Source organism: Clostridioides sp. ES-W-0016-02, assembly GCF_020641035.1.
Taxonomy (GTDB): Bacteria; Bacillota; Clostridia; order Peptostreptococcales; family Peptostreptococcaceae; genus Clostridioides.
Genome location: NZ_CP061361.1, coordinates 1,574,625 through 1,805,310, shown reverse-complemented (window position 1 = coordinate 1,805,310; position 230,686 = coordinate 1,574,625). Strand labels below are relative to the sequence as shown.

The following is a 230,686-nucleotide window of genomic DNA, read 5'->3' as shown; positions in this document are numbered from 1 at the left end:
ATTGAAGAAAGTGCTAGTCCTATTTGTGCAAATATGAAAGAACCAAAAATGACTGATACTATAACAATCAAGTACATTTGTATTACGGTAAGATTTAAATTACTATTACTAAAATACCATAAGTTCTTAATTGGTTCATTCAAATTTTTAAATTCAAAAAAACTAAATCCTCTAATCCCAACCAATAATACAAAAGAAATGTTAATCATGGACAAAGTCAATCCATTAGCTATTATTTTTGATACTACTACTGACTTTTTCCCATTTTTAGTTGTATTTATTAGACTTGTCATATTAGAATCATATTCTTTTGTATAGTTTCCAGAAGTTATTATAAACATTATCAACCCTATTAAAGGTATAGAACCCTCTATCTTATAAAATATATCTGAATATGTGTCAAAAACATTAAATTTTCTAATCAATACAAACCCAAATAATAGTAAAAATATCCAAAGCATCCAAACACTTTTTAATTTTAAGGCTTTTATTATTTCTGCTTTAACTAAATTTATCATATCTGTTATATCTCCTTTGCATCTTCTAAATCAAAGTAAAGCATATATACATCCTCAAATTTTGCTTGAACTAGTTGTGCATTAGCTTCAGTTGGAGTATTTTCTGACACAACTCTAATTACTATTGAATTAACATCACTTTGAATACTTATAACTTTATATTTAGATTGAATCTCATCAATATCACACTCATCTTCAACTTGAATATTATAAACTTTATCTTGCATATGATTTAATATTTCTTTATGTGTTCCTTTCATAAGAAGTTTACCATTTTTAATCATTATTGTTTCTTTTGCAACTGATTCTATATCTGAAATTATATGAGTAGAAAGAATTATTATCTTATCCCTTGATATTTTTGCTATTAGATTTCTAAACCTCGCTCTTTCTTGTGGGTCAAGGCCTGCTGTTGGTTCATCAAGTACTATTATTTTAGGATTGTTTAATAAAACTTGTGCTATGCCAACTCTTCTTTTCATACCTCCAGAGAATTTTCCTATAGCCTTATTTCTGACATCATAAAGACCTACTAGCTCTAACAATTCATCTATCCTACAATTTAAATTTCTACCTTTTAGACCTTTCAACGCTCCTATATATTGTAAAAATTGTCTAGCTGTAAAGTTTTTATATACTCCAAATTCTTGTGGTAAATATCCTAAAATATTTCTATAATCATCATCCATATTAAATATATCCTTACCATTGTAAAGTATTTGCCCACTCTCAGGTTTTATTAGTGTGGTTATTTGTTTCATTAGAGTGGATTTTCCTGCTCCATTTGGTCCTAAAAGACCATAAACTCCATTTTCTAATGTAACTGTAATTTTATCATTTACTACTTTTTTTCCATATATCTTTGAAATATTTTTAACTTCTAATTTATTCATTTTAATTCCCCTTTTATCTATTTATATACTTTGACTTTATTACTGAGAAACACAAAGTCATTATACCTAAAAATATTACTACTAAAAGTCCTATTGATAGATTGACAATATCTATATTCATTTTAAATATTCTAATATCACCTAAATAATTTCCTATTATTTTATTAAATCCAAATATTAAATCATAGTAATTTACCGTTGAAATAATCGAAAGCAATCCTTTAGGTAATATGTGAACTACTGACATCACTTTAGCTACAGCTATACTTAAAATAAGAAAACCTACTGATGATATTGAAGATTTGCTAATAAAAGAACCTAACATAGCTATCATTGCCCATCCTTCAAACATTAAAATATCTATAGCTATATTTGATATTACATAATTGGTTATATTTGAATTTGCTTTTAATGTAGCTATATTGTCTGCTATCCTAAACGATTCTAAGTCACCATTAATTGGTAATACTTGTTGTATGCAGGTCATAATAAATATCCAGATTAAATAAACAAAATAAATTACTAATGGTATAAATATAGCAATAACTATTTTAGATTTTAATGCCTTTTCCTTCTCTTTTGATGATAGTATAATATCTTTTACTGAAGAAGTTACTTCATCTGTATAAAGATTTGATACAGTTATGATTATGACAATCAACATCCCTATATTTATAAGTGAATTTGTGGCTCTATAATTAAATACCTTCCAAAAGTCAACATTTTTATATTCATCAACATTTAGATTATCAAGTTTTTCTTTTGACATGGATTTAATCTTTTTAGAAAATTTATCACTATATGTTTGATTTGAAAGTTGTTTTAAAATATCAAGTTTTTTTTGAAATTTATCATTAGCTATATCTGTTCTATTACTTGTATATTCTATATGACCTTTTTTCTCATCAATATAATAATCTTCTGTTTCTAAAACAGGTTTAACAAATATACTGATTAATAATATGAATATTAATATCCCTAAAGATATCAACATGCTCTTAGATTTAATCAATTTCTTTATTTCCCAACTTATCAATATACATTTCCTCCTAAGTCTTTTTAATTGATTTTTATTTATATACATAATAAAACTTAAATCTTATATCAATATAATTCTAACCTTAAATAAAACTTAAATTATGTGTTTAGTTTTATTCGCTACTTATTTTTATTGTAATTTTTTAGTTTACATTTTTTATAATAAACTTGCTATACTTTTATTAATAGGATTAAATCTAAGATAAGTTGGTGATTGTATGAAAAGTATAGATATTTATACAAAATTAAAAATAATCTTCTTAACATCTATGGCTATGTTTATTATTGGAGCAGCATTTATCTTTTTTATAGAAAATTATATAGTATCAATTATTTTTGTACTTGTTGGTATTTTTATTGATTGGAAATTTTATCGTTGCCCATATTGTAATCATTATTTAGATTCAAGAATGGAACTTGTAAAGAATAGTACTTATTGCCCATATTGCGGAAAAATTATCAAATAGTGACTTAAAATGCATTTTATATTTAAAAGGAATTTTTTAATATAAAAACTTTATTATTAATAATCAAGATATTACATATAAATAATATAGTTTAACCAAATTTAATTGCATTGTTTTATTTATTTTTATAAAAGAACATATATATGTGTTATAGATATGCTCTTATCTTTTTTGTTGTCTCTTAAAATTTTTTATCATAACAAAAAAGATATAAAGAGTTATCTACAAGCTCTTTATATCTTTTAAATATCTATAAGTAAATCAGTTAGTTTTTATATCCGTTTTTAAATATCTATCTTAAAGTTCTTACTAACAATAAATTTTATTTTTTATATTATTGTTAATTTTAATATTCTAGCATTTCACTTTATTTATTCTTACATTCATTTTAATAATATATCCTGAATACTTTTTTAGTTTATCCTCTACTTTGAATCTAATTAATTCAAATATATAAACCTTTAATTCAATCTATTCATGTAAACCTTATCAGTTTATTGTCAGAGTTTATTCTTCAAAAAATAAATATAATTTTATAATATTTTTTAATCTAAAACAAGCATGTTGAATAATAAATCATATTCTAGTATTATTAACTTGTAGAATAAAAGCTAAATTGGTAAAACTAGAAAAATTTAGTAATAAAGTTATAGTGATAAGTACTAAAAAATTCTTTGTAAGTTATGTTAGCAAATTAGCACATATATAATTTTTTTATTTTTACTAAAGTTTTTAGGGGGATGGATAATATGTTTATTGGAGAAATAGACAGATGTACACATATATTGACTGCTTATATAAGTAGTTCATATGATTATTGTAATTTTATAGATACACAATTAGATGATTTTATATCAGAATATGGAGAAACTGTAGTTGAATCTTGTTTATATCAAGTTTTATTGTTAGTAAGTAGATATAATTAAAATTAAGTTTCATTTTCTAGAAAAACCTTTTTAGATTTTCTACCTTAAATAACTATATAATTTTTTATACTTTTCAAGTAACTATAACTTATTTTAAAGTAAAGATGTATTGGGAGTACATCTTTACTTTTTCACTATATAATTTAAAAGTATATACTATAAAATAAAACAACTATACAAATTACATCCTTTATATTCTCTTGAAACACAAGAATCATTCTATACACATATTCTACAATTTCATCAAATATGAATCTAAGTTTTTACTACTCCAAATTTTATCTATCTATAACGCAAATCATATTTATAAAATATCCCCCTATTGTACTTAAATCATATATAAAGTAACATCAATATTTAGAATATTCAATATCAATTGCGTAACTGGTCAATAAAAATGTATAACTAGACAAATTTCCATATTTATATAAAAAATTCAAGAAAAATAATCATTTTATTTAGATATATTTTTTATTTTTTTATTTAATTTATATTAAAAAATATCACTAATAAAGATTTTAATTAGTGATTTTCAAAGTATTAATCACAGAAAATTATATACCTGTAAATTAACTTTAGCATTTCTAATTTATAAAATAAAAGCCCAGCAAAATCTTTACTGGGCTTTTATTTTATAAATTGAGTTTATTATTTTCACCCCATTTACACATTTCTTCTAAAATAGGCATTAATGACAATCCCCTTTTGGAAAGTGAATATTCAACTTTAGGAGGAATTTGAGGATATTCTTTGCGTATGATAATACCATCTCGTTCCAATTCTTTTAACTGATTATTGAGAATCTTATCAGTTATTGAACCAATACATCTTTTAAGTTCTCCATAACGTAATACATCATACTCGACTAACCAAAACATTATAATCATCTTCCATTTTCCTCCAATAATTGAAAGAGTATATCCAAATGGTGTAGAAGTTATATTAGTTAAATCAGATGTATTATAGTTTTTCATACTCATTTAATCACCATCCTATAATAAAGATACTATCCTAAATGTTAGTACCTTACTTAAAAGTAAATACTTGTTTAAATATAAGATAGCACATATACTTATATAAATAAAAGTTACAAATTACGAGGAGATGACTTTCATGAAAAAATGTAAAATAGAAGTAATAAAAACAACATTCCATAAAGATTTAGCAGATGAGTATGGATGTAAAGGTATTGGAAAATGCCCTATGCATAAAGTAGGAGAAGTATTTTTTGGAGATTTTGCTAAACCTGAAAAATTATGTGACGAAGCATGGAAAGCAATGTATCAATATGTATTTGCTTTATCTCATGGTAGTGAAAAATTTTACTATGGAGATTGGATAGATAAAGAAGGAGTGGCTATATGCTCCTGTAATGATGGAATTCGTCCTGTCATTTTTAAAATTGAGAGAACTGATGAAGAATCTAAAATGGAATATAAACCCATAAGATAGATAATAGTCTTAAACTAATTTTACTAATCATATTTTAAATGCATTATTCCAATTTATTCCTTAAAATTTAATGCTTATAGTGAAATATAGTACCAAAATTAAATTAATGAAATACAATAAAAGGAAATTGTATATTGTACAATTTATGTCATAAAAAAGATTCATTTAAATCGATTTTAAAAACTGTTAAGTAATGTACCTAATATTTTTTTAATCCACTTATAAAGAGAATACTCCTACCAATAGATGTCTCTAACATGATTATAATATATGATAAATCTTGTTCATTTTGCCATATATTATAATCTTATTAATTCCTAATATATTTTTTGTAATACAAAATTTCCTAATGTAAGAATCCTTTGAAATTTCACTTTTATATAATTTTATTATTTTATTCTCTCCATAATCATAAATTTTAGATGTATTTCCTTTACCAATACATTTGTATTGTTTCATTATTTTCATCCTCTCAAATTCAATAATATTTATTATTATTTAATAGTATTTATAACTCAGATTTGATATAATACATAGGGTAAAATTTTAATTAATAAACCCTATATATTTACTTATATATTAAAGCTAACAAATTTAAAACTAAGGAGAGCTATATGTTAAAAGCAATAAAAGGAAATATAATTTTTACAAAGACTTCAGATACTTTCACAGTATTTGAAAATAGCTACATTATACTAAACAAAGGCAAAGTAAAAGGTGTCTTTAAAGATATACCTAAAGAATATAAAAACTCAGAAATCGTAGACTATACTGATAAACTTATAATACCTGGTATGAACGACCTTCATTGCCATGCACCTCAGTTTAGAAATTTAGGCATGGCTATGGACAAGGAACTTATACCATGGCTTGAAACTTATACATTCCCAGAAGAATCAAAGTATATAGATATAGAATATGCTACAAAGATGTATAAAAAATTTGTAAAAGAAGTATGGAAATCAGGTACTACTAGAATAGCTGTATTTGCAACAGTACATAAAGAAGCATCTATGAAACTTATGGATATTTTTAAAGAAGCTGGTCTTGGAGCATATGTTGGTAAAGTAAATATGAACATGAATTGTCCTGACACTCTACTAGAAAATACTGAGGATTCTATCAACGATACAGAAGAAATAATAAACAAATACAGTGACATAAATTCTATTGTAAAACCAATTATAACTCCTAGATTTATACCTAGTTGTACAAGTAATCTCTTAAGGGAATTAGGAGATTTATGTTTAAAGTATAATGTTCCTATACAATCACATTTATCTGAAAACCATGATGAAATTGAATGGGTTAAAAGTTTAGAACCTGAATCTAAATTTTACGGAGATGCCTACAATAGATACAATTTATTTGGTCAAACAGCTACATTAATGGCTCATTGTATTCACTGCTCTCAAGAAGAAATAGATTTAATGAAAGAAAATGAGGTTATGGCTGTTCATTGTCCTGCTTCTAATTTTAATGTTGGTAGTGGAGCCATGCCTATTAGAAAATTACTTGATAATAATATAAAACTAGCTCTTGGTTCAGATATAAGTGGTGGTCATACATTGTCAATATTTAAAGCAATAGTATCTGCAATCCAGCTATCTAAATTATACTGGGTAAATTCTAATAAGAAATGTAATTTCCTATCGTTATCTGAGGCTTTTTATATTGCAACTAAAAGTGGAGGAAGTTTTTTTGGAAAAGTTGGTAGCTTTGAAGAAAATTATGATTTTGATGCATTAATTATTGATGATTCAGATTTAAATCATGACAGTTACTCTATACTTGAAAGACTTGAAAGATTTATCTATGTTGGTGATGACAGAAATATTATTCATAGATATGTATGTGGAAAATTAATTGAGGAACCTTCTGTAGAATTATAATAAAAATTTTTATTGTACATACCTTACTTAATTCATATACTCAATATTCATATACTCAATAAAAAGAGTATGTACTAAAATCCATGAAATCATAGATTAAAACATACTCTTTTAGATTATCTTTGATTTATTTCTAGTTGTATTTAATTTTAATAATTATATTGTGTTTTTTCATAGTCAGTTTTCTTTCTAAACTTTAATTTGTACACATTACTCTTAGTCCTTAAATAAGAATGCTACAATTTTTATGAAGTTTAACTAAATTACTCTTTGTAATACCCTTCTAAGCTTTAATTTTAGTTTTATTGTATGCTTTGCATACAATAACTATTAAGCCTATACCTATAATCACCAAAGCTATTCTACTTATTACAAATCTCTGTGGAATATCAAATGCAAGATTACCCATCGTGTCTGCAACTTTACTCTCTAGTATAGAGTTCACTAGATTTTTACCAGATATAATAGATAGTGTACCAGAATTTGTTATAAGAAATATTATTGGAATAAAAATATATAGAAAGTTTCCATTTATATTACCAATAAACATGCCCATACCTGATATAAATAACACAGATGGTATTAAAATTAGAATTATAGGTTTTATAAATTGACTAAAATCATTAAATTGAAATAATCTATTGTAAAAAATAAAACTTATTGCAATTACAACTGCAACTGTTAGAAGATACGCAACTGCTATTGTAACACTTTTTAAGCAAAAATATGTTGTAGGTTTTATCTTAGTGCTCATAGTAATTGTCCTTACAGCTTCTTCTCTCTTTGAAAAGATGTACGTGCAAAACACAAGAACTATAACTAGTAAAAATGGATTTACATCAAGTAAAAAACCAGAATAACTCCACTCTGAAAATGGTGCTGTGTCGTTTAAACCATAGATTGTCTTTGTCTTAAGGACATGGTAGGAGAACCATCCTGTTATTAATATTAAAACCAAATATACCTTAGAGAATAACAATCTCTTCATTTCATATTTTATTATTTTTAAATTATTCAAAATTCAATTCCTCCCCTGTAAGATTACAAGCCTTTAAGAAATCATCATATTTTAATATATTGTACTTATACTTGTTATATAAGTCTTTAAGAATAGCTTCAAACTTATCTTGTCCTAAAATCTCTTCTGCCTTCAAAATTTGTAATGGCATTTTGTTATATAGAAGTCTCATAGAATTAGGTGATAAAATATTGAATACATAATTTTCAGGCAATTTTTCCAAATACTGCGGATTATTCATATAGAAATTTCTCTTAAGCTTATCATTTTCTTCTTTCCAATTATCTATAGTTTTTTTACTATACTCTTTTCCATACTCGTATTCCATGAACTTATTAGTTGCATAATTTGTTATTCCTTCTGGTGACCAAGGAGGTGTCATTTGGTCAACTTGTACTATAATCCCCCACCACTGGTGGCATATTTCATGAGCCAAAACTTCAGATCCATTTTCTCCCTCTCCTATGTGAGTATCAAATACATCTGGGTTGAAAATACTTTCATCCATATAACTTATATTCTCATGTGCTTTTCCTCCAGTTACCTGTCCTGATGAGGCTCCTCCTTCTACTAGCTTAAGCGGAATAACTTTATAACGTTCTAGTTCTCCATATTGTTTTGTATAGAAATTGATAGAATCTTTTATAATTTTCTCTGCATTCATTTTATTTATTTTATCTCCATGCTTTCTATTATAGTAAAATTGCACATCAATCCCACCTGCTTTTATATCTTTTTTTACATAGTCTGCAGCTATTATAGTCAACATTATTCCTCTTGTGCTAAATTTCCATGTACATTCATTATCCTTTTTATCACCTTTTACCTTTTCTGTACTGATTCCACTTACTACAGGTGTTATTCCAGTAGGTAGAGTTATATTACCATGAATCATCGATTCCATTGTATTCATAGCATCAACTTTAGGTTTTGGAAATATTGAACCTTTACTACGTAACTCAACCTTATCTTTACTTATTGTATCTCCTGCAAGAATAGTTTCAAATAGTTGATTGTTTATTAATTTCCCTCCATACTCAATTTCAATTTTAAGATTTTTTTCTTTAGGTATATTCAAACTAAGTCTTCCTTCTGCTTGTTTCTTCTTAGAAATATCATATTTAGCTTTCTTACCATTTATCTTAATATCTTTAATATCGTATCCAGGATTTAAATCAAATTCCAAGTTTTGATTTTCTCCACTAGTATTTTCCATAGTGTATTGTATTTTGCCATCTAATCTTGCCTTTTTAGGATTTATTTTTATATCAAGATCTGAATCAAGTAATTTTATATTCTTATTTAGCTTTTCATCAGCACCAGTAGACATAACAGCACCTGAGCCAGACTTCTTATCTGATACCTTTTCCATTTTAGGTGGAGGAGTATCATCATAATATGGTTCAAATGCATATACACTATAAGAACCTGCAATTAATACTATAGTTAAAATTGATAGTAATACCTTTTTCATATTAATTAGTATAGATGAAAAAACATTTTTTTTATATTTTCTTGTGCATATCACACCTAATAAATACGTTGATATTGATATAAAACTCCAAAGTAGTCTATTCCAACATAAAGCTTTTAATTGCAAAGTATTCCCAAAGCTATCAGAATAAATAGTAACTTTTGTCTGTACCCAATCAATAAGATAACTATCTTTTATATTTATAGATAAAAATACTAGAACAAGGAGTATAATCATACTTAAATCAATACGTCTTGTTATAGAATAAAATCCTGCTGAAAGTAAAATACCAAATAATAAGGCTGGTAACATTAAAACTAAATAGTTTATAAGATAAGTACTTAAACTAAAATTATCACCCATCTTAATGATAGAATATGGAAAACATATAATCATCGAAATTATTACAGATACTATAGTTGATACAAGAATAGAAATCACTCTAGCTAAATTTAAACTTTTAGCATCCATAATAGTTTCTATGATACCATTGGTTTTGTTTCTATAAATACTATCCATCTCATATATTGTAAACATTGAGAATAAAACTGTACATATTAAAGCCCCTAACTTTGCTGGATTAAGTAAAACAGGTATACTCAAACTAAGTGATTGTCCTGAACTACCTTGGGGCAATAATCCAGGATTTTCATACATTATTATTGATAGACCTGGTATCAGTGCTATTACTACTATGAAAGTCCATGTAATCTTTGAGCTAAAAAGCCTCTTTATCTCATCTTTGATAAATTTAATTGATTGCATTACTTTATCTCCTCCTCAGATATTAAAAGCATATACGCATCCTCTAATGATGGCTCTACAGGTATCGCAAATTCTGGAAGATTATGACTTACAATACGATATGAAGTCCCTGTTGTAGTAAGAATACTTGATGTAACTTTAAATTTGCTTGTTTTATTGCTATGTATTTTTCCATTTTTATCTTCATAAACTCCAACATGTCTCTCCGCTTTTTTAATTAACTCTTCAGAACTTCCATCAAATAGCACATTTCCTTTATTTATTACTATCAATCTATTACATACAGACTGAACATCTTCTATAATATGTGTGGACAATATTACAATCTTATCTCTTGAGTTTTTTGAAAATAAATTACGGAAGTTTATTCTCTCCTCAGGGTCTAGTCCGACTGTAGGTTCATCTAGTATTAATAACTCTGGATTTCCCATTATTGCTTGAGCTATTCCAACTCTCTGTTTTTGACCACCTGATAGGGTCTTAATCTTTGAATTTCTCTTTTCTAATAAATTAGTTTGACTAATAACTTCTTCTATTATCTTTTTTGTGTTCTTATTAATACCTTTTAAAACTGACATGTACTCAAGAAATTGATACACTGTCAACTCATCATACAAACCAAATTCTTGTGGTAAATATCCTAATTTACTTTTTAAATCTGTTTCATTCTGTTTAAGGGGTTTACCATTTACTAAAATCTGACCTGAAGTTTGAAGTATTCTTGAAGTCAAAAGTTTCATTAAAGTACTCTTACCTGCTCCATTAGGATATTATAATTTAGTCCGAATAATTAAAACATCTATAACAATTGAAATAAGTGGTATCCAATCAAATGGACACCACTTATTTTATTCATCAATATCATCTTCTTTTAAATTTTTAAAATACTCTTCTAACTTATCTAAGCTTTTACTATCTAAAACTTCATCATCATGCAGGGCTGAAATTAAACTCTTAAATGAATTGTTGTGCATAAAACTAAAGAAACTTTTTGTCTCAACCTTTAAATAATCTGTTTCCTTTATAGCTATAGTATAATATGTACATCTAACTACCTTATCAGTAGTTAAAAATCCTTTGTCTACTAAATTTTTTAGGAATGTTAGTGTTGTACTCTTTTTCCAATCATACTTTAACTTCATAGCTTCTATGACATCCCTTGAGGCTAAGATATCATCCACTCCCCAAATATATTTCATCAGTTTTAGTTCTGCATGTGGTAATTTATTAATCTTCATTAGTTTACACCTCTTACCAATTTATGTATAATTAAATTTTATACCAATAAGAGTGTGTAATCAATTGAATTAGAATATATATTTATTCCAATTTATTCCATATAAAAAATAAGCACTCCTATAAAAAGAGTGCTTTGGTGTATGTTAATGTATATATCTAATACAATTATAACATGTCTTATGTTCTAGTATGATAATTTTTGTTCGTTTTATTGTTACAACTTCTACTATAGTTTTATGTATTTCTTTTTAAATAATAAAAAACTACTTATTTTATTAATAATATAGATAAGTAATATTTATAAAATATTTTTTTATTTTAAATTTATTTTTTATATTGCATGACAACCATAAAATGTTATATATTCTTAACAAGAAGTTAAAAATACATCACATTGCATAGTATGGGAGGAATTATTAATGAAAAATTTTAAAGAACTAAATAAGCTTGGATTTTTAGGTTTCTTAGGTTTTCTAGGGCTAATTGGTATATTATATACTGGTGAAATACATACAATTAGCTTCTGTGCGTTTTTTGTTTTCTTTAGATACTTTAATATAATGCCAGATGAATTATTTAAAGAAAATTTAAGAAAAGCAGCAACACCAGCATTTTTCTTAACACTTACATCATTATCAGCATCTATGGTTATATCTATTATTTCAGATAAAACTTCTAATATAGAAAATGGACTAGGAATTAGCTTTTCTATAGCAATGATTAGTTTTATAGGAATTTTCGCATATCTACAACATAAAGAAGGAAAAGGATTAGAATAATGATAATTCGTTCAAAAACTAAAGAATATAGAGCAAGGTACAATATGAATCAAGAAGAACTTGCATCATTGGTAGGTGTAAGAAGAGAAACTATTGGCAACCTAGAAAACGGAAAATATAATCCTTCATTGAAACTAGCATTTGATATTGCTAATGTATTTAATGTAAGCATAGAAGAAATTTTTGAATATATAAAGGATTAACAATTTAAAGCAAGAGAATTGTAATAATAAAAATATAGTTCTCTTGTTTTTATGTTATAAAAAATGATATTTCTAGTTTTATGTATCATGTTAATATTTGTAATATTTTAGATACTCTTTGTACTTATGTTACTGATATACTTTGATTAAGAAAATTAAATCTATTTTGCTAAATTATGAAGGAGGTATCCTACTATGAATTTTGGGAATATCAATCTTATACTTATTGGAGTGGGAATTATAGTATTAACTACAATAATATCTTTAATTAAACCTAAAACTAGTTTTTGCAGTGAAAAATATTTTAATAAATTAGAATCAATGTATGGAAATATAGATAGGAAAAGAACTGTTAAACTGGAATTGCTTTATCGCTATGTAATAGGCTTTGAATATATAGCTATAAGTTTATTAGATATTACAATAATAGCAATTATATTAATAGTTATTATAACAGCAATCTTATATTATTTAATTAGGAAAAGGTATATTGTTATATAAACTTTAAATTTATTAAAAAAGAAGGTAACAACTAACTCTAGTTGCTACCTTTCAATCTATTTAACTAAGTTTTCTACTTCACTAAATGCTTTCTCATTTCCATTTCCACCAATTTGAGTTATATTTTTAAACTTTTTATTCTTGATTAACTCTTTTTGGCTATTATCTAATCCATTTCCAACTAATACTACTGGAGATTCCGTTTTACCTGCGAGTACTCCTACGGATAAAGCATCTACTAAATCATCTTGTTTATTCATTCCATTCTTAGCTATATATAAGTCATTAAGTGTATCTTTACTATAGAAATGATTTATTACTTTTGAGTTAGTTTCTGTTCTATCAGAACCTGCTATTTTAGTTACAGATGGTAATGTATTACTCACTTCTTTACTATTAAATAAAGATTCTCCACCTATTACATATGATTTTGATACGTTTTTATTAGCTATTAAGTCTTTTATATCTTTCATATCATCATTTTGATTAGTAAGAAGAATTGGCATTTCCTCTTTTGCTGATATAGCTCCCATACTTACTGCATCAGCTAATCCCTTTTCTCCATTTACTACTACTACTTTTGATAGATTAGAATTTTTATCTAATTCTTTTGCAAGTTTTATTGATGTTTCATATCTATCATTTCCAGATATTCTAATTACATTTAATCCCTTTTCCTTTAAATCAGATACTACTTTTTCATCAACAGACTTTAATCCACCTACTATGTACACATTTTTTGCTTCTAACCTATTTATTTCTTTTTCTGTTAATTTATTTAAGTTATTATTTTTAGTAAGTAATATTGGTGCATCTTTAGACTTAGCAAATGGTGTTGCTGATAAGGCATCAGATATACTAGAATCATTTATTAACACTATATTATCAGCTTTATTCCATCCTTTTTGACTTATTTTTACTGATGTTTCATTTCTATCTGAACCAACTATTTTTTTATTTGAGGTTGTTATTTTAGGTTTAGAAGACTCTTCATTTGTGGATGATGAACCTCCTCCACCTCCTGATAATACTGATTTTTTTTGATTTGACCAATCTAACTCTTCTAATTTTGTATTTTTGCTTACATCTAAACTAGCTAACCTATTTTCCCTACAATATAGCATCTCAAGTTCTGTGTTTTTTGTTACATCCAAGCTAGTTAATTCATTTTGTGAACAATTTAAACTCCTCATAAGAACATTATTACTTACATCCAAACTTGTTAATTTATTCTCTGAACAATTTAAACTCCTCATAAGAACATTATTACTTACATCCAAACTTGTTAATTTATTTTCTGAACAAGCTAAATTTCTTATCTTACTACTTTTATTTATATCTAAATTTGTTAATTTATTTTTTTGACAATATAGGTTTAGAAGCTCTATGTTATCAGAAAAATTCAAATTCATTAATTCATTTTGTGAACAATCTAAGTATTTAAGATTGTTATTTTTACTTGTATTTAAACTATCTAATTTATTTTTATAACAAGTTAAATTCTCCAAGTCAATATTTTTACTTATATCCAAATCATTTATCTCATTGCCATAACAATATAATTCTACAAGTTCTATATTATTCTCTGTATTCAAATTTGTTAATTTGTTTACTGCACAATCTAGATATTTTAAATTCTTATTGCTGATTATATCCAAATCCTGTAGATTACTTTCACCACAAGTTAAATCTTCTAAATTAATACAATTTTCGATATTTAGATTACTTAATTGCTCTTGATTACAATATAGCTTTACAAGTTTTTCATGGTTTTTCAAATTTAAACTCTGCAATTTATTATTTTGACAACTTAATTTAATAAGTTCTTTATTATTATCTAAATTTATATTTGTTAATTGATTAAAGGAAAAGTTTAAATCTTGTAATTCTAAATTTGTAGATACATCTAAAGTATTTAAATTATTATACTCACACTTTAAAATTTTTAATTTCTGATTCTTAGATAAATTCAAACTACTTAATTCATTTTCAAAGCATAAAAGAGTTGTCAAATTAGTTGCTTTAGTTATATCTAAGTTTTTCAAATTATTTTTTCTACAGTTCAATTCTTCTAATTTAGAATTTTCTACAACTAAGTTTATTAGATTATTTTCCCCACAATGTACTGTTATCAACTCTTTATTATTACTTAAATCTAGACTTGTTAATTGATTTTCATTACAATATAATTCTTTTAAATTTATGTTGTTACTTAAATCTAGACTTGTTAACTGATTTCCTCTACAACTGAAATTTTCTAGCCCAATAAAATAATTAATTCCAGATAAATTTTCTATTGCTTTACTTCCTAATATTAAATCTTTTGTAGATTCTATAATCGTTTTTTGTGAAGTTCCAATTGGATTCCCATCATCTAAAATGCCTAGTTCATCACAAATTACTTTTCTAAAATTCTCATCTGGAAAAGCTTCTTTCATTGTCATATTTTCTAAGTTATTAATTTTCCTTGCTTCATATCTAACTTCCGTATTCTTCTCAATATCTTGTGCACTTATCTTATGTACTAAAGGTGATACAACTACCAATGAAAGTGATAAAATAACTGCTTTTTTACTTAAAGTTTTCATCCCCACACCTCAATTAAAGTAATATTTATTTAATTGAATTGTAGCACATATTATACAATTTCGAAATAAACTTTGAAATTAATATTCTAATCTTCAAATAATTTTTATTTTTTATAAAAAAATAAGGTAACAACTAATTTTAGCTGCTACCTTCTAATCATCAATGCTTAAATTTTGATACTCTAAAATTTTTAATTTGAGACTTGAATAACTGCTCAATCTCACCGACTATACTCTGTATCTTACTTTCATATCTTGAATCATAATATATATTTATCTCACCTATGCTATTTATGCTTATAGAATAATCTTTTCTTTCTATTATACATATGCTTCCACAATCTGATAAATCATTCTTGTATATTGATTTTAATTGTCTTTTTATCTTAAGAAAGTCTATTGCTGGATAAATATTATTTGGATAAAAACTTTTATCATTTATTAACATCTTATCCACCCCTTATCGTTTTATTTATAAAACTTTATACCTTATTAAAATTATATTAAACATATTTTTCCATATATTCATAATTATTTCATATAAAACATTTACTCTATCTATTAATAAAATCCAATGCTTTATAAAGTGTATCAAATCTATCATTACCTTTTATCATAGTGTATCTCTCTTTAGTTATAGAAACTATTTTATTACATGCTCCTCCACCTACAACATATAAATTCTCCGTTTGACCTGGTACATAATCTTTTATATCACATACTCTACATTCATTTTCTTTATAACTCCAACTGACTATTTGTGCTAATACCTTGTCAACTTCTCCCTCGTAAACCACTGTATGTTTATACATTTGTTTCACCTCAATATTATCTATTTTCTTATTTAATATACCCTCAGCTATTAGCTTTGCAACTGTATTTTTATTTTTAATATAGTAATCTGTATCTGCTTTACTGTCTACAAAACATACTTCGATTAGAATTGCTGGTGCTTTTGTATGACCAAGCCAGTAAAGACCCCTTACATCCGATTTAGCACCTCTATTTTTAAATACCATTGATAGTTTATCATTGACTCTATTTGCATACATTTTGCCATTATTAGTTTTATATATAGTTTCTGTACCCATAGGATTTAGGGTTGTATTATTTGCATTAAAATGAATTTGTACTGCCAAATCTACATCTTGTCTGTTGGCTATTTGACATTGTTCAGATAGATAATTATTCGATTTATCTATCTTGCCAGTATATACAGTTGCTCCACCTTGTTTTAACCATTTAGCAATTAAATCAGTTAGTATTCTGTTTTCTTTTCCTTCATCTATATATCCAACTGCTCCTGTTCCTTTACCTGTTAGCGTATGCCCTGGTATTATTGCTATTTTCATTGTTTATTTTCCTCCTTTAACTGTTTGTAAGTTTGATTTATACCTATTGATATACCCCAACAAATCACTCCTTGTAATACTGAGGTTGGATTTAATCCTAACATCCATACTGAGAAACCTATCCCAAGTGCTAATAACACTACTGGAATATACTTGTTATCTAACTGTTTATACTTCTTACAACCTGCTCCTACAACATAAAGAGCAGCAACTAAAATTAGCAACTGCTCAGGTATGAAACTTATTAAATTATCCATTTATTTTCCTCCTAATTAAAATATTCCTCTCTGAATTGCAAATATAAAGAATCCTATAAGTGTTGTAATCATTGTCCCAATCAACCACTTTAGCATACTAGTAAGTGAGTTCAAGTTCTCACACAATGCTTTTAACTCTGCTTTAGACTCTATATTTGCTACTTTTAACTCATCTATTTCATCATTATGTTTATTTATTGTTACCTCATGTCGTTTCAAATTGTCTTTGAAAAGTTCTTCATTCATGAAAACCTCCTAATTAATTGAAATAAAAAAAGAACCTACTTTGTTGGTTCTGTTCCTTCTACTACCCCACTATGCTCTATAATATAATCTTCTACTGCTTTTCTATACTCTGTATTAGTTACATCATCCAGTTCAAAAACTCGATTTTTCAAGGGGTTCAATCCCTTATTTAAAATCCTCTCTGCTAATATTCTTACTACAACATTATTTATATTCATTATAAAATTCCTCCTACTTTTTCATTTTCTGCAATTAGTAATTGATTTTCTAACTCTTGTATTCTCTTTTCTTCTTCTGTTAACTCTACTTTTATTTCTTCCAAAATTGGTTCTTTTGTTTCTACATTCATACCTATTATCCTATTTCTAGTATAATCTATACTTCCATATGGCAACTCAATAGAATCTATTTTAGGGATATTAATATCTATACTATCACTTACTGTTTTTTCTCCATAAAACATTAATACATCTCCTGTTTTATTATCATAAAAAACTATTCTTCCTATATTTTTCATATCTAGACCTCCTATAAACATTTAATAGCATAATAAAAATAATACTTATCATTAAGTGAATCGTTTGGCATGTCGGAGCAATAAAAACCATTCTCTCTAAATACTGTACCAAAAAATCTAGTAGTATCATTTTTAGAAAAAGAATATTCATCATTAGGGTCACTTTGAATAATAGCCCAACCACGAGAACTATTCCTAAAAGAAAAATATTTGTCTGGTGTAGCAATAGTTAGAAGCTGTGTTGATTTAGTCCAGCAGTGGTAAATAACAAAATCAGGTCTAAAGCCACAATCAACAAACCAATGCAATGTAACATCAGTGCTATAAGCATATTTATATTTAGAATTTAATGCACTTATTTGAGTATTTAACTGAGTTATAGTATTATTAGCTTGTGTTAATTGATTCATCAAATCTTGTAAACTAGCGTCTCCACTATCAAAACCTCCCTTAATTTTCTCTGACAACTCAACGAGTGTATTATTTAAACTTGCTTCTATATTCTTTAATGCTAAAGTATTTATAATGCTTGTTTTTCCATTCTTAAATCCTTCTCCAATTTCTACTAATTTAGAAGATATATCTTGCAGGGTTGCATCTGTTTGTAGTGGCATTATTTCTTTACTTATACTCAAAACCTTCTCAGCAGTTGCATTCTCTGCATCTGTAGCTACTATTTTTAATGTGTGTATTGCATTGTCTGTAAGTTCATAGTTAATTGTTTTTTCTAGATATAAATCTGTTGTTATTGTTTCTTTTAATACATCATCAAGATACCACTCTATTTTACTTAAATTATTATCTGTGTCTATTACTGTAAATTTCGTAGAAGTTGAATTGTAAGAGGATACACTTAACTTTGGTTTAGTATTTCCTTTTATAAATGAAACTACTTTAGTTAAAAATACTCCTCCATCACTAGTGCTAAGTTCTATAGCTATATTGTTTCTAGATTTAAAACTTAATTTTGATAAATGTTCTTCTATTAAATCTATAGTATAGTTTGAATCAGTTGTATTATACTTTTCACCTATAACAGCATCATTTAATTTATAAACTATTTTGAATCTCGTAGTAGGGTCAATATCTATTATTTCATAATTTATACTACAAGCATAACTAATATATCCCAAATCGTCACTTATAGAAATTATAGGGTCTGTTATAAACTCAATAGTTGTATCTTGCCGAATTGTATCATTTATAATAACCTTTTCGTTATTTATTAAATAATATGCTTCAAATGAATTAATAACAACTTTGTTTCTTTCGGGAATATTTATATTTTTAATATCGCTTAAATTATAGCCAGCATAACAATTTCTGTCTTCATAATATAAAGGGGTAATGTGTATATCAGATTCAGAGTAACAGCCCCTTCTTTTTTTAATGGTTCTTTCATTAACATAAAATGCCACTTAATCATCCCCTTTTCTACATTGGTATTAGATTACTATTTACAGTTGATATAATACTAGTTCTATTATTTTTTACTTCTTGCATTACTTCTTTTAATGCTCCCTCTACATTATCGCTTTCAAATAAATTATCTGTATCTTTTATACTTGTTTTTTCTGCTGTTGTTTCTATACTATCTACACTAGTTTTTACCTCATTTATTGCACTGACTATATTTGTTTTATCTGTTGTTTCAAGGAGTGTTGTATCTCCTATTTTATTGTTAGTCTCTGTCTTAGTAGTTTCTATATTGCTTGTTAACTCTGTTTTAGTTGTATCAATTTTAGTGTCTAACGTATTGATATTTGTTAATATTTTTTCTTCATCTTTTTTAGTTAAAAATATTGCAGTTGGGTCAACAATTAAGGTCACTTTCTCTACATTAGATACCTCTATGATAAATTTTAAATACAAATCTTTCATAGCTCCATTACCAACCTTTGGTTTATACGTTTCGGGGCTTTTACAAACTGCAATCATATCTCCTTCATTATCTATGAGAGCCATTTCTCTAACTGTAAATCCACCTATTGAACCAGGTACACATGCTGTTGCAATAATCCAATTAGGATTATTTTCATCCTTGTCAAAAGCATTTATATTACCTTCCCAAACTTTATTTTTTAATGCTGTTTGGTCTTCTGTTGGATTGTAATAGCTTCCTCCTCCATCACCTGCTTGAATCTTCTCTAGTACTACTGATTTACCTAGCATTCCTGCGTTAGCAATCTTAGCCTTACCTATATTTGTAAGTATAGTGTAAAATTGTTCATCAGCCATTTATACCACCTCCTTTTGGATATACTGTTAATATTTCTGAACTCATGTTATGGGCTAATGCAAACTTAGCTTTAACATTAGCTTTTACTTCTTTACTTGAATAAGGATATACTGTTATTTCTTCACTCATAATTGTTGTTTGTGCAAAATAAGTTTTACTTTTTAATAAAGATACTAACTTATAACTTACAGATAAATGAGAAGGTTTTATAACATTTACTCTCTTACATAAATCTTCTAAATCTCTAGGAAAACCTTGAGTACTAGTTAATTCAACACCAAAAGTATATGGAGATATATTTTCATTTATTTTTATATTTGCACCTGTATAAGATTGAAGTATCATAGACATTCTTTTAGGTGTCATAATATATTTGCTTTGGAGCTTAGCAATGACTTTTCTTCTTCTAGTTTCTATAGCTTCATCTAGATTAGTAGCTAAACCTACTCTATTTTCCCAAAAACTTAAACCCCATGTTGCACTTTGAGGAAATAATTGTAATTCTATTTCTTTATTTAATAACTCTAAATTATCAAATTCGCTTCCTATAGCTTCATATAAGCTTTGCATTATGATAGATTGTTCATATATTGGTGACAATGTAAGAAGCATTTCTCTACCTTTTTTAGAAGCTATCATCCAACCACCTCGTTAACTATTTCCCCTACTCCGACAACTTGGTCCTGCAATTTTATATTTTCTTTTACATCATTTATAGTAAGATTAGAAAAGTCCTGTATACCTTCGTCTGTCAACATCATAGAACCTACTATTGCTTGTATCGCATTGTATGAGACTGTTCCACCTAAATCAATCTTATCTAAATATTTGTCTATCTTAGCTTTTAGATTGTTTAATACTGTTTCTCCACTAAAACTGTTACTAAATATAAAACTAGCTTTTACATTAATAAGTAATGTTTCGGGTGTTACAACTGTTACTAAAGCCCCGATAGGAGCTTTCCCATCCCTATTTTCTCCTTCTGATATATTTAATGGATATATATAATCTTGAACTTTATTTATCAACTCTTGTGTTGCTGCTTTTCTATTTTTGTCTAGTATTAATACTTTTACTGTCCCCGCTCCATTCCACTCGGGAACTACATAAGCATATCCAACTCCATCTACTTCTTTAGCCCATCTTATATAATCTGAATTAGCTCCACTAAGTTTGTCTTCTTGTTCTGCTACAAGAACTCTTTCTCTAAAATGTTCTTCATCTTCAATATCTGTTCCGCCTTTGAAATCTTCTTTATTAGTAACTGATTTAACACCACTAATAGAACCTAATAAAACAGATATACTACCTTTAGATACATTTCCTATAGTTCCTGTAATCCTACATTCTGCTTTAATATCTACTATTTCATTTTCTTCTATAATTTTAGTTTCAAGAAGCTCAAACTCTATACTCTGCTTTTCATCAGTTGCAACAGTAGTTACTACAGTCCCTTTTGCAATGATAGTTCCTTGTACGCCTGTAAATGTAACCATGCCAACCGATTTAGTTGGTTGATTTTTAAATACTCCTTTACATTCACCAAGCCACTCTAAATAAGTTCCATAAGATGTCTGAGGAAATGCAATCTTTAAATTATTTTGTAATCCTAATTGTTTTAACTGTGTGATTTCTTCTGCTGTAGGTCTTGTTGCATCATAAATAAAGTCCCCTTCTAGTGTGCTCACATCTTGAAAGTTACTTAACATCCTTTCGTGTATTACTTCTTCATCTTCTGTCAAAAATACTGGTATAGGTAGTTCTCTTTCCATATAATCACCTACCTTTTTATATTGCCATCTATAGTTATATTTTCATCATCTATTGTCAATACATTAAATTCATACTCTACTAACCTGCTATTCTCCAACCAATTAAAACTAAATTCTCCTACTTCTTTTGTGTAAGGATGAACTAAAATAGTTTCTTTTATTAACCTAGATATTTCAAGCTCTTTAGCACTTTGGGATAGATTACTAGCAATTAAGTCTTTTATTTCACTTCCATATACACTAGAATAAGCTGACCGTTTGTATCTAGGTGTTAATATAGCTTTTTGACACCATTGTTTATATGCTTGAACTTTATCACATTTTTTTAATGTTCCATCTGCATTTTTGACAAATTCACCTTTTATAAAGTCAAATAAAAAAGACCCCTTTAGGTCCAGTTCATTTTCATTATTATTTTTTAATTCTACAGTTTCAAAAGTTTCATTCTGCGGAAATAGGTTTGGCATTTACAACCCTCCCAATTACTACAAATTCAGCCCCCATAATAGCTACTAATACATTATCACCTATATCTAGTGGCTTTAATTCTTGTGGAGTTTCTATTTTATGTTTATGTCTATATTCTCCACTTAAAGCCTCATCTGAAAAAGTAAAATAATCTTCTTTTAATGTTAAATTCTCTAATATTAAATAATCTTGTATTTCATCTTTATAGCCACTTACTTTAAGACCATTTATTGTTATTTCTGCAAGTGAACAACCCATTCCAAAGACTCCATCATTAACACTTTTATTCATTTTTTCTTTTAATATTCTAGCAACTCCATTGAATCTAGCATCAGTCATTGTTATAAAATTTCCTCCTTATATAATCTAAAGTTCCTATATTGAGCTTCATTTTTGGTGTAGAGTCTAATGTATGAGTGACATCTATAACATAGTATTCTCTTCCTTTTAGAGATACCTTGTCACCTGCTCTTATTCTATTTATATCTACTACACAATCAACACTTATTGTTTCTTCTCCACTATTAAACATTGCTTCTGCTGCTTTCTTAGCTTCTTTTGCATTAGTTATCTTTTCATCTTGTTTAATCTTTTGTAGTGTTCCATATTTGTCTGAGTCCTTTTTATATGTGCCAATGATAGGTGCTTTTGTATTTTCATCTTTACTCTTACCTAGCACTTTTACACTTGTTACTGCATCATTAAAACTGCTTGTAAAGTTTGCATCTTCTAATATACTATCTAATTTATATACATTTACGTTGGTACCAAGCTTAAATAATTTCAGCTTATTATCCATCCTTACCCTAAATAAATCTCCACCCTTACTAGCTGTTTCTTTTAAATCCTTTTTAATCATATCTAGTATATTAGTCTTATGTATTACTTTAGCAAGTTTCTTCCCTGTATTAGCTAGATTGTAGTAAGGTATATTCCATTGTTTGCAGTAGTATTCAATCCTCTGTGTTGCTATATTTTCTTTAAAACTATATTGTTCTTCTGATTCTTCCATATACACTGTTCTTTCTCTACAAGACAATGTCAGTTTCTTGCTTTTTTCACTTCTTCTAGTTTCCCATATGACTCCATCAAAGATTGTTTCTTCTTTTTTACTCTCATATGCAATATCAATTAGAACTATTTTATCACCTTTTTTAATATTTATATCTTGCAAAGCTTTAGTTTCTATTAAGGATACATCCATTTTATATGCAACTCCATCTATAGCTTCTGAAAGAGTTATTCCTTCATTAAAATTTGCAATGTCATATTTATTATTTAGTATTATTTTCATTTGCTAGGTATCACCAACTTTTGTCCTTTTTTTATTACATTTGGATTTTTACCAATAACTTTTTTATTTTCGGGGATATTATAAATCTCTGGCCATCTTGAACCCTTACCTAAAAGATTTTTAGCTATCTTATATAATGTATCACTTGATTTAACAGTATATATTTTGGTAGTGGTTTTATTGTTAGGTCTATTGTCCTTTAAATCTGTTTTAGTATTACTTTTAGTCTCTTTTTTTAATGTCTCTATCTTCAGTTCTCTGTAAGTTCTAAATGTTATCTCAATGTCTCTATCTTCTTCTCTTCCTGCTGTTTGAGTATTACTAAAACTAGATATTGTAACTAATCCATTGTAACCAAAACCAGTTATAATAAGTCTTAGAGGTTCGGCTTGGTCTACCCATTTTTCAAGCATTGCAACTATTTCAATTGGATTTTTTAACTCGCTATATCTGCAATAAGAAGCATCATATAAGTTAGGTAAGAATGTCTTGAATGATATTTCTCTTATCTTCTCCCCTTCTTTTTTAATGTCAAATTCACCTAAATTCACTATATCTACAGTTTCAAATCTTTTTTCTTTTTTTATAGATAAAGAATCTTGTGGATTAACTGGAAAATGGAAATCTATTTTTTCTTTTTCATTTTTTAGGTATATGTCTATTACCAAGTTATCACTTCCTTTCTAAAATGTTTTTAAATACTACACCGCAGTTTTCTTACCATAAACTCACTTTCTTTGATTTTTTATATAAAAAAACACCTACCTTTTGAGTAAGTGCTTACTATATTCACCTTTTTATAATTAAATTTATTCATCCAGTTAGATTTATCATCATTGTGTATAAAAAATATTATAGGCAATATTTTTGCTAATTTGTGGTATAATAAAAGCAAGAAGAACTACAATCTATTTTGCGGTAGAGTGAAGTTCTATAACTGAAAGTTATTTTTTACGATGATATTTAAAATTTATATCAATCTTTAAGTCACTCTTTGCGGTAGAGTGGCTTTTTACTTTTTTGATTAACTTGCTAATCAAATAAACTATGTAACTAGCTGTTACACTAGCTAACACATTAAATAAAAAATTATCCATGTATATTCACCTCCCTTCTTATCGTTGGGAGGATAATTTTTTAATACATGAACTCCACTCTATAAATTGTAGATTACATCTTCTTGCTACAATTATTATATCATATAATTTTTACATATTTTACCTATATATTACTTTTTACATTATAATTACATCCTTTCAATAAAAAACACCTACCATAAGCAAGTGTTTTTGTATAAATATTCATAGTTTACATCTCATGTTATTTGTTTAACCCATTATCTGCATCTTCTACTATGTTATATTCCTCAAGATTTAAATACATCTCATGTTATTGTTTAGCAACCGAGAAGGAGTTAAGAAAACTTGGTATACTGAATTTAAATACACCTCATGTTATTGTTTAACGCTCCTTTCCTATCTACTAAATAAGCAAGTAATTCTTGTTAAAATTTAAATACATCTCATGTTATTGTTTAACTTCTAGTGCTTTAAGAATTTGAGTATTCTCTTTCAATATTTAAATACATCTCATGTTATTGTTTAACGGATATAATGGACCTTTAGTTTGTCACTTGAATTAATTTAAATACATCTCATGTTATTGTTTAACTCTAAAATATCTTCTTTTTCTCCATACTTTACATCTATTTAAATACATCTCATGTTATTGTTTAACGATATTATAATAGAAGAACTCTCTTTCTTAGGCTAATTTAAATACATCTCATGTTATTGTTTAACCCATTGTTACAAAATAACATACTAAAGCAGATATTAATTTAAATACATCTCATGTTATTGTTTAACCTGGTTACATTTATGGGAAGATGAAGATAGTGAGTTAGATTTAAATACATCTCATGTTATTGTTTAACACATAGGTATAGTACCATAAACCGCACCTGTTTGCTCATTTAAATACATCTCATGTTATTGTTTAACGTCTCTAAATCTAGCAACATACTGCTTTATTGTTGCATTTAAATACATCTCATGTTATTGTTTAACATAATTGAAGAACATTTTAAACATGATGATTTTGAAAATTTAAATACATCTCATGTTATTGTTTAACAGGTTACATATTTACAGAGTGTAAAGCTAGTTTTAAATTTAAATACATCTCATGTTATTGTTTAACAGGGTAAAACTAATTATTGTAAGAAAAAATATTTAGATTTAAATACATCTCATGTTATTGTTTAACATCAGTTTTTTATAGATACAGCAACTTGGGGACTTGAATTTAAATACATCTCATGTTATTGTTTAACCTACAGCAGAGGAAGAAAACGAAATATTTTCATTGAAATTTAAATACATCTCATGTTATTGTTTAACTAAATTATCTCCAACACTTTTCCCTAGTTCATCAGCATTTAAATACATCTCATGTTATTGTTTAACCTAATCAAGATTTAAAATACAATTTAAATGATTTAGAATTTAAATACATCTCATGTTATTGTTTAACTTTAACATTTGAAATCTGTTAGGTTCTTTTTCTAAAATTTAAATACATCTCATGTTATTGTTTAACTAATAAAAGGGTTTTTTATATTATGCTTGTGTTCTATTTAAATACATCTCATGTTATTGTTTAACCACTGTAAAATACACATTCTTATACAGCATAATTTCCTAAAACCATTGCAAATACTAGCACTAATCAAATTTATCCCAAGTGTCTTTAAATTTCGGATGTTTTTACCTAGCGATTCGCTAGGACGGTGATAATTGCTACATTTTACAACTATCTTTGCGAGTGCCTATCCCAATTACTTGGGATAAGCTCACATTTAGGATGCGTAATCACCCTATATTTAACACTACAATTATAGCATATTTTGGAAGATAAAGCACTTTTATGTACTTACTAAGTGCTTTATCCATATTATTTACTTATTTTTCTCTAATTTTTTCTCAGAAAGTTTATATACTATACTTTCTATCTTATTATATATATCTATATCTGTTTCTCTTATTTTCAAAAGTTTAATTCTATATTCTTCTTTTCTCTTTTCAATATACATATTATCAAGTAAATTCTCACACATTGTATTAATCCCCCTCAAAACTAAACTAAAATATATTATTTAATACAATCTTATAAATTTACTCAATCTTGTATACTACATGATAATTCTTCTTCTCACCTTGTATTTTAACAGGCTTGTTGTTTTCTTCTATCCATTTACTAACCTTATCTATTACACTTTCTGAATACTTATTTACAGTACCAGTCCAACTTCCATTAGTCTCCCAAACTCCTTTTGCTTCATTTTCTTCTAATTTTATCTTTTTAATAATTTCACAAACAGCCATTTGAGCTGGTTTATTACTCTTAGAATATATTTTCAGTTTAGATGCAATCTGTTTTGTATCAAAGAAAGACTCATCTTCTTCAATTTCTATAGGTAAATCAATTCCTGCTTTTTTGTACAATGTCTTTGCTGTTAGTAACTTAGATTTATTGTCAAAACCTGCTCCATCTAGTAATTCTTTTAACATAGATGTACTGTTATAAGCTAGTTGTAATTTTTCAATTTCGCTTGCTTTTTCTCTTAGTTTTTCGGGGTTAGCATTGTTAGTTATGTATGCACCATGTTGTCGAATAGCTGGTAAAACTTCTTTTGTAACCCAATTTTTAAAGTTTTTAGCTGTCTCTAATTTGCTCCCAAATATAAGAGAATAAAGTCCACTTTCATTGGTTATTTTCATATTTCTATTTTGGCTGCCGTCGTGAATCACGACCTCAGCTATATCATCATTATCAATGTGAGTTTTTAAAGCTTCTCTTGTATTAGAATATCCCAAAGCTTCTGCTATATCTTTACCAACAAACCAAATTTCATTATCAATATCAACTGTTCTTATCTCTCCAAAATCTTCACTTTTAAATATTTGTAAGTCATTCATCATACATACTCCTCCTAAATTTAATTTGAAAGAAGTCTTTCCATATGATAGAATATTTCATATAGAAGATTACTTCTTTGTTGGAAATAGAGCATTCAATCTTTGGTCGGGGAGAATGCTCTATTTTTGTTATTTCTCTAAAAGTAAATGGATTCCCTGTCTTATAGCCTCTGCTTTTGTAAGGTTATTTTTTTTACAGTATTCATCTAATTTTTCATTAGTTTCATCATCTACTCTAACCTTAATATCATTAGTTTTAGGGCTTCCCACAACAGGTCTTCCTATTTTTTTAGGACTCATGTTATCACCTCACTTTTGAGTTCCATAATTAAATTATATAGTTTTGGAACTCAAAAGTCAATTACTTATCCAATTTTTTCTAATTATTTTACTCAACCGACCAATTTGAGCAAAACAAAAGCACCTACATATTTGTAAGTGCTTTCTTTTTTCTATTTAATTTTGAATCCACATAGTTAATATAAAATCTAATAGGTGAAACATTTAAATATGTTGGTTCTATGGGCTTTACATACCACTTAGTTAATATAAAATGATATAGTCTGAACTATATAGAAATATATAGAAGTAACTTTACATACCACATAGTTAATATAAAATTTACCATTAGTCCCGTTGCCAGAGCTACATCTTTCATCTTTACATACCACTTAGTTAATATAAAGACACGCTACCAAATTATATTTCTTAAGTACTATTATAACATAATTTGACAAAATAGAGACACATGCTATTTAAGCAAATGTCTCTATTTTGTTTCTAATTTTTAAAATCTTTAAAAGAGAAAAACTCCATATTGTCTATGCTATCAATATTATCTTGAACTTTCAAAAAGTCATCTATGTTAATTTGATATGTTGTTTGACCGCTTGAACCCACGAAATAAATTTCTGCTGAATCTATTCTGAATTCTTTTAACTTGTCAATCAAGTCTTTAGTAAATGCCTTACAACTACTTTCGTTGTCAAAACTTGCATTTTGAACTTGTAAACTAAGTACATAGCTACCATCTGCATCCAGTATATCATTTGTATAATAGTTTCCTTTATACTGTGATGAAATTATTGACTCAACTTTTTTCTTTAATTCTTCACTAGTTAATGTTTGCTTTTTCGTTTCTGTTTTCTCTTTATTCTTCTCTTGATATTTTTTATCTACTTTTTCTTTTTTCTCAGTTTTATCTCGCTCTTTTTTTTCAGCTTCTGTACCTTCATTTTTCTGTTTCTCTTGTTCTTTCTTCTTATTTGTTTCTTCTTCTGCTTCTCTTGTTGCTAGATTTTTATCTGGTTCTCCTTTTAGATGTTCTTCTTGTTTTTTATTACTACTATTGCTAGTTGTTATATTATCTTCTAACAAATACCAAATACATACAAATGAAAATGTAATAAAAACTAAAAATACGCCAAAAACAACTTTAAACCTTTCGTTTCTTTTAAAAGATTTAACTACAAATTCTATAGAAAATGCTAATAAAGTTATTGGAAAAATTGCTATAGCACAAACTAAAACTACAACCTTTAAGATTATACTCATATTTTTAAATCTTCCCCACATAATATGCAAATCCCCCTCATGTAATTTATAATTAAATTATAACATCTATAAGGAGGATTTTTTTAACAACAATTCGACATTATCCAATGTCTTGTAATGCTTCTCTTATTTCACTTTCTACTTGAGATAATAGTTCTTGTATCATTTCTTCCTTATTATCAGCATTTTGAATACTTATAGATATACCTCCAACATTAATCGCATTACTTCCATTAGAAACTATGTTTTGTGGCTGAGCTTCTTGATAAATTCTATTTTCTGTATTATTAAATTCTTCTTGTCTAGTAGGAAAATTCCTAATATTATTAATAATATTAGAAGTACTATTTTGAACACTACTTGTAGAATTAAAACTAGTTCCTAATTTCTGAGAAATTGGAATTACATTATTACTTGCTTTAGTTCTAAGCATCTGTCCTGCTTGTTTATACAAACTTAATGCTCTACTTCTCTTACTATTAGAAAGAGGAATAACCATTTCAGGACCTGCTTCTCCGCATATGGATGGTTTACTTGCAACACCACCATCTGCAAAATGGTCTAGTATATTGCTTACTCCACTCTTTACTATACTTACAAAACCGGTTATTTTGGTAGAAAGTTTCTTTTTAAGAGAATCCCACGCTGATTTAATTGAATCCACTTTACTTTTAAATCCATTTTCTACAAGACTTACAAATCCACTTATTTTACCAGATAATTTTACTTTAAGCCCTTGCCACCACATTCCAACTTGTTGAACTTTTTGTTGAAAACCATTACTTATAAAACTAACAAAGCCACTTATTTTTTGGCCTACATTAGTTTTTAAATCAGACCACCATTGTTTTACTTGCCCTACTTTTTCTGAAAATCCATTATCAATAAAATTTACAACTGCTTTAAGTGGTGCTCCTAAAACTCCTTTTATACCTTCCCATAAAGACTTAACCACTTCCCCAATTCCTCCGAGAACATCAGAAAATCCTTGTTTTATTTTTTCGCCATCACCACTAATTATCCCACCTATGATTTCGAATATTCCTTTTACTATATCAATTACACCTTTTATAGCACCTGCCACAGCGTTTATAATGGATGCAATTGCATTAATAACAGAAGTTATAACTAAAACTATAGAGGTCGCTACACCTTTAAGTAACCCTCCCCCTATATCTCCCAGAGTAGATGTTAAAGAATCTTTTATCTGCTTTAAATAGTCTATAAAAGGTTTTGCTGCTTCTTTTAATTGATTGAAAGCATTTCCTAGCTCTTTGAAAGATGTTCCAACACGTTGTGTTGATTGTTTTAACTCATCCATATTGGTTTTAGTTGTCTTAGTTGCTCCATCATCTTTGATTGGCTTAAACAAATTTGAAAAGAAATCTTTTATTGGTTCAAGAGCCTTTGCTATATCTGCAAAGCTAGATTTTAAGTTATCAAAAACTTCTTTTAAACTTTCTTTTGTTTCTAAAACTTTTTGCTTTAGATTTTCAAAAGGTGTTTTAATATTTTCATCAAATACAGTTTTTAAACCTCTGAAAGCTTCTTTTATACTATCTAAGGAACCTCCAAAAACTTCTTTTAAATTACTTAACGATTCTTTAAAGGTGTCTATAGCAGGTTTTATGCCTTCCAAAAGTTTATTTTTTAATTCGGTTGCTTTGCCACTTACAAAAGAAATTATATTATTAAATACTTCTGTCGCAGATATTTTGAGTTCTCCAAATTTCTCTTTAATTTTACCAATACCTTCTCCTATTTTTTGACCTAATGAGCTTATATATGCTTTTGCTCCGTTTGATGAAGCTTGTAACTCGTTTGATGCTTTCTCTCCAGATAAATTGACAGGTTGAACTTTTGGAGCTGCTTTAGTAGGATTTTTTAAGAAATCTTTTAATTCATTCCATTTTTTCTTTATTCCTTCTACTTTTTTTCCGAATTTTTCGTCCAGAATATCTACAACAGCTTGAATAGGAGAAGTTACAATATCTACTAATCCTCTCCAAATAGAAGAAACAATTTTTATACCACCTTTGAATACTGACTTTAAACCATTTATTATTTGTTTCCCATCACCACTTATTATTCCTCCAACAATATCAAAAACTCCTTTTATAACCGATGTTAAACCTTGCAATACGCCTGTTGCTGCAACTACAGCAGATTTAACAGCTTCTACAATAGCTGTAAAAGTTAATATAAAACCAGCTAAAACATTACTTGATAAAAACAAAAATACAGGTCCAATTTTACTCATTAGTGTTGATGCAAAATCCCCAAACACTTTTAATAGTGGAATTATAGCTCTCCCTAATGCTTTTAATTTGTTACCAAGTACACTTATGAAAGGTGAAATCGCTATTACTGCTTCTTGTAAAAAATTTTTAATTGATTTTCCTATATTTTTGACAATTTTTCTAAAAGCATCCGATTTTTGATACGCTAATGTAAATGCTGTTGCTAGTAATGCTACTCCTGCTATAACAGTGCCAATAGGTCCACCTAGTGCAAACAATAAAGCTTCTCCTAGTGTTGCTGCACCACCTGCAAAAGCAGCTATTGCAAATACTATATCACTTAATATAGGAATTAGAAAAGAGATAAACTTTAAAGCCTTAAAGGCCATAAATCCAGCAATAACACCACCAATAATAGAAATTACACTTTGTAAAACAGTTTTTATTTTTTCAAAGTTATTTATAAAATTACTCACAAAGTTTACAATTGAATCACCAACTTTAGGCATATCTTTTGTTAACTGTTCAACAAAACTTCGTGTCATAGGTCCAAGCCTTTGACCTATGCTTATTCTTACATCATCTATAGCACTTTTTAGAATAGTAAATTGACCTGACAACGTATCAAGTTTCATGTCTGCTATCCTTTTAGCTTCTCCTTCACTTTCATTTATAGCTGTTGTTAATTTATTAAAATCTTTTTCACTTGCATTTACTACAGCCGCCCAACCTGCCATTGCAGTACGACCGAATATACTACTTATTGCAGCACTCTTTTGTACTCCTTCAAGTCCTCGTAATTTTTCTCTAAGTCCAACTATAGTGCTAGCTAAATCTAAATTTCCATCCTTTGTTTCCTTTATTTCTATTCCGTATTTATTCATTGCCTTTTTGGCTTCGGCTGGTGGTTTTATTAATCTAACTAAACCACCTCTAAGTGCTGTACCTGCCATACTCAAATCTGTTATCCTAGAAACTTTTTATCCTCTAGTTCTATATGTTTCCATATAGTTCGGCGTACATTTTCACCTTAACTTGAAAGGTGTCGAACACTCTTGGGAAGATTATATTTATTCACTTCCTACGCTCTACGGTTCTAATTAGCCTATTTGTAATCTAATTAGTTACCTCGGTATTAACATATTTTTCAACTTAGCCTTCACCGATTTTGCTCGATAATAATTCTAAACATCACTATTTAGAACGGCAGTCTTATCTACCTTTGACAGATGCACTCGCCATCAACCCAGTCGCAAGTGATAAATCTTTCATAGAAACACCTAATGCTCCTCCAACACTTCCCATATACTTAAAAGTTTCCAATTTGTTATCCTAGAAGCTTTTTATCCTCTAGTTCTTATAGTTTCCTATAAGTTCGGCGTACATTTTCACCCCAAAAGGTGTCGAACACTCTTGGGACTTTTATATTCTATAATAATACAGTTTCAAGTCCTACGCTCTACAGTACTATGAACTTTTTAAATTTATAGTTACCTCGGTATTAGCATATCTTATGACTTAGCCTTCACCGATTTTGCTCGAAGGGGCGAAATCCACCCATTTTTTCTATGTCTGTGTTAGAGTTCGTAACTGTTGCCGCCATGACATCAACAAACATTCCTGTATCTTTTGCAGTTAGCCCTAAAGCAGTTAAACCATCAGTCACAATATCTGCTGTTAGTGCTAAATCTGTCTGACCTGTTGCTGCCAAATTCAAGATACCTGGTAAACCAGCAATCATTTCTTTACTTTTCCATCCAGCCATCCCCATAAAATACATAGCATTCCCTGCATCTTTAGCAGTAAAGCTAGTTGTACGACCCATTTCTCTTGCCATTGCAGTCATTTCTGCCATTTCTTTTGAATTTGCACTTGATACAGCTTGTGCATTTTTCATTGCCTGCTCAAAATCTGCAAATCCTTTTATAGCACTTCCTACTCCAACACCACCAATTAAGGCTGTTGCTGTTACTGCTAATTGTGCAAACTTACTAATAGTACTACTTATAAAAGAACTTATCTTACCATCTAAACCACTCAATGTCGGACTAGCTTCATCTTTTAATTTTACAATTGCTTGATAAGTCTTATTAGAAAACTCTTGTAATTTACTCTTAGTACGAGAAATAGCATTTAATGCTTCTTCCCCTTTTGCTTTAATATTTATTATTGTATTGTTTTTGAGTTCTCCTAATTTACTTCTAGTTTGAGAAATAACTCTTAAAGCTGGGTCAGCTTTCATATTTAAACTAATTATTGTAGCTGCAGTCAAATTTTGTACCTTTGCTTTTACTTTATCTACAATTTGACTAGCTTTGTCTCTAGCCTTTAATAAAACTTCTCTTTGTCTACTTGTAAGTAAACTATTTACTTTATTTTTAACTCTATTTACAACGCTAGATGCTCTATCTTTTGCGTTTATAGTTGTAGATATAGTTCTACCCACTCTTTTTAAGTTGTTACTAATTCTATTTACAACACTAGATGTTTTATCTTGAGCTTGGATAACTGGATTAGCTTTTATCCTATTAAGTGCTTTCATTCTCTTTTCTGTCTGTTTAGTGTATCTTTCCATAGCACTTAATTTATTTTTAGTTTGTTCATCTCCTGTAATATCAATAACAACATCAATGTGATACATCTCTTTTTTAGCTATTTCTCTCACCTCACTTTCGGTTTAAATTTTATTTCTTTTTCATAGCTTTGTTTTCTTGCTCTATTTCATGTTGAGTAAAAACTCTAAGAAGCTGTTGAGGTGTTTTCTCTCTTTTTAGAAAATCTTCAGGAAGAACACTATGTTTAACATATGCGTTATATAAAATAGTAATCTCCCCACCTCTTTTTATTAGTTTTTTATATCATCATCACTTAATTCTTCATAAAATCCAGATAACTCTAGTACTTCATCGCTAATTAATGCGATTTCACCTGCTAAAAACTTTCTTCTTATAAATTCCACTCCACTAGAAACATTCATAGAATTAAGAAGCCTTGCATCACTAAAATTAGGAACTATAGTAGCTTTTTCTATTAGAGCTATATTAAATTCATCTTCCATTAGTTTACTTTCCCTTCTACCCCTTACTTTCGTAACTTTTGTATATTTTTTCTGCAATGCACTTATCTCTTTTTCTGTTAAAGCTCTAAGTGTGAGTGGTATATCTAACCTTTTTACAAAAATAGTTTTTTCAGGTAATATAGCATCCTCTGTCAATTTCATAATTATATTATCTTCTTGTTGCTTTGCTATTTCATCTTTAGTAAGCTCTCTTTCTTCTTCTATTCCTTCATTTAAAAATTCTTTATCTAAGTTTTCCATTTTTAACTTCCTCCAATTTTATAGTTTTATAAAAAGCTACACATAAAATTAATTACATGTAGCTTAAATTTATTTATTATGCTATTTCATCTAACAACTCATATCCTTCAAAAGTTCCATCTATTTGTATTTCTATATTTTCATCAGATTTTATGCTTGCTAGTTGTATTTTATCTACCATACAATTTTTATATCTAATTCTTTCATATCCAACTAGCCCAGGATTTTCTATTTCTGTAATTATTTCAAATTTATTAAATCCTTTTTTAATCCATTTAGACGTAGTTTTAAGTACAGTAAAAGAGAAAGTACCTTTTTGAGTAGACGCTTTATTAAGTTCCCATTTGCAACCAATTACTCTAAAAGTCTTTTTATCATTTTCTACCTCAGCTGTAAATTCTGTTCCATATCCTTCTTCTTCTCCATCGATTATTATTCTAGCATTTGAACCATCAACAACATTTGCAGCATCTATAATATTTTCATCATATTTGCTCATCTTTTACACCTCCCTTATCCTAAATAACCAGTACCATATATTTTTTTCATCACATCAACCTTAATAGCATCCCATTTCCAGTAAAATTCATCTGCTTTGGCGGTTGCTTGAAGTTCTGTATCTATATCAACATTAAATTCTGATATAATACCTTGACTCATTAATTCTTCAAAATATTTCTTTAATGCACATATAACAGTTGTCTGCCCTGTCGAATCGTTGAATATCTTACCTACAAATTCCTTTCGCTTCAATGAAGTATCTTTATTTATAGTGTTAATAAACATAATATTAGAGATATATCCCATAGCTTCATTCTTATCATCTGTATACTTCTTAAATGTGTTTACATCATCAACTATAATCACGTCTCCATCATCAAAATCTAAGACCAGTGTCCCACTTTTCAAACACTCTTTAACTTCTGATTGACTTAGTCTTGGTTCCACTTCTTCAAATATAGTCTTAGCATTACATATACTACCTGTTATGCCTTTGCTTACTGCTAATGCTCCTATATAAACAGCTACTTCACTAGGTGTATATTTTATTCCCTCATAATAGGCTGAGCTTCCAACATTAACTATATTTTCATCATTAAAACCTTTTGATTTATCATTAATCTGTTTTATATTATCCTCTTTTTTCCCACCTAAAAATAATAATATATCTTTTCCTAATTCTTTATTCTTAGCCACCCAAGCCTTTGTAGTTTCCTGCAAAGCTTCGTCAGCCACACCATCAAGTGCAAAAGAATCAAAACTATATCTCTCAAATTCTTCTAATGCTTTTAGATAAGATTCATTAGTGATAGAAGTACAACCATCATTACCACCCTCAAGTGCTACATTTACTAAATTTGCTAATGTTGTATCACTATCAGATACTTTAGTTGCAACTATATATTCATTATCTAAATTTGAGTTTATTTCTAGCACTATTTCATCTATAGTACCTTTGACACTTGAACTAAATAATTGCTTAGTTCCTTCAAAGAAAATAAAATCCTTTTTATCTGAATCCACTAAATTTGATTTTATTGTTACATTAAAGTTTCTAGTTGTTGGATACTTAGTTTCTAGCTTAATTACATCTTTTGCAGTATTTTCTGTAGTATCTTTAAGTATTAATGTACCATTTTTTTGATTTCCATCTACAAGTCTATACAACAATAGTTCCTTTACATTCCCTAGTAAAGCTAGTTTTCCTAACTTGTAAGCTGAATAGTTAATATCATCACCAAGTAAAGTTTTAAGTTGTCTCAAATCATTTTTTATTGTTATTACCTTACCTACATCTCCCCAATTAGCTTTAACTGGCATTGCTAATCTACCCTTTAAACCTGTGTTTGTAGACTTTTCTGCTTGTGTTTTAAAGCGATTATAAAAACCAGGTATTTCTTTTTTTTCTTTTTCATTCCATGTTCCAGTTGCCAATTTACTTCACCTCTCTTTCTAAGAAATCTTTTATTAATTTTTCAAACTCTGCCTTTGTAAGTTCTTCTTTCTTGCAATTAAATAAAGCACCTGCAACTACTTCCTTCTTGTAGCCAAGTGCTTCACTATTTTTTAAGAAATCATTTTTCGAATATTTTTCTTCTTGCTTACTTATATTAGTCTTTTTATTATTTGTTTCAGCCAATTCTCGCACCTCCTATCTTAAGTTTCCGCTATTATAAATCTCATTCATAATAGGTCCTTCTCTTTTTATCTTACCTATCATTTTGAACACAACTGTTAATTGTCCTGTTGTAAACATGTCTGATTCTCTATCTTCAACTACGCTTACAAGAGTTAAATACATGTTTTTATCTTCTCTAAGTCTTACTCTCTTATCTATTATTAACTTAGTCTCTAATTCTTCAAGAAGCTTAACTATTTCATCCTTATTTTTGCTAACAACATGACATTTCATAGTTTTGGTAATCTCAATCAGATGATAGTTAATCCTTTTGTTTTCAACATTTGTAGTTCGCCATAATGCACATGGAGCTATAAAGTTTTTCTTCCAATTATCCTTGTAGCTTTCAATTTCTAATAAATCTCTTGTATGTCTTGATAGAGCTTCAACCCACCTATCACTAGTTATATCCTCTTTATCATCTAAAGCTATTATGCTAAACCTCAGACACCTTATTATGGCTTCCCATTCTTCATCTATGACATCTTGACCAACTGCACCTTCATAAATACATGTAAATACCTCGTTAGTAGTATCATCTGTTATAGTTTTAAAATCTAATATTTCTATAACTTCTTTTGTAAGTTCATCTAATTTATTAAATGTGGTTCTTTTTTCATATATCCAAATATTTATGGTTCTTCTAAAACCTATAACCTCGCCCTCGCTGTCAGAATCTTCGCCTTGAACAATTACAGCATATGGTTTTATAGTCTTTTTATTAGGTACAGTTGGTTCATAACAATCTTTAAGCCTTGGTATATTATCAATTAAGGTTTTTCTTATTCCTGCTCTCATATTATTTACTCCAATGCCCTTCTATTAATTTACCTATCTTAGGCATATTCCTACTGACTGTAGACTCTAAAGAATGTGTACCTTTAGTACCAGGATGTTGTACTTGTTTTACAGGATGTGAAGCTCCATTCCAAAATAAAGCTTTTGCACTTTTTGGTTTTATAATATGAGGTGCTGAACCTTCTTCTAAAACAGTTCCATAGTCAACCCCATGACCTAGACGGACAATGTATTTATTTCCTCCACCTAGACTAGTTCCTGTTATGCCTTGTCTTGCATTTCCTGTCCTATCAGTCCATTTTGCACTATTCTTAGCTTCTCCTTCTAACATAAAAGCTATATTCATACACAAAAGTGGCATTGTAGCCTTTTTCCTATCAATTTCATTTATAGCCTTAGTAAACACACTCATAATAAATCACCTCTAATCTAGCTTTTCAAGACCACATATATAACCACAAACCTGTTCCTCAACTACAATAGGATTTACATAGTTTAATTTCATAGTACCTTCAATACATTTAAAAGTTATCTCATTTTCTGTATTCAATCTTAAATCAGCTTCTTTATCTGCAACCATACCAAAATTTTTATTTTTATAAACTGTACCAATAGTTTCACTATTTATTACTGTATCATTAGTTTTTTCGGGATATATAACTACGGTTAATTCTTTTATCTCATTGGTAATATCAATAGCTCCATCCACTATATTTTTTACTTCTTGCTCTATAGTTATTGTTTGAGGATTTAAAGCTATCCCTCGATTGATAGTCTTTATTATCTTATCAGCTCTTAATTTCCTCATTGCCCATCAACTCTTGTCATAGAAGTTTTATATCCTGTAATAGTGGTTTCATTCTTTGATTTTTCTTCTAAATAGTCAGCTTTATATATACCTGCTAATGACAACCAATATGAACTATTACTACTCTTAGTTTCTATAGGACCTATTTTAATACAATCATCTGTAGCACCTTTTAATAAACAACCTCTCCATGAAGCTTTTAAAACATTATTCTCATTAGATTCTAATAACATCACAAGTTGTTCATCTGTAAAATAAGGATACTCTTCTTCTTGTAGATTGAGTTTTAATTTATCTAAATTGTTAATAGCCATGTCTACTCACCATCTTTGTTGAGAATCTCATTATTACTCTTTTCCTCAGCTTCTCCTATTACTTCTATATAGCCCTTTTCTTCCATGAGTTCTTGGTCAATTTTTCTAATCTCAAACACATCATCTAGTTTATAACAGTCATTATCATATTTTAAGTAAACCAAAGCTTTTACTTGCATTAAATTATCTTTCTTTTTAGCCATAACTATCACCCCTTAATTATGCTACTGTAGCAAAGAAACATTCATCAGCACGTTCAAAGCTTGGCATACCTAATTGTGATACCTTAGTTTGAACTGTTACTGGGTCAATTAATCTCATTGTTGTTATAGCAATACCAGTTCTAACAACAGAACAATCTAATTTAGAACCATATACTTTGTCAGCTTCTTCTGGTGTTGTTCCATAATAAGTTTTTCCTAAATCTCCGTCTGGAATAAAAGTTATTTTGTTGTCATGGAAATAAGATTCCTCACTTTCATCTTCTAATTTATATGTTCCACTTACTATGGCAACAGATAAACCAACTTTATTTTTAAGATAATTTTTAATCATTTCATCAGTTAAGATAACTCTACCATCTTTGTCTATATCCAATTTAATAGCTTTGTTTTTAGCAAAATACCCAAAGGTTTTACTTGTCATTACCATTCGCTTAGGTAACGGCTTCCCTTCATCTCTCATTATTCTCATCCATCTTTGAATATCTCCTATAATATCTGCATCTGGATTATCCCATGTTGCACTTCCAGTTAACACTTCTTTATGATTACTTGGAACTTCAAAGTCAAATACTAAATCTCCATCTTCTGATACTATATTTATTACTCCATCAGCTAGAGCTTGCATTCTCATTCTTTCCATTTGCATATCGCCACCATCTACAAGGGCTAAATAATTATCATATATTTGTGAAATTATCATTAATAATAGTTCTTTGTTTTGAGCTTTAGAAGCTAAAAGTAACTGTTGTCTATCTTCTTCATTTACAAGAACACTCTCTTTAAAAAACGGCATTCTCTTTGATTTAACTTCTATTTGAGCTTTTAATGCTCTTATTTTTACAGCAACATCAAAAGTACTTTGTTTTAACACCACTGGTTTTTTCTTCGCTCCCTTAATATATTTTAGGTCCATACCTATTTGCTTTTTTCTTGGAAACAAAGATTCGCCTATTAACATTTCTAGTGGTAATTTTTTTATATATTTAGCTATCTCCTTAGAGTCTATAAAGTCTTTCCAATCCATTTTAATTCCTCCTAATATTTTATTTTATAAAAACATAATCATTTTCATTGCTTGTTTTGCTTCTTCTGGTATAACTGATGGCAAGGTCTTTTCATCCACAAATCCAAATATTAGTACTGGAATACTTTCATTACCATTTGAATGAGTAAAATCTATATTTCTATATACTAGACCAAAAGCTTTATCATTTGTAACAGTTGTACCATCTACTAATTTTCCATCTTTTGATATTAATGTACCTGCTTTTAAAATTCTTTTTCCATCTACTACAACTACATCAGTTTTTTTCACTTTAATATTTATATTTTGAAATAAATTTCCTGCAAATTTTAATATGGTTTTATTTTCCCCCATGTAAATCTCAGATTTTTCTATACTCATATATTTTCCTCCTATTCTTCTCCAAAGAATTTCTTTTGAGCTTCTATATTTTCACTTTTTACTTTAGAGTCAGCTAGCAACTCACCTATACTACTTATTTCGTTATCATTATCAAGTAATGATGTTGTTCCTCCTTCTAGTCCTCCAGTTCCTACATTTTCATCATCTCCTTTATTTTTTTCATTATTAAATAAATAAGAATCACTTTGTTGATAAGCTTTTATCTGTTCATCTAATCCAATAATTTTGCCATCTACAAAGTTGATATTTTCCTTATTTATTAATGCTGATAAAGCTTTTGCATTTTTAGGATTATAACTTTCAATAGCCCTTTCAAGAGCTGTATTGAATTTTAAAACCTCAATTTCTTTTTCTGCATTTTCTTTAATTTCTTTATTTGCATTTTTAAGACTTTCAATTTCATCAGATAATTCTTTGTTGTCTTTAACTTTGCCTTGCAAGTCATTTAATTGCTTATCTCTATCCCCTATTTGCTTTTTATACTCTTTAATCTCTTTATTAGCATTTTCTAACTCTGCCTTTTCAACATACTTAGAGTTTTTAATATTGTCTAAAAGAAGCTTATTTTCTTTATCTTTAGATAATTTTTCATAAACTTTTTGTCCTTCTTCATCTCCAAGTAACTTTTTAAAATACTCTAACATTCAATTCCCTCCTTTAATGATTTTTGTAAATTTTTTACTACTTCATTTGTTACAAGATTTAAATCAAACATATTAGGTATTGATATTTCATCTGAAACAAGTTTTATTATATTTTCACTTATTATTAATGTATAATGAGAATTATAATTTTCTCTTAAAAAATCTACTACTGGATTACAAAGAGATTTCAATTTATATAACTCTAACTCTTTCCTTAAAACATTTTTTTCTTTCTTTTCATTATTTAATTTTCCTTGTAAACAATTTATTTCTTTAGATTCTCTTACTACTGATTTTATTCTTTCTTCTTCTAAATCCATACTTTATGCCCTCCTTATAATTAAACATAATAAAAGCACTCATTAACATTTAATTAATAAGTGCTTACTTTATTTTTGTATTAATTCTTTTAACTTTTCTTTGTATTCAGCATAACTACTATATTCATCATAGTTAAAGCCAGGTGCATTTTTACCATACTTCTCTTTATATAATCGTCTTAGCTCTAATAATTTTTTATCTTTTCTCATTTCTTCAAGCAATCTAAATCCCTCCTAACAATTCATTAAATATTTTATCCAAATCATTTAAATGTTCTTTAATAAAACTATTTATTTCTTTATTATTTTGATACTTTAGTGTAAATAAATTAGCAAATATTTCTTTCTCTTTATTTCTGTTTTTACTCCAATATTTTTCACTATGAGTTGCTAATAAATCCTCAAACTCATTATTGGATAATGCTCCTAGTATATCACTAATAAATTCATTATTATACAATTCATTAGAATTAATATATATACTTTGCAAGTTCTCAATATTCTTCATAACATATATAGAGCTACTTTCAATAGCTTTTTGAAACTTAATATTATTATAGCTCTTAATTTCTTTTATATCAATTCTATGTGCAAACTCATGAAGCAGGGCAGCTTCTTTATTATAAGACTTAAATTCCTTGATATTTGGATTAATACTAACTAAATCAACCTTAGTATAATAAATAAAAGGTATTTTTTGATTATTATCTATTATTATTTTATTTGATTTTACATACTTATTAATATATTTTTGAACATGCTTAGGTGATTTATTTGACTTATTCTTGATTGAATTAGTAATGTTCTTTTTAATTCTATCATCTTTACTATTTGTAGCTATTTTATTCTTTTTATTTCTTTGTTTCTTAATAAGTGGAACACTATTATTTTGTTGTACTGCTCCATTATACCAACTATCAAGAATATCATTATCTCCACCAGTTGTCCAATCATTCATCATTTTAGAAGCTTCACTAATTGGTACAATCACTTGAACTGGATAACAAAGACAATTTGGATGTGGAATAGGATACTTTTCGGGTAGGAAAACTCCCTCACCTAGACCAAAACGATTTTGTTCTGCATACTCGTCACATTCATCCTCGCCCCTCCATTTCACTTGTCTAATATAATGTTGAGAACTTAGGTTCCATTGTAACCCCACACAGAAAGGATTATTTATCGCATTTTGAACACTTGTTTCTACAAAAGCATGTGTTATAGAGGTTCTAGCAAGTCTTTGAGTTTGGTAAGATATACTTTTATTCATTCCAACTTCTAGCGTTTTAGCTTCTGTTTTTCTAGCTGGATTAACATAATTATCTAAGCTCTTTGATAAAATTTTTGCATTAGCACCTCTTGCAACACTAGCTTTTATTAATCTATCAATATCTTTTCTATTTTTATTACTATAGCCCCAAATTCTACTATCTAATGATCTTTTATCTTTATAAAAATTACCTGTTACCATTTTTTCCACTACACTAGTAGTTGTCTTTATACACATAGCATCACATGCAAGGTTCATAGATGTATTTGGAACTATTGATTGATAGTAATACATTTGTAATTCTTTAGCTATATTAGAAGCTTCTATTATACTTTTTTCTGCAACAGGTACTATTCTTTGATTTAACTCATTGATATACTTCTCGATTGATTTATTTAGTTTTTTTAAGTATTTAGTACTTAGATTTAACTCTTTATTTTTAGCAATATCACTTAAAATAGTTTTACTGGCATCTTTATATACATTTAATATCTCTAATTGTACTTTTTTATCTAATAATAAAAGTTTCTTTCTAGCCTCTAGAACCTTTTTTGTATAAGCATTGTCCTTCATAACAACACCTCATTACTTGCCACTATTATCAGATTCATTGTTTAATTCTTCATCAATATTATCAATTTCTATTTCTGCGTCTTTTCTGAACTGGTCTTGCTCTACTGATTGTATCTTTTCATTATCTTCTAATACTTCATTAAATGCTTCCTCATAATCTTCATCATCACCAAATTCTTTTATATAATTTCTATGACTTCTAACATTATTGTTCACTTCTTCAAGTGCCAATCTCTTTGAATCTTCTTCATCTTCTGGAATAGGATAATTTTTATTTAATACAATAGAAAATATTAAATCATCCCAATCATGATTCCAATCATCATAACAATTAAATTTACTACATGCTTCAACGATTAGTCTTAACATACTTCTTATTGCAGGTTCCCAATCATTCCACTTTTCTGAACACCTTGCAATAAGTTCTGTATATAAATATTTCAAAGCTTTGGCACTAGGTATATTCTGTAATTGCTCTGGTCTAGGGATTGCAAGTTTTTCGTACATACTATCCTCAAGTCTTTTAAAAAAGGAGTCGACTGGGTCTGCATTTGAAAAACTACTCTCAACTCTATATGCTTGTGCTTGTTTTCCTTTTTCTGAACCTTCTTCAAGTGTTTTTAATGCCATTAAAGCATTCGGAGCAATCTTACAAGCATTAACTGTTTCTTCTGTCGCATCTACTACAACAGTTTGCCCAAACATTAGAAATTTTAAAGAGTCATTAAAATCTGATAATCTTTTATTATAAGTATCTTGTAATGGCTTTAAATCCTCAATATCACTAATGCCTGTGATATTTGTAATACTTTGTTCATTAACAATTATCCAACATGGTATTTTAGAAAGCTTGGTATCACTTTCTTTTACTTCAATAGGCTTAGATAAATTATCACCTTTAAATTTTTCTACTCTTAAAAAACAACTTTCTTGGTTATTAACACTACTTTCTTTCATGTAATAAGTATATCTATACCATATTTGGTTCGCTATTACTTCTTTTATGGTTGAAGCATCAAATCTAACAAATATAACAGATTTTAATTTTGTAATGTCATTACTATCAACTTGATATTTAAAATCATCTATAGAATGATAAAATAGCCTTATAGGTTGATTTGGTTCAGCTTCTAATCTTAATAAAACTCTTTTTGTTATAGTTGCTATCTTAAAAGCTTTTAGTGTGTTGCTCCAAAACTTACTGGCATTTAATATTGAATCAATATATTGTCTTAATTCCTCACATGTTTCTTTATGTTCTTTCTCATATGCTTTAAGTATTATAGTTGGTTCTTTTCCAAACATAAAACGAGCTTGTTTATTTATAAGTGGTTTTACCTTATTATCTATAATCTGAGAAGGTGTATAGTCTAAATTATCAAAAGTAATCCAACTTTGACCTAGAAAATCATCATCTAATAATCCCATTGTTTTATTTCTACATTCACCTAAATAAAACAAGAAATCTCTTTCTGCATATTTTCTATCTTTTAATTCTTTTTCATCCAAATTAAGCAAGATATTTTTTATACTCACTAAAATACAGCCCCTCCCTTCTTGTTATACTGATTTGGTATATTATTTTTCTTCAATCCTAAACCTTTATTGTAAATATCATTATTATATTTTAACTCCTTAATATCTGACACTTCATAACCATCAAGTGCATACCATATAGCACTAAATGTATGAGGGTCTATATTAAATTCATCATATATTAAGTTTCCATTTTTATTTGTAGCGTATGTTAGGTTCTTTAACTCTTTTATTGTATGTTTACACTCACTTGAACAATAAATCTTTTTAAGTCTCTTAACCTTCTTAGTATTTTGTAGTCTACTTCCAGCATATTTCTTAGCACCAAATATATTAAAACCTTGTTGTCTAAAATATTTTATAGTTTTAGGTTCAGCAGCATCAGCTTTTATTAGTTCTTGAGTATCTTTAAACTCTTTAATATCTTTAACAGTCACATCATCTGTAGTTTGATTCTTATAGTACTCCCAATAGATATACAAATATTTGTTTTCATGGTCTATAGCTAATCTTAAAAGTGCATTGTATGATTTTTCAAATCCAAAATCGAATCCAACTTTATAATACCTTTGTGGTATATTAGATATTTTATTTATAACTTCTTGATGTTCCATAACTTCAAATTGTGGTAATACTTTAGTTCCATTTATACCAAATCTTCCTTTTCTTGCTATTCTGTATAAGTCATAGTCATATTCTTTCATTTCATCAAGCTGTTCAATATAGCTTTTTGGCAGAAAAAAATTATCATCTGCAACTGAATGATGATAATATGTATTATTTTTTATTACTATTCTATTTTTATATAACACAGTATCATCTAATACAAACCTGTCTTTTTCTTCATCTCTAAAGAAATGTTTATAGGTCCAGTTATCTTCGCCAATTGGATTAGTTGAACAAATTATATGATTAGATAGACTAGGATGTCTCAAACGTCCTAAGAGTTCTTTAAAGCCAGTGTATTTGACTTCTGAACATTCTTCCAACCATATTATAGATACACCATTTATTGATTTTAATTTAGCTGGATTATCCATTCCTTTAAAAATTATCTTACTTCCATTTGGAAATATAACTCTCATAGGACTCGTTTTAAATGATAATATATCTCCTAAACCCATACTTTCTGCAACTTCTTCTAATAGAGAAAAACAACTATCTCTCATTGTGTCATATACTTCTCTTACCACTAAAGCTTTTCTTTTTTCTTCAAGAAGCTTAATGATTAATTTAGTTGCTACATGATAACTCTTTGAACTTCCATATCCTCCAACAAGAAAATAAAATTTGTAATCCCAATTGAATATAAAATCATAAAAGTGGTCATTTGATATAAATTTACTTTCCATTTTCTCCACTCGCTTTCATAACTCTTACAGTTATCTCTTTATCTGTATCATCTTTATTCAGGTTATCAACCTCACATTTTAACTTTTCAACTCTATTTTTCTGCTCCTCTGTAGCCAAATTCCAATCCTTATGAATCATTTCATCATATTGCTTTATAAGACTCCTTAACTCACTCATAGCTCTACTCTGTGCATTAAGAAAAGATGCTTGCCTATCCCATGCAAATTGAAATTCATACTCTATCTTCTCGCCATTTTCTGTGCTTTCATGTTTCTTTAACTCTTTAATCATTTCTTCTTTATCTTTTACATACATTATCTTTTGTGCTCTTATTATTGCTGCGTATTGAATGGTTATCTGTTCCCAAAGAATATCGAATTTATCTTTTATGGATATTTCTTGTATCAATTCCCTAGTTTCTTCGGGTAAATATTTTGAGAAGAAACCAAATTTTTCAGCGTTCTTATTTCCGGGAGGTCCGGTGGCATTTTTATTACCTATGGGTGCACCCCTTTTATTTTTAGATGCACTCTTCTTTTTCTCAATAGCCCAATTGCATCTCTTAATCCATGATTTTAAAGTATTTAAACTAATGCCATATTTTGCTGAGATTTCCTTTTGTTTCATACCTTTTAGGTAATCTTGTTTTACTTTTTCTTTCACATCTTGCACCTCACCACCTCGTTTGTTTGTCGTTTTGGGAATAAAAAAAGAACCCTGGTTAGAGTTCTTTTTTTATCATTAGTCTATAACTTATTTAATATTCTGTTAATAGTATTAATTGCTAATTTTAGATTTTCTTCACTAGACTGTATTAAAATATTGAATTTATTATATATATCTGGTCTATCCTTTGTTCCAATATTATTTCTAATTTGTACTCCACTTATTATCATAAATGGGGGTCTGTCAAGATATTCATTCATTAATTCTAGTTTTAATACTTCTAGCTGCCCTTCATTAACTTTAATTCCTACATATTTTTTACCACAAACATCAATAATATCTGTTTCTTTAATTTTTTTAGTGTACATATTAATCCCCTCCAAAGTATAAAATTCAACTTCAAAGGTCAATATCCTTCAACAATCGTTTGGCAACTACAAAATAATTCTATTATTCTCCTTTTATCTTATTACTTCCCAATCCTCTGCAAATATATCACTTACACTTGGAACCCATGTATTAAAAGAATTTAATGTGTTTTTTATTACAAAGAATGGATAAATTTCTGAAAACTCATAATTTCCGCCTTTATCCATTTGCACATACATTCCTTTTCCATTCCAACATAATCTAAATGCTTTTTCTCCATTTTTTAATAATGGTAATACTTCTTCAAATTTCATAATTTTTCTCTCCTCCTTAATTTATTGTATAAAAATAGACCATCCATCAAGATAGTCACTTTAAATCATTTCTATTAATTCCTTAATCTTTTTATATACTTCTTTATAATTCATATCTTTATCTATTAACTTAGGCAATTTCATAGAGATAATTCTTTCAAGTGCTTGTATATCAAACAGTTCACTTTGATTTAACTCATCTCTTTTTACACCCTTTGGTATACCTAATTTTTTTCTTACAAGTTCAGTAAAATGTTTATAATACATCTGAGGTTTATTACTTCCTTGACTAGTAGCATGATAAACAAACTCTTGTATTTCATCTGTAAAATCTTTTCTTACCTTTTTACCTTCTGTTCTTATCTCCAGCCATTCTTGGTCTTTTTCTGTAGCAATATAATAACCATGTATTCTAATTTGTTTAAGCGTTTTTGTAACCCATTTTGTAAATAACTTTGCTTCTGCTTTATTACTTCTAAATGACATATTGTACACAGCTTCTTCTGTGACAAAGACTTCTCCACGATTATTCAACTTAGCTTTAAAATTTCGGTTATCGGAAACTCCGACATCTGAATCCTTAAATTTCTTTTTATATTCCCTATCTATATTTCTTAATGTGTCATGAATATTTACTATGCCTAATTCCTCTCCTACATCTCCAGCATGAAACCAAACGTCTTCTCCATCTTTTGACCATATCATCCTTACATTTTTCTCTTGTAAAATTTTCAACATACTACTACCTCCTAAATTATTTATTAATAAAGGATATTCAGTTTGAGCACCCTTATTTTCGACCCCTCAATATAAGGGATTAAAAATTGCATTAAAAAAGACCTAGAAATTAATCTAAGTCTTATTCGCTCTATCTTTTGCTTTCATATTTACTATATAATTTGCTGTAAGCACTACTCCTCTTATCAATAAATCTTCACTAATAGCACTTTTTCCTATAAAACTCTCAACATATTCAACTCCATAATCTAAGAATTCATCATCAGCATCTATATTAAATTCATCTAATTCTTTTATTATCTTTTCTCTTAAATCATTCATGTTTTTATTCTCCTTATTTACAAATTAAAAAAGACTAAGTCGGGGTAACTTAGTCTTTTTCAAGGGGATATATTATACACTTGTTTCATACTACCATTATAACAGGGGTTAAATATCATTAAAATATCATCTTTTTATCATGTATTTATCAAACAGTTAATTTCAAGCCATCTACACCAAATAAATATATACCAAGTTCTATTATCATCTCATTAACCCAACGTCTTGATGTAACTACTCCACAGTTTAATATTTCTGATATTTCTTCATAAGTTTTTTCATCAAAATAGTAAAGCTCCAATGCTCTATATTTTTCATATGATTGTAATCTCTCTTGTCTTAACTTTAAAGTTTTTAATGCTGAATCTATATGAGCTATCATAATAATAGTTCTTGTTTTACTTTTTTTAATGCTTAAAATATATAACTCTTCATCTTCAAAATCAGATAAATTTTCTTCTAAATAATCTCACAAACTACAAAGCCATCTATTTTTGGCATCAGTATGTCTAATAAAATCAAATTGTTGCTTTTTAAACTTTTCAATTCCATCAAGACCATTATTTGCTGTTATGATAGTATAATCTGCATTTTCTAAAAATGTTTTTATTATATTTTGGATATCTATATCGTCTTCTATGACCAATATTCTCTTTGACAAGCTTATCCCCTCTTTCTATAATTATAAACTTTAGATTGTATAACATATTTAGATTATACACTATCTTTATGTTTTTGATGTGTAGCATATGGTACTTCTCCTAAGTACTTTTCATATTATATTTATAAAATTGCGAAGTCAATATAATAAAAATATGAATTTTTTCTTATTTTATCTTTATTAATTTTTTTTATAAATACTAAATTTTATTTGTAAATATATAGCAATTTTTATATTATTTCTATATAATATATATGAGTAAATAATTTTGGAGGATTTGTCTAATGAGTGAATTTAAAGATGTTACTGCAGTAAAAAAAGCAAACGTTTATTTTGATGGTAAAGTAAGTAGTAGAGTAATAATATTTCCTAATGGAGAAAGAAAAACTTTAGGATTGATGTTACCTGGAGAGTATACTTTTTCTACTAGAGAAGAAGAAATAATGGAAATGCTTGCTGGAAGCATGGATGTAAAACTACCTGGAAGCAATGAATTTGTGACATATAAAGAAGGTCAAAAATTTAATGTTCCTTCTGATTCAAGTTTTGATTTAAAAGTTAATGAAGTTGTTGATTATTGCTGTTCATACATAGCTGATTAATAAATATATATGATATTCTTATATAAAATTTAATGTAAATAAAAAAAGAACAACTATATTTAATATTAAGTTGCTCTTTTTTTTATATTGCTCAAATTAGTTTAAATCTGGAACTATTGTGTCTAGTATCTCATCTAATACAAATAACATAACTTTTATCATAATCGGCATTAACACTGCTAATACCATAGTTATAAGGATTAGCTCTTTACTTAGAGCTACAAATGAGAATAATCCACCTAAAAATAGAATCCCAATAACAAATGCTATGGTCATGCTTACAATTAAAAATAATCTTTCTTTATTAAATGGCAAGCATTGCTGTCTTAGTATTAAAAGACCACATATACCAGTTAATATAGCACACATTGTGGAAAATACACTTGAACTATAACCTAAATATTCGACTATATTGTAAACAATAATTACATTTAATGTTACACATAATGCTCCTGGTAAAGCATTTTTTAATATATTAAGTAAAAAATTTCCTGAAATTCTACTTCTATTTGCCTCAAGAGCTAAAAAGAATGATGGTATACCTACTGTTACAGCTCCAATCAATGATAATTGAATTGGCACAAATGGATACTGTCTACTAAAGAAAAATAATGTTAATAGTGATAAGAAGAATGAAAAGATTGTTTTTACTAAAAACAAAGAAGATGCTCTTTGAATATTATTGATTACCTTTCTCCCCTCCATAACAACCTTTGGCATGGATGCAAAATTTGAATCTAATAAAACTAAATTAGAAACATTTTTGGTAGCATCACTTCCAGATGCCATTGCAATACTACAGTCAGCTTCTTTAAGTGCTAACACATCATTTACACCATCTCCTGTCATTGCTACTGTACGATTTTGTTGTTTTAATGCTACAATCATTTGTTTCTTTTGTTGTGGGCTTACTCTTCCAAAAACACTATATTTATCAACAGCATCGTATATGTCTTTATCATTTTTAAGTGTTGTTGCATCAATAAATCTATTAGCTGTTTTAAGACCTGCTTTTCTTGCTACTTCACTTACTGTTATTGGATTATCTCCAGATATAATTTTTATATCTACACCTTCATTATAAAAAAATTCTAAAGTTTCCTTAGCCTCATTCCTAATTTTATCTAATATCAATATAAAAGCAAGCGGTTTTATATCTTCAGGTATCTTATTATCTTCCATGTAAGAGTTACTATGAGCTAAAGCTATTACTCTATTTCCTGCTTTAGAATATTTTTCAATTTCTATTTTTAAGTCTTTATATCTATCTTTAAAAATAAACTCAAAGGCTCCTATTAAGTATGTACCTTCATTTTCAAAAACAACACCACTGTATTTTCTTGCTGATGAGAATGGAATCAAATTTTTAACTTTATACGTATCTGAAATATCATATTTATCTTTTATAGCATTTAATGTCGCATTATCATCTTTAAGAGAATTACACAAATTTCCCATAATCTCATTTACATCAACTTTTTCAAGCATTACTACGTCATCAACTTGCATTTTACCTTCTGTAATTGTACCTGTTTTATCAAGACATAATGTGTCAACTCTAGCAAGAGTCTCTACACAATATAATTCTTGAACTAAAGTCTTGTGGCTTGCAAGTTTTATTGTCCCAACAGCTAAGGCAATACTTGTAAGCAGAGTTAATCCTTCTGGTATCATTCCATTTACAGCTGCCACAGTACCTACTACAGATGTTACTATAGAATCTCCATTTCCAAAATGTTGTTTTACAAACAATATAATTCCTAAAGGAATAATTATTACACCAACAACTTTTAATATTGCATTTAATGAATTTCTGAGTTGAGAATTGTGTTTCTTGGAAATTTTAGCGTCACTAGCTATCTTATTTGCATAGTTATCTTTTCCTATATTTTCAACTTTTACAAATGCATCTCCAGAAACTACAAAACTACCAGAATATAAAAAATCACCTTTGCTTTTTACAATAATATCAGATTCTCCTGTGATTAGAGATTCATTTACCTCTAAATTTCCTTCTAAAACTTTTGAATCAGCACAAATTTGATTTCCTGTTTTTAAAATCATAATATCGTCTAGCACTAATTCTTGAACATCAATCTTTATTTTCTCTTTTTCTCTTATAACAGATACTTTGCTTGATACTATAACAGATAGATTGTCCAACAATCTTTTTGCTCTTATTTCTTGAATCACACCAATAATAGTATTAATTACAGCAATAAATATAAATAAGGTATTTTTAAAAGAGCCAACTGAAACTAGCAAACAAACTAAAACAATATTTATAAGATTAAAAAGTGTAAATATATTATCTTTAAAAATTTGCTTGTATGTTTTAGTTTTTCCATTGTCAAATACATTAATTAAATTGTCTTCTATTCTACTTTTAAGTTGTTCACTGTTTAATCCAACATTTATATCACAATTATATCTTTTTAAGTTAACTTTATCCATATTATACTCCTTTCAACTTAACTTTTTCTTTAATAGTAATATCTATAAATATATTGTAAAATTCTAATTTAGTTTAATATATCTTATTGTAGTTTATATAATAAAACATAAATCTAAAGATTTAAATATCATAATTCTTAAGATTTCCTAAATTTTTTATGAATTTCGATATATTCTTATTAAGTTTAAATTAAGTTAAAAGAATAAATAGGTTTATTCCCTATAAAATAAAACTAGTTTGTATATTCAATTTCCAAATCTTCATGTTTTCCTTTACCATATATAATCATTCCTATAACTGAAATTATTATAAGCATACTTCCTACAATACTATAAAAATTGAACTTTTCATTCAGTAAAAATACTCCTGCAAATATAGATACTACCGTAGCGATATTTGATAATATTGATGTAAATGATATTGTTCCAATTAGTTGCATTGCTGCTGTTATTTCAATTGGTGTAAATTCACTTTTAGATAATTTTCTTACATATACACCATATGCACCTGCACAAATTACTGCCGCAAGTATCATTATTCTTCCAAGCATACTACTTGTTTGATTACCTGTATTTTGTAAATTTACTATTATAACTCCAAAAACTGCAATTACGATACACACTACTTGTTTTAAGTTCATTTTTTCATTTAAAAATATAATTCCCATAATCCCTGTAACTACTGGTATCATAGATATCATAACTCCAACTTCTGATGTAGATGTATACTTAACTCCAAATGTCTCAAGCATAAAATATAGAAATGGTTGAAACATACATAAAATCAAGAGGGATTTAAATCCTTACATTTTCTAGTAATATATAAAAAACTTTAACAGTACATACCATGTATGTCAACATATATACAAAAAAGCTATCTAATTTAAAATAGTTTAGATAGCTTTTTAATACAAATACAAAGTTTTTGTATATTTAAATTATTTATTATTTTAATTACTTATCTTTGTGACCATGTTAATATAGGCTTTTTCACTGCTCTTGCATCATCAACTCTTTTAACTAAAGTATTATGTGGAGCAGTTTTTAGTAATTCTGGCTCTTCCTTAGCTTCTTTGGCGACATTCTTCATAGCTTCAATAAAACTATCTAATGTTTCTATACTCTCACTTTCTGTAGGCTCTATCATAAGTGCTTCATTTATAATAAGAGGGAAATACATTGTTGGAGGATGATATCCATAATCCAACAATCTCTTTGCTATATCAATAGTTTTTATATTTGCTTCTCCTCTTGGTAATCCACCTAATACAAACTCATGTTTACATAAAGTGTCTATTGGTAAAATATAATCATCTTTTATACTTTCTTTTATATAATTAGCATTTAGAACTGCCATTTCACTAGCTTCTTTAAGTCCATCTCTTCCCATTGTCAATATATATGTGTAAGCTCTTACAAGGACTCCAAAATTTCCATAGAAATTTTTAATTTTTCCAATAGACTTTGGTCTATCATAGTTTAATACATATTTATCTTCTTGTTTTTCGATTATTGGAATTGGTAAAAAAGACACTAACTCTTTTTTTGCTCCAACAGGTCCAGCCCCTGGACCACCGCCACCATGAGGAGTTGAAAATGTCTTATGAAGATTAAGATGGACTACATCAAATCCCATATCTCCTGGTCTTGTTATTCCCATAATAGCATTCATGTTTGCACCATCATAATACAAAAGACCACCTGCTTCATGTACAAGGTCAGCTATTTCTTTTATATTTTTTTCAAATAGCCCAAGAGTACTCGGATTAGTAAGCATAAGGGCTGCTACTTCACCATTTAAAACTTCTTTTAATGCATCTATATCTACAGCACCATTTTTATCAGACGTTATTTGAATTACATCAAAATTCGCCATAGCTGCACTTGCTGGATTTGTTCCATGTGCAGAATCTGGAATTATTACTTTAGTTCTTTTATAGTCTCCTCTATTTTCATGATACGCTTTTATAAGCATAAGACCTGTAAATTCACCATGTGAACCTGCTGAAGGTTGAAGTGTCACTTCATCCATACCTGTAATTTCTGCAAGTTTATTTGATAAATCATACATAAGAGCAAGAGACCCTTGTGCTGTATCTGAAGATTGATATGGATGCATTCCAGTAAAGTTTGGAAGTGCTGCCATATCTTCATTAATTTTAGGGTTATATTTCATTGTACAAGAACCTAAAGGATAAAACCCAGTATCAACACCAAAATTCTTATTTGACAATAAAGTATAATGTCTAACTAATTCTAATTCACCAACTTCTGGTAAGTTTAATTCATTTTGTCTAGCCATAGTTGGGTCAATCATATCTTCTATTTTTATATCATCTATATCTAATTCTGGAAGTGAGTATGCTTTTCTACCTTTTTTAGATATATCTATCAACAAACTATTATATTCTTTCATTATAACCCCTCCATTATTCCAACTAACTTATCTATTTCATTTTTACTTCTTTTTTCAGTTACACAAAGTAAAGTTGAATTTTTTAATTCTGGATAATTGTGTTCTAAATTATAACCACCTAATATATTTTCTTCTAAAAGTTTATCGTTTATAGTGTCTATATTATAATTTCCTTGTACTGCAAATTCTTTAAAAAATCTGCCTTTAAATATAGGTCTGTATTTTCCTGTTTGCACAAGTTTATTATAAGCATAGTGTGCTTTTTTCATTGATTGCATACCAACTTCTTTAAATCCTTCTTTACCCATAGTAGCCATGTATATTGATGCTACAAGAGCATTTAGAGCTTGATTTGAACATATATTAGAAGTTGCTTTTTCTCTTCTTACATGTTGCTCTCTAGTTTGTAAAGTTAATACATATGCAATTTTCCCTTCTGTATCTAAACTTTGCCCAACTATTCTTCCAGGCATTTTTCTTGTATATTTAGATTTACTAGCCAAAAATCCTACATAAGGACCTCCAAAATTAAGAGGATTTCCTAGTGATTGAGCTTCTCCAACAACAATATCTGCTCCTATTTCACCTGGTGTTTTTAAAACACCTAATGATATTGGGTCAACACTCATAATTAACATGGCTTTATTTTCATGAGTTATTTTTTCTATTTCTTCCATCTCTTCAATAATCCCAAAGAAGTTAGGAGTTTGTATAAGGACACATGCTGTATCTTTATCTACAGAAGTTCTTAATTTTTCTATATCTGTAGTTCCATATTCATTACAAAAATCAATTTCTACTATTTCACAATCTTTATATTGTAAATAAGTTTTTAGTACTGATAAAGTTTCTGGATGTGTAGTTTTTGATACTACTATTTTACTTTTTCTAGTTTGATTCATTGCCATTATACATGCTTCTATTGCAGCAGTCGCTCCATCATACATTGATGCATTTGCAATTTCCATACCAGTAATTTCTGCAATCATAGATTGGAACTCAAACACTACTTGCAAAGTTCCTTGACTTATTTCTGCTTGATATGGAGTATATGCTGTATAAAATTCGGACCTTGAAGTTATATGCTTTATAATTGATGGTATATAATGGTCGTATGCACCAGCTCCAAGAAAACAAGTTAAATCTTCTAGACTTAAATTTTCCTCTGACAATCTTTTTACTATTTTACTAACTTCCAATTCAGATTTTCCACTATCTAGATTTAAATCTCTTTTTAATTTTAGTTCATCTGGTATATCTGAAAATAATTCATCAACTGAGTTTAATCCAACTACTTTTAACATTTTTTCCTTATCTTCATTTGTGGCAGGTATATATGAAAATTTATTTTCTTTATTTACTACAACATTATCTTTTTTATATTGTTTTTTATAAAAAGGCTTCTTAACTGTTATAGCAGGAACAACTTTTTTTCTAATTGCTATACCTATTTCATTTCCTGCTTTTGCATATTCAGCATCTATAATTCCCATTCCTAAGATTTTTCCTGTTGTTGGAGATGCACACCCAGTAGTTACAAAACCAACTGTTTTATTTCCAACTTTTATATCATATCCATTTCTAGGCATCCCTTTACCTTGCATTTCAAATCCTACTAATTTTCTTTTAATCCCATTTTCTTTTTCTTCTGCTAAGATTGATTTGCCAATAAATGATTCCTTATTTACTTTTACAAAAACAGATAATCCTCCTTCAAGTGGAGATATGTGTTCATTTATCTCATGTCCATATAGAGGTAGAGCTGCTTCAAATCTTAAAGTATCTCTACAACCTAGACCAGCTGGACATATATCTTCTCCTCCAACTTTCAGGACTTCATCCCAAATTGCTTTTATATGTTCATTTTTGCAATATATTTCAAAACCATCTTCTCCAGTATATCCTGTTCTTGAAACTAAACAAGAGTATCCAGATACTTTTATTTTTGGCATTGACTTATAAAATTTTATTGATTCTAAATTTATGTCCGTGATTTTTTGAAGAATTTTTTCTGCTTTAGGTCCTTGAACTGCTAATTGACAAACTTCATTAGATATATTTTTTATATTTACTTTATACCCTTCACTTTGCTTCATTATCCATGCAACATCTTTGTCTATATTTCCTGCATTTATTACTAACAAATAATCTTCTTCCCCAAACTTATATATTAATAAATCATCAACTACTCCACCATTTTCATAGCACATAGGTGTATATATGATGTCATTGACTTTTAATACACTTATATCATTCGTAACTAGATTTTGTATAAATTTTTCTGATTCTACTCCTTTTACTTCTATCTCTCCCATGTGAGATACATCAAATATACCTGCACTTTTTCTAACCATTTCATGCTCTTTGTTTATTCCTTCATATTCTAAAGGCATTTCCCAACCAGCAAATTCAACAAGCTTTGCACCAAGCTCTTTGTGTGTATTATACAAAGGTACTCTTTTTAATTCATTCATATATAACCCTCCCTATAAAACTAAACTTATTCTATTTAAGCAACTTCGCCATTATGTCCTGTATTTTCCCATAAAAAAAAATATATAAGCATAGGAAATAATCCTAGCCTATATATCCCTGTTTGTATACCTGAAAGATTTAATAATTTAATATTATTCTGCTTCTTCGGTGACTTATAGTATTTAACTTAAGTCTCTCCAGAGTCCCATCAATTAGCGATATCTTTGCCTGAAAGCTTCTCTAAGAATTGGCATTTCTTAAATTTCTTCTTCGGCGCCTTTTTGTATAAAGGTCTCTCTCGCTAATCTCACTTGGAAATATTTATTTTCAATTTTATTTTATGAATATTTAAATCAAATGTCAACACATTATATTTATTTTTTTTTATGTATTAATTTTTTTGTTAAGTTTTTATTATCAATTATTTCTCTTTTATATTATTCACTCTTCTGCAAACATATTATATATTAATGCAAAATAACATTTTCACTTAATTTATTATTAAAATAACACACAAAGAACCAAATGTAAATTTGTATCGAGATTTACTATAACATGTTAAAAGTATATTCATACACTTGATGAAATCGTTTACAATTTTAAACTTGTGAAAAATAAGATTTTTAAAATAGAATATTTTTAATAGAATTACAACTATTGAATGGTTATGTGATTTGAATATTTCTTAAAATTTTAATCATTTTATACTTTTAAAATACATTGCTATAAAATTTTATACCTTTATTTACATACATTTTAAATGTTGTATATGTAATTTTATTTTTGTATAACAAAAAGAACTTATTGAGCTTTTTTACAAGTTTTCTAAAAATAACAATATAGCAAATTCCTATCATTAGGTATCCCTATTAATTTAATATAGTTATTTATCAAAAAATAAAAACGGGATAGCCCACTCCGAAAGCCAGCAACCCCAGTTTTTTTTCAGCACAACTAAGTACTGTAAAGTGCGGATGAAGGGAGTCGAACCCCCACGCCAATGGCGCTAGATCCTAAGTCTAGTGCGTCTGCCAATTCCGCCACATCCGCTTATATTACTCTTTTATTTTACTATATTTCGCTATTATTTTCAATAACTTTTTTAAATTATCTAAAAATAAACAAAATAATGATAATAAAAGGTAAAATTCATTTACAGCCTTATTCTGCAAGTTCTATTTCTGCTTCATCTACTCTCTTACCTATAATTTGAAGACCTACAAATACAGCTGCTATAGCAACTGGCAATACTATATATATTGGCAATCCAAATCCAGCTGGTATATATCCAAATACAATAGTAATTACTGCTGTAAATATAGCATATGGCATTTGAGTATTAACATGGTCTATATGATTACATCCAGCTCCCATTGAAGAAAGTATTGTTGTATCTGAAATTGGAGAACAATGGTCTCCAAATATTGCACCTGTTAAAACTGCACTTGTGCTTACTATTACATAAGACATGTCAGGATTTAGTGAATATGCAAGTGGTATCGCAAGTGGCATAAGTATACCCATTGTTCCATAAGCAGTTCCAGTAGCAAAAGATATTATTGCTCCTAATCCAAATATTAAACTTGGTAGTAAGAATGGAGGCAGTGAACCTGATAATAAATGTATCAAGAATTTAGCTGTACCTAACTCTTTTATTACTGAACTTAATGACCAAGCAAGTATTAATATTACACCAGTGATTACTAAACTTTTCATACCATCTATCCAAACATCAATTGCTTCTGATACTGTAAAAATCTTCTTAACTACAGCCATTATAATAGCAACTAAACTTGCAACTAATGCAGATTGGAATAATGCTCTAGATGCATCAGATGCACTAAACGCTTCTTTGATTGCTTCAAAAGAATATGGCGAATTTGTAAATAATTGTATTAAAGTCTTATCTTCTCCTCCCATTATAGATGTATATCCACTATAATAGAATGATGCTAGTGCAACTACTATTAATGTACCTATTGGAATTATAGCATTCCATACACTTAATTTCACTCCATCTTTTGGAGCTAAATCATCCAACTCTTCAACACCTTCATCAAGGTCTGTACCAATTTTTCTACTTCTAGATTTTATTTCAGCTTTTCTCATTGGTCCAAATTCTTTTAATAATAACGCTGAAATTACAATAAATGCTAATATTAATATGTTATAAAATCTAAATGGTATTGTATTTAAAAATATGCCAAATGCATCAACATCTACACTTATACTTTCAAAAGCATCATGTATCAAACCAACTTCAAGACCTATCCATGTAGATATTATAGCAAGCCCAGCAACTGGTGCTGCTGTAGCATCTATTATAAATGCTAATTTTTCTCTTGATATTTTCATTTTATCTGCAACTGGTCTCATCATAGGTCCTACAATTAATGAATTAGCATAATCATCAAAGAAAACTAAAAGACCTAAAAACCAAGTTATAATCTGTGTACCTTTAGCTGATTTTGCTCTCTTTGCAAGTGCTTCAGCTATAGCCTTAGCACCACCCATCTTGGCAACAAGATTTATTACTCCCCCAATTGCTAAGACTTGTAGTATTATCCCTGCATTCCAGGGGTCTGACAGAGATACTAAAGCTCTATCTACTAAGTCTAAAAACGCTTGTATAAATGCAGCAAATACATTAACTCCACTGACTTGAATTATAAAACTTCCAGAAAGAATTCCTAGCAATAAAGAAATTATTACATTTTTAGTTATAAATGCAAGTATTATAGCAACTAATGGTGGTATTAAAGTTAAAATTCCAAATTTTTCTGCGTTAGCCAGTGCAATTGTATCTATATCTTCCTCTGCAAATACCATTACAGTTGACATTATAAACATAATTGTCGTCAGAAAAATAATGTTAAATTTTTTATTTCTCATATAAATCTCCCTCTCTTTTTAATTTTGTGAATTATATAGGGTATTATGGGTTATGATAAAATAAAAAAGCCTTGAGTGGTAAACACTCAAGGCTTAAACATTACAATACATTGATAATACTAAAAACAAATATAATATAATTCCTTAAATGATAGCTCACCACAAATAAACCTGTGACAGTTGTACATATATTTTATGTACCCCCAGCAATATAATCTTAAAGCATCGATTATAAAACTTCGGCAATATCCCCTTTCCCAATAATTCTTTGTGCTTAACTCCTTATTGGTACTGATAGATTATTGCGCCTCTACCCTTTTATTCACTTTTATTAAATATATTTTGAGTATATATTATTTATTTAAAATTTGCAAGGAAGTTTTAAAAATTTTACTTTAAAGGATTTTTTATATTATTGTCGAATTATAAAAATAATTGTACTAAAATCAGCTAAAAAAATTTTATCAATTATATGGAGGAATTACTTTAATGTTATTAATTTACAATGAAAAAACAAACCCTTATTTTAATTTAGCAATGGAAGAATATCTACTTAAAAACTTTGACGAAGATTTATTTATTTTATGGAGAAATGAACCTTCTATAATCGTTGGAAAAAATCAAAATACACTTTCTGAAATAAACTTAGAATATATAAAAGAACATTCAATACCAGTTGTTAGAAGACAATCTGGTGGAGGAGCTGTATTTCATGATTTAGGAAATATAAACTTTACATTTATAGCTTGTAATAATAATAGCTTTAGTGATTTCAGAAGATTCACTCAACCAATAATAGACTTGCTTAAAACCTTAGATGTCAATGCTGAGTTTTCTGGAAGAAATGACCTTCTTATAGAAGGTAAAAAATTCTCTGGAAATGCTCAACATAACTATAAAAATAAAGTGATGCATCATGGGACACTTTTATTTTCATCTGAAATAAATGACCTTTCAAATGCACTAAAAGTAAAACCCATAAAGTTTGAAGGTAAAGGCATAAAATCTGTAAAGTCTCGTGTAACCAATATAAGCGAACATTTACAGTCTGATATGGATATACTTGAGTTTAAAGATGCTATAATGAATTATCTTTCTTCAACAAATACTGGTAATACAAATTACTCTCTAAGTAAATATGACATAGAAGAAATAGAAAAACTTACTAAATCAAAATATGAAACTTGGGATTGGAATTTTGGTAATTCACCAAAATACTCTCTTTCAAATGAATTAAAATATGCTGGTGGAAATGTAGAATTTAATTTAAATGTTGATAAAGGTATAATAACTAGTATAAAGTTTTTTGGAGATTTCTTTGGGAAGTGTGATGTATCTTTTGTAGAAGATAAACTTATTGGTACAAAGCATGAGGAGAATTCATTGAGAGCTATTTTAGATGATATTGAAATAAATGACTATTTCTTGGGTGCTGATACTAATATTTTAGTTTCTGGAATTTTGGGTGTTAAATAGAAATAACAAAAACTTTAAAATATTTATAAAATTATGTTTACAGATACAAAAAATCATGCTAATATGTATAACATAATTAAAAATTAATACTTCTTATCCAGAGTGGTGAAGGGACTGGCCCTGTGAAACCCAGCAACCAGTATATTTTTTAATATACATTGGTGCTAAATCCTGCAGTATTGTACTGAAAGATGAGTTTAAATTAGCTTTTAAAGCCTGAGTTTACACTCAGGCTTATTTTATTTTCACGATGTGATAAAAAGAGGGTATTTTATTTTTAACTAATCAATTATATTCAGGAGGGAATTTTTATGAAATTCAAAAAATTATTAAGCTTGTTATTATGTCTAGTATTTACTTTATCTGTAGTTGGATGTTCAAAATCTAAAGACGATAAAAAAATTGTTGTTGGTGCTACTTTAGTTCCAGGTGGAGAGTTGTTAGAGGAACTAAAACCACTGATTGAAGAAAAAGGTTATACTTTAGAAGTTAAGAACTTTGACGATTACATACTTCCAAATGAAGCTTTAAATAATGGCGAAATTGATGCAAATCTATTTCAACATGAACCTTATCTAAAAGAAGCTGTTAAAGCTAAAGGTTATAAAATAATGGCAGGAACTAAACTATATGTATGCCCAGCGATACTTTACTCTTACAAAATAAAATCTGTTGATGAATTTAAAAAGGGAGATACAATTGCAATAAGCAACAATCCATCTTCTTGTTCTAAAGACCTTAGATATCTTGAAAGTATAGGACTTTTAACTTTACCTAAAGAAAATAATTTAGTTAGTCCTAAAGATATAATTGAAAATCCAAAGGGCATACAATTCAAAGAATTAGATATTGCTCAAATACCATCTTCTCTTCCAGATGTAACTGCTGCATTTATAGACACTACTTACGCAGTACCTGCTGGTCTTGATGCTAAGAAAAATGGAATCTACACAGCACCGGTAAATGATGAATATGCTAATCTTTTAGCATTTAGAAGTGAAGATAAAGATAGTGAAAAAATTAAAGTTCTACAAGAAGTTCTTACATCAGATAAAGCAAGAAACTTAATTGAAGAAAAATACAAAGGAATTGTAATTCCTGTTTTTTAGTAGAATTAGTATAATTTTAATATTATTATTGTAATCTTGTTGAATATTGACTTGTTAAGTGCTACCATTTAAGTAAATCTATGTTTGTGGAGGAAGATTACTATGGCTATAGAATTGAAAAAAGGACAAAAAATAAATCTTACAAAAAAAGAAAATACCGATTTAGGTGAGATTTTAGTTAATCTAAATTGGAATCAAAAAGTACAAAAAAAGGGCTTTTTTGGAGCTCTAAGAAATAGTAATATAGATTTAGATTTAGGTTGCTTGTTTGAAATGAAAAATGGTGTAAAAGGTGCTGTTCAAGCGTTAGGCAATTCCTTTGGCAATTTAGAACATCCTCCTTTTGCTCAACTAGATGGAGATGACCGAACAGGAAGCAATACACAAGGCGAAAATATAAGAATCAATGGTAACAAGATAAAAGAAATAAAAAGAATATTGATTTATGCTTTTATTTATGAAGGTGTGGCTAATTGGTCAGAAGCTGACGGAGTTGTAACTATTAAACAAAAACAAGATTCTGATTTAGTGGTTAAGCTTGATGAGCATAAAAATGGCTATAATATGTGTTCAATAGCATTAATAGAAAATGTAAATGATGAAACATTTAGTGTTGAAAAAGTAGTTAAATACTTTAAAGGACATAGAGAAATGGATAATGAATTTAACTGGGGCTTAAAATGGGTTGCAGGGAAAAAATAACAATGTTTAAGAGACTATAAGTAAATCTACTTATAGTCTTTATTTATGTATTCACTATCAACACTATCAATAAGTTCATCTTCTCTAAAACATAACTTTATATTATTTACACCTCACATAAAACCTTATAAGAATTTATAGTTTTCATGTAATTATTTAAATAAAATTGTATATTATGTATTGATGTTATTCTCAATATTTGTATCACTGTACATTTTAAATATTTAACAAAATTAATAAAGCACTTATATTATAAGCACTTTATTAGATTAGTATATATTAAAATATACTTTAACTATTATAAACTATAAACAGTTTCTTCATCTAATATTTTTTCAAAGTCTAATATTGGCATTGGTTTATAAAAGACAAACCCTTGAACCAAATCACACCCAATCTCTTTAAGAAACTCAACCTGTTCTTTATATTCAATACCTTCAGCAACAGTTATAATATTTAACTCTTTTATCATATGTATAATATTTTTTATTACTATCTTCTCTTTTTCTTTATTTAAACTTTCTTTAAAAAACATTGAGTCAAGCTTTAAAACATCAAATGGTAAATCCTTCAAAACACTTAGAGACGAGTATCCTTTTCCAAAATCATCCAAAGAACAAGTAAAGCCACTTTCATGTAGGTCATGTACAATTTCTAAAAGATGCTCTTGATTTTCAAAAGCAACACTTTCTGTAAATTCAATTTCTATAGTATTTTTAGGTATATTATATTTATTTTGTATACGCGAATAAGTTTCTACAAACTTAGCATTATAAAATTGAATCTTAGAAACATTAACTGAGATGGGAACAACTTGTTCATTTTCATCTAATCTCTTTCTAATCCATCTGCATACCTCTTCAAATACATATTGGTCTACTAAGCTAATAAAAAATTCCTTTTCTAATATTGGAATAAATATCGCTGGAGATATCACACATTTGTCTGGTGTCATCCAACGTACTAAAGCTTCTGCACAATCTATTTTTTGATTATGTAAATTAACTTTAGGTTGAAAATAAACAACAAATTCTCTTCTATCGAGTGCTTCATGTATTCTACTCTTAATGGTATTTTCTTCAATCATTTTTTTGCGAATATTTTCATTATAGAAAGCATACTTAGTACCAGGTTTATTCTTGACAGTCTTTTGTGCAAAATTTGCACGATTTATCAAGTCATCTATATTTAATTTTTCATTCACATCTTCAATACAACAAATTCCACTGACAATAGTAATACTATATTTATTTTTAATTTCATCTGTAATGTTAATCAACTTATCATCTACAATTTGTTGTCTTCTTAGTAAAGCTTCCTTATCTACATAACATCTTAATGCAACAAATCTATCTGCAATCTCTCTTGCAAATGTTTCATATTTTCCAATATCATCCATCATGAAATTAGAATAGCGTTTTAATATCATGTCCCCATAATCGTATCCAAATATATCATTGATATACTTAAAATTTTCAAAATCGATATAAAATATAGCAAATTTCTTGTCTTTATGTTTATAAATATACTGTTCTGCATCCAACTTAAACTTGTCTATAGTATTTGCTCCTGTAAGTTCATCTTTATATGCAATATTTTTTAAATCTACATTTAATTTTTCAAGTCTAATTAATCTTCTATTGTACTGCATAATCAATATAATCCATGCTACTATACCTACAATTGATATTATAATTATTAAAGTCATTAAGTAATCGCTTTTTTCTTTCGAATAATGTTCTATCTCAAATACTGTGTCATTTGCAATCTTAAAAAATTCTTCACTTGTTTGTAGTAACTGACTACTATCTTCTTCCATCCTTACTTTTTTAATTTCAATATTTAAATTTTCCCATTTTCTTTCTAATAAAGATAAATACTCGTTATATTTTTTACAATCAGTGACTACTAGACCATATTTTCCATGTCCTGTATTTAATTCATGTAAAATTTCATCGATATATTCTACTAGTTCATCATTTGGTTGAAAATTCATTTCTAATTTAGTTAGACGTTGACTCGCTCCACGAACAATACCAACATAATTAATCAACTTTCCATAATCTCCAATGTTGTGAATTAATTGAACAGAAATGTAACTTATAGAAATTAATAAAACAAATAAAACTAAGATAGTTATCTTTAAAAATCTCTTCATAAAATACCTCTATCCCCTATGTTTTCACGTTTATCAGATATTCTACAATTATGCTAACTAGGTTTTTATATGTTATAAATAATTAATATGATTTCTTCAATAAATTTTCTAAACATTTTTAATAACCAACTTAGTAAAATATTGTATAATCATTTTCTCAAATAACGTGTATTAAACCTTAATAAAACTCTCTTATTACTTAAAATATAGAAGATTTTATTCTACATAGTTTATTTTTGACATTGCATATTTTTGTAAATCATCATTTTTTCAAATTTTCCAATAGGTCTAGGTTTAGTTTCTGTTAACAAACTTTAGAACCTATATAAATACTATAATCATAATAGCTATTGCAAGTTTAATGTTTGTTTATTTTTATTCAAAATCTGCAATCTAAAATCTATCGTGACCTTTTTCCTTTTTTTCATTGTTATTAATCTAGGTTGTTCATTCTCCTTTGTAGGTGGTATTGAAAATATCAATGTGTTTTTTATAATCATACTTAATAAAATAATCACTCATAAGTCCATACACTTGTAAATGTTTTTCAAGTTTTGTTGTGCAAAGTATTTTTTATGTAAACTAGTTGAGAAATAAGGGTCTGTTTAATCAATTTCTACATTCTTTCTTTAGTGCATATGCTGGAGGTTTTATACGGATAAAATCAATAATTAGTAACAAAAATAGAAAAACGTTTTTTTAGAAGATTTTATTTTAATATTTAAACCACTCCTGAGAGATTATATAATAAATATATATCCATTGAATTATTAATATAATAACATAACCTTGTTCATGTATGTATTAGATTAATTGTATCAAAATAACTAATAAACCGCAAGTTCTAGCTAGTTTTCTTAAACCTTAAACATAGAATGATAAAATAAGATTCATCAAATAAGTTGTATAATAATAGGAAGTGTAAATACTTTGAAACACGAATATGGCTTGTATTATTTAATTTATGAATACTATGTATAGAGTATATTATTTGGACATTATAAAAAAGGGCAAACTCTACCATCTATTGAAACAATTTGCAAGCAATTTAGAGTTGCACCACAAACAGCTCGTACTGCTCTATCAAAAATACAAGATGCTGGCTATATTTCAATTAGAGTTAAACTAACTTCTATTATCATCTCTGAACAAGATGAAGAAATTCAAAAAAGTATTCAATTAATTACTTTTCAGCAATAAAGGAAACTGTTATAGATTTATACAAGTCTACAAAACTCGTCCACAGAAGTATTTAAATCAAAAAAAATCAGCCACTTTAAGGTGGCTGATTACATAATCATTATATAAAACACATTTGCCATAAAAAATAGACTTACTTATTAACTGCTTTTGAAGCATCATCTATCATCTTATTTAAAGATGTAAGACCACCATCATTTACATACCATGTTGGTGCATCTAAGTATATTATATTATCATTTTTATAAGCATCCATAGACTTTATTACGTCATTGTTTAGAACAGATTTAGCTGTTAAACCAGCTTTCACATCACTACCAGTAGCTATACCTCTATCTATAACAAACATAATATCTGGATTTTGTTTAGCTACATATTCAAAAGTAATATTTTGACCATGACTTGATTCCTTTATATTTTTATCTTTATTCTTAAATCCAAAACTATTATATAATATGCTAAATCTAGACTCTTCACCAAATACACTTAAATTCCCCTCATTTACCATAAGAGTTAAAGCATTTAAGTCTTTTTCTGTTACTTTTTTATTTAAAACTTCTATTTTCTTTTCAATTTTAACAAATTCTTGATTAGCCTTCTCTTCTACTCCAAATATTTTAGCTATTTTATTTATATTATTTTTGACAGATTCTAAATACTTCTTATCATCTTTACTTGTACTTATTGTTGGTGCAATCTTAGATAATTGCTCATAAAAATCTTCTTGTCTTCCATTTATTATGATTAAATCTGGATTTGTTGATTTTATACTTTCTAAATCTGGTTCTTTTAATCCACCTAAATCTGCATATTTTTCATCTTTATACTTTTCTAAAGATACTGGTAAGCTTGATTTTGGAAGTCCTACTAAACTCTCACTTACACCTAGTGCATCCATTGTATCTAGTGCTGAATAATCAAATACTACTACTTTTTTAGGCTTCAACTTTACATCTGTTTCTCCTAAGCTATGAGTTATTTTTATAGTAGCATTTGAAGCATCTAATGTTTTCTTATCACTTTTTTTACTCCCACCTAATGCAAATACTGCTACTAATCCTACTATAGCCACGGTTGCTATTATTGCTGCTTTTTTATTCATCTTAATGTCTCCCTCATTTTTTATTAATACTTGTCTTAGTTTAAATTTTGATTAGAAAATTCATAGATTTTTATCTATAGTGTTTTAAAAATAAACACATATTCTATTTCCATTTATATGCTTAATGTCAAAGTTCATTTCGTAAATATCTCCTAAAACTTTTTCATTAACTATTTCATCTGTACGACCTACCTTTTCAATTTTTCCATTTTTAAGTGCAACTATATTATCTGAATAGCATGAAGCAAAATTTATATCATGCATGACCAACACTATAGTCTTACCTAACTCATCACAAAGACTTCTAAGTACCTTCATCATTTGTACTGAATGATTCATATCCAAATTGTTAAGTGGTTCATCAAGTAATATGTACTCCGTATTTTGGGCTATTACCATTGCTATATAAGCTCTTTGTCTTTGACCTCCACTTAATTCATCCAAATATTTGTCTTGTATATCAGTTAATTTCATATACTCTATTGCTTCATTAATATATTTTTCATCCTCTTGAGTTAAATTTCCTTCACTGTATGGAAATCTTCCAAAGCCAACTAATTCTCTTATTGTGAGTTTTAAAGTTATATTATTAGATTGTTTAAGTATAGCTATTTTTTTTGCAAGTTCTTTATTGTTGTAAGAACTCAAGCTTTTTCCTTCTATCAATACTTCTCCACTATCACCTCCTATAAGTCTTGTTACTATTGATAACACAGTGCTTTTACCAGCCCCATTTGGACCTATAAAAGATGTTATTTTTCCTTTTTCTATATTAAAAGAAACATTATCTACAACATTTTTATTTTTATATTTTTTAAATATATTTTTTATTTCTATCATCTATTTGCCCCCTTTAATAATAATTGGATAAAGTAAATTCCTCCTATAAAATTTATTACTACACTTAATGTTGTATCAAATTTGAATATATGTTGTATAAAAAATTGACCTATTATTAACGTAATCATTCCTAGCAATATAGAACCTAAAATTAAATAGGTATGTTTATATGTTTTAAAAACTTCTCTAGCTATGTTGGCTAGTAAAAGACCTAAAAATGTCATAGGTCCAATAAGTGCTGTTGATACTGAAACTAAAATTGCTATTAGGATTATCATTTTTTTTACTACTTTATCAAAATCTACACCTAAATTAATTGCTTGCTCTCTACCTAATGATAGTACATCTAAATATTTTATATCATCATATATAAAAGGTATTGTTGCAATAACTATTATAAATGCAATTAACAATACATTTGTATTTATATTATTTAGACTAGCCATTATGCTAGTTTGTAGTGCTAGAAATTCATTAGGGTCTATCATTACTTGAATAAATGTTGTTGCACTTTTAAATAGAGTTCCAAATACCATTCCTACTAGGATTAAAAAGAAAATATTATTTTCTTTTCTTTCAAACAATGCTCTATACAATAACATTGAAGCTACAATCATTATAGTAACATTAATGATAAAATTATAATTTTCATTTGTAATGAGATTACTGGTTGCTCCAAATATAAATACTATTATAGTTTGAATCATTACATATAAGGAATCTAACCCTAGCACACTTGGTGTTAATATCTGATTGTTAGTAATTGTTTGAAATACTACTGTAGTAAATGCTATACATCCTCCTCCAAGTATCATTGCAAGTATTTTTGGTATTCTTTGTGATAATGCATAATCTAGATTATTCATATCTATTCCATAGGTTAAAAAAAGTACCATTGATATCAAGAGTAATGCAGTCACTAAGTAAATTTTTTTATTAAGACTAAGCTTCATTTATATTCCTCCTTAGTATTAAGTAAAGGAATAGTATACTTCCTATAACACCAACTGTAAGCCCTATAGATATTTCATATGGATAAATGATAAGCCTTCCAAAAATATCACATATAAGTACAAATAGTGCCCCAAATAATCCCGTATGCCATATACTATCTCTTATATTGTCACCCATATACAAAGATACAATATTAGGAACTATTAGACCTATAAAAGGTATATTACCAGCAGTAACAACTACACATACTGTAACAAGAGCTACTATTATTAAACCTACATTAACGACTTTTTTATAACTTAGACCTAGGTTAGTTGCAAAATCCATCCCCATCCCAACAACAGTAAATCTATTTGCATAAATATATGCTACTATTATGAGAGGTATTGTTATGTATAATATTTCATAATTTCCTTTAAGTATCATAGAAAAGTCACCTTGCATCCAAGAACTTACATTTTGACTCAAATCATATTTATATGAAATAAAATCAGTCATAGAACCTATTATATTTCCAAACATTATACCTACTAATGGCACGAATATTATACTTTTAAACTGTAACTTCCTTATTATTTTCATGAACATAAATGTTCCTATAAGAGAAAATATAAATGCTATTATGGTCTTCGTGAAAATCGATGCACTTGGTATTAAAAGCATACAAATTACTATACCAAATTGAGCCGCATCTATTGTTGCTCCTGTAGTAGGCGATACAAATTTATTTTTACTTATCTGTTGCATTATAAGGCCTGCTATACTCATTCCTATACCTGCAATTAATATACTTATTAATCTTGGTATTCTACTCATGACAAATATCATAAGTTTATGCTGATTTTTTGCAAATATATGCATTATGTTTATATCTTCTGCTCCTATAAATAAGGAAAAATAAGATAAAATTATTATTCCTATAATTAAATATCTCTTTTTCATTCTCCCTCCTTAATTTTTTTACTAAAAATGATAATTATTATCATTTCTTTTTACATTTTATCAATAATAATTATCATTGTCAATATGTATATATATTTGTTTTTTTATATAAAAAATGTTACTAGAATTAAAAATTCTAGTAACATTTAAATTTAATCTAACCCATATCTCATATATAAATCTATATATATGAATGCTTCTTATTAAATATAGTATTTTCTACACCTAATTTAATTACTATCTTACTTTAGTATCTCTTTAAACACTCTATAAAAGTTTCCACTAGATATTAGATTTATATCACTTTTTTTATATCCTCTTTTTTCAAGCTCTACTATTATATTCTTAGCTTCATATGTACTTTTAAGCCCATCTACACTTGGATTTTTGGAATTTTCTTCAGTAAAAGAACCTATAGTCTCTTCTCCTAGATAATCGCTAAAATCAAAACCAAAAGATACATGCTCTATACCTATAAGATTCACCATATAATCTATATGGTCAACTAAATGTATTAAATCTTGCTTCTTAGGATTAATATTGGTAAATGCTCTAAAGCTATTTATTCCCACTAATCCACCTGTTTTTGAAATTTCTTTTAATTGATTATCTGTAAGATTTCTTTTTACATCACATAGATTCTTAACATTAGAATGAGATGCTATAACTGGTTTACTTACAACTGACATCAAATCCCAAAATGATTTTTCATTTAGATGTGATACATCTATTAGCATACCTAATTGTTCTAACTTATCTACTGCTTTTTTTCCTATTGCAGTTAAGCCTCTGTTTTCATCTCCTAAACACCCTGTAGCAAGTTCATTCTGCTCATTCCAAGTTAATGATGCATGTCTAGCTCCAACTTCTTTATAATAATATTCGATTAAGTCTAAATTTTTTCCAACATGGCTTAAACCTTCAAGACCAATTAAAATATTTATTTTATTCTCATTTAGACCTTTATTTATATCAGAATATTTTTTTACTATGTTTACAATATCCTTCATATCTTCAATTTCTTCTTTTACACATTCTATTATCTGCTTAACTCTCTTTTCAGGCTTTTTATCATATGGTGGGTCTATCCATATTACAAAAATAGCCCCTTCAATGTTTGCTTTTTTAAAATTTTCAAGATGGATTCTTCTAAATACATCTTTCTCTCCATTAATTCTTCTTATCGTTACATCTGACCAAGTATCTGAATGTCCATCAAAAATCATGACAACCTCCAATTAAATAAAATCTTTTTCAAACGTTTGTTTTTCACTCTTTACAAAACTTATATTAAAATATTTCCTACCAAAAGACCAAAATAATTACCAACTATATAACCAAATGTTCCAACTATAAGTATTGGCCCTACTAACTTAGACCACCCTTTTGATATTGCCATAGCTGCTGCTGTTGTAGGTCCACCAATATTTGCATTAGATGCAAGAATAGCTTCTTCCAAGCTAAACTTAAATATTTTGGCAACTGTAAATGTAACTAGCATGTTTATAAGTACCATTATTCCACAATATAAAAGTAATAATGGTGATTTTTGAATTATTAATGGGATTGAAGCAGGAACACCTACTACAACAAAGAAAATGTAGATTAAAAATGTGCCCAGCTCTTGCGCTCCTTTTATATCACTAAAGAAATTAGGCATAAAGGTAGCAAACATCATAGTTAAAGTAGTTATTATTAGATATTGATTGCCAAATAAAGTATTTAACATTGCTAAAAATGGATTTGATGTTGGTATTATAGCTTTAAACCAACCTGACAATTCTACTGATACTGCAACTATTATAAAAGCACTACCAATGGCTATTGCTATATCTTTTAAAGATATTTCTTTTCTTCCCCAATAATTTGCTGCTATTGTTTCGCCTTCATTTACACCTATGCTTTCCATCTCATCTACATGTGGATGTTTAAAATGTTTTCTAAAAAATCCAATAGATGGGATAGCTATTAAAACAAAGAAATATAATGCCATCAAAAGATTATCTGCTACAACAGTTGCTGATACCAATTCTCCAGGTGCATCAAATGCTCCTGACATAGCTGCAAAGTTTACATTTCCACCTATATAAGAACCTGTCATCATAGCTGCAACAATATTTAAATCTGGTACTGCATTTTTTAATGCCAAGAATCCAATCATAGCTCCAAGTACAGTTCCTATAGAACCTACAAGAAATATTACAAGTAATCTTCCACTCTCTTTCCATATCTTTTTGATATTACATTGATATAACAACAAAGCTATGGCTAAAGGGACAACATAACCCCAGACTTGGTCATATACAACAGACTCTACTGGTATAATATTTAGATTTGATAATAACATTGCTCCTACAAGAGCTATTATTGCTCCTGATATTTTTGATGCCCAACTATACTTTTGCTCTAAATAAATACTAAATGCTGCCCATCCAGTTACAATTGCCCACAATACCCAAATATTATCAGGACTTACAAAACTCTTCATCTCAACCGCCTCCATTTCATTAAATTAAAATATCAGTATTAATATTCAATATATTGAATATTAATACTATTATAATTCATCTTTTCAGAAAATTCAATATAACGATGTAAATACATGCATTATATAACTTTTATTTTATTTTATTAATTTTGAAAACTATATATGTTATAATCATGTTTGAGGGGGTTTTTATCTAATGGACATAGATGTTGGAAGCAAAATTAGAGCTCTTAGAAAATCTAAAAATATAAGTATAGCTACCTTAGCAAAAGAGTCTGGTTTAAGTACAGGTTTAATAAGTCAAATTGAACGTAATATGGTTGTTCCATCAATTATAGCAATGTGGAAAATATCAAAAACGCTTGATGTAAACATAGGTTATTTTTTTGATGATATTGGGAAGGATAATTCTAATATAGTAGTAAAGAAAAACAATCGAAAGAAAATAGTAACTAACGATTCTACAAAATTTTACGAGCTTCTTGTTCCTAATTTAATTGGAAAAAAAATAGAATTTATACTTGTTACATTAAATGGACATACAAAAAAAAGTAATGAATTTGTTACACATGAAGGAGAGGAATGCGGATACATAATAAAAGGAAAAATGAAAATAACACTTGGTAATAAAGAGTATATATTAGAGGAGGGTGACAGTTTTTATTTTAACAGCACTATACCACATATATATGAAAACTGTGATGATGATGAATGTATTTCCGTCTGGGCAATGACTCCACCTTCATTTTAATATATGCAGCTCTTGTTTAAATATAAATTAATAAAAATCTGAAATAAATTAGTATGATAAATTTTATCCTAATTTATTTCAGACTTTTCTAGTTTATTGGTTATATATTGAGTAGACAACTTTCATCTAAAATTTCAGATAATATTTCCTCAGTTCCACTCATTCCATCAAATTTACTTGATATAAATGTGTTTTTTATTTCATTTTTATTTATATCACCATGCTTCAATACATAAGCTTTATTTGAAATATCGAGCATCCCATAATCCATAATAGAATCCCCAATTGCATAAAAACTTTCTATTCCTAATTCTTTGGTTAAATATTCTATGGCATTTTCTTTTGAGATTTCTTTTGGTATAAAATAAATTTTTCTACCACTCACATACAATCTCCAATTTTTTGATTCTAATATATTTATATACTCCCTAATTGAATCTAAATTAAATTTTTTAAAATCTACAACTATATAAAAAAATGTATCCTCTGCAACTTTAAAATTAGTTATTCCTTCTACATTCAAATAAATTTTAAATTTATCTACCATGCTTTCAATAGGCTCATAGTCAGATTTTAATTTGTCTATCTTTTCACTCCATGATTTCAATATTTCATTATCTTTAAGTATAACTCCTCCATTTGAAGTTATACTCCATGGAAAGTAAATACCATATTTATTAAATTCTATACGCTTAAACTGCTCTATTGTTCTAGTAGTAGTTGGTACAAACATACCATAGTACTGTATTTGTTTTATTAAATTTATAGTATTTAAAGATATATAAGAGATTTCTTTCTCTTTATAGATTTCTATATTGTTGTATCTCTTATTAGTATTTAAAAATTTATCAGAGTAAATAATACTCCTGTCTAAGTCTGAAAAAACAATCATTCAGCATTCTCCTGTCAAATATATTTTCTAAACATCTTTCATATTCTTTATTATGCCACAACACTTGTAAGCTTTTAAATCTATTTTCTCAACTTCAACATTTTTTTCTTTTGCCAAAATAAATATATGCTCTAAAGATTTATCATTTAAGTCTTTAACAAGTATCTTATATGGAACTCTCCTAAGTAAAACTCTTGTTGTTTCTCCTACCCCTGGCTTGATAAAGTTGATATCTTTTATATCGTACTTTTTCTTTATATTTAAAACATCAAAATAACCATCTTTAGTTATAATATCACTTTTCCATTTTTCAACTTCATCAGATATATTTTCAAATTGGTTTTTGAAACATGCTTCTATAGTTTCTATATAATTTATAGACTCATCTTTATCCTTTAAATGGCTATAAAACTTAGCACCATGAAAATCATCCTTACCAATCAAATCTTCTCTTAGCACAGTTCTACTCACTAATCCAGAAACAGTTGAGTTTAAACATGCACTTGGTATTAAAAAGTCTTCTCTAATTCCATAAAGTCCAGAATATCCAGCAGGGTCAGCTAATACAGCAAGTGTTGAATCAAAATTCTTTTTAAATTTAATTTTAAGCTCATCACATGCTTTTTCTAGCTCCCTTGATATTGTTCCCTTGCCAGTCCATCCATCTAAAAATTGTATGTTTGAATCTGGATGACTATTTATTATATATTCAACTGCATTCATATCTATTCCTTTATCTCTTATTATAGATATTGTATAGTGAGGTAAATTTAAACTATACTTATTTTTTAGATATCTTTTTGCCAAAATACCAATTGGTGTTCCTGCTCTAGCAAGTGAAACTAGTACAACATCATTTCCATTTTTTTTAATTATCTTTTCACACATAACACCTATAGAAAATGCAAGTTTATTCTTATTTTCTTCTAGTTTATCATGATATAATTTCAGATAATCTTCGCTAACCTCATACTCTATTGGTATCATTTCCGAATAATGTCTACCATTTTGTATTTTTAACTCTCTCTCTTTGTTTCCTTCTTCTTCAATTAAATTTGATATATCTTTTAATAAAAAGATAACATCATCTTTAGAATATGTGCTAAATTCTCTCATATGACTCAACTCCTATCTTAAAACTGTGATATATTTTATCGCAATAAAACATTTTAGCTACAACATACTATAGTCAATTTTTTTATACTTGTATTTTTAATTATATCAATAAATTCCAGATAAGAATTCTCACTTTTATCTAACTCAACAAATAAATAACACTCAGAAAAATTATGTCTGTCTATGTTGTAAATGTAATTTTGAACATCTAAATTATAAAAACTCTTTAATTTAAATTTACTTCTAATAGGATAATTATTTTTATCAATATTAATTATTGGACTTCTAGTTGTTGAATGATAGTATATATCACATTGATTTTCTTTTTCTTTTGCAAATAACATAGGTATATACATAAATTCTTCAGTGCCTAAAAATAGAACCTTTTCTGCTTTCTTTTTTAAAGATTCTTTACTTTCTATAACTATTTTTTTACTTTCTCTTTTTATAATTTCTTTTAATTTAATTTGTTCTCTTTTGTTAATTCCAAACCTACCTGTATATCTTATATATTTTTTATTTCCAATATAATCTTCTAAATCAACATTGATATGATTTACTATTAAATTTATTTTATCATCCTTCATAATACTCAATTTACTAATATTGCAATTATCATTGTAATTTGCAACAATATCTTCACTTATATCAAAATTAAAGTCTCCTTTAAATAAATACACAAATTCTATTTTACATCCAAGTTCTATTTCTAGACTACTAATTCTTCTTAAATTTTCATCACTTACCCAATTAAGTATAGAACATATAGTATATATTTTTTTAGGATAGATACTTTGAATCTTTCTGATTATATTCATACATGTATTAGCTGTAGTAATTTCATCATCTACCAAAATTACTTCATCGCCAAATTTAAAGTTGTCTAGCATTTCAAAATATAAATTTTGGTCTGTTGCATGAGAATGTTCTTCTAAAAAGTCTAAATTTTCTAGCTCATCAAATTGCTCTCTAGTGGTATGAATAAATTCATAATTTCCAGATAAGTAATCAAAAAAGCTATGCCCAACGGCTGTCCCAGTTTCTGCAAAAGCTATTACAGTTCCATTTGATGCCACCTTATTTTTTTTATTATAAATCGTAGCCATTAGTTTTCCTAAATTATCCATTTCACTTGGCTTACAAGCTAAATGTTTTCCAAGTTTTTTTGATATAAATAAAAAACGTCTTTTGCTGTTATTTCTTATTCCTATATCTAAAAAATCATTTAAATCTAAGTTCAATGGATTATCAACAATGTCAATCTCACAATTAAAATTTAAGCAATTCTTCATAGTCTACTCCTTTATTTAATACACCATATATTTTAGATAAAATCAATGTTTTTTTAGCCCATAAAAAATGAGGATTAGTTTCATTCATTCTCTCACCTAATATGCCTTTACTCACACCATATTTACTATTTGTACTATCAAGTATCTCCAAAGCATCAGTAAAATCTTCATATGATACTGCAGACAAAGCTTGTACAATTTGAATTTGCATTGGATGAATTACTGTCTTTCCAACTAATCCATGAAATTTATCCAATAGTATTTCTTCTATATACTTATTTCTTATCTCTTCATTTGTCATATCAAAAAATTCCGATACACCTCCACTTATTGGTATATCTATCTCTGGTCTTTGAAGATATGTAATTATATCTAATATAAAAGAAGAACAAATTAAATTATTATATATAGAAAAATTTTTATTTCTTCTTATACCATACATACCTAATATGTCAGTTAGACCTATTCTAATACTGAGTATTCTTGATTTATATCTTAAAATAGTATTATATAAACTACTGAAGCTTAATTCTTTGTTTTCTTTATATATGAATTCTCTTGTTTCTATTATTGGAATAACATACATATTTTGAAGACCTATAGAATTCAAAACTTCTATACAGTTTTCAATTAACTCAGAATTTGCTTTAGGAATCAATATTCCTGTTATTGTATTATTGTTTTTAATTATAATATCTTTAATTCTTAGCAATTGCTCTACATCTTTTATTCTCACAAAAATTAATGGTATACCATCTTTATTAGTTATATTTTCATTGCTAATATTTTTCAAAATCAATTTAAGATTTTCTATAGCCTCAGATTCTCCATTTGCCCCAACAGCATCTTCTAAACAAATAGCTAATGGTCTAACTCCCTTAACATCACCTATAATACTTTTATAAATCATGTTATATTGAGTCGCTGGAACGTATAAAAAAGCACCTAGTGCATATTTCAGTACATCTTTTTCAGTATTGGCATTAAAGTCTTCTGGCACTTTCAAAAAAATTTTCTCTAAATCCTCTTTGCAGATATAATCGAAATATTTCAATGTGTGGCCTCCTCATATACATAGAAAGGGCCAACTTTATCAAAATTAGCCCTTAATATACTACTTATTATAAATTATAGCTGTATTTAATTCTTCTAATCTCTTTGTATTATCCTTAATTGTAACTCTATTATTTTCTTCTATTCTCATAGTTTCATCTATACCAGATTTAATTGTATTGTACATTTTTTCTAATGTCTCTATTTGCACAGAGCTTGTTCCAGCCATCCTAGCTATTTGTGCACTTTGAGAACTTACATTTTGTGCATTTCTAAGCAGTAATTCATTAGTTTTATCATCAAGAGCTTTTAAAGACTTTGCTTGTAATTCTTGCTTTTTAAGTAATATAGCTTGAGATAAACATTGTTTAAATACTGGTAGAGTTACAACAAAGGCACTATTGATTTTTCTAATTAAACCATAGTTATTATGTTGCATACCTCTCAGCATAGGTATAGTCTGAATAGCTATATTTTCTGCTATCCTTAAATCATAGACTCTTTGATTTAACATATCATAGACTTTTAATAGTTCTTGATAGTTGACAATATCCATTTGGTCTCCACTAGTCTCTGATTTTTGTTTGAAATATGGTAGTATTTCATTATCCATTTCTTCTACTGCCATTTCTCCAGCAACAATATATTTTTGAAGTTCATTATAAAAGTCAAAATTTTCATTTAGCATAGTACCAATTTGCTTGTTAGAAAGAGCTATATCTCTTTCATATTGTTCAAGTTCAATTTGAATCTTTTCAACTTCTCCTCCCAGTGTTTCATACTTTTGAAACATCATTTCAATAGCATTATTAGCTTTTTTGAAAAGTTTTTGAACAAAATTTGGTTCCTTAGTTTCTTGAAAATCATCTAAATCAAACTTATCCATTATTTTAGTTAAGTGAACAAGCATCTTAGAATTTTCTTCATTTCTATTTAATTTTATTGTGTTTAATAGGCTATCAGAAACTCTAGCTACTCCTTCAGATGCTTTTCTACCAAATTGTAAAATTGTATCTGGATTTTCTACTTCTATAAGAGAAGTTAAAGCCTCCACCTCTTTAGACTTTCTAAGTTCATTTTTTTTATTATTTGTATATTCCATTATATCAAAATTTTCTTCTTGTATAGTCGTAGGTAAATTTTCAACAGTCTCTACAGAATTATTATCTTTTGAAAAATTATTTATATTTATCCCCATTTAAAATCGTCTCCTCTTGCCAAAAATTTTTTTAAGTAAAGGTATTCCATCTTCAAGTAAGTTCAATTTAAGGTCATATACCATTTTATCCAATCTGTGTATATCAATCAATTGGTTATTTATAACATTTTCTATATTATTTTCTCCGCCTGGAGATAATATAATAATATCAAATCCAATTTTACTAAGTAAAAGCATTAGGAATACAACTTCTTTATCAAACACAATGCTCTTATACATATATATAACCAACTTTGGATTTATGAGAGAGTAATCGAAATTATTCATCATATGAACAAGCTTTTTATCCATATGAAGTACTGTGAATAAGCCTTTTATTTTATCCTCTCCACTTAGTCCATTTAAAAACATGTTGCCTTCTATAAGTTCTTCCACTTTTTCTAAAATCATAATTTGTTGATTTAATGCTAATGTTGAAATAGAATATTCTTTATTATTTAAAACAGAATTTTTATCTATAATACCTTTTGAATTTAATACAAATGATAGGCTAAAAGCTTCTCTTGTAAATTCTTTTGAAAATCTATCTATCTCTCCATTAAATTCAATAAATGTTGAACTTTCTGAATCTCTTAATAAATCTAAAAACTTAATGTATTCATTTTTATCATTATATATTCCATTGATTTTAGAAAAGAAAACTGGAGTTTCTACTATAATATCATTAAACTTAAATCCTGGTCTCAATTTTAATGGCTGATTCCAATATATTGATATTTCATCAATAGTTGAACTTAAAAGCAAGCTTTTTATTTTTCTATCTTGAAGTTGCCAGGGTTTTATAAATCCAGCATCATTTAACAATTCTTCACTTATTCTTTTTGATGCTTCTGCTCCAACAGTAAAAGCTTTTTTTACAGAGCCTTTATCTATCTTTTCACCTGAAACAACTCTATCTTCAAAAGAAACATTTTCTTCTATTATATTAGCCTCTTCTAATTCTATCTTATATTTCTCTAAATTTAAGATACTTATATTACTCTTTGAGTTTGGATTAAGGTATAATATATCAAATCCTGCTAAGTACAATATTAAAAGTAGATAGACTTCATGCTTTTTTATGTCTCCATAAAATATTATTTTTGGAGCATCATTTTTATTTATATCTAAGGCACCAATATAAGTCTTTATCCATGCCATTATTTTCACTATAAAATTTTGTTTAACTCTATCATTAGTAAAATCTTTTTCTTCCTCTTTTAATACTTTATCTATTGCTTGCTTTATTTTATAATCTATTTCTTCAAACCCTAAAATACTTATGTCTACATCTTCTGTACTGTTTTTATAATTTTTAAGCCCATTTTTAAAATAATTAATAATGTCAAAATCACTAGGATTTGCTATAGCATCAGTAAATAAGGCAATATCTTTTCTACTATCAATATTTTGCTTCGCCTTAAATATTTCAAGATTATACAAAATCTCATCTTCTAAACCAATATATGAAATAAAATAACTTAGATATCCCTTTGAAGGAGTGTAATTTCCTCTATCTGATTGGCTGGAGAATATTTTTTCAAATACCTTTGAGTCACCCATAATTATCCTCCCAATTTAATTGTTTATTGATAACTGACTCAAAATATATATTTTGAGCCAGTTTGTTTTTTTATAAAATTTGTTTTAAGCTGTTTTCTTTGGTTTTACTAATCTTATTACACACTTTACAACTTCATTGACTACAACTACACTTGCTGCAACACATAAAACTTTTACCCATGTCATAACATCCATAGCTACAGAATTAAAGAAATCTTGGAATAACTGAGTAAATATTACTTGTGCAATACCTGTTAAAACTATTATTTGTAATGCTAGTTTATTATGTGTAAAGTTTGGAAAAATACTATCTGCACTAAATTCTCTACAGTTAAATGCATTAAATAATGCACTAAAAGCAAATAACGCAAACATTACAGTTCCCTTATGAGCTTCATCAACACCTAAGAAGTTAAATGTAGATTGTAACATTAGTATTGCTGTTATATAGAATGCATTTAATACTATTGTATATACCATTGACTTAGAAATTATATTTGCTTTTCTATCAACAGGTTTTCTATTTAATACGTGGTCTCTAACAGGCTCTAAACCTAATGCTAGTGCTGGTGGCCCATCCATAATTATATTTACCCACAACAATTGTATTGTTGTAAATGGCATTTCTTGTCCCATAACCTGAGATATTATAGCCACTAAAAATGCAATTACATTTACTGTTAATTGGAATTGAACAAATCTTTGGAAGTTATCATAAATTCCTCTACCCCATTTAATACCTTTTACAATAGTGCTAAAACTATCATCAGTTAAAATTATATCTGCTGCACTTTTTGATACTTCTGTACCAGATATACCCATTGCTATACCAACATCTGCCTTTGAAAGCGCTGGGGCATCATTTATCCCATCACCTGTTACAGCAACAACATCTCCACTCTTTTGAAGAGCTGAAACTATTCTCATTTTACTATCTGGCTTACTTCTTGCAACAATCGAAATAGTTTGTATTTCTTGTTTTAATTCTTCATCATCTAAAGTATCTATATATGAAGCTTCAACTGCTCTCATATTTCCTTTTAATAGACCTAACTCTTCACCTATAGCTCTTGCTGTATTTATATTGTCTCCTGTAAGCATTTTTACAGAAACACCAGCTTTATTTGCTGTATTCACTGATTCTATAACATCTTTTCTAAGTGGGTCTCTTATACCAACAAATCCACTAAATACTAAATTACTTTCCATTGCACTTACATTCATAGAATCACTTTCAGCAGTTACTGCTGCTTCTTCTTCAGCTTGGGAAATTTCTTTATATGCAAAACCTAAGGTTCTCATTGATTTTACTTGTAATTTTTTTATTTCTTCTAAAATCTCATGTTTTATACCTTCAGTTATTGGAACTATGTCTTTACCTCTTTGAATGTGTGAACATAGCTCAAGCAATACTTCTGGTGCTCCTTTTGATAACAACACATGATTATTATCTTGACCTATGACAGATGTCATTCTCTTTGAATCAGAAGTAAACGGATTTTGAGCTACTATATTAGATTCTTTTCTAACTTGTCTGTAATCTACATTTTTATAATATAGAAGTAATGCACATTCTGTAGCACTTCCTAGGTACTTAACATCATTATCATTATGCTCTACATCAGCTGTAGAGTTTATCATACAGTTTTCTTCAAAATAACTATTTATTTCTTCTTCTGAGCTCTCAATATATCTTCCATCAATATATGCAACTTCTACTGTCATTCTATTTTCTGTTAATGTACCAGTTTTATCTGAACATATTACAGAAACAGAACCTATAGTTTCACAAGCTTCTTTTTTGGTAACTAAGGCATTTATTTTAGCCATTTTTTGCATTGTTATTGCAAGTGTCATATTTATCATAGTTGGCAGACCTTCTGGAACTGCTGCAACTATCAATGCAACACATACTGTAAAGGCTGTTTTAACAGGGTCTATTGATTCTAAAAATGGTAAAATTCCAGACATATCAACATTTAATACATTCTTACTTACCATTTGGAAAACCATGAATATAAATAATAGTCCTGCTACTGCACTGGAAACTTTAGCTATCAATCCACCTAAATTTCCAAGCTTTATCTGAAGTGGAGTTTGCTCATCTGCATCTGATAAGTTTTGAGCGATTTTACCCATTTCACTGCTATCTCCAATTGAAGTTACAACTAATATTCCTCTACCATAAGCAACAAGTGTACCACCAAATACCATATTTATTTGTTTTGCAGGAATTGGTTCTTGTACCACTAGTGCTCCTTTAGATTCTATTTCTTCCATTGGAACTACTACATCACATTTTTTAGATACATCATCTGATTCTCCTGTTAACATATCTTCTCTAATTTTAAGATTTATAGTTTCTATAAGTCTACCATCAGCAGGTACCATATCACCAGTTTCAATATATACTATATCTCCTGGTACTAGTTCATTCTTAGAAATTTGATGTATTTCTCCATCTCTTAGTACTTTAACTTCAATATTTTCAGTCATCTTAGAAAGAGCATCTGCTGCTTTCTTAGAACGACCTTCTGTAATCATACCTATTGCTATACCTATTGCTATAGCTCCTACAATCCCTATTGCATCATGAGTTTCTCCAATTACTGCACTTACTACTGCTGCAATAATTAAAATAACTATCATTGGTTCACTTAAACTGTCTTTTAAATCATCCCAAAAGCTTCCTTCCTCTTTTGGTGTAAATTCATTTAAACCATACTTTTCTCTTCTAGTCTTGACTTCTGATTCTGATAGACCTCTATCAGGGTTAACAGATAAGTCTTTAGTTACGTCTTCTTTGTCAACATTATAATATTTGATATCGTTATTAAATTCCATATACACACTCAATCCTGTCTAAATTTTGCATTACTTCTTTAAGACCCGCATCTTTTGTTCCTTCACCTATTGCTTTAAACTGCCAACTTCCATCTTTTCTATATATAACCCCTACTATAAGCGTAGTTTTTTCTGAATAATTATCAGATAAATTATACTTTGCTATTTCCTTTTTATTGCTTTGGTCCTCAACTCTTATATAGGCATTTTTTATCATCCCAAAGTGTTGTTTTCTGTCTATACAATTGTATATATTTACTACAAATAATAATCTGTGAATATTTGATGGAACTTTATCTAAATTAACTAGAATTTGTTCATCATCACCCACACCTTCACCAGTTAAGTTATCTCCTGTATGTAAAACTGACTTACAGGCACTCTTTAAATTTCCAAAATAAATTAAGTCTTTTATACCACTTAATTTTCCTTCCTGATTTAGCATAAATACAGATGCATCGCAATCTATATCAGCTTGTCCTCCACCAAATAAAGACTTAAGGAATCCTCCACCTGCCTGTTGCACAGGGTCCCATCCTAGGCCCACAAGTATATTACTCAATCCTGGGTTGGATTTTTTTAAATCTATTTTATCACCCTTTGATAAATTAATTGACATACTAAACCTCCATAAAATTTTATATAATATAACCTATACATTATTTGTATAGGCTACTTATATTTAATATACTGTGTTACTCATACTAAACACTTAATCCATAGTTTCTGCAAAGTGCTTCTAAGCCACCTTCAAATCCTGCTCCAACTGCACTAAACTTCCATTCTCCATTATATTTATATATCTCACATACTGTAATTGCAGTCTCTATACTAAATTCTTCGCCTAAGTCATATCTTAATATTTCTTGGTCATTTTCAGAGTTTAAAACTCTTATATATGAGTTGCTTACTTGTCCAAAGTTTTGTTTTCTTTCAGCAGCTTCATATATTGTAACTGTTACAGCTATTTTTTGTATATGCTTTGGCATTGTATCTAAGTTTACTAATATTTCTTCGTCATCTCCATCACCTTCACCAGTTCTATTATCACCTAAATGCTCAACTGCTCCAGATGGATGTTTTAAATTATTATAGAATATAAAATCTTCATCTCTTTCAACTCTTTGAGATTCTCCTACCATAAAAACACTGACATCTAAATCGTAATCATATCCACTATCAAATGAATTTGTATCCCATCCTAGTCCAAGTCTAATATTTTTAAGTCCTGGATTTCCCTTAGTTAAATCAATTTTTTGTCCTTTTTTTAATACTATAGCCATGGAAAATACCCCCTCTAGTTTATTATATTTAAAATTATAAGTTTATTCCAAAGTTTCCACATAACGCAGCAAGTCCACCTTCAAAACCAGAACCTAGTGCGTTAAATTTCCATTCTCCATTGTGTTTATATATTTCAGCTACTACTATAGCTGTCTCTATACTAAAATCTTCACCTAATTCATACTTTATTAGCTCTTCATTTGTATCTTTATCTACTATTCTTATATAAGAATTACTTACTTGCCCAAAATTTTGTGTTCTTTCTGTAGCATCATGAATTGTAACTGTAAAAGAAATTTTGCTTATTTCTCCAGGAATCTTAGATAAATCAACAACTATTTGCTCATCATCTCCATCACCTTCACCAGTTCTATTATCACCTAAATGTTCAACTGCTCCAGAAGTATGCTTTAAATTGTTGTAAAATACAAAATCTCCATCATTAGTAACACTTCCACTTGCTCCTGTTAAAAATGCTGCTGTATCTAAGTCAAAGTCAAATCCACCATCATACTTGTTAGTGTCCCATCCTAACCCTACTAAAATATTTTTAAGCCCTGGGTTTCCCTTAGTTAAATCAACCTTTTGGCCTTTTGATAATGTTATACCCATAATTTATCGCTCCCTTGTTAATTTTAGCTAAACAAATCTTGCTAATTATTTATCTTTTTCTTTAATCATATTATAACATTTTTTATTCATTTGTGAATAAAACTTACTTGATATTTTTAAAATATAATTAAAAAAATGTTTATATTTCTTACTTTTTACATAGATTTTACATATTTTTTTAAATAGATAAAATCTATGTTTAATATGTAATTATATATCATTTATATATACAAGTATACATTTTATTTTGAAACTACAAAATTCTTTGTACTATATTGTTTTAAGATGTTTTATAATAGATTATATCATCTTATTAGAGGAGAAAAAATATGATTTGTACTATTAAACCATTAAAAGTTGTAATAAAGAACTCAAAAGAGCCTTTAAATGAATTTATGTCTAGTAAGTCTTATACAAATAAGAGTTCTTCTTATATTAAAGAAGTCTACTTTACACGATATATAGGTATTGATAATTCGATTGATAAATACATAAAAAACATCAAAAATATAGATGCTCATTTTTTTAACAATATAACAGTTCCCTATATTAGGCTAAACAACTTAAATATAAATTTTGATAAATCACAAACAGATAAGATGCTCAATACTTTCAATACTTATAATGATGCTAAATTTAACAGTTGGAATTTATACAATATTGAATTTCCTTGTAAGATAGAAAATGATACATTAGATTGGACAAAAAAAATTGCATTTAAAAATACATTAGATTTGTTTTCTAAAAACACACCACATTCAACACCTTCTATTGTTAAAAATTTTGCTGTTAAACTTTTATGTTGGATAGATTATTTTCTACCTAAATTATTTTATAATAAAATTAAAATTACTGTTTCACCCAAGGTAGTGTATTTTGGAAATATTAAGAGACAGGAACTTTTTTTCTTATATTTTTTATCACAGCTTGGATGTGATATTTTATATATAAATCCTCATAAGGATATCCTTGATTTGTATCCTGAATGTTCTAGATTTTCTACTTTAGTTGAATTTTCTAAAAAAAGTCCAACTATGCTAGATATACCTTTGGAAAAATTAAATACAGATATAAATAAGAACATCAATAATAACAAAACTTATACTCCTATAAATAAACCTCAATCTGAACAAACTTCTGTTGACACAAACTTTACATCTACAAAAAATAAAAAAGATAAAGAAATAGAACTTACATATGAAGAACTCGCAAAATTATCAACTTCTGTTGTTATGATTGTTGTGTGTGATAATGAAAACAAACCATTCAAGAGCGGTTCTGGAGTAGTCATAAATAGTGAAGGTTACATACTTACAAATCTCCATGTAGTTAATGAAGGCTATTCATTTTTAGTTAGATTTGAAAATGATGATAAAGTTTATACATCACATCAAATCATAAAATACCACTCAGATTATGATTTGGCTGTAATAAAAGTTGATAGAGAATGTAAATCAATACCAGTCAAGGTTAGTAAAAAACCTGTAAGAGGCCAAAAAATAGTTGCAATTGGAAGCCCTTTAGGTCTTTTCAATACAGTTTCAGATGGAATTATCTCTGCTTTTCGTGACTTTGAAACAGTTCAAATGATACAATTTACAGCTCCAATCTCTAGTGGTAGTTCTGGAGGGGCTCTTTTAGATATGTTTGGCAATTTACTGGGATTAATTTCTGCTGGATATGATGATGGACAAAACTTAAATCTAGCAGTGGAAAGTCATCTTGTCAAAATATTTGCCAATAATTTTATCGAAATAATAAACTAATTTACTCTTTCTTCATACCAATAGAGAGGGTGAGAACATTATATATGTTCGCCCTCTCCATATCATGAAAAAATTAATACTTGATGTTTTTATGCTCTATAAACAATTGATGCCATAGACAAAATGTAAATATAGTCCATATTTTCCTTGAATTATCTTTGTGACCTTTTAGATGTTCATCTAAAAGTTTTATTATATATTTTTTATCAATAAACTCGTCTACATTTGCATTGGAAATAGTTTCTCTTACAACAACTCCTAAATCATCTTTTAACCAAACTCTTATTGGCGTTGGAAATCCTAATTTTTTTCTCTGAATAACATGCTCTGGTACTATATCTTTAAAAGATTCTCTAAGTAGCACTTTTGTGTTATTTTTTGTTATTTTTTGTTCAACTCTTAAATTTTTTGCTACATCAAATACATCTTTATCTAAAAAAGGTACTCTAAGTTCTAGATGCTCAGCTACAGAGAATTTATCAACTTTTTGAAGTATATCACCTTGAAGCCATGTATTTACATCTATATGTTGCATTTTACTTATATAATCGTAATTATTTTTCTGCGCTTCTCTGTACAAATTTGATAATAAATACTCATGTATATTCTTTTCCTTATATTTAAAAAAGAATCTTTTTACTTCATTATTTTCAAAAATCTTCGCATTTCCTATATATCTCTTTTCTAAAGGTGTTGTAGCTCTGTAAAGATAATTTTTGCCTTTTATATTAGGCATAAGCTCTGAAACTCTATTTAATACGCCTCTAATATACACTGGTGAATTTATAACTGATTTCACATTATTATATTCCTTGTATACATTATATCCCCCGAATAATTCATCAGCACCTTCTCCAGACAAAGCTATTTTAACATATTTACTAGCTTCTTTAATTAAAAAATAAAGACCTACTCCTGATGGGTCTGCCACAGGGTCATCCAAAAAATAAATTACACTCGGTAATGCTTTTATATAGTCATCTTGTGTTATGTTGAGTGGAATGTTTTCTATGCCCAATTTATCAGCTGTTTTTTTAGCTATTTCCAATTCACTATACCCTTTAACATTAAAACCTAGCGAAAAAGACTTTATATTTGGATTAATTTGTGAAGCTATAGAGGTTATAATTGATGAATCTATACCACCAGACAAAAATGTCCCAATTTGTTTATTTTCTTCTACCTGTCTTCTTACCGAATCTATTACTACATTTCTTATTTCTTCTTCGCCTATATCTCTATTCCCTAAATGATTCTTACTGTAAAAAAATTTTGTACTACTCCTAAATTCAAGTTTATTGTATCTCTTTAAAGATAGTATTCCGTTTTCCACTCTAAAAAAATGTCCTGCTGGTATCAATCTTATTCCTTGTATCATAGTATCTTCAGGAAGAACATATTGAAACGAAAAATAACTCTGTAAACTTCGTTCATTTATATTTAGTTTTTTAACATACTCGAGTATAAATTTATATTCTGATGCAAAGATTATCACTTTTTCTTTATTTATATAGTAAAGTGGTTTTATTCCAAATAAATCTCTTGCCCCAAATATGCTTTCATTTTCTTTATCATATATTATAAAGCTAAACATACCTTTTATCTTATGTACACAATTTTTTCCAAATGCTATATAAGATGTTAATAAGATTTCAATATCACTATCTGTAGCAAAATTGTACCCTTTTTTAATCAATTCTTCTTTTATCTCGCAACCATTATATATTTCACCATTTAAAACTATAACCTTTCCATCTTTTTCAAATGGTTTAACTCCATGTATAACATCTATTACATCAAATCTATTAAAATCAAACTCTTTTTCCTCACCTTTTAAGTATCCTCTACTATCAAGACTTATATGATTTATATTATTTACAGATTCTTTTATTTTAAATTTAATATCTTCTTTTTTAGATATATCTCCTTTATAATAAATTGAAATATTGCCACACATATTATCAGATTTCCTTCCTAATTTTTAGTATTATCCTATATCTCATAGTTTTGTCTTTGCCTTCAAAACTTATTCAATTTTAAAAAAATTACTATCAAATTTTTATAAATTATCTGCTAATCTTTCATAATTTTTTAATTTCTAGAAATACTATATTAGGAGGTGATTTTTATGAAGAAAAAAATGTTAATACCAGTTATTATGTCTTTATTTATACTTTCACAGTGTATAACTTTATTTGCTTTTACACCCGAAAATAACAAGTTTAAGGTTAAACCATTACCTTATGCTTATGATGCACTTGAGCCATATATAGATAAAGAAACTATGATTTTACATCATGATAAACATTATCAGGCTTATGTTGATAAGTTAAATGCAGCTCTTGAAAAATATCCTGAGCTTTATAATTATTCTTTATGTGAATTATTACAAAACTTAGATTCTTTGCCTAAAGACATTGCTACAACAGTAAGAAATAATGCAGGTGGTGCTTACAATCATAAATTCTTTTTTGATATAATGACTCCTGAGAAAACTATACCTTCTGAATCTTTAAAAGCAGCTATCGACAGAGATTTTGGTTCTTTTGAAAAATTCAAAGAAGAATTCCAAAAAGCAGCTTTAGATGTTTTTGGTTCTGGTTGGGCTTGGCTGGTAGCCACTAAAGATGGTAAATTGTCCATTATAACTACTCCAAACCAAGATAGCCCTGTAAGTAAAAACTTGACTCCTATCATAGGTCTTGATGTTTGGGAACATGCTTACTATTTAAAATATCAAAACAGAAGAAATGAATATATTAACAACTGGTTTAATGTAGTTAATTGGAATGGAGCTTTAGAAAATTACAAAAATTTAAAATCTCAAGAGTAATTAAATATTAAAATCCTTTTGAAAAAAACTTATGTTTGCTATATAATATAATAAAAGATAGTCTAAATTTACCAATATTGTGTTTATAGTGACGATTCAGGAGGATTTTTATATGATAAAAGAAACACATGAAAGGGGAGGATATATATTAGCGCTTTTGATACTCCCCTTTATAAATAATATATATTTAGTCAAATACGATACTACATATAAAATAGTATTAATTATAATCTATATCTATTTTGCATATTTAGGTTCATTGTTTCCAGATATAGATATGAGAGGTTCTTACATAAGTAAAAAATTCATATTAATTTACAAATTATTTGGAAGTAGGTTTAGACACAGAGGGTTTACCCATAGTCTTCTTGCATTATTACTCATTAGTAGTTTTTTTAAGTCTCTAACAATCTTTACCAACAACAATATAGTTTTTTCATGTCTGTCTAGTGGATTTATAATAGGATATTTTTCTCACATGTGTCTTGACCTTATTACCAAAGAAGGTATCGAATTGTTTTTTCCCATTACTATAAACATTTCCTTACTCCCTATAAAAACTAGTTCAAAAACAGAAAAATTCATATCTAAACTTTTAAACTTCATAGTTATTTTTTTAATCGGATATCAATTTTACATTTTATTTTAATGTATTTTTATAGCTACATATTTATAAATTAATTAAATAAATTAAAAAAATTGTCTTAAAAGAATACTTTTAAATTTAATTTTTATTTAAATTTAATTCTTTTAAGACAATTTTAATTTTTTGACAAGTTAAATTCTTTTGTTATCTCTATCATTATCGTGTTTTTTATGATGAAATTCATAGTTATGATTTTCAAGGTTTTTATTAACTTTACTTCCAATCTTCCATGATAAAAATACTAATAGTATAAATGATGCTATCTTTAGTGGACTTGTTATAAATCCTTCTATATCACTTGCCACATAACTTATTACTATAAACATTACAAATTTTCCTGCCAACATTGCTGGAACAAAATCTTTTATATCTTTTTTACAAAAAGCTGATGCAACAGTAACTAAACACCCAGGCATAAATGGACAAGCATATGCTATAAATAGCAGTTTAAATCCCTGTTTGTCCATCCAACTTATTGCTCTTTCAGTTTTACTATTTCTCAACTTATTAAAAAGTCTACTATCAGTAAATCTACTTATTAATAAAAATAATGAGGTTGTCCCAAGCCCTGAGCCAATCCATGATAGCAAACACCCAAGTAATAACCCTTGTATAGCAGCATTTGCTGTAACTATCGCCACAAGTGGTAAGGCTGGTATAAAGCTTTCTATAAATGCACTTAATAAACCAATTATTGTGGCTAACACCCAATAGTTTTGAGTTAAATCAAGTAATTCTTGTATATACTGCATATTGCTTTTCCCCTTTTTTAACTTTAACTATTATTATATACTCTATATTGCTATTACATACCAATTTCAAAAAGGAATCTAATATTCAAAAGTAAATAATTTATGTAAATTTACAGTTAAGGTATCTTTATTTTATTATATATTATAACAAAAAAGTCTTAAAATATGAATCTATCATATTTCAAGACTTTTTCTTTTTATCTAGATATATTTAAACTATAGTATATCTGACTTCATAACATCTTCAAAATCCCCTTTTTCAGATATTAATCTTATCAATTTAACAGTGCAACTTAAATCATTTATAAGTATAGCTCCTACTAATGAACCATCTTTCATAAATAATTTTTTATATACTCTTTTACCTTCATCTTTTGATGAAATTTCTTTATCAAAATCTTGTATATTACCAATACTAAATACTTTAACATTCATAGCATCTAATGAAACTGGATATACATCACTTTCAAATTTCAAACTATCTCCACTTGCATTTGCTCCTGCTATTTTTCCCATTTCTACTGAAGATGGCCATATTGCTAGACTAGTGTTTCCTACTTGTGTAACATCTCCACAAGCGTATATATCTTTAACATTTGTCTGTAATGTATTATCTACAACAATACCTCTATCAATTTTTACAGATGTATCTTGAACCATCTGAGTATTTGCTCTCACTCCAATTGAAAAGACTACCATATCACAGTCAACACTATTGCCATCTTTAAATACAACTTTTTGGGCCCTTCCATTGCCATCAATACCATCAACTGCCACACCTAATCTTACATCTATGCCTGTATCTCTTACACATTGCTCTAGTATTTTACTGCCTTCTTTATCAAGTTGTTTTGATAATATACCATCCATTGCTTCAACCACTACTACTTCTAAGCCTTTTAATTTAAATTCCCATGCTGCTTCAAGACCTAATAGTCCTCCACCAATTACTACAACTTTCTTAGACTTTTCTAATGCTTCTTTTACATTATATAAGTCTTTTATATTTCTAAGTGTAAATACATTTTCTAAATCATGACCTTTAATTGGTGGTATGAAATTTCTACTTCCTGTGGCTATTACAAGCTTATCAAATTTAATAGCTCCATCATTTACTACAATAGTTTTATTTGCTTCATCTAATTTATCTACATTTGTTCCTAATATTACTACTATGTTGTTTTCGTCATACCAAGCTTTATCTTCCATATAGAAATCAGAATTAAGTTCTTCATTTATACCATCAGAAAGTGCAGGTCTATAGTAAGTTAACTCTTCCTCATTAGAAATCATAGTTATCTTACAAGTCTTATTTCTTTTTCTTATAGCATCTGCTGCATAGAAACCAGCTGCACCATTTCCTACTATAACAAAATATTCGTCAGTATCTTTTCTAAAAGTAACCTCATCTTCTTCAACTTCTATAAATTGGTCCTCTTTGGCTCCACATACAGGGCATATACTAGGAGCACTATCTCCTTCAAATACTTCATTACAAATTACACATTTAAACTTTTTAGTCTTCTTTTTACTTCCAAAAGTAGAGTTTAACTTATCTAAGAATTTTCCTGTATAAGCATATAATTTGTCAACTTCTTCCCCTGATGGTTTAAAATTAACAGCAAATGGTTTCACTGTTGTCATTCTAAGCTGATTGATTCTCTCCATAGCATTTTCTATACCTTCTCCACTCCATCCATATGAACCAAATACTGATGCAACTTTTCCACCATGAAGAACTGGATTTAAAGATACTAATATATCCCATATAGGTTTTAATGCATCCCCTAATATTGTTGGTGTTCCAAATAATACACCTTGCGATACTGCTATTTTATCTAGAATTTCTTCTTGCTTATGCTCTATTACATCAAATAAATTTACTTTATAATTGCTATTTTTTTCAATATATGATTTTATAGCCTCTGCCATGATTTTTGTATATCCATGTGCAGAAACATAACAAATTGTAACTTCTTTTTCTAATTTTACTTGTTCATTTACACTCCATTTATAATAAAGGTCTATAATTTTTCTAGGATTTTCAGTCAATACTGGTCCATGACCTGGGCACACTGTGTCTATATCTAAATCTTTTATCTTTTCTATAGCAGTTACCATAGATGGTTTAAATGGCCCCATTATACAATCATAATAATATCTTAAGGCATCTAAGTAATCCTTTTCTTCATCTTCATTAAGAGTGTTTACTATCTTGTCATTACTATAATGACTTCCAAATGAATCACATGTTACAAGAGTTTTATCTTCTTTTATATATGTGTATATAGTATCTGGCCAATGAAGCATAGGTACAGAGAAGAATTCTAAAGTCTTATCGCCTATTGATAGCACATCTCCATCTGCAACTGCAATATATTCAAAGTCTTTGTTTACGATTTCCTTTAGATACTTAATAGCAGTTTCTGAAGCTACTACTTTTGCATTTTTTGCTAAATCTAATAGCTTTTCAACGCTTCCTGCATGGTCTGGTTCAGTATGACTTACCACAATATAGTCAATTTTTTCAAAGTCTATATTTAAATCATTTAATCTTTCAATATATTTCTCAAAATGTTTATCTTTAACTGTTTCAAATAAAACTGTTTTTTCTGTGCCTTTTAAGACATATGAATTATAAGTTGTTCCATAAGGTGTATACATAATTATGTCAAATACTCTTAAATCAGGGTCAAGTGAACCTACCCAATATAAATTTTCTTTTATTTTCAATGATTTTAATGACATACCGTACTCCTCCTAAAATAGTTATTTAACCTTTTTATACCCTATTTGTTATATTTTAAACAAATTTTATTCAAAAAAGAATTTATTTTAAAAGCAACTTGAAACTCTTAATCTTCTTTTTCTACCTCCAGTATAGTTCCTTTTTTAGAATCTACCTTTATGTCATATTCATTTTTATCTTTATCTATTCTTATTTTATAAAAAGTAACATCTAAATCTTTATCTAAACTCCATTCTTTTACTATTCCATCTTGTTCTTTCAATGCAATTTCCATAGCTTTTTGAGGTGTTATTATATCATTTAAATCTAATTTTTCTTTTCTAGCTTTACCATTTAAATCTTCTGAATCCAATTTTTCAGTTTTATCTTGCAATACATCCTTTGTATTAGCATCTATTTTCATCTTATACTCATTATTATCATCTACACCTTCAACAGTATAAACATATTTATTTAAATCGCTTTCAAGACTTAAATCTACTATATCAGCATCCTTATATTTGTCTTTAAACATATTTATTGCATCTGTATAAGGTACTTTGAAGTCTTGTTCCATTAAACTTTCATCAATTTTGCCATCTTTTAAATCACTATTTGAAGCATTTGCTTCTTTTTTTGTATTGCTATTTTGAGGTGCTTGTCCTGAATTTGAATTTCCACTACATGCAGTTAATAAACCTGCAATAAGTATACTTGCTACTAATAAATATAATTTTTTACACATAAAAATCCTCCTTAAATAATAATTAATTTATTCTATATTATGCCCTTTAAACCCTTCATTTACCCTTTTATATTGCATATTTTCCTTACTTTATTTTAATTATTTTCAAAGCTTTATAATCAAAAGCTAAAAATCTATTTTAATATTACTTATATGAAAATTAACCTAAATAATAAGATATGAGTACAAATTTTTAAATTTCTAATATAATACCTGTTTATAAATCATAGTTATTCTTAAAAATAGAAATGTTGAGATAAACTGAGATGAAATTGGATGATACACAAATATCCAAAGTTATACAACTTCTTATTATTTTAAAATACTGAGATAAGATGATTTTCTGTCTATCGTAAAATAATATTTAACTATACGTGTATCGCTCAAAGATGAAATATTTTTAAAATCTATATAATATAATTTATTATACCAGAATTTTAAAATTTAAATCTATAAAATAGTAAAAATTATCATTAATTAAATATGAAAATAAAAAATCTACATAAAATAAAAACAACTAAAAGAGATGCTTTAAATAGCATCCCTTTTATATAATTAAAAACTTAAATTTTATTTAGTTCCCTAACTGTTAAATCCATTTTAGGATAAGGTATTGTAATTCCTTCTTCATCAAATCTAATTTTAACATCTTCTAATAAATCAAGGTAAATTGTCCAATAGTCTTCTGTCTTACACCAAGCCCTAATTGCAAATTTAATGGCATTATCTCCATGTTCTACTACTCCTATAAATGGTTCTGGTTCATTTATTATTAATTTATGTCTATTTACAATTTCTTTTAAGACTCTTCTAACATGTAATATATCATCTTCATATCCTACACTAAAAACTAAATCAACCCTTCTAGTATTTTTTGCAGAATAATTTATCAGACTATCATTTGATACAGAGCCATTTGGTATAAGTATCTGCTTATTATCTGGAGTAGCTAATTGAGTATAAAAAAGTCCTATTTGCTCAACTGTTCCTCCATGACCTGCTGCTTCTATGTAATCTCCTACTTTAAAAGGTCTAATCAAAAGTATAATAAATCCTCCAGCAAAATTTGATAAACTACCTTGCAGCGCTAAACCTATCGCTACCCCTGCTGAAGCTATTACAGCAGCAAAACTAGATAAACTCATCCCCCAGTATTCAAGAACAACTATTATAACAGCAACTTTAAGTACACTTAAAAGAAGAGATTTCAAAAACCTTCTTAAAGTTAAATCGACATCTCTTTTGCCAAGAACTGTCATGACATGGTTTACAATTTTTTTTATTATTTTAAATCCAATTGAAAGTATGAGTAAACCTATTATAAGTTTTACTCCACTTGTAGTTGCCCATTCCAAAAGGCTTTCCATCAAACCACCCATGTCCATTTTATTAATATCTAGATTATTTAAATCTAACTTACTTATATCATCTATTTTTGTTGTATCCATAGAAAAAACTCCTTACTTTATATTTTAGAACCAATATTATAGTTTAAAGTTCTTATTTTTCTATTTAATATGATACAATATCATTTAATCATAGTAAACAAGATTTATATTCCAGTTAGCTCTTTTTTCTAAATCCAAACCTTCTATTATTTGTAGAACTTTATGCTAAGCCACTATGAAAATGCTATTGAGTTTTAAAATCATCATTTTTTACACCAATATGAGATGCTATTATAGTTATAATACTTAATACTATAAATACAATAAATCCTCTTTTATATCCATCAACTGTATTATAGAAATTTATTTGTAAAGATATAGCTATGATTAAATTAATAATACCACTTCCTATAAATTCAAAGGTATTAATAACACTAGTTGCCAATCCAGAATAAATCTCTTTATTTTTATATTTAGCATCATTAAATACTTGTAGATGTGACATGACTATACACCCCATTATAAAAAATGCTACTGGTAAAAACATTATTGGTGGTTTTACTTTAAAAACAATTACAATTATTATCCATATAAATAAGTCTATCATTGCACCATATTTTATTATGTTAAACTTGCTAGACTTTATTTTTGCAAACACAAAATCCATGATTATTGAACCAAATATAAATCCATATGTAAAAAATGATACTATAAACGCAGAAAAACTCTTACTAACTCCATAAACATCCATTATGTATCTTACTCCCCAAAGACTTGTAAATGCACTTGTTAAACCTACAAAAGAAAACATTATTATTGAATTATACCATGTTGACTTATTAATTATAACGGACTTAATCCCTTCAATAATACTAATTTTTTCTGATTCTTCATAAATATCAACATTTACATTAAATCCATATTCTCTTGGTGTATCTCTAACAATAATATACATACAACATCCAATTAAAATACCTATTATACCTATTAATAAAAATGAATTTCTCCAACCAATAAATTCGGACAAAAATACTAGCGGAAAAGTAGCAAGAACTCCTCCCACATTTCCAACAAATGAGAACTTAGCTGTTGCAGAAGCAAACTCCGATTTATCAAACCATCTACCTTGAATTTTTAAGATACAGAGTAATATTACTGATGTTCCTGCTCCTACAACTATACGAGAAAGATATGCTAATTCTATATTTTGTATTAATCCAAATAGTATCGAACCTATACTAGCCGTTATTATTCCAATACTACTAATCTTTCTTGCTCCATATTTATCAATTAATATACCTGCTGGTATTTGCATAAGTGCATATGAGTAAAGGCAAAATGATGCTATATTTGATATTTGTATAGAATTAAACCCTAACTCTTTTGCTAAATTATCTGAGACAACAGCAGTTGACATCCTTAAAAATAAGACTAAAATAAATGAAAATGTAATTATGCCCCAAACACTCCATTTAGTCTTTGTATAACTTTTCATATTTTCTCCCTCAAATCTATGTAATTTTAACTTTTATTACTCTGTTTGTAGACTTTCTATTTACAGTATGTGTTTATAAGAATTTTGTAATTATTTATCAAAATTTTTAATATGCATTTCTATTATACAATACACATACACATTTAACCATATATAAGAATTTATTCCTGTTTATATAATACTTAATTAATTCTTAAAGTAAACAAGAGCCATCTTTTAAAGTAACTCTAAAAGATGGCTCTTTATAAAAATATCTATTCTAAATTTAAATTTCTATCTAGTATATATTTTGTAGCAATAAATAATATTACTAAAATTATAATACTACCAAGTATAGCAAACATAAAATGAGAACTTTGATATAAATGATAAATCATGTTAGTATTTTCTCCTGGTAAAAATCTTTCAATTGTACTACCAACAGTTGATATTATCATATTTATAATTATAAAAGAAACAAATGCAGATACATTTCTATGTTTATTAAACTTTGGTAATTGCCCCATTGAAATTGCTGTATATAGCAATAAAATAAATGAAGTATATGAAATAAGCATTGTTAATAATAGCAAGAACATATCTAAAAAATTTTCAAACCCCAATCTGAAAACATTATTAAAAAAATCTAAAATCTCAGCAAATGCAATTCCAGAAGCACTAAAAAACATTAGTACTGCAAATGTACCTACTGCAACTATAAAACTAAGTACCGCATATATAAGTGCTGTTATACATTTGGATAATATAAGTGAACTAGTACTAACAGGAAGAGTAAACATTAAATAGCCTTCATCTCCCAAAAGATTTTTTCTAAATCTTTGAATTGTAACTACAATAGTTAAAACACCCAGTGCCATAAAAAGACTTGTAAGTACAAGTATTCCTATTCCTTGTATTTGGAATATATCAATCTTCATAAATATTCCATTTAATATAGCCACTACTATTATAGCTATATATAATGGTATAAACGTTCTTCCACTTGCCTTTAACTCATATTTTAATAGTTTTCCTAACATTTGAATTCCTCCCTAAATAATGCATCTATAGATTTACCTTTTTCCTCTCTTATTGATTCAACATCTCCTTGTAGTACTATCTCACCTTTAGATATGAATATTACTTCATCACATATATTTTCTATCTCACTTATTAAATGAGTTGCAATCAGCAAAGTACTATCCTCATAATAGTTTTTTAGTATAGTCTTAAGTATATATGACCTTGCAGCTGGGTCAACACCTCCAATAGGCTCATCTAAAATATATATATTTGCTTTTCTTGACATAACCAGAATAAGTTGTACTTTTTCTTTAGTTCCTTTAGACATTGTTTTTAATTTTTCATCTACATCAATATCTAAACTCTTAATCATTTCATTTGCCCTTCTAACATCAAAATCACTATAAAAATCATAGAAAAATTTAAGTAAATCTGATACTTTCATCCAGTCGTTTAAATAAGTTCTTTCTGGTAGGTATGATACTATTTTTTTTGTTTCTATAGATGGCTTCATTCCATTTATCATAATTTCACCATCATCAGGTTGTAATAATCCATTCATCAATTTAATCATTGTACTTTTACCACTTCCATTAGGACCTAACAAGCCAACTATTTTTCCTTTTGGTATATTCAACTCAACATTCTTTAAAACCTTTTTAGTTCCATAGCTTTTATTTACACCTTTAAATTCAACTATGTCATTTTGAGAAACATCATTTATATTTTTATCCATTTTATAATTCTCCTTTCAAATTTTCTGTTATAAGTTTTAACATTTCATCTTCGTCATATCCAAGTTTTACTAAAGTCTCTTTTAATGTATTTATTTCAACATTGGCTATTTCCTCTTTCATAGCTTTTATTTTTTCCTTATCATCTGTTACAAATCTTCCTTTTGTTCTTTGGCTATAAACCAATCCTTGTCTTTCCAGTTCTGTTAAAGCTTTTTGCATCGTATTTGGATTAACTTCAGCATCCTCAGCAAGTGCTCTTACTGTTTCTAATTTAGAACCTATTTTTATTTCCCCTGAAACTATTTTTAACTTTAGATGTTCTACTAATTGTATATATATAGGTTTGTTATTATCAAGTTCCCATTCCATATTCATGCCTCCTCATTGTGTTATTATATTATTGTATTAATAACCTAATACAATAATATAATAATACAGCTCATATGTCAACTATTTTTAAATAAAATTATGAATATCTACAAGCTTTTTCATTTAAGGATAATTCTATGATGTCATGTCAGGAGGGTTCTCCTCCAGGAGTGTTGGTTCATCCTTTTCCCATCTATACAGTTTACTTGTTACTTTATATCAGAGCTCCCCGATGCTATAATGATTCCCAGTGGAATCTCAGCTAAGGTCACTGCTGTTTCACTCCTGCAAAGCATCCGCTATTGCTTAGAAAGCTTGCAGCCCAGACGGTGTACCATGACTGCTTACACAAATGCTGCATCCCCAGTTCTAGCCACCAGCAGGGTATTTCTACTGGACGAATGCTGATAACGCGAGGTTTCAGCCGGTACATCCGATCGGGATAAGCTTTGGTTCAGATTCCCATCCCTTATCAGAAAGGTGGTGATTACACATGAAGAAAATCGATTACCTGTCAACGCTTTTTGTCGGGATCGATATTGGATCCCGCACGAACGTAATCTCGGCTCTAAACTTTGAACAGGAATTCCTCATTAAGATGGTTCCTGTCCCTAATGTCCAGTATGGCGCTGAACAGATGGAACAAATGATCGCGGATGTTTTAGATCAGCATCACGAGTTCCGTTTCGTCATCATCGGTTTGGAATCCACCGGGTTCTATGGCGTCCACATTGCCAACTTTCTTTCCACCTGTGAAAAGCTGGCTCCTTTCTCCACGAAAGTTTACTGCCTGAATCCGAAGGAGGTTGCCAAATATAAGGAATCCTTTAATTCCCTGGACAAAAACGATGGGATTGACTCCTTCGTCATTGCTGACTTTGCAAGGGTAGGCAGGATCCATATACAGCCCTGGCGTGGCGCACAGTACCTGGCTCTTCAGAGACTGACCCGGCATCGGCTCCATATCACGGAATGCATTGCCCGGGAAAAAAGCTATATGCTCAACAACATCTTCCTGAAATTCAGTGAGTTTGCCATGCTTGGCAAAGGTGAGCATCCTTTCTCTAATAAATACGGCGCCACCGCAGAAGCAATCCTGACAGATTACTTTTCCACGGAAGCCATTGTAAATGCCTCTGTGGATGAACTGGTTGCGTTCATTACTTCCAAAAGCCGGGGCCGCATCGCTGATCCGGAACAGACCACTTACCTGCTTCAAAAGGCTGCACAGGATTCTTACCGGCTTGATAAGTGCCTGTACGAACCGCTTACCGTTTCTATTGGATGCTCTTTTAACTGCATCAATGCTTTTGAAAAAGAGCTCAAGGCCATCGATGACGCGATCCTTCGTACGGTAAAAGGGCTGAACCCTACTGAGTATCAGATCCTCAATTCCGTTCCCGGAATCGGTAAAGTCTATGCCAGCGGTATTCTTGCTGAAATAGGCACCATCAAATGCTTTAAGAACAATGATGCCCTTGCCAAGTATGCCGGTATTGTGTGGAAAGAAAACCAGTCCGGCACCTTTGAAGCAGAAGACACTCCGCTAAACAAAGCCGGTAACCGCTACCTGCGCTACTACATCGTTGAAGCCGCTGGAAGTGTTATTGCGCACTGTCCGGAATATAAAGCCTTTTATGACAAGAAATACGCTGAGGTGAGAACCCATCAGCATAAACGAGCACTCGCGTTGACTTCCCGTAAATTGATACGTATGCTTTTTGGACTGCTGGACAAAAGTCAACTCTACTCTGTGGAAAAGAGTAGGTAATCCATATCGCATACCGAACTTACGTTCCTAATCGGCCGTAGGTCTATTAAGGTTACCCTTTTCTCAGAAAATCTGTTTCATTTTCTTCTTGACATATCACCAAATTGCTTTTCGATTAGCTCCATAACAGAAGCCGTCTGTTGCTTGATTATCTGTTCGTGCTTTTCTGTCAGCTTTGCGTGCTGTTCAATGTTCTTCAGATAATCTGTGTTGTTTCCTGCGTCTATCTTTTTCAGCATTTTCAAGGTAGGTGCTACCTGTCTTGCTATCCAGTTTAGCGTCCTTGAAAGGGTATAGGGTTCTGGCTGTGTCGTCAGCTTCAAAGGCTCTCTGCCTTTTCCGATAAACCACGCCCAGCGGTCATTGAGCTTCCAATCCTCACGCCGTTTATCTTCTTCCATATCCACAAAACGAATATAGCGGTTGATAATGGAAAATGCTGTCCTTTCTGCGTCATAGTGTGTCAACAAGTCCCTTACGGCATAATAAGCTCGCTCATTTTTTAAGCGGATTTCAAAGCGGTTTTTTATAGGTGCTTCCGAAACGGGAATACCCAGCTTTGCGTACTGTTCGTAGTTCTTTTCATAACAGCAGAAGTACACCTCGCTTTTTAGTGAGCCGATATACAGCGTATGTCCCATGCCTGCCTTGTCCTGTTCCAGTTTCTTAATCAGCTCGCCAGAAGCATAGGACTTAAAGGAACGGAACACGGAAACACATTCCTCACGGTTGCACTTGTCTGTCAGTTCTGGAATATCCAGTATGCCAGCCCTGTCATTTATCGCAAGGTCAAGTCGTTTCATCACACCGCCCTCAACCAATGCGTCCATAAGGAAGTCATACCAGCTCCGTTCCTGTGCCACCAGATAGCTTTCAAACTGGCGACAGCCTTTTCCTTTCAGTTCCAGCAGGACACCTTTTTCCTCATCAGCGGAAGTAAAGACGAATATATCGCCTAAGAAGTAATGCTCCGTATAACTGTAAAATCCAAAATCCTCATGGAGCATATAATTGATGTTCAGTTTCAGCACGTCCTTGATGATGTGCCGTATATCAAGCGTAGGAAAACGGATACGCACATAGTCGAACAACAGGAACATGGGAGCTTCTGGATTGAATTTTTCCAGAGCTTCCAGAAGTTTCAGCTTCATGTCGTTTGTCAGATTGACCTTTCCTGCTTCGATACGGTTCAGATGTTCTCGGCTGATACCAGCCATAAGAGCCAACCGTTTCTGCGATACGCCGTATGCGTTGCGTTTTTCTATAAAATCAGTTATCCATTGTGCTTCATTCAGTAGAAATACCCCCAATCTTTTAAAAGTGTGATAATTTTAAGCTGTTATCACTTTCAGCGAAAAGTATCGAGAACCCTTGTACCCTGTACCTTTTTCGTTATTTTGTTGACTGTTTCCTGTTGATTTGTGCCCCTCTGTTAGATACCGAGGGGCTTTATCGCTGGCGTGGCTTACGCCACACCAGCAACGGCTCGTCCGAGCCGACGACTTTCGCTTCGCACGTCGCCGTCCCGTCCTGCCGTTTCGGTGCTATTCCTGCAAGCTCATTCCCGTATAAATCACGATACAGTCGGTATCATCACAAAGGCACTTTTCCTCGGTTTCCTTATCCACTTCATACAGACGGCATAACTGCTTGAAATGCTCCCTGTCTGTCATAAGGAACGTATAACGAAACGGAAGTCCAAGCATGGACATTTCCTCGTCGAGTTCCAGAGAAAACAGCAAAGGAAGTTCCAGCTTATCCTCTCCAAACTGTTCCATGAAATTTGATAATGTCTCGTGAAAGACTTCTGCTGGGTATTCATCACATTTATCAAAGCCAGTATCAGCGGTAAAATTCAAGTCAGACAGGAATTGACGATAATTCAATCCTATGCAGACTGTCTTTTCTCCAAAATCATTGTGCAGTACACTTATCAAGCTGTAAGTTATTTTCATTCTTCTATGTTCTCCTTTCCTTGTTGTGGCACGTCCCCTCGTTTGAGGGCAAGCGTGCCGATTGTCTGTAAAAAATCATGTCCTTTCGGGACTAAAGGCGTATAAAATTCACTAATGACGCTCGTTCCCACATCACAGTACCCACGTCCCTTGATAGGCTTCTGGAAAAACTGTTTCTTCACGTCCGAGCCGAACAGCATACCATATCCAAGCTCACTTATACGCCCCAAGCCCACACGGAAGTTGAAGTTGTCCCTTATCCCGTCGCTGAAATACTTTGCGTCTGGACGCTGGCAGGCAACGATAAGGAAATATCCTGCCTGTCGTCCCAGCATGATGATTTTCTTTAGCTGGCTTAACAGGCTCATGCTTTCCTTTGTTCCCAGCATTTCAAAGAACGCCACATATTCATCAAAGACAAGGAAGCAGGGTGGAAGTCCTAAATAGGCGTAGTTTTCGCCTGTCCTATAATTTTTGTGCTGTTTCATTTCCTCGCTTCGCCGTACCATGCCGTCATAAAAAGCATTGACACAGGCTATCATATCTTCCTTTGTATGGTAGACGTTCGGCAGGACTGTTCCCAAGTCCGCAAGGTCAGCGTTTTTCGGGTCTAATATATAAAGCTGAGCGTTGGTCTGCAACAGGGCTTCAATGACAGTCAGCAGGAAATAGGTCTTACCGCCACCAGTTCCACCAGCGATAAGGGCATGAGGGAGCTTGTCATATTCCCAGACAAGATTTTTCATCAGTCGCAGGCTTCCATGTTCTGCCTTTACCTCGTCAATGGAAATGCGGTTTGCTATCATGTCATACAAAAGGGTGTACTCGATATAGCCGTCATGGAGCGTCTTGTCGGTCAGCTCACAGTACAGTCCGCTTTCCAGTTTGTCCTCTAGCCGTAGTAGCTGGTCTTGATATTTCCCCAGAGTAATTTCACAGCGGATATGAAGCAGTCCCTTTTCCATTTGATAGTACATTTTGGGAAACCAGACGATTTTTTCCCTTGATCTGCCAGAGGACAGGTCAGTGAAAAAACCGCTGTTCTGTACGGTATCTGCTTCATACCACCTGTTTTCCAGTATCATTCGAGCCAGCTTTTGACGGTGCAACAGCCTTTTGAAGCTGTCATAGCAGTAGCGGTAGAACAGAAAAGCGACCAATGCACAAACACCAGTCGCTATCAAAATCGTTATGAAATTGTATGGGGAAAGCGTCAGCCCATTATCTAACAAGCTAAAATGTTTCCAGTCGGTACGCATGAGCTGTCCCATGTTCAGTAGCAGTAATACAGCTATGAACAGGGACAGGAGCGTACCAGCACAGAAACGATACACAAGGTATCTGTCAGAAGCTCTGATACGCTTTCCCTTGTATTTAAGTAATGACATAAAAACTCCTTTCTGGGTTATAGAAAAAGCAGTCAATCCTAAGACTAACTGCTTTGTGTGTAGAGATATGAAATTATCGTTTTTCTTTCGTTTCTTTTAGCAAATTGAAGATTGATAACTTCAAGTTTTTCAGAAATATTCTTTAAATCTCCCTCGTCTAAACATTCTTCTTGTACGGTTTCTCCTAGCAAGGTACTTACAGATGTATCAAGTTCTTCTGCCAACGAAACAAGCATACTTGAGTCGGGAACAGATAACCCTTTTTCCCATTTAGATACTGTTTGCCTTACTACATTTAGCTTAATAGCCAATTCTTCTTGTGAAAGTCCTTTTGCCTTTCGTAGATTTCTAATATTTTCGTTTAACATAACCTATGCCTCCTTTGTTTTGATACAACTATTAAATATCAAAACAGCCGTTGCCACAAGCAACGCAGATTAACATCTGTTATTATTGCACCAAATTCTTTTCTATCACTTACTTCATACCCATATTATATCAATACAATATAACGGCTACAATGAAAATCTATGTCACAAGATTATTTCTTCTGCTGTCCCTGTGGGCTATGGTTCTGCGGATTTCCTGCTGGCTGGTTTCCTTTATTCTTCAAGATAATATCATCAGCCTTGATATACCAGTCCACGTCTGCACCTCGATAGTTGGCATTTGCTACCGTATCTACAACAGGATTGACAAGCTCTACCTCTGCGTTGTAGTCAAATTCCTTTAACGGAACACTAGCAGGGACGGACACCTGTATCATGCGTCCCTGTGTACGGCTTTTCAAATCATAAGTCCTTTCCTTGATTTCTGGCGATACAGAGCCGTCCTCATTCTGTAAATGCACCTCACGTCTTAAAGCGGAAAATTTCAACATTCCGAATGTCTTTTCCTTGTCTACTACAATACCGTTTGCTAATCTCATAATCTATTTGCCCCCCTTATCTTTTTTCCTCTGCTGGCAACATATCATCAGCCAGCAGGATATAGTCTGTAAATCCTCGTCCGTCAATGTTATATCCACTTGTGGTAATGCGTGGATTGATAAGTTTTACTTTCTGTTCTGGTTCAAAGTTTTTCTCCCCAGCTTTAGCAGGAAGCACCACGATAATATCATCAGCCCTTTGCACATCAGAGTACAGGTTATAGCTTCTTGTCAAAACATTTAAGCGGTTGTTCACTCGCTGTTGTTCTACTTTGTGTTCTCCTGCAAATTCCAGATTGCCGAATGTTTTTTCCATGTTCGGCACGACATATTTTAATTCCATATATTTTTACCTCGTTTCTTTCTTAATTTGACTGATAGTTTCTTTATTCTGGCGGTTTGATTTATACCAGCAAGCCCCCAGACGGTAAAGGGCAGGTAAATGCTCACGCACCCTTGACCGCCTGGGGGCTTACAGGTAATCGGGCAGACAAGCCAGAATAAGGGGAAGTCTGCCTTTCGCCAGCTTCGGCGGAGAACGTGCTTTGTGCTTTCTCATACCGTTACCGCCTTATGATTTCTTTGTTTTACGGCGTTTACAGAAATATGTTCCAGCAAGTCCAGCACCAGATAGGGCAAATAAGCCCATGAACAATCCCACATTTGTTCTGTCGCCAGTTTTCGGGCTGTCGCTCGGTGTCTGCGGTGTTTCTGGCGTAGGTTCTTCTGGAACTTCTGGCTTTTCATTGACGGTTACGGTTTGTCCCTTGTCGTCAATATCCTTATGTTCCGTTACCTTTTTCGGTTCGTCTGGATTGCTCAAATCGTATAATTCCTCATACGTTACCAGCTCTTTTCCTGCCAGCTCGGAAGCGTCAAAGGTAAAGGCAATCTGCACTTCCATGTGTTCGCTGTCTGCTGTAAAGGTGTAGTCATTCTCTACACGCTTTCCATTGATGATAAGCTCGGCGTTTTCGTCCTTAATCATCTGCCAGCCCACAAGCTGATATTTCACGCCGACTTCCAATCCGTCCAGCGTTACGGTATCAATGATTGTTACTTCCTTGTCTGGCTCAATCTCTTTCTTGCCGTCCTTGTCCGTAGCTGTGGTATGGATTTTGATGACACACTCTGTAATAAGAACGGTCTGTCCCTCGTCGCTGATGTCCTTATGTTCGGCAACCTTTTTCGGATTGTCCTTATCGGTCATGTCATAGAGTTCTTCAAAGGTTACTAGGTTCTTACCGCCAAGAGCAGAAGCATTGAATGTGTATTCCATTTCAATCTCCATGTCCTCATTGTCGGCAGTAAAGGTATAGCTGTTCTCTACACGTTTTCCGTCGATAAGAAGCTCGGCATTTTCCTCTTTTAACATCTGCCAACCTGTAAGCTGATACTCTGTGCCGATTTCCAAGTTGTCCAGCTCCACGGTATCAATGACTGTTACCTTGTTTCCAGCAACGATAGACTTTTCGCCCTCTGGGTCTGTGGCTTTGGTATGGATATTGATGATACGCTCCTTAATGGAAACGGTCTGCCCGTCGTCCTCAATGTCCTTGTGTTCCGCTACCTTTACAGGCTCGTCCTTGTCGGTAAGGTCGTAGAGTTCCTCAAAGGTTACAAGGTCTTTACCACCAAGTGCAGAAGCATTAAATGTATATTCCATTTCAATCTTCATGTCTTTATCATCAGCCGTAAAGGTATAGCTGTTCTCCACACGCTTTCCATTGATGATAAGTTCGGCATTTTCATCTTTTATCATCTGCCAGCCTTTTAGCTGATACTTTGTGCCTTTCTTCAAACCGTCCAGCTTTACGGTGTCAATGATTGTTACCTCTTTTCCAGCTACGACAGACTTCTCGCCGTCCTTGCTGGTTGCTGTGGTATGGATAGAGATTTCTTCCTCGTAATCGTCGGTCAATGTACCTAAATCAATCACAAGGTTGTTTCTTGATACGATGATTTCAAAAGGTGGAATGAGCTGGAAGCCCTTATTGCTTTCACAGCGTAATTCCTCAATGATGTAGATATCATACAGCAATGCACCTTTGCTGTCGTCTGGCTCGCTCGTTCCAAACCAGATACCGTCCTCGCTGGTCTGTCCTGCATTGGTATTGTGCTTGTGGGAAGCCCATTCAGAGGAAGTGGAAAACTTCCCGTTATTGTCGGTTACGATAACATGGCTTTCTCCCGTCGTCTTGCTTGTGATCCTGAACGGAACATCAGCAAGACGCTGGTGTGTGCCAGCTCCAATCTTCACGCCCTCAATATCCCCACGTTTCACTTGATTGTAGATTGAGGTATCTTTTCCCGTAAGGTCAACGATTTTTCCATTTTTCGTGATAGAGAAATCAATCGGCTTCGCACCGTCTGTCAAGTAACCGTCTGGTGCTTTACTCTCAACGATACGGAAATTTCCGTAAGGCAAGAGGTCAGCGGAAGTAGAAGCGATACCGTCAATGTCGGTACGGATTTTCTTTACCACTTCATTTTTTTTGTAGAGCTTTCCCTCTACCAGTACAGGACTGTCATTAAGAGAAGTGATAGAAAATTCAGCGTCTTTCAAGGTCGCACTTCCTTGTCCGCTGGTGTCGCCAGTTTCCAAATCTCTTTTCTGGATTTTCACACCGCCACGGATAACCTTGTCAGATACCTTGTACTGGTTGCTTCCAGAAAGGATAGCAAGGTCGCCGTCCTCGACAATCTGTGTAACATACAATCCCTTAATCTGTTCCTCGCTACCGTCAGTCTGCATATATGCACCGTCCAGCAAATATCCGTCTGGTGCTTTCGTTTCTTCCACGGTCAGCGTACCTAGAGGAAGCACGTTCTTTCCAGCCTGTGTATAGAAGCTGTCGCCAGATACCTTATATTTGTCAGCTAAACGGGTAATGTAGTGGACTGCCCCCTCGCTGTCTGTTTCAGCGATTGTCTTTGTAACCCATGTACGGGTAGCTTCGGCAGGAAGATTGTCCTTTGTATAGAAGCCGTCATAATACTTCCATGTGAACTCCGCACCCTCTAGGGAAGCGTCGCCCTGTGCATTGTGCTTCTGTGTTTCCATGTCGATTTTAAACAATTCAATCAGAGTGTCTGTTGCCTTTGGCGTATCAGATACGTTCAAGGTCGCTGTCTTGCCAGCTTCCACCTTTAAGGAATAGACGTTCTTATCCACCTTATATCCAGCAGGAGCAGACAACTCTTTGACATACAGCGTTCCAGCTCTTACTTCCACGGTTTCAGTATTTCCGTTTTCATCAGTAGTCAAGGTTGCAAGCTGATTTTTACATTCCTTGTCGGCATATACGCCGTAGGTAGCACCAGCGATTGAGTAAATCCCGTTGCCGTCCGTGATAGACGAATTATCGGAAGCCTTTTTCAATGTGGCGTTACCAACGGCAAGTTTCGCCCAGAACTGTCCAAGCTCCTGTCCCTTGCCAGAGTAGATATATCCGCCACAGTCATAGCGTCCCTTGTTTTCCTTGACAAAGGCTTTTGCACCCTTGAACACTTCGTCCTGTGTCGCTTTCGGGATTTCATCATAGGAAGCTCGCACGTTGTCGCACTTCCAGCCCAAGTGGACGCTCAATCTCTGCCAGACAACAAGCTGTCTTAAAAGATAAGCATAATTTTTACTTATTCCTCTGTGGCTATCCGTGTACTGTTTCACATACTCGATAGATAAGGCAATGTCGCTTATCTGGTCGGCACTCATACGGGTACTTGCGTCAACTCTGGTCTTATAGCCATTTTGAAAATCTGTATTGATGTCGATACAGTAAGCGTCCTCGCCCTCAACGGTCAAATGCCCCTCATTAAAGGTAGAGCCAATCGAACCGTCATTCATTACTTTTTCAACAATACCAACACGCTCTGTACTTTCTGTCCAGTATTGCTTTTCAGAAGCATGAACGGCAGTCGGAAGTGAAGTAGCGATAGTCGCAAGGGCAAGAAAGCCTGTGCATAGTCGCTTGATAAATCCTTTCATTTTTCATTTCTCCTTTCGTTTGGGTAATAAAATAGCCGTCCATTTCTGAACGGCTGGAAATAGAAAAGGAACATCTTTTTCTGGCGTTCTATAGTCTATGAGATATTCAATTTTTATTGTTTCAATACTGATGTGCTATACCTTATCTTTGCATATCTGGGATATTTAACGTATCAAGGCTCATTCAATCGTAGTAAATTAGTAGTAAATTGATTGTTTTTATCCCTTGAAAGTGCTGATAGATACAGTGTTTTAGCGGATAATCAGTTTTTTAGTTTGTTTTTTATATAAAAATCCACATAAAAAAATGAACACTAGCTTAGAGTTCATTTTTAATATAACTTATTCATTTTTTATAAAGTAAACTGATTATTCTTTTGCTGAAGTGTATGCAATCAATTTTTCAAATTCTTCAATTGGCATTGGTTTTCCAAATAGATATCCTTGTGCCATATCACATTTGACTTCCTTCAATAGTTTAAACTGTGCTTCTGTCTCTACACCTTCAGATATTACTTTCATCCCCAATTCCTTTGCCATCTCTACAACTTTAGTAACAATTATTTTACTTCTCTTACTATTATATGTTTCCATGATAAATTTTTGGTCAAGTTTTAAAATATCCATAGGAATTTCTTTTAACATATTTAATGATGAATACCCTGAACCAAAATCATCCATAGATATTAAAAAACCTATCTCTTTTAAACTATTCATTATATCAATTAAAATATCAAAATTATCAAATATAATACTCTCAGTTAATTCAAGTTCTATATATTTTGCAGGTATATTGTACTTGTCAATTATATTTTTATAGGTTTCTATAAAATTATTACAATATAAATGTATTCTTGATACATTAACTGAAATAGTTAATGGGTTTATACCTGTGTCAATCCATTTTCTAAGTTGTATACAAACTTCTTCTAGTACATATAAATCTAAATTTATTATAAAACCATTTTTCTCAAAAAATGGTATAAACTCATTTGGAGGAATTAATCCCTTATCACGACTTTTCCATCGTACAAGTGCTTCCGAACCTTGTATTTCTCCTGTATTTAGTTCTATTTTAGGTTGCAAGTATACTATGAACTCTTTATTTTCTAAGCTTGAGAACATTGTATTTTCCATCTCTTTTTCTTTTATTTCTTGATCATGAATCTTGTTGTCATAAAATGCATATGAACTTTTATGTCCTCCCTTTGCCATTTTATGAGGTATATTAGCTCTATCTATTATTGGGTTGATATCTTTATCTTCTGGAAGTATAAAGTATATTCCACAACTTAAAACTAATTTATATTTTTCTTCCTGATTATTATTAAATAAATCCAATTCTTTAAATATAGATTCTAATCTATTTATTATATCTTCTTCTTCTCTATATTTCATGATTATTGTGAAATTATCAGCAGATATCCTTGCAAATATTTCTTCTTCAAATATATTATGTTTAATAATATTTGTTAAACTACATAAAATTTTATTTCCCACTTCATATCCAAACAAATCATTTATATACTTAAATTTATCAATATCTATATATAATAACGCATATTTCTCTTGAGTGTTTTTGCTTAATATTTTTTTAGCATCAATTACAAATTTATCCATAGTACTTGCTCCTGTAAGACCATCTGTATATACTATCTTTTGCAATTTAACTCTTAAACTTAATTTATCATATATTATATAAAAAATAAGTACTAGACATATTATCGTCATAATAAATATTATCTGCAATGCATAGTAGCTAATAAATTGTTTATTAAATAAGCTGAATTCAAGGTTATTTATGGAGTTATTTTTATAAAGCTTATGTAAAGAATAGACTGGTGTTGTATATTTAACTTGTAAAATTATACAAATAAATAAAAAAACCATTAATTTTTTTTGTAATTTCCTCATAAAAATTTCCTCCCATTAAAGCACCTCTATTTGATTATAAATCACTAGCAAACAAACACATTCCAAAAGTTTCCATTTCTTGTAAAATGGATAGTTTATATTTATTTTAAAATTTGTAAAATTTTGCTATACTATATATATAGAATATGTTATATTAGTTGTCTTTCCTATTGATTTATACATTTCATATCGGTATAATAGAAAATAAATTGGATTATTTTGGCATATAATTATTGATGAAAAGCCTATATCTTTCTATGAATTTTCTGAAAAATTTTATTTTTATATTATAATTATATTAATTTTTAATAAAAACTATCCATTTTACAAGAAATGACTACTTTTTATTAAAACACAGTATTTCCAATACATTCACCTTTAAAATTTCATTATGTTTTTCTTCTTCTATTCATTTCGACAAATCAACACTTAATTTTTATAATTAACTAAATTGAATAATATTTAATATAAATTTTTTAATATGCCATTTTTACCTAATTTTTTAAAGTCATTTTTTAGATATAAACTCTTTATAAATTCATTTATATAATTAAAATATTATATAAATGAATTTATAAAGAGTTTATATAATGAATAAATACATAAAATAACACTAAAGTATATATAAATAAAGCAATACTTATATATTTTAGTGTTATTTATTATCTCAATATATTTAAGAAATTTATATTTAATTTTTTAAATCTTTTCTGTATAAAAGTCTCATTCCTAATATAACTAATATAAAGCTTATTACAAGAACTAAAGCAAATTTAAATATATTTAAATTTGAAAAATCAACCTCAATAAACTTATATAAGTTAGCTATATTTCCTGTTGCATAATGGCTTACTATAACCGCTACACTATTATTTAAGAAATGTAATAACATTGATACAAATATAGAGCCAGACTTATATACACTGTATGCAAATATGATTCCTAATATTGATGTTGGAATTATTCTTATAAAATCCATATGCATAATACCAAACAATACTCCACTACATATTATTGCTAACTTTACAGACTTAACTCCATTTTTGGATTTACTAAATGCAGAAAATATAAAACCTCTAAAAAATATTTCTTCACATATAGCTGGCAATAATCCTATTATCAATAAATTCAATAAAAATTTATCCTTCATAAAAAGAGATTTATTTAAACTCTCAGCCACTTCCATATTTTGAGGAAATAAAAATAAAATTAACTGAGTTATAATCATAATAATTATGTATCCTCCAACCCAAAGAACAACGCCTCCTAAGAGATGTTTTAATGTTGGAATCTTTATACTAAATACTTCTCTAAAATCAGCTTTGATATAATATGCAAATATTAGTGGTAAAGCAATTATCATAACTTGTGTCATTACAATACCTGCTGTTCCAAATTTAATTTGAACCAAAGAACCAACATAAATTAAAAGAACTAATCCTACTGCATACAAAATAATACCATCACTCACAGTTGGTATAGACCCTTTTTTTATATTGCATCTTTTCTCCAAGAAAGAAAAACTCTTACTATTTCCAAAAAGTATTTCTTCAGAATTAAACATTTTAGACAGAAGTATAATTGCCAATATTACAAAAGCTATATTTGATGTTAAAACTAGTGCTATCAGATTTAAATCACTTTTAAAAGACAATACACTTTTTATAAGTAATGATATATTTACCACAGGTATTACAGCTGTTACTCTATCCAATACTATATTGGGTATCATAGAAACATAAGATGGTATCATAATAACCAACATAAGAGGAGTTATATAGTTTTGAGCATCTTTAAAACTTTTTGCTAGTGAACATACACACATACTTATTGCTGCAACTACCATTGAAAACAGACATACACATATTAAAGTAGTAATAACTGGTAAAACTAAATCTCCATAATTAAAATTTCCAAAACCAAACTGGCTACTAAGACCACCACTAACTAAAATAAATGCCATCGTTAATCCCATAGATAAAATATTTAAAATTGCTGTTACTATTGCACTAAGGGAAACAGCCATATATTTTCCCATTACTAATTCTAAATTCGATATTGGGAGTGTAAATAAAGTTTCTAGTGTACCTCTTTCCTTTTCTCCAGCCATAACATCTATTGCTGGATATATTGAACCAAGCAAAACTCCTATTATTAATATAAATGGTAATATCTGACCTAAAAAGTAACCTGCTACTTCTTCTGTTTTTGCAACATCTATAGTACTGTATGTTATAGGTTCTAATGTACTCTGTGCATCTAATCCTTTTTCAGCTAAAGTATTTTCTACAGTAAGTCTCTTGTATTTATCTAAAACAGTTTCAATTCTTTTTACAGAATTAGAAGAATTTTCCTGAGATGAATTCATATATATTTTATAACTTGTAGCTGATTGCTTTTCTTCTATTTTTATGTAGGCATCAATTTTATTTTCTTCTAAAGACTTCTTATAATTATCAACACTTAATATTTTTATCTTGCCTTTATCATTTGTAGTATCTTTATTGTTCCCAGTGTCTCCCTCTAAATTATTCTCCTTTTCAATCATTGATACAAGCACTTTATTGGGTGTACTATCAAAAGCTATATTAATATCTTTACTATTCATACTATTTGCGGACATATTCATTACCTGAATCATCAACAACATAAGCAAAGGATATAAAAGAAGTGGTATAACAATCATCATAAATAAAGTCTTTTTGTCTCTTAGTATGTCTAACATTTCTTTTTTGAATATGTATTTTACAATTTTACTTCTCATCTAAACCTCCTCCATTCTAGCAAGATTTATAAACACATCTCTCAAGTTATTTACTCCTGATTCTTCTTTTAAACTTTCTGGAGTCCCTGATGCAATTATTTTTCCATTATGAATCATTAAAATCTTATCACATAAAATTTCTGCTTCTTCCATATAATGAGTTGAATAAAGTACAGTTTTTCCTATTAACTTTTCATTTTTCATAAAGTCTATTATAGATGCACTACTCAAAACATCAAGACCTAATGTCGGCTCATCAAAAATATATACTTTTGGGGAATGTATTAAGCAACGAGCTATAGATGTTCGCTGCGTCTGACCAGTTGATAGATTTTCAATTCTGTTGTCTATAAACTCATTCATATCCATTACTTTTACAACATTTTTAATTGATTCTTCTATTTCTTCTTTTGTCATTTCATATAAACTTCCAAAAGTTGTTAAAAGTTCTCTAGGAGAAAGTCTCCCATACAGCTTTGTATTTCCAGATAGATATCCTATTTCTTTTTTTGCTGAATTTCTATCTATTGAATAATCATATCCAGAAACACTTATATTTCCTGATGTTGGTGTTAATATTCCTCCTAACATTCTAAGTAATGTTGTTTTTCCAGCACCATTGGGTCCTAATATTCCAACTATCTCACCTTCTTCAACACTAAAAGAAACATTATTTACAGCAAGAAAGTCTTCTTTTTTAGTTTTAATCTTCTTTAATTTTTTTATCGAACTTTTACTTTTATCATCTTTTACAACCCTTGTAAAAGATTTACATAATTTATCTACCTCTATCATTTACCAACTTGCTCCTTTCTTATTTATAGATATATTTATATAAATATAACATATAAACCTTTTTTATATACTGTTTTTTATTTTAAAATATATTATTTATAAAAACACATATATTTACATGACAAATTATTACTTTTTATTCTTTTATAATATATATATTAACTAATGGATATAAAATAACATATGAATTTTTAAAGTATTAATAAATATTATCAATAAAAAAAAGTGTCTCTAATCTTTTAAACATTCTTTCAGACACTTTTTTCTAATTTCTTTTTTATTTTATTATCTAACTTTTTTGCCAAGTTTAAATACTGATAAAACATCTGACATTACATCTATATTATCTATAGGATTTCCATTTACCACTATCACATCTGCTTTCTTTCCTTTTTCTAGAGTTCCATAATTTTTATCAATTCTTAAAAGTTCGGATGCAGTTTTTGTAGCTGCTACTATTACATCCATGTTATCCATACCATAATCTGACATTAATTTCATTTCATAATACGTCTTTCCATGTTCATTATAAGAAGTTCCTGCGTCAGAACCAACTGCAATTTTAATTCCTTTTTTATACGCTTTTAAGAATGATTCCTTATGAGGAATAGCAACAATTTCGCACTTTCTAAGAGTAGCCTCAGTTATTCCACTTTCTTTTCCTGCATTTAAAATAAAATATGGTGCAGCAACTGTTGGAACTAGATATGTTCCTTTTTCAAGCATCAAATCAATTATTTCATCATCTAAATAAACACCATGCTCTATAGAAGTAATACCTGCAAGAACTGCATTTTTTATACCAGTTCTTCCTTGTGCATGTGTAGCAGTTATTTTACCTGCTTTTATAGCTTCATCTACAGCAGCCTTCATTTCCTCTAAAGTCAACTGTGGTGAACCTGGCTCAACACCATCAGTTGTTACACCTCCAGTAGCCATTATCTTTACACAATCTACTCCATTTTTTAAAACTGTTCTAGCTGATTTTCTACATTCATCTACTCCATCACTTTCAATACCAAAATAGTATCCATGTCCTCCTGTCATACATATAACTGGACCTGAAGTAACTATACCAGGACCATCTATAGATCCTTTGTCTATAAGATTTTTAAGTTGTACATCCACATATTTCGGACAACCTAGACTTCTAATATATGTTACTCCTGAATCTAAATATGCATCAAGTTGTTTTATTGTATTTACTACAAGCTCTACATCAGATACATTCTCATAATAAACTTTTGGATTTCCTACTGGTTCCATTGTCAAATGCACATGACAATTCATAATTCCTGGCATAACAGTTTTATCTAGGTAATCATACACCTCATATCCACTTAAATCTTCTCTTATATCTTCAATTTCAAGTATAGTATCTCCATCAATAATTATACCTTTATTCTCCATAATACTATTTCCTGTTCCATCAATTAAATTTCCTGCTTTTATATACTTTTTAATCATTTTTAAATTATCCCCCTCTTCAAGTATAATGTATTATTTATTTATTATTTTTAATATTCTAATAATTAATTCTACCACTATATTACTATCATTTCAAATTTAAGTGAATTAAATATCAGATTAAACTAGAATATATTATAATATTAGAATATTTATAATATGTAAAAGATATTAATCAAATTGCTTTTATATCAATGCTAAAATAAGACAAGATAATCAAAATGTATATAATTATCTTGTTTTATTTTTATCTATTCATTTTTATATTTTACATGAAAAAATATCTAAATTTAAAGTTATTTGATTAATACTATTATTTAATTTGCTACAAAGAATAACTTATCTTGTAAACTTACATCTCCATTTATCAATTCAGCTTCATATACTGTTTTTTTAAGATTCATATCAAATACTTGAAATTTTATTGGCTTGGTTCCAACTATATCAGAAGTAACTCCACTTCCTTTTTTCTCTCCTGAAATAGTTTCCTTTACACTTGAAATAGAGTATATTTTATCGTCTAATAACTTAACTTTCCTAACACCAGATAGTGCTTCATCATAATCTACTTTTAAATTAAGCTTTTCATAATCTTCTAGTTTAATTTCATTAGAATCAACACTATAAACAAGATTAATTATAAAACGACTCTTATCTGTAACTATAATATTTAGTTTGTTATCTTTAACGATATAGTCTAACTTTGTTTTACTCAATAAGCCCATTTCCCCTTGGTCAGCATTTTTTTCTTTATTTAAATTATCCATAAACTTGTTACTTTTATCGAAAGAATTCTCTTCTATATCATACACAATGAAATCTGAATAATTATCATGCCCTTCAATGTCACCATTTATCTCTTTGTTGTTTAACCTCTCTAAATAAAGTTTACTTCCAATAGAAAATTTAATCTCATTAATATTTTGTTGGTATTTACTTTGTGAGTCTAAATTAAATCTATTTAATAATTTATAGGATTTATTTTTTATATCTACCTTTAATATACAAATATTATTGACTGTAACACCTGAAACATTTGTTTCACTAATCACCATATATAAATTTCCTCTATATATTTTGTTAAAAATAGTTTGCCAACTATTTTCTTTAAAATCAGATTTTTTTAAATCAATATCAAAATTTTCTTCTAAGCCACTTTTCAAATTTTTATTTGAAACTTTTATATAATCATTTAAATTGTTTCTTTCCTGTACTGAATTAGACTTAGTAGAAGTATATGCTACCCCTATATTCAAATCATCTTTATATATAAATTCGATTCCTTTACCATCAATAAAATCGCTGTATTTCTTATCAATATGCAAATAATCATTTCCAATTTTAGTTTTAGGATTTATATCATTTCTTGTCCCATTTTTACTTATGGTTACTTCTTCATAAGTATATCTACTTATATTTGGTGTATATACTAAACTAACTCTTCCTATATCCTTTAGATTACCATTTAAAGTTCTTATAGATAATTTATTTTTACTAAGACAACTCAATATCAAAGTCATAATAATCATTGATAAACATACTGTTATAAAACATATTGTATATTTTCCTAATTTCTTTTCTTTCATATATACACCTCCTAAAAGTCAATTTTATTATTTAAAAGTTTATTAGACATAAAACTACATACAAATATGCTCACACTTGAATATACTACAGTAAATAAATTACTATATTCATAAGGTATAATAAACTCTACAAGAATTATAAATATTAGAATTTCTATAACTAAAAATAGAAAACTCATTAAAGCCCTCATCTTATACACAGATTTATTTATAAGAATTGATGTGAATACTACACATATAACTCCTATTAGTAAAAATACATATTCTACTAATAAGTTCTCAAAGCTGTATGGAAGTAAAATATTTAATTTATATATTGTTTCTTGTACAAAATTATAGTTTGCAATACTACCAAGCATATAATTAGGTAGTATTTTACTTGCAATAAATAAAGTTATTGTAAATAATATAGTGTAGCTATACACTAGAAACAATACATTTAATAATTTAGATATATAAATATTAATTTTATTCTTAGGAAGCATCACAAGTGTATATATGGATTTGCTTTTCATGTCAAAATCTCTATACCAAATAAAAAAAGCATAACAAATACACACAAATATCCCAAATAAAAAACATGATTGTATAGAACCCATTATGTTTCCAAAACTTGAAAATCCCATGACACTTACTGTTTCTATTGTCTTTCCTACTTTTGATAACTGCTCAGTTTTTACTGCATTTTCTATTATATAGTTATAATCATTTAAATTTTTCACTAGATTTAAAAATACAATAGAACAAAAACAACTTATTATAAATATATAATTTTTTATGTTTCTTTTTAAATCAAATTCAAATAACTTCATTAAATCCCTCATCAATTCACCTACTTTATTTCAAATTCTAAACTGCTATTTGAACTATTAAACTGTAATTCTCCCTTATACACTATTTCTTTCGAATTTTTATTTATTATATATAGAATAGTCTTATTGTCCCAGGGTAGTACGGAATTTGTTTTTGATGTACATACAATGATTTTATTTGAATCAATTTCAATGTTTCTGATGCTTCTTTCTTCTTTTTCATCCAAAACATATTTATCTTCAACTAAACTGCCATCTAGTATGTTATAAGTTATTAAATTTACCTCTTTACTTTTATTGGAATTATCTCTTTCTGACATTATCATATATAATTTACTATCTTTTAGCTTTGCTTTTTCCAAAGACATTCTATTATAACTTTTTAATTCTATTATTTTCTCTTTATTCTCTTTAACATTATACTCAAGTAAATTGAGCTTAGAATCAACATCATCCCATGTATTTGCATTTATCGCTTCTATCAAAATATACATTTTATCTCCATCTTTACTAGAATAACTTACATCAATACTCTGTATGTTGTTGTATTTTTCAAAAAGATACTTGCTTATATTTATACTTTTTATCGTCTCTATTTTTTTACTTTTAGTATTAATCTTTATTATATCTATAGTATTCAAATCTTCTTCATTTTTTTCTGATGACTCATTTGGAGCATAAAGCACAGACACATATAAATCTTTTTTGTATCTTTTTGATGATAGCACTTTTACATGATACTCATCGATATCTTTATCTACTTTATATTTAGTTCTTATAAAATTATCCATATCTAGTTTTTCATATTCAACTTTTTTATCACTTCCTTCTGAAATAAATACACCTTTTTCTAGGTCTTCTTTTTTCTCATCTATAACAAAATTTATCCCTTTTGAACTAGATTTAGAATCATCACTTATTTCAAAACCAACATGAGCTATTGAATCCAAACCACTAGAGACATCGATTAGGTTATTCGTGTTCTCACTCTCTTTTATTGATTTTAATAATTCTGTTTTTTTAGTTTTATTGCTTCCATTTATTATATATCTTGAATTTATATATCCATTAAAATCATATCCAAAATATATGTTTATATAACCCAATTCATCTTGGTCACCTTTTATCGTTTTTATACTTAAATTGTTTTCATTGTTCAATAGGTCTATACTAAAATATATTGCCACTGCTAAAAATATAATAAGTATAGATATTTTAGATTTTAATTTCATGTCACACCTCCTAAATAGACAATTTCTTATTTATTAAGAAATAAGAGATTCCATTTAAAATAAACATTATAACTATAAAACTTAATACATAGTTACCTAAGGCATTAAGTTGTGTTCCAACAAATCCATAATACTTTCTAAACAAACTAATTATATTTATATATACTGTTGAAAAATATAACCCTGCCAAAATTATCAAGGTAATTAAAATCACATAAAATTTACCTCTGTAAGAAAATGTGAATAATATACAACTATTCAAAAAAGAAATAGCTACAAACAGTAAAAATACATAAATTGTTATGAAATAAATAAAATCGATTGGAATACTTTTTAAATTTAAATAATATAAATCCTGAGCAAAGGACATATTAACTATTGGAACATTTCTAAAAACAAAATTAAATATGTGTTTACATATAAATAATGTTGCTATCTGACTTATCAAAAAACCATATACCATTGTTATCAAAGTGATTGACTTAGATATACAAAGTTTAAATTTATTCTGAGGTAACATCATTAAAGTATAAATACTTTGATTTTTAGAAAAGAAATCTCTTTTCCACATAAAAATATAGTATGTAAACATTCCCAATATTCCATACAGCAAAATTGTTTGGATACATCTAAGATTGCCAATGATACCTATTCCATAAAATACACCTCCAAAATCCTCTATTGCTAAGTTTATAATAAATTTAGAGTTCTTAAATTTAATAATTTCAAATAAATTTAAGCCCAATGTAATTAAAGATAAAAAAGATATATAGGCTATATAAAACCTCTTATTTCTCCTTAAATCTACATTTATTAGACATAGAAGCTTATTCATTCTTATATACCTCCCTCATTTTATCTAATATAGACTTACCTTCTCTTTCTCTCAAATCTTCTGCATTAAATGATGTTATTACTTTACCTTCATCAAGAATTATAACTTCATCAACTAGACTTTCTATTTCTACTATCTCATGAGTGGTTATAATAATAGCTTGATTTTCTTTCATATACTGTGCTATTACTCCTATAAATTCTTCTCTTTTAAACAAGTCAATCCCTGTGAATGGTTCATCAAGTAATATATAGTCTGGGTCTTGACAAAATCCAAGAATTAATTTTACTCTTGCAATATTTCCTTTAGATAAATTGTCAATTAATTCATTTTCATTCAGTTTAAATATATCCATCATTTCTTTTGATTTTTCTTTATTCCATCTTGGATAAAAAATTTCCATAAATTCAAATGACTCTTTTATTGTTGTATTACTAAAGTGAGATTCTACATCTGGAACAAATGCAAGTTTATTATATATGTTTTTATTCATTTTTTCTCCATCTATTAAAATCTCTCCACTATCAATTTTTATAAGCCCTGCTATTGCTTTTAAAATTGTTGACTTACCAACACCATTTATCCCAAGTAAAGCTGTTATTTTTCCTTTTTCAATACTAAAGCTTACATTCTTTAAAGCATCTATTTTCTTTACTTTTAGTCCTTGCATTCTTTTATATGTTTTGCTTACATTTTTAATTTCTATCATATTAGTATCCTCCATATTTAATATGCTTGTACAATTAACCTTATAAGTTAAGTGTTTATATTTATTAAAAAACTAATATCTATCTTCTATTATCTTTAAAACTTCTTCTTTAGTAACATTTATTGCCTTCATATCTTCTATAAATACAACTAAAGATTCATTTATTAACTCTAGTTTTAAATTTTTTAATATATTTTCATCAACTGTCACGCTACTCTGATAGTTTTTAAAAGTATTTATTATATTCATATCACCCATCTCCTTATATGCCCTTTGAACAGTATTTAAATTTACTTTTAAATTAAGTGCCATTTCTCTTCTTGATGGTATTGTTTCTCCTGGTTTTAATTCTCCTGTTACTATTTGTCTCTTTATATGCTTTATTATTTGCAAATAAATTGGAGATGTATTATCTAATTCAAAATTCATACTTCCTCCTATTCTAGTGTATTAATACGATAATACACTTTTTCTAAAAAAATACACTTCTACTTTAAATTTTATTTTATATTTCGTTAAGTGTATTATACGATTAATACACTTAATTTGTAAATACTTTTTAATAAATTATTTGATTTTAATTTATTAAATCATTGAAATCAAAATTCAAATAATAAGTTTACAAAATTGAGCATCAAATGAGAGGATATATATTTTATGTTATGTTAGACTTGAAAACAAACAAGGTAAGGTTATATCATCAATGAATCAAAAATCTTATATTGTACTAATACTTAATGGGTTAATTAAACCATTATAAACATACCTAAGGAGGAAAACAAATGAATTATAAAATTGAAATTAAAAACATCGAATCAGTCACAGCAGCTACTATGAGTTACAATGGACCCATGACTGAAGCAACAAAATATTTTCCAAATGTATTTAAATCTATAAAAGGAAAATCAAATGGTGCACCATTCTTTTGTTACCATAATGTTGACCAAGAAACTGGCATAGGAAAAATGGAGTTATGTGTACCAACTTCTGAAACTCCAAATCGTATGGGTGTAACAATAAAAGAGTTTCCTAAAACAAAAGCTTTGTTTTTTACCCACATTGGTTCATATAACAATTTGCCGAAAACATATGAAATGATATTTAAATATATTCATGAAAATAATCTAACAATAAAAACTCCTTGGAGAGAAGTATTTATTAAAGGACCAGGTATGCTAATAAAAGGTAATCCAGATAAATATATTACAGAAATCATATTTCCACTTAAAGAGGAGGAATAATACATGTTGGCAATCGAAATCAACAATTTAGTAAAACAATATAAAAATGGTGTAAGAGCTTTAAATGGTCTAAGTTTTAGTGTAAAGACTGGAGAAATATTTTCTTTACTTGGTCCAAATGGTGCTGGTAAATCTTCGCTTATCAATATTTTGACCACTTTTTATAAGCCTACAGCGGGTAATGTAACGATGCTTGGAAAAGACTTAATAAATAATCCATCTTGGATACGCACTCAAATTGCTTGTGTAGCACAACAAGTATCTATTGATGAACACCTGTCTCTCATGGAAAACATGATATTCCAAAGCAAAATGTATAAAGTGGAACCACAAGTTGCAAAAGAAAGAATAAACTCTTTAATTGAAAAATTTGAGTTAACTAGTTACTTAAAGTATCCTACTTCATCTTATTCTGGTGGAGTAAAACGTAGATTAGATATAGCTATGAATATGGTGTCGTCTCCTAAGATTCTGTTTTTAGATGAACCTACTGTTGGTATGGATGTAGATTCAAGAAAAGCTATGTGGGATATGCTACTAAAAATTAGAGATGAATATGGTACAACTATTTTTCTAACTACTCATTATCTTGAAGAAGCTGAACAGCTAAGTGATAATATCTGTATTATGAAAAATGGAAAAGACTTGGCACAAGGAACACCATCTAGTTTACGTAATTATATTAAGCAAAATATACTTCGTATCGCATTTCATGATATTGAAGATATAAAAAAATATAAGAATGATATTAAAAATGCTTGCTTAGTTAAATTTATGAATATACATGAAAATTCTCTTTTCATAAGTGTAGAAGAAAGTAGAACTTCACTTACTTTAATAAATAAATTTCTTTTAGAGCATAATATAAAGTTTGATGCAATAGAAATTGTAGAGCCAAGTCTTGAAGATGTTTTTTTAGCATTAACAAGTTCTAAGAAAGATTTAAAGGAGGAATGGAAATGTTAAATATCTTATGGCGTAGTATGAAATGGCGTTTTAAAAATCCAATTTCATTTGTAGTTACTATATTACAACCTCTTCTTTGGCTTGTACTTTATAGCTCTGTCGCAAACCAAACTATGAGTGATATGAATGTCGATAATTATACAGCTTTTATACTTCCAGGTATAATTGTATTGGTTATCTTTTCATCATGTAGTAGTGGTGGTATCATCAATTTTATAATGAAAAATAGCGGGAGTTTTTATAGAGTTTTAATTGCACCTATTAGTCGATATTCCATTGTCTTTGGTCAGTTACTAGAAGCTATCCTAGTGTCTTTTATTGAAGTAGCAATTTTATGCATAGTAAGCATATTCTTTTCAGTAAAAATAGCATCTGGTATTGGTGGAATTGCTATAATGATAGTATTGATATTTATGACAGCCTTTTTTTTATCAAGCCTAGCTTATGCTATAAGTCTATTATTACCAAATGAAATAATTTATGAAACAATTATGACTGCCATTGTACTTCCTATTTTCTTTTTAAGCTCTGCTCTCTTCCCTGTTGAAGATTTATCTGGAGGATTAAAAATAGCAGTTATGCTCAATCCATTTACCCATGTTATTAATACTTTACGTAGTCTAATATTTGGTGAAACCATTCTAGTTGGAGATATACTACCTGTTATAGTGTTATTTTTAATATTGTGTTGTGGAAGTTTCGCACTTGCTATGTGGAGACTGAAAAAAGAAATGGTAAGTTAATTTTTGAAGATAATGTGTGTAGATTTGTAAAAAACTAATCTATTATATATACACTAAAAAAGTGGTGTTCCAAAATGATTAATTAAAATCATTTTGAGACACCACCTTTATAATTCATGCTACTTAAGTGTATATTTATAAATTTATACAAGAAACTATAAACTAAAGTACTTATATGTATAATTACTTATTAAACTTCTTACTACCTAACTTCATGTGGAACTTAGTATCTTTTGGAATACTTGGGTTTATACCTCTTAATGTAGGTATTTCTCCACATATCAATTGTATAGGTACTATGAAGTTAAACGTTTGATAGTAAGGATTATCTATAATATCTGCCTTTAAATTTTTATCTTCTTCTGCAACATCTCTACCTATGACAAATACATTGTCTGTCCATCCAGAAAGTACTTCAACCATCTTAGTTACTCTAGGTTCTCTTCCTGTATCTAGTATAAATATAGTAGAATCACTATTTATAGCATTGTATACACCATGTATGAACTCTTCAAACTCATATCCAGTTACAGGAATTCTCATTGTCTCTAATAATTTTAATGCTGACTCTAATGTATCTCCATATATATCAGAGTGACCTACTACTCTTATTTCTTTAGCGTTAACTAACTTTTCTTTGTTTCTTTCAATCCATTGCTCAGATGATTTATATACTGATTCAAATCTATCTATTGCATCCAATATCTTATTTATCTCTTCATTGTACTTTTCACTAGATATTATTCCCTTTTCTCTAGCTATTTGAAGACCTAATAACATTAAATTTAACTTTGTACAATAAAAGCCTTTTGTTTTAGCACCAGATTTTTCTTCACCACAATTCACTGTTAATATATAGTCAGAAATCTCATCTATTAGAGCATTTTTACAGCCTGCCATAGATGCTATTTTACAACCCTTGTCTTCAGCTAACTTCATAGCATTATATGCAGAATAACTACTTCCACCTTGAGATATTCCCACCACTAAAGTATTTTTATTATCAAATTTAAATGTATCTTCAGTTATCATAAATGGATACTTTTCTACAACATCTATGTCTAATAAATTTTGCAAATATGGTTGTACTTGCAATCCTGAGTGATAACTAGTACCTGAACCTGTTATTATAATCTTTTTTATATCTTCTTTCTTAATTTCATTAAATAAACTATCTGCATTAGATATCATTTCTCTCATTTTTGCTGGTGTTTCTAACATATAATCTTGTATTCTCATTTTGTATGCCTTCCTTATTCATATATTTAATAAATTATAATTTTCTTTCTATAATAACCCTATTGCATGTAAAGCAATTCCTCCAACTATAATGCCTAGAGTTAACTTTGTTACACTTACCTTTCGCTTTAGCATGTAATATATTACAAATGCAAAAGCTAAAGGTAACATGTTAGGTATTATTTTATCTAATATATCTTGTAAAACCACTTCTGCACCATTTAAATTAAATTTTAGTGGAGTAGTTATACTCAACATTGTTGCAACCATTCCTCCTACAACGAATAAACCAACAGTTGTAGCCATAGACATTATTTTCTCCATAAGCCCTTCTCTTTGTATTCTTTCAAGTGAATTTACTCCGACTTTATATCCATATTTAAGTCCAAGTATTCTTAGAGCAAATGCTGGGATATTATACAACAGTAAGAATAATAGCGGGCCAAATATATTTCCTTCTTTTGCAAGTGATACTCCTATTCCAGCAGCTATAATTCTAAATGTTCCCCAAAATAGTGAATCCCCAATTCCTGCAAGAGGTCCCATAAGAGCTGTTTTAACAGCACTGATTGAGTTTTCATCAAATTCTGAATTATTAGCATTCTCCTCTTCCATAGCTGCTGTTATACCTAATATAGCAGGAACTACTACTGTGGTTGTATTAAAAATTTCTAAGTGTCTTTCTATCGCTTTTGCTTGATTTTCTTTTTTATTATATAACTTCTTTATTGCAGGTAACATTGCATAACAATAACCTAAGTTTTGCATTCTTTCATAATTGAACGCACCTTGAAGAGCAAATGAACGCCAAAACATACTTCTTAATTCTTTTTTTGTTAGTTTATTCAAAGTCAATCTCTCCTTCCGTTAAAATATTAGTTGCTACTTGAGGATTTTGACTATTTTCTTTGTTATTAATATAAAAGTTTAATATAACTGCTACACAGACTCCAAACAACGCTATTGCAGTTATATCTAGTCCAACATAAGATGCTAAGAGGAATCCTATAAAGAAAAATACAGACATCTTTTTTGAAAGTAGCATATCCATAAGTAGTGCAAATCCTACTGCTGGTAACAATGTTCCTGCAACACCTAATCCATCTAATATAACTTTAGGTATTGCATTTATTAATGTTGTAACTTTATCAGCACCAATCATAATTGCTAAAAATGTTGGAACTGAAGTACTTAAAAAGAATAATACTACTGGTATCCACATCATTATAGTAACCTTTTTAAAGTCAGCTTGTTTAGCATAAAAAACTGCCTTTTGAGAAAAATATGAGTTTACTATTCTAACCAATACTCCAAGAGATTGTGCTAAAACTGCTACTGGCACTGCTACAGCTAGAGCAACTTCTGCACCATTTCCTGATAATATAGCAAACGCTGTACCTAATACACCACCTGTTACTACATCTGGAGGAGTAGCTGCACCTATTCCTGCAATTCCCATCCAAATTAATTCAAGTTGTGCACCAATCATAATTCCTGACTTTATATCTCCTAAAACTAATCCTACTAATGCCCCTGTAACTATTGGTCTATCAAACATAGACTGACCAAATATACGTCCATCTAATATACCAAAGCCTGCTATAATAGCTAACATAATAGCTTGTACTAACATAGTGAACCTCCCTCTTAATTTACATTAATTACATCACACTTTTGATTTCATTTTTATTTTCTAATAGTTCATTTACATGAACTATTCCATTTCTCGCTTCCTCTAAACCTGATTTAGCTAATAGCTTTGCATCCTCTTCTGTTGATAAAAGAATAGCCAAAAGCATTGGTAAATTTACTCCTGTCAATAACTCAAATTTAAACCCTTGTAAGAGTAAATTAGTACATATGTTTGCTACACTTCCACCAAATATATCTGTTAGTATGATAAGTTCTCCATTATTTTTGTTATTTGATAATATACTTATCATTTCTTTCTCAGCATCGTCTGCTGATTTATCTTTTGTCATACAAAAGTACTCAACATTACTTAATGAACCAATTATTAATTTACTTGTCTCAACAAGCTCCTTAGATAATTCTCCATGTGTTGCAATTAAAAAATTTTTCATTTTCTTTCTCCCAAATTATTTTATTAAGTCTGATAATTTTTTCTTTTTGTCTCTAGGTAACATTCTAAATTCTATATCAATTCCTAAATCAGTTATTTCTTTAAAATTGTTTATATCATTATCATCAACAGCAACTAAGTCTGTCAGCTTCTTCTTTCCTTCCTCGTATCTTAATCCACCTACATTTATTTCTTTTAAAACTCCTCCTGAGTTTTTAGCTACATCTAAAGCATCTTTTGTATTTTTTACTAATACTAATACATTACTTTTCTTTGAAGAAGCAAATTTTTCTACTATTTCTCCAGATTCCTCTACCCCCCTTATATATAAAGTTACATTGCTAGGCTTAGCTAAATTTAATGACATGGCTTTCATTTGATCGTTTTTTGCTTCATCATTTGCAACTAATATTACATTTATACCTAATGATGTTGTCCATCCATATGCTACCTGACCATGTATTAGTCTGTCATCAATCCTCATTAAAGATATCATTTTCCTCAAATCCTCCATTATATATTAAAATTTTTATTTTTTATCCTCTTGTTTATTTATAAAAGCAAAAAGCATGCCAACTAGTGGCATACTTTTTTTCAATTTTATTTATTTATTTTTTAATACTGTATTTTACTGAAGTGGACCATAAATAATATTATAGATATATCCGATTTCTGAAATAGATATTTGCACACTATAGCTCTTTTCTAGCACACTAAATGCATTTTTTATTAGTTTAACTTCACTGTGATGGTTTTTAATTAATAAATTCATATCAGTATATTCTTCAATCTCAGCTTGTCTAACCAATCTTTCAATCATACAACTTAAGTGAACATATAAAGCAATTTTTTTATCATTAGGAAGTTTTTTCTTTTGATTATTTTCTATAGCATTGATTCCTTCTTCTATTCTCTCTATTATTTTTTTTGAGTCTAAAATAGTCAGACTATCTATTACTCTAATCAGAGAAAAATTCTTTATGATAGAATCATTTATGTTTTTGATTTTTTCACTTTCTACTACTTTACTAAATATTCTAAAGACATCATCTTCTCCTTTTCCTGATATTATATCCTCTAGTAGTATGAAATCTACTCCATTTACATTTGGATTAGCAGTTCCTACTATGGCCAATACATCATACATTTTAAAAAGTGGATCTTTATCTCCCATAGAAACAAGACTCTCATAATCGTGCGGTATTATCTTAACATCAACTATCCCCATTAAGCTTTCTGAAAGTAGATGTTGGATTTTTATAGCAGTACCTATCCCAGTAAAACAAGAAGATACTATAGCATACTCTTTATTTTTTTGAGGATAATACAATTGTATGTTGGGTTTAATTTCTTCATCCATAATTTCTGCTATATCTTCAATGTTTTTACCTTGCATTAATAAATTACCTACCTCTAGTGCAAAAATAGTGGATATTTGGTCTATAAACAACATTGGACTACTTATTTTACTTTTTAAATCTTCATATATCAGATTAAGAGAGCCCATATCAAATAACACAACTAGTCCATTTTTTATCCTATCTCCTTCCAAGTATCTAGACATTTGATTTGATACATCAGCAATTGTCGCATCTATAGGCATATCTATAGCTGTAAATACATTTTTACCCAACATACGATTACATACATTTGCCATACTACTAGCAGTAGCATACCCATGTGCTATAATCATTGCATTAACTTTATTAGACTTCATTCTTATAACTGTCGACTTAATAAATATAATCATTATAATTATATCTACATTATTAAGATACATATCCAATCTATTTGCTATTAATGTCGATACTTTATTTACTATAGAGTATTCTTTGTAATTTTCTTTCTTTAAATATGTTAGTAATTTACTTTGTAAGATTTTACATTCATCAGACAATTGATAAGACTCATCCTTCAAATAAAGATACGAAGAAAATGCTAATACATTATTTCCATCATATTTTATATTGTTGTTAACTTCTAAATTTCTAAATATATCCTGCATTATAGATATTATAAGCTCCATAAGTACATTTTTATTTTCATCATTATTTGAAAAAACTAGGTTATCCATTAACCTAATCATTAAGTTTGAGCTCTTTTCACTAAATATCTCTTTTGTTATTTCTTTTTTTTCTAGTCTATCAAAATAATCTAAACACTTTGTAAGACTTTGATATATTATATTTCTTTTATTTCCTTCATCTGATGTCTCAATATTAAATTGTTTAGGAGAAAACACAATACTTTTGCTTTTAGCACTTTGGAACTGAAATATATCTACATTTTCTATATAAATATTTCTAGGAAGGTCTTGAAGTGTAACAAAAATATTTCCATTTCTTTTTTGGTTTTTTGCATATGCCCTTCCACATGCATATTTTATTACATTTTTACATTCACCTATATTACCTTTGAATTTTATCTTTAAAATCGTATTTAATGTAATTTGAGTTATCTCTATAGGTAAACCAAGCACCTTACTTTCCTCATATATAAAATGTTCTATAATCTTCCTTTTTTCAATAGTTCCTCTTTCCTCTATATTAGGAACATAAATATTTATAGGTATTCTTCTTAAAAAAGTCTGCAAAAACTCAGATAAGCTTTCTGTTGTAGCAAATACTAGCCTTACCTTAGCACTTCTATTTACTCCATTCTCTCCAATTCTAGAAAATGTACCTGTATCCATAAATGTAAATAACTTTTCCTGACCTTCACTGTTTAATCTATGTACCTCATCTAAAAATAATATACCACCATCAGATTTCTCTATTAACCCAGCTCTAGATTCATTTGCTCCAGTATAAGCCCCCTTGACATGTCCAAATAGTATACTTGATAATAACTCTGGATTATTATAGTACTGTGCACAGTTTAGTACATTATATGGAGCATTTTTTTCTAATATATTACTACTTACACTATACTTATATATTACCTTCGCTAAAAAAGTTTTACCTACACCACTTTCACCTGTTAGCATTATTGTAAGTCCATCATTTGGATAAAGTACAGCGGTTTTTATTTGCTCTATTGCCTCCTTTAGGCTACTTTCATGACCTATAATACTGTTAAATACAATCTCCTGCTTTAATAATTTACACTCATTACTAAGTTCATCAACACTTTCATAAATACTTTTTTTCGTAGGACCTATTGCATCATTTATCTTATTTTTTGGTAGAAAGATAACAGGTCTACTATTTATCTTTATAAGATTATCAGACTTTACCAAATCATTTAATAATCTGCTTGATTGAGTTCTACTTAAATTAAACTTTTTTACTATATCTTCTGTTACTATACCACTTTGTTTTTTAAGTTCATCAAAATTGTCAAATAATACCTTTTCATTTATAAAACGTAAAATTTCATTCTTCATAATCAACCTCCAATATAAATGTCAATGATACCAGTATATCCTTTATATATTAGTGAAAAAATAAATTATATTCTTTTATTCTAATAAATAGTACTGCACTAATTTCATACAATCAAATCCAATTATTACCATATAAATTGATAAACGAGTAAATAGAAGTGTATTTTGAATAGATTAAAATCTAAATGGATAAGTATATAATCAGTGCAAATTTAGGAATAATTTACATATAGAAACAACTCTACCTTATATTCTCCTTTATTAATTTTTTTCTAGAAATAATTTTTTTCTAAGTTAATTATATATTAAGAGTCTATGAAGATGAACAATTTAAATCAGCCTTGTTGAAAATAAAAAAATTTGAAAAAGAACTATAAAATATAAAAAGTGAACTCTATATCATAGAGTTCACTATCAGTGATTAATTTAATTTAGTATTTCTAGTACTGCATTTAATACAGCATGACCATTACAAGTACCATAGTTTACCATATCTATTATAGCTACTGGAGCTTTATCTCCAACTATAGATTTTACATCATCAAACATAAATCTAAGCTGTGGCCCAAGAAGCAAAATATCAAAATTACCAAGTTCTGATTTTATATTTCCCTCTCCAACTGCCCATATTTTACAGTCTATATCTCTTTTCTTTGCATCTTTCTCCATTTTATTTACCAATAAAGTAGAAGACATACCGCCAACACACACTAATAATATCCTAATCATTAATATCTCCTTTTAATCAAATCTACATATATTTTGATTAAAAAGTATATGTAGAAAAGTTTACATTTATAACTTCCTATATTTTACTTTTAAATTATATCAAATTTTTCCAATTTTTTCACTACCTTAACTCATTTTATATTTTTAATGTCCACTTTTCTACTTCTTCAGAAATATTTTCAGATTTTAATACAGCAGATATTATAGCATATCCATCACTATTTAAGCACTTAAGTTTATCTACATTATCTAGTTTTATACCACCAATCAATACAAATGGTATATCTATCTTTTCTTTAATTTCTTTGACAGTTTCAAATGATGCGGATTTAGCATCCAGTTTGGTAGATGTTGTAAATATAGACCCTATACCTAAATAGTCTGCACCATCATTTTTTGCACAGATAGCTTCTTCTAAAGTTCTTGCTGATACACCTAGTATTTTATCTTTCCCTATAAGCTTTCTAACTTCCTTTGCATCAATGTCACTCTGTCCTACATGCACTCCATCTGCATCACAAATAATTGCTATATCTACTCTATCATTTATTATAAACTTAACACCATGTTTTCTAGTTATTTCCCTTAGCTTCATAGCCTTTTTTAAAAATTCTTTTCCAGAAGCATTTTTTTCTCTGAGTTGCACCGTTGTTATTCCAGAAACAATTGCATCTTCAATACATTTATAAAAATCTCTACCTTCTAGCATTTCAGAATCAGTCACTAAATATAACTTTAAGTCTTTTTTTAAACATTCTTTATCTATCATTTACAGCCTCCTGTTGACCATTTATTCATTTAAAAATTCAATATTAGAGTTTTTACTTATAATCTCTTCATCCATTTGATAAATAGAATTCATTAGCTTTTCTTTAAATGTACCTATTGGTGGATTATTTAAATTAGCCAGCTCCCCACTTAACGACATTGTAAGTACACCCATTGTAGCTGCTTCTAATTTATTTTTAGTCACAGCCATAAAACTTGCAATCAAACTAGCAGTCATACACCCTGTGCCTGTAATACCTTTTAATTTATCAGTTCCATTATTTATTTTATATGTATTCTTACTATCAGTTATTATATCTATTTTTCCAGTTGCTGCAACTATACATTCAAGCTTCTCAGAAACTTTTTTTATTATATCAGTAGAATCTTCTTCATCATCAAAGGAATCTACACCTTTACCCATTACATCAAAGCCACCTATAAATTTTATTTCTGCTATATTCCCTTTAACCACATCAAATTTAACTTCATTTAAAAGCTTATTTGTAAGTTCTGCTCTGGCTTTACTTGCAAAGACTCCCACTGGGTCTAAGATAACAGGTTTATTGTATTTATTTGCCGCCTTTCCAGCCAATAAAAACAAATCTAATATATTTGAATTCATAGTTCCTATATTTATAACTACAGCATTTGCTATACTTACCATTTCTTCTACTTCCTCATATGAAAAACTCATAAGAGGGCTTGCACCTATAGCTAAAGTTACATTAGCACAATCATTTATTGTTACATTATTAGTATAGTGAATTACTAATGGGTTTACTTTCTTTACTTCTTCAATTAAATTATACATATTCTACCTCCATAAAATTTTATTATTCAAACTTATAAAAATGATGTACTGGGCCTACTCCATGACCTATATCAAAACTATTTTTTATTGCTTCTGTTATATAAATTTTACTTAATTTTACTGCTTCTTTTATTTCATAACCTAATGCAAGATAAGATGTTATTGCAGAAGATAATGTACATCCTGTTCCATGTGTATTTTTTTTATCAATTCTTTCACTTTTATACACTTCAAATATATTTTTACCAACTAAAATATCCACTGCTTCTCCATCTAAATGTCCGCCTTTCATAAGAACAAATTTAGGTCCAAGCTCTAATATTTTCTTTCCTACTCTATTCATATCATCTACATTATGTATTTTTATTCCTGTAATTTCTTCTGCTTCTGGAATATTTGGTGTAATTATATATGCAAGTGGTATTAAATACTTAATTAGATTCTCCTTTGCTTCTGGTTTTAATAAATAATATCCACTTTTAGATATCATTACAGGGTCTACTATTAAATATTCTGGATTATATTTTTTTAAATTTTCAACTATTTCAAGTATAATTTCTGGGCTTGAAACCATTCCTATTTTTACTGCTCTTGGAGGTATGTCATCAAATACTGCCTCTATTTGTTTTTTTATTATACTTTGGCTTAAATCTTCTACAGCAAAAACTCCTTGAGTGTTTTGTGCCGTTATAGCTGTTATTACACTCATTCCATATGTGCCAATTGCACTAAAAGTTTTCAAATCAGCTTGGATTCCAGCTCCTCCAGATGAATCTGAACCAGCTATTGTAAGTGTTGGTATTTTATAGTTACTCATTTATACCCTCCTAAAAATTTAATTTAAATAGATTAACTAAAAAAGCTATACCTACAATAGGTATAGCTTAGAAATTCGCATATATCACAAATAATACATACTTAAGTTTTATACTAAGCTTTCCTACGCTGGCATTATCCAGTTCAGGTGTAAGGGTCGGTATTCCTCTCAGCTCTTGGCTCCCCTAGCTATTTTAATTTATTATATTTATAACTTCATTATATTACAATAGTATTTATTGTCAAGTTTTTACACTGTATACACTTATTTACAATATAATTAAATACACTTACTTCAGTTCTTTTATCTCTTCTCCAATAATATAATTTTCTTTATTGTCAATTGAATCTATAAGTATATTGGGATTTTTTATTATAGATAATTTTTTATCCCTAGTTAACTTTTTTATATAGTATTCTAATTTCATTGCATTACTTTTTGTATTTGTTACAAAATAAACCTCTAACTTTTTAAATCCCCTTGCTCTTGTATACTTTGAATTAATTCCTGACTTATGCTCATTCATTCTTCTTTCTATATTGCTAGTATATCCAGTATATAGAGAATCATCTTTGCACCTTATAATATATGTAAAATACATCTTAATTCACATCCTTAAATTAAATATATAAACATTATATTATAAAATAAAAAAAACTGCTGTAAATTTTATATATTGGTCAGCTATAACAATAACTCAAATGTAAATTCGTAAAGTAGATTCTAAAAGTATTTGACGCTAAATTTTGACATATTAATAACATATTTATTCTTCTAACAAAAAATTCACAAATATAAAAAATAAAATTTTCAAAAAAATTATAATTTTCAAAAAAATAAATTGACATATATAAAAAAATTATGATAACCTAATAAAAAGGGGGCAATGATTATGGAAAACAATTTAATTATAGCTAAAAGCAATAATATTGAATTATCACAAAAGAACTTATTTAAAGTCAATTTACAGATAGGTGTAGACTTTACACTTTTGTCAAAATCACTTAAAGCCTTTTATAAAAAAGAAGAAGATTTTTATTGCATTGCTCTTGCACCATGCAATGTATCTGATGAAAAAGCAAGCAAGAAGATAAATATTCCTGAGATGATAAAAGAAATTAATACTTTAATTGAAAGTGTAACTGATAAAAGTGAACTTTTAAGTGAAGAAATATTTACAAACAATCTATCAGAATTTTTCGACGAATCTTTAGATAACATTTATATAGAGTTAAGACAAGCATATCTATATCTTAAGAAGAATACAAACAATCTTGATATAGAAAACTCCATTGAATATGTATTCGATGTCAGTATAAGTAATAAAACAAAAATGAAAGAAAATCCACTAATTAACTTTAATTCACTTTCTTTAGTGGTATGGAGTGGTGAAACAAAAAATATTTTACATCAAATGAACATTTTAGATTTAGAAAATATTCACTCCTCTTTTTCAGAAAACGATGCAAATATGACTTTTTATCGAGATGATAGCCTCAAATATGAAGTTAACAAAAACAGTAAAAATATAAGAGAAAGTAATATAGATATAATTGAACAAATGATTATACTTCCAGATAATTCAGACTATGATAAAGATGAAGTTGAAAACATGAAAAACAGACTTTCAAACATAAATGGAAAATATCTACAAACACTTAAAGAAAAAGATATAATTATAAAATTAATAAATTCAAATTTAACTGATGAACCAGAATTTAGTGATTTAAAACACCAATTACCTCCATGCTGGGTAAGATCAGGTAAAACTTGGAAAGATGTACCTGGGGTATATAGAAACAACTCTATTGTGGCTAAAATAGGTTATAGTAACCCTAGTTATGCAAATGTTCATTCAGCTAAAAATTTGGAATTACATGAAACTGCACATGCTATAGATAAAAATGTATTAGACAAAAAATCAAATTCAGAAGAATTTATGGAAGTGTTTATTCAAGAAAGGTATAAACTTTATGACCCTAAACAAGTTGCACATGCATATATTAGTAAATTCCCAGAAGAATTTTTTGCGGAATCATTTGTGCATTATTATCTTGATGAAGACTCAAAAAATATATTGAAAGAAAATTGTCCTTTAACATATAATTTTCTTGAAGAATTAGAACTAAGCTATGAAACACATTAATACTTAATAATATATTTCTATTTAATAAAGTACTCTTTATAAAAGACTTTTTGATATTTATGTTATAATATTTCTAATGGTTATATTTTAAAATAGTTTATGTAGCCCATAATTTAAATAAATAATAAAAAGGATGAAGAGTTATGAAATTAAACAGAAACGATGCTTGTTGGTGTGGAAGTACTAAAAAATATAAAAAATGTCATATGGATATAGATAATAAAATAAATTCATTCGCTCAGCTAGGTCATATTGTACCTACTCACGACATCATAAAAAATGCAACACAAATTGAAGAAATTAAAAAAAGTGCTGTAATAAACACAAAGATTTTAGATTATATTTCGGACAAAATTAAAGTTGGAATGTCTACAGAAGATATAAATGAATTAGTCCATAACTTTACATTAGAAAATGGAGCTATTCCTGCACCACTAGATTATAATGGTTTTCCTAAAAGTGTATGTACATCAATAAACAATGAAGTTTGTCATGGTATCCCAAGTAAAGACATCCTATTAAAGGATGGAGATATTATAAATATAGATGTGTCTACTATTTTTAATGGATATTACTCAGATGCTTCAAGAATGTTTATGGTAGGAAATGTTAAAGAAAATGCAAAAAAATTGGTTCAAGTTACTAAAGAATGCATTCAAAAAGGTCTTGAAGCTGCTAAACCATGGGGATTCTTGGGTGATATAGGTAATGCTATTAATTCTTATGCAAAAGAAAATGGATATTCTGTTGTTAGAGAAATTGGTGGGCATGGAGTTGGACTAAGTTTTCATGAAGACCCATTTGTAAGTTATGTTTCTAAAAAAGGAACTGAAATGTTGTTGGTTCCTGGAATGATATTTACTATAGAACCTATGGTAAATGAAGGAACTCATGAGATTTTTGTTGATGAAGAAAATGATTGGACTATCTACACAAAAGATGGTAAATTATCTGCTCAATGGGAGTGCATGGTTTTAGTTACAGAAACAGGAATTGAAATTTTAACTCAATAAAATATAAAAGCCTATAAAGATTGAGCTTTCAATCTTCATAGGCTTTTCTTTTGTTAATGCACATCTATTGCATCAACTGGACAGCTTTCTCTAGCCTCTTTTGCTGATTCTTCAGCATCACTTGGTATTTCATCAACTATAACATGTGATTTTCCATCATCAGCCATGTCAAATACTTCTGGGCATATTGATGGACATAATCCACAACCTATACAAGTATCTTGATTAACATTTGCTTTCATAATAAAATCCTCCTAGATGTTACAAATTTAAAATTTTTGTTTACCAACGATTGGCGAACTAAAACTTTGACCTTCAGTTCTTTTTTATTATGTCCTCAAATTTGAAAATAATACCTTTTCAAAATAAATTTTATAAAATTTATTTTATAGTTGTGTTATGACTATATATAATATACATTGTCTAACTCTTCGTATTCGTAGGATACTTCTCTTTTATTCTTTTTTACAGGTTCTAGATTTCTTATTTTCACTATTTTTGCTGGTATACCAACAACTGTGGCTCCATTAGGTACATCTTTAACAACAACTGAATTTGCACCTATTTTTGAATTAGAACCGATATTTAAAGGTCCTAGTATTTTTGTTCCAGCTCCAATTAATACATCATCGCCAATAGTTGGATGTCTCTTGCCAGTATCCTTTCCTGTAGCACCCAAAGTAGCTCCTTGATATATTGTTACTCTATTTCCCACTTCAGCTGTTTCGCCAATTACAACACCCATTCCATGGTCTATCAAAATACCTTCTCCCATTTTAGCTCCAGGATGTATTTCTATACCAGTCATAAATCTGGATATCTGGGATATTAATCTAGCTGAAAAAAGCATCTTCTTCTTATAAAGAAAATGAGCTATTCTATGCATTATCATTGCATGCACTGATGGATATAGTAAAAAAACTTCTATCTTAGATCTAGCTGCTGGATCATTCTTCATTATATATTCAATATCTTTATTTATTTTTTTAAACAAAGTATTCACTCCCTCAAATAAAATTATTAAAATATTCCCATGGACATATATTTATCTACTCCATCTGGAGCTACTGTTACTATTTTTTTATTTGGATATTTTTTCGCCATTTCCATAGCTCCAAATATATTTGCTCCAGAAGATATACCTACCAAAATCCCTTCCTTTGATGCAAGTAATTTAACTGTATCAAAAGCATCTTCATCATCAACTAATATTACTTCATCAACTACACTAGAATCATAATTTTCAGGAACAAAGTTAGCTCCTATTCCTTGTATTTTATGAGGTCCAGTTTTATTTTCTGATATAGCTGGAGATTTTTTTGGCTCAAGTGCAACTACTTTTATATTTGGATTTTGCTCTTTTAAATATCTTGCAGTCCCTATTAAAGTACCACCTGTTCCAACTCCACATACAAATATATCTAAATCTCTAACATCATTCATAATTTCAACTGCTGTTGTTTTATAATGTGCATTTGGATTGTCTTTATTTTCAAATTGTTTCAAACTTTTATAGTTTGGATTTTCTCTCAATAGTTCATTTGCTTTTTCTATAGAGCCTGACATTCCAGCTTTTCCATCTGTAAGTACTAAATTTGCTCCATAAGCCTTCATTAAATCTCGTCTCTCGATACTCATAGTCTCTGGCATTACTATTACTACTTCATATCCTTTTAATCTTCCTATCATGGATAATGCAATACCAGTGTTGCCACTAGTTGCTTCTACTAGTACATCACCCTTTTTTAATTCTCCTCTTTTTTCTAATCCTTCTAGCATTTCATAAACTGCTCTATCTTTTATACTTCCTGCTGGATTTACTTTTTCTAATTTTACATATATGTTAGAACACCCGTTAGTACATCCTAAATTATTTAACCTTACTACAGGTGTGTTTCCTATCAACTCTAATGCGTTATTATATAACATACTACTTCCTCCTATATGTCCAATTCTATTATCAAATTGATAACGATAAATATATTATAGTATTATCATTTTGATAATGCAACCTTTTTTTGGATTTTATCCCTTCAATTGTTTTATTTCTAATATTAATAATATTCAAACAAAAAAAGTGAAAATCATTATCGATTTTCACTCTTCAAACTTCAAGCTTTATGCTAAGTCATACACAATACTTCACTACAAAAATTCTACGAAATACTATATAAGACCTAATATTTTTGCAACCTCTACATTAACCTTTAACACATTAACTCTATCTTCACCTAAAACTCCGAAAAGTTTTTTTGAAGTATTATCATCTACAATTTTTTGTAATTTACTCTCTGATATTCCTGATACTTTTGCTATAGCAGGTATCTGAACCTTTGCAGAAGCGGGACTTATATTAGGGTCAAGTCCTGAACCTGATGCTGTAAGCAAATCTGTTGGTATATCTTCTTTTTTTACACCTGGATTATCCTTCAAAAACTGTTCAATGTCTTTTTGAACTCTATCATGAAGCTCTGGATTAGTTGCTCCATAATTAAAAGAACCTGATGAAACACCGCCATAAACTGTATTTCCATCCTTATCTGGTATTAAATCTTCTTTTGTATAAGTATTATAGTTTACTGATGAAACTCTTCCCTTAAAAAATCTTGCATCTGTAAAACTTTGACCAATAAGCTCTGAACCAACCTTTACGCCATTTACTTCTATCATACTTCCATTAGCTTTATCTTTAAATGCAACTTGACTTACGCCTGTTAAAACAAGTGGATATACAAGTCCGCAAACAAATAACAATACAAGACTTACAAGCAATGCTGGTTTTAATGTTTTCATTTTTATATCCTCCATTTATTAACCTAAATTAAGAACCATTACTAAAGGTGTAATTAATAAATCAATTACTTTTATTCCTAAAAATGGTACTATAACCCCACCAAGACCAAAAATAAGCATATTTCTCATTAGCATAGCTTGCGATTTCATAGGTCTATATTTTACCCCTTTCATAGCAAGAGGTATTAAACATGGGATAATTATAGCATTAAATATTAAAGCTGATAATATCGCACTAAATGATGTAGAAAGCTTCATTATATTTAATATCTCCATTTGAGGTATTGCAAGGGTAAATATAGCTGGTATAATTGCAAAGTATTTTGCAATATCATTTGCTATACTGAATGTTGTTAAAGCACCACGTGTTATTAAAAGCTGTTTTCCTATTTCAACCACTTCTAATATTTTAGTTGGGTCTGAATCTAAATCTACCATGTTTGCTGCTTCCTTTGCAGATGTTGTACCACTATTCATAGCAAGACCCACATCTGCTTGAGCAAGTGCAGGAGCATCATTTGTTCCATCCCCTGTCATAGCAACTATTTTACCTTCAGATTGTTCTTTTTTTATTGCATCTATCTTATCTTCTGGTTTACATTCTGCAATAAATCCATCTACTCCAGCCTCTCTTGCAATTGTGGCTGCTGTTAAAGGATTATCTCCTGTACACATGATTGTCTTTATTCCTATCTCACGAAGTCTAGCAAATCTTTCTACAAGACCTGATTTTACTGTATCCTTTAAGTAGATAATACCGTATATCTCATTATCGACACACACTACTAGAGGTGTACCACCTAATTTTGCTACTCTATTCACACTTTCTTCTAAATCGTCTGGTACTAATCCACCAGAAGATTTTACTCGATTTATTATACTGTCATAAGCCCCTTTTCTAATAGCTGTTCCATCAGATAAATTTATACCACTCATTCTAGTTTGTGCAGAGAATTCTACAAACTCAGCTTCTTCGGCCTCTTTTGTTTTTCCTGTTGAACCTAGTTTTATCCCTAAATCAACTATAGACTTTCCTTCTGGTGTGTCATCTTTTAATGAGCACATAACAGCATAGTTTATTAAATCTTTTGAATCTGCATTTCCAACTGCTATAAATTCTGATGCAAGTCTATTTCCATAAGTAATAGTACCTGTCTTATCCAAAATCATAGTATCAACATCACCACAAGCTTCTACTGCTTTTCCTGACATTGCAATAACATTGAATCTAGTTACTCTATCCATACCTGCAATACCAATAGCTGACAATAATCCACCTATAGTAGTTGGTATTAAACACACCAAAAGTGCTATCATAGTAGAAATTGGAATCTTTACACCTGCATAATTTGCCATTGGATAAAGAGAGATTAAAACAACCATAAATATAAGTGTTAATCCCACCAATAAAGTATTTAAAGCAATTTCATTTGGTGTTTTTTGTCTTGAAGCTCCTTCTACAAGAGCTATCATTTTATCTAAGAAGGATTCTCCTGGTTTTGTTGTTATTTTTATTTTTAGCCAGTCACTTACAACTGTAGTTCCTCCTGTAACAGAAGCGAAATCTCCTCCAGATTCTCTCATAACAGGTGCAGATTCTCCAGTTATTGCTGACTCATCCACAGAAGCTATACCTTCTATTACTTCTCCATCATTTGGAATAACTTCTCCTGCATTGACTAAAACAATATCTCCCAGTTTTAGCTCGCTTGCACTTATCATTTTTTCATTTCCTAATTTATCTAAAACTCTTGCAACTGTATCTTTTCTAGTTTTCTTTAATGTATCTGCTTGTGCTTTTCCTCTACCTTCAGCTACAGCTTCAGCAAAATTTGCAAAAAGAACAGTTATAAATAGTATTATTGTTACAATCCCATTATAAGCTCTTAAGTTATTACCTTCATCTCCAAACAAACTAGGTACTATTGTAAGTATCAAAGTTACTATAAATCCAATCTCTACAACAAACATAACTGGATTTTTCATCATATATTTAGGATTTAATTTTTTAAAAGCTTCTATAATGGAAGTTTTGAAAATATCTTTTGTAATAAACTTTGTTTTTTTAGTTTCCATAAAATTTTACTCCCTCCCAATTTTTTAGTGCCATAATACTAGATGCTCTGAAATAGGTCCAAGCGCTAAGGCTGGGAAAAATGTTAAAGCACCAACAATTAAAACAACCAATACTAAAATTATTGTAAATGTGAAATTATCAGTTCTAAGTGTTCCTATGCTTTCATTTACAGAGTTCTTAGATGCTAATAAACTTGATATTGCAAGTAATATTATAATAGACACATATCTTCCAAAAAACATAACTATACCTGTTGTTATATTCCAGAACATAGTATTATCTCCTAAACCTTCAAATCCTGAGCCATTATTAGCTGCTGAAGATGCAAACTCATACAAAACCTGTGATAATCCATGGAATCCAGGATTTGAAATTCCCTCAAGACCTGCTGGTAGTGCTACTGCAAGTCCAGAGAACATAAGTATCAAAAGTGGATGTAATATAATAAGTAAAGCTATAAGCTTCATTTCTTTTCCTTCAATTTTCTTAGTTAAGAATTCTGGTGTTCTTCCTACCATTAATCCACATAAAAATACTGCTATTATAGCGTACATTAGCATATTCATAAGACCTACACCTTTACCGCCAAATACGACATTTAACATCATATTTAAAAGTGGTACTAATCCTCCTAGAGGAGTTAAAGTATCATGCATATTGTTAACTGTACCAGTTGTAAAGGAAGTCGTCACTGTCGTAAACAATGCTGATTGAGCTATACCAAATCTAACTTCTTTACCTTCCATACTTCCCATGCTTTGATTAAGTCCTAATTGTGATAAGATAGGATTTCCTGCACTTTCTGCTCTAAAACAAACCACTAAACCTATTAAAAATATGATTGACATTGCACCAAATACAACCCAACCTTGTTTTTTATTCTTTATCATATGTCCAAATGCAACAACACAAGCTCCTGGTAATATCATCATAGATAACATCTCTACTATATTTGATATTATTGTTGGATTTTCAAATGGATGTGATGAATTTGAACCAAAAAATCCTCCTCCATTTGTTCCTAAGTGTTTTATTGATTCAAGTGCTGCCACAGGACCTTTAGCTATATCTTGAAGTTTTCCTTCTATAGTAGTTATTGTTTCTGTACCAGCAAAAGTTTGTGGTACTCCTTGTGTAACTAATATAACACCAACAATTAAAGCCCCTGGTAAAAGTACTCTTGTTGTTATTCTAATTAAATCTACATAAAAGTTGCCTAATGTTTTCTTTTTGCCTACTAACCCTCTTACAAATGCCATGGCCGCTGCATATCCTGTTGCTGCTGATGTAAACATCATGTATATTATCACTGTCATTTGACTAAGATATGAAAGCCCTGTTTCACCTGAGTAATGTTGAAGATTCGTGTTTGTCATAAAACTTATTATTGTATTAAATGATAAACTTTGTTCCATACCTTTAATTCCATTAGGATTAAAAATATGCATGCTCTGAGTTCTAAGTATTACATATCCTATAAACACCATGACTGCATTTGTAACTAATAAAGCTAAAGCATATTGCTTCCAATTCATTTCTTTTTTCTTATCTATGCTACATACCTTATATATGCCATTGTCTATTTTATCAAACACTTTATCTCCAAATGTTTTTTGGTTAGTGGATATATGATATAAATATTTACCCATAGGTATTACTAAAACCATAAATATCACCAATACTATTACTATCTGTACCATAAAAATTTTCCCCCCAATTCAACTTGCTTATTACCTCTATACTATTTAGAATTTTTCAGGATTAATAAGCGCATACACCAAATATACTATCAACATTACAATTACAACTGCCAGAAACCACATAGGTAATACCTCCATACATTACATTATTTTTTTTCAGTTTGTTTCCCACACCAGCCAGCAAGCAACTTCATGGAAATAAATCCTATAGCCAGTGACACTATCATCACTATATCTAACATTTCGACTCCTCCATTTACTTTAGTTTCTTTGATACGTTTTGGTTTCATATTGCTACTTCATTTATCTTATCATTTTAGGTATAAAGATAGGGTTAAGATACATCTATTATTGATTAGTATTGCATAAATATAAAATTAGCTCTTCTCTACTTAATTTAGACATAAAAAAAGGAGGCAAGTTTGCCACCTTTCAAAAATACTGTTATTTAGTTTATATTAACATTCTGGAACTATTTCATTACTCATATCCATACTCATATCCATATCTAAATTTTTACCATGATAGTAAATAAAATCAATTACTTTACCACTAATCGTAACAGCAATTAAAGAATAAAAAATATCAAATGCGGATAGGTAAACTAATGATAACAACAATACAATAACATCTGTTGCTAGATAAACTTGCCCTATGTTCAAAGATGTAGTCTTAGAAATTACTAATGCTAAAGCATCGTCTCCTCCCGATGCACAACCTGCTTTTACTATTATCCCTACTCCTACTCCTACAGTTATACCTGCCAAAATAGTTGATAAAAGCATATTTTGTGATTGTGGTACAAGAGGTCCTATAGCTTCAAATAAATCATATAATACTGAAAAACTTATAGAAGCTACTATTGAATATATTAGGAATTTTTTACCGAAAAATTTATATCCTACTAAAAGTAGTAAACCATCAATTACAATATTTGCTATTGCTGGTTGTATGTTGAATAAATTTTTTAACAGTAGTAAAATACCTAACACTCCACCTTCTGTTATGTTGTTTAGATAGTAAAAATTATAAACTCCAAATGCTAATATTGCTGAACCTAATAATATAAGTCCAATTCTTTCTAAAAATAACCGCCTGGCCATACATATCCCTTCCTTTTTCTTAATTTATATATATTATATACAAAAGAATTGGCTTTGTATACCACACTTTTTAAAACTTTAATTATACAAAATTTTTTTATTTTTTTCAATAGTTTTTTTATGTTTTTTTATGTTTTTTTAATAATTCTTTTGAACCTTAGTATTTTCAATCCTTTAAATGTTTTCTCATTTTACATAAGTTTATATTAATTTGACTTATAATTTAGTATAAATAAGTCTTTGTTTATATTAATTTTTTATTTGTTTAGAAATACTATCCAATAACTTATTACTAGGTTGGATTTAAAGAGAGAGTTACTTTAGAAACTATATAAAGTAACTCTCTCAATTTTAATGTATGTAATATCTTACCATTCACCCTTAAATTCTGAAATATTATCCTTGTTGACTTCAACTTGTTTAATTTGTGTAACAGGTTCAACTTTTTCGCCTTTAAGGAAATTAGATGCCTTTTCTATGACTAATGCACCTTCTTCAACAGCAGACATATAAGTTGTACCATCTATTAACCCATCAGTTACAGCTTTTAATCCGTCTTTACTTCCACCTAAACCTATAACTTTAACTTTATCTTTAAGACCAGCATCTTTTAAAGCTTGTCCTGCTCCTGTAGCAGAGTTATCATCTTGACATATTATAACATTAAAATCAGTTTTCTTTTGAATTAAATCTTCTGTTACCTTTAAGGCTTGCTCTTTCTCCCAATTTGAAGTTTGGTTATAAACTATTTGTATGTTACTATCTTTTAATTCTTTTTCAAGACCTTTTTTTCTTAATACTTGTGGAGTAGTTCCTGGAACACCTTCTATTAATACAGCTTTTCCACCAGCTTCTCCTAATAAGTTTTTAGCAATTTTACCTGTTAATGCTCCTGTTTCTTCCTCATTTTGCCCTATATAGGTAACTAAGCCTTTAAATTCTCCAGTTGAGTTACTTCCTATAGAATTTGTAAATGCTATTATAGGAACTTCTGAATCATTAGCAGCCTTAACTATTCTCTCGCTTACAGCAGAATCAACTCCACATAATGCAATCATATCTACTCCTTTAGCCATAAAATCTTCAGCTTGTGATAATTGTTTACTAGCATCCCATTGAGCATCTGCATATTCTACATTTACACCTAATTCTTTAGATTTTGCATCTATACCTTGTTTAGTTGCTACAAAATAACCTGTTGAACCTGGCAACAATACGGCTATCTTTTTTTCTCCATCTTTTCCTTTTCCACTATCATTTGAGCATCCAACTAAACTGAATATCATAGCAAGTGATAGTAATAATGCTAAATGTTTCATTAATTTTCTCATAAAAAATTTCCCCCTCTTATTTTTTATCTTGAAGCAAGCTTTTTCTTGCTATAAGAATCAAATCCAACTGCTGCTAAAATTATTAAACCTTTAAATATGTATTGGAAATATACATCTATTCCAAGAAGATTAAAACTGTTGTTTATAACACTCATAAGTAACACACCTATAACAGTTTTAAGTACAGAGCCAGAGCCTCCTGCTACTGATGTCCCTCCGATTACAACAGATGCAATAGCATCCATATCATAGCCTTCACCTGCAATCGCAGTTGCCGTTCCAAGTCTTCCAGTTAGTACAATCCCAGCTATTCCTGCAAGTACAGCATTAATAATAAATACTTTTATTTTATGGGAATCCACATTTATACCATTGAGTTTACTTGCTTCTTGATTACCTCCTACAGAATAAACATATCTACCAAACTTAGTTTTATTTAGTACAATAAATGCAACTAGTACTACTATAAAGAAAATTACTACTGGTATTGGTATATTAAATAAATATCCATTTCCAATATAATCGAGTATTGGTATATTTTCAGTAATTGGATATCCTCCTGTAAGCATCAAAAGCAATCCTCTTACAATAGTAACCATAGCCATAGTAGCTATTAGCGATGGTACATTTATCTTTGCAACTACTATCCCATTTATTAGTCCTATTACTGCACAAATTGCTATACCTAAAAGCATAGATACAAATAAATTGGTTCCACCAGTCGCAAATTTCATCGTTATAGCACCTGCAAGAGCTGCTACTGCCCCAACTGATATATCAAAGTTTCCAGATATTATAACAAAAGTCATACCTGCCGAAATTATTCCAATTATAGAAGATTGTCGCAAAAGATTAAGTATATTTTGTTTACCTAAAAATGATGGAGTTGCAACACTTATCGCTATACATAAAGCCAAAAAACCTAGTAATACTCCATAATCTCTTAAATTCAATTTCTCAAAAGCTTTTTTCATCTCAGTCCTCCATTTTCATTTCTTTTATACATTAAATATACTGTTCATTATATCTTGAACTTTTATATTCTCATTTTTTAAATCATCTACAATAGAACCTTCTCTTGTCACTAAAATTCTATCACTTACTCTTATTACTTCTTCCAAATCAGAAGATATAAAGATTACTCCTATCCCTTTACTTGAAAATTCTTTTATTGTATTAAAAATATCTTCTTTTGCAGCAATATCTATTCCCTTTGTTGGTTCGTCATATATTATTAAATCTAAGTCTTTGTCTAACCATTTAGAGACTACTACTTTTTGTTGATTTCCACCACTAAGTTCTTTTACTTCTTGTTTTACATCACTAACTTTTATTCCTAGTTCCTTGACACCCTTTTTAGAAAACTCAATTTCTCTATTTTTATCTATAAACAAGAATTTCTTAAATTTATCAATTTGTACTGATGCCGAATTAGTATATATAGCTTGTTCCAAAATTAGCCCAAGATTTTTTCTATCTTCAGGGATTAACCCTATTTTATTTTTTATAGCAACTTTAGGAGAAGTTATATCTACATTTTTACCATTAATAAATATATCTCCACTATCTTTATTATCTATCCCAAATATTAAATTTATAATTTCAGTTCTTCTTGAACCCACAAGACCTGCAAGACCTACAACTTCACCTCTATAAACTTTAAATGAAACATTTTTTATTTTATTAGACCAACTTACATTCTTAACATCTAATACAGGAGCTTCTTCATATTTTGCAAATGTATAATCCTTCTTCTCAATAAGTTTGTGATTATCATTTCCTGTCATAAGTTGAGTTATTTTTAATTTAGTTAAATCTTTTACATCATAAGTTCCAATCATAGTTCCATTTTTCATTATACTTGCACTATCACATATTTTAAAAACTTCCTCTAGTATATGAGAAATGTAAACTATAGTCTTACCTTTAGATTTCAATCTGTTTATTATTTTAAATAATCCTTCTTTTTCATTATTAGTAAGTGATGTTGTAGGTTCATCCATTATGATGATTTCAGAATTACATGAAACTGCTTTCATTATCTCAACCATTTGTTGATTTGCTACACTCAAATTAGACACTACTACATGTGGGTCTATATTAAAGTCAAAATCTTCACAAATTTTCATGTATTCTTCTAGCATATCTTTCTTATTTAAAAACACAATTCCTTTTAAAGTCTCTCTACCTAAAAAAATATTTTCAATAACTGTAAGAGTTGGTATTAAACTTAATTCTTGATAAATTATACTAATACCATTTTCTTTAGAATGATGTGGGTTTTTAAACATTATTTCATTGCCAGCTAAAATCACTTTACCTTTAGTTTGAGAATGGACTCCTCCTAGAATCTTAATAAGTGTAGATTTTCCTGCTCCATTAGCTCCTAAAAGGGCTCTTACTTCTCCTTTTTCTAGTTCAAAATCTATACCATTTAAAACGTCTACCTTTCCAAAACTTTTGTATATTTGTTGCATTTTTAGTATCTTACTCACTATATCACCTCACTAATTCCTAAACCAATTTATAACTTCATCAATATTTTCTTTTGGTGCTGATAACAAATCCCAAGATAGTACATACCCTTTTACTGTTGTCTTATTTATGTTTGAAATATTTTCACTTATATATTTAGGTGTAACAGGAGCTATAATTTCTTTTTTATTTATTTCAATACCTACATATATATCTTTGATAAGATTTTTTGTTATAAAATCGATTTCCTCTAGCACAAATTTTATAGGATATATATCTCCTTCATACTCTCTAATTCCTAAAATATCTAATAAATTTCTTTTTGCAATCTCTTTATTTTCATGTACTGATTCATCAATTAATCTTTCAAATTCAAATGGCAAACCTGCTGGAGCTTTAGTAATTCTATACATCATTGGTTTTATAAAATCTGCTACTTCTTGTAATTTTTCTAAATCTTGACCTACAAAGTAAGAGATAAAAGGGGAAAAAGTGTCTATCCCTATTTTCAATCCTTTACTTTTAAAATAACTACTTATATCCACTAGTGCGTTATATATATTTTGACTTTTCATTTCAAAAAAATCTTCCCATATTTTATTTTTAAATTTGTATTTTCCATTAATGTATTCTGTTATACCAAATGGAGTATCTTCACTAACTATAACTTCATTAGATACATTATCCATTTCTATCATTAATGACCTTTTATCAATATTATTTTTTTCATATATATCTAAACAATCTTTACAAAAACAATTAAAAACACCATTTAATTTATTAGAAAAAGAGCCATACCTTATCTTATCTAAAAAAATTCCATCAAACTCAATTTCACTAAAATAAGTACTATATATTTTCTTTATGTTTTCTATATTTCCCTTATTATTTGGACAATAAAATTCAAAGTTTTCATCTTCTTGTAATGCATATCCTTTAACTTCTTTTCCAGTATAATCAACTAATAGATTACTTTTTTCAAGTAATCCTACTTCCGAAAAGCATGGGAACCAAAGATATAATTCAACATTATATTTTTTTAATAGTTTTTTAGTCTTTACATATAGTTCTTTGTCTACACTCCAACCCATAATGACCTTTTCTACATCAATACATTCCATTAATTCTAATAGCTTACATTTTATATCATTAAATTTTATTTCTTTATTTTTGAATCCACCTGTAAAGATTTGTACAACTATTTTTTTCCTATCCATGTTTGACCCTCCTATTAGCTAACGCCATAGCAAGTCTTATCCCTCCATATACTGGCTGATTTTCTTGAAGTATAAATTTTAACTTTTTATCTGTATTTTCTTCCCTTAAGTTGTCCATTAACATTTGAGCATATATAGTTTTGTTTAATGTACCACCAGATAAAACTATATCTATTTCACTTTTATTGTTTTTCATTGAATTAAATATTTTACTTAATATTACTTGAGCTAATTTGGACAGTTCAATCGATGACTCTCTCAGTATTTCAATAGCTAATTTATCACCTCGTTTAGCACAATCAATCACTAATGAAGCTAAGTTTGCTATTTCAACATTGTTATTTATTTCAGTAATCATATATGTAAGTTTCTTAAAGCTATCTGCATTAAAGAAATCTAAAACACAATCAAATAAATCACTATATTCATGGCACTCATCACAATAAAGTAAAACTTTCTTTAGTACTTTTCTTCCTATATCATATCCAGAACCCAAATCGCTAAAATTATATCCCCATCCACCAACTCTATATATGTCTCCATCTTCCCTAATTCCTAATACAATTGAACCTGTACCAGCTACAATTACTAAGCCAGGAGCATCAGTTTGCGCATAAAAGGCTAAAACTGCATCATTTACTAAATATATTTTTTCTTTGTTAAACCCAACTTTTAATATTTCATCCATTATAATATTATAATCATTTGGAGAATCACATCCAGATATACCAAATACAGTGTACTCAATATCGTTATAGTCAATATGTAAATCTTTTAATATTTTCTCAAATCCATTATTAATATTTTCATATGTTTTTTGAACTCCAACTGACTTATAATTAGTTGAACCAGTAGTATGTTCTTTAAGTATATTTCCATCTAAATCACTTACACAAAATTTTGTTTTTGTTCCCCCTCCATCTATTGAAATCAAATATTTCACATTAATATCCTCCTTTTTTATTAGATAGGGAATATTGGTAGTCAGTTTCTTTTAAACACATACTAATTACCCCATTTATACTTCCCTCTCTCAATGACTCCACTTTTATTAGTCTAGGGAAATTTTCTCCTCCAACACTTTTATTTACATCTTCTTCTATAAATTCCATGTCACTTTTAGTTAATATATTGCATTGTATAATCATAGCTTCTGGATTTAAAACACAAACAAGAGTCCTTACAAAATTTGATATTATAGATAAAATTTCTTTCTTAAATTTATTATCTTTGCTCTTTAAATATCTTTTTCTTAAACTCATAATGTAATCTTCAATATTTAAGTTATCATAGTTATACTTGCTAAACTCTATATTTAGATAGCTTAGTTCACCAGCAAAATTTGTAGAACCTAGATATAATTCACCATTTATAACTATACCTGAGCCAATACCATCATCTAAATACATAAGTGCCATATTTTTATATTCGTCTTTGTACTGTTTTTGATAAATTCCAATAGTGGTAATATTTGTATCATTTTCTATAAATACTTTAGTGTTATATTTACTCTTTATTAAATTTTCTAAATCTATACCTTCCCAACTTTTTATTGTTGGAATGTTTTTGACTACACCTTTTTTTACAACTCCTGGAACACCAATTCCAATCGCTCTTATATTGTTTCCCCTTACTTTTTCAATCAAAGTATCTATAACAAAAAAAGTATCCTGGTTAACGTTTTCATATGTATCCATTCTTATATTGAACTCTTCTTGATAAGTTATTTCACCTAATAAATTTGCAACTACTCCTATACAGCTGTTTCTATAATAATACAAGGCTATTATATGTTCTAAGTCTGCATTTATTTCAAATAGTTGAGCTCTTCTTCCTCCAGTAGATTCATTTAATCCACTTACTTTCACTTCATTTTTCAAAGCTAATTGTTCTACAATTTTATTAACTGTTGCTAAACTCAATTCAGTAATGCTTGAAATTTCTGGCTTTGTTATAGGTCCATCATTTTTTATAATATTTTTTATTAAGTCTTCATTTACTTTTTTTATCGTTTGTGGCTTTCCAACTATATTTTTCATAAACAACACCTTACTTTATAAACTTTATTTATTAAGTTTAGTATAATAGTTACAGGTTAAATTTGTCAATATTATTCCAATAAAAAAGAAATAAATTTAAAATAGGTTATTTCTAAATTTATTTCTTTTAAATTCTCAACTATAATATAAATAATTGTTTCTAAAATTTTATTTTTTATTGCAGTATACATTTTTATAACAATTAAAACTCTCTTTATCTACTTCTTAAATCTAACTTCTGCTGCCTTTGCATGTGCATATAATCCCTCTTCTTTTGCTAGCTTCTCTGCAACAGGGGCTAACACTTTTATAGCTTTTTCATTTAATATTTGCTTTGTACAAGTTTTTATAAAAGTACCAACCCAAACACCACCAGTATATCTTGATGCTTTTAATGTTGGTAGTGTATGATTTGTACCTGAAACATAATCACCAAATACCTCAGCAGATAAGTTTCCAATAAACAATGAGCCATAGTTAGTTAATTTATCACAAATTTCTTCATATTTATTTACTGCTATTTCTAAGTGTTCTGGTGCATAAAAATTACTTATTTTTATTGCTTCATCTATATCATCAACCAGTATTATTTCACCATTATTTTTCCATGAATTATATGCAATATCTTTTGTTGGTAAATCTTCTAACATGATTTTCATATTTTTTTCAACCTCTTGTGCTATTTCTAAACTATCAGTTAATAATATACCTCTTGCATTTAAATCATGCTCACATTGTGCCAACAAGTCAGCTGCAATATAGACTGGATTTGAAGTTTCATCAGCTATTATAAGAACTTCACTTGGACCAGCTACAAAATCAATTCCGACTTGCCCATAACATTGTCTTTTAGCTTCTGTTACAAACTTATTTCCTGGTCCTACAATTATATCAACAGGTTTAACCTTTTCTGTACCATATGTAAATGCTGCTATAGCTTGAACTCCTCCAGTTGCATATATTTCATCAGCTCCTGCTATATCCATAGCTACTAATGTTTTAGGATTTATATTTTTAGTGTTTTTCATAGTTGGTGAACATGCCACTATTCTTTTTACTCCTGCAATTTTTGCAGGTATTATAAGCATAAGAGCTGTTGAAAATAAAGGATATTGTCCACCTGGAACATATGCAAGGCATGACTCTATAGGAATATTAGTTTGACCTAAAATAACGCCTGGATAGATTTCCTTTTCAAAAGAATTTTCGAAACTAGCCTTTTGGGCTTTTGCAAATTCGCTTATATTTTTAGCAGCAATTTTCAAATTGTTTATAAACTCCTCATCTACATGTTTATAGGCTTCTTTTATTTCTTCTTCAGTAACTCTGAATTCATCTCTTGTGTTTTTATCAAACATTTCATTATATTTTTTCAACGCAGTCTCTTTATTATTTCTTATATCTTCTATTATAGAACTTACTTGTTCTCTTAGTATTTTTTCATCTACCTTTTCTTTTATATTTGATTTTTTTATAATCTTCATCTTTTCCCTCCTAGTTTTATAATGTTATCATTCTAGCAATAAATAAAAACTCCCACCCTCTATCAATAACTAGAGGATAGGAGTTTAATCATATTGTACTCACCTCACTGACTGAGCACTATTTGTCTAATAACTATACTATATTTCAGTTAATCTTTCTGAATTTTCTCTTTATTATACATAATATGATATATTTTAACTATTAATTTGTCAATGAAATTTTTTATCTTCTACAGCAATTGCAATTACATCTATCACATTTGCATTTGTTGCATTTGTCACATTTGCATCTGTCACAATTACACTTATGACATCTACATCTATCACAATCATGGTTATTATGGTTGTTTCCATTTCTTCTAGCTTCACATTCCATACCTTCGTCAAAGAATCTTCTAGACTCTTCTAGAGATTCTATACCTTGATAATTATAAGCTGAGTGTTCATTCCAAGATTTTTCTGCTTTTTCCCACATTTTTCTAGCTTCATTTTCAAATTTTCTTGCTTCTCTTCCTCTTTCTTCAGCTTCACAGAATGCTTCTCTTGCTTCTCTTTCTCTTTTTTCTGCTTCTCTTCTAAATCTATCACAATTTCTATCTCTGTCTCTATCTCTGTCACAATCTCTGTCTCTGTCTCTGTCACAATCTCTATCTCTGTCTCTATCTCTGTCACAATCTCTATCTCTGTCACAATCTCTATCTCTGTCTCTATCCCATGAATTATTATCATCTTGGAACCATCTTGATGTAGAATAACTTCTTCTATACCAATCTCCTGAACATTTATTATTTCCCATATAGCATATCTCCTTTTAATTTTAATTTTTTATGAGATGTTTTGTTTCATCTCATACTATATAGTATTAAAATTTCCAAAATATGTTACATAGAAACCTATATTCTTTTCTTTTTAGCTTATTTTCAACATTTTATTCATTTTTTCACAATATCCTTTGTCTTTTATTAGACATAAACTGTTATTTATTTCATACTCAGAGTCAGCATAAACCATAATAGCAAGCTCATCATCATCATTTAAAATATCATAGTTTACTAAGCAATTTCCAACTATATTCAATATTTCATCTTTATTACATTTTTTAAATCTAAGAAGTGCTCCACATTTTTCTCTAACTATTTTATTTACTTGTATTCTATCTTTAGTAAAAGAATCTATACTAGAAACTCTGTTATCTATTATATCAATAACATCTGAGTAAACTGCACTTCCTGTTGCTAGACTTCCAGCTCCCTTACCTACAAAAGAAACTTCTCCTACTGAATCTCCATTTACTATGACAGCATTAAACTCATTGTCTATTCTAGCAAGTATGTTATCTTTTTCCACTAAAACAGGTCTAACAAATGCACTTACTTTATCATTTTCATATTTACTTTGCCCAATTAATTTTATTTTACAATTTAGTTTTTTAGCATATTCTATGTCTTTTTCATCTATATCTGTAATTCCTTCTAGATACACATCTTTCCAGTATACTCTATTATCATAAGCTAGAGTTGACAATATTGATAGCTTTCTAGCAGCATCATATCCTAATACATCTGACTCTGGGTTTGCTTCAGCAAAACCTAATTCTTGAGCTTGTTTTAATGCCATGTCATAAGACAAATCCTCATCATACATTTTAGATAATATAAAGTTAGTAGTTCCATTTAAAATAGCATTTATGCTGTCTATATTATTTCCTTCTAATGATTCTATTATTGGCTTTAATACTGGTATCCCTCCAGCAACTGAAGCTTCAAATTTAATACTTACTTTATTTTCACTAGCTAATTTTGCAAGTTCATCTCCACATTCAGCTAGTAAATCTTTATTTGCTGTAACAACATGAATTTTATTATTTAATGCTTTTTTTATATAAGATAGTGTTGGTTCTAAACCACCCATAACTTCAACTAATATATCTATATCTTTCTCAAATATGTCATCTATATTATTAGTTATTATATTAGAGTATTTTTTTTCTTTATGCTTTTCTAAATTATTAACTAATATTCCAACTATTTCTATATTTCTTTTCTCTTTATTATTATCTATTATATCTATAAGTCCACTTCCTACAGTTCCATATCCTAGTACTCCAATTTTCACTTTATTTTGCATTTTATTTTCCTCCTAAATTTATAATTTTCCGATTTTTTTTAATTTTCAATCTTTTATTGTAATAAAAATAGACCCATCCCTATATAAAGGGACGAGTCTATACTCGCGGTTCCACCCAATTTGATTTTTGTCAATTATTGACAAAATCCACTTTGTACTTTAACGCAGTTAACGGTTAATCTTACTAAAACTCTTTTTAGAGTAACTTCAGATAACAGCTCCTAGGTAGTTTTCAATCCCTCTAATTTAAAAAGTCTTTCAGCCAATGGACTTTTCTCTCTGATAATCGAATTAGATTTACTCTTCCTATTCATCGCTTTTATAATTTTTTATAATTCCTTTTTATACTTTCAAATAATATTTTAAATAACAAAAAACTCCCATCCTTATAATATAAGGACGAGAGTATAATTCCCGCGGTTCCACCTAATTTAGTTTTCATTTTTTATGAAAACCCACTTTAAACTTTAACGTAGTTAACGACTATTCTTACTAAAATCTATTAATATAGATAACTTCAGAAAGTAGCTCCTAGGTAGTTTTCAATCTCTCTAATTTAAAAAGTCTTTCAGCCAATGGACTTTTCTCTCTGATAATCGAATTAGATTTACTCTTCCTATTCATCGCTTTTTTATTTATTATATTGTAATTTATTTTAAACCCTTACAAATAAATTGTCAATAGTTTTTTTAATTTTATTTTTTATACTTAATCTATAAATCCGAAAATTCTATTTCTAATTTTTTACTTAGCTCACTACTGAGCTCTCTTTTATAATTGCATTTTTCACTATTATTGCTTCTAACTGGCAACGAGACAATAAATTCACTTCCAACACCAAGTTGACTTTTTAAAGATATACTACCATCATGTAATTCAACTAAAGATTTCACTAATGAAAGCCCAATTCCACTGCCTTTAACTCTATAAGAAAGTTCATTGTCAATTTGTTCAAACCTATTAAATATTTTATCTATTTTTTCTTTTGGTATACCTATACCACTATCAGATATTTTCATTTCAAACATATTATCTTTCACATATAAAAATATATTTATTTTCCCATTTTCTTTGTTGTACTTAATTCCATTAGAAAGTAAATTCAATATTATTCTTTCCAATTTTTCTGAATCAAATAACATTGAAAATTCCTCTATTTCTGTATCAAATGTAAGTTGTATATTATTTTGACTTGCAAAATCAGCTACAGACATACATATCTCTTCCACAAATGATATTATATCAGACTCTTTTGGCTTAAAATCCAAATATCCCGACTGCATTTTTGTAAAATCTATAACATTATTTACTAATCTCAATATTCTATTTCCATTTTGTTTTACTATACCTAGATTTCTTTTTAGAGTATCATTTGATTCTATTAAGTCTCCCTCTTTCTTTTCTATTACTTGTAATGAAGATGATATTAAATTTATAGGAGTTCTAAGTTCATGAGATAGATTTGCAAAAAACTCCATTCTATTTTTATCCATCTCTTCTTCTAGTTTTTTTCTTCTACTTATATCTCTTGCTGTACCAATTATTCCAATGACACTACCATAACTATCAAAATATGGTCTTTTTGTAATCTCAATACATTTATTTTCGTTATGTATAGTCATATTTGATTCAAATGTAACAATCTTTTTATTTTCAACTACATCCTTATCACTTTTACATATCTTGTCTATAAGAGATTCTTCTGTTGATAACTTATGACTATTCTTACCTAGTAATTCTTCTTTATTCATACATGCTAGATTCAAAAATCCTGAATTAAATCCAATATAATTTCCATATACATCTTTATAAAACATATTCTCTGGTATTGAATGTTCAATCATCTTCATTAAGTTTTTTGAATCATAGTTTTTATTATTATATCCACTGTATATTATATTATCTATTATTCCTATAGTACCTAAAAGTTCACTTTCATCATATAAGAAATATTTTTCAACCATAAAAAATGTTTCTTCGTATTCAAATAGTTTTTGTAAAAATCTTTTTTTACTAGATATTCCTTCTAAATAGTCATCTCTAAATAATTTCCCAGTTCGTTCTCCCCATACTTCTATATCGTTTTTTCCAAATATATCTTTTGTAGTTTTAATTTTGTTATTTAATATTGATATTAAATTTTCACTACAATCTATATATATTCCTTCTTCATCTTTAACATAAGCTAATTTTTCTTTTTTATCAAATGAATCGATTATCTGTCTATAATCGAATACTATTTTACTAAAATACAAAACTACGTACGAATCTCCAACTATTTGTTTTCTTATGTTTATCCAATTTTTAAGTGCTGGAATATATCTTTTTATACAATCTATATTATCTGAGAACAACTCTTTAGAATATTTTTTTGCTCTAAATATAGGTAATACATCTAATATATCTTTATCACAAATTCCCTCTTCTAGTTTCAATACTTGACTCATACCTTTACTTATATATTCCACTCTATATTCTATATCTTCATGTTCTCTTATAATCTTACAGTATAAAAAAGGCACAGGTATATTTTTTATACAATTCACATATTTATTATGGATATCCATATCCTAACCACGACCTCTCAATGTTATTTATAATAATACTTCTTAAGTAATTATATGACATTTTTCTATTAATTATAACATATTTCATAACAAATATTTTCAAATAAATTTAATTTTATGTAATTTATTATTTGTTTATAATTATTTGTGTCGCTTTTTTTTCATCGGTAATGACATGTGTTATGTATCCAGTCTTCAGTGCACCTGTTATTGAATCTATACTAGAATCTGAACATATAGCTATTACTTTTTTTGCCTTTTTTAATTTTTCAAGAGGTATTTGTATGACATAATCACTATCACTTTTAATTATTTCTCCATCTTTATTAAAATAATAAGATAAAAAGGAACCTATTGCTTTTTCTTTTGTAAGCTTCTTTCCAAATCTAATCGCAGTAGCTTGGTCTGGAACCTGAGGATAATTATCAACAGATAAAATTATTGTATCTATATTATCCCATTTTTTCTCCATACTCTGATAATTTTCAGTTTTCAAATAGATATTTCGCTCTTCACTACTAGTTGGAAATGCAGGCGCATATAAAAATACAGGACTAAATCCTGTACTATTTGAAAATACAGATATTAATTCATTAGGGTGATATCCTTTATTTGGTATGTTAGCCATTCCAACCAATGGATATACTTCTCCTTTAAACGTAAAAGTATCCTCACTCTTTTGTATTTCTTCTATTATATTACCTATAGTATATCCCCATCCTATACCGACATTACTAACCTTAGGTAATTCTTCTTTTATATATTTTATTCCATGACTTAGTATAGTTTGTTGAGTTATATATTCGGTTTTAGCTTCTGGTACTATTAGTCCACCTCTAATGTTAAATATCTCTTTCATCTGATTCATCAGCAAATCATTACTAGAAAATAGTTCCCTAATCTCTATCTTTACTATTCCAATTTCTTTTGCTTTATTTAACATTTTACTTATCAATGGTCTTGATACTCCTAAAATTTTTGCAATCTCTGCTTGAGTTTTATTATCTTCATAATACATTTTTGATACTTCTACTAATTTCAACATTTCGTTTTCAATAGTCATATTTTCATCCTTTCAAAGCTAATTCTAAGATAAAATTATCTCATTAGATAAAATTTGTCAAGTTGTATAAAAAATTTAAAAAGCCCAGAAAAATTCTGGGCTTTTTAGCTTAATTATTAACATTCTTGCATTAATTCAATTATAAAACCACCATTAATTATAAATGCACATTTTAAGTTATCTCCTACTTTAAAAGGTTCTACAATTACTTCATTCTCACTCAGATATTTGTCCATATTTTTTACTTTATATGCAACATGAGGATTTTTTTGCATTATTTCTGGAAGTGGACTTCCTTCAACAAATCTTAAATATTCATATTTGAAATCTGTGTATTTTGGGTCTGTTATATACACCTTCAATTCTTCATTAAACTCTTCATGCTCTTGTGGCTTATCTGTTATAACACCTATATGTACAAATTCCATAAATTCCCCTCCAATTATATTAAAACCTATATATTAAACTTATACTACTTATACTCTTCTTTTAATTCTTCAAATAACTTGTATGCTTGTTCTGGAGTATTGTTTTCATGAACTACAGCCTTTATTGCCTTTATCATAGCTTTTGGATTTTCTGATTGGAATACATTTCTTCCCATATCAACTCCTGCTGCTCCTTCATTTATAGCTCTATAAGCCATTTCTAACGCTTCTTTTTCTGGAACTTTTTTCCCTCCTGCTATAACTATTGGAACTGGACAAGCAGATGTTATTTTCTCAAAATCCTCACAATAATAAGTCTTTACTATACTTGCTCCAAATTCAGCTAACATCCTAGTGGCTAATAGAAAATATTTTGCAGTTCTTTCCATCTCTTTACCTACTGCAACGACACCCAAAACTGGTATTGAATATCTATTTCCCATATCTATTGTTTTGACTAAATTTTCTATAGCCTTACACTCACCTTCAGCCCCCATAAATGTCTGTATAGCTAGGCATGATGCATTCATTCTTATAGCATCTTCTATATCAACTCCTATAACCTCCCTACTCATATCCTCTCTGAGTACGGAACTACCAGCCGAACATCTAAGTGCTATAGCTTTATCTTGAGTGGGATTTATACACGTTCTTAAAGCTCCCCTTGTAGCCATAAGACAATCTGCATCTTCTATAAGTTCAGGTATTGAAAGGTCTAATCTTTCTAATCCTTGAGTAGGACCCATTATATATCCATGGTCAAAAGCTAACATCAATGATTTTCCTGTTTTAGGATTAAATATCTTTGATAATCTATTTTTCATTCCCCAATCTACATTGTCCATTCCTTTTAAATAAAAACTTTGTTGAGGTGGTTTTATCCCTATTCCATAATCTTTTGGTAATATTATTCCATCTTTATCTGCCATTTTTTATCTCCCTTTAATTTAGTCTAATTTTTTTTAAAGTAAGGCGTATTACATGGTGAATTGAAGTATCTCAATAATTCATCATCCATTCTAGCTATAAATAGTTGGAATCCAGCTGTTTCTTGAGTAGTCAAAAGTTCTCCAACACAATTTGAAACTATTTCTATATTTTTTTCTTGTAATATTCTATGGCACTTTCTATAAACTATTAACATTTCCATTAAAGTAGTAGCTCCTGAACCATTAACTACTAACATTACTTTTTCACCATCTTCGATATCCAAATCCTTTATTAAAGCTTGTGTCATTATTTCAGCAGTTTCATCAGCAGACTTCATTTCCATACGTCCACCTCCACCTTCTCCATGTTGCCCCATTCCTATTTCCATCTCATTTTCTCCAAGTTCAGAAATTACCATACCTGTAGATGGATGAGTTGCTCCTTTACATGCAACAGCTATAGTTGCCATATTATCAGCAAATTTTTGTGCTATTTCTGCAACTTCATCTAAAGATTTTCCTTCTTTAGCAGCCCCTGCAGCTATTTTATATAAAGGTATACATCCAACCAATCCTCTTCTATCATCACTATTTTCTCTCGGTGCATTTGCTATATCTTCTTGAGTAACAACTTTTCTAACATTTAATCCTTCTTTTTTAACTTGTTTCATAACAAGGTTTCCTGTCAACATATCTCCTGCATGATTAAGAACTACAAATAATACACCTTTCCCTTTGTCTGCCATCTTTATAGCCTCTAAACAAGAATTTGGTCCTGGAGCGGCAAATACATCTCCGACTACAGCTATATCAACCATTCCATCTCCAACAAATCCACTCAAAGCTGGTTCATGACCTGCTCCTCCTAAAGTAACTATTGTTACTCTGTCTTCTTCTTCCAACTTTTTGTTTATTACTAAATTTGAATCTGTAACTCTTAGTAACTCCGAATTTGAAAGTTCTAAACCTTCTAAAACTTCTCTAGTTAAATCTTCTGGTTGGTTAATAAATTTTTTCATTGACATGATAAATTCCCCCTATTAAATTTGTTATATTGATTAATTGCTGTGTTAATCTCTTTTATAATGCGTCATATAAACCTTTAAACATTAATGATATAGAAACAGCGCCTGGGTCCATATGCCCTAAACTTCTTTCCCCTATACTTTTTGCTCGTCCAAATTTTGCTATGTAAGTTTTAGTGCTTTCTGCGCCTTCTACTGCTTTCTCATAACCCACTTTAAAAACATCTTTTATGTTGTCACTTTCAATAGTATGCATAGCATCTATTGCTGGGTATAATGCATCTACTAGTGTTTTTTGACCTACTTTAGCAGTAGAAATAAGAGATAAATTTTCTCTTGCTTCAATAAACATATCTTTTACTTCTTCTATTTTAAGTTCTTTTTTATCTTCTATTCCTTCAGCCATTCCCTCAAATATAGTTCCCCATAAAGGTCCTGCTGACCCTCCATTTACATTCATACATAAAGTACTCAAATCTTCATTAATTGATTTTATACTATCATCATCATGCTCTTCTAGAGCCCTTTTTCTCATACAATCAGCTATTCTATCTATAGTAATTCCATGGTCACCATCTCCAACTATACCATCTAATTCACATAAATATATCTTATTTTCTTTTAATATTTCTGCTGCACTTATTAGCATTTTTCTCCATGTAACTGTTGACAACATTGAATCATCTCCTTACCAATATCTTAACTCAATATTATCATATGTAATAACAAATGTAAATTATTTTTAGAAAACGTTTTTACAAAATTTACATTTGCAATATCAAATACCAATTTTTATTTTAATATTTTACTTTAACATTTCATTTCTTATCTTTCTAAAATACAATCTTGAATTTAATTCATAACCTACAACAATAACCCAACTACTAAAATATATCCATGTCATAAGTACAATTATTTCAGCTATGCTTCCATAGATTACTTCATAGTTAGCATAATAGTTTGTATAATAAGAATAGAAAAATGATACTACAAACCAAGCAAACGTAGCAAAAATAGCACCTGGAGCAGATTCTTTCATAGTCAAACTCTTATTAGGTGTATACTTATACAAAAATGTAAATATTACTATTATTGTTGCAATACCTACAGTGTATCTTAGAATATCCCATATTTTTATGAATATCTCATCTAATCCTATAAAGTTAAAAATAAAATAACCTATCTTCTCTCCATAAACCAAAAATATCATAGATAAAAAAATCAATACCAAAAGCATAATCGTAAATAAAAATGATATAGATAAGATTTTTAAAAAAGACCTAGTTTCTTTAACTTTATAAGCTCTATTCATTCCTTTAATAAGTGCTTTTACTGCCCTTGAAGATGTCCACATCGTAAGTACAAAACTGACAGCTAAAAAATTTAAACTTCTATTGTCTATTGCAGAAACTATAATTGAAGATAATACATCAAAAGCACTCTCTGGCATCATGTTTCTAAATAAGGCTATATATTTATTTAAATGAAGAACTGGTATATATGCTATAGAACTTATTGTAAATATTAAAAAAGGAAATATAGACAACATTAAGAAAAAAGATACTTCTGCTGATTTTGAACTTAACTCACTATAATTAGATTTTGCTACTATATATTCAATTAATTTCTTATCTATCCCAAACATAAATATCCCCTTTTCTCTAATATTAATTTCATTATACAATATTAATTATACTCAGATTCATACCATAATATAATTATTTAAACAAAAATAAAGTAAATAAAAGCTGAAAATAATAATTCTACTAATATTTTAATTTTTTAATCACTGAAAATAAAAAGTATAATCTTGAATTAAATATATATTATTGGACTATAATTATGATTATATACAAGCTTCTAGTGGTATTAATTTAAAAGGATAAAATTCGAGATGTATTTTCTAATTGAATTGACAACACAAAAAGGTTTTTTAAAGTAACAACAAATAAAAATATTAAACAAACTAGTATTAGCAGGGTAACTTTTAAATTTATTATATTTTCTTCTTAAACAATTATTGATTATATCAAATCAATATTAATCTTATGCTTATAATTTAAGAAATATGTAATAAAAGTTAAGTATTTATGGTTATAATGTTTATCTTTTGAATAAAATACATTATAATTAAAAGTAAAGTTGCAAATTTGCTATAATTTTAACAAGTTAATTTTCAGAATTATACAAATTTTACATTAATTGTTAATGCAAATTCTATTTATATAATATTTTTATATTCAAAAATAAATAAAACGGAGGTCTTAAAATATGAGTAACTTTATAATATGTAATTATTGTGGAGACAAGATAGACAAATCTAAGAATAAGTATATAACTTACTCTGAAAAAGATAGTTGTAATGAAGTAAATATTTGTACTAATTGTGCTTTAGACTTATTAGAAAAAACTAATGAAAAATCAAAGATTAAATCTGCAAAAGCTTTAATAAAACAAATAGGATAAAGACACAATATAAATTGTATAAATAAGAAAAGCACCTTTTAATTATAGGTGCTTTTTCTATATATAGATAACTTCATAAGGTATTTAAGGTAGATTAATACAAATATATATTATAATCTATTCTATTTATTTAGCTCTTTATATTTCCTTATTTTTAAATATTAAACTCAGATTCATAGCAGTAGCACATATACTGTATTTTACTTCTGTTGGCACATAATCTACTCCATTTATAAAATCTACCAAATATTGTTCTTCAACATGTGCAACTTTAGCTATAAATTCAATATTAATTTCATATATCTCAATTAGTAAACTTAAAATACCTCTAAGCCTAGAATCTGAATCAACATCTATAGTATATTCGAGTTGCAAAACAAAATTTATCCATCTTGCCCATACGTCTAAATCTGCTGTAAATTCTTTTTCATATTTTTTATAATTTCTTAGTTTTTCTGATTCTATTTTAATCAAATTTGATAAAATATCTTCATTTATGTGATATTCATCAATTAATTTATTAAGTAAAGGTTCTATGTAATCACTATCAATCTTTTTTACTTCCATATAAGTTAAACTCCTCCAAGTAAAATTAGTAAGCATCTTTTTATTATATCACACTTAAATAGTCTCAATTATAATAAAGAAATTTTAAAAACTTGAAATATAAACTTTTTTGTTTCTTTATTTCTTATTGTAATATTTTAGTAACTCTTTATTCTTATTCTCTTGTTATACTTTGATTAAGAAAATCAAATATAAGTTACTGATTATTTTATGAAAAACATTTTAAAATATTAATATTTACAAGGAGGAAATACAATGAATAAAAGAGCAAAACAAGCATTCTTTCAAACAATCCCAAACTTAATAATTGTATTATTAGCACTCATATTTGCATTTTATACTAATACTTTTGACCTTGATTTAAAAGTATTACTCTTATTACCTATAGTATATATTGTTTTATTTTTATATTATTATACAAGACTAAGATAGATTAGTAGTAAGTATGAAAAATAAATCTATTTTCAAAACAAATGTCTTTAAAGTTTACATACTAAGAAAATATACTGTTGTATAAAATTTAATAAATCATTTATTACAAATATAACAAAAGCTGTCAAAACAAATAATTAAAATAATAATTTTCGTAAAATACTTTTTAATTAAAAAACTGGCTAACTTTCAGTTAAATGTCAACCAGTTTTTTATAATGCTTTTATTTAAATACAAATAAAATTGCATCTTTAATACTTATTTATTATTCTTTTATGTAGCAATTTAGTCTATTTTATTTTAATTTTGATACCATAATATCTATATATTCTTTTAAACCTCTAAGCTTTTCATCTGCTTCAGCATCACTAGTTCCTTTTACAGCTATATAAAATTTCAGCTTTGGCTCTGTCCCAGATGGTCTTATAGCTACCCAAGACTCATCTTCCAAGAAATATTTTAAAACATCAGATTTAGGGAGATTATCTACACCATTTTTGTAGTCTTTTTTATCAATTACCTTTATATTATTTATACAATCAATTTGATTTTCTCTAAAATAAGATATTATCTCTTTTATTTTTTCCACACCTTCTATACCTTTTAAAGTTAAAGATATAGTCTGTTCTTTAAAGAATCCATATTTCTTATATAGTTCTATTAAGCCTTCATATAAGCTCATGCCTTTTGAATAGTAAAATGCTGCCATTTCAGATATTAATAATGATGAAACAACACCGTCTTTATCTCTTGCATGAGTTCCAACTAAATAACCATAACTTTCTTCATATCCAAATACATAATTTCTATCTTTATTTTCTTCAAATAATTTTATTTTTTCACCAATAAATTTAAAACCTGTAAGAACATTTAGTACATCAACATTATTTTCTTTTGCTATATCCGCTCCAAATTCTGATGTAACTATAGTTTTTATCATTGTAGGATTTTCTTTTAATTGATTATTTTCTTTTAAGCCTTCTATTATATAGTGTGTCAACATTCCACCAATTTGATTCCCTGTAAGTAATACATATTCCCCTGTAGTGGTTCTTACAGCTACACCTACTCTATCACAATCTGGGTCAGTTGCTATTACAAGGTCTGCTCCTTTTTCTTTTGCAAGCAATATTCCTCTGTTTAAAGCTTTTTTCTCTTCTGGATTTGGGTAGTCAAGCCCTGCAAAATTTGGGTCTGGATTTTCTTCTTCTGGAACCACTAATATGTTTTCAAATCCTACTTCTTTTAATGCTCTTCTTATTGGAATATTGCCAGTTCCACAAAGAGGTGTATAAACTATTTTAAAATTTTTACCTACGCTTTTTACTAAATCTTTTCTTATAACTTGACTTTTTACAGCTTCTATAAATTCAGTATCCTGTGTTTCGTCCAATAAGACTACTAAATTTTTATTAGCTTCATTTAAAGTTGGTATTATACTATAATCATGTATGCTATTTACTTTTTCTGTTATTGCATTTGCAATATCTGGCATAACTTGTGCCCCATCTTCCCAGTATACTTTGTATCCATTGTATTCAGGTGGATTATGGCTAGCTGTTATAACTATCCCTGCTATTGCATTTAGATTTCTAACAGCAAAGGACAATTCTGGAGTAGTTCTTAAACTATCAAATATATATGCCTTTATACCACACGCTGCTAATGTATTTGCAGATTCTATACAAAATTCTCTAGATTTATGCCTATTATCATGAGCTATTACTACGCCCCTATTTTTTTCTTCCTCTGTAGTATTTTCTAGTATATAGTTTGCCAATCCAAAAGTAGCTCTTCTAACTGTATATTTGTTAATTCTATTAGTTCCTGCTTCAATTACACCTCTAAGACCAGCCGTTCCAAATTCTAAATCTTTATAAAATCTATCTTCTATCTCTTTTTCATTATCTTTTATTTTATCTAATTCTAGTTTTGTATCTTCATCAAAATATGAACTCTTTACCCATTCTTCATAAGTTTTAGTATAATCCATAATAAAATCCTCCCTATTTTATCCATTTATTATAATTGCATAGATAAACCTTTTTTATATAATTATGACTCTTCTATATACTTATTAATTGACTTAATAAAAATATTTGCAATTATTCTATGACCTTCCTTAGTTGGATGTAATCCATCAAAATATAATTTTTTATATCCTTCTTTTTCCATACTCTTATTATATTCAGAATAAAAATCTACAAAATCAGTATTAAATGTCACACTAAATTTTTTTATCCAATAATTATATGACTCTAACTTTTTTGATACTGTATTAAAATCCGTAAAGCTACTCCAATCTTCCCTAACATTTGGAATATCTGGTCTCAGTGGTATACCTATTATTGGTATAATATTTTTTGCATATGCTTGATGTACCATAGCCATTATATTAGAATTAATAACTTCATTTCCTGCTCCAGCAATAAAATCATTAGTACCACCCATTATAAAAACCATATCGGGAGAATTCTGTAAAACATCTTCATTAAATCTAACTAACATACCACTTGTTGTATCACCATTTATACCCTTATTTATTATTTCTAAACCAGTCTCCTGACTCACAATGTTTGTCCATGAATTACTTCGTGATACTCCAAATCCATATGTTAAACTGTCTCCTAAGCAGACTATTTTCATCTTATCCCCCCTTAGCTATGTTTTTTCTGTTTTAAGAATAATCTAACAGTTTAATTAATTCATATTTTATACTTTTTTTCCTTCTAAGTAAAGTTATTATATTCACTAAATTAATACACATATACATCTAGACTCTGTCTCCCCCAATTAGATGCTTTTCCTTCACTATTCATAAATATATCTATTCTGTTCCCTTTAATTGCACCTCCACAGTCTTCTGCAACAAATGTCATACCTAATCTAGGTATATATACTTTTGTTCCATATGGTATTATATTTGGGTCAACTGCAATTACCCCCCATCTTGGTGTTGTACCAGTAGATGTTATAGTATCTCCTGCATATGCAGTAGCAACTACTCTCATATGTTTTCCTCCTCTTGTATTTGCTCCTCTTGATGCAATTAATACTTTTTCTTTAGTTCCATTTTTTATAATTTTTGTAGTTGGTTCTTTAGAAATCACTTCTTTTGATAAGACTTTTTTGACTAGCTTTCCATCATGGTAAGTTAAATTATAGACTAGTTTTTTCTCTCCCTCTATTCCCTCCTGATAGACTTTAGATTTTCCTTTTACTAAATTGCTATCATTCATATGTTTTGTGTCAAATGGTATTTTTTCAAATTCTTCTTTTTGATTTTTAGTTACTTTAACAACCTTGATTTTCATGTTATCCTTTAATTCTGTATTCAAACTTGGATTAATTTTATCTTCAGAATTGTATTTCACTCCCTGTTCATCCAAAAGTTCTTCAACTGTCTTTTTAAATGAAGACACTTTTTGTTCTTGGCCTTTAACAGTTAGACTTATCTCTTCTTTATTTAATATAGAATATATACTTACTAAACTCATTAAAATTGATACACTTAATAAAGATGATATTATTATTTTCTTTTCTCTTTTCTCCATAATATTTCCCCTTTCATGTTCAAATTTTAAATTAACTTATTTATTACAGTTTTAATCTTATATTATATATGTATATTATAACTTTCTAAATTTATGTAACTTTTTTGTAACTTCTAAATTTGTTTTATTCATAATTTTTTTATATTCTACGGTTAATGACTTATTTCATACAAATTAAATCTCTATGTTTGATAACTTATTTCATGCAAATAAAAAGCTAGAAACAAGATATTTACTTTATTAAGTATCCTGATTTCCAGCTTTTTATTTACTAATTTTAGTTCGTCACACTAAACATTTATTTATCTTTTAACATTTTCTCCAATTCTGAAACCTTTTTAATTATAGATTCAAAAATTGGTTCTTCTCTTAATTCATTAAAACTATTATCATTAAACATGATAAGTAGATTAGTATATACATTAAAAGTATATGAATTTCTAGATTTTACTTTATCAAAAAACATCATTTGACTTGTATCTGAACTTTCATGTAGGTGATATTTTTCTAATATTTCATTTAAACCATATAAAGCTTCTTTAGCTTCTTCTTTCATATTAAAAAATAAGAAATTTAAAGATAACTCTATGTAGTCCATGTATATTCCAAAAAAAGCTCCTCTATTTTCACTAAATTTCTTCTTTATTTCTAAAGATATATTTGCATATCCTAATGATTTATTTTTTATATATTCCATTTCTTTTTCTGTTGTTTTTTTGTTATAGCTTCCATCATCTAATTCTTTCTTTAATTCTTTATATTTATTTTTACATACATTAATTAATCCTTTACAATCCAGAGTTGCATTAAATACATCGCTAAATAATTTATTTTGAAGTAATGTTTCTGCTTTATCCAATCTATTCTGACTTAAATATATCATAGCTAAATTAACACTTGTGTCTCCTATTGCTTTATGTATCATATTTAAATATAATTCTGCCTTTTCGTAATCGTCTAACATATAATATGCATTTGATAAAATAAGAAGCGCTGTTTCTTTGATCTGAATATCATCTGTATTTCTAACTATATCTTCAAGAATATTTGTTGTTTCTTTAATTTTACTATTGAATTTATCTTTACCAAATTTATATGAATACATTTGGTATAGCGAACTTATTTTTAACTTTAGCAGATAACTTTGAGGATATTTCTCCATATACATATTAGCAAGTCTTTCTACAGATTCTAAATCTTCTTTAAATTCTTCTAATGGTTCCTCTATTAATAAATCAATTTCTACTTTAGCAAGAGTTGCTTCTAGTTCTTTATAGACTTTCATTACTTCTTCTTCACTTAAATCTACTTTATAGTTTAAAAGTTTATCAACAGATACATTAAAAAAATCTGCTAATACTGGCAATAGTTCTATATCTGGATAAGAGTTTCCACTTTCCCATTTAGATACTGCTGGTGTTGACACTCCTATAAACTTTGCTAATTGTTCTTGTGTTAAACTTTTTTCTTTTCTCAATGTTTGTATGACTTCACCTATTTTAATTCGCATATATACCTCCTTAATGTATATCTCTTAATTTAAGTATATTAAAAAAGCATTTATTAGTAAATCGAGGCAAAGTTAACAAAAGACTTATAATTTAACTATTGGTTAAATTATAAGTTAAAAGCTTATTTCATTGACTACAAAATTCCCATTTTTCATTTAGCCAACAAATAACATCCTCAAAAACTTCCTCTTTATTTATCTCATTCAATAATTCATGTCTTCCATCTTTATAGAGTTTACATGTTACATCTTTTACTCCTAATTTTATATATCTATCCCTTAGCCTTAAAACACCCTTACCATTTTTACCTATAGGGTCTTTATCTCCAGATATTATATAAATAGGAATATCAAGTGGTATCTTTTTTAAGTTTTCTTTATCCTCTATTTCTTTTAATCCTTGCACTAAATCATAAAAAAAGCCACAAGTACATACCACCCCACAAAATGGGTCATTTATATATTTTTCAACTTGTTCTTTATCTCTACTTAACCAATCAAATTTAGTATTTTTATTTCTTCTTATGCTTTCTCCACCAAATATTAAATCATTTATTTTATTGCTTCGAGAATTTCTTCCATACTTTTTAATCTCATGATTAATTATTAGATGAGCAAAATTTAGAATAATACCTTGTTTTCCATTTGAACCACATAATATAAGACCAGATAAATTATCACTGTAATCCATTATGTATCTTTGACTCGCAAATGACCCCATACTATGCCCAAATAAATAAATTGGCAAATCTTTATTTTCCTTTTTTATAATACTTGTTAAAGTATTCATATCTTCTACAAGGCATCTAAAACCTTCTTTTTCAGCTAGATGCCCAACATTCTCTACTGTCTTTGCGGTTTTTCCATGTCCTCTATGGTCATTTATATATACTATATATCCATTTTTAGTAAGCTCTTTAGCAAAAACTTCATACCGTTGTGCAGTTTCTGCCATTCCATGGGCAATTTGTACAATTGCCTTTGGGTTTTCTATACTTTCATCTTCCCATTTATATGTATATATATCTAAATCTTCTTTTCCCTTGAAAGTAAAATTTGTACACTTCATAATTACTCCTCCAGCCTGAATTTATTCAACATATTAACTTATATACTATATTACTACAATTTTCAAGTCAAAACGTTCTATATAAGTTTCTTACTTATTAATTATTAGCATAAATTGCTATACAAGTGTTGCTCTAAATAACTATATAATAATTTAGTTATTGAATATTAATTATTTAGAGAGAACATTTAACTATACTTGGACATCATATTGACATTATATTCAATTCGTGATATTCTGTTTTCGTCAAAATAGTATCTAAATACAAAGGAGATATTTTATGGATTATTCAAATGAATTGAAAGAATTGTTTCTAATGAATCAAACATATGCAACTCTTTTTACTCTTACAAACAAAATACAAATAGAAGGCGATAAGTATTTTGATGTACTTACTTCAAGACAATATATGACTATTTTATCTATTCTTCACTTACCAGAAGAAGAAACAACATTAAATAATATTGCACGAAAAATGGGTACAAGTAAACAAAATATAAATAGAATAGTTGCTAACCTTGAAAAAAATGAATATGTTCAGGTAGTTCCAAGCCCAAATGATAAAAGAGCAATTAATGTAAAGGTTACCGATTTAGGAAAACAAGTCATGATTAAATGTAGTAGAGTTGGAATAAATTTTATGGCAGATGTATTTCATGAGTTTACTCAAGACGAATTAGAAACCTTGTGGAGTTTACTAAAAAAAATGTATCGTTTTAATGGCGAAGAACAAGATGGATTTGAAGACGATGCTAATTTTATGGAGGATGAAGAACTTGATAAAATTAAAGCTGAAGCACTTAAAGAATTCTCAAGAAGAAGAAATAAAGTAAATAAAAAAGATTAATATTATAATGAAAAAGCTATCTATAATATCACAATATTTTTAAATGCTCATGAGATTAAAGATGGAGGTTTGAAATATAGATATTTGTATAATATAAATCAAAACATGAAAACGGCGACTTTAGTTTTTGCAAAATCGCCGTTAAATCTATTTATCCTTTTATAAATTTGAATAACTTTTATAGTCTTTTGTTGACTGTATTAAGGTCATTGAACTTGAAATCATGCGAGATTATGAAAATCAGATTATAGTAAGTTGCTTAGATAAGATTCTCAAACATTATAAGCTTATTCTTACATTAAAATACATAGATGAATTATCTATAGATGTAACCAAACTGGTTTTCTATGATTGTCTGAAATTTCAAATGGCTTCATCAATTCTCACTCTACTTCCAGCCTGAAAGGGAGAGAATTGATAGGAATTTCTGCTTTTCACTCTTAGTCGCCACACAGAAATGATTCCAGTTGCATTTTCGAATAAAAAAATACACCCATCACATGATGCAGACCAATCTGGTCAGTCCACTCATCTATTAGTTCTATTATCCCTTTAGATGAGTCATTGTTGAATTTCCATTCGATATAACAGTGTAGCATATCAAAGAGCAATAGAAATACAATAAGCATAATCAGCTTTTTCATCTTCTTCATTTTGATATTACCTATTTCAATTTTCTTCACTATGTTTTAGCCCTTTCAGTATAAAGGCAGAAAGACAGATGCACAGCAACAATATTATAGTACTCCCCATTATTTTTCCTACAGTGGTTATGTGGTAACCAGAAAAGTTAAATATAGCTGAAATAGGATAAAAGGTTTTTAGAGTATTTGACATACTCGCAAATAGTCCAGTAACAGAATAAATTTCAGTAAATACTAACGCAAGCCAATACCCTTTTTTCATACGTGAGACCAGCGCGATAATGGGTGAAATTGCAAGGAATACACCTACACCACCTAAAAAATATTCTTTCAAAGAACTTAAAATCAGTTCTACTGATAAATCGGAAAGATGTAAAATAACTTCAGTCAAAAATGTTATGGCAAAGAGCAACAAATAAAGGAGTATGCTAAATGCAAAAGTAACAATCATTTTTGCAATGGTTAATTTTGCTTCATTTACAGGAATTAGGCGCAGAGATTTTATGGCATCATCATCTTCTTCACGACAAATCATATAACTCCCTAAAAGGGCAATGACTGCTGGAAGAACAAAAAAAGTTGCCCAGGGTTGAACTTCGTCCATATACCACCCTGCATTGTCTATATACCGAGAGCCCTCATATACAGTTTTTAATCCATAATGTAAATCTGGTCCATCATGCACACCTTGTCCTCCTGCAAAAATCATAGTAGCTACCATAACTATTGCAAAAACTGCAATCCAAACAACCTTTGAACGGCGAAGCTTTTGGCTTTCAGCCCAAAGTAATTTTTGCATGATTCATACCTCACTTTCTTTTTCTTAATGCTATATTTACAAGTACTATTGAAACAATATCCCAAATGCAAATACAAAGAAATGCAAGTGGAATGTTAATTGCCTGTGTATATACAAGACCTGGAATATCTTTATTTCGCATAACGATAACTGCCATACTGGATAACGGGTGTAAATACATATTTACTGTCATTAAGATAAAACCAGAAAAGGCATACACCAATGTTATACAAGTTGGGAGAATGTATCCTTTTTGCGACACAGCGATTGCTAAAATTGGTAGCATTACAAAAGCAATAATAACACCAAATTCCAAACATTTTTTCAGTAAATATAAAACGCTTCCCCATTCAAATACGACATATCCAGGAAGTATACTGAATATAATAGAAGCAATGGCTGTAATCAGCATGAAACAAATAGAGTAAATCAAAACCACAAAAAATTTACTGAAAAAGTATCCCATTTTGCTTATAGGCACAATCAAAAGTTGTTTGAGTATATCATACTGATTTTCTTCGCGCATAAGTATCGTACAAAGCATTCCCAAAACGACAGGCAAAATAATAAAAATAGTATAACTGAACGCAGACCATTTATAAAATTGTATTGGGTCAACATCAGTTTCTCCCAAATGCTTGAAATATAATAGTGCGAAAAATGGCATAATGAGAGTAGCTAACAACATTAACCAAATAAGTTTCTTGCGGCGCAGTTTAAGAAATTCTGTTTGAATAAATTTAAGCAATGCCTTCTCCTCCTGTAATTTTTTTGAAATAGTCCTCTAAAGTATCATTACAAATCCCCGAACTAGTTACAGTAACATTCTGCATAACAAGGGCTTTATTTATTTCACCCATATTCAGATTAGTGTCGTAAATACGTAAGCTATGGCTGTCTTGAACAGAATAATCTTTTAAGTTGAATTGACGCTCTAAAATCAGTAAAGCTTTTGGAGTATCTGACACTTGCAGCAGTATATATTTACGATTTTTCTTTTCTAGTTGGCTCATGCTGCTTTCTTCCAAGAGGACACCATTGTTGATGATTCCAATATCATCAGCCAATAATGAAATTTCCGAAAGAATATGACTTGAAATAAGAATCGTTTTTCCGCACTCAACACTTAAATGTTTAATAAAATCTCTCATTTCAGCAATGCCAATAGGGTCAAGACCGTTTGTAGGTTCATCCAAAATCAGCACTTCTGGGTCATGTAAAATAGCATTTGCAATTCCCAGACGCTGTTTCATTCCAAGTGAATACTTACCAAACAGCTTTTTGTCTTTATAATGCAATCCTACTATTTTCAATGCGTTTTCAACTGCGTGTGGGCTGGCTGTGCCGCGCAGCTTCGCAAAAATTTCAAGATTTTCTGTTCCAGTTAAATTTGGATAAAATCCTGGTGTTTCAATAATTGCGCCAATACGGGGATATATTTGTTTTTCTCTACCTTTGATATTTTTTCCGAATACAGTTACTTCGCCAGAAGTGATAGGCGTCAGTCCTAAAATCATTTTCATAATCGTGGTTTTACCAGCTCCATTGCGTCCTAACAAACCATAAATTTGACCTTTTTTAATATGGAGATTGACTTTGCTAACCACTTCCTGTTCTCCATAAACTTTTGTCAGATGTTTTGTTTCAATCACAAAATCATTCATATAAAATTTCCTCACTTTCCATAAAACTACTTTTGTCATGTGATAACTGATAGAATATCAGAAACAATCACAATTAGAAGTATACAACATAAACCTTGCCAAAACCTTGCTAAAACCTTGCTTTTATCTTGTTTTAGCAGAAAGAAAGCCCTGCATTTTACAGAGCTTTCGGAAGCAATATTGTAAATATAGTCCCCATATTAATGGTGCTGTTGGCGGTAATCGTTCCTTTGTGAACATTGATAAGTTCTTTTACAATCGCCAATCCTAAGCCATTACCTTTTGATGACCTAGAATGGTCACATTGATACATTCTTTCAAAGATATGTGGGAGATTATCAGAAGATATTCCTTTCCCGTTATCTTCTACTACAATTTTGACTTGCTGTTCATTTTCAAAAATACGTAGTGTTACTTTATCTCCATCACTATGCCTAATGATATTTTGTAATAGATTATTAAGAATGCGGGTATATGCGTTTACATCTATGTGCATAGCATACTCAGTTTCAGGTATATCAATTTCATATTCAAAATGGCATTTTTCTAAAATAGGAACCCAATCAGCTATAATATTACGAGATAATTCATTCAAATCGAAAAGTTCAAAATGAAAAATCTGTTCCCTAGAATCCAATTTCACCCATTCAAATAGATTTTCTACAAAATGTTTTAAGTGTTGGGCTTTATTATACGCAACATGTATATATTCGTCCTTTTCTTCTCCTACAACAATATCAGTTTCGATTGCCTCCAAATAACCAACCAAAGAAGCAAGTGGAGTTTTTACATCATGGGAAAGACTTGTCATTAGCTGTTTGTATGCTTGTTCCGATTGTTTCTGCTGGATAAGCTGTGATTGACTGTTGATTGCAATTTCGTTAATATCATAGCAAATTTGTCTTGTTATATCACTCTTCCTTGTTAAAACACGTCGGTTAAGGTTCCCGTTTTTTATATCTTCTAAAGCATATTTTATAAGTGCAAGCTGTGTTCGGACACGCCACAAAATAGAAACGAGATACACTATAATAATTAAAGCAAGAGCAAATGCAAAAAGCAGATAAACATTCATATTTAGATTATGCCTCCTTATTAAAACGATAGCCAACACCTCGGACTGTCAAAATATAAAATGGATGTCCAGGGTCTGCTTCAATCTTTTTCCGTAATTTACTGATAAAAGACATAATATTACTATCATCAAAAGCATATTCTTCTCCCCACACTTGCATATAAATCTGTTTTTTGGTAAACACTCGTCCTTTATTAGAAGCCAGAAAAGAAAGTAAATCAAATTCTTTGCTTGTAAGCTGAACAGGAATATTGTCAACGGAAACAACGCGATTTGTTCTGTCAATAACCATGCCTTTTATTATTATGCAATCTGTATCTGTTACAAAAGTAGGGTTTAACATAGTATAACGGCGAATAAGAGAATTGATACGAGCCATAAGCTCATTTATGCAGAATGGCTTTGTTAGATAATCGTCAGCACCTAGACGCAACCCAGAAACTTTATCATTCTCGTCACTTTTAGCGGTAAGCATAAGTACTGGGACATTACTTGTTTCCCTAATTTTTTTCAGAACTTGAAACCCATCTATGTCTGGCATCATTACATCCAAAATCACAAGAGAGCAGCTATTTTTGTTTTCATCAGTCAGGCGTAATCCCTCCACACCTCCATGTGCAATAATAGCAGATAAATTTTCTTGCTCTACACATTTTTTCATAAGAGCACAAAGCTCTTTGTCATCGTCTATAATCACAACATTATTCATATTATAGCTCCTTTCTCCTCTTTGTTCTACTATACGACTTTTTAGAGTCTTTTAGTATTAGCCACATATAATCAATTTTTGAAAATTCCAGTATATTTTGCACCATCTTTCAGAAATGCCCCATTTTATCGTCACTTAGGGGCAAGACATATATTCCATATTCAAATGGTTCTTTCGTTATAATATATCAGCATATATTATATATGGAGAACCAAATAAAATCAAGAAATGGAGTGCGAATACCATGATTTATTTTGCCTAATAATAAGAACTACGTAAATATCCCTAAAAAGAAAGGAGAACAGTAAAATGTAACTAGGTGAATAACTATTGCAAAAAGAACTCAGTATCAAATATCAATACTGAGTTCTTTCAACATTATAATTAGTCTCTCATAAAAATTATATCATTTAGCTTTTGTAAATCATTAAATGGTTGACTACAACTATTATTTTGACATACATAATAAGTAGTTTTGTCGTTTTTTAATCTATAATTATTTAAAAAATCTATCTTAGTATTTTCTTCATTGTATTTTTTTACTAAAAAAGTTGAATTTGGTAAAAAATTTTCACTTACTAAAGTCTTAAAACCAATTAAATCAGAGTTTTCCTTTAAAATACATATGATTTCTTTTGTAGGATAAAGTTCATACATTAATGAAAGCATATAAAAACTATATCCTGTTGGTGAATTTTTTACACTATCTGAATAAAGCTTTAATTGCTTGTATGACAATTCTTCAAGTTTATTGTCACCAGTAGTTTTTGCAAGTCTTATAAGATTATATAATTGTACAGAATTACCTGATGGAATAGCTCCATCATACAAGTCTTTTGGTCTTGCTATTAAATTTTCACTATCTTTACCATATAGGTAAAATCCACTTTTTTCATAGTCCCAAAAAAGCTCAATACAACTTTCATTTAATTTTAATGCCTCTTCTAAATACTTTATATCAAATGTTGATTCATAAAGTTCTATATATGCCCATATTAAAAATGCATAATCATCCAAATATGCTAAATAATCAGCACTACCATCTCTATATCTAGCTAATAATCTACCTGCTTTATTCACAAGATTACTATTTATAAAATCAATACACTTATTTGAATACTCTAAATATCTATCCATTTTTAGAGTTTTATAAGCCTTTGCTAAAGCTACTACCATCAATGCATTCCATGATGTCAGAATTTTATCATCTTTATGCAAAGAAGTTCTTTCTCTCCTATATTCAAATACCTTTTTACTCAAATTAGCTATTCTTTCATTATACTTATCATATTCTTTATTTTCTATGAGATTAGGAATACTTTTCCCCTCAAAATTTCCACTACTAGTTATATCAAAATAATCATTAAAGAATTTTCCATCTTCTTCACCTAATATATCAATTATTTCAAGTGGATTAAATGTATAAAATTTACCTTCCTCGCCCTCACTATCTGCATCTTGTGCTGAATAAAATCCACCTTCTTTATCTTGCATCTCTCTAATTACATAATCTATAGTTTTTATAGCAATTTCTTTATATAACTCTTTCTTGGTTATCTTGTATGCATCTAAATATGCAACTGTAAGCATAGCATTGTCATATAGCATCTTTTCAAAATGAGGTGCTAACCATTTTTTATCAGTGGAATATCTTGAAAAACCAAATCCAATATGGTCAAATAGACCTCCTCTGTACATTCCATCTAAAGTTTTTTCCACCATTTTTAATACATCTTCATCTTTTTCTATACTATAGTATTTCATCAAAAACATAAGATTTTGAGGACTTGGAAACTTAGGTGCATTACCAAAACCACCATATTTATCATCATAAATAGTTTTAAATATTCTAACTGATGAACTCAACATATCTTTTGATAAATCACCATCTGTATTTTTCACTCCAAAATCATCTTTAAGAGCCTCTACTATTTCATTTCCAGATTTTATAAGCATATCCTTATTTGTATTCCATTTGTCAGATACATTTTCCAATAAATCTATAACACCTGGTCTATTATATCTTGAGTATTTTGGAAAATAAGTTCCTGCAAAAAAAGGTTTTTTATCAGGAGTCATTATTATAGTCATTGGCCATCCACCACTACCTGTCATTGCTTGACAAACTGTCATATACACACTATCTATATCTGGTCTTTCTTCCTTGTCTACTTTTATTGCTATAAAGTTTTTGTTCATTATTTCAGCAACTTCTTCATCTTCAAAAGATTCATTTTCCATAACATGACACCAGTGGCAAGTTGAATATCCAATACTTAAAAATATCGGTTTATCTTCTTCCTTTGCCTTTTTAAAAGTTTCGTCGTTCCAACTATGCCAATTTATGGGATTATATGCATGTTGCAGAAGATATGGAGATTTCTCACTTATTAAATTATTAGGTTTTTTATTCGTTGCCATAATACCACCTCATTTATTATTTTGTTATATGTTTTGCAATAAAAAAATAGATATACACTTATAATAAGCATATACCCATTTTTAACTGTATATATTTAAGTTTTTATCTACTTAATTCCTCTAGGCAAATAATTTTTAAAATACCTACCAAAACAAAACAATACAAGAAATATCAAGCTATTTCTTTAAAGGTTTTTCAAAAGAAGGAGGATTGATATCTATCTTAGTATCATGATTTGGTCCTGGAGTTGATAAATCGAAGTATAGCTTAGAATCTTCTGTAACTCCAAAATCCTTGTTTGAACCTGTATCTTTAACCTTGTTTAAAGCATCTCTAAATAAAGCATTATGTGCTTCTTCTCTATTAAGTAAAAAATCAATTGTTTCTTTTACATATTTATCATCAATTTGTCTATATAGATGCTCATAAACTACCTTTGCTCTTTGTTCAGAAGCTATATTTGAAAGTAAATCAGCTACTAAATCACCTGTAACTGTAACATAATCAGCAGTCCATGGAGCTCCTGATGAATTTATTAATACTGGTGATAATCCAGTTAAAACATGAGTTTCGATTTCCCCTGTATCAACTGCTTTGTAATCAACATCATGCCCATTTAATAAATTTATAGTTTGACCTACCATTTCCATATGACTAAGTTCTTCTGCTGCTATATCAAGAAATAAATCTTTTATTTGAGGGTCTTTTATTCTAAAGCTTTGAGCTAAATATTGCATTGCTGCTTTTAATTCTCCATTTCCACCACCTAACTGTTCTTGCATCAAAACGGCATATTGAGGGTTTGGTCTTTCTACTTTTACTTCTTTTAATAAAGCTTTATCATGCTTAAACATATAAATACCTCCGTAAATTATTATTCAGAATTATTATTTACTTAAGTTACATTATTATTCTAAATTCCATCATTAATATTTAATCAATACTTTATCATACATGAATTAAATTATTATAAAACTAAAAAATATTAATCTATACTTGAGATTATTGTAAAATAAAAAACTGAATATCAATAAAAGTTTAATAAAAAACTTTATCAATATTCAGTATCAATTTTTAGTTACATATCAAATTTTCTAATGCATCATTAGGAGCTACAATAGGATAAACATCATAGTCTTTATCTATATCACATTGTAAAAACACAGGTTTATTAAAATCTATTGCATCCAAAATTCTTTCTAATCCTTCCATATCACATGCTTTATATCCATCTATATTATAAGCATTTACAAGCTTAACATAGTCTACATTTTCATTAATATCAGTTTGAGAGTATCTTTGATTAGAAAATAATTTCTGCCATTGTCTTACCATTCCTAGAGTTCTATTATTAAGCAATAAAATAAGCATAGGTACATTATAATTTGCAACTGTAGCTAACTCATTACAATTCATTCTAAAGCTTCCATCACCAGTAACTAAAACTACATTTTTATCTAAATTACCAACTTTAGTTCCAATAGCTGCTCCTAGACCAAATCCCATAGTTCCTAGACCTGCTGATGTTATAAAACTTTTATTTCCTTTAAAATCCCAATACTTTGCAGACCACATTTGGTGCTGGCCAACATCAGTAACAACTACAGTTGGATTTGCCAATTGCTCGTATTTTTCGTTTATTTTTCTAAGTATATTCTGTGGATGAAACTCTTTTTCCTCTACACCCTCACCTTTTCTAAAGGTCTTTATTTCCTCTTTCCAATTGCTATTGTCCTTACCTTCAACTCTTTCTAGTAGTAGACTAAGAACCATCTTTACATCTCCAACTAAAGATATATTGGACTTTATATTTTTACTTATTTCAGATGGGTCTATATCTATGTGTATTACTTTTGCATTTTTAGCAAATTCAGAACTTTTACTTATTACTCTATCACTAAATCTTGCACCTATCGCTATCACTAAATCTGAATTAGAAAGTGCTAAGTTACTTTCTCTACTTCCATGCATTCCAACCATTCCAAGAGATAATTCATTTTTTCTATCTATATTTCCAAGTCCCATAAGTGTATTTAATATAGGTGTATCTATCTTAGTTGCAAATTTTACAAGAACTTCTTCACTATTGGATGATTTAACACCTCCACCAGCATATATTATAGGTTTTTTAGACTCTTTTATCATCTCCACTGCATCTTTTAAAAGTTTAAAGTTGTTTTCATCATCTAAGTCAAAATCATCCTTATAATCCATATACTCATCTATTTGACATAAACCATAGTCCTCATCATTAAAATCCATTTCTGCTAAAAACAAATCCTTTGGAACATCCACAAGTACAGGTCCTTTTCTACCTGAGTTTGCAACTTTAAAAGCTTCTTTTATTGTAGGTACTAACTCTTTAGTATTTCTAACTAGATAATTGTGCTTTGTCATAGATAAGGTTGCTCCAGTTATATCAATTTCTTGAAAAGAATCTTTCCCCAATAAACTAGTTGGAACTTGACCTGAAATTACAACCATAGGAGAAGAATCCATAAAGGCTGTTGCTATACCAGTTATAGCATTCGTTGCTCCTGGTCCAGATGTTGTAAAACAAACCCCCACTGTATTAGTGCTTCTTGCATATCCATCTGCTGCATGAACCAAACCTTGTTCATGTGAAGTCCTTATATGTTTAAAATAATCTGTATAATCATATAGAGCATCATAAAGAGGTATTACTGCTCCACCAGGATATCCAAATATTGTGTCAACTCCCTCTTTCTTTAAACATTCTAAAATTACCTTTGCTCCGTTCATACGCACTACTATGCACCACTCTTTCCCTCAAACTAATCCATTTAATATATTTATTTCAAGAATGACATCATACTTCTTAAATTTCTACCAACTTCAGCTATTTCTGTAGCATATTCTGCTTCTCTAGTTTTTAGGAAGTTTTCACGCCCTTCTTCATTTTCTTTAATCCATGCCTTAGCAAATTTTCCATTTTGTATATCTTCTAATACATCCTGCATACCTTGTTTTGCTGCATCAGTTATTACTCTTTTACCAGATACATAATCTCCATATTCTGCTGTATCGCTTATGCTGTATCTCATTCTTTCAAATCCACCTTCATATATAAGGTCAACTATTAGTTTCATTTCATGTAGACATTCAAAATATGCTACTTCCTTTTGATACCCTGCATCTACAAGTGTCTTATATCCTAATTTTATAAGTTCACTTATACCACCACAAAGTACTGATTGCTCTCCAAATAAGTCAGTTTCTGTTTCTTCTTTAAAAGTAGTTTCTAAAACACCTGCTCTTGTAGCTCCTATTCCTTTTGCATATGCCAAAACTGTCTCTGTGGCTTTTTTAGTGTAATCTTGATATACTGCAAACAATGCTGGAACTCCACTTCCTTTAGTAAATACATTTCTAACTAAGTGACCAGGTCCTTTAGGAGCTACCATTACAACATCAACAAATTCTGGTGGTTGTACTTGATTATAGTGTATATTGAATCCATGTGCAAATGCTAATGTTTGACCTTCTTTTAAATTATCTCTAACGCTTTCTTCATAAACTTTCTTTTGCTTTTCATCAGGCATTAACAACATTGTTAAATCACTTTCTCTCGTAGCCTCTGCTACACTCTTTACTTCAAATCCATCTTCCTTTGCTTTTTGCGCTGACTTACTTCCATCATAAAGTCCTATCACTACATCCACACCATTATCTCTAAGGTTTTGTGCATGTGCATGACCTTGACTTCCATAGCCTAAAACTGCAACCTTTTTATTTTTTAAAACCTCTAAATTTACATCATTTTCATAATACATCTTTGCCATCTTTACTTCCTCCCAATATTTTCTCTCAATTATTTTGTGATATTTATTTTTATTAGAAATTTATACTCATTATCATTGATTCTATGCTACTTAACAAACTTTATTTTCTAATTTATAGAATTTTAATCTTCAGAATCTCAATATTTATAGTTTTAATAATCTTAATATTTATAATTTTCAGTTTTTAGAATTTGTAATAGGTTTATAATTTCAATAATAATCGTATTTTTAATCTAAAATTTTTCTCATCTAATATTTTTCTTTAGTTTTTATTTAAACATTAGTTTCTTCATACTAGTTTTTAATTTTTATAAGTCATATTTAATTAGTGTCTTACTTGTTCAACAGTTATTTCTCTTATATCATGTAGTTTCTTCATGTGATTTAAGACACTATCTAGAGATGTCTTTTCTTCATTTACTATCAATTTTATACCTGAATTATTCATATTATCTACAGTCATACTTATTGATTGTATATCAACTTCTCTTCTTCTAAGTGTCATCGCCACTCTTAAAAAAGAATCTATTCCTTGGTTTAATTTAGCATATACAGTATTTTCCATAAAAAACTCCTCCTTATTTTTTATTATTATTTTCATTAATTTTATATGGATTAATCTTTTATATCGCTCAAAATAAAAAAACTTTCATCTTTATAAGCAATATAAATATTACTTATAAGGACGAAAGTTAAATTCCGCGGTACCACCTTATTTGTAGATATAAAAAATATATCTACCACTCTTTTTTCAGGTCGGGTAATTGATTACCTTAACCTTAGCCATATAACGTTGGCAGACGTTTGTACTTACTAAAATATATTCAGTACAAAAGCTCCAGAGTGATCATTATACTACTGTTAACACCAATTCTCAGCAACATTGGTTCTCTGTAGATAACTCTATTAGTATTGTTGTCTCTGTCATTGCTTTTATCTATCTAATTTTTTTAACTTTGTTTTGCTGTTAATATAGATTATATTATCTATCTTTTGGAATGTCAACGACTTTTTTAAAATTTTCAGATTATTTTTTTTCTTCGCAATAATCACTTTTTTATATTTTAAATGAACATTTGAAATAATCGTTTTCATATTATTATCTTATATCCATTTTTTTTAAGCCAATTTTCTTTATCTTTATACTCTGGCATAATATTTTTTACCAAATCATAAAATTTTTTTGAGTGATTCATATGTAATAAATGACTAAACTCATGTACTATTATATAGTCAATTACATCTAATCTCGCCATAGATATTTTTGAATTTATATAAATATTTTTTTGAGATGTACAACTCCCCCATCTACTTTTTTGTTCTTTTACTTTTACATTAACTGGTGTTAGTTGCTTCATTATATCACAATTCGACTTAAGAAAATCGATTCTTTCTGAAACAATTCTTTGACTTTCATTTTTGTACCAACACTGTAAAGATTTTTTGATAAAATCTTTACTTAGGTCATTTGTTTTAACAATTATTTTATATTCTTCAAGATTTATTTTACACTTACTTTTTTTCGCACAATCATCCAAAGTTTTATTTACAACTAAGCAATATTCTTCACCAAGATAAAGAAATTTGTCACCTGTCATAAATGTTCTTTGCTTGTATGCTTCCTCTCTGTCTTTATACTCACCAGATTTTTTAAGTATCCAGTCTCCTTTTTTAATTATTATTTCTTCTATTATTTTTTTAGAAACTTTAGGTGGACTTATTACAACTACTTTGCCAAATGAGTCTATTTTTATGCAAATATTTTTTCTATTTTTATACAGTAATACTGCTTCTATTTCTTTATTTTTAAAATTAATATTTAAAATCTGATAACCTTTGCTCATCATTTTCATTAATTTCTTTTTTCCTTATTTGCTCTACAATTTATAAGTTCAGCTGCTATACACACAGCTATTTCTGCTGGTGTTTGAGCATCTAGTTTTATTCCTATTGGAGCATGTACTTTATTTAGTTCTTGCTTACTGAACCCCTTTTTCATAAGTTTTTCGTATGTCAATCCAATTTTTGTTCTACTTCCAATCATACCTATATAGCAAGGATTCGTTTTAAGAGCCCATTCCAATGAACTTGAATCATATAGATGACCTCTCGTTAAAATAATTATATAGCTATTCTCATCAATTGGAAAATCTGGTATATTTTCAAAAGAATCTAAAACTACCACTTCTGAGTGTGGAAATCTTTCAGAATTAGCAAATTCCTCTCTATCATCTATTACTATTGTTCTAAACTCTAGAAGTGATAATATTACTGCTACATCTTTTGAAATATGACCTGCACCAAATATATATGCTTTACTTATATTTTCTTTTAAGTTTTTATTAAATCTTTCTAAATTGCTTTTCAAATTACTATCAATAAAATCTATCTGTATTTCTCCAGTACCACCACATATCATTCCAAGCTTTGCTATATCAGTTTTATTTAGAGTAAATTTATACAACATTGACTCTCTATTTTTTATAACATTAATTGAATGTTTTATGCATGTTGCTTCTACACTTCCCCCACCTACAGAACCAAATATAGAGCCATCACTTTTTACAATCATCATTGCTCCAGTTTCACGTGGTGTTGAACCTGAGTGAGAAGTTATTGTAGCAAATGCAAAGTCCTCATTATTTTCTATTAACTTTATCGCTTGTTCATATATATTCATATATTTCTCCTTACTAGTCTATTTAAAAATCTTCTATATGTCTACTTTAAGTTTTTTATTACTTTGTCTGGTATTACAAACTCAACTGGCCCCATATACCCAGGAGCTACTTCATATTCATCAAAACTAATTACAAGGTTTCCATCTTTATTAAAATAGAAATCTTGATACTTATTTATAGACTTAAAATTTTTTACTGGGGAATCTTTTTCTTGGTCTATAAAATATGATTTTGTATTGTCTTTCTTAATTTGATTTTTCATCTGTCCTTTTATATTATCACTTATAGCATCCATATATCTACTATCTTTAAAAAATATTGGTAAGTTTAATAGTATTTCTCTATTTTTATCAATAGTATAATGTGTTTTAGTTACATATGAGGAAGCTTCTATCTCTTCTTTTTTAACTTCTATAGATAAAAAGCCCTTAGAATTATTTTTTACACTATAACTTACATTTAAGTATCTATGACCTTTGTTGTTTTCTTTTTTCATTTTATTTTGAAATTCACTATAAAGTTTTTTCCCATTTTCCATAAATTCATTGTTTAATTTATTCTCTAAATCTTTATCTTTTAAACCTTCTATTTTAGGAATTTTGATATTGACTTCATAATTATCTTGTTTCAAACTATAATTTTTAGCATTTATCACTTTTATCGGATTATTTTTTATAACTCTATCAGAAGAACTTCCTGCAAATATAGGATTTACATTTACTAATGCTACAAGTAGACACACTGAAATCACAGCAATTTTAAATATAGATTTTTTAAGTTTTTTATATGTATTCATATTAACCTCCTTAATATATTTATATATAAATTACTATTCTATTTACAAATTTTTTATTACTTTATATGGAATTACAAATTCTACTGAACCCATATAACCAGGTGCTACTTCAAACTGGTCAAAACAAATTACAAGGTCTTCATTTTTATTAAAATAGAAATCTTGATATTTATTTATTGTTTTAAAATCTTTAACAGGAGAATCTTTCCCCTGATCTATAAAATATGATTTTGTGCTGTCATTTTTCATTTGATTTCGCATTTGTTCTTTTATATTATTACTAATAACTTTTATATATTTATCATCCTTAAAAAGCATAGGTAAAGTTAAAACTATTTGTCTTTTTTTATCAACATTATAATGTATTTTGCTCACATATGATGATGCTTCTATCTCATTTTTTGTCATTTCTATTGATAGAAAATCTTTAGAATTATTTTTAACACTATAACTTAAGCTTAAATACTTATGTTCCTTATTTTTTGATAATTCTATTTTTTCCATTCTATTTTGAAATTCATCATAAAGCCTCTTTCCATCTTCCATAAAACTATTATTTAATCTCTTCTCTAAATTTTTATCTTTTAAACCTTGTATTTTAGGAATATCAATTTTAGCTTCATAGTTTTCGTTTTTTAAACTATAATTTTTTATAGTTACTACTTTTACTAATCCTCCAATTATAGGTAATTTAGAAAAGTTATCTGCAAATACAGGGCTAATATTTACTAATACTATAAACATACAGGCTGAAGCCATAATGACTTTAAATCTCCATTTATTTATCTTTTTATTTTGTTCGCAATATATATCTTTTATTTTTTTATGATTTATTATAGTATCTAGTTTCTTTGGTATTGGAATTTTATGATACTCATCTCTTAACTTATCTAACCTTTCTTTGTTCGTCATTCTTTTTATCCCTACTCTTCAATTTTTAATTTTAATTTTTTTAAAGCAGTGTATAACCTAGTTTTAACAGTATTCACATTTTCATCCAATATTATTGCTACTTCTTCAATCTTTAAATCCTCAAAAAATCTCAATATTATAATAGATTTATATTCAATAGGTAATTCTTCTAATGCTTTTTTTAAGTCTAAATCAGTATACTTATCACATTCTCCTGTCTCATCTATAAGAGTGATATCTGTCATATTATTATATTTGCGGTTTTTTCTAATAAAATCTATACTCGTTCTAACTAGAATTTTATAAAACCATGTTTTTATATAATTTACTTCTTTAAGGTTTTCTACTGAATATAGAGCCTTATACATGGCTTCTTGAACCACATCTAATGCGTCCTCTTCATTTTTTGTATAACTATATGCAATTCTATAAAAAGAGTCTTTATTATCGATAATGTATCTCTCAACTTTCCTTCTCTTTAAACTCTTAAACATTCCTGTAAAATCTCCCTCCGGCTACAGGCTAGGATTGAGTTTTTATAGATTCTATCTCTCTACTTTTGCACTTTCATTCAATTTTTTTATGTGCTCAATATATTTTTCGTTTAAAATAGATTCTCTTACTAAACTCTGACACTCATTAAGACTTTTTTGTCTTTCTCTTTTATCAGTAACTTTGACTATATGATATCCATAACTAGTTTCAAAAACACCTGAAACCTCATTTTTCTTTAATTTGAATACTTTTTTTGTAAATTCAGCATTTTTATCATTCTTTGAAAAATATCCTAGCTGACCTCCATTTTTTCCAGTCGCTTTGTCATCTGAATATTTTTTAGCCAATGCTTCAAAACTTTCTCCATTTTTGATTTTAGTCAATATACTCTCTGCCTCTTTTTTTAAAGCTTCTTTTTTATCCTTACTTACTTCTTTTTTATTTTTGTCTAAAGTTGATATCAATATTTGAGAAGCACTTACTTCTTCTACGTTAAAATCTTTTTTATGATTTACATAATAAGATTCCATCTCAGCATCACTTATATTTATTTTATTTTCAAAGGCTTTTTTACTTTTGTCTATGGCTAAATCTCTAGATATTTCTTGCTTTAAATATTCCTTATCTACACCTGCTTTGTCCATTTTTTCTTTATAGCTTGTATTCAAATTCATTTCATTTTCTAGTTCTTGATATTTTGAGTCTATCTCACCTTTACTTGGAGTTAATCCTTTATCCTTAGCCTCTTGATATAAAAGTTCATTATCCACCATAAACGATATTATAACATTTTCTAATTTATTTCTACCTTTTTTATCTAAACTTTTTTCCATTTCATCTAAAGATTGACCATTTATATAACTGTTAGTAGCAGATAATACTGCCTTTGTTTTTTCATATTGCGCCTTTGTGATTTCTACATCATTCACTTTAGCTAAACTTTTATTACAACCAACCATCATTAAAGATAGTACTCCGACCATTCCTACACAAAGTTTTTTATTCAAAACACTTACACCTCACTCATTTTTTATTTTCAATTTTTAAAACTCTTAATCAACATTTTTTATTTTTACTATTCCAAATTACGTAACCAATAATTTTTTGGTATCTGATTTTGCTCTACTGCTGCAAATTCATAGCCTTCATCTGATAAAAATTTTAAAATTGAATCTAAAGCTTCTGCACTTTGTTTTTTCTCATGCATTAAAACTACAAGTTGATCCTTATCTTCACCTTTTCTATTCTTAATATGAGCTTTTACATTCTGTACAATTTGTGCAGAATTAGATTTCCAGTCTTCAGTATCTAAATCCCAATCCCAAATTTTATACCCTGCATCAACTAAGGCTTGATATGAAGCTTGTGGAGTATATGGTTTACTTCCATAAGGAATTCTTATTACTTTTGAATGTTTACCAGTTATACTATAAAGAGTCTGATCATTCGTATCAAATTCATCTTTTGCTGATGTACTAGTAACATAAAGTTTATGAATATCATGAGATACACTATGAAAACCTGCTGTGTTCCCATTTTTAATTATATTTTTAACTTGCTGTGGATATTCCTTCATATTTCCATCTATCATAAAAAAAGTTGCTTTAACATTATACTTATTTAAAGTTTTTATCATTTGGTCAGTAAATTTAGATGGACCATCATCTATAGTTATGTATGCTACTTTTCCAGAACTTTTACTAGGCCCTTTACTAACTTCTGCTGATGTATTAGATATTATATCTGTAATAGTAGAACTTGATAGTTTAGCATTTCTACTAATTTCATCTTCTTTCATGTTCATATAACTAACTCGTATGCCAATTATTATAAATGCTAAACAGACTACTATAGCACTTAAAAGCAAATACAATCTCTTTCTATTTATTTTTTTCTTTTTATTTCTCATCGTTCGACCTCCAATATTACTATATTTTTACATTTATATTTTTGTAGTATTTTAGAATCAGAATCTACACTACATATATATAGACGTTGAACTTCGACAAAAAGTTTTACTTAATTTTTAAAATTTGTTATTTTGCTGATTATTATGCTGTATAATTTCTGTATAATTGTATAGAATGTTGAAAATTGAGTATTATATAGTGTTTTTTACAATTAATACTAGTTAAAATGTCGTTTCTAATTTTTAAAATTTATAATTTTTTTTCTATAAAATAGAAATTTAAAATAAGAAATATATTAAGAAAATAATATTATTTCTTGTTTTGACCTTATATTTTATATATTCATATACATTTGTTTTTGTTATTAAATAAAAATTTATAAACTTGTCTACAAAGTGTTATACTTTATAGGAAACTTTTTACATTACAACATAATAATTTGTTACAATATAAGTATTAGTTGTATAAAAATTCTAAAAATATTATTGGGAGGTATTGTTTATGAAGGTAATTTCTTTAATTGAAAATATTTCTGGCTCCAAAAACTTAAAATCTGAACATGGTTTATCTTTATTTTTAGAAATTAATGATAAAAGATATATATTAGATACAGGAAAAAGTGGAAATTTTATAGAAAATGCTAAAAATTTAAATGTTGATTTATTAAATTTAGATGCACTTGTAATATCTCATAATCATTCCGACCATATTGGCGGTATAGATAAATTTTTTGAAATTAATAAAGATATTAACGTTTATATAAAATCTCAAGCTAAATTATATGAATATTTCTACCATAACGAAAATCAGCAAGAAAACTACTATATAGGAAATAGAAAGGGCTTATTTGAAGATTTTAATAAAAACTTTATTTGGATAGATGATTTTTACAAACTTAGTGAAAATCTTTATATCTTCTCTGATAAAAACAATAATAAAGATTTCTTTTGTAGAGATAAAAATCTGTTAAAATTTAAGGACAATATGTTTATTGAAGATGATTTTAAACACGAATTATTCTTAGTATATGTGGATGGAGACTATGTATCAATAATAAGTAGTTGTAGTCATAGTGGAATTGTAAATATCGCTCATACTGTTAAAAAATACTTTCCAGATAAATCAATTAAGTTTATTATTGGAGGATTTCATATGGATAATTTATCAAAACAAGGTGGACTTAACTGTTCTACAGAATACATAGATGATGTCATAAAGGAACTTAACACAATTGGTTTTCAGAAAATATATACATTCCATTGTACAGGATTAGTTGCATTTGATTACATGAAAAAATTACTTGGAGACAAAATAGAGTATTTTAAGACAGGTGATTTTTTAGAAGTGTAATTATAAAAGCTAAAAATAAAAAAATAAAATCCCAATCTATCTACGTTATAGATTGAGATTTTATTTTTTATATAATCATAAAGTATTTATAAACTAGTTAGACTCATTTTTTGTTTTCTTAGTCATATAAGCATACACTGGCAAGCCTATAGCTGTTATTATAAGACCTCCAACAGATATCATAGTAGTTTTCATACCCGCGAAGCATAATTGATTAACTACGACAAATATACCACTCACTATAGCTATTATTGGAACAATTGGATATAGTGGTACTTTGTATTCTCTTGGTATATCTGGGTGAGTTTTTCTAAGCTTCATTACCCCTATAAATGTCAATACATAGAATATCCAAGTAGCAAATACTGCTAAATCAGTTAATAAATTAAATTGACCTGATAAAGCATAGATAGCTGCAAGAACAGATACTAATACTATAGAATTTGCTGGAACTTGAGCAGAATTTAATTTAGAAAATACTTTATATTTAGGCAAAGTTTTATCTGTTGCTAAAGTATAGGCCACTCTTGAACCAGTTAATAAGAATCCATTTAATGCTCCAAATACTGAAATTAATATACCTACAGATATTATTTTTCCACCTATTGAACCAAATATAACCTCAGCAACTGCTGATGCTGGTGAAGCGTAATTAGCTAGCTCACTAGCTGGTAATACCCAAAGATATGCTAAGTTTATTACAAAGTAAACAGCCATAACCACTGATAATCCACCTATTATAGCTTTTGGAAGGTCTTTTCCTGGATTTTTCATTTCTCCAGCCAAAGTACCAACATTCATCCATCCATCAAATGCAAATAATATAGCAATTAAAACTTGACCTATTACACTTCCTAGACTTAATCCTTCACCAACCATAGGACTAAGTATTGGATTATCTCCACTGCCTTTAATAAATCCAACAATCATTATTAATATAAGTGGTATTAATTTACATATTGTAGAAATTGTTTGTATAGCTCCCCCAGTTTTTGAACCCAACATATTCAGCCCTGCAACTATCACTATAATTCCAATTGCTATTGGAAGTAATAATGATGAATTACCAATTAAAGCTGATGCTTGCTCTCCAAATATGACACCTAATGCTGCCATCATCCCAGGATAAAATAATACAATTTGCATCCATCCAGTTAAAAATCCCAATTTATCTCCATAAATCTCTTTTATATATACCATCATTCCACCAGTTTTTGGTATTGCAACTGATACCTCTGCAGCTGTAAGACCAGCTGTTATAGTTATGATTCCTGCTATTAACCATGCCAATATACCGAGTCCTGGAGCTCCTCCAGTTAATGTATAAACTGCTTGCGGTTTAAAAAATACACCTGCTCCTATTACTGAACCTACAACAGTTGATAATGCTGCAGATACACCAAGAGTCTTTTTTAGCTCACTATTTCCCATTTTTTTCCTCCTACTTCATCCTATTTAATTTTAATTTCATAGTTATATAAGCATCTACTATGCCAATATTATAGAAAAATAGTTTTTATTATTTATTAAGATAAAATAACATATGCTAAACTTTTGTAAATTTTAATTTTTAAGTAAAATTAAAATTTTTTAAAAAAATTATAAAAATTAAAAATCCCAATATGATGATACATTCTTCATAACAGTTAAATTGTTTTACATTTCAATATCTATTTATCTATTAAAATAGATTCTATCCACAAGTAAAAGTTAATTTAAACCTTTTGCAATAAATTTTCACTGTTTTTCAAAAACATTTTATTATATTTTTGTAATTTGTATTTTATTCTTAATGTTTTTGACTAAATAGTATCACTTTTATTTATTTTATAGCTTGTTTTATAGTAATAAATAATTTAACAATTTATTATAACCCAAATTAAACCATAAATCAAAACTAATATTTTATTTTTTAGTAAAAAATAAAATATTAGTTTTGAAAACGTTTACTTTTTGTTAAAATTTATATCTATTTCATCTTAAAACATATCCTTTTTCAGACCATATTATTCAATATGAAAATTAATTTAAAATTATTTTTCTTAAATATTAATTATATAATCATAGTTTTTCTAAAATAAATAATGTATTATAATCGTTTTATTGATAAATTGTATACATAATAAACTTAAGTAAGAAACCTGTGATTTTCCTCTACAATATAAAACAGAAAATAAGAAAGTATACCATTTTTTTTAAAAAACGGTATACTTTCTTATTTTCTATCAATCTATTTTTATTCTATTTTCTTCTTTTAATTAATTCTTTTTTTATTTCATCAATTTCAACACCTTTTTCTATCATTAAAACCAATGTATGATATACTAAATCACTAATCTCATAAATAAGTTCACTTTTATCTTCATTTTTTGAGGCTATAATTACTTCACTGCTTTCTTCTCCAACTTTTTTAAGAATTTTATCTAAACCTTTGTCAAATAGATAGTTAGTATAAGACCCCTCAATAGGATTGTTTTTTCTTTCATTTATTAAATCATATAATTCTTTTAATGTATTTTTTTGTACTTCAAAGTCAATTTTATCAGTATCATCAAATAAATCTCTATAGAAACAAGAGTAATTACCTGTATGGCAAGCTACACCTGTTTGTTCAACTAAAAGTAATATTGTATCTACATCACAATCATAAGAAATCTTGACCACTTTTTGAATATTTCCAGATGTCTCACCTTTAACCCATAATTCTTGTCTACTTCTGCTAAAGTAACAAGCTATTTTGTCTTTTAAAGTTTTCTTTATAGACTCCTCATTCATATATGCTAACATCAATACATCTTTACTTATTATATCCTGAACAACAGCAGGAACTAATCCTTTATCATCAAATTTTACATTTTTTATAAATTCTTCAAATTTTTCACTGCATACATTATTACATTTATCATTCATTTTTCCAATCTCCTTATAGATATTTAATTTATAATCTTACTTCTACACCCATTTCTTTTAAATACTTTTTCAAATCCTTTATTTTTATCTCTCCAAAATGAAAAACAGATGCTGCTAAGATTCCATCTACATTAGATTCTTTGACTGCTTCATAGAAATCTTCCATTTTCCCAGCCCCTCCAGATGCTATAACAGGTACATTTACTAAAGATGTTATTTTTGACAGTAACTCTATATCATATCCATTTTTCATTCCATCTTCATCCATACTATTTACAACAATCTCTCCAGCTCCAAGTTCAACACCTTTGACTGCCCATTCAATTGCATCTAAATCTGTTTTCTCTCTACCGCCTTTTACATATACACTCCATGAACCCGCTTCATTTTTTTTTGCATCTATTGATAAAACTACACATTGTGCACCAAACTTTAGTGAGGCTTCTCTTATTAATTCAGGATTTTTTACTGCTGATGAATTTATAGAAACTTTATCTGCACCTTTTCTTAAAATATTAGTAAAGTCTTCTAATTTATTTACTCCTCCACCTACACAAAATGGAATATTTATATTTTCTGCAACTTTAGATACAAATTCCAAAGATGTCTTTCTTTCTTCATTTGATGCAGTTATATCATAAAATACAAGTTCATCTGCGCCACAGTCACTATAAAATTTTCCAAGGACTTCTGGACTGTCCACATCCACTATATCTGTAAATTTTTTCCCTTTTACAACTCTTCCATTTCGTACATCTAAACATGGTATTATTCTTCTAGTAAGCATAGTTGTTGAGCCTCCTTAAAGTCTATCTTCTTATCATAAAGTGCTTTACCTATTATTGCTCCATATAAGTTCATATCTTTAAGTTTTTTAATATCTTCAATAGAAGTCACTCCCCCAGAAGCAATAACATTTAAAGATGTCTCTTTTGATATTTTTTCATATATATCAAAGTTTGGACCTTGAAGCATACCATCTTTTGATATGTCTGTATAAACAATCGTCTTTACTCCTATTTTTTCAAGTTGTTTACATAAAGTCAGAGAATCTACATTGCTTACAACTTCCCAACCTCTAACCGCTACCTTTCCATTTTTAGCATCAATTGAAACAACAATTTTTTCTTGATATTCATTAACCAACTCTTCAACTAACTCCATATTTTCAATTGCGATACTCCCAAGTATCACTCTAGTAACACCTGCTTTTATTAAACTTTGAACTTTCTCCTTATCTCTAACCCCTCCACCTACTTGAATAGGTATTTTTATATTGTTTGCTATATTTTCAATTGTTTTTGTATTTACACCAAATTCACTTCTAGCTCCATTTAAATCTACTATATGTATATATTCTGCACCTTCATTTTTCCATTTATATGCTACTTCTAATGGATTATCATAATATACATTTACTTTGTCAAAATCACCTTGAGTTAATCTTACACACTTGTTATCCTTTATATCTATTGCTGGAAATATTATCATTTTATCATCTCCCCATATGCTCTTAATATATTTAAACCTACTTCTCCACTTTTTTCTGGATGAAATTGTATACCATATACATTATCTTTTCTAACTATTGCTGGAATCTTCTTCTCATACTCTGAAAACGCAACAAGTTCTTCATTTGATGAATTTGCATAATATGAATGAACAAAGTATACATAGTCATCTTCTTTAATATATTTAAGAATATCATCATTTTTCTTATTAAATTTTAGATTATTCCATCCCATATGTGGAACTTTTAAACTTATATCCAGTTTATCAATGCTACCTTCTATAAGACCTAACCCTTCATATTCTCCATATTCATAGCTTTTTTCATAAAGTAATTGCATGCCTAAACATATGCCTATTAAAAACTTTCCCTTTGACACATGTTCTTTTATTATTGGCACTAAATCTAGCTTATTTAAAGCATTTATAGAATCTCTAAAAGCTCCAACACCTGGAAGTATTAGTGAATTTGCCTTCTTTATTTCATTTAAATTGTTAGAAATTTTAGTTTCTATTCCAGCCTTCTTAAAACCTCTAGATACAGAATCTATATTTCCTAGACCATAATCTACTATTATATTCATTTTATAAGACCCCCTTTGAAGATGCTATTTCATTGGAAATTACTTCGCTACCTTCTTTCAATGCTCTTGCAAATGCTTTAAAAATACTTTCTATTTTGTGATGGTCATTTTCTCCATACAAAAGATTAATATGTAAAGTTACTCTAGATTCATTTACAAAAGCTCTAAAAAATTCTTTAAAACATTGAGTACTCATACTACCAATCGTTTGAGTATCAAACTTTGCATTAAATACAAGATATGGTCTGTTGCTTATATCAATAGACACCATGGATAAAGATTCATCCATAGGTATGTAGATAGTAGAATATCTTCTTATTCCTTTTTTATCCCCTAAAGCATTTTTAAATGCCTCTCCTACAGCTATACCTATGTCCTCCACACTATGATGGTCATCTACATATATATCTCCTTTACAAATAATCTTTAAATCAAACTTACCATGAAACGCCATTAAAGTAAGCATATGGTCTAAAAATCCAATTCCAGTATCTACCTCAACTTTTCCAGTACCATCAATGTTTAGTTCTACTAAAATCTGTGTTTCAAGCGTATTTCTTTCTATCTTCCAAACTCTCATACCTAATTCTCCTTTTGAAAAATATCTTTTATAGCATTTGCAAACATAATATTTTCTTCTTTATCACCAATTGTAACTCTATAATAATTTTCTAGTTTTCCACTAAACTTTCTTATTAGTACTCCTCTATCAATCAGCTTTTGTGATAAATTTTCTATCTCAGAGTAAAATAATATAAAGTTTGCTTGTGACTCATACGCTTTGATACCCATATCAATTATTTCTTTATACAATTTTGCTCTTTCTTTTTTTACTTCATCTATATAGGACTTAACTACTTCTTTATTTTTCAATGCTCTTGTAGCAATGAAATCGGACAATGAATTTAAGTTATATGGAGGTCTTACCTTCTCAACAGAGTTTATCAAACTACTATTAGATAGCATATATCCAGTTCTTATCCCAGCTAATCCAAATGCCTTTGATAGAGTTCTAAGAACGATTAAGTTTTCATACTCAAAAACATTCTCTAACATGCTTTCTTCCCCAAAATCCATATATGCTTCATCTAAAACTACTAAACTGTTAGTTGAGTTTAAAAGTTTTATTATGTCTTCTCTTTTAAGTATTGCCCCTGTTGGATTATTAGGATTACAAACAATTACTATCTTTGGATTATTTTCTTTTACTGTTTCAATTACATCATCTATATTTATAACTAAATTTTCATCACTCTCAACACCTATAAACTTTGAACCATTTATCTGACTGTATATAGAGTACATGCTAAAACTTGGAGAAAAACTTAATATTGTTTCATCTTTATCTACAAAAGTATGTATTATCAAATCAATTATTTCACTTGAACCATTTCCTACTAAAAGGTTTTTCTTACTTACTCCAGAAATATCTATGTAATTTATTATAGACTCTTTTAAATCGCTATAAGAGTCTTCAGGATATAAATTTAAATCTATATCGCTATCTCCAAGCTCTTTAACAAGATACTTGAACAACTTTTTATTTCCTTCATTTGCATCAAGCTTTACCTTACAATTTACATGATTTGGTTCGTATCCCTTTAGTTCTCTTATACTTTCTTTTTCTCTCAATCTAAACCTCTCCTTGTCAATTTTAATTATATTTTAGTTATCAATTTCCTTAAACAAACGAATTATATTTTGAATTTGTTCATACTTAAATCTATAACTAGCTCTATTTGATATAATCCTAGCGCTTATATCGCATATATCTTCTAATATTTCAAGTCCATTTGCTTTAAGTGTATTACCTGTCTCAACTATATCAACAATTACATCTGATAAGCCTACTATTGGAGCTAGTTCAACAGAACCATTTAGTTTTATTATTTCAATTTTTTGACCTTTTTCTTTAAAGTATTTTTTTGCTATATTTGGGTACTTTGTTGCCACTTTTAAATATTCATCTTTTCTATATATACTATCTCCCTTTAATCCTGCTACTGCAAATTTACACTTTCCAAAACCTAAATCATATATTTCATATACATCTGTTTCATTTTCTAAAATAGTATCTTTCCCTGCTATACCAAGGTCAGCAACTCCTTTTTCAACATAGGTAACCACATCTGATGGTTTTACATGTATATATATGATTTTATTTTTTTCATCTTTAAAAATTAACTTTCTTGTATCAGTATCTATACTGTCTCCCAAGCCCATTTTTTTAAATTTTTTAAATGATTCCCCTTCTATTCTTCCTTTTGCTAGTGCTATAGTTAAATAATCCAAAATAATACCTCCTTTTCAATCTTACTTATATACATACTTCATTAGCTCATCAACACTTAATGTAAATCCAATAGCTGGAATTTCTTTTCCATACTCTTTAGTTAGAGAATCATATCTTCCACCGCTTAGAATTTCTTTATATGAGTCTGGATAGTATCCTCTAAACATAACTCCTTCATAATAGTCAAGCATTGTAATCATTGATAAATCAAATCTAGCTTTATCTAAAAAATTACATTCCTCAATTAAATCGTTTATTTGTTTTAACTCTTCAAGTGCTTGTTTCATCTTATCATTACAATAGAATTTTTGCGCCTTTTCAATAACATTATATAGATTACCTTGAAAACTTAAGATATTTGATAATAATTCTTTTACATCATTTTTAATTTTTAAATCTTCAATATATACTTTTAATTCATGGTTATTTTTGGTATATAATAAGTTTTTAATTTGATTTTCACAATTCTTATTCAATTTTAATTCCTCTAATAATCCATTAATATATTTACTACTCCCAACTTCCAAAATGAAATTATTGTTGTACTTTTCAAGTATCTTAAGGGCCAATTTTACCACTTCTCTATCTGCTTCTACAGAAGATTCTCCTAAATACTCACAACCTATCTGTCTTATCTCTTTTATTCCAACTGTATTCTTATTTTTATATATAGATGAATTATAAAAAAGTTTAAGTTTTAAACCCTCTTCCCATCTTGGTATGAGGCTTTTTATTATACTTGTAGTTATATCAGCTCTTAACACCATTACTCTTCCATTTACAACCTTTACCATAGATTCTTTTGGGATTTTACTATTTATATTTGTAAATTCATCATATTCTTCAAATAATTGTGGTTCTATTTGAAAATATTCTTCATCTAAGAAAAGCCTGTCTATTTCTCTTTTTAATTTGTATCTTTTTTTAGAATAAATAACCTCATCTTCAATTCTTAAAAATTTCATACTCTCACCCTTTTCATTAAAATTACTCTTACATTTGCAAATTTAAAACAATAAAAAAGCCATATAGGCTTTATACCTATATGGCTATAATTTTCTTTTAAAATTACTTCCCATCATAGATACAAGACCAATTACACTAAAAACAGGGCTTGTGTCTATGAATCAATTTCATATTACAATCCCTTTAATCTATGATGATGGTGATGATTTAATTTTATATTTAATTTTTCTACATTTAATCTCACCATGATAATTTCCTCCCAAATATTTTTTATTAATATTCTAAATTTACAGTTTTTTTATTACTATTAATAATAATATACTTTTCAAAAATTGGCAATAGTTATTTAAAAATTTAAATAAAATATTTTATATGATTTTTTATTTGTACAGTTAGATATTTAATCTTTACTTAATTTGGAAGTTTTGTGTATAAAAAATGAAATTTCGGGAAAAATTGTAATAATTTAAAAAAACTTATTAAAATATAGTATAATAAGTATATCTTAATGTAAAGGGATGATTTTATGTATAAATATGATGACTATGTAAATTTAACAAATGATTTAGATTTGCCTGTAGAAATTAGAAATAAATGTGTTAGAATTGTTAGTGTGTCAGAGAATTTAGAGGATATAATTATAGTACATAAATTCAAACTATATGTCGTAAATGAGAAATACATTAAAGGAATTATGGAATAGACATTTTGAATATGCTATTTTTATAAACAGGTTATTATAAATATAATTGTATTTATAATAAGGAACTGTCTTATAGTAGAAGATAGATTCTATATAAGACAGTTCTTTTTATTTTCTTCATTGTAGAAATTTTAGTATCAATTAACTGGGTTCTTAAACTATAAAACATACAATAAAACAGCTAAAAAGTGGAATAAAGAACCTAACATAATAAAAATATGAAATATCTCATGAAATCCAAATTCAGGACTTATGTTTGGCTTCTTAATAATGTAAATAACTGCACCTATAGAGTAAGATACACCTTCTATTATTAATAAGTTAAGACAATCCTTAGGAATTGAATTAAATGCATTTATATCAAAGACAATTGCCCACCCCATAAGTAAATATAGACTTGTAGACAACCATCTAGGTGCATCCATCCAAAATATTTTTATTACTATACCAATAAATGCAACTATCCATATTGCTGTAGTAAATATTATTCCCTCTTCTTTTTGCATAAAATATAAGCATATTGGTGTATATGAACCAGCAATCAATACATAAATCATTGCGTGGTCTACTTTTCTGAAAAATAATTCTTGTTCTGGTGTACCTTTTAAAAAATGATAATATGAGCTTGCACTATAAAGAGCAATTAATGATAATCCAAATACAGACACAGACACTATCATCAAAAAAGAAGTTTGTTGTAAAGATATAGATTGAAAAATTAAAATTATAGTAGCTATAAGAGATAAACAAGCCCCTATAAAATGAGTTAAACTACTTATTGGGTCTCTACCCTTTAAAAAAAATTGATACATTTCGTCCTCCTACAATTATGTATTTTAAAAATTACATTTTATATATAGTTTTTAATACTATATTATAAATTTAATTATACCACTTTATATATCTTTTGCAACCATTAATATTGTTTTATTTTCTAAATTAGTGTATTATAAATATTATGGAGGTAACATATGATGAACAATGAATTAAATACCATAATACTGGAAACGCTAAATAATACAGATATAACTTCAAATGATATTCCATCTATTGACCTATATATAGATCAGATTATTTCTCTAATTGACAGTAAACTTTCTGCCAATAAAAGATTTGAGGATGATAAAATTCTCACTAAAACAATGATAAATAATTATAGTAAAGAAGGATTAATCAAACCAATTAAGGGAAAAAAATATACCAAAGAACAAATCTTACAAATGATAATCATTTATTCTATGAAAAATACACTTACAATACAAGAGATTAAAAGAATCTTAAATGGTGTATACGAAAAAGATGATTTCAACGGAGAAGATTTAGTGGCATGTTATGAAAAGTTTATATCAATAAAAGAAAGGCAAAGAAATAATATGCCAAACTTTATAGAGTCTAATTTTGAAAATATCAGTATTAATCCAGAAAATAAAGGTGATTTATTGATAGCCTTACTAAGCCTAACTTCAATGGCTGACCAATTAAAAAGTATTTCAGAAAAAATAGTAGATACTTTTTTCCAAGATACTCCCAAAAAATAATTTTAATAAAGTAAGACTGAAAATAAATATTAAAATACAATACAGCTTAAATTAATCATTATTGTATACAATATAATTTTCAGTCTAAATATTAATACTTTCTATTTTTAACTCTTTCAAGAATCTCCATATCTAAAGTTTACAAATTTAATTTTATTCTATTTAAGTTTTGACAATGTGAACAATTCAAATTAACTTGAATTTGTTTATACCCTATGAAAACGGCTTGTTTAAGTATACCAGTGCCATCATCTATCATCACTACATTGTCTTTTATCTCTACATGGAAATTATTTTCTTGATTACACCAATAACAATCATACTTCTCATTACTTTTTTCTTCTCGCATGATTTTCGCCTCCTTCAATATAGGTTTCTACATTAAGAGAGGTTTTTCCTTTATATTTTCAATAAAATAAAATATTATAACTAAAACTTCATAGAATCTACTATGCCTTCTATTTTTTCAGATGCTTTTTCTATTGCACTTTGTCTTTCTTCTTCACTAGTTCCAGTTCCATCTACTAATAATTCATCAAATTTTTTGATTCCTATAAATTTCATGATACTTTCCACATAATTTACCCCTTTATTCATAACTGGTTTTAGTACCCATGGTATATGTCCACCTGAAGATTGTATATATACCATACTTCTATCAATATCATTCAGTATTCCTTGTGGTTTATCATCACCTTCAAAAGATATAGTTTTTCCATCTTGAATTATACAATCTATATATTCTTTAAGTGGTGCTGGAAAAGATAAACTCCACATAGGTGCTGCTATTACATATACACTTGCACTCACAAATTGGTCACAAAGGCTTCTAATTTTTGCAAGTTCTTTTCTATCCTTATCATCTAATTGCTTAGCGGCTTCTTCGCTGACTATACTATTTCTCTTTTCGAAGTATTGATATTCTAGTCTTGGTATATGCTCTTTATAAAGATCTATTTCTTCAACTTCAAAATCCTTATTTTTTTCTATAAATTTATTGATAAACTTTCTTGCTACAGTTTTACTTGAAGATAAATCTTCTGGTTTTGAATTCACATTTATATATAATAATTTTTTCTTCATAAGCTCACTCCTAAGATTATTTTTATATTATTATTTCACAAAAATAACCATTCTATTCTGTAATTAAATTATAAAGTTAATAGAAATATATTTGTTAAATAATCTTAAAAAGTAAATTGATAGAGTACAGGAATAAAACATAATTTATTATATAATATAATTTTAAATATTTTAAAATTCTAATCAAGAAATTACCTATAGTATTTTAGGTTCCATAAAGTTATGTAAATTCCTCTCAGAGTTTCTAATTTCAATAAAAAATGGTATAGTGCTTTAACACTATACCATTAAAATTATTAAAGTATTTTTTAATACTTCTTCTTCCATTTTGCGCTTCTTCCCCTTGCAACAACCTCTATCTTATCTTGTTTTCTTAGATTATTAAAAACTCTATTTATAGTAGGTTCTGGAATATCAGGACACAAGTCCTTTATATCTTCTTTTGTAAAATATCCAAGAGTAGAATTTATTATTTTTTCTATTCTACTAGTTTTTGTCTGTCTTTTCTTATCAGATACATTTAAACTGTCATCTAACTTCTTATATGCAGTCAATATAGTTTCTAAAAAATATTCAATCCAAGCATTCATATCTGATTTTTCATTCCCTATAGATGACTTCAAATAGTTTAAGTTACTATAGTACTCATATGAACTGTCATCAAATATTTTTCCTAAACTTATATATCTTCCAACTTCATATCCATTTTTGTTTAACAGCAGTAGTATAAGTACTCTTGCCATTTTTATATTACCTTCTTTAAATGGATGTATCAAGATGAAATCTAACACAAATGCAGAAATTAATATTAATATATCAATTTCATCCTCATCTATCAATGTATTATAAGCTTCACATATTTCTTCTACAGCTTTTTCAACCTTATTAACACTTGCATCAACATTTATGAAGTCACTATTTTTTAAATTATATTCAAAGAATCCACTTTCTGATTTATAGCTTCCCCCTCTGGTAGATGAAAATTTATATAAGTATCCATGAAGTTCAAGAATTGTTTGCGAGCTTATTGGTATACTCTCATAAGCACTATTAATAGTTTTTACTACATCTCTGTATTCAACAATACTTAACTCTTCTCTACTTTTAGGTGTGACTTCATTGCTTATTAATTTTTCTAAATTAAAAGTATTACTTTCTTTTTGATTTCCAATATATGTAGATTCCGAACAATCTACTAAAGATTTTTTTTCTAGACTTTCTAAAATTTCTTTTGGTTGTTTTTTGTAAAGCAGTTGTCTACCTTTATACTCATTTATCTTAGACAACATTTTAGCTACATTCATGTTTACATACATATTTTTTAATTTGCTTTTTTTTGTAAATTCCATAAAATCACTCCATAATTAGAATTTCTCTTCTTTTTGACAGCGGTTTTATTTTATCATATAATTGTATTTTTTACAATTTTTTACTTATTTATCTGAAATTATACTTTTTATTCAGTTGTTATTTCACTTAAACGTTCACTTTTAGGTGTATATCTTTTCAACTCTCTAAATACTACTACACCTGTAATTACTGTGGCTATAAAGTCAGATACTGGTTGAGCTGTCCATACACCCTTTAAACCTAAGAATGTAGGAAGAATTATTACTGCTGGTATCAATAAAATTACCTGTCTTAGAAGACTTAATAACATTGCCATTTTTGCTTTACCTATAGATTGTATAAAGTTTGTTCCTGTAATTGATAAACCTACAATTGGTAACATAAGTAGGTATATTTTTAAACCATCTACAGATATACTCATAAGCTCAGGGTCTTTATTAAATATCCCTATAATTGCCTCTGGGAAAAGCATAATTACTACCATACCCATGCATAAAATTATAGTAGCTACTACTAATGAACCTAAGTATGCTTTTTTAACTCTATCGTATTTTTCAGCCCCATAGTTAAAACCTATAATGGGTTGCGCTCCCTGATTTATTCCAAAGATAGGCATTAAAAATACCATTGCTATAGAAGAAATTGTAGCCATAGCTCCTATAGCTAAATCTCCACCATGAGTTTTAAGTGCAATATTTGATATTACTTGAACTAAGCTTGCTGCAAGTTGCATAGCAAATGGTGACATTCCTATTGCAAATACTGCACCTACTAATCTTTTATCTAATTTTAAATGAGATTTACTGAATTTTAAATTTGATTTTCCACTTATATAGTAGCCTATAGTTAAAATAGCTGTAAGAGCTTGAGAAGTTACTGTAGCAATTGCAGCTCCTTGTATTCCCATATTGAATCCAAATATTAACATCCAATCTAAAACTATATTAGTTAGGCATCCTATTATCATTATTCCTGCTGAAATCTTAGGGCTACCGTCAGCTCTTATTGAGTGATTTAAAGAAAAGGATAGAAGATTTACTATTGTTCCTAATAAGATGATATTTATATATGTCTTTGCATATATTAATGTATTTTCACTTGCTCCAAATAATGTAAGTATTTTATTTGCAAATAATATCCCAAGTACCATTATTATAATTCCTGTAACTACAGCTAATGTCATTGCATTTCCTATAAGTTTCCTTGCATCTTCTACTTTACCTTGCCCAAGTTTTATCGATATAGTTGTCGTTGTTCCTATTCCTATCAACATACCAAATGCAAGTATTATTGTCATTATTGGCATCGTAACACCAAGACCTGTTATTGCAAGTGGTCCAACCCCTGGTATGTTCCCAATAAAAATTCTGTCTACCACATTATATAGACTATTTACCAGCATACCTATTATTGCCGGTATAGAGTATTTCAGTAGTAATTTACTGATTCGTTCCGTTCCTAATAATTGTTGATTATCCATCAAGTCTCCTCCTTCTTCTAATATTTAATTTTCCACATATTACAAGGGAGGTGCATATGCCCTCCCTTAATATTAACTACTTTTTAAATATTAATTTTCTATAATATATATTATATACCACTTTAATCAAAAAACCAAACTTTTCTAATATAAAATTTCTTTAGTAAATGAAAATAAAGTGAATATATACATGAGAGCACTAATAATATACCCCAATTTTTTAAGTTAAAACTATTGTTTAGTACACTATTTAAAAAGAGTAAAGAAAATATGCTATTTACAATAGCTATGATAAAAGGTACAAAAAATAGTATACCTATCTCTATACTAACAATCTTATTCATATTTTTAAAAGATAGACCTATTTTTGATAGATTATTGTACTTAACCTTATCAAAAGGTTCATCTGTGTATAGTCTAAAATACAAAAAACTAAGAACTGCCATAAACATAATAACACCTATGAAAATACCCATAAATTGAAGAATTTTACTTTGTTGTAACTCAGCTAAATACATATCTGGTAAGGTTAAAAAATATGACTTCATATCATTTCTATCTAGATTAAAATGTTTTTCTTTTAATGCTTCAGTTATATCAGCACTATTTTGCCAGTTTTCATAATCAAATCCATGAAAGTTTATTTTTGAAAACTTACTTTGTATATTATTATATAAATTATCATGTATAACTATAATTTTACTAAACATACCTGTAGGAAAAATTATCCTATCTGTTGATTCTTTTATCTTTATGTTTACATTTTTTATCTTATAAGCTTTAATTTCTTTTAAAGAATTTATATGCTCTTTAGAATTATATCTAGGAACTATAATGCCCTCATCTATCTTTAGATTAATTTTATCTAATCCCAATTGTTTTGATAATTTATTATAGTTACTCATACTTAATAATACTTCATTATTATATTCAAGCATAGGAAAACTTAATTCCTTATAATCATATTCTTTTATTGTGTTTCTAATTTCTTCTAAGTCTTCATATTTTTTGTTATTATTGTCTTCTGAGAAATATGAGTAAACCATTGGAAAATTATTTTTAGAGGATTTACCTTGTGAAGTTACAAGCGTTAAAGTTGTTGTAAATGCTACTAAAGTACCAGATAAAAGTATTGTCATTAAAAACAATAATCGAGAATTATCTTTCATCTTATATACTAAATTACCTATAAGCAACATATTTATTTTGTTTTTATAAAACTTCTCTCTATTTTTCATATGCTTTAATATTAAAATCATAAACTGAGAAAAAAATAAAAACATTCCTAGAGTAATCAACAGCGCTATCATGTACATATCACCATTTATATTTAACTTATTACCAAATAGTATCATAGCATATCCTGTCATAAGACATGATATACCAAGTATTCCAAATAATTTTGAAGGTTTTATATCTTTTTTAGGTTTCTTTGTGCCTACTAAAAGTTCAAAAATATTATTTTTGTTTAACAATTTTAAGCTAAGTGGTCCTGTTATCAAAAATAATAACATAAAAGATATAATTGTCATTAGTATCGCTTTTATTGGAAAGTAACTTTCTGTCAAGTTCATATAAAATATTTTACCTAAATACAATAAAAATAACTTAGAAATAGATAGCCCTAAAAGTATTCCTAACATTATTGCTAATAATCCTATTATTAAATTTTCAATCAATATCAATCTTTTCAATTGTTTATCACTCATTCCAATTATTATCATAACTCCAAAATCTCTTAATCTAGATTTTAAGAAATTTCCTAAGGAATATAATATAAAAAGCAGACTAAATCCTAATATTATTAATTCTGAAATCATAAGAGCCATAAATGCAGTAGAACCACTTTGGATTCCAGAATCCGTTATAATTGGATGAAACATAGATACTGCAAATACAAAAAATATCATTATAGAGAAAATTGAGCTTAAAAAATACGCTAAATATGCTCTAAAATTTCTAATTATATTATTATAAGCAAATCTTCCAAAAGTCACTACCTTACACCTCCTATTTGAGACAAGACAGATAGTATTTTATTGTAAAAAGAACTATTCGTGCCTGATTTCTTTATCTCTGTATATATGCATCCATCCTTTATAAAAACAACTCTATCTGAATGGCTTGCACTATATGCTTCATGAGTTACCATAAGTGTAGTTACATTTTGTTCTTTGTTTATCTTGGCAAATAACTCTAAAACATCATCAGTGGATTTCGAATCAAGATTCCCTGTTGGTTCATCTGCAAGAAGTAATGATGGGTTATTTATAATTGCTCTAGCAATTGCACATCTTTGAGCTTGTCCTCCTGAAATCTCATAAGTTCTTCTATCTAAAATTTTATCAATACCTAAAAATTCAGATATATTTTTAGTTTCCCTGTTCATTTTTTTAACATTTCTACCATCTAGTGTAAGTGGCAACATTATATTTTCACCAACTGTCAAAGTATCAATCAAATTAAAATTCTGAAATACAAAACCAAGTTGTTTTCTTCTAAATTCAGCTAATTTTTCTCCTTCTAATTTACTTGTATCCTGTCCATTTAATATAACTTGGCCTTCACTCTGCTTATCAATTGTAGATATTATATTTAAGAGAGTAGATTTGCCACTTCCAGATGGACCCATAACAGCTACAAATTCGCCCTTTTCTATACTTAAATTAATACTATCTAATGCTTTATATGGAACTTTTCCATAATATGTTTTTGATATATTTTTAATACTTAATATGTTCATTTTATATTCTCCATTACTTTTTTATTTTCACTACAGTAATATATTATCGTGAATATCCCATTTTAACCATAAAAATACCCTAACAATTAACTTACATATTTGTAAGTTAATTGTTAGGGTATCAACAAACTAATTAGTATTAATAATTAATTCAACTAAAATTTTAGAAGCTTTTCAAATTCACTAAGTACCATCGGTTTAGCAAATAAATAACCTTGAACCTTATCGCATCCTATTTCTTTTAAAAACTCTACTTGCTCATTGGTTTCTACACCTTCACATATAACTTTAATATTAATCGCTTTTGACATTTCTACTATCTTAGAGATAATAATTTTTCCACGTTTTGTATCTGTTGTTTCAATTAGAAAGCCTCTATCTAATTTTAAAATATCAAAAGGAAGGTCCTTTAATAGATTCAAGGATGAATATCCTGAGCCAAAATCATCCATTGATATAAGAAATCCTATCTTTTTAAGCCTCTTAATTATATCAATCAATATATTTAAATTATCAAATACAACACTTTCTGTTAATTCAAGTTCTATAAACTTAGGAGATATATTATACTTATTTATCAATTCAGTAATATTCTCTATAAAATTATCTCTATGTAAATGAACTCTAGATATATTCACTGAGATTGGCACAGGGTTATAACCTTTGTTTAGCCACTTTCTCAAGGTCTTACATACTTCTTCAAATACAAACATATCAATATTTACAATGAAACCATTTCTTTCAAATAAAGGTACAAAATCTACGGGTGAAATAAATCCTATATCTGGATTGTTCCATCTTATTAGAGCTTCTGCTCCTTCAATTTCATTTCCATCATTTAAACTATATTTTGGTTGGTAATATACTACAAACTCGCCTTTTTCCAAAGCTTTATTCATATTATCCTCCAATTTCTTTTCTCTATATAATCGATTTCTTGTATCTTCATTGAAAAATGAATATGAATGCTCATACTTATCTTTTTTTGTTTTTGCAGCAATATTCGCTCTATCAATTAACAAGTCAATTTTTTGTATATCATCACTTCTATTTATCTTATATATGCCACTTGACATAACAATTTTATATTGTGAAGAATTACTAGTACTTAAATTGCATATTTCATTATTTATTTTAGCTAGTCTATTTAAAAGGTCAGTATCAGTATTACAAGAAAGCAATAATATAAAGTGGTCATTATCCATTCTGGCACAAAGTTCATATTTGTTTGTATTGTGTTTTAACACATTTGCAATATGTATTAATATCTTATTTCCTTCAGTATAACCAAACATCTCATTTATGTATTTAAATTTATTGACATCCAATTGAACTAAGTAAAAATCATCCTTATAATAATTATGTAAAATATATATAGAATCTTTTTTAAACTTTTCTTTGTTCTTTATTCCACTTAAGGAATCATAATAAGCTAATTTTTTCAGTTGTTCTATTAGTGTAACATTACTTAATTTCCACAATATCAAAAATATTAATATATAGAAAAATAACTTGATTATAAAATCAATTATCAAGCTTTTAAAGTTCTTAAAGACATCACAACTTGATATTAACGTCCAATCAGTTCCTTCGATACTCGTATATCTTGCACTATATAACTTCCAATTATCCCATGATAAAAAACCACCTTGACGTTTCTCATCTATATTTTTTAAAATTTCATTTTTACTGGACCCTATAATATTTCCTTCTATACTAAACATGTCCGTCTTATTGTGGACATAGTCTTTATTTTGATGAGAAATAATGGCATAATTTTTATCTACCATTAAAAACTTAATAGAATCATCAGAATTACTTCTACTTACTATCTTATTTACATCTTGAAAATAAAAGGAAGCAAAAATAGTTCCAGTTACTTCATTATTTTTTATAATAGGTACACATATAATAAATACTTTATCTCCTGTAACCTTACTAACTGTAATGTCAGAAATCACCATTTTCTTTGTTTCTAATACCTTCTGAAAATGAGTTCGGTCTTTTATTGTCCCAACCCTTTCTCTATATGTACTTGAAGTATTCCCTTGTGCATCAGTTATTCCAAGCATAAAAAGGTTATATTGTTTTTGATAAGGTCTTAATAACTTACCTTTTTCAATTAGAGAAGTTCTGGCATCAGAAAATCTATCGTCTTGACTAAGAGCTTTTAATAAGGATGCATTGACACTTAAATAATTTTCTAATTCTCTTTTTGAGGCTTCAATCATATTTTTAGAAGCAACCTCCATAGAATTACTTGCATATATAATTGTACTTGTAAAATCAATTAAAATTAATAACATCCATAAAATTAATATATACCTAAAAACTAATCCATCAAATATTTTTTCTCTTTTTCTCATATTTAAACACCATTAATTATACTATTGTAATACATACTCAATCGGCTCTTTAATAACTTGTGACATTACTCTATGTGAATAATCCAAAAGTATTCTTTCTTTAAATTTATATGAATCCTTTATACGAGATTCATAATTTAAAACTGGCACATTTAATTTTTCAATTTTATATAGGAAAGGCCTATATTCTAATGATGGTATATTATTTTTTAAGTAATTTATACTTGCTTTATCTAAAATGCTTACATTTTCAATATCTGTTGCACTAATATATGTAACCGTTATACCAAAAATATTCTTTTTAGGTATAAGTTCTAATGTCAAGTTTGATAACTCTGATTCTGCCAACCACACATTATTTCCCCCTTATAAAATCTTTATTCGATATTATTTTACCATAATTAAACAAAATTATGTTGCTTAATAGTAAATATTACAATAGTAACTATGACTTTATTATATAATTTTTCAAAAAAATATACCAAGCTAGAGATTATTCTAACTTGGTATATTTAATTTACAAATTAAGCATTAACTTTTGCTTTTAAATATTCATCTATTGAAGCTGCTGCAGTTTTACCAGCACCCATTGCAGATATTACTGTTGCTGCTCCAGTAACAGCGTCTCCACCTGCAAATACACCTTCTTTAGAAGTTTGACCATTTTCATCTGTTATTAAGCATCTTCTCTTATTTATATCAAGGCTCTTTGTTGTAGAAGATATTAATGGATTTGGACTTGTTCCAAGTGACATTATAACTGTATCTACATCAAGTACAAATTCAGAACCTTCTATTTCTATAGGTCTTCTTCTTCCAGAATCATCTGGTTCTCCTAATTCCATTCTTATACAAACCATACCTTTAACATATCCATTTTCATCTACTAAAATTTCTTTAGGATTTGTCAATGTATTAAATATAATTCCTTCTTCTTTTGCATGATGTACTTCTTCAGCTCTCGCTGGAAGCTCTTTTTCACTTCTTCTATAAACTATATATGATTCTGAACCTAATCTTAATGCAGTTCTAGCAGCATCCATAGCAACATTTCCACCACCAACTACAGCAACTTTTTTACCAGAACTAATAGGTGTATCATAATCATCTCTATAAGCTTTCATTAAGTTTACTCTAGTTAAAAACTCATTTGCAGAAAATACTCCATTAGCATTTTCTCCTGGTATATTCATAAACATAGGAAGACCAGCTCCTGAACCTATGAATATAGCTTCAAATCCTTCATCTTCTATAAGTTCATCTACTGTTATTGTTTTACCAACAATTACATTAGTTTCTATTTTTACACCTAATTTTCTTATATTATCTATTTCAGGTTGAACAACAGCTTGTTTTGGAAGTCTAAATTCAGGTATTCCATAAGTTAAAACTCCACCTGGTTCATGCATTGCTTCAAATATTGTTACATCATAGCCTTTTTTAGCTAAGTCACCAGCACAAGCAAGACCTGCTGGTCCACTTCCTATTACAGCTACTTTTTGATTTTTCTTAGGTTCTGTATCAGATAAGTTTATATCATTTTCTTTTGACCAATCTGCTACAAATCTTTCCAATTTTCCTATTGATACTGCATCTGATTTTATTCCAAGTATACATACACCTTCACATTGACTTTCTTGTGGACATACTCTACCACAAACAGCAGGTAGTGAACTACTCTTGGCTATTACTTTAGCAGCACCTTCTATATCATCTTCTTTAATTTTTGTTATAAATCCTGGGATATCAATTCCTACTGGACATCCACCTACACATTTTGGTTTTTTACATCCTAGACATCTATTAGCTTCCGCCATAGCTTCTTCTTTATTGTATCCTAAACATACTTCATCAAAGTTTGCTGCTCTTACAGCAGGTTCTTGTTCTCTAACTGGTACTTTTACTTTTTTAGCATCCATTATTTGTTACCTCCACATCCACAATTACTATGATGATGACTATCGCCTTCTTCAAGTTTTAACATAGCTCTTCCTTCTTGAGTTTTGTACATAGATTGTCTTCTCATAGCTTGGTCAAAATCAACTAAATGTCCATCAAATTCAGGACCATCTACACATGCAAACTTAGTCTCATTTCCAACACTAACTCTACAACCACCACACATACCTGTTCCATCAATCATTATTGTATTTAAACTTACTATAGTAGGTATGTTTAATTCTTTAGTCAATTGACACATAAATTTCATCATTATCATTGGTCCAATTACTATTGCTTGGTCATATTTTTTGCCTTGATTATCAACCAAATCTTTTAATAAATCTGTAACTCTTCCATCAAATCCATATGTACCATCATCTGTTGATATGTATACATTTTTAGCTACTTTTCTCATATCATCTTCTAATATGATTAATTCTTTAGTTCTTGCACCAATTATTACATCTACATCTAATCCATTCTCTTTAAACCATTTAACTTGTGGATACACTGGAGCAGAACCTACTCCACCAGCTACAAATAGGATTTTTTTATTTTTTAATTCTTCTATATCTTCATGTATGAATTCACTTGCTTGTCCTAATGGCCCTACAAAGTCCATTACAAAATCGTTTTCTTCAAACATTGCTAATTTCTTAGTTGAAGCACCAACTGTTTGGAATACGATAGTTACTGTTCCTTTTTCTCTATCATAATCAGCTATTGTAAGAGGAATTCTTTCTCCCTTTTCATCATTTTTAATTATTATAAATTGACCAGGCTGAGAAGATTTTGCAACTCTAGGAGCCTCTATTTCCATCAAATAAATACTATCTGTTAATTGTCTCTTACTAACTATTTTATTACTCATCTCGCTATTCTCCATTCTAACAAATATATTTTTCCCACTTTAAATTTAATTAAAACATAAACACACAAAACTATAACTCTAATTATAATACAATATTAGTTCTCGATTAAATGTTTTGTATTGGACATCCCCCCTGTAAAATAATTATAACTGCCCAAATTACAAATAGTTGATATTAACAAATTACGTTTAAATTCCAACAAATATTAAAACCCATATTATACGTATAATTTGTTATAGATTTAACCTAATACACACTTAAAGTATACTATATTATGCCAAATTTGTAACAAAAATTTTATAAATACATAATAAATTTTTTTTATTCAATTATTTGTTTAATAAATTAACCTAGGTTTTCATAATAACTCAGATTTCTTTAAAAACTAAACATGTATAAGGCTTTAATCTATTGCAATACCAGCTTTTATATAAACTAAAATATACTCTTATTTTATTATATATCTAAAATTTTTAATATTCATTAATTATTTGAATTTTTATATAAAATTTTTATATTTTCTAAAGATTTATTTACTTATGTAATAATTTATAATAATATTAATTTATAAAGTTAATAATTATTATGAATACACATAAAAATAATTAAAAATAGGAGGTTTGTTTTTTGAAAAATATTATTTCTGCAAAAGAACTTATATCTAAATTAGAACATAATGATAATCTAGTTGTTATAGATTGTAGATTTGACCTTATCAATAGAACTTATGGTATTGATTCTTATAAAAAAGGACATATAAAAGGTAGCTTTATCTTGGATATAGACAAGGATTTATCATCTCCTACAAAAGAACATGGCGGTAAAAATCCTTTACAAGACCCTTTTATATTAAAAGAAAAGTTAGAAAAAATGGGTGTTGATAATTACACTACAATTGTAGCTTATGATGATGGAGATTTAAATGGTGCTTGTAGACTATTCTTCCAATTAAAACACTTAGGTCTTGAAAATGTCTATGTATTAGATGGTGGAATAACAGCTTTTGTAAAAGAAGGTGGAGAATTAGAAGAAAAAATAAATATTCCAAACTGTACAGACAAAAAAATTAAGCCTAATGTAAATGACAGTTTAGTTGTTCCAATGGAATATGTTAAGTCTAAATTATATGACAAAAATACTGTGATTATAGATTGTCGTGCTAATGAAAGATACCAAGGTTTAGTTGAACCTGCATATTCAAAAGCTGGCCATATACCTAGTGCAAAAAATTACTTTTGCAAGGATTTAATAAAAGGTGATTTTGAAAATGGCTCACTTAAAGATACTGAATTTTTAAAAGACTTCTTTAAGGATTTAAACAATTATGAAGAAATAATTTTGTCTTGTGGTTCAGGAATATCTGCTTGTGTTAACAGCCTTGCACTTAGAGAACTTAATATGCCCCATAAGATTTATGTTGGTAGCTTTAGTGACTGGATTAGCTATGATGACAACGAAGTTAAAACTGGACAAGAATAAAGTTAATAATAAATAAATCTAGCATATTATATATCTTAGTTTTTTATAAAGGCGTTAGTCATTGTAGACTTTCGCCTTTTATTATCATCATTTCATATAGATTCCTTTAGTCATTAAATATAAATTTAGTTTACAATATTAATAAACTGCAACATGACCATCACATCTTGACTCTGTTGCACAAACATAACTTTCTTGCTCTGTTTTGAAGATTATTTGTCCCCTACCCATATCAACATTATCATAAATTACTTTTATCTCATGACCTTTTTCAATAAGAGCATCTACCATCTGTCTTGGCATCTCTGATTCAACTTCTATCTCTTTACCTTTTATCCACTGCCATCTTGGAGCATCTAATGCCTCTTGAGGGTTTAAACCAAAGTCTATCATACTCGTTAATACTTGAAGATGTCCCTGTGGTTGCATAAAAGCACCCATTACACCAAATGGACCTATTGCCTTATCATCTTTACCTAAAAAACCAGGTATTATTGTGTGATAAGGTTTTTTAAATGGTTTTACTACATTATGGTGTTTAGGGTCTAAGTTAAAATTATTACCTCTACTATGTAGTGCAATACCAGTGTTTGGTATTACTATCCCAGAACCAAAATTTATATAATTACTCTGTATATATGAAACCATATTTCCATCTTTGTCAGCAGTACAAAGATATACAGTTCCACCACAATATGGTTCTCCTTCTTTTGGGTATAAAGCTTTTTCATTATCAATCAATAAACTTCTCTTTTTTGCATAATCTTGACTTAATAATTCCTGAACCTTTACTTTCATATGTTCTATATCAGTTACATAAGTTTTAGAATCTGCAAAAGCCAGTTTTAAGCTTTCTATAATCTTATGTATGTCATCTACATTTTCTATATCTCCTTTTATGTCCAATTCTTTTAATATATTTAATGCCATTAGGACTGTTATTCCATGTCCATTCGGTGGAATTTCAAATATTTTATATCCTTTATATTCTGTACTTATAGGTTCTACCCAAGTTGGATAAAAACTCGCTAAATCACTTTTTCTTATAGCTCCCTCAAACTTTCTAGAACACTCATCTATTTTATCTGCTAGTCTACCTCTATAAAAACTTTCAGCTTGTGTATTGGCTATTTCTTCTAATGTATTAGCATGCTCTTCACATACAAATATGTCACCAGCTTCTGGAGCTTTACCATCCTTAGAAAACGTCTCAAACCATGACTTAAATTCTTCTCCAACAAATTCTTTTTCATATAGTTCATAGGATTTTTTCCATACTTTTGATACATTAGGAGAAACAACATATCCTTCTCTTGCATATTTAATTGCTGGAGATAAACATTCTAGTAGACTAAGTTTTCCATACTTTTTATTTAATTCTGCCCAAGCTGCAGGTATTCCAGGTACAGTTACTGCTCCAAATCCATACTTTGGCATTTCTTTCATGTTCTTGTAATTTTTTAATTCCATTCTTTCTGGAGCAAAACCGCTAGAATTTAGTCCATATAATCGTTTTTCTTCCTCTATCCAAACAAGAGCATATGCGTCTCCTCCAATTCCATTACTTGTAGGTTCAACTACAGATAATGTAGCAGCAGTTGCAACTGCTGCATCCACAGCATTTCCACCTTTTTTTAGTATTTCAAGCCCAGCTTGAGAAGCTAATGGTGTTGAAGTTGCAACTGCTCCATTTTTAGCATATATAACATTTCTTATTGATGGATATTTATGTTGATGAGCATCAAACATCATAATTTTCAACTCCTTGTCATTTTTATTTTATATTTTCCTTAAATTTATTATATAACATTAATTAATACAACTGATACAAAATACAAACTTTTTCCAAGACTTAATTACATTATTATAATATTTTTTTGTTTTGATTAGATAAGCTATCTTGTTTTTAGTATTTAATTCTTATTAAGTAAAAAATACTCTACAACTTAATCTATTATCATATTTTGAGCGTATTTTAATGTTATAAAATAATATATAAAATAACCTATATAATAAATGGCTAGTGTTGTAATAATTGGTATAAGCAATGGCCTAGTTATAAATTTTTGAGCAATTGACATAGCAAATAAATTATGAATTGTACCTACAATTAATGGCAACAAAAATACAACTTTTAATTGTCTTGATATTATTTTCTCAATATCTTGATTATTTGCCCCAAGTTTTTTTAGCATAATATATCGTTCTTTATCATCATATATATTTGATAATTGCTTAAATAAAATTATACTTCCTGTACACAAAAGAAATACTACAGATAGAAATATACCTATAAATAACATAAGACCACTTACTCTAATTAAATCATTATAGTTTTCGACATTTGATGTAAAATTAAAAGGATAAGTTGATTCCATATTTTTATCAACTATATTTTTTAATCTTAAAGACATATCAAACTCTTTTTTTTCATTTTTTATATCAATTAATCTTAATAATCTCGATTCTCCTCCTGATTTTAATCTATTAAATATGTTATCTTTTACCACAATTAAATCAAATGTTGATTGTAAATTTATTTCTGGCTCTAAAATATTTTTTTGAACTGTAAATAAATTCATCTTCTCTTTTTCTTTAATGTATACATCTATTTTTTGAGTACCAGTACTTTTAAGAAACATTCTCTTATATGAATCTGAAACATAATATACATGCTCTTCTGAAGTTAATTCTTCATAATTAGTGTTTTGATATTGTCTTAATTTCTTAAAATCACTTTCTTTAATAAAATCTACAATCACTGTATTTTCTCTATAAACTCCTCCTTTTTTATAATACAATTTAAAATTTACATCTCTACTTATAAACGCTACTGTCTTATCAAAAAGCACCTTATCATCTTCTTTATATTTATATAGCAGCTTATCGATTTCATTATTTACAAGAGAATTTTCTGCATTTATAGTATAACTATACTTGTAGTTTTCATTTATATTTCTATCTATATCGTAATAAATTGATATTGTAAATCCTAACATAGTTACACTTGTAGCTATTAATATTGCTATTATTGCCAATACTCTGCTATTATTCTTTAATTTGAATCCAAGTTCTGAAAATGCAATTAGATTTCTTCCCTTGTAATAAAAACTTTTTTTCTTCTTAGCAACATCTATAATTATCGACATTATTGATGAAAAAAATAAAAAAGTACCTGGTATTATTGTAATTAATATAAAAGCTGAAAACATTATGTTTTCAACAATGAAATGACTAACTGACATTAAATAAGAAAATACTATCAGTAAAACTCCAAGAGTTCCCTTTAGCTTTATAAATCTTTTATTTGTATATTTTTCTGGTGACTTCTTAAATAACTCTACAATTTTTTTATTCCTAATAACTATAATATTTCTCATTCCAATTACTACAAATATTATTAAAAATATTCCTAATGTCTGAATTAAAGCCCTTATACTTAAAGTCATCTTTACTACTATAATCTCTTTCATTAATTTTACAAGAATCATTGTCATAAGCTTTGAAAATAAAAAACCTAAAGATATTCCTATTAATATTGCAAAGATTCCCATCAAAAAAGTTTCATATAAAAATATTCTGCCTATCTGATTTTTTCTCATTCCAATCAAGCTATAAGTACCTATCTCTTGCCTACGTCTATTAAAGAAAAATGAATTTGAATAATATATAAACAAAAAAACAAATACCACTATTACAATTGAACTTGTATTAATACCTATTTTAGTTTTTCTACCAAGTAAATTTAAGGCTTCATTGTACTCTATTGACTTGAAACTAAAGAATATAAATACACTAAATACAATTGAAACGAAGTACATAAAATAGCTTAAAAAGTTCTTTTTTATATTTTTTATAGCAATTTTAAATAAACTCATTTTTATTAACTCCTCCAATTAAGGAAACTGTATTTAGTATTTTATTATAGAATTCTTTTGTGCTTTCTCCTTTTATAAGTTCTGTAAAGATTATTCCATCCTTTATAAAGAGTATTCTACTACAAAAACTTGCACTTATAGCATCATGTGTTACCATTAATATTGTTGAATCGTTATCTTTATTTAATTTTACTAGAGAATTTAATAAATCCCTTGCAGATTTAGAATCTAATGCTCCTGTAGGCTCGTCTGCAAGTATTAATGATGGTTTTGTTACTATTGCTCTACAAACAGCGCCTCTTTGTTTTTGTCCACCTGAGACTTCATTAGGATATTTATCTAATACTGATTCTATATTTAGTGATTTTGAAACTTCTTTTATTCTACTTTCTATTACTGATACTTTTTCATTTTTTAAAGAAAGAGGTAGCATTATATTTTCTTTTATAGTTAATGTATCTAAAAGGTTAGAGTCTTGAAATACAAATCCAAGATTATCACGTCTAAAGTCGGCTAATTTATTTTGTTTCATTTTAATAATATTCTTATTCTCTATATAAACATTTCCTGATGAAGGCAAATCTATTGTAGAAATAATGTTCAAAAGAGTTGATTTTCCAGCTCCAGATGAACCCATAATACCTACAAATTCGCCTTTATAAACTTTAAAACTTATTCCCTTTAAAGCTTCATATTTTGAGCCTTTTCTACCATACTCTTTTTTTATATTTTCAACAATTAATATTTCTTCCATAATTACTTACCACTCCTCAACATAATTGCTCATTTTCCAATTCTTATAAATATATTATATATATTAAAGTAGTTTTTAACCATTTACTTATATTAATATAATGTTACATTTCTGTAAGTATTAATTATATTTCTTCCTTTTTACTAGAATTATATTTAAAATATAATTTGTCAAGTAAAATATAGTTATATTAATATAATTATTTTAAATTATAAGGTAGAAATGTTTGAACTTATCAAGTAAAATATAGTTATGTTAATATAACTATTCTGGATTAGGAGGTAAAAATGTTTAAAATAATGGTAATTGAAGATGATGTTTCATTAAAACATCAAATAGCAGATTGTCTTTCTAAATGGGGACATATTGTCTATCAAATAGAAAATCTTGAAAACATAATAGAAGAATTTAAGCATTATAAACCACAATTGGTTTTATTAGATATAAATCTTCCATTTTATGATGGATTTCATTGGTGTAATGAGATAAGAAGAATTTCCAAAGTTCCAATAATATTTATTTCTTCAAGAAATTCTAATATGGATGTGATAATGGGTGTAAATCTAGGCGCAGATGATTATATACAAAAACCATTTTCTATAGATGTTTTAATAGCTAAAGTAAATGCTCTTTTAAGAAGAACTTATAATTTTGTTGATAATAATTCAAATAAAATTGTCCATAATGGGGTTACTTTGGATTTATCAACTGCAACTATATGTTATAAAGATAGTACTATTGAGCTAACCAAAAATGAAATTAAAATTCTTCATGAACTTATGAGGAATAAAAGTAAAATAGTTAGTAGAAATAAACTTATGAAAAAATTATGGGATAATGATTGGTTTGTAGATGATAATACTCTCACTGTTAATGTAAACAGAATACGTTCAAAATTAAGTGAAATTGGATTGGAAGACTTTATAGAAACTAAAAGAGGATTAGGTTATATAATCAGTTAAAATAGTTTTAAGTAGGTGAATTTATGAGTTTTAAAGATTTTCTCAAAGATAAACTCGAATTTTTAGTATACAACTTTGGTTTCTTACTTTTTACGATAGCAGTTATTATATTTTCTCCTATTGATGCTCTCTTAGTAGATACTATTGTATACATATTAATTGTAAATATAGTATTTTCATTTATATATATACTTACTGGCTACATTAAGAAAAATAGATTTTTAGAGAAAATTAAAAATAATACATTCAAAGTTAGTACTAATGATATAGAATTAGTTAAATGTACAAATGAAGAAAAAATATATTTGGATATAATTAAAGGTTATCAAAACCAGTGTGATGATATAATAGATATCAATACTAAGAAATTTGAAGAAAATAAAGAAATTATGAGTATGTGGGTACATGATATAAAAATACCTATAGCAATAATTAAACTAGTACTTGAACAAAACGAAGATTTAATCGAAGAAAAAATTTCAGATGATATTGATAAAGAGATATTTAGAATTGAAAATTCTGTTGAAAGAATTTTATATTTATCTAGACTTGAAGATTTTCATAAAGATTTTTTGATTCAAGAAGTAAATATTGAAAATATTCTTAGAGATATTATAAGAAAATATTCAAAATATTTTATCTCAAAAAAAATAATTTTAAACTTAAATAATTTGAATTATACAGTTTTATCAGACGAAAAATGGCTTCACTTCATATTCGAGCAATTATTAAATAATTCCCTAAAATATGCCTCAATAGAAGATAATATATCTATCTATTGCAAAACCCACAAAAATTATTTACAATTAAGGGTGGAAGATACTGGCTGTGGTATAAAAAAGGAAGATTTAAATCGAATATTCAATAAGGGATTTACAGGTAATAATGGAAGAAATAACACTAAATCTACAGGGCTTGGTCTTTATTTAGTAAAAGAACTTTGTGACAAACTTGGCCATAAAATTGATGTAGATTCAGAGTACAATCAATATACAAAAATTACTATTACATTCAAAGATTATCTATAGTATCTTATATATTGATAAGTTATTTTCATTTGACTTATATTCAACATGCTTCTTATAATGATTCTATATGTACATCCCAGTATATAATAAGTAGTTTTTATACAAAGGAGGAAAACATGTCTTTTCTAAAAAAATTTAAAAATAAAAAATTTAGAAATAGTAGCTTTAAGAGTAATAGCTTTAAAAATACTAGCTTTGGAAGTAATAATTTCAAAGCTAAAAATAAAGGTTTTAAAAATAATCCTTTTAAAAACAAGAGATTTAAAATCTATGCAGGAATCGTGATAATCATACTTTTAATATTAGGGGTACTTGCTTATGTCGATTCAAAAAATACTGAATTACAAACTAATGAAAACTTCATAGAAACATACACTATTCCAGAAAACGAAAAAATATTTATAAATGGTATGGTTGTTCCTAAGCAAACTAAAGACTTTAATATTTCTGGAGATTATGAGTTAAGTGATGTAAATGTTACAAATGGTCAAAAGGTAAATCAAGGAGACCTTCTTTTTACTGCTAAAAATCCAACTATAATATCAGAAATAGATAGTCTAAAATCACAACTTAGCCAATATAAAAAACAAAAGATATCACTTGCAAATATTGATGAAAATAGAGATGCTATAGCTTCTATAAATGCACAAATAACAGCTTTAAACTCTCAGATAGCTTCTTTAGATAAGAAAGCATATGATAGAACTACTGCTCCTTTTGATGGTACTGTATATTTAAATGACCAAACTGGAAATCCAGACCAACCAGCTTCATTTATGACTATTCAAGGTCTAGAGTTTTATATGAAGGGGCAAGCAAGTGAACAAGATTTACCTAAGATGAAAATTGACCAAATGGTTAATATATTAGTTTTCTCAACTGACCAAAATCTTACTGGTAGAATAAGTTTTATATCTGATAAGCCATCTACTCCAAGTAGCGAGATGGGAGCTCAACAAAGTACTTTATCTTATTATGATATAAACATAGCATTTGATAACCAAGAAGGGTTGACAAATGGATTCCATCTTCAAGCATCACTTGAAGTAGCTAACTCAAGCTTTAAAATACCAGCATCTTGTGTACTTAAGGATAAAAAGCACTCATATGTATTTAAAGACTTAGATGGAATCTTGAAAAAACAAATTGTAGATGTTGCAAGTAAAAATAATGACTTTGCTGTAATTAGAGGCGGTCTTGAACAAGGTGATATAGTAATAAAATACCCTACTAAAGAAATGAAAGAAGGAGACCCAGTTCAAGGTGATGGTGTAACTGCTGGCTCTAATAATAATGGAGATGCTACTCCAGACAAAAATTTAAAAGAAGTTAATATGGATGTGAATTAATTTACATATGTTAATTAAATTAGAAAATATTCAAAAATATTACAAAGTAGGGAAAGATGAATTACATGTTTTAAAATCCTTAAATTTAGAAATTGAATCTGGAGAATTTGTCATGATAATGGGTAAATCTGGTAGTGGTAAAACCACTTTACTTAACATCTTAGGTTTTCTTGATGTGTTTGACGAAGGAAGATATATATTTGATGGCACAGATGTAACTAATCTCAGTGAAAATGAGCGTTCTGTTTTTAGAAATATCAATATTGGTTTTGTTTTTCAACAATTTAATTTAATAGAAACTTTAAATATATATCAAAATGTAGAGCTACCTCTAATTTACAATAAAATATTAAAAAAATCTGAAAGAGAAGAAATTGTTAAGAGCAAACTAAAATCTGTTGGGCTTTTAGATAAAATCAAACAAAAACCTCTTCAATTATCTGGTGGTCAGCAACAACGTGTAGCTATTGCACGTTGTTTGGCAAATGACCCTCAAATAATCTTTGCTGATGAACCAACTGGAGCATTGGATAGTGAAACTAGCAGGGAAATTATGGAACTTTTGACAGAACTTAATGAACAAGGCAAGACTATAATAATGGTTACACATGATCAGGATTTGACTAAGTATGCAACTAAGGTCATACGACTTAAAGATGGTGTGTTTACTTCGGAGGTGTAATCATGGGCTTATTAAAAAATTCTTTGGCTAATTTAAAGGGGCACAAGCTTCGTGTCTTTGTAGCTTTACTTTGGATTATTATAGGAATAACTTCAGTAATACTTGTTAGTTCTATAGGTAATGGATTTCAAAAAGAAATCAAGAAATCTGTAAATAACGCTAATCCTAATAAAACTACTATTTCATTTGAATCAGCTGATAACACAGGTCTTACCAATGATATGAGTATATTTTTAAAGCCATTCAATGCAAAAGATTTAGAAGAATTATCATTTGTTGAAGGTGTAGAAAGAATTGCTCCTGCAAGAGATGGATTTAATCTTGATTCAACTTATTCTTCTGAGGCATCTTTTGATAAAAAAACGACTTATGTGGAAGTTGGACCAGTAAAAAAAGATTCAAAAATAAATTTAATCTGTGGTAGAGATTTTTCCTTGGATGATGAAAAAAGAAAGGTAATTCTACTTACACAGCAAAGTGCAAGTGAAATTTTTGAAAATCCAGAAGACGCTTTAGGCCATGGTATTAATGTAAATGGAACTATATTTGAAATAATTGGAGTATTGGATGATTCTTCTAACCAACAACAAGCTGGAGGATTTTTAGGAGGTTATCAAGATATGCAATTTATAACTTCTCTTATACCTAAAAAAGCTTTTGATAGTCTAATGAGTCAAAACTCTTACTCCACTGAAATTTATCAGTTAGACTTAGTTTGTTCTAAAGGATATAATGTGAATGAAGTTGCAAACAATATTATAGCTAAACTATATGAAATGCATCCTGGTATCAATGGTTCTTATACTACACCAGACCCAACTGAACAAACAGCTTATCTTGAAAGCATCAATTCTAATGTCAATAAATATGTATCTATAATAACTGTAGTTGCAATGTTTGTTGGTGGTATTGGTGTAATGAATATAATGTATGTATCAGTTATGGAAAGACAAAGAGAGATTGGTATAAGACGTGCTATTGGTGCAAAACCTAGGTCTATATTATTTCAATTTTTAGTTGAAGCTGTTTTTATAACGGTATGTGGAGGAATTTTAGGAACTATAGTTGGATTTATTGCTACTAACTATGTTTCTAAATACATTGGATTTGAAGCAATTCCTAGCTTAAATAGCTTACTTTATGCTATTTTGGCTACTATATTAACTGGAGTTGTATTTGGTTTAATACCAGCCTTTAAAGCCTCTAAACTAGACCCTATAAAGGCAATTTATAAATAGTATTTCCATTAATAAGTTATTATTTTTAAATTGTTTTCTAAAACATGCTTAAATATTTAATGCACTATTATATATGATAGATTAAGAACTTAATCTTTTTCAAATCAAATATAATAGTGCATTGTTATTTTCAAAATTACTAATGAATTATTTGCTTTAAATATTTTTAATATTAATATCTAATCTATTATGCCTCTTATGAAATCTGTTTTGTTATCACAATAAGAGTTAACATCATACCTATAAAGTTTTGCTAGCTTCTTTTTTAAGTCAGAATATTCTTTAACCTTATCTGGATTTAGTCTCAAATACTCTCGAAATTTAATATGCTCTAAATATCCTTTCCCATCTTTAGGACATACATATAAATTATGCTCCATGAAACTAGTTGTCTCATAAGAAAATGCTTCTCTTCCTTCTACTTCTAAATTGCCTAGATGTTTATACCCTAATTTTTTTAGTTTACTGACAACATCATTTAAGTAGCTATAATCTCCAATTATTATATCAACATCTAATCTAGGTTTTGCAGAAAGCCCTTCAACAGATGTGCTACCAACATGTTCTATTTTCAAAATCGAATTACCTAGAGTCTTTTCTAGTGTAGATTTTAATTTTTCAAACTCATACTTCCAATTTGGATTATAATCTACTATTTCAACAATTTTTGTAGTTAATCCTGTTACTTTTAATTGGTAGACATCATGTTTCATTACTTGTCCTCTATAAATCTTGTCGCACTCAGATATTTTCTTCATACCTAGTTTTTTTGCCACATTTATAGATGCTATATTTTCAGGTCTGATATCTGCTACTAAAGTATCTACATTTAAGTTTCTAATAGCATAATCTATACATATAGTAGCACCTTCTGTAGCATAACCTTGATTCCAATATTCTCTTTTTACTATATAACCTATTCCTAACCCTATGTCCTGTTTTATAAGGCCTATTTGCCCCACTACATTATCTATATACTTATCTATAACAATAAAATATCCATATCCATCATTATTATATCTCTGTATATTTCTATCAATCCATTCTGTAACTTCTTCATCAGAAAAAGCATGTTCCCATGCATACATTACTTCTGAATCTTGTAACATTTTACTTATTTCCTTAAAATCACTATGATTCATTTGTCTAATATATAATCTTTTGCTTTCAATCACTGTATTCACCACCCTTAAAACACAACCTTAAGCGTTGTATACAACTTCTCCATTACATATAGTATAATTAACTTTCCCATATAGAGATTTACCTCTAAATGGGGAATTGTCAGCTTTAGAAGCAAAATCTTCAACTATCCATTCTTCTTCAGGATTAAATATAACAATATCTGCTACTGCTCCTTCTTCTATAAAACCAACATTTAAATTGTATAGTTTTGCAGGATTTGTAGACATTTTTTCTATTAACTGCATCATACTAAGATGATTTTTATATACTAAGTTTGTTATTCCAAGAGACAACGAAGTTTCAAGCCCTATAATACCACTTGGAGCTTTTATAAACTCTCTATCTTTTTCTTCTTTACTATGAGGTGCATGGTCTGTTGCTATTATCTCAATAGTACCATCATTTAACCCTTCTATAATCTTATCTCTATCCCACTTAGTTCTTAAAGGCGGATTCATTTTTGCATTTGTTCCAAACTCTAATACATCTTCCTCAGTCAGTGTAAAGTGATGTGGTGAAGCTTCTGCAACTACGTTTGCTCCAAGATATTTTGCAAATCTAACCATATCAACAGAAACCCCAGAACTTATATGTTGTATATCAATCTTAGCACCAGTTTTTAGTGCTAACATGCAATCTCTAGCAACCATTACATCTTCTGCTACATTCGATGCACCTTTTAGACCAAGCTCTGAAGCTATCTTTCCTGCATTTACGCCAGGATTTCCAACTAAAGAAGGGTCTTCTTCATGAAAACTAAGTGGTACATCTAACTCTTTTGCCTTAATCATTGCTTCCATAATTAGACTGCTATCCATTAAAGGTAATCCATCATCAGTAAATCCTGGAACTCCAGCCTTTTTAAGATTTTCCATATCCACTAACTCTTTACCTTCAAAACCTTTTGTTATAGCTGCTGCTTGTAAAACATTTATACATGCATTTTTTGCTTTTTCCTTCACATAGTTAAAAGTATCTTCATTATCTACAATTGGGTCAGTATTTGCCATACATATAACTGTTGTAAATCCACCTCTAGCTGCAGATTTAGCTCCACTATCTATATCTTCTTTATATGTAAATCCTGGGTCTCTAAAATGTACATGTACATCTACTAATCCAGGTGCAACTATATTCCCACTAGCATCTATTATTTTTTCAAATTCATCATTTTCATCAAAATTACCTATTTTATAGATTTTATTTTCTTTTATAATTAAATCTATTTTCTCATCTCTTTGACTCTTAGGGTCTATCACTCTACCATTTTTAATTAAAATCATGTTATTTCTCCTTTATAATTTTCATTTATATAGACTCATATAATATTATACATTATTTTACATACTTAAATACAAAATTACGTTTGACATCAATAGCCTTTTTAGGACAAAGTTCATGACAACAGTAACATCTTATACATTTATTTAAATCTATAAGAGCACCTCTATTCCCTATCTCTATGGTATTTGCAGGACAAGCTTCCTTGCACTTTCCACATTTTATACAATCTTTAAATCTAACCACTGGCTTTGGTGTTATAAGTTTTGAAATAGGTTCATTTAAAAATTTTGGCAATTTTACAGAAAATAGCCTTAAATCTTTACTTACAATTGGTACCTTATAATCTTTTATAATTAAATCCTTTATATCTTCTCCTACAATCTCAATATCTAAAAAGTCTTCTTTTATATACTCTCTTTTAATAGCCCCTCTAATTGTAGCAACTTTATTTGGAAGCAAACCTATAATCTTACATGCAACAACATCTATAGCATATGGATTTTGTGATGCTAATAAAACACCTATTTCTTTAGGGTTTCCTGCTGAAGGACCATCCCCTTCCATCCCTACAATTCCATCCATAATTGTCAGTGTCGGATTTACATAATCACAAATATCTAAAAGTACATTTTCACAAAATAATTCCTCTGTAGGAAATCTATAATGTATTTCTGCTTTTTTTAATCCAGCTATACATCCATATAAGTTTTTTGTTCCACCAGTAAAAGTTGCCATCACATGTGTTTTTAATTTACAAAGATTTATTACATAATCAGCATCTATTACTGGTTTAATAATATCCATATATTTAAGAGCATGCGCTTTTTCACTATGTATCTTAACATCTGAAACATCATAATTTAATTTGATACCTAAATCATTTGCTACCTTTTCAATTCCAGATGTCTTATATATACTTTTAAGAGAGGCTTGATTATATGGTCCACCAGGACTATCTGCTACTACTACATCACAGTTTAATTCTAAAAGCTTTTCGCATACAACCCTTACTACCATAGGATGAGTAGTTGTAGCTTCTTCAGGCTTTTTTTTCATCAGTAGATTTGGTTTTACAAGTACTTTACTTCCTTCTTTTACAAACTTGTTAAGCCCTCCAATGTCCTCTAAAATTTTTTCAATAGAAAATCTTACATTTTCATACTCATAATTTTTACAGCTTCTAACAGATACCGATTTCATATTATCTTCACCCTTTTATTACAAAGATTTTTTTATATTTTTTGTATAATTTAAAAAAGGAGAAACCAAAGTTTCTCCTTTTAATCTATGTTTTTAATTATTATTTTCCAAAATGTCTATTTAATAATCCTAAGAATGCTTTACCATGTCTAGCTTCATCTTTACACATTTCATGTACTGTATCATGTATAGCATCTAATCCTAATTCTTTAGCTCTCTTAGCTAATTTTAATTTCCCATCAGTTGCACCATATTCAGCGTCAACTCTAACTCTTAAGTTTTCTTTTGTATCTGCAACTACAACTTCTCCAAGAAGTTCTGCAAATTTAGCAGCATGTTCAGCTTCTTCAAAAGCTATTCTCTTATATGCTTCTGCTACTTCTGGATATCCTTCTCTATCAGCTTGTCTACTCATTGCTAAATACATTCCTACTTCTGTACATTCACCAGTAAAGTTAGCTCTTAATCCTTCGATTATTTCTGCATCCACACCTTGAGCTACTCCTATTCTATGTTCGTCAGCCCAAACCATTTCACCTTTCATTTCTTCGAATTTATCAGCTCCAACTTTACATACTGGACATTGTGCTGGTGCAGCATCTCCTTCATGTATATATCCACATACTGTACAAACAAATTTTTTCATAATTAAATTCCTCCCAATTTTATATTAATTAAATTTTTATTTTAAAGTTTAATAACTTGCTACAAGAATATATATACCCCATGTACTATAGTTTAAACACTAAAAATAAAATTTATTTCCTAATTAATTTT

Annotated in this window: 223 protein-coding genes, 1 tRNA gene, 1 CRISPR repeat array, 4 riboswitches and 3 other annotated features (1 of these 232 running past the window's edge); of the genes, 34 read left to right on the top strand and 190 right to left on the bottom strand. The window is 28.5% G+C overall.

Annotated features, from left to right (window positions below; genetic code table 11):
- The 3 genes in view from IC758_RS08740 to IC758_RS08730 are tightly spaced (at most 13 nt apart) and all read right to left on the bottom strand, a layout consistent with a single transcriptional unit that may run on beyond the window.
- On the bottom strand, positions 1-518 hold the 5' portion of the coding sequence (locus IC758_RS08740; protein WP_227483255.1) for an ABC transporter permease. 256 nt of this gene lie to the left of the window's left edge; only the first 518 of its 774 coding nucleotides appear in the window; it begins with the start codon at positions 516-518; the stop codon falls past the left edge of the window.
- Positions 519-523: 5 nt separating this feature from the next.
- Positions 524-1,411 (bottom strand): ABC transporter ATP-binding protein, encoded by an 888-nt coding sequence (locus IC758_RS08735; protein ID WP_227834495.1) that lies wholly within the window; start codon positions 1,409-1,411, stop codon positions 524-526.
- A gap of 13 nt (positions 1,412-1,424) precedes the next feature.
- Positions 1,425-2,447: a hypothetical protein gene (locus tag IC758_RS08730; RefSeq protein WP_227860908.1), complete on the bottom strand. Its 1,023-nt coding sequence runs from the start codon at positions 2,445-2,447 to the stop codon at positions 1,425-1,427.
- A 220-nt stretch (positions 2,448-2,667) separates the two neighbouring features.
- Here IC758_RS08730 and IC758_RS08725 point away from each other — a divergent pair, with 220 nt between their 5' ends.
- Together IC758_RS08725 and IC758_RS08720 are read left to right on the top strand one after the other, a co-directional pair.
- Positions 2,668-2,916: a hypothetical protein gene (locus tag IC758_RS08725; protein WP_227860907.1), complete on the top strand. Its 249-nt coding sequence runs from the start codon at positions 2,668-2,670 to the stop codon at positions 2,914-2,916.
- Positions 2,917-3,665: 749 nt separating this feature from the next.
- The gene (locus tag IC758_RS08720; protein ID WP_227433148.1) at positions 3,666-3,842 is read left to right on the top strand and encodes a hypothetical protein; all 177 of its coding nucleotides are present in this window, start codon (positions 3,666-3,668) and stop codon (positions 3,840-3,842) included.
- Positions 3,843-4,474: 632 nt separating this feature from the next.
- On the opposite strand, the gene IC758_RS08715 is transcribed toward IC758_RS08720, so the two are convergent.
- Complete coding sequence (locus tag IC758_RS08715) at positions 4,475-4,816, bottom strand: winged helix-turn-helix transcriptional regulator (protein WP_227433313.1); 342 nt, start codon at positions 4,814-4,816, stop codon at positions 4,475-4,477.
- 139 nt (positions 4,817-4,955) lie between these two features.
- Between IC758_RS08715 and IC758_RS08710 the strand changes: the two genes are divergently transcribed.
- Positions 4,956-5,294, top strand: coding sequence for a TIGR04076 family protein (locus IC758_RS08710; protein WP_227433146.1), 339 nt, complete (start codon positions 4,956-4,958; stop codon positions 5,292-5,294).
- A 261-nt stretch (positions 5,295-5,555) separates the two neighbouring features.
- On the opposite strand, the gene IC758_RS08705 is transcribed toward IC758_RS08710, so the two are convergent.
- Positions 5,556-5,753, bottom strand: a complete 198-nt coding sequence (locus IC758_RS08705) for a hypothetical protein (protein ID WP_227823805.1) — start codon at positions 5,751-5,753, stop codon at positions 5,556-5,558.
- Between the two features lie 155 nt (positions 5,754-5,908).
- Between IC758_RS08705 and IC758_RS08700 the strand changes: the two genes are divergently transcribed.
- Positions 5,909-7,186, top strand: coding sequence for an amidohydrolase family protein (locus tag IC758_RS08700; protein ID WP_227851072.1), 1,278 nt, complete (start codon positions 5,909-5,911; stop codon positions 7,184-7,186).
- A 283-nt stretch (positions 7,187-7,469) separates the two neighbouring features.
- Here IC758_RS08700 and IC758_RS08695 read toward each other — a convergent pair whose 3' ends face one another.
- The 4 genes from IC758_RS08695 to IC758_RS08680 all read right to left on the bottom strand — a co-directional run bounded on the left by IC758_RS08695 (position 7,470) and on the right by IC758_RS08680 (position 11,681).
- Complete coding sequence (locus tag IC758_RS08695; RefSeq protein WP_227433139.1) at positions 7,470-8,204, bottom strand: hypothetical protein; 735 nt, start codon at positions 8,202-8,204, stop codon at positions 7,470-7,472.
- The gene (locus tag IC758_RS08690; RefSeq protein ID WP_227860906.1) at positions 8,197-10,443 is read right to left on the bottom strand and encodes a M1 family aminopeptidase; all 2,247 of its coding nucleotides are present in this window, start codon (positions 10,441-10,443) and stop codon (positions 8,197-8,199) included. Before IC758_RS08690 ends, IC758_RS08695 begins: the two co-directional genes overlap by 8 nt.
- Positions 10,443-11,183, bottom strand: coding sequence for an ATP-binding cassette domain-containing protein (locus IC758_RS08685; protein ID WP_413927706.1), 741 nt, complete (start codon positions 11,181-11,183; stop codon positions 10,443-10,445). Before IC758_RS08685 ends, IC758_RS08690 begins: the two co-directional genes overlap by 1 nt.
- Before the next feature lie 108 nt (positions 11,184-11,291).
- The gene (locus tag IC758_RS08680; protein WP_227834497.1) at positions 11,292-11,681 is read right to left on the bottom strand and encodes a BlaI/MecI/CopY family transcriptional regulator; all 390 of its coding nucleotides are present in this window, start codon (positions 11,679-11,681) and stop codon (positions 11,292-11,294) included.
- A gap of 420 nt (positions 11,682-12,101) precedes the next feature.
- Here IC758_RS08680 and IC758_RS08675 point away from each other — a divergent pair, with 420 nt between their 5' ends.
- From IC758_RS08675 to IC758_RS08665, 3 genes are all read left to right on the top strand, one after another.
- Entirely contained in the window at positions 12,102-12,461 is a 360-nt protein-coding gene (locus IC758_RS08675) for a DUF3796 domain-containing protein (protein ID WP_227834498.1), read from the top strand.
- Positions 12,461-12,664 carry a helix-turn-helix transcriptional regulator gene (locus tag IC758_RS08670; RefSeq protein ID WP_021384460.1) on the top strand — a complete coding sequence of 68 codons (204 nt, stop codon included), beginning with the start codon at positions 12,461-12,463 and terminating at the stop codon, positions 12,662-12,664. Before IC758_RS08675 ends, IC758_RS08670 begins: the two co-directional genes overlap by 1 nt.
- Before the next feature lie 195 nt (positions 12,665-12,859).
- Positions 12,860-13,165 carry a hypothetical protein gene (locus IC758_RS08665; protein WP_227834499.1) on the top strand — a complete coding sequence of 102 codons (306 nt, stop codon included), beginning with the start codon at positions 12,860-12,862 and terminating at the stop codon, positions 13,163-13,165.
- 56 nt (positions 13,166-13,221) lie between these two features.
- Here IC758_RS08665 and IC758_RS08660 read toward each other — a convergent pair whose 3' ends face one another.
- From IC758_RS08660 to IC758_RS08435, 46 genes are all read right to left on the bottom strand, one after another.
- Complete coding sequence (locus tag IC758_RS08660; RefSeq protein WP_227860905.1) at positions 13,222-15,753, bottom strand: cell wall-binding repeat-containing protein; 2,532 nt, start codon at positions 15,751-15,753, stop codon at positions 13,222-13,224.
- Positions 15,754-15,913: 160 nt separating this feature from the next.
- A complete protein-coding gene (locus IC758_RS08655; protein WP_227834501.1) occupies positions 15,914-16,201 on the bottom strand; it encodes a hypothetical protein in 288 nt (95 codons plus the stop codon).
- 106 nt (positions 16,202-16,307) lie between these two features.
- Positions 16,308-17,105 (bottom strand): N-acetylmuramoyl-L-alanine amidase, encoded by a 798-nt coding sequence (locus IC758_RS08650; RefSeq protein WP_227834502.1) that lies wholly within the window; start codon positions 17,103-17,105, stop codon positions 16,308-16,310.
- Positions 17,102-17,362: a phage holin family protein gene (locus IC758_RS08645; RefSeq protein WP_227834503.1), complete on the bottom strand. Its 261-nt coding sequence runs from the start codon at positions 17,360-17,362 to the stop codon at positions 17,102-17,104. Before IC758_RS08645 ends, IC758_RS08650 begins: the two co-directional genes overlap by 4 nt.
- Positions 17,363-17,377: 15 nt before the next feature.
- Positions 17,378-17,608 carry a hemolysin XhlA family protein gene (locus IC758_RS08640; RefSeq protein ID WP_021425760.1) on the bottom strand — a complete coding sequence of 77 codons (231 nt, stop codon included), beginning with the start codon at positions 17,606-17,608 and terminating at the stop codon, positions 17,378-17,380.
- 35 nt (positions 17,609-17,643) lie between these two features.
- Entirely contained in the window at positions 17,644-17,826 is a 183-nt protein-coding gene (locus IC758_RS08635; RefSeq protein WP_227834504.1) for a hypothetical protein, read from the bottom strand.
- Positions 17,826-18,125 carry a hypothetical protein gene (locus IC758_RS08630; protein ID WP_227860904.1) on the bottom strand — a complete coding sequence of 100 codons (300 nt, stop codon included), beginning with the start codon at positions 18,123-18,125 and terminating at the stop codon, positions 17,826-17,828. The genes IC758_RS08635 and IC758_RS08630 overlap by 1 nt, the downstream gene beginning before the upstream one ends.
- An 11-nt stretch (positions 18,126-18,136) precedes the next feature.
- On the bottom strand, positions 18,137-19,543 hold the full coding sequence (locus IC758_RS08625; protein WP_227860903.1) for a hypothetical protein: 1,407 nt from the start codon (positions 19,541-19,543) through the stop codon (positions 18,137-18,139).
- Between the two features lie 16 nt (positions 19,544-19,559).
- Positions 19,560-20,363 (bottom strand): phage tail protein, encoded by an 804-nt coding sequence (locus IC758_RS08620; RefSeq protein ID WP_227860902.1) that lies wholly within the window; start codon positions 20,361-20,363, stop codon positions 19,560-19,562.
- Positions 20,356-21,003: a YmfQ family protein gene (locus IC758_RS08615; RefSeq protein WP_227860901.1), complete on the bottom strand. Its 648-nt coding sequence runs from the start codon at positions 21,001-21,003 to the stop codon at positions 20,356-20,358. Before IC758_RS08615 ends, IC758_RS08620 begins: the two co-directional genes overlap by 8 nt.
- Positions 21,000-22,136 carry a baseplate J/gp47 family protein gene (locus IC758_RS08610; protein WP_227860900.1) on the bottom strand — a complete coding sequence of 379 codons (1,137 nt, stop codon included), beginning with the start codon at positions 22,134-22,136 and terminating at the stop codon, positions 21,000-21,002. The genes IC758_RS08615 and IC758_RS08610 overlap by 4 nt, the downstream gene beginning before the upstream one ends.
- Positions 22,137-22,144: 8 nt before the next feature.
- Positions 22,145-22,603, bottom strand: coding sequence for a DUF2634 domain-containing protein (locus tag IC758_RS08605; RefSeq protein WP_227860899.1), 459 nt, complete (start codon positions 22,601-22,603; stop codon positions 22,145-22,147).
- Positions 22,578-22,943: a hypothetical protein gene (locus IC758_RS08600; protein WP_227860898.1), complete on the bottom strand. Its 366-nt coding sequence runs from the start codon at positions 22,941-22,943 to the stop codon at positions 22,578-22,580. The genes IC758_RS08605 and IC758_RS08600 overlap by 26 nt, the downstream gene beginning before the upstream one ends.
- Entirely contained in the window at positions 22,936-23,898 is a 963-nt protein-coding gene (locus IC758_RS08595) for an XkdQ (protein ID WP_227860897.1), read from the bottom strand. The genes IC758_RS08600 and IC758_RS08595 overlap by 8 nt, the downstream gene beginning before the upstream one ends.
- A complete protein-coding gene (locus tag IC758_RS08590; RefSeq protein ID WP_227860896.1) occupies positions 23,895-24,566 on the bottom strand; it encodes a LysM peptidoglycan-binding domain-containing protein in 672 nt (223 codons plus the stop codon). The genes IC758_RS08595 and IC758_RS08590 overlap by 4 nt, the downstream gene beginning before the upstream one ends.
- A 276-nt stretch (positions 24,567-24,842) precedes the next feature.
- Complete coding sequence (locus IC758_RS08585) at positions 24,843-24,995, bottom strand: type I toxin-antitoxin system toxin (protein ID WP_004454589.1); 153 nt, start codon at positions 24,993-24,995, stop codon at positions 24,843-24,845.
- A 274-nt stretch (positions 24,996-25,269) separates the two neighbouring features.
- Positions 25,270-26,564: a CRISPR direct-repeat array (repeat unit 30 nt; unit sequence ATTTAAATACATCTCATGTTATTGTTTAAC).
- Between the two features lie 293 nt (positions 26,565-26,857).
- On the bottom strand, positions 26,858-27,016 hold the full coding sequence (locus IC758_RS08580) for a hypothetical protein (protein ID WP_227860895.1): 159 nt from the start codon (positions 27,014-27,016) through the stop codon (positions 26,858-26,860).
- 58 nt (positions 27,017-27,074) lie between these two features.
- On the bottom strand, positions 27,075-27,881 hold the full coding sequence (locus IC758_RS08575) for a Bro-N domain-containing protein (RefSeq protein ID WP_227860894.1): 807 nt from the start codon (positions 27,879-27,881) through the stop codon (positions 27,075-27,077).
- 126 nt (positions 27,882-28,007) lie between these two features.
- Positions 28,008-28,178, bottom strand: coding sequence for a ribbon-helix-helix domain-containing protein (locus IC758_RS08570; protein WP_021361718.1), 171 nt, complete (start codon positions 28,176-28,178; stop codon positions 28,008-28,010).
- A gap of 480 nt (positions 28,179-28,658) precedes the next feature.
- A complete protein-coding gene (locus IC758_RS08565) occupies positions 28,659-29,453 on the bottom strand; it encodes a hypothetical protein (RefSeq protein WP_227860893.1) in 795 nt (264 codons plus the stop codon).
- Between the two features lie 79 nt (positions 29,454-29,532).
- Positions 29,533-32,625, bottom strand: a complete 3,093-nt coding sequence (locus IC758_RS08560) for a phage tail tape measure protein (RefSeq protein WP_227860990.1) — start codon at positions 32,623-32,625, stop codon at positions 29,533-29,535.
- Between the two features lie 572 nt (positions 32,626-33,197).
- Entirely contained in the window at positions 33,198-34,337 is a 1,140-nt protein-coding gene (locus IC758_RS08555; RefSeq protein WP_227860892.1) for a phage tail tape measure protein, read from the bottom strand.
- 180 nt (positions 34,338-34,517) lie between these two features.
- The gene (locus tag IC758_RS08550; protein WP_015994353.1) at positions 34,518-34,991 is read right to left on the bottom strand and encodes a phage tail assembly chaperone; all 474 of its coding nucleotides are present in this window, start codon (positions 34,989-34,991) and stop codon (positions 34,518-34,520) included.
- Positions 34,992-35,067: 76 nt separating this feature from the next.
- A complete protein-coding gene (locus IC758_RS08545) occupies positions 35,068-35,490 on the bottom strand; it encodes a phage tail tube protein (RefSeq protein ID WP_095905078.1) in 423 nt (140 codons plus the stop codon).
- 14 nt (positions 35,491-35,504) lie between these two features.
- Positions 35,505-36,926, bottom strand: a complete 1,422-nt coding sequence (locus IC758_RS08540; protein ID WP_227860891.1) for a phage tail sheath subtilisin-like domain-containing protein — start codon at positions 36,924-36,926, stop codon at positions 35,505-35,507.
- Position 36,927: 1 nt separating this feature from the next.
- Positions 36,928-37,140, bottom strand: a complete 213-nt coding sequence (locus tag IC758_RS08535) for a hypothetical protein (RefSeq protein ID WP_227860890.1) — start codon at positions 37,138-37,140, stop codon at positions 36,928-36,930.
- A gap of 3 nt (positions 37,141-37,143) precedes the next feature.
- Positions 37,144-37,968: a hypothetical protein gene (locus IC758_RS08530; RefSeq protein WP_227860889.1), complete on the bottom strand. Its 825-nt coding sequence runs from the start codon at positions 37,966-37,968 to the stop codon at positions 37,144-37,146.
- A gap of 1 nt (position 37,969) precedes the next feature.
- Positions 37,970-38,380, bottom strand: a complete 411-nt coding sequence (locus IC758_RS08525) for a hypothetical protein (protein ID WP_227860888.1) — start codon at positions 38,378-38,380, stop codon at positions 37,970-37,972.
- Between the two features lie 12 nt (positions 38,381-38,392).
- Entirely contained in the window at positions 38,393-38,776 is a 384-nt protein-coding gene (locus tag IC758_RS08520; protein WP_227860887.1) for a hypothetical protein, read from the bottom strand.
- Positions 38,773-39,090 carry a hypothetical protein gene (locus IC758_RS08515; protein ID WP_227860886.1) on the bottom strand — a complete coding sequence of 106 codons (318 nt, stop codon included), beginning with the start codon at positions 39,088-39,090 and terminating at the stop codon, positions 38,773-38,775. Before IC758_RS08515 ends, IC758_RS08520 begins: the two co-directional genes overlap by 4 nt.
- Before the next feature lie 2 nt (positions 39,091-39,092).
- On the bottom strand, positions 39,093-39,293 hold the full coding sequence (locus IC758_RS08510) for a hypothetical protein (RefSeq protein ID WP_227860885.1): 201 nt from the start codon (positions 39,291-39,293) through the stop codon (positions 39,093-39,095).
- A 16-nt stretch (positions 39,294-39,309) separates the two neighbouring features.
- Entirely contained in the window at positions 39,310-40,338 is a 1,029-nt protein-coding gene (locus IC758_RS08505; protein ID WP_227860884.1) for a major capsid protein, read from the bottom strand.
- Between the two features lie 24 nt (positions 40,339-40,362).
- The gene (locus IC758_RS08500; RefSeq protein WP_227860883.1) at positions 40,363-40,719 is read right to left on the bottom strand and encodes a hypothetical protein; all 357 of its coding nucleotides are present in this window, start codon (positions 40,717-40,719) and stop codon (positions 40,363-40,365) included.
- A gap of 11 nt (positions 40,720-40,730) precedes the next feature.
- Positions 40,731-41,384: a phage scaffolding protein gene (locus tag IC758_RS08495; RefSeq protein WP_227860882.1), complete on the bottom strand. Its 654-nt coding sequence runs from the start codon at positions 41,382-41,384 to the stop codon at positions 40,731-40,733.
- A complete protein-coding gene (locus IC758_RS08490) occupies positions 41,378-41,704 on the bottom strand; it encodes a hypothetical protein (RefSeq protein WP_223195774.1) in 327 nt (108 codons plus the stop codon). Before IC758_RS08490 ends, IC758_RS08495 begins: the two co-directional genes overlap by 7 nt.
- A gap of 69 nt (positions 41,705-41,773) precedes the next feature.
- Entirely contained in the window at positions 41,774-41,926 is a 153-nt protein-coding gene (locus tag IC758_RS08485; RefSeq protein ID WP_227856101.1) for a hypothetical protein, read from the bottom strand.
- Position 41,927: 1 nt separating this feature from the next.
- Positions 41,928-43,547 (bottom strand): hypothetical protein, encoded by a 1,620-nt coding sequence (locus IC758_RS08480; RefSeq protein WP_227860881.1) that lies wholly within the window; start codon positions 43,545-43,547, stop codon positions 41,928-41,930.
- Positions 43,548-43,559: 12 nt separating this feature from the next.
- Positions 43,560-45,083: a phage portal protein gene (locus IC758_RS08475; RefSeq protein ID WP_227860880.1), complete on the bottom strand. Its 1,524-nt coding sequence runs from the start codon at positions 45,081-45,083 to the stop codon at positions 43,560-43,562.
- Positions 45,083-46,435 (bottom strand): PBSX family phage terminase large subunit, encoded by a 1,353-nt coding sequence (locus tag IC758_RS08470; protein ID WP_227860879.1) that lies wholly within the window; start codon positions 46,433-46,435, stop codon positions 45,083-45,085. Before IC758_RS08470 ends, IC758_RS08475 begins: the two co-directional genes overlap by 1 nt.
- Positions 46,425-47,108 carry a phage terminase small subunit gene (gene terS / locus IC758_RS08465; RefSeq protein ID WP_227860878.1) on the bottom strand — a complete coding sequence of 228 codons (684 nt, stop codon included), beginning with the start codon at positions 47,106-47,108 and terminating at the stop codon, positions 46,425-46,427. Before terS ends, IC758_RS08470 begins: the two co-directional genes overlap by 11 nt.
- Before the next feature lie 74 nt (positions 47,109-47,182).
- A complete protein-coding gene (locus IC758_RS08460) occupies positions 47,183-47,470 on the bottom strand; it encodes a hypothetical protein (protein ID WP_227834536.1) in 288 nt (95 codons plus the stop codon).
- Between the two features lie 93 nt (positions 47,471-47,563).
- Complete coding sequence (locus tag IC758_RS08455) at positions 47,564-47,785, bottom strand: DUF2829 domain-containing protein (RefSeq protein WP_227834537.1); 222 nt, start codon at positions 47,783-47,785, stop codon at positions 47,564-47,566.
- A gap of 60 nt (positions 47,786-47,845) precedes the next feature.
- Complete coding sequence (locus tag IC758_RS08450; RefSeq protein ID WP_227834538.1) at positions 47,846-48,523, bottom strand: Bro-N domain-containing protein; 678 nt, start codon at positions 48,521-48,523, stop codon at positions 47,846-47,848.
- Positions 48,524-48,637: 114 nt separating this feature from the next.
- Positions 48,638-48,844: a hypothetical protein gene (locus tag IC758_RS08445; RefSeq protein WP_227834539.1), complete on the bottom strand. Its 207-nt coding sequence runs from the start codon at positions 48,842-48,844 to the stop codon at positions 48,638-48,640.
- A 148-nt stretch (positions 48,845-48,992) separates the two neighbouring features.
- Complete coding sequence (locus tag IC758_RS08440; protein WP_227834540.1) at positions 48,993-49,226, bottom strand: sigma factor-like helix-turn-helix DNA-binding protein; 234 nt, start codon at positions 49,224-49,226, stop codon at positions 48,993-48,995.
- Positions 49,227-49,313: 87 nt separating this feature from the next.
- Positions 49,314-49,505, bottom strand: a complete 192-nt coding sequence (locus IC758_RS08435) for a response regulator (RefSeq protein WP_227834541.1) — start codon at positions 49,503-49,505, stop codon at positions 49,314-49,316.
- Positions 49,506-49,789: 284 nt separating this feature from the next.
- Here IC758_RS08435 and IC758_RS08430 point away from each other — a divergent pair, with 284 nt between their 5' ends.
- Positions 49,790-50,107 carry a pyrimidine/purine nucleoside phosphorylase gene (locus IC758_RS08430; RefSeq protein ID WP_227433130.1) on the top strand — a complete coding sequence of 106 codons (318 nt, stop codon included), beginning with the start codon at positions 49,790-49,792 and terminating at the stop codon, positions 50,105-50,107.
- 96 nt (positions 50,108-50,203) lie between these two features.
- Here the strand turns inward: IC758_RS08430 and IC758_RS08425 are convergent, their stop codons facing one another.
- The 6 genes from IC758_RS08425 to IC758_RS08395 all read right to left on the bottom strand — a co-directional run bounded on the left by IC758_RS08425 (position 50,204) and on the right by IC758_RS08395 (position 60,344).
- A complete protein-coding gene (locus tag IC758_RS08425) occupies positions 50,204-52,561 on the bottom strand; it encodes an HAD-IC family P-type ATPase (RefSeq protein ID WP_227834542.1) in 2,358 nt (785 codons plus the stop codon).
- A 233-nt stretch (positions 52,562-52,794) separates the two neighbouring features.
- A complete protein-coding gene (locus IC758_RS08420) occupies positions 52,795-53,349 on the bottom strand; it encodes a DMT family transporter (protein ID WP_227831086.1) in 555 nt (184 codons plus the stop codon).
- 170 nt (positions 53,350-53,519) lie between these two features.
- Positions 53,520-54,977 carry an aminomethyl-transferring glycine dehydrogenase subunit GcvPB gene (gene gcvPB, locus IC758_RS08415; protein ID WP_227482417.1) on the bottom strand — a complete coding sequence of 486 codons (1,458 nt, stop codon included), beginning with the start codon at positions 54,975-54,977 and terminating at the stop codon, positions 53,520-53,522.
- Positions 54,977-57,451: an aminomethyl-transferring glycine dehydrogenase subunit GcvPA gene (gene gcvPA, locus IC758_RS21220; protein ID WP_255612882.1), complete on the bottom strand. Its 2,475-nt coding sequence runs from the start codon at positions 57,449-57,451 to the stop codon at positions 54,977-54,979. The genes gcvPB and gcvPA overlap by 1 nt, the downstream gene beginning before the upstream one ends.
- A 207-nt stretch (positions 57,452-57,658) precedes the next feature.
- Positions 57,659-57,763: riboswitch (glycine riboswitch) on the bottom strand.
- 658 nt (positions 57,764-58,421) lie between these two features.
- Positions 58,422-58,502: transfer RNA gene (locus IC758_RS08400), tRNA-Leu, on the bottom strand.
- A gap of 111 nt (positions 58,503-58,613) precedes the next feature.
- Complete coding sequence (locus IC758_RS08395; protein ID WP_227823796.1) at positions 58,614-60,344, bottom strand: Na+/H+ antiporter NhaC family protein; 1,731 nt, start codon at positions 60,342-60,344, stop codon at positions 58,614-58,616.
- A 144-nt stretch (positions 60,345-60,488) separates the two neighbouring features.
- Positions 60,489-60,665, bottom strand: a riboswitch (Lysine riboswitch).
- Positions 60,666-60,833: 168 nt separating this feature from the next.
- On the opposite strand from IC758_RS08395, the gene IC758_RS08390 reads away from it, so the two are divergent.
- The 3 genes from IC758_RS08390 (at position 60,834) to IC758_RS08380 (ending at position 63,631) form a co-directional block, all read left to right on the top strand.
- The gene (locus tag IC758_RS08390) at positions 60,834-61,820 is read left to right on the top strand and encodes a lipoate--protein ligase (RefSeq protein WP_227834544.1); all 987 of its coding nucleotides are present in this window, start codon (positions 60,834-60,836) and stop codon (positions 61,818-61,820) included.
- Between the two features lie 90 nt (positions 61,821-61,910).
- Positions 61,911-62,018: riboswitch (SAM riboswitch) on the top strand.
- Between the two features lie 113 nt (positions 62,019-62,131).
- Positions 62,132-62,929 (top strand): MetQ/NlpA family ABC transporter substrate-binding protein, encoded by a 798-nt coding sequence (locus tag IC758_RS08385; protein WP_227433118.1) that lies wholly within the window; start codon positions 62,132-62,134, stop codon positions 62,927-62,929.
- 102 nt (positions 62,930-63,031) lie between these two features.
- Entirely contained in the window at positions 63,032-63,631 is a 600-nt protein-coding gene (locus IC758_RS08380; RefSeq protein WP_227433117.1) for a TerD family protein, read from the top strand.
- A gap of 298 nt (positions 63,632-63,929) precedes the next feature.
- Here the strand turns inward: IC758_RS08380 and IC758_RS08375 are convergent, their stop codons facing one another.
- Positions 63,930-65,789 (bottom strand): putative bifunctional diguanylate cyclase/phosphodiesterase, encoded by a 1,860-nt coding sequence (locus IC758_RS08375; protein ID WP_227834545.1) that lies wholly within the window; start codon positions 65,787-65,789, stop codon positions 63,930-63,932.
- A gap of 984 nt (positions 65,790-66,773) precedes the next feature.
- On the opposite strand from IC758_RS08375, the gene IC758_RS21215 reads away from it, so the two are divergent.
- The gene (locus IC758_RS21215) at positions 66,774-66,989 is read left to right on the top strand and encodes a GntR family transcriptional regulator (protein WP_227824258.1); all 216 of its coding nucleotides are present in this window, start codon (positions 66,774-66,776) and stop codon (positions 66,987-66,989) included.
- A gap of 133 nt (positions 66,990-67,122) precedes the next feature.
- Here the strand turns inward: IC758_RS21215 and IC758_RS08365 are convergent, their stop codons facing one another.
- The 6 genes from IC758_RS08365 to IC758_RS08340 form a co-directional block, all read right to left on the bottom strand.
- Positions 67,123-68,091, bottom strand: a complete 969-nt coding sequence (locus IC758_RS08365) for a siderophore ABC transporter substrate-binding protein (RefSeq protein ID WP_227834546.1) — start codon at positions 68,089-68,091, stop codon at positions 67,123-67,125.
- A gap of 84 nt (positions 68,092-68,175) precedes the next feature.
- Entirely contained in the window at positions 68,176-68,931 is a 756-nt protein-coding gene (locus IC758_RS08360; RefSeq protein WP_227433112.1) for an ABC transporter ATP-binding protein, read from the bottom strand.
- Positions 68,928-69,884 (bottom strand): iron chelate uptake ABC transporter family permease subunit, encoded by a 957-nt coding sequence (locus tag IC758_RS08355; protein WP_227482412.1) that lies wholly within the window; start codon positions 69,882-69,884, stop codon positions 68,928-68,930. The genes IC758_RS08360 and IC758_RS08355 overlap by 4 nt, the downstream gene beginning before the upstream one ends.
- The gene (locus tag IC758_RS08350; protein ID WP_227823793.1) at positions 69,874-70,827 is read right to left on the bottom strand and encodes an ABC transporter permease; all 954 of its coding nucleotides are present in this window, start codon (positions 70,825-70,827) and stop codon (positions 69,874-69,876) included. Before IC758_RS08350 ends, IC758_RS08355 begins: the two co-directional genes overlap by 11 nt.
- A 242-nt stretch (positions 70,828-71,069) precedes the next feature.
- Positions 71,070-72,053 (bottom strand): dipeptidase, encoded by a 984-nt coding sequence (locus tag IC758_RS08345; RefSeq protein WP_227433108.1) that lies wholly within the window; start codon positions 72,051-72,053, stop codon positions 71,070-71,072.
- Between the two features lie 59 nt (positions 72,054-72,112).
- Positions 72,113-73,315, bottom strand: a complete 1,203-nt coding sequence (locus IC758_RS08340; RefSeq protein WP_227834547.1) for a DUF819 domain-containing protein — start codon at positions 73,313-73,315, stop codon at positions 72,113-72,115.
- 196 nt (positions 73,316-73,511) lie between these two features.
- On the opposite strand from IC758_RS08340, the gene IC758_RS08335 reads away from it, so the two are divergent.
- Positions 73,512-74,066: a cupin domain-containing protein gene (locus IC758_RS08335; protein ID WP_227433104.1), complete on the top strand. Its 555-nt coding sequence runs from the start codon at positions 73,512-73,514 to the stop codon at positions 74,064-74,066.
- A gap of 100 nt (positions 74,067-74,166) precedes the next feature.
- On the opposite strand, the gene IC758_RS08330 is transcribed toward IC758_RS08335, so the two are convergent.
- The 10 genes from IC758_RS08330 to IC758_RS08285 form a co-directional block, all read right to left on the bottom strand.
- Positions 74,167-74,958 (bottom strand): HAD family hydrolase, encoded by a 792-nt coding sequence (locus IC758_RS08330; RefSeq protein WP_227834548.1) that lies wholly within the window; start codon positions 74,956-74,958, stop codon positions 74,167-74,169.
- A 27-nt stretch (positions 74,959-74,985) separates the two neighbouring features.
- Positions 74,986-76,074, bottom strand: a complete 1,089-nt coding sequence (locus IC758_RS08325; protein WP_227834549.1) for a cysteine protease StiP family protein — start codon at positions 76,072-76,074, stop codon at positions 74,986-74,988.
- Positions 76,075-76,127: 53 nt separating this feature from the next.
- Positions 76,128-77,366: a phosphoribosyltransferase family protein gene (locus IC758_RS08320; RefSeq protein WP_227834550.1), complete on the bottom strand. Its 1,239-nt coding sequence runs from the start codon at positions 77,364-77,366 to the stop codon at positions 76,128-76,130.
- The gene (locus tag IC758_RS08315) at positions 77,344-78,420 is read right to left on the bottom strand and encodes an HpcH/HpaI aldolase/citrate lyase family protein (protein WP_227836085.1); all 1,077 of its coding nucleotides are present in this window, start codon (positions 78,418-78,420) and stop codon (positions 77,344-77,346) included. Before IC758_RS08315 ends, IC758_RS08320 begins: the two co-directional genes overlap by 23 nt.
- Before the next feature lie 60 nt (positions 78,421-78,480).
- Entirely contained in the window at positions 78,481-79,617 is a 1,137-nt protein-coding gene (locus IC758_RS08310; protein WP_227860877.1) for a toxic anion resistance protein, read from the bottom strand.
- Positions 79,618-81,180, bottom strand: a complete 1,563-nt coding sequence (locus IC758_RS08305) for a YceG family protein (protein WP_227823789.1) — start codon at positions 81,178-81,180, stop codon at positions 79,618-79,620.
- 84 nt (positions 81,181-81,264) lie between these two features.
- Positions 81,265-84,024 (bottom strand): calcium-translocating P-type ATPase, PMCA-type, encoded by a 2,760-nt coding sequence (locus IC758_RS08300; protein ID WP_227823788.1) that lies wholly within the window; start codon positions 84,022-84,024, stop codon positions 81,265-81,267.
- On the bottom strand, positions 84,014-84,643 hold the full coding sequence (locus tag IC758_RS08295; RefSeq protein ID WP_227433092.1) for a TerD family protein: 630 nt from the start codon (positions 84,641-84,643) through the stop codon (positions 84,014-84,016). The genes IC758_RS08300 and IC758_RS08295 overlap by 11 nt, the downstream gene beginning before the upstream one ends.
- A gap of 85 nt (positions 84,644-84,728) precedes the next feature.
- On the bottom strand, positions 84,729-85,307 hold the full coding sequence (locus IC758_RS08290; protein ID WP_227433091.1) for a TerD family protein: 579 nt from the start codon (positions 85,305-85,307) through the stop codon (positions 84,729-84,731).
- A 34-nt stretch (positions 85,308-85,341) separates the two neighbouring features.
- Positions 85,342-85,920: a TerD family protein gene (locus IC758_RS08285; protein ID WP_227433090.1), complete on the bottom strand. Its 579-nt coding sequence runs from the start codon at positions 85,918-85,920 to the stop codon at positions 85,342-85,344.
- A 329-nt stretch (positions 85,921-86,249) separates the two neighbouring features.
- Here IC758_RS08285 and IC758_RS08280 point away from each other — a divergent pair, with 329 nt between their 5' ends.
- On the top strand, positions 86,250-87,686 hold the full coding sequence (locus IC758_RS08280; RefSeq protein ID WP_227482406.1) for a trypsin-like peptidase domain-containing protein: 1,437 nt from the start codon (positions 86,250-86,252) through the stop codon (positions 87,684-87,686).
- Positions 87,687-87,759: 73 nt separating this feature from the next.
- Here the strand turns inward: IC758_RS08280 and asnB are convergent, their stop codons facing one another.
- Positions 87,760-89,643 (bottom strand): asparagine synthase (glutamine-hydrolyzing), encoded by a 1,884-nt coding sequence (gene asnB / locus IC758_RS08275; protein ID WP_227860876.1) that lies wholly within the window; start codon positions 89,641-89,643, stop codon positions 87,760-87,762.
- A gap of 171 nt (positions 89,644-89,814) precedes the next feature.
- On the opposite strand from asnB, the gene IC758_RS08270 reads away from it, so the two are divergent.
- Positions 89,815-90,519: a superoxide dismutase gene (locus IC758_RS08270; protein ID WP_285891625.1), complete on the top strand. Its 705-nt coding sequence runs from the start codon at positions 89,815-89,817 to the stop codon at positions 90,517-90,519.
- A gap of 112 nt (positions 90,520-90,631) precedes the next feature.
- Positions 90,632-91,168 (top strand): metal-dependent hydrolase, encoded by a 537-nt coding sequence (locus IC758_RS08265; RefSeq protein ID WP_227433086.1) that lies wholly within the window; start codon positions 90,632-90,634, stop codon positions 91,166-91,168.
- A 128-nt stretch (positions 91,169-91,296) separates the two neighbouring features.
- On the opposite strand, the gene IC758_RS08260 is transcribed toward IC758_RS08265, so the two are convergent.
- From IC758_RS08260 to IC758_RS08225, 8 genes are all read right to left on the bottom strand, one after another.
- Positions 91,297-91,917, bottom strand: a complete 621-nt coding sequence (locus tag IC758_RS08260; protein WP_227433084.1) for a TVP38/TMEM64 family protein — start codon at positions 91,915-91,917, stop codon at positions 91,297-91,299.
- Positions 91,918-92,133: 216 nt separating this feature from the next.
- Positions 92,134-94,665: an FAD-dependent oxidoreductase gene (locus tag IC758_RS08255; RefSeq protein ID WP_227482404.1), complete on the bottom strand. Its 2,532-nt coding sequence runs from the start codon at positions 94,663-94,665 to the stop codon at positions 92,134-92,136.
- Positions 94,666-94,772: 107 nt separating this feature from the next.
- Positions 94,773-95,390 carry a PepSY domain-containing protein gene (locus tag IC758_RS08250; protein WP_227433082.1) on the bottom strand — a complete coding sequence of 206 codons (618 nt, stop codon included), beginning with the start codon at positions 95,388-95,390 and terminating at the stop codon, positions 94,773-94,775.
- Between the two features lie 563 nt (positions 95,391-95,953).
- Positions 95,954-96,838 carry a mechanosensitive ion channel family protein gene (locus IC758_RS08245; protein ID WP_227433080.1) on the bottom strand — a complete coding sequence of 295 codons (885 nt, stop codon included), beginning with the start codon at positions 96,836-96,838 and terminating at the stop codon, positions 95,954-95,956.
- 184 nt (positions 96,839-97,022) lie between these two features.
- Positions 97,023-98,273: an MFS transporter gene (locus IC758_RS08240; RefSeq protein WP_227482403.1), complete on the bottom strand. Its 1,251-nt coding sequence runs from the start codon at positions 98,271-98,273 to the stop codon at positions 97,023-97,025.
- A 254-nt stretch (positions 98,274-98,527) separates the two neighbouring features.
- Positions 98,528-99,292: an ABC transporter permease gene (locus tag IC758_RS08235; protein ID WP_227433076.1), complete on the bottom strand. Its 765-nt coding sequence runs from the start codon at positions 99,290-99,292 to the stop codon at positions 98,528-98,530.
- Positions 99,286-100,011 carry an ABC transporter ATP-binding protein gene (locus IC758_RS08230; RefSeq protein ID WP_227433074.1) on the bottom strand — a complete coding sequence of 242 codons (726 nt, stop codon included), beginning with the start codon at positions 100,009-100,011 and terminating at the stop codon, positions 99,286-99,288. The genes IC758_RS08235 and IC758_RS08230 overlap by 7 nt, the downstream gene beginning before the upstream one ends.
- Position 100,012: 1 nt before the next feature.
- Entirely contained in the window at positions 100,013-100,381 is a 369-nt protein-coding gene (locus IC758_RS08225) for a GntR family transcriptional regulator (RefSeq protein ID WP_227433073.1), read from the bottom strand.
- A gap of 493 nt (positions 100,382-100,874) precedes the next feature.
- On the opposite strand from IC758_RS08225, the gene IC758_RS08220 reads away from it, so the two are divergent.
- Positions 100,875-102,152 carry an IS110 family transposase gene (locus tag IC758_RS08220; RefSeq protein ID WP_227433072.1) on the top strand — a complete coding sequence of 426 codons (1,278 nt, stop codon included), beginning with the start codon at positions 100,875-100,877 and terminating at the stop codon, positions 102,150-102,152.
- Between the two features lie 77 nt (positions 102,153-102,229).
- Here IC758_RS08220 and mobT read toward each other — a convergent pair whose 3' ends face one another.
- From mobT to IC758_RS08135, 17 genes are all read right to left on the bottom strand, one after another.
- Positions 102,230-103,462, bottom strand: coding sequence for a MobT family relaxase (gene mobT, locus IC758_RS08215; protein ID WP_255619266.1), 1,233 nt, complete (start codon positions 103,460-103,462; stop codon positions 102,230-102,232).
- A 234-nt stretch (positions 103,463-103,696) separates the two neighbouring features.
- The gene (locus IC758_RS08210; protein ID WP_227433071.1) at positions 103,697-104,107 is read right to left on the bottom strand and encodes a hypothetical protein; all 411 of its coding nucleotides are present in this window, start codon (positions 104,105-104,107) and stop codon (positions 103,697-103,699) included.
- Positions 104,104-105,495 (bottom strand): FtsK/SpoIIIE domain-containing protein, encoded by a 1,392-nt coding sequence (locus tag IC758_RS08205; protein ID WP_227433069.1) that lies wholly within the window; start codon positions 105,493-105,495, stop codon positions 104,104-104,106. Before IC758_RS08205 ends, IC758_RS08210 begins: the two co-directional genes overlap by 4 nt.
- Positions 105,496-105,539: 44 nt before the next feature.
- Positions 105,540-105,863 carry a helix-turn-helix domain-containing protein gene (locus tag IC758_RS08200; RefSeq protein ID WP_413927705.1) on the bottom strand — a complete coding sequence of 108 codons (324 nt, stop codon included), beginning with the start codon at positions 105,861-105,863 and terminating at the stop codon, positions 105,540-105,542.
- Between the two features lie 173 nt (positions 105,864-106,036).
- Positions 106,037-106,423: a YdcP family protein gene (locus tag IC758_RS08195; protein ID WP_227845190.1), complete on the bottom strand. Its 387-nt coding sequence runs from the start codon at positions 106,421-106,423 to the stop codon at positions 106,037-106,039.
- Positions 106,424-106,439: 16 nt separating this feature from the next.
- Positions 106,440-106,766, bottom strand: a complete 327-nt coding sequence (locus tag IC758_RS08190) for a YdcP family protein (protein ID WP_227433065.1) — start codon at positions 106,764-106,766, stop codon at positions 106,440-106,442.
- A gap of 228 nt (positions 106,767-106,994) precedes the next feature.
- Positions 106,995-110,411, bottom strand: a complete 3,417-nt coding sequence (locus IC758_RS08185; protein WP_227860875.1) for a VaFE repeat-containing surface-anchored protein — start codon at positions 110,409-110,411, stop codon at positions 106,995-106,997.
- A 369-nt stretch (positions 110,412-110,780) separates the two neighbouring features.
- The gene (locus IC758_RS08180) at positions 110,781-112,325 is read right to left on the bottom strand and encodes a putative bifunctional diguanylate cyclase/phosphodiesterase (protein WP_227831096.1); all 1,545 of its coding nucleotides are present in this window, start codon (positions 112,323-112,325) and stop codon (positions 110,781-110,783) included.
- 691 nt (positions 112,326-113,016) lie between these two features.
- Positions 113,017-115,089, bottom strand: a complete 2,073-nt coding sequence (locus tag IC758_RS08175) for an ABC transporter permease subunit/CPBP intramembrane protease (protein ID WP_227823785.1) — start codon at positions 115,087-115,089, stop codon at positions 113,017-113,019.
- On the bottom strand, positions 115,090-115,884 hold the full coding sequence (locus tag IC758_RS08170; protein ID WP_227433060.1) for an ABC transporter ATP-binding protein: 795 nt from the start codon (positions 115,882-115,884) through the stop codon (positions 115,090-115,092).
- Between the two features lie 285 nt (positions 115,885-116,169).
- Positions 116,170-117,351, bottom strand: a complete 1,182-nt coding sequence (locus tag IC758_RS08165; RefSeq protein ID WP_227860874.1) for a metal-dependent hydrolase family protein — start codon at positions 117,349-117,351, stop codon at positions 116,170-116,172.
- Positions 117,352-117,668: 317 nt separating this feature from the next.
- On the bottom strand, positions 117,669-118,937 hold the full coding sequence (locus IC758_RS08160; RefSeq protein ID WP_227860873.1) for a hypothetical protein: 1,269 nt from the start codon (positions 118,935-118,937) through the stop codon (positions 117,669-117,671).
- Between the two features lie 11 nt (positions 118,938-118,948).
- Complete coding sequence (locus IC758_RS08155) at positions 118,949-119,749, bottom strand: hypothetical protein (RefSeq protein WP_227860872.1); 801 nt, start codon at positions 119,747-119,749, stop codon at positions 118,949-118,951.
- Positions 119,750-119,769: 20 nt separating this feature from the next.
- Positions 119,770-120,981 (bottom strand): hypothetical protein, encoded by a 1,212-nt coding sequence (locus IC758_RS08150; protein ID WP_227836079.1) that lies wholly within the window; start codon positions 120,979-120,981, stop codon positions 119,770-119,772.
- A 10-nt stretch (positions 120,982-120,991) separates the two neighbouring features.
- On the bottom strand, positions 120,992-121,816 hold the full coding sequence (locus IC758_RS08145) for an ABC transporter permease (protein WP_227860871.1): 825 nt from the start codon (positions 121,814-121,816) through the stop codon (positions 120,992-120,994).
- Complete coding sequence (locus IC758_RS08140; protein WP_227433054.1) at positions 121,809-122,525, bottom strand: ABC transporter ATP-binding protein; 717 nt, start codon at positions 122,523-122,525, stop codon at positions 121,809-121,811. The genes IC758_RS08145 and IC758_RS08140 overlap by 8 nt, the downstream gene beginning before the upstream one ends.
- A gap of 72 nt (positions 122,526-122,597) precedes the next feature.
- Positions 122,598-122,954 (bottom strand): GntR family transcriptional regulator, encoded by a 357-nt coding sequence (locus IC758_RS08135; RefSeq protein ID WP_227433053.1) that lies wholly within the window; start codon positions 122,952-122,954, stop codon positions 122,598-122,600.
- Between the two features lie 353 nt (positions 122,955-123,307).
- Here IC758_RS08135 and IC758_RS08130 point away from each other — a divergent pair, with 353 nt between their 5' ends.
- Genes IC758_RS08130 through IC758_RS08120 form a run of 3 tightly spaced genes read left to right on the top strand, consistent with a single transcriptional unit; the run spans position 123,308 to position 125,475 of the window.
- Positions 123,308-123,766 carry a GyrI-like domain-containing protein gene (locus IC758_RS08130; RefSeq protein WP_227482395.1) on the top strand — a complete coding sequence of 153 codons (459 nt, stop codon included), beginning with the start codon at positions 123,308-123,310 and terminating at the stop codon, positions 123,764-123,766.
- A 3-nt stretch (positions 123,767-123,769) separates the two neighbouring features.
- Positions 123,770-124,732 (top strand): ATP-binding cassette domain-containing protein, encoded by a 963-nt coding sequence (locus IC758_RS08125; RefSeq protein ID WP_227860870.1) that lies wholly within the window; start codon positions 123,770-123,772, stop codon positions 124,730-124,732.
- Positions 124,726-125,475 carry an ABC transporter permease gene (locus IC758_RS08120; RefSeq protein WP_227860869.1) on the top strand — a complete coding sequence of 250 codons (750 nt, stop codon included), beginning with the start codon at positions 124,726-124,728 and terminating at the stop codon, positions 125,473-125,475. The genes IC758_RS08125 and IC758_RS08120 overlap by 7 nt, the downstream gene beginning before the upstream one ends.
- A 183-nt stretch (positions 125,476-125,658) precedes the next feature.
- Here IC758_RS08120 and IC758_RS08115 read toward each other — a convergent pair whose 3' ends face one another.
- The 11 genes from IC758_RS08115 to IC758_RS08065 form a co-directional block, all read right to left on the bottom strand.
- Positions 125,659-126,714, bottom strand: a complete 1,056-nt coding sequence (locus tag IC758_RS08115) for an SIS domain-containing protein (protein WP_227482392.1) — start codon at positions 126,712-126,714, stop codon at positions 125,659-125,661.
- Between the two features lie 48 nt (positions 126,715-126,762).
- Complete coding sequence (locus IC758_RS08110; protein ID WP_227433047.1) at positions 126,763-127,563, bottom strand: PTS system mannose/fructose/sorbose family transporter subunit IID; 801 nt, start codon at positions 127,561-127,563, stop codon at positions 126,763-126,765.
- Positions 127,556-128,347, bottom strand: a complete 792-nt coding sequence (locus IC758_RS08105) for a PTS mannose/fructose/sorbose/N-acetylgalactosamine transporter subunit IIC (protein ID WP_227433045.1) — start codon at positions 128,345-128,347, stop codon at positions 127,556-127,558. Before IC758_RS08105 ends, IC758_RS08110 begins: the two co-directional genes overlap by 8 nt.
- Before the next feature lie 28 nt (positions 128,348-128,375).
- The gene (locus IC758_RS08100) at positions 128,376-128,798 is read right to left on the bottom strand and encodes a PTS sugar transporter subunit IIA (protein ID WP_227433043.1); all 423 of its coding nucleotides are present in this window, start codon (positions 128,796-128,798) and stop codon (positions 128,376-128,378) included.
- Positions 128,799-128,813: 15 nt separating this feature from the next.
- The gene (locus IC758_RS08095; RefSeq protein WP_227433042.1) at positions 128,814-129,293 is read right to left on the bottom strand and encodes a PTS sugar transporter subunit IIB; all 480 of its coding nucleotides are present in this window, start codon (positions 129,291-129,293) and stop codon (positions 128,814-128,816) included.
- 132 nt (positions 129,294-129,425) lie between these two features.
- Positions 129,426-132,182 carry a sigma 54-interacting transcriptional regulator gene (locus IC758_RS08090; RefSeq protein WP_227433040.1) on the bottom strand — a complete coding sequence of 919 codons (2,757 nt, stop codon included), beginning with the start codon at positions 132,180-132,182 and terminating at the stop codon, positions 129,426-129,428.
- Between the two features lie 426 nt (positions 132,183-132,608).
- A complete protein-coding gene (locus tag IC758_RS08085) occupies positions 132,609-132,911 on the bottom strand; it encodes a PTS sugar transporter subunit IIB (RefSeq protein ID WP_227433038.1) in 303 nt (100 codons plus the stop codon).
- A gap of 136 nt (positions 132,912-133,047) precedes the next feature.
- Positions 133,048-133,680, bottom strand: coding sequence for a thiamine phosphate synthase (thiE, locus tag IC758_RS08080; protein ID WP_227831105.1), 633 nt, complete (start codon positions 133,678-133,680; stop codon positions 133,048-133,050).
- Between the two features lie 21 nt (positions 133,681-133,701).
- Positions 133,702-134,493 (bottom strand): hydroxyethylthiazole kinase, encoded by a 792-nt coding sequence (gene thiM / locus IC758_RS08075; RefSeq protein WP_227433036.1) that lies wholly within the window; start codon positions 134,491-134,493, stop codon positions 133,702-133,704.
- Between the two features lie 22 nt (positions 134,494-134,515).
- Positions 134,516-135,310 carry a bifunctional hydroxymethylpyrimidine kinase/phosphomethylpyrimidine kinase gene (thiD, locus tag IC758_RS08070; RefSeq protein ID WP_227834565.1) on the bottom strand — a complete coding sequence of 265 codons (795 nt, stop codon included), beginning with the start codon at positions 135,308-135,310 and terminating at the stop codon, positions 134,516-134,518.
- A 103-nt stretch (positions 135,311-135,413) separates the two neighbouring features.
- Positions 135,414-135,506: riboswitch (TPP riboswitch) on the bottom strand.
- Between the two features lie 93 nt (positions 135,507-135,599).
- The gene (locus IC758_RS08065; protein WP_227433034.1) at positions 135,600-135,911 is read right to left on the bottom strand and encodes a GIY-YIG nuclease family protein; all 312 of its coding nucleotides are present in this window, start codon (positions 135,909-135,911) and stop codon (positions 135,600-135,602) included.
- Between the two features lie 291 nt (positions 135,912-136,202).
- Between IC758_RS08065 and IC758_RS08060 the strand changes: the two genes are divergently transcribed.
- Together IC758_RS08060 and IC758_RS08055 are read left to right on the top strand one after the other, a co-directional pair.
- Positions 136,203-137,456 carry an anthrax toxin lethal factor-related metalloendopeptidase gene (locus tag IC758_RS08060; RefSeq protein WP_227482387.1) on the top strand — a complete coding sequence of 418 codons (1,254 nt, stop codon included), beginning with the start codon at positions 136,203-136,205 and terminating at the stop codon, positions 137,454-137,456.
- 143 nt (positions 137,457-137,599) lie between these two features.
- On the top strand, positions 137,600-138,469 hold the full coding sequence (locus tag IC758_RS08055) for a methionyl aminopeptidase (protein ID WP_227851091.1): 870 nt from the start codon (positions 137,600-137,602) through the stop codon (positions 138,467-138,469).
- 53 nt (positions 138,470-138,522) lie between these two features.
- Here the strand turns inward: IC758_RS08055 and IC758_RS08050 are convergent, their stop codons facing one another.
- The 25 genes from IC758_RS08050 to IC758_RS07930 form a co-directional block, all read right to left on the bottom strand.
- Positions 138,523-138,711 (bottom strand): ferredoxin, encoded by a 189-nt coding sequence (locus tag IC758_RS08050; RefSeq protein ID WP_227433029.1) that lies wholly within the window; start codon positions 138,709-138,711, stop codon positions 138,523-138,525.
- Positions 138,712-138,872: 161 nt separating this feature from the next.
- Positions 138,873-139,463, bottom strand: a complete 591-nt coding sequence (epsC, locus tag IC758_RS08045; protein ID WP_227860868.1) for a serine O-acetyltransferase EpsC — start codon at positions 139,461-139,463, stop codon at positions 138,873-138,875.
- A gap of 26 nt (positions 139,464-139,489) precedes the next feature.
- On the bottom strand, positions 139,490-140,398 hold the full coding sequence (gene cysK, locus IC758_RS08040; protein ID WP_227433021.1) for a cysteine synthase A: 909 nt from the start codon (positions 140,396-140,398) through the stop codon (positions 139,490-139,492).
- Positions 140,399-140,635: 237 nt separating this feature from the next.
- Positions 140,636-141,262 (bottom strand): K(+)-transporting ATPase subunit C, encoded by a 627-nt coding sequence (locus tag IC758_RS08035; protein WP_227433020.1) that lies wholly within the window; start codon positions 141,260-141,262, stop codon positions 140,636-140,638.
- A gap of 18 nt (positions 141,263-141,280) precedes the next feature.
- Positions 141,281-143,338, bottom strand: coding sequence for a potassium-transporting ATPase subunit KdpB (gene kdpB / locus IC758_RS08030; RefSeq protein WP_227860867.1), 2,058 nt, complete (start codon positions 143,336-143,338; stop codon positions 141,281-141,283).
- A 24-nt stretch (positions 143,339-143,362) separates the two neighbouring features.
- Positions 143,363-145,039 carry a potassium-transporting ATPase subunit KdpA gene (gene kdpA / locus IC758_RS08025; RefSeq protein ID WP_285894830.1) on the bottom strand — a complete coding sequence of 559 codons (1,677 nt, stop codon included), beginning with the start codon at positions 145,037-145,039 and terminating at the stop codon, positions 143,363-143,365.
- Positions 145,040-145,084: 45 nt separating this feature from the next.
- The gene (gene kdpF / locus IC758_RS21210) at positions 145,085-145,135 is read right to left on the bottom strand and encodes a K(+)-transporting ATPase subunit F (protein ID WP_413927710.1); all 51 of its coding nucleotides are present in this window, start codon (positions 145,133-145,135) and stop codon (positions 145,085-145,087) included.
- Positions 145,136-145,185: 50 nt separating this feature from the next.
- Positions 145,186-145,329, bottom strand: a complete 144-nt coding sequence (locus tag IC758_RS08015) for a hypothetical protein (protein ID WP_227823772.1) — start codon at positions 145,327-145,329, stop codon at positions 145,186-145,188.
- Positions 145,330-145,497: 168 nt separating this feature from the next.
- Positions 145,498-146,142 carry a YitT family protein gene (locus IC758_RS08010; RefSeq protein ID WP_227823771.1) on the bottom strand — a complete coding sequence of 215 codons (645 nt, stop codon included), beginning with the start codon at positions 146,140-146,142 and terminating at the stop codon, positions 145,498-145,500.
- A 368-nt stretch (positions 146,143-146,510) separates the two neighbouring features.
- A complete protein-coding gene (locus tag IC758_RS08005) occupies positions 146,511-147,473 on the bottom strand; it encodes a sugar ABC transporter substrate-binding protein (protein ID WP_227845867.1) in 963 nt (320 codons plus the stop codon).
- Positions 147,474-147,496: 23 nt separating this feature from the next.
- On the bottom strand, positions 147,497-148,447 hold the full coding sequence (locus tag IC758_RS08000; RefSeq protein ID WP_227433013.1) for an ABC transporter permease: 951 nt from the start codon (positions 148,445-148,447) through the stop codon (positions 147,497-147,499).
- A gap of 24 nt (positions 148,448-148,471) precedes the next feature.
- Entirely contained in the window at positions 148,472-149,968 is a 1,497-nt protein-coding gene (locus IC758_RS07995; protein ID WP_227482377.1) for a sugar ABC transporter ATP-binding protein, read from the bottom strand.
- 12 nt (positions 149,969-149,980) lie between these two features.
- The gene (locus IC758_RS07990) at positions 149,981-151,165 is read right to left on the bottom strand and encodes a hypothetical protein (RefSeq protein WP_227823769.1); all 1,185 of its coding nucleotides are present in this window, start codon (positions 151,163-151,165) and stop codon (positions 149,981-149,983) included.
- Positions 151,158-152,108 carry an N-acetylglucosamine kinase gene (locus IC758_RS07985; RefSeq protein WP_227823768.1) on the bottom strand — a complete coding sequence of 317 codons (951 nt, stop codon included), beginning with the start codon at positions 152,106-152,108 and terminating at the stop codon, positions 151,158-151,160. Before IC758_RS07985 ends, IC758_RS07990 begins: the two co-directional genes overlap by 8 nt.
- Position 152,109: 1 nt before the next feature.
- Positions 152,110-153,204 carry an ROK family protein gene (locus IC758_RS07980; RefSeq protein WP_227433006.1) on the bottom strand — a complete coding sequence of 365 codons (1,095 nt, stop codon included), beginning with the start codon at positions 153,202-153,204 and terminating at the stop codon, positions 152,110-152,112.
- 218 nt (positions 153,205-153,422) lie between these two features.
- Positions 153,423-154,688, bottom strand: a complete 1,266-nt coding sequence (gene hisD / locus IC758_RS07975; protein ID WP_227823766.1) for a histidinol dehydrogenase — start codon at positions 154,686-154,688, stop codon at positions 153,423-153,425.
- Positions 154,689-154,911: 223 nt separating this feature from the next.
- Positions 154,912-155,484, bottom strand: a complete 573-nt coding sequence (locus IC758_RS07970) for a hypothetical protein (RefSeq protein WP_227860866.1) — start codon at positions 155,482-155,484, stop codon at positions 154,912-154,914.
- A 113-nt stretch (positions 155,485-155,597) separates the two neighbouring features.
- On the bottom strand, positions 155,598-156,815 hold the full coding sequence (locus IC758_RS07965; RefSeq protein WP_227433002.1) for a homoserine dehydrogenase: 1,218 nt from the start codon (positions 156,813-156,815) through the stop codon (positions 155,598-155,600).
- A gap of 84 nt (positions 156,816-156,899) precedes the next feature.
- Positions 156,900-157,138: a binding site (T-box leader), on the bottom strand.
- 69 nt (positions 157,139-157,207) lie between these two features.
- Positions 157,208-157,448 (bottom strand) — a binding site (T-box leader).
- 80 nt (positions 157,449-157,528) lie between these two features.
- Complete coding sequence (locus tag IC758_RS07960) at positions 157,529-159,382, bottom strand: ATP-binding protein (RefSeq protein WP_227860865.1); 1,854 nt, start codon at positions 159,380-159,382, stop codon at positions 157,529-157,531.
- A 127-nt stretch (positions 159,383-159,509) separates the two neighbouring features.
- Positions 159,510-160,445 (bottom strand): sugar-binding transcriptional regulator, encoded by a 936-nt coding sequence (locus IC758_RS07955; protein WP_227433000.1) that lies wholly within the window; start codon positions 160,443-160,445, stop codon positions 159,510-159,512.
- Positions 160,446-160,561: 116 nt separating this feature from the next.
- Positions 160,562-160,873: a hypothetical protein gene (locus IC758_RS07950; RefSeq protein WP_227432999.1), complete on the bottom strand. Its 312-nt coding sequence runs from the start codon at positions 160,871-160,873 to the stop codon at positions 160,562-160,564.
- 44 nt (positions 160,874-160,917) lie between these two features.
- Positions 160,918-161,802, bottom strand: coding sequence for a 3-hydroxy-5-phosphonooxypentane-2,4-dione thiolase (gene lsrF, locus IC758_RS07945; protein WP_227432997.1), 885 nt, complete (start codon positions 161,800-161,802; stop codon positions 160,918-160,920).
- 23 nt (positions 161,803-161,825) lie between these two features.
- Complete coding sequence (locus IC758_RS07940; RefSeq protein WP_227482369.1) at positions 161,826-162,827, bottom strand: dihydroxyacetone kinase subunit DhaK; 1,002 nt, start codon at positions 162,825-162,827, stop codon at positions 161,826-161,828.
- 55 nt (positions 162,828-162,882) lie between these two features.
- Positions 162,883-163,503, bottom strand: a complete 621-nt coding sequence (gene dhaL / locus IC758_RS07935; RefSeq protein WP_227860864.1) for a dihydroxyacetone kinase subunit DhaL — start codon at positions 163,501-163,503, stop codon at positions 162,883-162,885.
- A gap of 129 nt (positions 163,504-163,632) precedes the next feature.
- Positions 163,633-164,472 carry a YihY/virulence factor BrkB family protein gene (locus IC758_RS07930; protein WP_227432991.1) on the bottom strand — a complete coding sequence of 280 codons (840 nt, stop codon included), beginning with the start codon at positions 164,470-164,472 and terminating at the stop codon, positions 163,633-163,635.
- 626 nt (positions 164,473-165,098) lie between these two features.
- On the opposite strand from IC758_RS07930, the gene IC758_RS07925 reads away from it, so the two are divergent.
- Positions 165,099-165,293, top strand: a complete 195-nt coding sequence (locus IC758_RS07925; RefSeq protein WP_227432990.1) for a DNA-directed RNA polymerase — start codon at positions 165,099-165,101, stop codon at positions 165,291-165,293.
- A gap of 138 nt (positions 165,294-165,431) precedes the next feature.
- On the opposite strand, the gene IC758_RS07920 is transcribed toward IC758_RS07925, so the two are convergent.
- On the bottom strand, positions 165,432-165,860 hold the full coding sequence (locus tag IC758_RS07920) for an HTH domain-containing protein (protein ID WP_227432988.1): 429 nt from the start codon (positions 165,858-165,860) through the stop codon (positions 165,432-165,434).
- Positions 165,861-166,115: 255 nt separating this feature from the next.
- On the opposite strand from IC758_RS07920, the gene IC758_RS07915 reads away from it, so the two are divergent.
- Positions 166,116-166,292, top strand: a complete 177-nt coding sequence (locus IC758_RS07915; RefSeq protein ID WP_227432987.1) for a hypothetical protein — start codon at positions 166,116-166,118, stop codon at positions 166,290-166,292.
- 295 nt (positions 166,293-166,587) lie between these two features.
- Here IC758_RS07915 and IC758_RS07910 read toward each other — a convergent pair whose 3' ends face one another.
- The 5 genes from IC758_RS07910 to IC758_RS07890 form a co-directional block, all read right to left on the bottom strand.
- Entirely contained in the window at positions 166,588-168,285 is a 1,698-nt protein-coding gene (locus IC758_RS07910) for a phospho-sugar mutase (RefSeq protein WP_227432985.1), read from the bottom strand.
- Between the two features lie 62 nt (positions 168,286-168,347).
- Complete coding sequence (locus IC758_RS07905; protein WP_227432984.1) at positions 168,348-168,938, bottom strand: SGNH/GDSL hydrolase family protein; 591 nt, start codon at positions 168,936-168,938, stop codon at positions 168,348-168,350.
- A gap of 110 nt (positions 168,939-169,048) precedes the next feature.
- Positions 169,049-169,846, bottom strand: coding sequence for a 3D domain-containing protein (locus IC758_RS07900; RefSeq protein ID WP_227432982.1), 798 nt, complete (start codon positions 169,844-169,846; stop codon positions 169,049-169,051).
- 298 nt (positions 169,847-170,144) lie between these two features.
- On the bottom strand, positions 170,145-171,356 hold the full coding sequence (locus IC758_RS07895; protein ID WP_227860863.1) for a helix-turn-helix domain-containing protein: 1,212 nt from the start codon (positions 171,354-171,356) through the stop codon (positions 170,145-170,147).
- A gap of 127 nt (positions 171,357-171,483) precedes the next feature.
- Positions 171,484-172,425, bottom strand: a complete 942-nt coding sequence (locus IC758_RS07890; protein ID WP_227432979.1) for an alpha/beta hydrolase — start codon at positions 172,423-172,425, stop codon at positions 171,484-171,486.
- A 280-nt stretch (positions 172,426-172,705) separates the two neighbouring features.
- On the opposite strand from IC758_RS07890, the gene IC758_RS07885 reads away from it, so the two are divergent.
- Entirely contained in the window at positions 172,706-173,272 is a 567-nt protein-coding gene (locus IC758_RS07885) for a MarR family winged helix-turn-helix transcriptional regulator (RefSeq protein WP_227432977.1), read from the top strand.
- A 669-nt stretch (positions 173,273-173,941) separates the two neighbouring features.
- Here IC758_RS07885 and IC758_RS07880 read toward each other — a convergent pair.
- From IC758_RS07880 to IC758_RS07800, 17 genes are all read right to left on the bottom strand, one after another.
- The gene (locus tag IC758_RS07880) at positions 173,942-174,715 is read right to left on the bottom strand and encodes an ABC transporter permease (RefSeq protein WP_227860862.1); all 774 of its coding nucleotides are present in this window, start codon (positions 174,713-174,715) and stop codon (positions 173,942-173,944) included.
- Positions 174,716-174,725: 10 nt separating this feature from the next.
- Positions 174,726-175,463: an ABC transporter permease gene (locus tag IC758_RS07875; protein WP_227432975.1), complete on the bottom strand. Its 738-nt coding sequence runs from the start codon at positions 175,461-175,463 to the stop codon at positions 174,726-174,728.
- Entirely contained in the window at positions 175,456-176,379 is a 924-nt protein-coding gene (locus IC758_RS07870) for an ABC transporter ATP-binding protein (RefSeq protein ID WP_227432974.1), read from the bottom strand. Before IC758_RS07870 ends, IC758_RS07875 begins: the two co-directional genes overlap by 8 nt.
- Before the next feature lie 157 nt (positions 176,380-176,536).
- On the bottom strand, positions 176,537-177,454 hold the full coding sequence (locus IC758_RS07865) for a sensor histidine kinase (RefSeq protein ID WP_227432972.1): 918 nt from the start codon (positions 177,452-177,454) through the stop codon (positions 176,537-176,539).
- A gap of 7 nt (positions 177,455-177,461) precedes the next feature.
- Positions 177,462-178,163 (bottom strand): response regulator transcription factor, encoded by a 702-nt coding sequence (locus IC758_RS07860; protein WP_227432970.1) that lies wholly within the window; start codon positions 178,161-178,163, stop codon positions 177,462-177,464.
- A gap of 384 nt (positions 178,164-178,547) precedes the next feature.
- On the bottom strand, positions 178,548-180,584 hold the full coding sequence (locus IC758_RS07855; protein ID WP_227831119.1) for a thioredoxin domain-containing protein: 2,037 nt from the start codon (positions 180,582-180,584) through the stop codon (positions 178,548-178,550).
- Positions 180,585-180,761: 177 nt separating this feature from the next.
- On the bottom strand, positions 180,762-181,439 hold the full coding sequence (locus tag IC758_RS07850) for a manganese catalase family protein (protein WP_227432965.1): 678 nt from the start codon (positions 181,437-181,439) through the stop codon (positions 180,762-180,764).
- Positions 181,440-181,659: 220 nt separating this feature from the next.
- Positions 181,660-183,348, bottom strand: coding sequence for a biosynthetic-type acetolactate synthase large subunit (gene ilvB / locus IC758_RS07845; protein ID WP_227824256.1), 1,689 nt, complete (start codon positions 183,346-183,348; stop codon positions 181,660-181,662).
- A gap of 50 nt (positions 183,349-183,398) precedes the next feature.
- On the bottom strand, positions 183,399-184,388 hold the full coding sequence (gene ilvC / locus IC758_RS07840) for a ketol-acid reductoisomerase (RefSeq protein ID WP_227432963.1): 990 nt from the start codon (positions 184,386-184,388) through the stop codon (positions 183,399-183,401).
- A 325-nt stretch (positions 184,389-184,713) separates the two neighbouring features.
- Positions 184,714-184,953 (bottom strand): ACT domain-containing protein, encoded by a 240-nt coding sequence (locus tag IC758_RS07835; protein ID WP_227432962.1) that lies wholly within the window; start codon positions 184,951-184,953, stop codon positions 184,714-184,716.
- Between the two features lie 113 nt (positions 184,954-185,066).
- Positions 185,067-185,325, bottom strand: a binding site (T-box leader).
- A 154-nt stretch (positions 185,326-185,479) separates the two neighbouring features.
- Complete coding sequence (locus tag IC758_RS07830; RefSeq protein ID WP_227860861.1) at positions 185,480-186,241, bottom strand: M48 family metallopeptidase; 762 nt, start codon at positions 186,239-186,241, stop codon at positions 185,480-185,482.
- Positions 186,241-187,068 carry an XdhC family protein gene (locus tag IC758_RS07825; RefSeq protein ID WP_227432959.1) on the bottom strand — a complete coding sequence of 276 codons (828 nt, stop codon included), beginning with the start codon at positions 187,066-187,068 and terminating at the stop codon, positions 186,241-186,243. Before IC758_RS07825 ends, IC758_RS07830 begins: the two co-directional genes overlap by 1 nt.
- A 41-nt stretch (positions 187,069-187,109) precedes the next feature.
- Positions 187,110-187,865 (bottom strand): DUF3298 and DUF4163 domain-containing protein, encoded by a 756-nt coding sequence (locus tag IC758_RS07820; RefSeq protein ID WP_227432957.1) that lies wholly within the window; start codon positions 187,863-187,865, stop codon positions 187,110-187,112.
- 42 nt (positions 187,866-187,907) lie between these two features.
- The gene (locus IC758_RS07815; RefSeq protein WP_227831123.1) at positions 187,908-188,777 is read right to left on the bottom strand and encodes a DUF3298 and DUF4163 domain-containing protein; all 870 of its coding nucleotides are present in this window, start codon (positions 188,775-188,777) and stop codon (positions 187,908-187,910) included.
- Positions 188,778-188,788: 11 nt separating this feature from the next.
- Positions 188,789-189,271 carry a sigma-70 family RNA polymerase sigma factor gene (locus IC758_RS07810; RefSeq protein ID WP_227432953.1) on the bottom strand — a complete coding sequence of 161 codons (483 nt, stop codon included), beginning with the start codon at positions 189,269-189,271 and terminating at the stop codon, positions 188,789-188,791.
- Between the two features lie 51 nt (positions 189,272-189,322).
- Positions 189,323-190,279: a peptidylprolyl isomerase gene (locus IC758_RS07805; protein WP_227432952.1), complete on the bottom strand. Its 957-nt coding sequence runs from the start codon at positions 190,277-190,279 to the stop codon at positions 189,323-189,325.
- Positions 190,280-190,347: 68 nt separating this feature from the next.
- A complete protein-coding gene (locus tag IC758_RS07800) occupies positions 190,348-191,181 on the bottom strand; it encodes a polysaccharide deacetylase family protein (protein WP_227432951.1) in 834 nt (277 codons plus the stop codon).
- Positions 191,182-191,683: 502 nt separating this feature from the next.
- Between IC758_RS07800 and IC758_RS07795 the strand changes: the two genes are divergently transcribed.
- Positions 191,684-192,532 carry an MBL fold metallo-hydrolase gene (locus IC758_RS07795; RefSeq protein ID WP_227823751.1) on the top strand — a complete coding sequence of 283 codons (849 nt, stop codon included), beginning with the start codon at positions 191,684-191,686 and terminating at the stop codon, positions 192,530-192,532.
- A 93-nt stretch (positions 192,533-192,625) separates the two neighbouring features.
- On the opposite strand, the gene IC758_RS07790 is transcribed toward IC758_RS07795, so the two are convergent.
- From IC758_RS07790 to IC758_RS07750, 9 genes are all read right to left on the bottom strand, one after another.
- Entirely contained in the window at positions 192,626-193,963 is a 1,338-nt protein-coding gene (locus tag IC758_RS07790; RefSeq protein WP_227860860.1) for an APC family permease, read from the bottom strand.
- A gap of 810 nt (positions 193,964-194,773) precedes the next feature.
- Positions 194,774-195,442: a bifunctional phosphoribosyl-AMP cyclohydrolase/phosphoribosyl-ATP diphosphatase HisIE gene (hisIE, locus tag IC758_RS07785; RefSeq protein ID WP_227860859.1), complete on the bottom strand. Its 669-nt coding sequence runs from the start codon at positions 195,440-195,442 to the stop codon at positions 194,774-194,776.
- A gap of 28 nt (positions 195,443-195,470) precedes the next feature.
- Positions 195,471-196,229 carry an imidazole glycerol phosphate synthase subunit HisF gene (hisF, locus tag IC758_RS07780; protein WP_227834579.1) on the bottom strand — a complete coding sequence of 253 codons (759 nt, stop codon included), beginning with the start codon at positions 196,227-196,229 and terminating at the stop codon, positions 195,471-195,473.
- Positions 196,211-196,933, bottom strand: a complete 723-nt coding sequence (gene hisA, locus IC758_RS07775) for a 1-(5-phosphoribosyl)-5-[(5-phosphoribosylamino)methylideneamino]imidazole-4-carboxamide isomerase (RefSeq protein WP_227823748.1) — start codon at positions 196,931-196,933, stop codon at positions 196,211-196,213. Before hisA ends, hisF begins: the two co-directional genes overlap by 19 nt.
- The gene (gene hisH, locus IC758_RS07770) at positions 196,930-197,535 is read right to left on the bottom strand and encodes an imidazole glycerol phosphate synthase subunit HisH (protein ID WP_227482353.1); all 606 of its coding nucleotides are present in this window, start codon (positions 197,533-197,535) and stop codon (positions 196,930-196,932) included. The genes hisA and hisH overlap by 4 nt, the downstream gene beginning before the upstream one ends.
- 1 nt (position 197,536) lies before the next feature.
- A complete protein-coding gene (gene hisB, locus IC758_RS07765) occupies positions 197,537-198,115 on the bottom strand; it encodes an imidazoleglycerol-phosphate dehydratase HisB (protein WP_227432940.1) in 579 nt (192 codons plus the stop codon).
- Between the two features lie 2 nt (positions 198,116-198,117).
- On the bottom strand, positions 198,118-199,167 hold the full coding sequence (hisC, locus tag IC758_RS07760; RefSeq protein WP_227834581.1) for a histidinol-phosphate transaminase: 1,050 nt from the start codon (positions 199,165-199,167) through the stop codon (positions 198,118-198,120).
- Positions 199,168-199,200: 33 nt separating this feature from the next.
- Positions 199,201-199,827, bottom strand: coding sequence for an ATP phosphoribosyltransferase (hisG, locus tag IC758_RS07755; RefSeq protein WP_227432938.1), 627 nt, complete (start codon positions 199,825-199,827; stop codon positions 199,201-199,203).
- Positions 199,828-199,848: 21 nt separating this feature from the next.
- Positions 199,849-200,793, bottom strand: a complete 945-nt coding sequence (locus IC758_RS07750; protein ID WP_227432936.1) for an ATP phosphoribosyltransferase regulatory subunit — start codon at positions 200,791-200,793, stop codon at positions 199,849-199,851.
- 527 nt (positions 200,794-201,320) lie between these two features.
- Here IC758_RS07750 and IC758_RS07745 point away from each other — a divergent pair.
- Positions 201,321-201,497, top strand: a complete 177-nt coding sequence (locus IC758_RS07745; RefSeq protein WP_003420092.1) for a hypothetical protein — start codon at positions 201,321-201,323, stop codon at positions 201,495-201,497.
- A gap of 158 nt (positions 201,498-201,655) precedes the next feature.
- On the opposite strand, the gene trhA is transcribed toward IC758_RS07745, so the two are convergent.
- Positions 201,656-202,309, bottom strand: coding sequence for a PAQR family membrane homeostasis protein TrhA (trhA, locus tag IC758_RS07740; RefSeq protein ID WP_227432934.1), 654 nt, complete (start codon positions 202,307-202,309; stop codon positions 201,656-201,658).
- 159 nt (positions 202,310-202,468) lie between these two features.
- Between trhA and IC758_RS07735 the strand changes: the two genes are divergently transcribed.
- Positions 202,469-203,035 (top strand): DUF1836 domain-containing protein, encoded by a 567-nt coding sequence (locus tag IC758_RS07735; RefSeq protein ID WP_413927704.1) that lies wholly within the window; start codon positions 202,469-202,471, stop codon positions 203,033-203,035.
- 139 nt (positions 203,036-203,174) lie between these two features.
- Here IC758_RS07735 and IC758_RS07730 read toward each other — a convergent pair whose 3' ends face one another.
- From IC758_RS07730 to IC758_RS07685, 10 genes are all read right to left on the bottom strand, one after another.
- Positions 203,175-203,384 carry a hypothetical protein gene (locus IC758_RS07730; RefSeq protein WP_227432931.1) on the bottom strand — a complete coding sequence of 70 codons (210 nt, stop codon included), beginning with the start codon at positions 203,382-203,384 and terminating at the stop codon, positions 203,175-203,177.
- 80 nt (positions 203,385-203,464) lie between these two features.
- Positions 203,465-204,118, bottom strand: coding sequence for an FMN-dependent NADH-azoreductase (locus IC758_RS07725; protein ID WP_227432929.1), 654 nt, complete (start codon positions 204,116-204,118; stop codon positions 203,465-203,467).
- Positions 204,119-204,426: 308 nt separating this feature from the next.
- Positions 204,427-205,467: a Fic family protein gene (locus IC758_RS07720; protein ID WP_227823746.1), complete on the bottom strand. Its 1,041-nt coding sequence runs from the start codon at positions 205,465-205,467 to the stop codon at positions 204,427-204,429.
- A 107-nt stretch (positions 205,468-205,574) separates the two neighbouring features.
- Positions 205,575-206,948, bottom strand: a complete 1,374-nt coding sequence (locus tag IC758_RS07715) for an MATE family efflux transporter (RefSeq protein WP_227482349.1) — start codon at positions 206,946-206,948, stop codon at positions 205,575-205,577.
- Between the two features lie 122 nt (positions 206,949-207,070).
- On the bottom strand, positions 207,071-208,945 hold the full coding sequence (locus IC758_RS07710; RefSeq protein WP_227860857.1) for an ABC transporter permease: 1,875 nt from the start codon (positions 208,943-208,945) through the stop codon (positions 207,071-207,073).
- Entirely contained in the window at positions 208,945-209,691 is a 747-nt protein-coding gene (locus IC758_RS07705; protein WP_227823745.1) for an ABC transporter ATP-binding protein, read from the bottom strand. The genes IC758_RS07710 and IC758_RS07705 overlap by 1 nt, the downstream gene beginning before the upstream one ends.
- A gap of 155 nt (positions 209,692-209,846) precedes the next feature.
- Positions 209,847-212,057, bottom strand: coding sequence for an EAL domain-containing protein (locus IC758_RS07700; protein ID WP_227432924.1), 2,211 nt, complete (start codon positions 212,055-212,057; stop codon positions 209,847-209,849).
- 21 nt (positions 212,058-212,078) lie between these two features.
- Complete coding sequence (locus IC758_RS07695) at positions 212,079-212,411, bottom strand: hypothetical protein (RefSeq protein WP_227482345.1); 333 nt, start codon at positions 212,409-212,411, stop codon at positions 212,079-212,081.
- Between the two features lie 170 nt (positions 212,412-212,581).
- Positions 212,582-213,976, bottom strand: a complete 1,395-nt coding sequence (gltA, locus tag IC758_RS07690; RefSeq protein WP_227823744.1) for an NADPH-dependent glutamate synthase — start codon at positions 213,974-213,976, stop codon at positions 212,582-212,584.
- Positions 213,976-214,869, bottom strand: coding sequence for a sulfide/dihydroorotate dehydrogenase-like FAD/NAD-binding protein (locus IC758_RS07685; RefSeq protein WP_227482343.1), 894 nt, complete (start codon positions 214,867-214,869; stop codon positions 213,976-213,978). Before IC758_RS07685 ends, gltA begins: the two co-directional genes overlap by 1 nt.
- Positions 214,870-215,497: 628 nt before the next feature.
- Between IC758_RS07685 and IC758_RS07680 the strand changes: the two genes are divergently transcribed.
- A complete protein-coding gene (locus IC758_RS07680) occupies positions 215,498-216,349 on the top strand; it encodes a sulfurtransferase (RefSeq protein ID WP_227823743.1) in 852 nt (283 codons plus the stop codon).
- Positions 216,350-216,487: 138 nt separating this feature from the next.
- Here the strand turns inward: IC758_RS07680 and ggt are convergent, their stop codons facing one another.
- The 3 genes from ggt to IC758_RS07665 form a co-directional block, all read right to left on the bottom strand.
- Positions 216,488-218,101: a gamma-glutamyltransferase gene (ggt, locus tag IC758_RS07675; protein WP_227834583.1), complete on the bottom strand. Its 1,614-nt coding sequence runs from the start codon at positions 218,099-218,101 to the stop codon at positions 216,488-216,490.
- A 194-nt stretch (positions 218,102-218,295) separates the two neighbouring features.
- Positions 218,296-220,227, bottom strand: coding sequence for an ABC transporter permease (locus tag IC758_RS07670; protein ID WP_227834584.1), 1,932 nt, complete (start codon positions 220,225-220,227; stop codon positions 218,296-218,298).
- The gene (locus IC758_RS07665) at positions 220,214-220,981 is read right to left on the bottom strand and encodes an ABC transporter ATP-binding protein (RefSeq protein ID WP_227432917.1); all 768 of its coding nucleotides are present in this window, start codon (positions 220,979-220,981) and stop codon (positions 220,214-220,216) included. The genes IC758_RS07670 and IC758_RS07665 overlap by 14 nt, the downstream gene beginning before the upstream one ends.
- 287 nt (positions 220,982-221,268) lie before the next feature.
- Here IC758_RS07665 and IC758_RS07660 point away from each other — a divergent pair, with 287 nt between their 5' ends.
- From IC758_RS07660 to IC758_RS07640, 5 genes are all read left to right on the top strand, one after another.
- Complete coding sequence (locus IC758_RS07660; RefSeq protein WP_227432916.1) at positions 221,269-221,943, top strand: response regulator transcription factor; 675 nt, start codon at positions 221,269-221,271, stop codon at positions 221,941-221,943.
- A 23-nt stretch (positions 221,944-221,966) separates the two neighbouring features.
- A complete protein-coding gene (locus tag IC758_RS07655) occupies positions 221,967-222,971 on the top strand; it encodes a HAMP domain-containing histidine kinase (protein ID WP_227432915.1) in 1,005 nt (334 codons plus the stop codon).
- Positions 222,972-223,087: 116 nt separating this feature from the next.
- A complete protein-coding gene (locus IC758_RS07650; RefSeq protein ID WP_227432914.1) occupies positions 223,088-224,320 on the top strand; it encodes an efflux RND transporter periplasmic adaptor subunit in 1,233 nt (410 codons plus the stop codon).
- A 7-nt stretch (positions 224,321-224,327) separates the two neighbouring features.
- A complete protein-coding gene (locus IC758_RS07645) occupies positions 224,328-225,002 on the top strand; it encodes an ABC transporter ATP-binding protein (RefSeq protein WP_227482338.1) in 675 nt (224 codons plus the stop codon).
- 2 nt (positions 225,003-225,004) lie between these two features.
- Complete coding sequence (locus IC758_RS07640) at positions 225,005-226,240, top strand: ABC transporter permease (protein WP_227432912.1); 1,236 nt, start codon at positions 225,005-225,007, stop codon at positions 226,238-226,240.
- A gap of 179 nt (positions 226,241-226,419) precedes the next feature.
- Here the strand turns inward: IC758_RS07640 and IC758_RS07635 are convergent, their stop codons facing one another.
- From IC758_RS07635 to IC758_RS07620, 4 genes are all read right to left on the bottom strand, one after another.
- Positions 226,420-227,415 (bottom strand): GNAT family N-acetyltransferase, encoded by a 996-nt coding sequence (locus IC758_RS07635; protein ID WP_227432911.1) that lies wholly within the window; start codon positions 227,413-227,415, stop codon positions 226,420-226,422.
- A gap of 27 nt (positions 227,416-227,442) precedes the next feature.
- Positions 227,443-228,708 carry a dihydroorotase gene (locus IC758_RS07630; protein WP_227432910.1) on the bottom strand — a complete coding sequence of 422 codons (1,266 nt, stop codon included), beginning with the start codon at positions 228,706-228,708 and terminating at the stop codon, positions 227,443-227,445.
- A gap of 52 nt (positions 228,709-228,760) precedes the next feature.
- Positions 228,761-229,909 carry a DUF362 domain-containing protein gene (locus IC758_RS07625; RefSeq protein WP_227834586.1) on the bottom strand — a complete coding sequence of 383 codons (1,149 nt, stop codon included), beginning with the start codon at positions 229,907-229,909 and terminating at the stop codon, positions 228,761-228,763.
- 100 nt (positions 229,910-230,009) lie between these two features.
- Positions 230,010-230,555: an NADH peroxidase gene (locus IC758_RS07620; protein WP_009889371.1), complete on the bottom strand. Its 546-nt coding sequence runs from the start codon at positions 230,553-230,555 to the stop codon at positions 230,010-230,012.
- Between the last annotated feature and the right edge of the window lie 131 nt (positions 230,556-230,686).

Bases quoted from the DNA above. Each gene is read 5' to 3' on its own strand.
- IC758_RS08735 (WP_227834495.1), bottom strand. From the start codon at position 1,411: ATGAATAAATTAGAAGTTAAAAATATTTCAAAGATATATGGAAAAAAA.
- IC758_RS08725 (WP_227860907.1), top strand. From the start codon at position 2,668: ATGAAAAGTATAGATATTTATACAAAATTAAAAATAATCTTCTTAACA.
- IC758_RS08720 (WP_227433148.1), top strand. From the start codon at position 3,666: ATGTTTATTGGAGAAATAGACAGATGTACACATATATTGACTGCTTAT.
- IC758_RS08715 (WP_227433313.1), bottom strand. From the start codon at position 4,816: ATGAAAAACTATAATACATCTGATTTAACTAATATAACTTCTACACCA.
- IC758_RS08710 (WP_227433146.1), top strand. From the start codon at position 4,956: ATGAAAAAATGTAAAATAGAAGTAATAAAAACAACATTCCATAAAGAT.
- IC758_RS08705 (WP_227823805.1), bottom strand. From the start codon at position 5,753: ATGAAACAATACAAATGTATTGGTAAAGGAAATACATCTAAAATTTAT.
- IC758_RS08700 (WP_227851072.1), top strand. From the start codon at position 5,909: ATGTTAAAAGCAATAAAAGGAAATATAATTTTTACAAAGACTTCAGAT.
- IC758_RS08690 (WP_227860906.1), bottom strand. From the start codon at position 10,443: ATGCAATCAATTAAATTTATCAAAGATGAGATAAAGAGGCTTTTTAGC.
- IC758_RS08685 (WP_413927706.1), bottom strand. From the start codon at position 11,183: ATGAAACTTTTGACTTCAAGAATACTTCAAACTTCAGGTCAGATTTTA.
- IC758_RS08680 (WP_227834497.1), bottom strand. From the start codon at position 11,681: ATGAAGATTAATAAATTACCACATGCAGAACTAAAACTGATGAAATAT.
- IC758_RS08675 (WP_227834498.1), top strand. From the start codon at position 12,102: ATGAAAAATTTTAAAGAACTAAATAAGCTTGGATTTTTAGGTTTCTTA.
- IC758_RS08670 (WP_021384460.1), top strand. From the start codon at position 12,461: ATGATAATTCGTTCAAAAACTAAAGAATATAGAGCAAGGTACAATATG.
- IC758_RS08665 (WP_227834499.1), top strand. From the start codon at position 12,860: ATGAATTTTGGGAATATCAATCTTATACTTATTGGAGTGGGAATTATA.
- IC758_RS08660 (WP_227860905.1), bottom strand. From the start codon at position 15,753: ATGAAAACTTTAAGTAAAAAAGCAGTTATTTTATCACTTTCATTGGTA.
- IC758_RS08655 (WP_227834501.1), bottom strand. From the start codon at position 16,201: ATGTTAATAAATGATAAAAGTTTTTATCCAAATAATATTTATCCAGCA.
- IC758_RS08650 (WP_227834502.1), bottom strand. From the start codon at position 17,105: ATGAAAATAGCAATAATACCAGGGCATACGCTAACAGGTAAAGGAACA.
- IC758_RS08645 (WP_227834503.1), bottom strand. From the start codon at position 17,362: ATGGATAATTTAATAAGTTTCATACCTGAGCAGTTGCTAATTTTAGTT.
- IC758_RS08640 (WP_021425760.1), bottom strand. From the start codon at position 17,608: ATGAATGAAGAACTTTTCAAAGACAATTTGAAACGACATGAGGTAACA.
- IC758_RS08635 (WP_227834504.1), bottom strand. From the start codon at position 17,826: ATGAATATAAATAATGTTGTAGTAAGAATATTAGCAGAGAGGATTTTA.
- IC758_RS08630 (WP_227860904.1), bottom strand. From the start codon at position 18,125: ATGAAAAATATAGGAAGAATAGTTTTTTATGATAATAAAACAGGAGAT.
- IC758_RS08620 (WP_227860902.1), bottom strand. From the start codon at position 20,363: ATGGCTGATGAACAATTTTACACTATACTTACAAATATAGGTAAGGCT.
- IC758_RS08615 (WP_227860901.1), bottom strand. From the start codon at position 21,003: ATGATAGCTTCTAAAAAAGGTAGAGAAATGCTTCTTACATTGTCACCA.
- IC758_RS08610 (WP_227860900.1), bottom strand. From the start codon at position 22,136: ATGGAAAGAGAACTACCTATACCAGTATTTTTGACAGAAGATGAAGAA.
- IC758_RS08605 (WP_227860899.1), bottom strand. From the start codon at position 22,603: ATGCCAAACCTATTTCCGCAGAATGAAACTTTTGAAACTGTAGAATTA.
- IC758_RS08600 (WP_227860898.1), bottom strand. From the start codon at position 22,943: ATGACTGATGCTAGATTCAATGGAGTTGCTAGAATATTAAAAGAAAAA.
- IC758_RS08595 (WP_227860897.1), bottom strand. From the start codon at position 23,898: ATGAAAATAATACTAAATAATAAATATGACATTGCAAATTTTAATGAA.
- IC758_RS08585 (WP_004454589.1), bottom strand. From the start codon at position 24,995: ATGGATAATTTTTTATTTAATGTGTTAGCTAGTGTAACAGCTAGTTAC.
- IC758_RS08580 (WP_227860895.1), bottom strand. From the start codon at position 27,016: ATGTGTGAGAATTTACTTGATAATATGTATATTGAAAAGAGAAAAGAA.
- IC758_RS08575 (WP_227860894.1), bottom strand. From the start codon at position 27,881: ATGATGAATGACTTACAAATATTTAAAAGTGAAGATTTTGGAGAGATA.
- IC758_RS08570 (WP_021361718.1), bottom strand. From the start codon at position 28,178: ATGAGTCCTAAAAAAATAGGAAGACCTGTTGTGGGAAGCCCTAAAACT.
- IC758_RS08565 (WP_227860893.1), bottom strand. From the start codon at position 29,453: ATGTGGGGAAGATTTAAAAATATGAGTATAATCTTAAAGGTTGTAGTT.
- IC758_RS08560 (WP_227860990.1), bottom strand. From the start codon at position 32,625: ATGGCAGGTACAGCACTTAGAGGTGGTTTAGTTAGATTAATAAAACCA.
- IC758_RS08550 (WP_015994353.1), bottom strand. From the start codon at position 34,991: ATGGAAAACTTAGATAAAGAATTTTTAAATGAAGGAATAGAAGAAGAA.
- IC758_RS08545 (WP_095905078.1), bottom strand. From the start codon at position 35,490: ATGAGCAAATATGATGAAAATATTATAGATGCTGCAAATGTTGTTGAT.
- IC758_RS08530 (WP_227860889.1), bottom strand. From the start codon at position 37,968: ATGAGAGCAGGAATAAGAAAAACCTTAATTGATAATATACCAAGGCTT.
- IC758_RS08525 (WP_227860888.1), bottom strand. From the start codon at position 38,380: ATGAGTGTGTTTACTAAGGCTATAAATGAAATTGATAGGAAAAAGGCT.
- IC758_RS08520 (WP_227860887.1), bottom strand. From the start codon at position 38,776: ATGAGGAAATTAAGAGCTGATAAGATAATAAAGACTATCAATCGAGGG.
- IC758_RS08515 (WP_227860886.1), bottom strand. From the start codon at position 39,090: ATGGCTATTAACAATTTAGATAAATTAAAACTCAATCTACAAGAAGAA.
- IC758_RS08510 (WP_227860885.1), bottom strand. From the start codon at position 39,293: ATGGCTAAAAAGAAAGATAATTTAATGCAAGTAAAAGCTTTGGTTTAC.
- IC758_RS08505 (WP_227860884.1), bottom strand. From the start codon at position 40,338: ATGGATTGGAAAGACTTTATAGACTCTAAGGAGATAGCTAAATATATA.
- IC758_RS08500 (WP_227860883.1), bottom strand. From the start codon at position 40,719: ATGAGTATAGAAAAATCTGAGATTTACATGGGGGAAAATAAAACCATA.
- IC758_RS08495 (WP_227860882.1), bottom strand. From the start codon at position 41,384: ATGTTAGAGTATTTTAAAAAGTTACTTGGAGATGAAGAAGGACAAAAA.
- IC758_RS08490 (WP_223195774.1), bottom strand. From the start codon at position 41,704: ATGGATTTAGAAGAAGAAAGAATAAAATCAGTAGTAAGAGAATCTAAA.
- IC758_RS08480 (WP_227860881.1), bottom strand. From the start codon at position 43,547: ATGAAGGACAATGCTTATACAAAAAAGGTTCTAGAGGCTAGAAAGAAA.
- IC758_RS08470 (WP_227860879.1), bottom strand. From the start codon at position 46,435: ATGGAAAGTAAATTTATATCAAATGACCACTTTTATGATTTTATATTC.
- IC758_RS08460 (WP_227834536.1), bottom strand. From the start codon at position 47,470: ATGTACACTAAAAAAATTAAAGAAACAGATATTATTGATGTTTGTGGT.
- IC758_RS08455 (WP_227834537.1), bottom strand. From the start codon at position 47,785: ATGAAATTTGAAGAAGTATTACCATTATTAAAAAATGGAGAAAAAGCA.
- IC758_RS08450 (WP_227834538.1), bottom strand. From the start codon at position 48,523: ATGTTGAAAATTTTACAAGAGAAAAATGTAAGGATGATATGGTCAAAA.
- IC758_RS08445 (WP_227834539.1), bottom strand. From the start codon at position 48,844: ATGAATGATTTAAGAGAAAAGATAATAAAAGAATTAGATGAATTTAAT.
- IC758_RS08440 (WP_227834540.1), bottom strand. From the start codon at position 49,226: ATGATAGCTCATATAGATTCAGCATTAAAAACTTTAAAGTTAAGACAA.
- IC758_RS08430 (WP_227433130.1), top strand. From the start codon at position 49,790: ATGAGTGAATTTAAAGATGTTACTGCAGTAAAAAAAGCAAACGTTTAT.
- IC758_RS08425 (WP_227834542.1), bottom strand. From the start codon at position 52,561: ATGGATAAAGTTAACTTAAAAAGATATAATTGTGATATAAATGTTGGA.
- gcvPB (WP_227482417.1), bottom strand. From the start codon at position 54,977: ATGAAAGAATATAATAGTTTGTTGATAGATATATCTAAAAAAGGTAGA.
- gcvPA (WP_255612882.1), bottom strand. From the start codon at position 57,451: ATGAATGAATTAAAAAGAGTACCTTTGTATAATACACACAAAGAGCTT.
- IC758_RS08395 (WP_227823796.1), bottom strand. From the start codon at position 60,344: ATGAGAAATAAAAAATTTAACATTATTTTTCTGACGACAATTATGTTT.
- IC758_RS08390 (WP_227834544.1), top strand. From the start codon at position 60,834: ATGTTATTAATTTACAATGAAAAAACAAACCCTTATTTTAATTTAGCA.
- IC758_RS08385 (WP_227433118.1), top strand. From the start codon at position 62,132: ATGAAATTCAAAAAATTATTAAGCTTGTTATTATGTCTAGTATTTACT.
- IC758_RS08380 (WP_227433117.1), top strand. From the start codon at position 63,032: ATGGCTATAGAATTGAAAAAAGGACAAAAAATAAATCTTACAAAAAAA.
- IC758_RS08375 (WP_227834545.1), bottom strand. From the start codon at position 65,789: ATGAAGAGATTTTTAAAGATAACTATCTTAGTTTTATTTGTTTTATTA.
- IC758_RS08365 (WP_227834546.1), bottom strand. From the start codon at position 68,091: ATGAATAAAAAAGCAGCAATAATAGCAACCGTGGCTATAGTAGGATTA.
- IC758_RS08360 (WP_227433112.1), bottom strand. From the start codon at position 68,931: ATGATAGAAATAAAAAATATATTTAAAAAATATAAAAATAAAAATGTT.
- IC758_RS08355 (WP_227482412.1), bottom strand. From the start codon at position 69,884: ATGAAGCTTAGTCTTAATAAAAAAATTTACTTAGTGACTGCATTACTC.
- IC758_RS08350 (WP_227823793.1), bottom strand. From the start codon at position 70,827: ATGAAAAAGAGATATTTAATTATAGGAATAATAATTTTATCTTATTTT.
- IC758_RS08345 (WP_227433108.1), bottom strand. From the start codon at position 72,053: ATGATTTTTGATGGACATTCAGATACTTGGTCAGATGTAACGATAAGA.
- IC758_RS08340 (WP_227834547.1), bottom strand. From the start codon at position 73,315: ATGAAGAGTTTTGTAAGTCCTGATAATATTTGGGTATTGTGGGCAATT.
- IC758_RS08335 (WP_227433104.1), top strand. From the start codon at position 73,512: ATGGACATAGATGTTGGAAGCAAAATTAGAGCTCTTAGAAAATCTAAA.
- IC758_RS08330 (WP_227834548.1), bottom strand. From the start codon at position 74,958: ATGATTGTTTTTTCAGACTTAGACAGGAGTATTATTTACTCTGATAAA.
- IC758_RS08325 (WP_227834549.1), bottom strand. From the start codon at position 76,074: ATGAGAGAATTTAGCACATATTCTAAAGATGATGTTATCTTTTTATTA.
- IC758_RS08320 (WP_227834550.1), bottom strand. From the start codon at position 77,366: ATGAAGAATTGCTTAAATTTTAATTGTGAGATTGACATTGTTGATAAT.
- IC758_RS08310 (WP_227860877.1), bottom strand. From the start codon at position 79,617: ATGGGGATAAATATAAATAATTTTTCAAAAGATAATAATTCTGTAGAG.
- IC758_RS08305 (WP_227823789.1), bottom strand. From the start codon at position 81,180: ATGGGTGACTCAAAGGTATTTGAAAAAATATTCTCCAGCCAATCAGAT.
- IC758_RS08300 (WP_227823788.1), bottom strand. From the start codon at position 84,024: ATGGAATTTAATAACGATATCAAATATTATAATGTTGACAAAGAAGAC.
- IC758_RS08295 (WP_227433092.1), bottom strand. From the start codon at position 84,643: ATGTCAATTAATTTATCAAAGGGTGATAAAATAGATTTAAAAAAATCC.
- IC758_RS08290 (WP_227433091.1), bottom strand. From the start codon at position 85,307: ATGGCTATAGTATTAAAAAAAGGACAAAAAATTGATTTAACTAAGGGA.
- IC758_RS08285 (WP_227433090.1), bottom strand. From the start codon at position 85,920: ATGGGTATAACATTATCAAAAGGCCAAAAGGTTGATTTAACTAAGGGA.
- IC758_RS08280 (WP_227482406.1), top strand. From the start codon at position 86,250: ATGATTTGTACTATTAAACCATTAAAAGTTGTAATAAAGAACTCAAAA.
- asnB (WP_227860876.1), bottom strand. From the start codon at position 89,643: ATGTGTGGCAATATTTCAATTTATTATAAAGGAGATATATCTAAAAAA.
- IC758_RS08270 (WP_285891625.1), top strand. From the start codon at position 89,815: ATGAAGAAAAAAATGTTAATACCAGTTATTATGTCTTTATTTATACTT.
- IC758_RS08265 (WP_227433086.1), top strand. From the start codon at position 90,632: ATGATAAAAGAAACACATGAAAGGGGAGGATATATATTAGCGCTTTTG.
- IC758_RS08260 (WP_227433084.1), bottom strand. From the start codon at position 91,917: ATGCAGTATATACAAGAATTACTTGATTTAACTCAAAACTATTGGGTG.
- IC758_RS08255 (WP_227482404.1), bottom strand. From the start codon at position 94,665: ATGTCATTAAAATCATTGAAAATAAAAGAAAATTTATATTGGGTAGGT.
- IC758_RS08250 (WP_227433082.1), bottom strand. From the start codon at position 95,390: ATGTGTAAAAAATTATATTTATTAGTAGCAAGTATACTTATTGCAGGT.
- IC758_RS08245 (WP_227433080.1), bottom strand. From the start codon at position 96,838: ATGGATACAACAAAAATAGATGATATAAGTAAGTTAGATTTAAATAAT.
- IC758_RS08240 (WP_227482403.1), bottom strand. From the start codon at position 98,273: ATGAAAAGTTATACAAAGACTAAATGGAGTGTTTGGGGCATAATTACA.
- IC758_RS08235 (WP_227433076.1), bottom strand. From the start codon at position 99,292: ATGTTAGGAAAACTATTAAAATATGAGTTAAAGGCAAGTGGAAGAACG.
- IC758_RS08230 (WP_227433074.1), bottom strand. From the start codon at position 100,011: ATGGATAAAAATATAAATGATGTTTCTCAAAATGACATAGTTGAATTT.
- IC758_RS08225 (WP_227433073.1), bottom strand. From the start codon at position 100,381: ATGGAATGGGAACTTGATAATAACAAACCTATATATATACAATTAGTA.
- IC758_RS08220 (WP_227433072.1), top strand. From the start codon at position 100,875: ATGAAGAAAATCGATTACCTGTCAACGCTTTTTGTCGGGATCGATATT.
- IC758_RS08210 (WP_227433071.1), bottom strand. From the start codon at position 104,107: ATGAAAATAACTTACAGCTTGATAAGTGTACTGCACAATGATTTTGGA.
- IC758_RS08205 (WP_227433069.1), bottom strand. From the start codon at position 105,495: ATGTCATTACTTAAATACAAGGGAAAGCGTATCAGAGCTTCTGACAGA.
- IC758_RS08200 (WP_413927705.1), bottom strand. From the start codon at position 105,863: ATGTTAAACGAAAATATTAGAAATCTACGAAAGGCAAAAGGACTTTCA.
- IC758_RS08195 (WP_227845190.1), bottom strand. From the start codon at position 106,423: ATGAGATTAGCAAACGGTATTGTAGTAGACAAGGAAAAGACATTCGGA.
- IC758_RS08190 (WP_227433065.1), bottom strand. From the start codon at position 106,766: ATGGAATTAAAATATGTCGTGCCGAACATGGAAAAAACATTCGGCAAT.
- IC758_RS08185 (WP_227860875.1), bottom strand. From the start codon at position 110,411: ATGAAAGGATTTATCAAGCGACTATGCACAGGCTTTCTTGCCCTTGCG.
- IC758_RS08180 (WP_227831096.1), bottom strand. From the start codon at position 112,325: ATGAGGAAATTACAAAAAAAATTAATGGTTTTTTTATTTATTTGTATA.
- IC758_RS08175 (WP_227823785.1), bottom strand. From the start codon at position 115,089: ATGAGAAGTAAAATTGTAAAATACATATTCAAAAAAGAAATGTTAGAC.
- IC758_RS08170 (WP_227433060.1), bottom strand. From the start codon at position 115,884: ATGATAGAGGTAGATAAATTATGTAAATCTTTTACAAGGGTTGTAAAA.
- IC758_RS08165 (WP_227860874.1), bottom strand. From the start codon at position 117,351: ATGATTAAAAAGTATATAAAAGCAGGAAATTTAATTGATGGAACAGGA.
- IC758_RS08160 (WP_227860873.1), bottom strand. From the start codon at position 118,937: ATGAAAGAAAAGAAATTAGGAAAATATACAATATGTTTTATAACAGTA.
- IC758_RS08155 (WP_227860872.1), bottom strand. From the start codon at position 119,749: ATGAAGTTATTTGAATTTGATTTAAAAAGAAACATAAAAAATTATATA.
- IC758_RS08150 (WP_227836079.1), bottom strand. From the start codon at position 120,981: ATGAAATTAAAATCTAAAATATCTATACTTATTATATTTTTAGCAGTG.
- IC758_RS08145 (WP_227860871.1), bottom strand. From the start codon at position 121,816: ATGAATAAGCTTCTATGTCTAATAAATGTAGATTTAAGGAGAAATAAG.
- IC758_RS08140 (WP_227433054.1), bottom strand. From the start codon at position 122,525: ATGATAGAAATTAAAAATGTAAGCAAAACATATAAAAGAATGCAAGGA.
- IC758_RS08135 (WP_227433053.1), bottom strand. From the start codon at position 122,954: ATGAATTTTGAATTAGATAATACATCTCCAATTTATTTGCAAATAATA.
- IC758_RS08130 (WP_227482395.1), top strand. From the start codon at position 123,308: ATGAATTATAAAATTGAAATTAAAAACATCGAATCAGTCACAGCAGCT.
- IC758_RS08125 (WP_227860870.1), top strand. From the start codon at position 123,770: ATGTTGGCAATCGAAATCAACAATTTAGTAAAACAATATAAAAATGGT.
- IC758_RS08120 (WP_227860869.1), top strand. From the start codon at position 124,726: ATGTTAAATATCTTATGGCGTAGTATGAAATGGCGTTTTAAAAATCCA.
- IC758_RS08115 (WP_227482392.1), bottom strand. From the start codon at position 126,714: ATGAGAATACAAGATTATATGTTAGAAACACCAGCAAAAATGAGAGAA.
- IC758_RS08105 (WP_227433045.1), bottom strand. From the start codon at position 128,347: ATGTTAGTACAAGCTATTATGTTAGCTATTATAGCAGGCTTTGGTATA.
- IC758_RS08100 (WP_227433043.1), bottom strand. From the start codon at position 128,798: ATGAAAAATTTTTTAATTGCAACACATGGAGAATTATCTAAGGAGCTT.
- IC758_RS08095 (WP_227433042.1), bottom strand. From the start codon at position 129,293: ATGATATCTTTAATGAGGATTGATGACAGACTAATACATGGTCAGGTA.
- IC758_RS08090 (WP_227433040.1), bottom strand. From the start codon at position 132,182: ATGAAGAATGAAATTTTACGTTTTATAAATGAAAAGGTATTATTTGAC.
- IC758_RS08085 (WP_227433038.1), bottom strand. From the start codon at position 132,911: ATGATTAGGATATTATTAGTGTGTGTTGGCGGTATGTCTTCTACTTTA.
- thiE (WP_227831105.1), bottom strand. From the start codon at position 133,680: ATGATAGATAAAGAATGTTTAAAAAAAGACTTAAAGTTATATTTAGTG.
- thiM (WP_227433036.1), bottom strand. From the start codon at position 134,493: ATGTATAATTTAATTGAAGAAGTAAAGAAAGTAAACCCATTAGTAATT.
- thiD (WP_227834565.1), bottom strand. From the start codon at position 135,310: ATGAGTAACTATAAAATACCAACACTTACAATAGCTGGTTCAGATTCA.
- IC758_RS08065 (WP_227433034.1), bottom strand. From the start codon at position 135,911: ATGTATTTTACATATATTATAAGGTGCAAAGATGATTCTCTATATACT.
- IC758_RS08060 (WP_227482387.1), top strand. From the start codon at position 136,203: ATGGAAAACAATTTAATTATAGCTAAAAGCAATAATATTGAATTATCA.
- IC758_RS08055 (WP_227851091.1), top strand. From the start codon at position 137,600: ATGAAATTAAACAGAAACGATGCTTGTTGGTGTGGAAGTACTAAAAAA.
- IC758_RS08050 (WP_227433029.1), bottom strand. From the start codon at position 138,711: ATGAAAGCAAATGTTAATCAAGATACTTGTATAGGTTGTGGATTATGT.
- cysK (WP_227433021.1), bottom strand. From the start codon at position 140,398: ATGTTATATAATAACGCATTAGAGTTGATAGGAAACACACCTGTAGTA.
- IC758_RS08035 (WP_227433020.1), bottom strand. From the start codon at position 141,262: ATGAAAACATTAAAACCAGCATTGCTTGTAAGTCTTGTATTGTTATTT.
- kdpB (WP_227860867.1), bottom strand. From the start codon at position 143,338: ATGGAAACTAAAAAAACAAAGTTTATTACAAAAGATATTTTCAAAACT.
- kdpA (WP_285894830.1), bottom strand. From the start codon at position 145,039: ATGGTACAGATAGTAATAGTATTGGTGATATTTATGGTTTTAGTAATA.
- IC758_RS08015 (WP_227823772.1), bottom strand. From the start codon at position 145,329: ATGAAACCAAAACGTATCAAAGAAACTAAAGTAAATGGAGGAGTCGAA.
- IC758_RS08010 (WP_227823771.1), bottom strand. From the start codon at position 146,142: ATGGCCAGGCGGTTATTTTTAGAAAGAATTGGACTTATATTATTAGGT.
- IC758_RS08005 (WP_227845867.1), bottom strand. From the start codon at position 147,473: ATGAGAAAATTAATGAAACATTTAGCATTATTACTATCACTTGCTATG.
- IC758_RS08000 (WP_227433013.1), bottom strand. From the start codon at position 148,447: ATGAAAAAAGCTTTTGAGAAATTGAATTTAAGAGATTATGGAGTATTA.
- IC758_RS07990 (WP_227823769.1), bottom strand. From the start codon at position 151,165: ATGGATAGGAAAAAAATAGTTGTACAAATCTTTACAGGTGGATTCAAA.
- IC758_RS07980 (WP_227433006.1), bottom strand. From the start codon at position 153,204: ATGAAAAATATAGTTGGAAAGCCACAAACGATAAAAAAAGTAAATGAA.
- hisD (WP_227823766.1), bottom strand. From the start codon at position 154,688: ATGAAGATTATAAAAAAATCAAATATAAAAGAAAAGGTAGATGAAAAA.
- IC758_RS07970 (WP_227860866.1), bottom strand. From the start codon at position 155,484: ATGGGAAATAATAAATGTTCAGGAGATTGGTATAGAAGAAGTTATTCT.
- IC758_RS07965 (WP_227433002.1), bottom strand. From the start codon at position 156,815: ATGCAAAATAAAGTGAAAATTGGAGTACTAGGATATGGAACTGTAGGA.
- IC758_RS07960 (WP_227860865.1), bottom strand. From the start codon at position 159,382: ATGGATATCCATAATAAATATGTGAATTGTATAAAAAATATACCTGTG.
- IC758_RS07955 (WP_227433000.1), bottom strand. From the start codon at position 160,445: ATGACTATTGAAAACGAAATGTTGAAATTAGTAGAAGTATCAAAAATG.
- IC758_RS07950 (WP_227432999.1), bottom strand. From the start codon at position 160,873: ATGGAATTTGTACATATAGGTGTTATAACAGATAAGCCACAAGAGCAT.
- lsrF (WP_227432997.1), bottom strand. From the start codon at position 161,802: ATGGCAGATAAAGATGGAATAATATTACCAAAAGATTATGGAATAGGG.
- IC758_RS07940 (WP_227482369.1), bottom strand. From the start codon at position 162,827: ATGTCAATGAAAAAATTTATTAACCAACCAGAAGATTTAACTAGAGAA.
- dhaL (WP_227860864.1), bottom strand. From the start codon at position 163,503: ATGTTGTCAACAGTTACATGGAGAAAAATGCTAATAAGTGCAGCAGAA.
- IC758_RS07930 (WP_227432991.1), bottom strand. From the start codon at position 164,472: ATGTTTGGGATAGATAAGAAATTAATTGAATATATAGTAGCAAAATCT.
- IC758_RS07925 (WP_227432990.1), top strand. From the start codon at position 165,099: ATGAGTAACTTTATAATATGTAATTATTGTGGAGACAAGATAGACAAA.
- IC758_RS07920 (WP_227432988.1), bottom strand. From the start codon at position 165,860: ATGGAAGTAAAAAAGATTGATAGTGATTACATAGAACCTTTACTTAAT.
- IC758_RS07915 (WP_227432987.1), top strand. From the start codon at position 166,116: ATGAATAAAAGAGCAAAACAAGCATTCTTTCAAACAATCCCAAACTTA.
- IC758_RS07910 (WP_227432985.1), bottom strand. From the start codon at position 168,285: ATGGATTATACTAAAACTTATGAAGAATGGGTAAAGAGTTCATATTTT.
- IC758_RS07905 (WP_227432984.1), bottom strand. From the start codon at position 168,938: ATGAAAATAGTCTGCTTAGGAGACAGTTTAACATATGGATTTGGAGTA.
- IC758_RS07900 (WP_227432982.1), bottom strand. From the start codon at position 169,846: ATGGAGAAAAGAGAAAAGAAAATAATAATATCATCTTTATTAAGTGTA.
- IC758_RS07895 (WP_227860863.1), bottom strand. From the start codon at position 171,356: ATGCGAATTAAAATAGGTGAAGTCATACAAACATTGAGAAAAGAAAAA.
- IC758_RS07890 (WP_227432979.1), bottom strand. From the start codon at position 172,425: ATGAAGTGTACAAATTTTACTTTCAAGGGAAAAGAAGATTTAGATATA.
- IC758_RS07885 (WP_227432977.1), top strand. From the start codon at position 172,706: ATGGATTATTCAAATGAATTGAAAGAATTGTTTCTAATGAATCAAACA.
- IC758_RS07880 (WP_227860862.1), bottom strand. From the start codon at position 174,715: ATGCAAAAATTACTTTGGGCTGAAAGCCAAAAGCTTCGCCGTTCAAAG.
- IC758_RS07870 (WP_227432974.1), bottom strand. From the start codon at position 176,379: ATGAATGATTTTGTGATTGAAACAAAACATCTGACAAAAGTTTATGGA.
- IC758_RS07865 (WP_227432972.1), bottom strand. From the start codon at position 177,454: ATGAATGTTTATCTGCTTTTTGCATTTGCTCTTGCTTTAATTATTATA.
- IC758_RS07860 (WP_227432970.1), bottom strand. From the start codon at position 178,163: ATGAATAATGTTGTGATTATAGACGATGACAAAGAGCTTTGTGCTCTT.
- IC758_RS07855 (WP_227831119.1), bottom strand. From the start codon at position 180,584: ATGGCAACGAATAAAAAACCTAATAATTTAATAAGTGAGAAATCTCCA.
- IC758_RS07850 (WP_227432965.1), bottom strand. From the start codon at position 181,439: ATGTTTAAGCATGATAAAGCTTTATTAAAAGAAGTAAAAGTAGAAAGA.
- ilvB (WP_227824256.1), bottom strand. From the start codon at position 183,348: ATGAACGGAGCAAAGGTAATTTTAGAATGTTTAAAGAAAGAGGGAGTT.
- ilvC (WP_227432963.1), bottom strand. From the start codon at position 184,388: ATGGCAAAGATGTATTATGAAAATGATGTAAATTTAGAGGTTTTAAAA.
- IC758_RS07835 (WP_227432962.1), bottom strand. From the start codon at position 184,953: ATGGAAAATACTGTATATGCTAAATTAAACCAAGGAATAGATTCTTTT.
- IC758_RS07830 (WP_227860861.1), bottom strand. From the start codon at position 186,241: ATGAAAATGATGAGCAAAGGTTATCAGATTTTAAATATTAATTTTAAA.
- IC758_RS07825 (WP_227432959.1), bottom strand. From the start codon at position 187,068: ATGAATATATATGAACAAGCGATAAAGTTAATAGAAAATAATGAGGAC.
- IC758_RS07820 (WP_227432957.1), bottom strand. From the start codon at position 187,865: ATGAATACATATAAAAAACTTAAAAAATCTATATTTAAAATTGCTGTG.
- IC758_RS07815 (WP_227831123.1), bottom strand. From the start codon at position 188,777: ATGACGAACAAAGAAAGGTTAGATAAGTTAAGAGATGAGTATCATAAA.
- IC758_RS07810 (WP_227432953.1), bottom strand. From the start codon at position 189,271: ATGTTTAAGAGTTTAAAGAGAAGGAAAGTTGAGAGATACATTATCGAT.
- IC758_RS07800 (WP_227432951.1), bottom strand. From the start codon at position 191,181: ATGAGAAATAAAAAGAAAAAAATAAATAGAAAGAGATTGTATTTGCTT.
- IC758_RS07795 (WP_227823751.1), top strand. From the start codon at position 191,684: ATGAAGGTAATTTCTTTAATTGAAAATATTTCTGGCTCCAAAAACTTA.
- IC758_RS07790 (WP_227860860.1), bottom strand. From the start codon at position 193,963: ATGGGAAATAGTGAGCTAAAAAAGACTCTTGGTGTATCTGCAGCATTA.
- hisIE (WP_227860859.1), bottom strand. From the start codon at position 195,442: ATGAATGATAAATGTAATAATGTATGCAGTGAAAAATTTGAAGAATTT.
- hisF (WP_227834579.1), bottom strand. From the start codon at position 196,229: ATGCTTACTAGAAGAATAATACCATGTTTAGATGTACGAAATGGAAGA.
- hisA (WP_227823748.1), bottom strand. From the start codon at position 196,933: ATGATAATATTTCCAGCAATAGATATAAAGGATAACAAGTGTGTAAGA.
- hisH (WP_227482353.1), bottom strand. From the start codon at position 197,535: ATGAATATAATAGTAGATTATGGTCTAGGAAATATAGATTCTGTATCT.
- hisB (WP_227432940.1), bottom strand. From the start codon at position 198,115: ATGAGAGTTTGGAAGATAGAAAGAAATACGCTTGAAACACAGATTTTA.
- IC758_RS07750 (WP_227432936.1), bottom strand. From the start codon at position 200,793: ATGAAATTTTTAAGAATTGAAGATGAGGTTATTTATTCTAAAAAAAGA.
- IC758_RS07745 (WP_003420092.1), top strand. From the start codon at position 201,321: ATGTATAAATATGATGACTATGTAAATTTAACAAATGATTTAGATTTG.
- trhA (WP_227432934.1), bottom strand. From the start codon at position 202,309: ATGTATCAATTTTTTTTAAAGGGTAGAGACCCAATAAGTAGTTTAACT.
- IC758_RS07735 (WP_413927704.1), top strand. From the start codon at position 202,469: ATGATGAACAATGAATTAAATACCATAATACTGGAAACGCTAAATAAT.
- IC758_RS07730 (WP_227432931.1), bottom strand. From the start codon at position 203,384: ATGCGAGAAGAAAAAAGTAATGAGAAGTATGATTGTTATTGGTGTAAT.
- IC758_RS07725 (WP_227432929.1), bottom strand. From the start codon at position 204,118: ATGAAGAAAAAATTATTATATATAAATGTGAATTCAAAACCAGAAGAT.
- IC758_RS07720 (WP_227823746.1), bottom strand. From the start codon at position 205,467: ATGGAATTTACAAAAAAAAGCAAATTAAAAAATATGTATGTAAACATG.
- IC758_RS07715 (WP_227482349.1), bottom strand. From the start codon at position 206,948: ATGGATAATCAACAATTATTAGGAACGGAACGAATCAGTAAATTACTA.
- IC758_RS07705 (WP_227823745.1), bottom strand. From the start codon at position 209,691: ATGAACATATTAAGTATTAAAAATATATCAAAAACATATTATGGAAAA.
- IC758_RS07700 (WP_227432924.1), bottom strand. From the start codon at position 212,057: ATGAGAAAAAGAGAAAAAATATTTGATGGATTAGTTTTTAGGTATATA.
- gltA (WP_227823744.1), bottom strand. From the start codon at position 213,976: ATGGATGCTAAAAAAGTAAAAGTACCAGTTAGAGAACAAGAACCTGCT.
- IC758_RS07685 (WP_227482343.1), bottom strand. From the start codon at position 214,869: ATGAGTAATAAAATAGTTAGTAAGAGACAATTAACAGATAGTATTTAT.
- ggt (WP_227834583.1), bottom strand. From the start codon at position 218,101: ATGATGTTTGATGCTCATCAACATAAATATCCATCAATAAGAAATGTT.
- IC758_RS07670 (WP_227834584.1), bottom strand. From the start codon at position 220,227: ATGAGTTTATTTAAAATTGCTATAAAAAATATAAAAAAGAACTTTTTA.
- IC758_RS07665 (WP_227432917.1), bottom strand. From the start codon at position 220,981: ATGGAAGAAATATTAATTGTTGAAAATATAAAAAAAGAGTATGGTAGA.
- IC758_RS07660 (WP_227432916.1), top strand. From the start codon at position 221,269: ATGTTTAAAATAATGGTAATTGAAGATGATGTTTCATTAAAACATCAA.
- IC758_RS07655 (WP_227432915.1), top strand. From the start codon at position 221,967: ATGAGTTTTAAAGATTTTCTCAAAGATAAACTCGAATTTTTAGTATAC.
- IC758_RS07650 (WP_227432914.1), top strand. From the start codon at position 223,088: ATGTCTTTTCTAAAAAAATTTAAAAATAAAAAATTTAGAAATAGTAGC.
- IC758_RS07645 (WP_227482338.1), top strand. From the start codon at position 224,328: ATGTTAATTAAATTAGAAAATATTCAAAAATATTACAAAGTAGGGAAA.
- IC758_RS07640 (WP_227432912.1), top strand. From the start codon at position 225,005: ATGGGCTTATTAAAAAATTCTTTGGCTAATTTAAAGGGGCACAAGCTT.
- IC758_RS07630 (WP_227432910.1), bottom strand. From the start codon at position 228,708: ATGATTTTAATTAAAAATGGTAGAGTGATAGACCCTAAGAGTCAAAGA.
- IC758_RS07625 (WP_227834586.1), bottom strand. From the start codon at position 229,909: ATGAAATCGGTATCTGTTAGAAGCTGTAAAAATTATGAGTATGAAAAT.
- IC758_RS07620 (WP_009889371.1), bottom strand. From the start codon at position 230,555: ATGAAAAAATTTGTTTGTACAGTATGTGGATATATACATGAAGGAGAT.